219 protein-coding genes, 6 tRNA genes, 2 other RNA genes and 4 pseudogenes (2 of these 231 only partly in view) are annotated in these 224,852 nt (G+C 64.4%); 124 read left to right on the forward strand and 107 right to left on the reverse strand.

All coding sequences use genetic code 11. The features are described from left to right. Positions 1–13, forward strand: partial view of an alpha/beta hydrolase gene (locus SBA_RS10950; RefSeq protein WP_261934443.1) — the 3' portion only. The gene continues 899 nt to the left of window position 1, outside the view; 13 of the gene's 912 nt are visible here — the last part of the coding sequence; the start codon falls outside the window, past its left edge; its stop codon occupies positions 11–13. 36 nt (positions 14–49) lie between these two features. Here the strand turns inward: SBA_RS10950 and SBA_RS10955 are convergent, their stop codons facing one another. The 3 genes from SBA_RS10955 to SBA_RS10965 all read right to left on the reverse strand — a co-directional run bounded on the left by SBA_RS10955 (position 50) and on the right by SBA_RS10965 (position 2,885). Beyond that, on the reverse strand, positions 50–763 hold the full coding sequence (locus SBA_RS10955; protein ID WP_261934444.1) for a TetR/AcrR family transcriptional regulator: 714 nt from the start codon (positions 761–763) through the stop codon (positions 50–52). Between the two features lie 137 nt (positions 764–900). Further along, positions 901–2,139: an MFS transporter gene (locus SBA_RS10960; RefSeq protein WP_261934445.1), complete on the reverse strand. Its 1,239-nt coding sequence runs from the start codon at positions 2,137–2,139 to the stop codon at positions 901–903. Further along, the gene (locus tag SBA_RS10965) at positions 2,136–2,885 is read right to left on the reverse strand and encodes a glucose 1-dehydrogenase (RefSeq protein ID WP_261934446.1); all 750 of its coding nucleotides are present in this window, start codon (positions 2,883–2,885) and stop codon (positions 2,136–2,138) included. Before SBA_RS10965 ends, SBA_RS10960 begins: the two co-directional genes overlap by 4 nt. Positions 2,886–3,060: 175 nt before the next feature. Between SBA_RS10965 and SBA_RS10970 the strand changes: the two genes are divergently transcribed. Continuing rightward, positions 3,061–4,293, forward strand: a complete 1,233-nt coding sequence (locus tag SBA_RS10970) for a cytochrome P450 (RefSeq protein ID WP_261934447.1) — start codon at positions 3,061–3,063, stop codon at positions 4,291–4,293. A 39-nt stretch (positions 4,294–4,332) separates the two neighbouring features. Then, a complete protein-coding gene (locus tag SBA_RS10975) occupies positions 4,333–5,139 on the forward strand; it encodes an enoyl-CoA hydratase/isomerase family protein (protein WP_261934448.1) in 807 nt (268 codons plus the stop codon). Positions 5,140–5,158: 19 nt separating this feature from the next. On the opposite strand, the gene SBA_RS10980 is transcribed toward SBA_RS10975, so the two are convergent. Next, on the reverse strand, positions 5,159–5,869 hold the full coding sequence (locus tag SBA_RS10980; RefSeq protein WP_224545939.1) for a TetR/AcrR family transcriptional regulator: 711 nt from the start codon (positions 5,867–5,869) through the stop codon (positions 5,159–5,161). A 403-nt stretch (positions 5,870–6,272) separates the two neighbouring features. On the opposite strand from SBA_RS10980, the gene SBA_RS10985 reads away from it, so the two are divergent. The 11 genes from SBA_RS10985 to SBA_RS11035 all read left to right on the forward strand — a co-directional run bounded on the left by SBA_RS10985 (position 6,273) and on the right by SBA_RS11035 (position 17,639). Further along, positions 6,273–6,650: a nuclear transport factor 2 family protein gene (locus SBA_RS10985; RefSeq protein ID WP_224545940.1), complete on the forward strand. Its 378-nt coding sequence runs from the start codon at positions 6,273–6,275 to the stop codon at positions 6,648–6,650. 45 nt (positions 6,651–6,695) lie between these two features. Then, entirely contained in the window at positions 6,696–7,784 is a 1,089-nt protein-coding gene (locus SBA_RS10990; protein WP_261934449.1) for an LLM class flavin-dependent oxidoreductase, read from the forward strand. Positions 7,785–7,787: 3 nt separating this feature from the next. After that, complete coding sequence (locus tag SBA_RS10995) at positions 7,788–8,534, forward strand: glucose 1-dehydrogenase (RefSeq protein WP_224545942.1); 747 nt, start codon at positions 7,788–7,790, stop codon at positions 8,532–8,534. 78 nt (positions 8,535–8,612) lie between these two features. Continuing rightward, complete coding sequence (locus SBA_RS11000; protein WP_261934450.1) at positions 8,613–11,117, forward strand: TonB-dependent receptor; 2,505 nt, start codon at positions 8,613–8,615, stop codon at positions 11,115–11,117. A 62-nt stretch (positions 11,118–11,179) separates the two neighbouring features. Further along, the gene (gene accB / locus SBA_RS11005; protein WP_261934451.1) at positions 11,180–11,665 is read left to right on the forward strand and encodes an acetyl-CoA carboxylase biotin carboxyl carrier protein; all 486 of its coding nucleotides are present in this window, start codon (positions 11,180–11,182) and stop codon (positions 11,663–11,665) included. Continuing rightward, a complete protein-coding gene (locus tag SBA_RS11010; protein ID WP_261934452.1) occupies positions 11,665–13,032 on the forward strand; it encodes an acetyl-CoA carboxylase biotin carboxylase subunit in 1,368 nt (455 codons plus the stop codon). The genes accB and SBA_RS11010 overlap by 1 nt, the downstream gene beginning before the upstream one ends. Continuing rightward, complete coding sequence (locus SBA_RS11015; protein WP_261934453.1) at positions 13,029–13,457, forward strand: biotin/lipoyl-containing protein; 429 nt, start codon at positions 13,029–13,031, stop codon at positions 13,455–13,457. Before SBA_RS11010 ends, SBA_RS11015 begins: the two co-directional genes overlap by 4 nt. Continuing rightward, positions 13,457–14,878 (forward strand): 3-hydroxyacyl-CoA dehydrogenase NAD-binding domain-containing protein, encoded by a 1,422-nt coding sequence (locus tag SBA_RS11020; RefSeq protein WP_261934454.1) that lies wholly within the window; start codon positions 13,457–13,459, stop codon positions 14,876–14,878. The genes SBA_RS11015 and SBA_RS11020 overlap by 1 nt, the downstream gene beginning before the upstream one ends. Further along, a complete protein-coding gene (locus tag SBA_RS11025; protein WP_261934455.1) occupies positions 14,875–15,657 on the forward strand; it encodes an enoyl-CoA hydratase-related protein in 783 nt (260 codons plus the stop codon). The genes SBA_RS11020 and SBA_RS11025 overlap by 4 nt, the downstream gene beginning before the upstream one ends. Then, the gene (bioB, locus tag SBA_RS11030) at positions 15,654–16,649 is read left to right on the forward strand and encodes a biotin synthase BioB (RefSeq protein ID WP_261934456.1); all 996 of its coding nucleotides are present in this window, start codon (positions 15,654–15,656) and stop codon (positions 16,647–16,649) included. The genes SBA_RS11025 and bioB overlap by 4 nt, the downstream gene beginning before the upstream one ends. 6 nt (positions 16,650–16,655) lie before the next feature. Further along, on the forward strand, positions 16,656–17,639 hold the full coding sequence (locus SBA_RS11035) for an NAD(P)H-dependent flavin oxidoreductase (RefSeq protein WP_261934457.1): 984 nt from the start codon (positions 16,656–16,658) through the stop codon (positions 17,637–17,639). A gap of 4 nt (positions 17,640–17,643) precedes the next feature. On the opposite strand, the gene SBA_RS11040 is transcribed toward SBA_RS11035, so the two are convergent. The 7 genes and pseudogenes from SBA_RS11040 to SBA_RS11075 all read right to left on the reverse strand — a co-directional run bounded on the left by SBA_RS11040 (position 17,644) and on the right by SBA_RS11075 (position 24,812). Beyond that, positions 17,644–18,621, reverse strand: a complete 978-nt coding sequence (locus SBA_RS11040; protein ID WP_261934458.1) for an NADPH:quinone oxidoreductase family protein — start codon at positions 18,619–18,621, stop codon at positions 17,644–17,646. Then, positions 18,618–19,966, reverse strand: a pseudogene (locus SBA_RS25290) (CaiB/BaiF CoA transferase family protein). The gene SBA_RS11040 and the pseudogene SBA_RS25290 overlap by 4 nt, the downstream one beginning before the upstream one ends. After that, the gene (locus SBA_RS11055) at positions 19,849–20,640 is read right to left on the reverse strand and encodes an enoyl-CoA hydratase/isomerase family protein (RefSeq protein ID WP_224545962.1); all 792 of its coding nucleotides are present in this window, start codon (positions 20,638–20,640) and stop codon (positions 19,849–19,851) included. Before SBA_RS11055 ends, SBA_RS25290 begins: the two are co-directional and overlap by 118 nt. Before the next feature lie 13 nt (positions 20,641–20,653). Beyond that, positions 20,654–21,304 carry a 3-oxoacid CoA-transferase subunit B gene (locus SBA_RS11060; protein WP_261934461.1) on the reverse strand — a complete coding sequence of 217 codons (651 nt, stop codon included), beginning with the start codon at positions 21,302–21,304 and terminating at the stop codon, positions 20,654–20,656. A gap of 14 nt (positions 21,305–21,318) precedes the next feature. Next, the gene (locus SBA_RS11065; RefSeq protein ID WP_224545966.1) at positions 21,319–22,005 is read right to left on the reverse strand and encodes a 3-oxoacid CoA-transferase subunit A; all 687 of its coding nucleotides are present in this window, start codon (positions 22,003–22,005) and stop codon (positions 21,319–21,321) included. 745 nt (positions 22,006–22,750) lie between these two features. Then, a complete protein-coding gene (locus SBA_RS11070; protein ID WP_261934462.1) occupies positions 22,751–24,169 on the reverse strand; it encodes a sensor histidine kinase in 1,419 nt (472 codons plus the stop codon). Further along, positions 24,159–24,812 (reverse strand): response regulator, encoded by a 654-nt coding sequence (locus tag SBA_RS11075; protein ID WP_224546272.1) that lies wholly within the window; start codon positions 24,810–24,812, stop codon positions 24,159–24,161. Before SBA_RS11075 ends, SBA_RS11070 begins: the two co-directional genes overlap by 11 nt. A gap of 109 nt (positions 24,813–24,921) precedes the next feature. On the opposite strand from SBA_RS11075, the gene SBA_RS11080 reads away from it, so the two are divergent. The 10 genes and pseudogenes from SBA_RS11080 to SBA_RS11125 all read left to right on the forward strand — a co-directional run bounded on the left by SBA_RS11080 (position 24,922) and on the right by SBA_RS11125 (position 35,547). Further along, a complete protein-coding gene (locus tag SBA_RS11080; protein WP_261934463.1) occupies positions 24,922–26,010 on the forward strand; it encodes an ABC transporter substrate-binding protein in 1,089 nt (362 codons plus the stop codon). After that, positions 26,007–27,500, forward strand: coding sequence for an OprO/OprP family phosphate-selective porin (locus tag SBA_RS11085; protein WP_261934464.1), 1,494 nt, complete (start codon positions 26,007–26,009; stop codon positions 27,498–27,500). The genes SBA_RS11080 and SBA_RS11085 overlap by 4 nt, the downstream gene beginning before the upstream one ends. Positions 27,501–27,534: 34 nt before the next feature. Next, positions 27,535–28,836, forward strand: a complete 1,302-nt coding sequence (locus SBA_RS11090) for a CitMHS family transporter (RefSeq protein WP_261934465.1) — start codon at positions 27,535–27,537, stop codon at positions 28,834–28,836. Between the two features lie 388 nt (positions 28,837–29,224). Continuing rightward, complete coding sequence (locus SBA_RS11095; RefSeq protein ID WP_261934466.1) at positions 29,225–29,884, forward strand: hydrolase; 660 nt, start codon at positions 29,225–29,227, stop codon at positions 29,882–29,884. A gap of 67 nt (positions 29,885–29,951) precedes the next feature. Continuing rightward, positions 29,952–30,791: an alpha/beta fold hydrolase gene (locus SBA_RS11100; protein WP_261934467.1), complete on the forward strand. Its 840-nt coding sequence runs from the start codon at positions 29,952–29,954 to the stop codon at positions 30,789–30,791. A 22-nt stretch (positions 30,792–30,813) separates the two neighbouring features. Beyond that, a pseudogene (locus tag SBA_RS11105) lies at positions 30,814–30,969 on the forward strand (DUF1427 family protein); the annotation flags it as partial. Between the two features lie 41 nt (positions 30,970–31,010). Beyond that, the gene (locus SBA_RS11110) at positions 31,011–32,936 is read left to right on the forward strand and encodes an amidohydrolase (protein WP_261934468.1); all 1,926 of its coding nucleotides are present in this window, start codon (positions 31,011–31,013) and stop codon (positions 32,934–32,936) included. A gap of 27 nt (positions 32,937–32,963) precedes the next feature. Then, entirely contained in the window at positions 32,964–33,386 is a 423-nt protein-coding gene (locus tag SBA_RS11115) for a DoxX family protein (protein WP_224545983.1), read from the forward strand. Positions 33,387–33,626: 240 nt separating this feature from the next. Beyond that, positions 33,627–34,745, forward strand: coding sequence for an alginate export family protein (locus tag SBA_RS11120; protein WP_390902329.1), 1,119 nt, complete (start codon positions 33,627–33,629; stop codon positions 34,743–34,745). Positions 34,746–34,845: 100 nt separating this feature from the next. Further along, the gene (locus SBA_RS11125) at positions 34,846–35,547 is read left to right on the forward strand and encodes a YoaK family protein (RefSeq protein WP_261934469.1); all 702 of its coding nucleotides are present in this window, start codon (positions 34,846–34,848) and stop codon (positions 35,545–35,547) included. A gap of 51 nt (positions 35,548–35,598) precedes the next feature. On the opposite strand, the gene SBA_RS11130 is transcribed toward SBA_RS11125, so the two are convergent. Further along, on the reverse strand, positions 35,599–36,528 hold the full coding sequence (locus tag SBA_RS11130; RefSeq protein WP_261934470.1) for a LysR family transcriptional regulator: 930 nt from the start codon (positions 36,526–36,528) through the stop codon (positions 35,599–35,601). Between the two features lie 145 nt (positions 36,529–36,673). Between SBA_RS11130 and yaaA the strand changes: the two genes are divergently transcribed. Both yaaA and SBA_RS11140 read left to right on the forward strand, forming a co-directional pair. Continuing rightward, positions 36,674–37,426 carry a peroxide stress protein YaaA gene (yaaA, locus tag SBA_RS11135; protein WP_224545991.1) on the forward strand — a complete coding sequence of 251 codons (753 nt, stop codon included), beginning with the start codon at positions 36,674–36,676 and terminating at the stop codon, positions 37,424–37,426. Beyond that, complete coding sequence (locus SBA_RS11140) at positions 37,423–38,133, forward strand: SDR family NAD(P)-dependent oxidoreductase (protein WP_261934471.1); 711 nt, start codon at positions 37,423–37,425, stop codon at positions 38,131–38,133. The genes yaaA and SBA_RS11140 overlap by 4 nt, the downstream gene beginning before the upstream one ends. A gap of 78 nt (positions 38,134–38,211) precedes the next feature. On the opposite strand, the gene SBA_RS11145 is transcribed toward SBA_RS11140, so the two are convergent. From SBA_RS11145 to SBA_RS11165, 5 genes are read right to left on the reverse strand one after another with little or no spacing between them, the layout of a single operon-like run. Next, entirely contained in the window at positions 38,212–39,210 is a 999-nt protein-coding gene (locus tag SBA_RS11145; RefSeq protein ID WP_261934472.1) for an NAD(P)H-dependent flavin oxidoreductase, read from the reverse strand. After that, entirely contained in the window at positions 39,210–40,370 is a 1,161-nt protein-coding gene (locus SBA_RS11150) for an acetyl-CoA C-acetyltransferase (RefSeq protein ID WP_261934473.1), read from the reverse strand. The genes SBA_RS11145 and SBA_RS11150 overlap by 1 nt, the downstream gene beginning before the upstream one ends. Position 40,371: 1 nt before the next feature. Next, positions 40,372–41,163: an enoyl-CoA hydratase/isomerase family protein gene (locus SBA_RS11155; RefSeq protein ID WP_261934474.1), complete on the reverse strand. Its 792-nt coding sequence runs from the start codon at positions 41,161–41,163 to the stop codon at positions 40,372–40,374. Continuing rightward, positions 41,160–42,227 carry a phosphotransferase gene (locus SBA_RS11160; protein WP_224546001.1) on the reverse strand — a complete coding sequence of 356 codons (1,068 nt, stop codon included), beginning with the start codon at positions 42,225–42,227 and terminating at the stop codon, positions 41,160–41,162. The genes SBA_RS11155 and SBA_RS11160 overlap by 4 nt, the downstream gene beginning before the upstream one ends. Further along, a complete protein-coding gene (locus tag SBA_RS11165) occupies positions 42,224–43,414 on the reverse strand; it encodes an acyl-CoA dehydrogenase family protein (RefSeq protein WP_261934475.1) in 1,191 nt (396 codons plus the stop codon). Before SBA_RS11165 ends, SBA_RS11160 begins: the two co-directional genes overlap by 4 nt. A gap of 213 nt (positions 43,415–43,627) precedes the next feature. Here SBA_RS11165 and SBA_RS11170 point away from each other — a divergent pair, with 213 nt between their 5' ends. After that, positions 43,628–44,248 (forward strand): TetR/AcrR family transcriptional regulator, encoded by a 621-nt coding sequence (locus SBA_RS11170; RefSeq protein WP_261934476.1) that lies wholly within the window; start codon positions 43,628–43,630, stop codon positions 44,246–44,248. Between the two features lie 39 nt (positions 44,249–44,287). Here the strand turns inward: SBA_RS11170 and SBA_RS11175 are convergent, their stop codons facing one another. After that, positions 44,288–45,640, reverse strand: coding sequence for an FAD/NAD(P)-binding protein (locus tag SBA_RS11175; protein ID WP_261934477.1), 1,353 nt, complete (start codon positions 45,638–45,640; stop codon positions 44,288–44,290). A 98-nt stretch (positions 45,641–45,738) separates the two neighbouring features. Here SBA_RS11175 and SBA_RS11180 point away from each other — a divergent pair, with 98 nt between their 5' ends. The 4 genes from SBA_RS11180 to SBA_RS11195 are packed head-to-tail and all read left to right on the forward strand — an operon-like array spanning position 45,739 to position 48,997. Continuing rightward, positions 45,739–45,876 carry a hypothetical protein gene (locus SBA_RS11180; RefSeq protein WP_261934478.1) on the forward strand — a complete coding sequence of 46 codons (138 nt, stop codon included), beginning with the start codon at positions 45,739–45,741 and terminating at the stop codon, positions 45,874–45,876. A gap of 1 nt (position 45,877) precedes the next feature. Next, complete coding sequence (locus tag SBA_RS11185; RefSeq protein WP_261934479.1) at positions 45,878–46,855, forward strand: ABC transporter substrate-binding protein; 978 nt, start codon at positions 45,878–45,880, stop codon at positions 46,853–46,855. A 5-nt stretch (positions 46,856–46,860) separates the two neighbouring features. Continuing rightward, positions 46,861–48,048: an acyl-CoA dehydrogenase family protein gene (locus SBA_RS11190; protein ID WP_261934480.1), complete on the forward strand. Its 1,188-nt coding sequence runs from the start codon at positions 46,861–46,863 to the stop codon at positions 48,046–48,048. A gap of 1 nt (position 48,049) precedes the next feature. Further along, positions 48,050–48,997 (forward strand): NAD(P)-dependent oxidoreductase, encoded by a 948-nt coding sequence (locus tag SBA_RS11195; protein WP_261934481.1) that lies wholly within the window; start codon positions 48,050–48,052, stop codon positions 48,995–48,997. A 22-nt stretch (positions 48,998–49,019) separates the two neighbouring features. Here the strand turns inward: SBA_RS11195 and SBA_RS11200 are convergent, their stop codons facing one another. After that, positions 49,020–49,856 carry a LysR substrate-binding domain-containing protein gene (locus SBA_RS11200; protein ID WP_261934482.1) on the reverse strand — a complete coding sequence of 279 codons (837 nt, stop codon included), beginning with the start codon at positions 49,854–49,856 and terminating at the stop codon, positions 49,020–49,022. 289 nt (positions 49,857–50,145) lie between these two features. Here SBA_RS11200 and SBA_RS11205 point away from each other — a divergent pair, with 289 nt between their 5' ends. The 11 genes from SBA_RS11205 (at position 50,146) to SBA_RS11255 (ending at position 62,357) form a co-directional block, all read left to right on the forward strand. Then, positions 50,146–50,979 (forward strand): ABC transporter permease, encoded by an 834-nt coding sequence (locus SBA_RS11205; protein ID WP_224546014.1) that lies wholly within the window; start codon positions 50,146–50,148, stop codon positions 50,977–50,979. A gap of 2 nt (positions 50,980–50,981) precedes the next feature. After that, positions 50,982–51,764 (forward strand): ABC transporter ATP-binding protein, encoded by a 783-nt coding sequence (locus tag SBA_RS11210; protein ID WP_224546015.1) that lies wholly within the window; start codon positions 50,982–50,984, stop codon positions 51,762–51,764. Continuing rightward, positions 51,761–52,387, forward strand: coding sequence for a cysteine dioxygenase family protein (locus SBA_RS11215; protein ID WP_261934483.1), 627 nt, complete (start codon positions 51,761–51,763; stop codon positions 52,385–52,387). The genes SBA_RS11210 and SBA_RS11215 overlap by 4 nt, the downstream gene beginning before the upstream one ends. Then, a complete protein-coding gene (locus SBA_RS11220; protein ID WP_261934484.1) occupies positions 52,384–53,646 on the forward strand; it encodes a rhodanese-like domain-containing protein in 1,263 nt (420 codons plus the stop codon). Before SBA_RS11215 ends, SBA_RS11220 begins: the two co-directional genes overlap by 4 nt. Positions 53,647–53,663: 17 nt before the next feature. Continuing rightward, entirely contained in the window at positions 53,664–54,752 is a 1,089-nt protein-coding gene (locus SBA_RS11225; protein WP_261934485.1) for an LLM class flavin-dependent oxidoreductase, read from the forward strand. Positions 54,753–54,755: 3 nt separating this feature from the next. Next, entirely contained in the window at positions 54,756–55,715 is a 960-nt protein-coding gene (locus SBA_RS11230) for an aliphatic sulfonate ABC transporter substrate-binding protein (RefSeq protein ID WP_261934486.1), read from the forward strand. A 127-nt stretch (positions 55,716–55,842) separates the two neighbouring features. Continuing rightward, a complete protein-coding gene (locus tag SBA_RS11235) occupies positions 55,843–58,419 on the forward strand; it encodes a TonB-dependent receptor plug domain-containing protein (RefSeq protein ID WP_261934487.1) in 2,577 nt (858 codons plus the stop codon). After that, on the forward strand, positions 58,394–59,326 hold the full coding sequence (locus tag SBA_RS11240; protein WP_261934488.1) for an ABC transporter substrate-binding protein: 933 nt from the start codon (positions 58,394–58,396) through the stop codon (positions 59,324–59,326). The genes SBA_RS11235 and SBA_RS11240 overlap by 26 nt, the downstream gene beginning before the upstream one ends. Positions 59,327–59,441: 115 nt before the next feature. Beyond that, entirely contained in the window at positions 59,442–60,233 is a 792-nt protein-coding gene (locus tag SBA_RS11245; RefSeq protein ID WP_261934489.1) for a class II aldolase/adducin family protein, read from the forward strand. Between the two features lie 16 nt (positions 60,234–60,249). Further along, the gene (locus tag SBA_RS11250; protein WP_261934490.1) at positions 60,250–61,599 is read left to right on the forward strand and encodes an LLM class flavin-dependent oxidoreductase; all 1,350 of its coding nucleotides are present in this window, start codon (positions 60,250–60,252) and stop codon (positions 61,597–61,599) included. 92 nt (positions 61,600–61,691) lie between these two features. Then, positions 61,692–62,357 carry a peroxiredoxin-like family protein gene (locus SBA_RS11255; RefSeq protein ID WP_224546274.1) on the forward strand — a complete coding sequence of 222 codons (666 nt, stop codon included), beginning with the start codon at positions 61,692–61,694 and terminating at the stop codon, positions 62,355–62,357. Between the two features lie 11 nt (positions 62,358–62,368). On the opposite strand, the gene SBA_RS11260 is transcribed toward SBA_RS11255, so the two are convergent. Further along, positions 62,369–62,608 carry a hypothetical protein gene (locus SBA_RS11260; RefSeq protein ID WP_261934491.1) on the reverse strand — a complete coding sequence of 80 codons (240 nt, stop codon included), beginning with the start codon at positions 62,606–62,608 and terminating at the stop codon, positions 62,369–62,371. 81 nt (positions 62,609–62,689) lie between these two features. Here SBA_RS11260 and SBA_RS11265 point away from each other — a divergent pair, with 81 nt between their 5' ends. From SBA_RS11265 to SBA_RS11275, 3 genes are read left to right on the forward strand one after another with little or no spacing between them, the layout of a single operon-like run. After that, complete coding sequence (locus SBA_RS11265) at positions 62,690–63,424, forward strand: ImuA family protein (protein WP_261934492.1); 735 nt, start codon at positions 62,690–62,692, stop codon at positions 63,422–63,424. Continuing rightward, positions 63,396–64,865 carry a Y-family DNA polymerase gene (locus tag SBA_RS11270; RefSeq protein ID WP_261934493.1) on the forward strand — a complete coding sequence of 490 codons (1,470 nt, stop codon included), beginning with the start codon at positions 63,396–63,398 and terminating at the stop codon, positions 64,863–64,865. The genes SBA_RS11265 and SBA_RS11270 overlap by 29 nt, the downstream gene beginning before the upstream one ends. Further along, positions 64,862–68,044, forward strand: coding sequence for an error-prone DNA polymerase (locus tag SBA_RS11275; RefSeq protein WP_261934494.1), 3,183 nt, complete (start codon positions 64,862–64,864; stop codon positions 68,042–68,044). Before SBA_RS11270 ends, SBA_RS11275 begins: the two co-directional genes overlap by 4 nt. A gap of 32 nt (positions 68,045–68,076) precedes the next feature. On the opposite strand, the gene SBA_RS11280 is transcribed toward SBA_RS11275, so the two are convergent. Next, positions 68,077–68,748 carry a spermidine synthase gene (locus SBA_RS11280; RefSeq protein ID WP_261934495.1) on the reverse strand — a complete coding sequence of 224 codons (672 nt, stop codon included), beginning with the start codon at positions 68,746–68,748 and terminating at the stop codon, positions 68,077–68,079. A 147-nt stretch (positions 68,749–68,895) separates the two neighbouring features. On the opposite strand from SBA_RS11280, the gene SBA_RS11285 reads away from it, so the two are divergent. Beyond that, entirely contained in the window at positions 68,896–69,345 is a 450-nt protein-coding gene (locus tag SBA_RS11285; RefSeq protein WP_224546038.1) for a hypothetical protein, read from the forward strand. A gap of 42 nt (positions 69,346–69,387) precedes the next feature. Here SBA_RS11285 and SBA_RS11290 read toward each other — a convergent pair whose 3' ends face one another. From SBA_RS11290 to SBA_RS11335, 10 genes are all read right to left on the reverse strand, one after another. After that, a complete protein-coding gene (locus SBA_RS11290) occupies positions 69,388–71,193 on the reverse strand; it encodes a carboxypeptidase regulatory-like domain-containing protein (protein WP_261934496.1) in 1,806 nt (601 codons plus the stop codon). Then, entirely contained in the window at positions 71,190–73,298 is a 2,109-nt protein-coding gene (locus SBA_RS11295; RefSeq protein ID WP_261934497.1) for a DUF4175 family protein, read from the reverse strand. The genes SBA_RS11290 and SBA_RS11295 overlap by 4 nt, the downstream gene beginning before the upstream one ends. Then, positions 73,295–74,440, reverse strand: a complete 1,146-nt coding sequence (locus SBA_RS11300; protein ID WP_261934498.1) for a BatA domain-containing protein — start codon at positions 74,438–74,440, stop codon at positions 73,295–73,297. Before SBA_RS11300 ends, SBA_RS11295 begins: the two co-directional genes overlap by 4 nt. Further along, a complete protein-coding gene (locus tag SBA_RS11305) occupies positions 74,437–75,330 on the reverse strand; it encodes a DUF58 domain-containing protein (RefSeq protein ID WP_261934499.1) in 894 nt (297 codons plus the stop codon). Before SBA_RS11305 ends, SBA_RS11300 begins: the two co-directional genes overlap by 4 nt. 13 nt (positions 75,331–75,343) lie before the next feature. Then, entirely contained in the window at positions 75,344–76,333 is a 990-nt protein-coding gene (locus SBA_RS11310; RefSeq protein ID WP_261934500.1) for an AAA family ATPase, read from the reverse strand. Between the two features lie 46 nt (positions 76,334–76,379). Further along, positions 76,380–77,087, reverse strand: coding sequence for a DUF4159 domain-containing protein (locus SBA_RS11315; protein WP_261934501.1), 708 nt, complete (start codon positions 77,085–77,087; stop codon positions 76,380–76,382). Between the two features lie 16 nt (positions 77,088–77,103). Continuing rightward, complete coding sequence (locus SBA_RS11320; protein WP_261934502.1) at positions 77,104–78,441, reverse strand: TldD/PmbA family protein; 1,338 nt, start codon at positions 78,439–78,441, stop codon at positions 77,104–77,106. Between the two features lie 20 nt (positions 78,442–78,461). Continuing rightward, on the reverse strand, positions 78,462–80,096 hold the full coding sequence (locus SBA_RS11325) for a TldD/PmbA family protein (RefSeq protein WP_224546047.1): 1,635 nt from the start codon (positions 80,094–80,096) through the stop codon (positions 78,462–78,464). 273 nt (positions 80,097–80,369) lie between these two features. Then, positions 80,370–80,446: transfer RNA gene (locus tag SBA_RS11330), tRNA-Pro, on the reverse strand. A 105-nt stretch (positions 80,447–80,551) separates the two neighbouring features. Further along, the gene (locus tag SBA_RS11335) at positions 80,552–80,845 is read right to left on the reverse strand and encodes a JAB domain-containing protein (protein WP_224546048.1); all 294 of its coding nucleotides are present in this window, start codon (positions 80,843–80,845) and stop codon (positions 80,552–80,554) included. Positions 80,846–80,995: 150 nt separating this feature from the next. On the opposite strand from SBA_RS11335, the gene thyA reads away from it, so the two are divergent. From thyA to SBA_RS11355, 4 genes are all read left to right on the forward strand, one after another. Next, positions 80,996–81,934, forward strand: coding sequence for a thymidylate synthase (thyA, locus tag SBA_RS11340; RefSeq protein WP_261936719.1), 939 nt, complete (start codon positions 80,996–80,998; stop codon positions 81,932–81,934). A gap of 119 nt (positions 81,935–82,053) precedes the next feature. Beyond that, a complete protein-coding gene (locus tag SBA_RS11345; protein ID WP_224546049.1) occupies positions 82,054–83,349 on the forward strand; it encodes a 3-methyl-2-oxobutanoate dehydrogenase (2-methylpropanoyl-transferring) subunit alpha in 1,296 nt (431 codons plus the stop codon). Between the two features lie 38 nt (positions 83,350–83,387). Further along, complete coding sequence (locus tag SBA_RS11350) at positions 83,388–84,392, forward strand: alpha-ketoacid dehydrogenase subunit beta (protein WP_261936720.1); 1,005 nt, start codon at positions 83,388–83,390, stop codon at positions 84,390–84,392. Between the two features lie 5 nt (positions 84,393–84,397). Next, positions 84,398–85,720 carry a dihydrolipoamide acetyltransferase family protein gene (locus SBA_RS11355; RefSeq protein WP_261934503.1) on the forward strand — a complete coding sequence of 441 codons (1,323 nt, stop codon included), beginning with the start codon at positions 84,398–84,400 and terminating at the stop codon, positions 85,718–85,720. 41 nt (positions 85,721–85,761) lie between these two features. Here SBA_RS11355 and SBA_RS11360 read toward each other — a convergent pair whose 3' ends face one another. Further along, the gene (locus tag SBA_RS11360) at positions 85,762–86,217 is read right to left on the reverse strand and encodes a hypothetical protein (RefSeq protein WP_390902448.1); all 456 of its coding nucleotides are present in this window, start codon (positions 86,215–86,217) and stop codon (positions 85,762–85,764) included. A 198-nt stretch (positions 86,218–86,415) separates the two neighbouring features. On the opposite strand from SBA_RS11360, the gene SBA_RS11365 reads away from it, so the two are divergent. The 4 genes from SBA_RS11365 (at position 86,416) to SBA_RS11380 (ending at position 88,006) form a co-directional block, all read left to right on the forward strand. Beyond that, a complete protein-coding gene (locus tag SBA_RS11365; RefSeq protein WP_224546053.1) occupies positions 86,416–87,570 on the forward strand; it encodes an AI-2E family transporter in 1,155 nt (384 codons plus the stop codon). 42 nt (positions 87,571–87,612) lie between these two features. Continuing rightward, positions 87,613–87,689 (forward strand) — tRNA-Asp (locus tag SBA_RS11370). 82 nt (positions 87,690–87,771) lie between these two features. Beyond that, a tRNA-Asp gene (locus tag SBA_RS11375) sits at positions 87,772–87,848 on the forward strand. 81 nt (positions 87,849–87,929) lie between these two features. Next, positions 87,930–88,006: transfer RNA gene (locus SBA_RS11380), tRNA-Asp, on the forward strand. Between the two features lie 82 nt (positions 88,007–88,088). Here SBA_RS11380 and aqpZ read toward each other — a convergent pair. The 6 genes from aqpZ to SBA_RS11405 all read right to left on the reverse strand — a co-directional run bounded on the left by aqpZ (position 88,089) and on the right by SBA_RS11405 (position 90,633). Further along, positions 88,089–88,820 carry an aquaporin Z gene (aqpZ, locus tag SBA_RS11385; RefSeq protein WP_261934504.1) on the reverse strand — a complete coding sequence of 244 codons (732 nt, stop codon included), beginning with the start codon at positions 88,818–88,820 and terminating at the stop codon, positions 88,089–88,091. Positions 88,821–89,080: 260 nt separating this feature from the next. Continuing rightward, on the reverse strand, positions 89,081–89,323 hold the full coding sequence (locus tag SBA_RS11390; RefSeq protein ID WP_224546057.1) for a DUF2842 domain-containing protein: 243 nt from the start codon (positions 89,321–89,323) through the stop codon (positions 89,081–89,083). Then, positions 89,320–89,907: a 5-formyltetrahydrofolate cyclo-ligase gene (locus SBA_RS11395; protein WP_261934505.1), complete on the reverse strand. Its 588-nt coding sequence runs from the start codon at positions 89,905–89,907 to the stop codon at positions 89,320–89,322. Before SBA_RS11395 ends, SBA_RS11390 begins: the two co-directional genes overlap by 4 nt. A gap of 35 nt (positions 89,908–89,942) precedes the next feature. Beyond that, positions 89,943–90,099: non-coding RNA, 6S RNA (gene ssrS / locus SBA_RS25380), on the reverse strand. A gap of 11 nt (positions 90,100–90,110) precedes the next feature. After that, positions 90,111–90,446 (reverse strand): cell division protein ZapA, encoded by a 336-nt coding sequence (locus SBA_RS11400; RefSeq protein WP_261934506.1) that lies wholly within the window; start codon positions 90,444–90,446, stop codon positions 90,111–90,113. Next, positions 90,439–90,633, reverse strand: a complete 195-nt coding sequence (locus SBA_RS11405; protein ID WP_224546062.1) for a hypothetical protein — start codon at positions 90,631–90,633, stop codon at positions 90,439–90,441. Before SBA_RS11405 ends, SBA_RS11400 begins: the two co-directional genes overlap by 8 nt. A gap of 193 nt (positions 90,634–90,826) precedes the next feature. Between SBA_RS11405 and tkt the strand changes: the two genes are divergently transcribed. The 3 genes from tkt to SBA_RS11420 all read left to right on the forward strand — a co-directional run bounded on the left by tkt (position 90,827) and on the right by SBA_RS11420 (position 95,191). Next, positions 90,827–92,788, forward strand: coding sequence for a transketolase (tkt, locus tag SBA_RS11410; RefSeq protein ID WP_261934507.1), 1,962 nt, complete (start codon positions 90,827–90,829; stop codon positions 92,786–92,788). Positions 92,789–92,831: 43 nt separating this feature from the next. Continuing rightward, positions 92,832–93,842, forward strand: a complete 1,011-nt coding sequence (gene gap, locus SBA_RS11415; protein WP_261934508.1) for a type I glyceraldehyde-3-phosphate dehydrogenase — start codon at positions 92,832–92,834, stop codon at positions 93,840–93,842. Positions 93,843–93,988: 146 nt separating this feature from the next. Continuing rightward, on the forward strand, positions 93,989–95,191 hold the full coding sequence (locus SBA_RS11420; RefSeq protein WP_261934509.1) for a phosphoglycerate kinase: 1,203 nt from the start codon (positions 93,989–93,991) through the stop codon (positions 95,189–95,191). A 20-nt stretch (positions 95,192–95,211) separates the two neighbouring features. On the opposite strand, the gene SBA_RS11425 is transcribed toward SBA_RS11420, so the two are convergent. Then, positions 95,212–96,411 carry an MFS transporter gene (locus tag SBA_RS11425; RefSeq protein WP_261934510.1) on the reverse strand — a complete coding sequence of 400 codons (1,200 nt, stop codon included), beginning with the start codon at positions 96,409–96,411 and terminating at the stop codon, positions 95,212–95,214. 262 nt (positions 96,412–96,673) lie between these two features. On the opposite strand from SBA_RS11425, the gene SBA_RS11430 reads away from it, so the two are divergent. The 27 genes from SBA_RS11430 to aac(6') all read left to right on the forward strand — a co-directional run bounded on the left by SBA_RS11430 (position 96,674) and on the right by aac(6') (position 121,100). Beyond that, the gene (locus tag SBA_RS11430) at positions 96,674–97,579 is read left to right on the forward strand and encodes a fructose bisphosphate aldolase (RefSeq protein ID WP_261936721.1); all 906 of its coding nucleotides are present in this window, start codon (positions 96,674–96,676) and stop codon (positions 97,577–97,579) included. 210 nt (positions 97,580–97,789) lie between these two features. After that, positions 97,790–98,497: a thiamine phosphate synthase gene (thiE, locus tag SBA_RS11435; protein WP_261934511.1), complete on the forward strand. Its 708-nt coding sequence runs from the start codon at positions 97,790–97,792 to the stop codon at positions 98,495–98,497. A 211-nt stretch (positions 98,498–98,708) separates the two neighbouring features. Further along, on the forward strand, positions 98,709–99,806 hold the full coding sequence (locus SBA_RS11440) for a L,D-transpeptidase family protein (RefSeq protein WP_261934512.1): 1,098 nt from the start codon (positions 98,709–98,711) through the stop codon (positions 99,804–99,806). Next, positions 99,803–100,378 (forward strand): M23 family metallopeptidase, encoded by a 576-nt coding sequence (locus SBA_RS11445; protein WP_261934513.1) that lies wholly within the window; start codon positions 99,803–99,805, stop codon positions 100,376–100,378. Before SBA_RS11440 ends, SBA_RS11445 begins: the two co-directional genes overlap by 4 nt. A gap of 245 nt (positions 100,379–100,623) precedes the next feature. Continuing rightward, positions 100,624–101,190, forward strand: coding sequence for an elongation factor P (gene efp / locus SBA_RS11450; protein WP_261934514.1), 567 nt, complete (start codon positions 100,624–100,626; stop codon positions 101,188–101,190). Between the two features lie 35 nt (positions 101,191–101,225). After that, positions 101,226–101,576 (forward strand): hypothetical protein, encoded by a 351-nt coding sequence (locus SBA_RS11455; protein ID WP_261934515.1) that lies wholly within the window; start codon positions 101,226–101,228, stop codon positions 101,574–101,576. Between the two features lie 39 nt (positions 101,577–101,615). Then, complete coding sequence (locus tag SBA_RS11460; protein WP_224546073.1) at positions 101,616–102,431, forward strand: inositol monophosphatase family protein; 816 nt, start codon at positions 101,616–101,618, stop codon at positions 102,429–102,431. Between the two features lie 129 nt (positions 102,432–102,560). Then, positions 102,561–102,935, forward strand: a complete 375-nt coding sequence (locus SBA_RS11465; protein ID WP_088184016.1) for an NADH-quinone oxidoreductase subunit A — start codon at positions 102,561–102,563, stop codon at positions 102,933–102,935. Then, positions 102,926–103,480 (forward strand): NuoB/complex I 20 kDa subunit family protein, encoded by a 555-nt coding sequence (locus tag SBA_RS11470; protein ID WP_261934516.1) that lies wholly within the window; start codon positions 102,926–102,928, stop codon positions 103,478–103,480. Before SBA_RS11465 ends, SBA_RS11470 begins: the two co-directional genes overlap by 10 nt. A gap of 1 nt (position 103,481) precedes the next feature. Continuing rightward, positions 103,482–104,276 (forward strand): NADH-quinone oxidoreductase subunit C, encoded by a 795-nt coding sequence (locus SBA_RS11475; RefSeq protein ID WP_224546076.1) that lies wholly within the window; start codon positions 103,482–103,484, stop codon positions 104,274–104,276. After that, the gene (locus SBA_RS11480; RefSeq protein ID WP_261934517.1) at positions 104,276–105,511 is read left to right on the forward strand and encodes an NADH-quinone oxidoreductase subunit D; all 1,236 of its coding nucleotides are present in this window, start codon (positions 104,276–104,278) and stop codon (positions 105,509–105,511) included. Before SBA_RS11475 ends, SBA_RS11480 begins: the two co-directional genes overlap by 1 nt. Then, positions 105,511–106,179: a complex I 24 kDa subunit family protein gene (locus SBA_RS11485; RefSeq protein ID WP_261934518.1), complete on the forward strand. Its 669-nt coding sequence runs from the start codon at positions 105,511–105,513 to the stop codon at positions 106,177–106,179. Before SBA_RS11480 ends, SBA_RS11485 begins: the two co-directional genes overlap by 1 nt. Beyond that, the gene (locus SBA_RS11490) at positions 106,176–106,325 is read left to right on the forward strand and encodes a hypothetical protein (RefSeq protein WP_224546083.1); all 150 of its coding nucleotides are present in this window, start codon (positions 106,176–106,178) and stop codon (positions 106,323–106,325) included. The genes SBA_RS11485 and SBA_RS11490 overlap by 4 nt, the downstream gene beginning before the upstream one ends. Continuing rightward, positions 106,325–107,668 carry an NADH-quinone oxidoreductase subunit NuoF gene (gene nuoF, locus SBA_RS11495; RefSeq protein ID WP_261934519.1) on the forward strand — a complete coding sequence of 448 codons (1,344 nt, stop codon included), beginning with the start codon at positions 106,325–106,327 and terminating at the stop codon, positions 107,666–107,668. Before SBA_RS11490 ends, nuoF begins: the two co-directional genes overlap by 1 nt. Before the next feature lie 2 nt (positions 107,669–107,670). Next, the gene (nuoG, locus tag SBA_RS11500) at positions 107,671–109,677 is read left to right on the forward strand and encodes an NADH-quinone oxidoreductase subunit NuoG (RefSeq protein WP_261934520.1); all 2,007 of its coding nucleotides are present in this window, start codon (positions 107,671–107,673) and stop codon (positions 109,675–109,677) included. Further along, positions 109,674–110,723 carry an NADH-quinone oxidoreductase subunit NuoH gene (nuoH, locus tag SBA_RS11505; protein WP_261934521.1) on the forward strand — a complete coding sequence of 350 codons (1,050 nt, stop codon included), beginning with the start codon at positions 109,674–109,676 and terminating at the stop codon, positions 110,721–110,723. The genes nuoG and nuoH overlap by 4 nt, the downstream gene beginning before the upstream one ends. Continuing rightward, the gene (gene nuoI, locus SBA_RS11510; protein ID WP_261934522.1) at positions 110,720–111,205 is read left to right on the forward strand and encodes an NADH-quinone oxidoreductase subunit NuoI; all 486 of its coding nucleotides are present in this window, start codon (positions 110,720–110,722) and stop codon (positions 111,203–111,205) included. Before nuoH ends, nuoI begins: the two co-directional genes overlap by 4 nt. Before the next feature lie 29 nt (positions 111,206–111,234). Beyond that, complete coding sequence (locus SBA_RS11515; protein ID WP_224546094.1) at positions 111,235–111,846, forward strand: NADH-quinone oxidoreductase subunit J; 612 nt, start codon at positions 111,235–111,237, stop codon at positions 111,844–111,846. A gap of 17 nt (positions 111,847–111,863) precedes the next feature. Next, a complete protein-coding gene (nuoK, locus tag SBA_RS11520) occupies positions 111,864–112,148 on the forward strand; it encodes an NADH-quinone oxidoreductase subunit NuoK (RefSeq protein WP_019053664.1) in 285 nt (94 codons plus the stop codon). 10 nt (positions 112,149–112,158) lie between these two features. Beyond that, positions 112,159–114,249: an NADH-quinone oxidoreductase subunit L gene (nuoL, locus tag SBA_RS11525; RefSeq protein WP_261934523.1), complete on the forward strand. Its 2,091-nt coding sequence runs from the start codon at positions 112,159–112,161 to the stop codon at positions 114,247–114,249. Beyond that, complete coding sequence (locus SBA_RS11530) at positions 114,249–115,796, forward strand: NADH-quinone oxidoreductase subunit M (protein ID WP_261934524.1); 1,548 nt, start codon at positions 114,249–114,251, stop codon at positions 115,794–115,796. The genes nuoL and SBA_RS11530 overlap by 1 nt, the downstream gene beginning before the upstream one ends. Continuing rightward, positions 115,796–117,232, forward strand: coding sequence for an NADH-quinone oxidoreductase subunit NuoN (gene nuoN / locus SBA_RS11535; protein WP_261934525.1), 1,437 nt, complete (start codon positions 115,796–115,798; stop codon positions 117,230–117,232). Before SBA_RS11530 ends, nuoN begins: the two co-directional genes overlap by 1 nt. A 44-nt stretch (positions 117,233–117,276) precedes the next feature. After that, positions 117,277–117,936, forward strand: coding sequence for a biotin--[acetyl-CoA-carboxylase] ligase (locus SBA_RS11540; RefSeq protein ID WP_390902331.1), 660 nt, complete (start codon positions 117,277–117,279; stop codon positions 117,934–117,936). A gap of 10 nt (positions 117,937–117,946) precedes the next feature. Further along, entirely contained in the window at positions 117,947–118,726 is a 780-nt protein-coding gene (locus SBA_RS11545; protein WP_224546103.1) for a type III pantothenate kinase, read from the forward strand. Further along, entirely contained in the window at positions 118,726–120,363 is a 1,638-nt protein-coding gene (locus SBA_RS11550; protein WP_261934526.1) for a ribonuclease J, read from the forward strand. Before SBA_RS11545 ends, SBA_RS11550 begins: the two co-directional genes overlap by 1 nt. A gap of 9 nt (positions 120,364–120,372) precedes the next feature. Further along, positions 120,373–120,642, forward strand: a complete 270-nt coding sequence (locus SBA_RS11555; protein ID WP_261934527.1) for a DUF1467 family protein — start codon at positions 120,373–120,375, stop codon at positions 120,640–120,642. Continuing rightward, a complete protein-coding gene (gene aac(6') / locus SBA_RS11560; protein WP_261934528.1) occupies positions 120,639–121,100 on the forward strand; it encodes an aminoglycoside 6'-N-acetyltransferase in 462 nt (153 codons plus the stop codon). The genes SBA_RS11555 and aac(6') overlap by 4 nt, the downstream gene beginning before the upstream one ends. 10 nt (positions 121,101–121,110) lie before the next feature. On the opposite strand, the gene SBA_RS11565 is transcribed toward aac(6'), so the two are convergent. Then, positions 121,111–123,783: a coiled-coil domain-containing protein gene (locus SBA_RS11565; RefSeq protein ID WP_261934529.1), complete on the reverse strand. Its 2,673-nt coding sequence runs from the start codon at positions 123,781–123,783 to the stop codon at positions 121,111–121,113. 80 nt (positions 123,784–123,863) lie between these two features. On the opposite strand from SBA_RS11565, the gene SBA_RS11570 reads away from it, so the two are divergent. From SBA_RS11570 to SBA_RS11585, 4 genes are all read left to right on the forward strand, one after another. Further along, positions 123,864–124,166 (forward strand): Hpt domain-containing protein, encoded by a 303-nt coding sequence (locus SBA_RS11570; protein ID WP_224546109.1) that lies wholly within the window; start codon positions 123,864–123,866, stop codon positions 124,164–124,166. Positions 124,167–124,255: 89 nt separating this feature from the next. Further along, the gene (locus SBA_RS11575) at positions 124,256–125,422 is read left to right on the forward strand and encodes a hypothetical protein (protein WP_261934530.1); all 1,167 of its coding nucleotides are present in this window, start codon (positions 124,256–124,258) and stop codon (positions 125,420–125,422) included. 46 nt (positions 125,423–125,468) lie between these two features. Then, on the forward strand, positions 125,469–126,569 hold the full coding sequence (locus tag SBA_RS11580) for a DUF2336 domain-containing protein (protein WP_224546111.1): 1,101 nt from the start codon (positions 125,469–125,471) through the stop codon (positions 126,567–126,569). After that, positions 126,566–127,948 (forward strand): sensor histidine kinase, encoded by a 1,383-nt coding sequence (locus SBA_RS11585; RefSeq protein WP_224546112.1) that lies wholly within the window; start codon positions 126,566–126,568, stop codon positions 127,946–127,948. Before SBA_RS11580 ends, SBA_RS11585 begins: the two co-directional genes overlap by 4 nt. A 93-nt stretch (positions 127,949–128,041) precedes the next feature. Here the strand turns inward: SBA_RS11585 and gltA are convergent, their stop codons facing one another. Beyond that, complete coding sequence (gene gltA / locus SBA_RS11590) at positions 128,042–129,328, reverse strand: citrate synthase (protein ID WP_261934531.1); 1,287 nt, start codon at positions 129,326–129,328, stop codon at positions 128,042–128,044. Between the two features lie 20 nt (positions 129,329–129,348). Continuing rightward, a complete protein-coding gene (gene gltX / locus SBA_RS11595; RefSeq protein WP_261936723.1) occupies positions 129,349–130,770 on the reverse strand; it encodes a glutamate--tRNA ligase in 1,422 nt (473 codons plus the stop codon). Between the two features lie 69 nt (positions 130,771–130,839). Here gltX and SBA_RS11600 point away from each other — a divergent pair. Then, positions 130,840–131,817: pseudogene (locus SBA_RS11600) on the forward strand (ComEC/Rec2 family competence protein); the annotation flags it as partial. Between the two features lie 60 nt (positions 131,818–131,877). On the opposite strand, the gene SBA_RS11605 reads toward SBA_RS11600, so the two are convergent. Beyond that, positions 131,878–132,216, reverse strand: a complete 339-nt coding sequence (locus tag SBA_RS11605) for a hypothetical protein (RefSeq protein ID WP_261934532.1) — start codon at positions 132,214–132,216, stop codon at positions 131,878–131,880. Between the two features lie 120 nt (positions 132,217–132,336). Here SBA_RS11605 and SBA_RS11610 point away from each other — a divergent pair, with 120 nt between their 5' ends. The 4 genes from SBA_RS11610 to SBA_RS11625 all read left to right on the forward strand — a co-directional run bounded on the left by SBA_RS11610 (position 132,337) and on the right by SBA_RS11625 (position 135,038). Continuing rightward, the gene (locus tag SBA_RS11610) at positions 132,337–132,699 is read left to right on the forward strand and encodes a hypothetical protein (protein ID WP_261934533.1); all 363 of its coding nucleotides are present in this window, start codon (positions 132,337–132,339) and stop codon (positions 132,697–132,699) included. 112 nt (positions 132,700–132,811) lie between these two features. Next, positions 132,812–133,300, forward strand: coding sequence for an SOS response-associated peptidase family protein (locus SBA_RS11615; protein ID WP_390902332.1), 489 nt, complete (start codon positions 132,812–132,814; stop codon positions 133,298–133,300). Positions 133,301–133,356: 56 nt separating this feature from the next. Further along, positions 133,357–133,770 (forward strand): LexA family protein, encoded by a 414-nt coding sequence (locus SBA_RS11620; protein ID WP_261934535.1) that lies wholly within the window; start codon positions 133,357–133,359, stop codon positions 133,768–133,770. Next, positions 133,767–135,038: a Y-family DNA polymerase gene (locus tag SBA_RS11625; RefSeq protein WP_261934536.1), complete on the forward strand. Its 1,272-nt coding sequence runs from the start codon at positions 133,767–133,769 to the stop codon at positions 135,036–135,038. Before SBA_RS11620 ends, SBA_RS11625 begins: the two co-directional genes overlap by 4 nt. On the opposite strand, the gene SBA_RS11630 is transcribed toward SBA_RS11625, so the two are convergent. The 4 genes from SBA_RS11630 to SBA_RS11645 form a co-directional block, all read right to left on the reverse strand. Then, positions 135,025–135,666 carry a hypothetical protein gene (locus SBA_RS11630; RefSeq protein ID WP_261934537.1) on the reverse strand — a complete coding sequence of 214 codons (642 nt, stop codon included), beginning with the start codon at positions 135,664–135,666 and terminating at the stop codon, positions 135,025–135,027. The genes SBA_RS11625 and SBA_RS11630 overlap by 14 nt on opposite strands. Positions 135,667–135,903: 237 nt before the next feature. Then, complete coding sequence (istB, locus tag SBA_RS11635; protein ID WP_261934260.1) at positions 135,904–136,632, reverse strand: IS21-like element helper ATPase IstB; 729 nt, start codon at positions 136,630–136,632, stop codon at positions 135,904–135,906. Beyond that, complete coding sequence (gene istA, locus SBA_RS11640; RefSeq protein ID WP_261934293.1) at positions 136,619–138,133, reverse strand: IS21 family transposase; 1,515 nt, start codon at positions 138,131–138,133, stop codon at positions 136,619–136,621. The genes istB and istA overlap by 14 nt, the downstream gene beginning before the upstream one ends. A 72-nt stretch (positions 138,134–138,205) precedes the next feature. Beyond that, positions 138,206–139,549: a recombinase family protein gene (locus SBA_RS11645; RefSeq protein WP_261934538.1), complete on the reverse strand. Its 1,344-nt coding sequence runs from the start codon at positions 139,547–139,549 to the stop codon at positions 138,206–138,208. Between the two features lie 43 nt (positions 139,550–139,592). Here SBA_RS11645 and SBA_RS11650 point away from each other — a divergent pair. Beyond that, positions 139,593–140,777, forward strand: a pseudogene (locus SBA_RS11650) (ComEC/Rec2 family competence protein); the annotation flags it as partial. On the opposite strand, the gene lexA reads toward SBA_RS11650, so the two are convergent. From lexA to SBA_RS11685, 7 genes are all read right to left on the reverse strand, one after another. Then, positions 140,768–141,445, reverse strand: coding sequence for a transcriptional repressor LexA (gene lexA, locus SBA_RS11655; RefSeq protein ID WP_261934539.1), 678 nt, complete (start codon positions 141,443–141,445; stop codon positions 140,768–140,770). The pseudogene SBA_RS11650 and the gene lexA overlap by 10 nt on opposite strands. A gap of 69 nt (positions 141,446–141,514) precedes the next feature. Continuing rightward, entirely contained in the window at positions 141,515–142,696 is a 1,182-nt protein-coding gene (locus SBA_RS11660; RefSeq protein WP_261934540.1) for a molybdopterin molybdotransferase MoeA, read from the reverse strand. Beyond that, positions 142,693–143,166, reverse strand: coding sequence for a cyclic pyranopterin monophosphate synthase MoaC (gene moaC, locus SBA_RS11665; protein WP_261934541.1), 474 nt, complete (start codon positions 143,164–143,166; stop codon positions 142,693–142,695). The genes SBA_RS11660 and moaC overlap by 4 nt, the downstream gene beginning before the upstream one ends. Then, positions 143,163–143,954 (reverse strand): indole-3-glycerol phosphate synthase TrpC, encoded by a 792-nt coding sequence (trpC, locus tag SBA_RS11670; RefSeq protein ID WP_261934542.1) that lies wholly within the window; start codon positions 143,952–143,954, stop codon positions 143,163–143,165. Before trpC ends, moaC begins: the two co-directional genes overlap by 4 nt. After that, the gene (gene trpD / locus SBA_RS11675) at positions 143,951–144,943 is read right to left on the reverse strand and encodes an anthranilate phosphoribosyltransferase (RefSeq protein WP_261934543.1); all 993 of its coding nucleotides are present in this window, start codon (positions 144,941–144,943) and stop codon (positions 143,951–143,953) included. Before trpD ends, trpC begins: the two co-directional genes overlap by 4 nt. A gap of 157 nt (positions 144,944–145,100) precedes the next feature. Next, positions 145,101–145,691 (reverse strand): anthranilate synthase component II, encoded by a 591-nt coding sequence (locus tag SBA_RS11680; protein ID WP_224546120.1) that lies wholly within the window; start codon positions 145,689–145,691, stop codon positions 145,101–145,103. A gap of 57 nt (positions 145,692–145,748) precedes the next feature. Further along, the gene (locus SBA_RS11685) at positions 145,749–146,504 is read right to left on the reverse strand and encodes an NRDE family protein (protein WP_261934544.1); all 756 of its coding nucleotides are present in this window, start codon (positions 146,502–146,504) and stop codon (positions 145,749–145,751) included. A 39-nt stretch (positions 146,505–146,543) separates the two neighbouring features. On the opposite strand from SBA_RS11685, the gene ssrA reads away from it, so the two are divergent. After that, positions 146,544–146,896, forward strand: a transfer-messenger RNA (tmRNA) gene (gene ssrA / locus SBA_RS11690). A gap of 354 nt (positions 146,897–147,250) precedes the next feature. Then, complete coding sequence (locus tag SBA_RS11695; RefSeq protein WP_224546122.1) at positions 147,251–147,640, forward strand: tetratricopeptide repeat protein; 390 nt, start codon at positions 147,251–147,253, stop codon at positions 147,638–147,640. A 126-nt stretch (positions 147,641–147,766) separates the two neighbouring features. Here the strand turns inward: SBA_RS11695 and SBA_RS11700 are convergent, their stop codons facing one another. Together SBA_RS11700 and SBA_RS11705 are read right to left on the reverse strand one after the other, a co-directional pair. Beyond that, the gene (locus tag SBA_RS11700) at positions 147,767–150,466 is read right to left on the reverse strand and encodes a TonB-dependent receptor domain-containing protein (protein ID WP_261934545.1); all 2,700 of its coding nucleotides are present in this window, start codon (positions 150,464–150,466) and stop codon (positions 147,767–147,769) included. A gap of 91 nt (positions 150,467–150,557) precedes the next feature. Beyond that, entirely contained in the window at positions 150,558–152,156 is a 1,599-nt protein-coding gene (locus tag SBA_RS11705; RefSeq protein WP_261934546.1) for a hypothetical protein, read from the reverse strand. A 239-nt stretch (positions 152,157–152,395) separates the two neighbouring features. On the opposite strand from SBA_RS11705, the gene SBA_RS11710 reads away from it, so the two are divergent. Next, positions 152,396–153,835 carry a CYTH and CHAD domain-containing protein gene (locus SBA_RS11710; protein WP_390902333.1) on the forward strand — a complete coding sequence of 480 codons (1,440 nt, stop codon included), beginning with the start codon at positions 152,396–152,398 and terminating at the stop codon, positions 153,833–153,835. A gap of 6 nt (positions 153,836–153,841) precedes the next feature. Here the strand turns inward: SBA_RS11710 and SBA_RS11715 are convergent, their stop codons facing one another. Further along, entirely contained in the window at positions 153,842–154,501 is a 660-nt protein-coding gene (locus tag SBA_RS11715) for a prolyl hydroxylase family protein (RefSeq protein WP_261934548.1), read from the reverse strand. A gap of 171 nt (positions 154,502–154,672) precedes the next feature. On the opposite strand from SBA_RS11715, the gene SBA_RS11720 reads away from it, so the two are divergent. From SBA_RS11720 to SBA_RS11780, 13 genes are read left to right on the forward strand one after another with little or no spacing between them, the layout of a single operon-like run. Continuing rightward, entirely contained in the window at positions 154,673–155,542 is an 870-nt protein-coding gene (locus SBA_RS11720; protein ID WP_261934549.1) for a type II secretion system protein N, read from the forward strand. Then, positions 155,539–157,746 (forward strand): type II secretion system secretin GspD, encoded by a 2,208-nt coding sequence (gene gspD / locus SBA_RS11725; protein WP_261934550.1) that lies wholly within the window; start codon positions 155,539–155,541, stop codon positions 157,744–157,746. Before SBA_RS11720 ends, gspD begins: the two co-directional genes overlap by 4 nt. Beyond that, a complete protein-coding gene (gspE, locus tag SBA_RS11730) occupies positions 157,743–159,284 on the forward strand; it encodes a type II secretion system ATPase GspE (RefSeq protein WP_261934551.1) in 1,542 nt (513 codons plus the stop codon). Before gspD ends, gspE begins: the two co-directional genes overlap by 4 nt. Further along, complete coding sequence (gene gspF / locus SBA_RS11735) at positions 159,277–160,494, forward strand: type II secretion system inner membrane protein GspF (RefSeq protein ID WP_261934552.1); 1,218 nt, start codon at positions 159,277–159,279, stop codon at positions 160,492–160,494. The genes gspE and gspF overlap by 8 nt, the downstream gene beginning before the upstream one ends. An 11-nt stretch (positions 160,495–160,505) precedes the next feature. After that, positions 160,506–161,030 (forward strand): type II secretion system major pseudopilin GspG, encoded by a 525-nt coding sequence (gspG, locus tag SBA_RS11740; protein ID WP_261934553.1) that lies wholly within the window; start codon positions 160,506–160,508, stop codon positions 161,028–161,030. A 28-nt stretch (positions 161,031–161,058) separates the two neighbouring features. Then, complete coding sequence (locus tag SBA_RS11745; RefSeq protein WP_390902449.1) at positions 161,059–161,466, forward strand: GspH/FimT family pseudopilin; 408 nt, start codon at positions 161,059–161,061, stop codon at positions 161,464–161,466. A 37-nt stretch (positions 161,467–161,503) separates the two neighbouring features. Further along, positions 161,504–161,830, forward strand: a complete 327-nt coding sequence (gene gspI, locus SBA_RS11750; RefSeq protein WP_390902450.1) for a type II secretion system minor pseudopilin GspI — start codon at positions 161,504–161,506, stop codon at positions 161,828–161,830. Next, a complete protein-coding gene (gspJ, locus tag SBA_RS11755; protein WP_261934555.1) occupies positions 161,830–162,507 on the forward strand; it encodes a type II secretion system minor pseudopilin GspJ in 678 nt (225 codons plus the stop codon). The genes gspI and gspJ overlap by 1 nt, the downstream gene beginning before the upstream one ends. Further along, a complete protein-coding gene (gene gspK, locus SBA_RS11760; protein WP_261934556.1) occupies positions 162,500–163,522 on the forward strand; it encodes a type II secretion system minor pseudopilin GspK in 1,023 nt (340 codons plus the stop codon). Before gspJ ends, gspK begins: the two co-directional genes overlap by 8 nt. Further along, positions 163,519–164,643, forward strand: coding sequence for a type II secretion system protein GspL (gene gspL, locus SBA_RS11765; protein ID WP_261934557.1), 1,125 nt, complete (start codon positions 163,519–163,521; stop codon positions 164,641–164,643). Before gspK ends, gspL begins: the two co-directional genes overlap by 4 nt. After that, a complete protein-coding gene (locus SBA_RS11770) occupies positions 164,640–165,128 on the forward strand; it encodes a type II secretion system protein M (RefSeq protein ID WP_261934558.1) in 489 nt (162 codons plus the stop codon). Before gspL ends, SBA_RS11770 begins: the two co-directional genes overlap by 4 nt. Continuing rightward, on the forward strand, positions 165,125–165,847 hold the full coding sequence (gene gspN / locus SBA_RS11775) for a type II secretion system protein N (protein WP_261934559.1): 723 nt from the start codon (positions 165,125–165,127) through the stop codon (positions 165,845–165,847). Before SBA_RS11770 ends, gspN begins: the two co-directional genes overlap by 4 nt. After that, a complete protein-coding gene (locus SBA_RS11780; RefSeq protein WP_261934560.1) occupies positions 165,844–166,584 on the forward strand; it encodes a prepilin peptidase in 741 nt (246 codons plus the stop codon). The genes gspN and SBA_RS11780 overlap by 4 nt, the downstream gene beginning before the upstream one ends. Positions 166,585–166,589: 5 nt before the next feature. On the opposite strand, the gene SBA_RS11785 is transcribed toward SBA_RS11780, so the two are convergent. From SBA_RS11785 to SBA_RS11795, 3 genes are all read right to left on the reverse strand, one after another. Further along, positions 166,590–166,666 (reverse strand) — tRNA-Pro (locus SBA_RS11785). A gap of 274 nt (positions 166,667–166,940) precedes the next feature. Continuing rightward, positions 166,941–167,144, reverse strand: coding sequence for a hypothetical protein (locus tag SBA_RS11790; RefSeq protein ID WP_224546154.1), 204 nt, complete (start codon positions 167,142–167,144; stop codon positions 166,941–166,943). A 157-nt stretch (positions 167,145–167,301) separates the two neighbouring features. Continuing rightward, positions 167,302–168,675, reverse strand: a complete 1,374-nt coding sequence (locus tag SBA_RS11795) for a M20/M25/M40 family metallo-hydrolase (RefSeq protein ID WP_261934561.1) — start codon at positions 168,673–168,675, stop codon at positions 167,302–167,304. Between the two features lie 99 nt (positions 168,676–168,774). Here SBA_RS11795 and ettA point away from each other — a divergent pair, with 99 nt between their 5' ends. Next, on the forward strand, positions 168,775–170,460 hold the full coding sequence (ettA, locus tag SBA_RS11800; RefSeq protein ID WP_224546158.1) for an energy-dependent translational throttle protein EttA: 1,686 nt from the start codon (positions 168,775–168,777) through the stop codon (positions 170,458–170,460). Between the two features lie 192 nt (positions 170,461–170,652). Here the strand turns inward: ettA and SBA_RS11805 are convergent, their stop codons facing one another. The 4 genes from SBA_RS11805 to SBA_RS11820 form a co-directional block, all read right to left on the reverse strand. Then, positions 170,653–171,654 carry a cytochrome-c peroxidase gene (locus SBA_RS11805; protein WP_261934562.1) on the reverse strand — a complete coding sequence of 334 codons (1,002 nt, stop codon included), beginning with the start codon at positions 171,652–171,654 and terminating at the stop codon, positions 170,653–170,655. 369 nt (positions 171,655–172,023) lie between these two features. Continuing rightward, positions 172,024–172,305, reverse strand: a complete 282-nt coding sequence (locus SBA_RS11810) for an acylphosphatase (protein WP_261936724.1) — start codon at positions 172,303–172,305, stop codon at positions 172,024–172,026. After that, entirely contained in the window at positions 172,305–173,135 is an 831-nt protein-coding gene (locus SBA_RS11815; protein WP_261934563.1) for an NYN domain-containing protein, read from the reverse strand. Before SBA_RS11815 ends, SBA_RS11810 begins: the two co-directional genes overlap by 1 nt. Positions 173,136–173,149: 14 nt before the next feature. Further along, positions 173,150–173,788: a carbonic anhydrase gene (locus SBA_RS11820; RefSeq protein WP_261934564.1), complete on the reverse strand. Its 639-nt coding sequence runs from the start codon at positions 173,786–173,788 to the stop codon at positions 173,150–173,152. Between the two features lie 8 nt (positions 173,789–173,796). Here SBA_RS11820 and lipA point away from each other — a divergent pair, with 8 nt between their 5' ends. Beyond that, positions 173,797–174,804: a lipoyl synthase gene (gene lipA / locus SBA_RS11825; protein WP_261934565.1), complete on the forward strand. Its 1,008-nt coding sequence runs from the start codon at positions 173,797–173,799 to the stop codon at positions 174,802–174,804. Between the two features lie 7 nt (positions 174,805–174,811). Next, positions 174,812–175,285 carry a type II toxin-antitoxin system RatA family toxin gene (locus SBA_RS11830; RefSeq protein WP_261934566.1) on the forward strand — a complete coding sequence of 158 codons (474 nt, stop codon included), beginning with the start codon at positions 174,812–174,814 and terminating at the stop codon, positions 175,283–175,285. On the opposite strand, the gene SBA_RS11835 is transcribed toward SBA_RS11830, so the two are convergent. Together SBA_RS11835 and SBA_RS11840 are read right to left on the reverse strand one after the other, a co-directional pair. Then, positions 175,234–175,749, reverse strand: coding sequence for a CinA family protein (locus SBA_RS11835; protein WP_224546163.1), 516 nt, complete (start codon positions 175,747–175,749; stop codon positions 175,234–175,236). The genes SBA_RS11830 and SBA_RS11835 overlap by 52 nt on opposite strands. Positions 175,750–175,753: 4 nt before the next feature. After that, positions 175,754–176,935 (reverse strand): bifunctional 2-C-methyl-D-erythritol 4-phosphate cytidylyltransferase/2-C-methyl-D-erythritol 2,4-cyclodiphosphate synthase, encoded by a 1,182-nt coding sequence (locus SBA_RS11840; RefSeq protein WP_261934567.1) that lies wholly within the window; start codon positions 176,933–176,935, stop codon positions 175,754–175,756. Positions 176,936–177,050: 115 nt separating this feature from the next. Between SBA_RS11840 and dusB the strand changes: the two genes are divergently transcribed. The 7 genes from dusB to hflX all read left to right on the forward strand — a co-directional run bounded on the left by dusB (position 177,051) and on the right by hflX (position 186,407). Then, positions 177,051–178,073, forward strand: coding sequence for a tRNA dihydrouridine synthase DusB (gene dusB, locus SBA_RS11845; protein ID WP_261934568.1), 1,023 nt, complete (start codon positions 177,051–177,053; stop codon positions 178,071–178,073). Beyond that, positions 178,070–179,179, forward strand: coding sequence for a two-component system sensor histidine kinase NtrB (locus SBA_RS11850; RefSeq protein WP_261934569.1), 1,110 nt, complete (start codon positions 178,070–178,072; stop codon positions 179,177–179,179). The genes dusB and SBA_RS11850 overlap by 4 nt, the downstream gene beginning before the upstream one ends. Further along, entirely contained in the window at positions 179,179–180,624 is a 1,446-nt protein-coding gene (gene ntrC / locus SBA_RS11855; protein WP_261936725.1) for a nitrogen regulation protein NR(I), read from the forward strand. The genes SBA_RS11850 and ntrC overlap by 1 nt, the downstream gene beginning before the upstream one ends. 111 nt (positions 180,625–180,735) lie before the next feature. Next, positions 180,736–182,988 (forward strand): sensor histidine kinase, encoded by a 2,253-nt coding sequence (locus SBA_RS11860; RefSeq protein WP_261934570.1) that lies wholly within the window; start codon positions 180,736–180,738, stop codon positions 182,986–182,988. Continuing rightward, entirely contained in the window at positions 182,978–184,348 is a 1,371-nt protein-coding gene (gene ntrX / locus SBA_RS11865) for a nitrogen assimilation response regulator NtrX (protein WP_224546168.1), read from the forward strand. Before SBA_RS11860 ends, ntrX begins: the two co-directional genes overlap by 11 nt. Before the next feature lie 176 nt (positions 184,349–184,524). Beyond that, the gene (gene hfq / locus SBA_RS11870) at positions 184,525–185,007 is read left to right on the forward strand and encodes an RNA chaperone Hfq (RefSeq protein WP_066602107.1); all 483 of its coding nucleotides are present in this window, start codon (positions 184,525–184,527) and stop codon (positions 185,005–185,007) included. Positions 185,008–185,072: 65 nt separating this feature from the next. Then, positions 185,073–186,407 carry a GTPase HflX gene (gene hflX, locus SBA_RS11875; RefSeq protein WP_224546170.1) on the forward strand — a complete coding sequence of 445 codons (1,335 nt, stop codon included), beginning with the start codon at positions 185,073–185,075 and terminating at the stop codon, positions 186,405–186,407. Between the two features lie 27 nt (positions 186,408–186,434). On the opposite strand, the gene SBA_RS11880 is transcribed toward hflX, so the two are convergent. The 12 genes from SBA_RS11880 to SBA_RS11935 all read right to left on the reverse strand — a co-directional run bounded on the left by SBA_RS11880 (position 186,435) and on the right by SBA_RS11935 (position 197,937). Beyond that, complete coding sequence (locus SBA_RS11880) at positions 186,435–186,965, reverse strand: tetratricopeptide repeat protein (protein ID WP_224546172.1); 531 nt, start codon at positions 186,963–186,965, stop codon at positions 186,435–186,437. A 118-nt stretch (positions 186,966–187,083) separates the two neighbouring features. Continuing rightward, positions 187,084–187,863, reverse strand: coding sequence for a nucleoside triphosphate pyrophosphohydrolase (mazG, locus tag SBA_RS11885; RefSeq protein ID WP_261934571.1), 780 nt, complete (start codon positions 187,861–187,863; stop codon positions 187,084–187,086). A gap of 151 nt (positions 187,864–188,014) precedes the next feature. Beyond that, positions 188,015–189,325: an MFS transporter gene (locus SBA_RS11890; protein ID WP_261934572.1), complete on the reverse strand. Its 1,311-nt coding sequence runs from the start codon at positions 189,323–189,325 to the stop codon at positions 188,015–188,017. After that, complete coding sequence (locus tag SBA_RS11895) at positions 189,322–189,951, reverse strand: retropepsin-like aspartic protease family protein (RefSeq protein WP_261934573.1); 630 nt, start codon at positions 189,949–189,951, stop codon at positions 189,322–189,324. The genes SBA_RS11890 and SBA_RS11895 overlap by 4 nt, the downstream gene beginning before the upstream one ends. Beyond that, positions 189,952–190,743: an MBL fold metallo-hydrolase gene (locus SBA_RS11900; protein ID WP_261934574.1), complete on the reverse strand. Its 792-nt coding sequence runs from the start codon at positions 190,741–190,743 to the stop codon at positions 189,952–189,954. It abuts the gene before it with no gap. Further along, the gene (locus SBA_RS11905; RefSeq protein WP_261934575.1) at positions 190,740–191,513 is read right to left on the reverse strand and encodes a TatD family hydrolase; all 774 of its coding nucleotides are present in this window, start codon (positions 191,511–191,513) and stop codon (positions 190,740–190,742) included. The genes SBA_RS11900 and SBA_RS11905 overlap by 4 nt, the downstream gene beginning before the upstream one ends. Before the next feature lie 4 nt (positions 191,514–191,517). Beyond that, the gene (metG, locus tag SBA_RS11910; RefSeq protein WP_261934576.1) at positions 191,518–193,080 is read right to left on the reverse strand and encodes a methionine--tRNA ligase; all 1,563 of its coding nucleotides are present in this window, start codon (positions 193,078–193,080) and stop codon (positions 191,518–191,520) included. Between the two features lie 43 nt (positions 193,081–193,123). After that, positions 193,124–194,092, reverse strand: coding sequence for an AAA family ATPase (locus SBA_RS11915; protein WP_261934577.1), 969 nt, complete (start codon positions 194,090–194,092; stop codon positions 193,124–193,126). Then, a complete protein-coding gene (gene tmk, locus SBA_RS11920; protein ID WP_261934578.1) occupies positions 194,089–194,715 on the reverse strand; it encodes a dTMP kinase in 627 nt (208 codons plus the stop codon). The genes SBA_RS11915 and tmk overlap by 4 nt, the downstream gene beginning before the upstream one ends. Beyond that, entirely contained in the window at positions 194,712–195,875 is a 1,164-nt protein-coding gene (locus SBA_RS11925; RefSeq protein WP_261934579.1) for a D-alanyl-D-alanine carboxypeptidase family protein, read from the reverse strand. The genes tmk and SBA_RS11925 overlap by 4 nt, the downstream gene beginning before the upstream one ends. A gap of 48 nt (positions 195,876–195,923) precedes the next feature. Continuing rightward, positions 195,924–196,904 (reverse strand): RlpA-like double-psi beta-barrel domain-containing protein, encoded by a 981-nt coding sequence (locus SBA_RS11930; RefSeq protein ID WP_261934580.1) that lies wholly within the window; start codon positions 196,902–196,904, stop codon positions 195,924–195,926. Beyond that, the gene (locus SBA_RS11935; RefSeq protein ID WP_261934581.1) at positions 196,888–197,937 is read right to left on the reverse strand and encodes a lytic murein transglycosylase; all 1,050 of its coding nucleotides are present in this window, start codon (positions 197,935–197,937) and stop codon (positions 196,888–196,890) included. Before SBA_RS11935 ends, SBA_RS11930 begins: the two co-directional genes overlap by 17 nt. A 133-nt stretch (positions 197,938–198,070) precedes the next feature. Here SBA_RS11935 and SBA_RS11940 point away from each other — a divergent pair. The 3 genes from SBA_RS11940 (at position 198,071) to SBA_RS11950 (ending at position 200,317) form a co-directional block, all read left to right on the forward strand. After that, positions 198,071–198,160: transfer RNA gene (locus tag SBA_RS11940), tRNA-Ser, on the forward strand. A 158-nt stretch (positions 198,161–198,318) separates the two neighbouring features. Further along, positions 198,319–199,572 carry a tyrosine-type recombinase/integrase gene (locus SBA_RS11945; protein WP_261934582.1) on the forward strand — a complete coding sequence of 418 codons (1,254 nt, stop codon included), beginning with the start codon at positions 198,319–198,321 and terminating at the stop codon, positions 199,570–199,572. A 19-nt stretch (positions 199,573–199,591) separates the two neighbouring features. After that, positions 199,592–200,317, forward strand: a complete 726-nt coding sequence (locus SBA_RS11950; protein ID WP_261934583.1) for a hypothetical protein — start codon at positions 199,592–199,594, stop codon at positions 200,315–200,317. 177 nt (positions 200,318–200,494) lie between these two features. Here the strand turns inward: SBA_RS11950 and SBA_RS11955 are convergent, their stop codons facing one another. From SBA_RS11955 to SBA_RS12025, 15 genes are all read right to left on the reverse strand, one after another. Next, positions 200,495–201,346 carry a DNA adenine methylase gene (locus tag SBA_RS11955; protein ID WP_261934584.1) on the reverse strand — a complete coding sequence of 284 codons (852 nt, stop codon included), beginning with the start codon at positions 201,344–201,346 and terminating at the stop codon, positions 200,495–200,497. A 71-nt stretch (positions 201,347–201,417) separates the two neighbouring features. Next, positions 201,418–202,341 carry a DNA cytosine methyltransferase gene (locus SBA_RS11960; RefSeq protein ID WP_261934585.1) on the reverse strand — a complete coding sequence of 308 codons (924 nt, stop codon included), beginning with the start codon at positions 202,339–202,341 and terminating at the stop codon, positions 201,418–201,420. Between the two features lie 354 nt (positions 202,342–202,695). Next, positions 202,696–204,000, reverse strand: coding sequence for a tyrosine-type recombinase/integrase (locus SBA_RS11965; protein WP_315975770.1), 1,305 nt, complete (start codon positions 203,998–204,000; stop codon positions 202,696–202,698). 85 nt (positions 204,001–204,085) lie between these two features. Continuing rightward, positions 204,086–204,223 carry a hypothetical protein gene (locus SBA_RS11970; protein ID WP_261934586.1) on the reverse strand — a complete coding sequence of 46 codons (138 nt, stop codon included), beginning with the start codon at positions 204,221–204,223 and terminating at the stop codon, positions 204,086–204,088. Between the two features lie 147 nt (positions 204,224–204,370). Further along, positions 204,371–204,538, reverse strand: coding sequence for a hypothetical protein (locus SBA_RS11975; protein WP_261934587.1), 168 nt, complete (start codon positions 204,536–204,538; stop codon positions 204,371–204,373). After that, on the reverse strand, positions 204,535–205,134 hold the full coding sequence (locus tag SBA_RS11980; RefSeq protein WP_261934588.1) for a glycoside hydrolase family 108 protein: 600 nt from the start codon (positions 205,132–205,134) through the stop codon (positions 204,535–204,537). The genes SBA_RS11975 and SBA_RS11980 overlap by 4 nt, the downstream gene beginning before the upstream one ends. A gap of 7 nt (positions 205,135–205,141) precedes the next feature. Continuing rightward, the gene (locus SBA_RS11985; RefSeq protein WP_261934589.1) at positions 205,142–205,321 is read right to left on the reverse strand and encodes a hypothetical protein; all 180 of its coding nucleotides are present in this window, start codon (positions 205,319–205,321) and stop codon (positions 205,142–205,144) included. Beyond that, the gene (locus SBA_RS11990) at positions 205,321–206,076 is read right to left on the reverse strand and encodes a hypothetical protein (RefSeq protein WP_261934590.1); all 756 of its coding nucleotides are present in this window, start codon (positions 206,074–206,076) and stop codon (positions 205,321–205,323) included. Before SBA_RS11990 ends, SBA_RS11985 begins: the two co-directional genes overlap by 1 nt. A 13-nt stretch (positions 206,077–206,089) precedes the next feature. Beyond that, entirely contained in the window at positions 206,090–208,582 is a 2,493-nt protein-coding gene (locus tag SBA_RS11995; RefSeq protein ID WP_261934591.1) for an SGNH/GDSL hydrolase family protein, read from the reverse strand. 110 nt (positions 208,583–208,692) lie between these two features. Then, positions 208,693–209,580: a hypothetical protein gene (locus SBA_RS12000; RefSeq protein WP_261934592.1), complete on the reverse strand. Its 888-nt coding sequence runs from the start codon at positions 209,578–209,580 to the stop codon at positions 208,693–208,695. A 3-nt stretch (positions 209,581–209,583) separates the two neighbouring features. After that, positions 209,584–211,167 carry a phage tail protein gene (locus tag SBA_RS12005; protein ID WP_261934593.1) on the reverse strand — a complete coding sequence of 528 codons (1,584 nt, stop codon included), beginning with the start codon at positions 211,165–211,167 and terminating at the stop codon, positions 209,584–209,586. Beyond that, positions 211,167–211,565 carry a DUF6950 family protein gene (locus SBA_RS12010; protein WP_261934594.1) on the reverse strand — a complete coding sequence of 133 codons (399 nt, stop codon included), beginning with the start codon at positions 211,563–211,565 and terminating at the stop codon, positions 211,167–211,169. Before SBA_RS12010 ends, SBA_RS12005 begins: the two co-directional genes overlap by 1 nt. A 10-nt stretch (positions 211,566–211,575) precedes the next feature. Continuing rightward, on the reverse strand, positions 211,576–212,124 hold the full coding sequence (locus SBA_RS12015) for a hypothetical protein (protein WP_261934595.1): 549 nt from the start codon (positions 212,122–212,124) through the stop codon (positions 211,576–211,578). Between the two features lie 5 nt (positions 212,125–212,129). Next, positions 212,130–212,720, reverse strand: coding sequence for a hypothetical protein (locus SBA_RS12020; RefSeq protein ID WP_261934596.1), 591 nt, complete (start codon positions 212,718–212,720; stop codon positions 212,130–212,132). Next, positions 212,717–215,146 (reverse strand): hypothetical protein, encoded by a 2,430-nt coding sequence (locus SBA_RS12025; RefSeq protein ID WP_261934597.1) that lies wholly within the window; start codon positions 215,144–215,146, stop codon positions 212,717–212,719. The genes SBA_RS12020 and SBA_RS12025 overlap by 4 nt, the downstream gene beginning before the upstream one ends. Positions 215,147–215,181: 35 nt before the next feature. Here SBA_RS12025 and SBA_RS12030 point away from each other — a divergent pair, with 35 nt between their 5' ends. Then, positions 215,182–215,445, forward strand: a complete 264-nt coding sequence (locus tag SBA_RS12030; RefSeq protein ID WP_261934598.1) for a hypothetical protein — start codon at positions 215,182–215,184, stop codon at positions 215,443–215,445. Positions 215,446–215,737: 292 nt separating this feature from the next. Here SBA_RS12030 and SBA_RS12035 read toward each other — a convergent pair whose 3' ends face one another. The 14 genes from SBA_RS12035 to SBA_RS12100 all read right to left on the reverse strand — a co-directional run. Then, entirely contained in the window at positions 215,738–216,121 is a 384-nt protein-coding gene (locus SBA_RS12035) for a hypothetical protein (RefSeq protein WP_261934599.1), read from the reverse strand. Further along, a complete protein-coding gene (locus tag SBA_RS12040; protein ID WP_261934600.1) occupies positions 216,121–216,546 on the reverse strand; it encodes a phage tail protein in 426 nt (141 codons plus the stop codon). The genes SBA_RS12035 and SBA_RS12040 overlap by 1 nt, the downstream gene beginning before the upstream one ends. Before the next feature lie 6 nt (positions 216,547–216,552). Then, positions 216,553–216,963: a hypothetical protein gene (locus SBA_RS12045; protein ID WP_261934601.1), complete on the reverse strand. Its 411-nt coding sequence runs from the start codon at positions 216,961–216,963 to the stop codon at positions 216,553–216,555. Then, entirely contained in the window at positions 216,960–217,442 is a 483-nt protein-coding gene (locus tag SBA_RS12050; protein ID WP_261934602.1) for a hypothetical protein, read from the reverse strand. The genes SBA_RS12045 and SBA_RS12050 overlap by 4 nt, the downstream gene beginning before the upstream one ends. Then, entirely contained in the window at positions 217,439–217,813 is a 375-nt protein-coding gene (locus tag SBA_RS12055) for a head-tail adaptor protein (protein WP_261934603.1), read from the reverse strand. The genes SBA_RS12050 and SBA_RS12055 overlap by 4 nt, the downstream gene beginning before the upstream one ends. Then, a complete protein-coding gene (locus SBA_RS12060; protein ID WP_261934604.1) occupies positions 217,810–218,337 on the reverse strand; it encodes a head-tail connector protein in 528 nt (175 codons plus the stop codon). Before SBA_RS12060 ends, SBA_RS12055 begins: the two co-directional genes overlap by 4 nt. 3 nt (positions 218,338–218,340) lie before the next feature. Further along, complete coding sequence (locus SBA_RS12065; RefSeq protein WP_261934605.1) at positions 218,341–218,670, reverse strand: hypothetical protein; 330 nt, start codon at positions 218,668–218,670, stop codon at positions 218,341–218,343. A 71-nt stretch (positions 218,671–218,741) separates the two neighbouring features. Continuing rightward, complete coding sequence (locus SBA_RS12070; RefSeq protein WP_261934606.1) at positions 218,742–220,013, reverse strand: phage major capsid protein; 1,272 nt, start codon at positions 220,011–220,013, stop codon at positions 218,742–218,744. 83 nt (positions 220,014–220,096) lie between these two features. After that, positions 220,097–220,717 (reverse strand): HK97 family phage prohead protease, encoded by a 621-nt coding sequence (locus SBA_RS12075; protein ID WP_261934607.1) that lies wholly within the window; start codon positions 220,715–220,717, stop codon positions 220,097–220,099. Continuing rightward, positions 220,692–221,972 carry a phage portal protein gene (locus SBA_RS12080; protein WP_261934608.1) on the reverse strand — a complete coding sequence of 427 codons (1,281 nt, stop codon included), beginning with the start codon at positions 221,970–221,972 and terminating at the stop codon, positions 220,692–220,694. Before SBA_RS12080 ends, SBA_RS12075 begins: the two co-directional genes overlap by 26 nt. After that, on the reverse strand, positions 221,972–223,741 hold the full coding sequence (locus SBA_RS12085; protein WP_261934609.1) for a terminase large subunit: 1,770 nt from the start codon (positions 223,739–223,741) through the stop codon (positions 221,972–221,974). Before SBA_RS12085 ends, SBA_RS12080 begins: the two co-directional genes overlap by 1 nt. A gap of 14 nt (positions 223,742–223,755) precedes the next feature. Next, positions 223,756–223,962: a hypothetical protein gene (locus SBA_RS12090; RefSeq protein ID WP_261934610.1), complete on the reverse strand. Its 207-nt coding sequence runs from the start codon at positions 223,960–223,962 to the stop codon at positions 223,756–223,758. Between the two features lie 12 nt (positions 223,963–223,974). Further along, complete coding sequence (locus SBA_RS12095) at positions 223,975–224,421, reverse strand: P27 family phage terminase small subunit (RefSeq protein ID WP_261934611.1); 447 nt, start codon at positions 224,419–224,421, stop codon at positions 223,975–223,977. A 279-nt stretch (positions 224,422–224,700) separates the two neighbouring features. Beyond that, on the reverse strand, positions 224,701–224,852 hold the 3' portion of the coding sequence (locus tag SBA_RS12100; protein WP_261934612.1) for a hypothetical protein. The gene runs 73 nt beyond the window's last position; only the last 152 of its 225 coding nucleotides appear in the window; the start codon falls outside the window, past its right edge; the stop codon is at positions 224,701–224,703.

A 224,852-nucleotide genomic window follows, 5' to 3' on the forward strand; every position in this document is an offset into this window, starting at 1 on the left:
CGCTACGGATTGACGCCGGTCCGCCAAATGTCCCTGTCGTCGAGCCGCTTCATTGCGTCGTGCGCGCCTCTATCTCCAGCAGGGCGATCAGCCGTTCGGCCATTTCGGTGCCGGCCTTGGTCAGGTTCCTGGGCTTGCGATAGAGGAGCCAGGTGATGATGATCTGGTTGATGCCGCCGGTCAGCAGCGCGACGGTTTCATAAGGGTTGCGATCGCGCGCGATCCACCCTTCCGCAATCGCGTCATTGACCAGGAACAGCAGGACGCGCGTGAAATCGTTGATGCTGTGGTGCAGGTCGGTGTCCGTCACGAATACGCTGGGCCAGATTTCCAGATAGAAGAGGCGTGCCCATTCGGCATGTTCGCGTGCGTAATCGGCGGACATGACGAGGTAGAGAAGCAACCGTTCGCGGGTCGTCTTGGACGCGGCCGCCCCATGATAGCTTTCGAAAAATTCGGCGAGGTGAGACAATGGCAGGTCATAGGCCAAATCCTCCTTGCTCTTATAATATTCATAGAGAGTGGAGGCGGAAATGCCGGCTTCCGCCGCGATGTCGGCGATGCGGGATCGCGAGATGCCGTCGCGCGCGAAGACGCGCAACGCGCCGGTCAATATCTGTTGTTCCGTCCGCTTGCTGCGGTCCTGCTTGCGCTCGGTGGCGCGTTTGGGCCGATGGGATATTTCCCGCAGCAGCCTGTCCCAGCCCTTGTCGGATTCCGGCGCCATCGACGGCTGGGCCGTAATCACGTCTTTTGCTGGCACTATGATCTCCATTATGTTGCCGTGCAGGGCAGGGAAGCAGAATAGGCCGCTGCCCTCTCAAGTTCCATGCAGCATATTGGCGCCCATGGGAATATTGGCGAAGAAATTTCGGTTTGAGGGGCTCGGCGACGCTGCGATCAGACCGCCTTGAAGTCGGTGGGATCGACCGGGTAGCGGCCGAGCGCAAGCAGCCCCGCCGCGCCGCCCGCCAGCAGAAGCGCGGACAGGATGAAGGCGATGTCGTAGTTGTGAAGATGGTCGTACAGCGCGCCATAGGCCCATGGCGCCGTGCCTGCCGCCGCGGCGACGAACATATAGAGCCTGCCGTAGATGCGTGCGAAATCGGCGAGGCCGAAATAGCGCGCCACCAGAAAACCCAGCATGTCGAATTCCATGCCCGTCGCCGCGCCCAGCAGCGCGGCCGCGACCGCATAGGCGATGAAGCCCGCATGGCTGATCAACAGCAGGCAGGCGCCCGCTGCGGGCAGCAGGATGATGGTGGCGATCAGCGGCGCCCAGACATGGTCGATCATCAGGCCGACGAGGATTCGGCCCGCGATGATCGCGCCGCCCAATATGCCCATGATCGTCACCGCCTGCGCAAGCGGCAGCCCCCGGTCGCCAAGCGCGGGGACGAGATTGGGAATGATGCCGCCGACCGCCAGATAGATGGCGGCCGTGCTCGCTCCTATCAGCCAAAAGCGGCGGTCGCGCAGCACGGCAGCGAGCGGCAGGCCGGACCGGCCCGAGGACGAGGTGGCGGTTTCGTCCGCCGCATATTTGCCCGTTCGTGGCAACATCAAGGCACAGAGCGGCAGGATGACCAGCAGCGCGAAGCCCGCCAGCAACAGATAGGCGGTCCGCCATCCGCCCCATGCCATGCCCAGCATCACCAGGCGTGGCATCAACACCGCCGACAGGCCGCTGCCTGACAGCGCGATGCCGAGCGCCAGTCCACGGCTCGCCGAGAAGCGCTCCGCGATCAGGCAACTCCATGTCACCGCGCTGGTCCCGGCGCCGATCAGCGCGATCAGCGCATAGGCGAGGTAGAGCTGCCAGAGCGAGCCGTGGATCGCCGCCGCCAATGCAAGCGCGCACCCCATGCCGATGAGGCCGGACAGGATGGCTCGCTTGAGGCCGATCCGTCGCACCAGCCAGCCCGCAAACGGTCCACCGGCCAGCCCCAGGCCGGTGCTGCACAATATCGCGCCCTGGATCGCGCCCCGGCTCCAGCCGAAATCGGCCTGCAGCGGCGCGACGAACAGGCCGATCGTATAGACCGGCAGCGTCGTCGGCACGCAGGTGATGCCGATGACGGTCAGCAGCACCAGATGCCAGTTGCGCCGCCATTCGGCCAGGGACGCGCGGCCCGTCAAAGGGCGGTCAGCCCGCCATCGATGATATATTCGGTGCCGGTGATGAAGCCGGCTTCGTCGGACGCGAGGAAGACGACCAGGTTCGACACGTCCTCTACTTCGCCCACACGCCGGATCGGCACCGATCCGCTGGCGATCCTGATCTGATCGTCGTCCAGCGCCTGCGTCATCATCGGCGTGCGGATATAGCCGGGGTGGACGGAGTTCACGCGGATCGCATGTTCGCCATATTCGATCGCTGCCTGTTTGGTGATGCCGCGGACCGCGAATTTACTGGCGGCGTAGGCGACGTTGGGCGTGCCGTAGATGGCGACGATGCCGGAAATGGACGAGATATTGACGATGGCGCCGCCGCCGGCGCGTATCATCGACGGGACGGCATGTTTGATGCCCAAGAAGACGGACGTCTGGTTGATCGCGCATACCTTCAGGAAATCGGCTTCGGACAGGTCGGCCGCCTTGGCCACGGGCCCGATGATGCCGGCATTGTTGACGAGAGCGCTGACCGGGCCGAAATGTCGCTCGGCCGTTTCGATGACCATCCGCCAGTCCGTTTCGTTCGTCACATCCTGCTTCACGAAAAGGGCATTGTCGCCCAACTCTTCGGACAGCGCAGCGCCGGCGGCTTCGTTGATGTCGGTGAACAATGTTTTGGCGCCTTCGGCCACGAAGCGGCGGGCATGTGCAGCGCCCATGCCCTGTGCCGCGCCGGTGATGATCGCCACCTTGCCCTTCAATCGCATCATTGCTCTCCAAATAACCGACTATTTATCGTAAAATTATGCTGATATTTCGATGATGCCGGATTTTTTGGAAAAATTACAGATAAAAACCGACGAAAAATCTTTTATATGCCGGGCGTGGCGGATAAGGTGCCGAGCAATGCAGGGCGCCACAGCGCCCGCCCATGGGGAGAGTGATATGGCTTCGGACATGACCGCGCCGGCGACGATGCTGGCGCAACAGCCCGACAATGTACCCGACGACCGCGTCTTTGACTTCGACATATATCGCGATGTTCCGGAAGGCAGCGATTTTCACGCCAGTTGGCATGAATTGATGGCGCAAGTCCCCCATCCGCTGATGTGGACCCCGCATAATGGGGGGCATTGGGTCGCGTTGCGGGCGGATATTTCTGATGTCGTGATGTCGGATTCAGAGCGTTTCTCCAACCGGACGGTGCTGGTGCCCAAGGATACGGCGGGGGAGGCCTATCGCCTCATCCCGCTGTCGCTCGATCCGCCCGAACATCGGCCCTTTCGCAACCTGCTCAACGAAAATCTGGGGCCAAAGCCGCTCAAGCCGATCGAGGACAGCATCGTCGACCTGACGGTCAGTCTGATCGAGGGCTTCCGGGCGAAGGGGCAATGCCATTTCGTGGAGGAATTTGCCGAGCAACTGCCCGTCCGTATCTTCATGCAGATCGTGGACCTGCCGGTGGATGACCTGCCCAAGCTCAAGCATCTGGCCGACCAGTTCACCCGGCCTGACGGGTCGCTGACCTATCCGGAAGTCTCCCAACTTTTCCGCGACTATCTGACCCCGGTCATTGCGGCGCGGCGTGGCGCGGACGGACAGGACATGATCAGCCGCATGGTGAACGGCCAGGTCGGCGGCCGGCCGCTGACGGATCTGGAGGCGCAGAATATCTGTATCCAGGTGCTGGTGGGCGGCCTCGATACCGTCGTCAACATGCTCGGCTTCACCTTCTCCTATCTCGCCCGCGACCATGACCTGCGCCGGGCGATCGCCGCCGATCCGTCGCGGATAGACGATGCGCTGCTCGAATTCTTCCGCCGCTTCCCCGTCGTGTCTTCCTCGCGTGAAGTGAAACAGGACGGGACGTTCGAAGGCGTGGAGCTGAGGGCCGGCGAGATGGTGATGGCGCCGACCGTCGTCGTCGCGCTGGACGATGCGATGAACGACGATCCGCTCGCATTCCGCCTCGGCCGCACGGCGCGCAAACATTCCACCTTCGGCAAGGGATCGCACACCTGTCCCGGTGCACATCTGGCGCGGATCGAGATGAAGACGGTGTTGCGCGAATGGTTCGCCCGCATTCCCGAATTTCGACTGGCGAAGGACGAGCTGCTGCGATTTTCCAACGGCATCGTGGGCAGTGTGAAGCCGTTCACCCTGGAGTGGGATGTCTGATCCTGCCTACCGGCCCTTGGCTACAGGAAATCCGCTACGATGACAGCATCTGTCCTGCGCCGGGAGACGTTCGGCGCCTTCACCCTAGACGTCATGGACGATGGCGTCGCGCTCATCCTGTTCGATCGACCGCCCGTCAATGCCGTGTCGATCGACGTCTATGAAGCCATCGGCGCCTTCACGGATCATGTCGCGGCAAGCGAAGATATCAGGGCGATCGTGCTGGCGGCGCCGCCGGGTGCGCGCGCCTGGTGCGGCGGCGCGGACCTGCATGATTTCGATGGAATCGACGTCGCGGGGCGCAAGGCGCGCTACGACTTCATCAACGCCCAACTGCCGCGCTTCTATCGGCTCGACCGGCCGGTGATCGCCGCCATATCGGGCGCGGCGATCGGCATCGGCATGATCCTGGCGGCGCTGTGCGACATGCGTATCGCCGCCGAGGATGCCGCCTTCGCCTGCCCGGAGATCGATTATGGACTGGTCGCGGGCGGGGCGGGGCTGTTCGCCCATGTGAATATGCCCGAAGCCAAGATCCGCGAGATGCTCTTCAGCGGCGCGCGCTTCACCGCGCGCGAACTCGAACCGACGGGCTTTTTCAACTATGTCCTGCCCGCCGCCGAAGTTCTGCCCCGCGCCATGGCGCTCGCGCGCGCCATTGCGGGGAAAAGCCTGCCTGCGATCCGCGCGCGCAAGGTCGCGTCCGCCCGGCTGGAGGGTATGAGCTGGACAGAAGCTTATCTGGACGCGCAAAGCTTCACTGCGCAACTGACGGCAGGCAGCGACGGGGCGGAGGGCGTGCGCGCCTTTCTGGACCATCGCGCGCCGCGCTATGAGGATCGCTAAATCATCGGTTCGCGCCGCCTTACCGGCGGACTTCATTCTCCAGCATCGCGATCAGCCGTTCGGCCATCTCGCTGCCCGCCCGTGTCAGATTCTTGGGCTTGCGATAGAGCAGCCAGGTGATGATGAGCTGGTTGACGCCGCCGATCAGCAGCGCGACCGTTTCATAGGGATTGCGGTCCGGCGCAACCCAGCCTTCGGCGACGCCCTCCTTCACCAGGAACAGGATGACGCGGGTGAAGTCGTCGATGCTGTGGCGCAGTTCGGTGTCGCTGACGAAGACGCTAGGCCAGATTTCCAGATAGAGCAGCCGTGCCCATTCGGCATGTTCGCGCGCATAATCCGCCGACATCACCAGATAGAGCAGCAGCCTTTCGCGCGCCGAAGTGCGGCTGGCCGCGTTCGCATGATAGCTTTCGAAAAATTCGGCGAGGTGGGACAATGGCACGTCATAAGCCAGATCCTCCTTGCTCTTATAATATTCATAGAGGGTGGAGGTGGAAATGCCGGCCTCCGCAGCGATGTCTGCAATCCGCGAGCGGGAAATGCCATCGCGCGCGAACACCCGCAGCGCCGCGTTCAATATCTGCTGCTCGGTGCGCTTGGCGCGGTCCTGCTTGCGCTCCGTCGCCCGTTTTGGGCGGTGAGCGATTTCCTCCAGCAGGCTGTCCCACGCGCTCGCGGTGTTCGATGCGATCTGCTCCGACTCTCCCACGACCTCTTTTGTCGCCACGAAGGCCTCCAAATCCATGCGGCGCCCGGACTGCGGACGCCGCCCATTACACGCTTCTGTCGCACTCTACTGCCTTGGCTTGGCATCCTCTGCAACCCCAAAGCCTGACAGGTGCGGGAAAATAAGCACGAAGAATAACGGCGTCGTGCGGCAGAAATGGCGGAAAGCGGTCGCTTGGGAACGTATGCCTCTCCGGCGGCTCAAAATTTCCGATAAAACGTCGATTTTATAATTGACCTTATGCGGGTCGAGATGTAGCTAGATCGGCATAAGAGAACAGATTGCTGGGCCGGACGGCGCAGAATGAAGGAGAGGAAGATGGGACGTTATCCCACTATTTCCCTATGCCTTTCCAGAATTACAGGCCGGTTGCCACATGTTTCCATGTGCCGGGAGAATGGAAATGGTTGACGTAGCCGCCGCGGCGGAAGCTTTGATCCGGGCCTATAATGCCAAGGATTTCGATGCGATGGAGCGCATGATCGCGCCAGACCTCGATTTCGCGCATTTCAATCGTGCCTTCGTGATGACCAGTCGCGATGCGCTGCTGGGGGTGCTGCGCGACTTTGCCGGTAGTTATGTGCCGGATCGCCATTTCGAGGCGCCCGAACGGGTGACGGTCGCGGGAGACATCGTCGTGCGCGAGGCCTGGTATGTCGGAACGGCGAGGGTGGACCTGCCGGGCTTCGGTGCGGCGGGGGAGGCGTTCCGTCTGAAATTTTGCAGCGTGATGCGATTTGATCCGGCCGGCATATTGGTCGAATGGAAGGACCATGGATGAGGTTCTGCCCCAGCCATGGAAAAATATTCGTAGAAGAGGTGAGTGATGCAGGTTGGGATGTTCCAGACGCCGTTCGTGCGCCCAGAGCGTACGCCGCGGCAGGTGTTCGAATGGGCGCTGCGTCAGGCGGTGCACGCGGACAAGATCGGCTTCAGCGAATATTGGGTCGGTGAGCATGGCACGCTCAATTGGGAAGGCATTCCCAGCCCCGAACTGGTGATCGCGGCCGCTGCATTGCAGACCAGCCAGATCAAGTTCGGGCCGCTGGCCCATCTTCTGCCCTATCATCATCCGGCCACGCTCGCGATCCAGACCGCCTGGCTCAGTCAGATATTGGAAGGGCGTTATATGCTGGGCGTCGCTACCGGCGCCTACCCGACCGATGCCGCCGTGCGCGGGATCAAGGACATGTCGGGCAATCACGCCATGATGCTCGAAGCGATCGATATCATGGAGCGGGTCTGGAAGGGCGAGCCTTTCGAGTTTGAGGGGCAGTTCTGGAACGCGGGTTTCCCGCAAGCCAATCCCAACAAGCCCCTGCGCGACGTGCGCCCATGGGGCGGGACGATGCAGATGGCGATGACGGGCCTCAGTGCGCCGTCGCCTTCGATCGGCTTTGCCGGCACGCATGGCTTCCTGCCTGCGTCGGTCTATGCCGGCAATCCATTCCTGCGCAGCCATTTCGAAACCTACCGCGACACGATGACGGCAGCCGGGCGCGAGTCCGACCGGTCGGCCCACCGCGTCGTGCGCGACGTGATCGTCGCCGACACTGACGAGGAAGCGCGCAAGCTCGCTACCGAGGGCGGCATAGGCCTTGCCTGGAAGGAATATATCAAGCCGACCTATGAGCGCTTCGGCGTTCTCAAGGGCCTGCTCCATGACCCGTCGGTCGATCCTGCGGACGTGGATGCGGACTATCTGGCCGAACATGTCTGGATCGTCGGATCGGTCGAGACCGTGCGACAGAAGATGGAGGCCTGGTTCGGCGAACTGGGCGGGCCGTTCGGCACGCTGCTGGTCTACAGCCACGACTATATCGACAATCCCGAACCCTGGGAACGGTCGATGGAACTGCTCGTCAAGGAGGTCGCGCCGAAACTGTCGGACGCCAAGCAGACGGTAGCGGCCTGAACCATGGGCAGGCTCGCCGGCAAGGTCGCCATCATCACGGGCGCGGCGCAGGGCATGGGCGAAGCCCATGCGCGGCTGTTCGTGCGGGAGGGCGCCAAGGTCGTCCTGACCGACGTGAATGAGGCGGGCGGCAAGGCGCTGGCGACCGAGCTGGGCGATGCGGCGCTTTTTCTGCGCCACGACGTCGCCAAGGCGCAGGACTGGACCGACGTCGTCGCCGCGGCGGAAAGTCGCTTCGGTCCGGTAACGGTCCTCGTCAACAATGCGGGCGTGATCGGCCCGGTGAAGGGCCTGCTGGATTTCGAGGAGGCCGAGTTTCTGCAGGTCTGCGCGATCAACCAGCTGGGCGTGTTCCTGGGCATGAAGGCGGTCGTTCCCGGCATGATCGGGGCAGGCGGCGGATCGATCGTCAACATCTCCTCGATTGCCGGGATGCTGGGCACGAAAGAATCCTCCAACGCCGCCTACTGCGCCAGCAAATTTGCCGTGCGCGGCATGAGCAAGCTGATCGCGACACAATTCGGCCATGCCGGCATCCGGGTCAATTCGGTGCATCCCGGTTACATATTGACGCCCATGATGATCGCCGCGACCGACGAGCAGGGCGGCGGCGCGGCGGCGGCCATCCCTCTGGGCCGCCTTGCCCAGCCTTCGGAAGTATCCAATGTCGTCCTCTTCCTGGCGTCGGACGAAGCCAGTTTCGTGTCGGGGGCCGAACATGTGGTCGACGGCGCAATGATCGCCGGCTGACGGCGCAACAAGCAGAAGGCCCGGCAAGCGGCCTGAACAACGAATCTCGCACAAGCGTAGACGGGAGGTGAGGATATCATGAACAGGACGATATTTGCGACGCGGGTTTCCGTGTTGGCACTAATGGCGAGCGCCGCTCCGGCTTTGGCCCAGACGGCACCGGCCGCACCCCAGACACCGGCCCCGGCCGCCAACAGCGCCGACATCATCGTCACCGCCAACAAGCGCGAGCAGTCGGTGAACAGCGTTGGCCTCACCATCACCGCCGCGTCGTCGGAGGAACTGTCCAATCGCGGTATTTCCGGGCCGGCCGACCTGGCGAAGCTCGTGCCGGGCTTCACATTTACCCAGTCGATCTACTCGACGCCGGTCTTCACCCTGCGCGGCATCGGCCTTTACGACGCGACCTTCGGCGCGGCGCCTTCGGTGTCGGTCTATACCGACCAGATTCCGCGCAACGTGCCGGTGATGTCGGATGGCCTCGACCTCGATATCGAGCGGGTCGAAGTGCTCAAGGGGCCGCAGGGTACGCTGTTCGGGCAAAGCTCCACGGGCGGCGCCATCAACTATATCGTCGGCAAGCCAACCGCCGATTTCGCGGCGGGTTTCGACGCATCCTATGAGCGTTTCAACCGCGCGGAACTGTCCGGCTTCGTCAGCGGTCCGCTGGCCGACGGTATCCGCGCCCGTCTGGCGGTGAAGGACGTATCGGGCGGTGCCTGGCAGCGCAGCCTGTCGCGGCCGAACGACGAAAATGGCGACCAGCGCAAGTTCATGGGGCGCTTCACCCTGGACATCCAGCCGACCGAGAGGCTGAAGATCGAGCTGATGGCGACCGGCTCGCGTGACCGGTCCGACCCACTGGCCCCGCAATATGCCGGCACCACGCTCAATCTTTACCCGGACCAGGCCGCCGCCGCCGCATCGGGCAATCCCTATGCGCAGGTCGATGCCCAGCGCTATGCGGACCTGACCACGCCGACGTCGGCCGGCTATGACGCATCCTTTCTGGGACGCCAGTCCGTGGTCGTCGGTCGTCTCAGCAGCGCCAACCCCGCCACGGCAGCCGGTGCGAACGCCCTTCTGGGCACGCCGGTCAGCAGCCGGGCGCGAGACGCCGAATGGACGCAAGGCTTTCTGGGACGGTCGCACAACAGCTATTATCAGCTTGCGGGTCGCGCCGATCTCGACCTGAGCGACACGCTCAAGCTGACCTACATCGCCGCGCTGGCGAAGCAAAAGCTCGACTATAATCAGGACCTCGACGGCACGGCCGCCCAGGTCGTCGATGTCCCGCTGTTCGGCGACGTGCGATCGTTCAACCAGGAACTCCGCCTTTCGCTCGATACCGACAGCTTCAACGGCATCGTTGGCGCGAGCTACGACAATCTCCGGACATCCCAGAACAATTTCTTCTATCTGGGAGACTATTCCGCGAACGCAGACCTGATCTCGGTCACGCTCAACGAATTCGACTCCCGGATGCGCAGCTACGGCCTGTTCGCGAATGGCGAGTATAAGGTCACCCCGCAACTGACCGTGCAGGGCGGCATCCGCTACACGAAGAACAAGCAGGAGGCGAGCTACTGCTACAGCGATCCGACGGGCGCCGGCGCGGCCGTCCTGTTCGGCGCGGCTCTCAACAGCGTGCCGATCACCATCGCGGCGGGGCAGTGCTTCCCCACGACGGGCGACCTTCTGCTCGGCACCGCGAAATCGACATTGACCCCGGTCAACCAGTCGCTCACCGAGGACAATATTTCCTTCCGTGTAGGCGCGAATTATAAGTTCGACGGTGGCGCACTGATCTATGCGACCGTCAGCCAGGGCTATAAAGCGGGCATCTTCTCGGCGATCGGTGCCTCGCGTGCGAACCAGTATAGTCCGGCGACGCAGGAAAAGGTGATTGCCTATGAAGGCGGCTTCAAGGCGCCGTTCGCCAATGGCGCGCTGCAATTCAACGGTGCCGCCTTCTATTATGACTATTCCAACAAGCAGGTACGCGGCCGCGTTCAGGACACCATTTTCGGCCTGCTGGAGAAGATGCTGAACGTACCCAAATCCTATGTGTTCGGGCTTGAAGGCGAACTGGTCGCACGTCCGGCTCAGGGCCTGCGCCTCAGCGCCGGTGCCACCTACCTCAAGAGCAAGGTCAAGTCTGACTATTCGGCGACGGCCGACGGCTTCGCCGTCTATAATGCGGCGGGCTATACCGGCAATTTCAAGGGATCGGAGCTACCCTACACGCCCAAGTTCAGTGCCAATGTCGACGCGCAATATAGCGTGCCGGTGTCGGACAGTCTGGAGGCTTTCCTGGGCGGTGGACTCACTTACCAAAGCAAGCAGAATACGACCTTCCACAATGCCGGGCTGCCTGCCGACGATTTCACGATCAAAGGCTATGCCCTGCTCGACGTGCGGGCAGGGGTGAGCAGCAGCGATGGCAGGTGGCGCGCCAGCCTCTATGGTCGCAACATCACGAACAAATCCTATGTGACCGCCGTGTCGACCTATCTCGACACGCTCATCCGCTATCGGGGCAAGCCGACCGTCTATGGTCTTTCGCTCTCCTACAAATATTGAACTCTCCCGCTGGGCGCGGCGGCCGATCCGGCCGCTGCGCTCTTCTTTCCCGGAAGGTGCCGATGACCGGACATGATTTTCCTGATGCGCTGAAGCAGTTGCTCGACGAGTTTTCACGGTCGGGAATAAGAGAATTGCATATCCGCAAGCCGGATTTCGAACTCTATCTGTCGACCGACGCTTCGGCTGCGCGTCCGCAGGCGGCGACGCCCGTCGCTGCGCCGGCATCTGTGCCGGTCGCCCAGCCCGCCGCGCCTTCCAGACCGATCGCAGCGCCTCCTGCGCTCATATCCTCCCTGCCGGACGACGCCATCATCATCAAGGCGCCGAACCTGGGCACCTTCTATCGCGCGCCCAAGCCCGGCGCCGCCAATTATGTCGAGGTGGGATCGAAAGTGCAGGCCGGCGACGAACTGTGCCTGATCGAGGTGATGAAGCTCTTCACCGCCGTGCGCGCCGGCTCGTCGGGCACGGTTCAAGCCGTTCTGGTCGAGGACGGCGCCATGGTCGAAGGCGGCCAACCCCTGTTTGCGCTGGTGAGGGACTGATGCCGATCAAACGACTTTTCGTGGCGAACCGGGGCGAGATCGCACTGCGCATCGTCCGCGCCGCGCAGGCGCTCAATATCGAAACGGTGGTGGCCGTGTCGGATGCCGACCGCGACAGCGCGGCCGCGCGGCTGGCCGATCGGTCGATCGTTCTGGGGCCGGCAGCGGCGGCCAAATCCTATCTCGACCCCCGCCTGATCGTCCATGCGGCCAAGGAAAGCGGCTGCGACGGCCTGCATCCGGGCTATGGTTTCCTGTCGGAACGCGCGATCCTGCCGCGCCTGTGCGCGCAGCATGGCATCGCCTTCGTGGGGCCGGAGCCCGACGTCATCGACGCGCTGGGCGACAAGCTGCGCGCGCGGGCGATGGCGGGCGCGGCCGGCGTACCGCTGGTGCCGGGCAGCGAGTGCGTCGCCTCGGCGGCCGACGCGCGGCGGGAAGGGGACCGGATCGGCTATCCCGTGTTGCTGAAGGCCTCGGCCGGCGGCGGTGGACGCGGCATGGTGATCGCCAATAATGGCGACGAGGCGGAGGCCGGCTTCCACAAGGCCAGCGCCGAAGCGGTCGCCGCCTTTGGTGATGGCACCTTGTTCATGGAGCGCTTCGTGCCGGAAGCGCGCCATGTCGAGGTGCAGTTGATGGGTGACGGCAAGGGACAGGTGCTGCATTTTGGCGAGCGCGACTGTTCGGTACAGCGCCGCTACCAGAAGCTGATCGAGGAGGCGCCGTGCGCCGCCATGCCCGATCATCTGCGCCGGCAATTGCATGAATCCGCCGTCGCGCTTGCGGCGAGCGTCAACTATCGCAATGCCGGAACCGCCGAATTCCTGTTCGACGTCCAGCGGCAGGAATTCTACTTCATTGAGGTCAACGCCCGCATCCAGGTGGAGCATCCGGTGTCCGAAGCGATCACCGGATTCGATCTGGTCCAGGAACAGATCCGCATCGCCGGCGGCGCCGGCCTGTCCGTCAGCCAGCAGGACGTCAAGATCAGCGGTCACGCCATCGAATGTCGCATCAATGCGGAGGATGCTGCGCGCGACTTTCTGCCCAGCCCAGGCCGAATCACCCGCTGGGAACCGCCGCAGGGACCGGGCATAAGGCTGGACAGTCATATGTCGGCCGGCGCCATGATCCCGCCCTTCTACGACAGCATGGTGGGCAAGCTGATCGTCCATGGCAGCGACCGGGCGGACGCGATCGCCCGGCTGGGCGACGCGATCGATCACTTCGTGGTGGAAGGCGTACCGACGACCTTGCCGCTGCACCGCGCGATCATCGCGCACCCCGATTTCATCGAGAACCGCATCCACACCCGCTGGCTCGAACAGGTTCTCCTCCCCGACTATGGAAAGAAGGCGGCATGACGGCCGAAAAGAAAGACCCGGTGATCGCCGCGGTCGATGATGCCCGCGCGCTGCTCGACACGCTGCTGACGAGCGGCTGGCAGCAATTGCATGTCGCGTCCGGTGACACGGAGATTTTCCTGGCGCGCGATGGTGGAGCCGCCAATCCGATGCGGGCGGCTGCGCCGGCACCCATCGTTGCGACTCCCGCGATTCAGGTCGGCCCCGAAACCATCGTGCCGGTCCCCTACGTCGCCACGCTGGAACGGGCGCTGGCGGTCGGCACCCAGGTGACGGCCGGCCAAGCCGTCGCGACCGTGCGCGTACTGGACGAGCAGGAGGATATCGCTGCACCGATTTCCGGCACCATCGTCCGCGTGGACGCACAGCCGGGTTCGCTGCTGGAATATGGCGCGACCCTGCTATCGATCGCGGCGGCGGCGTGATGAATGCCGCCATCGGAAAAGTCGCGGTCTGCGGCGCGGGCGCCATGGGATCGGGCATCGCCCAGGTTGCGGCGCAGGCGGGGGCTTCCGTCCTCATCTTCGACGTCAATGCGCAGGCACTGGACGCGAGCCGGGCGCGGACACTGGCGGACCTCGACAAGCTGGCCGCACGCGGCAAGCTGTCGGCGGACGAAGTGCGGGCGATCGGCGAACGGATGCAATGGGTGTCGACGCTCGATGCCCTGGCCGACCGCGATCTGGTGATCGAGGCGATCATCGAGGATGCGGGCATTAAGGGCCAGTTGTTCGAACAGGTCGAGGCGATCCTGTCGCCGGAAGCGATCATCGCGACCAACACCTCGTCCCTGCCGATCTCGCGTCTCGCGCGGGGCTTGAAGCGGCCTGAGCGGTTCATCGGCATGCATTTCTTCAATCCGGCGACAGTGATGAAACTGGTCGAGGTGATTTCCGGCGCGGCGACCGACCCGGCGGTCGCAGAGCGGATCAGGGCGACCGCGCAAAGCTGGGGCAAGGTCGCGATCCCCGTCGCAGACGTGCCGGGCTTCATCGTCAACCGCGTCGCGCGTCCCTTCTATGGGGAGGCCTTCGCCGCGCTGAACGAAGATGCGGCGGATGCGCCGGCCATCGACGCCCTGTTTCGCGCGGCGGGCTTCCGCATGGGGCCGCTGGAACTGACCGACCTGATCGGACAGGACGTCAACTTCGCCGTCGCCCGCTCAGTGTTCGATTCCTATTTCGGCCGCACTCGCTTCGTGCCGCAATTGCGGCAGGCGGCGTTGGTCGATGCCGGTTGGCTCGGACGCAAGACGGGCAGGGGGGTCTATGATTATCGCGACGGTGCGCCCAGGGCCGCCGATCCGCAGGTGCCGGACGCAAGCGTGAGCGATACGCATCGACAGGCGATAGCGGCGCTCAAGGAGGCCGTGCCCGGCACCTTCCTGCGCTGCGGCGCGCTTTTTGTGGGCACAACCCAAGGGCGGACTGCGCGGCAGGAAAGCGACAGCTTGGGCGCGCCGGTCATCCTGTTCGACTGGTCCCCCGCCGATGCCGCCGGACCGATCGGTTTCACCCTGTCCGACGAGCGCGTTCGGCCCGACGTGTTCGGCTTGCTCGCCGCGCAATCGCGCGCTGGCGTGGAAATCGCCGACCGGCCGGGCATGATCGTCGCTCGGACGCTGGCGCAACTCGCCAACGCCGCCGCCGACGCCGTGCTGGAACAGGTAGCGGACGAACAGGGCATCGACGCGGCGCTGCGCTATGGCGCGAACTATCCCTATGGTCCCTTCGCCTGGGCCGACCGCTACGGCCGCGGGGCGCTCGTTCGCCTGCTCGACGGCATCGCGGATGGCACCGGCGAGGCGCTATACCGGCCATCCCATTATCTGAGGAACCGCGCATGAGCGAAACGCAGGATATCTTGCTAGTCGAGCCGATGGGCGCCCACGGGTTGCTGCTGCGGCTGAACCGCCCCGAAAAACGCAATGCGCTGGCCACCGACCTGCTCGTCCGGGTCGCCGATGCGCTGGACGCCGCCGCGGCCGATCCCGCCATCCGCGCGGTCGTCATTACTGGCGCGGACCGTTTCTTCGCTGCAGGGGCGGATATCAGGGAACTGGCGTCGCGTGATACCAGCGGCGCACTGGGCGACCCGCGGCCAGCGATCTGGACACGCATCCGCGGCTTTTCCAAACCACTGATCGCAGCGGTCGAGGGATGGTCGCTGGGCGCGGGGAACGAACTGGTCATGTGCTGCGACCTCGTTGTGGCCGGCGAGAGCGCGAAATTCGGCCAGCCCGAAACCAATCTGGGCATCGTTCCCGGCGCGGGCGGCACTGCTATCCTGCCACGGCTGGTCGGACGCAGCCGGGCGATGCGAATGGTGTTGCTGGGCGATCCTCTGTCCGCCGTCGAAGCATTGCAGGCGGGCCTTGTCGCGCAAGTGGTCGACGATGGGCAGGCGCTCGCGGTTGCGACCGACCTTGCCATGCGCATCGCCGCCCGCGCGCCGTTGGCGATGCAGCAGGGCAAGGCGATGGTCCGCGCGACCTTCGAAACGCATCAGTCCGCGCATTTGCTGCTCGAGCGACAGGCCTTTTCCGCGCTGTTCGGCACTGCCGACAAGCGCGAGGGCACCACCGCTTTCTTCGAGAAGCGCGACCCGCAATGGAGCGGCGCATGAACGACCTGTCCCCGATGGGCGCGACCTGCGCGGCGCCGCTGCCCGAAGTTTCACGCGAAGCGATCGCCGCGCTGTTCGAACTGCCCTTCCTGGATCTGGTGGCGCAGGCCCATGCCGTGCATATCCGACATCATCCGCGCAACGCCGTGCAACTGTCTACCTTGTTGTCCATCAAGACCGGCGGCTGCGCGGAGGATTGCGGCTATTGCAGTCAGTCCGCCTTTGCCAAGAGCGGCGTAAAGGCGGAAAAGCTGATCGACGCCGACACAGTTGTCGCCGCCGCGCGAGAGGCGAAGGCGGGCGGTTCCAGCCGCTTCTGCATGGGCGCGGCGTGGCGCGAACCCAAGGTGCGCGACATGCCCGCGCTGCTCGACATGGTGCGGCGGGTGAAGGCGCTGGGCCTGGAAACCTGCATGACGCTGGGCATGTTGAGCGGCGATCAGGCCGACGCGCTGGCGGAAGCGGGACTTGATTATTACAACCACAATATCGACACCAGCCCGGACTATTATGACCGGGTCATCACTACCCGGAGTTTCCAGGACCGGCTCGACACGCTGGACCATGTTCGCCGGGCAGGCATGGCGGTGTGCTGTGGCGGCATCCTGGGGATGGGCGAGACGCGCGAAGACCGCATTGCTTTTCTCCACGCGCTTGCCGCCTTGCCCGAACCGCCCGACAGCGTCCCGCTGAACGCGCTGGTGCCGATCCCCGGCACCGTGCTGGGCGACATGTTGGCCGACACGCCGCTGGCCCGGATCGATGAGATCGAATTCGTGCGCACCGTCGCTGCGGCGCGGATCACCATGCCCCACAGCGTCGTGCGCCTGTCGGCCGGTCGCGAGAGCATGAGCGAAGCAGGGCAGGCGCTCTGCTTCATGGCCGGAGCCAATTCGATCTTCACCGGCGACCGTCTGCTGACCACGAGCAACAAGGGCGGCGATGCCGATGCCGCGTTGTTCGCGAAGCTCGGGCTGGCGCCGTCCAGTTGAGGTAAGATGATTTTGCGCACCCGCGTTACCGATCTTCTGGGCATCCGCTACCCCATCGTGCAGGGCGGGATGCAGAATGTGGGCTATGCGCCACTGGCGGCGGCGGTTTCCAGCGCCGGCGGCCTGGGCATGATAACCGCTCTGACCTTTGCCGATCCGGGCGCGCTGGCGCAGGAGATTGCGCGGTGTCGGGCGCTGACAACGGCACCCTTCGGCGTCAACATCTCCGTCTTCCCGACCATGCGGCCACCCGACTATGGCGCCATAGTGGACGCGATCGCCGATGGCGGCGTGGAAGTCGTCGAAACCGCGGGCACGCCGGCCGTGCGTGCGGTGTGGGATATGCTCTTCGCGCGCGGTATCCGCGTCATCCATAAATGCACCTCTGTCCGCCACGCCCTGTCGTCGGAGCGCTATGGCGTCCATGCCGTGTCGATCGATGGCTTCGAATGTGCGGGACATCCGGGTGAGGACGACGTGCCGGGCCTGGTGCTGATTCCCGCCGCGGCCGATCGCCTGTCCGTGCCGGTACTGGCGAGCGGCGGCATCGCTGACGGCCGCGGGCTGGCGGCGGCGCTGGCGCTGGGCGCCGACGGAGTGACGATGGGCACGCGTTTTTGCGCGACGCGCGAAGCACCGATCCACGACAATGTGAAGCAAGCCTATGTCGACAAGGACGAACGGGAAACCGACATTCTCTTCCGCCCTTTCCGCAATTCCGCCCGCGTCGGCCGCAATGCGATCTCGACCGAAGTGTTGCGTCGCACGGCAGCGCCCGATGCGGTCTTCGCCGATGTGGCGGAACTGGTCAGCGGACTGCGCGGTAAGGCGCTGCTGCAATCGGGCGATATCGATAGCGGTATCTATTGGGCCAGCATGGCGCAGGGGCTGATCCACGACATACCCAGTTGCGCCGACCTGATCGAGCGCATGATAGCCGATGCGCGCGCGGTCATCACGGATCGGCTGGCGGGTATGATCTGCGGCTGACGGCTCAGTCGATCAGCACGACGCATTTGCCCAGATGCCTGCGCGCCAGAATCTCCTCATAACCCCGCCGGGCATCGGCAAAGGCGAAACATGTCCCGGCCTGTGGCTTTAGCCGGCCGTCCGCAGCCCAAGCCAGCATCTCGCGAAAGTCGTTCCATCCCTGCTCGCCCATGCGTTCCAGGGCGAGCCGCCCCTCGACCCCGATGACCGATATCATCTTCACCAGCAGCACGTTGGTCCGGGCCACAGCCGCACGGCCGGAGGTGAAGCCGATCACAACTATGCGGCCGCCGGTCGCGATGGCGCGCATCGACTGGTCGAACAGGTCGCCGCCGACGGGATCGAAGACCATGTCCGCACCCCGGCCGCCGGTAACCTCCAATATACGCTCGCGCAGCGGCGTGGCGACATGGTTGATCCGATGGTCGGCGGCGACCTGCACCAGCTTCGCATCGTCACTGCCGGTGGCGATCACTGTCGCGCCGATCGCGCGGCCGACGTCCAGCGCCGCCGACCCGGTCCCGCCCGTGGCGCCATGGACGACCAGCACTTCCCCGGCCTGCAGATTACCCCGACGGACCAGTGCATTGAAAGCGGTCCAGTGGTTCATGAGGAAGCCGGCGGCATCGGCGAACGCCAGATCGTCGGCGATGCCATGCACAAAGGCTTCGGGCAGGACGCAATATTCGGCGAGGCCGCCGCCGTCGAGCGAGACGGAGAAAGCGGCGACCCGCTGGCCGGGAGCCACCCGTGCGACGCCGGGGCCGCAGGCATCGACGACCCCCGCCATCTCGCTCGACGGGATATAGGGCAGGGGCGGCGTCTTCTGATAGCGGCCTTCCAGCACCATCGTTTCGCCGAAGGACAAGCCGGCGGCGTGGACGCGGATGCGCACTTCGCCCGGACCGGGCTCGGGGACCGGCACATCCGCTATCGCGATTTGGAAAGGCGCGGCGAAACGGTGGCAGACCCAGGCCTTCATGCGTCGCTTGCCAGCCGGATGCCGAACTCCGCCAATATTTCGTCATGATCGGCGTCCAGCATCGGCGCGTGGCGGTGCAGGTGCGCGGGCGTATCGGAAAAGCGGATGGGGTGGACGGGTTGGCGATAGCGGCCCGCTGCGGGATGGTCATGCTCCATCAGCGCGCCGATCGCCATGATTTGCGGGTCTGCGGCCAAGTCGTCCGGCCGATTGATGGGGGCGTAGACGGCGTCCACCGCCCGCAGGCGGGGTAGCCAATAGGCGGTGGGCCGACGCAACAGGCAGGCCCCGACGATCGCGTTCAACTCCGACGCATTGGCAAAGCGCTTGCTCAACACGTCAAAGCGCGGATCGCCCGGCAGGTCGGGACGGCCCAGTACCTGGCAGACGCCGGCAAATTCGTCGTCGGTCACGAACCCGACCAATATATGGCCGTCCGCGGTCGCAAAGCAGTAGCGCACGCCGGCCATCGATCCGCCGACAACGACATCGTCGCCGATCAGCGTGCTGCTGCTGCTCATCACCTCCGGCCAGATGAACGATAGGGCGACGTTCAACATGCTGACGCGGATATGCTGGCCCTGTCCCGTTCGCGCGCCAGCAGCGCGGCGGTGACGGCCTGCCAGACCACCAGTGCGGTGGCCTTGTCCACGATCGCGCTGCGGATCGTGGTCGGCGCGCCCGTCACATTGTCGGCCTGAACGGCGGCGATGCCGGCAATTCCCTGGACGACAATGTCGTAAACGCGGCGGTTCGCCTCCGGGCCGCTGTCGCCCAGGCCGTCGATCGAGACATAGATGATATCGGGACGTAGGCGCGCGGCGGCTTCATAGCCGATGCCGATGCGATCGGCGACGCCCGGCCGGAAGTTCTGTACCACGACGTCGCACTGTCCGGCAATGCGCAGCGCGGCATCGAGATGATCGGCGCGTTTGAGGTCGAGCGCGATCGAGCGCTTGTTGCGATTGGCGTTCAGGAACATCGCGCCCATATTGGGCACGCCGCTGCGCTGGTCGCCGCTGCTGCGCAATTGATCGCCCCTGATCGGCTCCACCTTGATGACGTCAGCGCCCTGGTCGCCCATCAGCATCGTCGCCATGGGTGCGGTCAGATTGGTGCCGAATTCCAGGATGCGATAGCCGGCCAGCGGGCCGAGGCGATGCGGCCCGGGCCGTCCTTCGGCAAGATCGTCCAGGCCCGACATGTGCGCTCCATCTCTTTGGCCCGTTACGGGCGTGACTGCTTCTTCTGCCGTTCCAGCGCTGCCAAGACGCCTGCCTCGCTTTCTGGATGTTCCACCAGTGCGGAGGACGCCTCCTGCGCCTCCAGATAGGCGTCCATCCATTCGGACCCTTCCCAGGTCAGCGACGCCAGCTTGCGGGCGCGCAGCGTCGGCATGCTCTTGCGCGCCATCTGGTTGGCCAGGTCGAGCGCGATGGGCAGCACCGCCGGGGAGGGGACGACATAGTTGAAGAAGCCGGTTGATTCGAGTTCCCGCGCCGTGAAGGTGCGGCCAGTGTAGATCATCTCGCGCACCTTGGCCTCGGGCATGCGCAAGCTTGCGAACAGGCCCGCGCTGCCGCCGACCAGCCCATAATCCACCTCCGGGCAAGCGAAGCGCGCATCTTCGGCGGCGACGCGCAGGTCGCACATACCTGCCAGCATCACGCCCACGCCTACCGTCGCGCCGCGGATCGCGGCGATCATCGGCCGGTCGATATGGTGGAAGCGTGGCAGTTGGGCATTGATGAACTGATAGCGTTCCTTGCGCTTTTCCGCTGTCATGCCCTTGAACTCATGCAAATCCGCACCGCCGCACCAGGCGCGCGCGTCGTCCGGCGCGGTGATGACGATGACGCGGACCGTCTGGTCCGCCGCGACATGGTCGGCGAAGCGGCCGATCTCCTCATAGACGGACAGGGACACCGCGTTGACCGGCGGGCGCGAGAAAGTGAGCAGTCCCACGCCATTGTCGCGCACATCGAGGGTGAAGGCGCCGAAGCTGTGCCTGACGGTCATATGGTTTTCCCTCTTACGCGATTTCCAGCGCCAGTTGCAGCTCCACGCCGGTCATGTCGCGCAGCTGGTCGATGGTCAGTCCCGGCACCATTTCGATGACATGGGCGCCCGCCGGACCCACGTCGAAGATGGCGACGTCGCTATAGACACGCGACACGCAGGACAGGCCGGTCAGCGGATAGCTGCATTGGGCGACGAGCTTGCTCTCGCCGCCCTTGGTCAGCAGATCCATCATTACGAACACCTGCTTGGCGCCGACGGCCAGATCCATCGCTCCGCCCACGGCCGGAATCGCGTCCGGCGCGCCGGTATGCCAGTTTGCGAGATCGCCCTTCACCGACACCTGAAAGGCGCCCAGCACGCAAATGTCGATATGCCCGCCACGCATCATCGAGAATGAATCGCCGTGGTGGAAGAAGGAGCCACCTGCCAGCAGCGTGACCGGCTGCTTGCCGGCATTGATCAGTTCCCAGTCGGTATCCTCTTCGGCCGGCGCCGGCCCCATGCCAAGCAGACCGTTTTCGCTTTGGAGGAAGATGTCGCGTTCCTGCGGCAGAAAATTCGCCACTCTGGTCGGCAGGCCGATGCCCAGATTGACGTAGGCGCCCTCCGGAATGTCGCGCGCGACCCGCGCGGCCATGTCTTCACGGTTCATCCGCTGCATGATGCTTGTCTCCTTCAGGCCGCAGCCGCGACGGATAGCGGTGCGACCTGCACCACTCGATTGACGAAGATGCCCGGCGTCACGACAATTTCGGGATCGAGCGCACCCAGTTCCACGATCTCTGTCACCTGCGCGATGGTGGTCTTGGCCGCCATCGCCATGATCGGGCCGAAATTGCGCGCCACCTTGCGATAGACGAGATTGCCCCAGCGATCGCCCGCGCGCGCCTTGATCAACGCGAAATCGGCATGGATGGGATATTCCAGCACATAGTTGCGCCCATCGATCTCGCGAGTTTCCTTGCCCTCGGCCAGCAGCGTCCCGTATCCGGTTGGCGTAAAGACGGCCCCCAGACCCGATCCCGCCGCCTGGATGCGTGCGGCCAGATTGCCCTGCGGCACCAGTTCCAGTTCGATCTCTCCGGCACGATAGCGCGCATCGAAATGATGCGAGGTCGCCTGGCGTGGGAAGGAACAAATGACCTTGCGCACCCGGTTGGCCTTGATGAGCGCGGCGATGCCCGTCTCGCCCGCGCCCGCATTATTGCTGATGATCGTCAGGTCGGTGGCGCCATGTGCGATCACCGCCTCCATCAATTCATGGGGTGCGCCCGCATCACCGAAGCCGCTGATCATGATGGATGCGCCATCATGGAGATCGGCGACCGCCTGTCCCAGCGACGGACTGATCTTGTCTATCATGCAAACCTCTCGCTCTCGTCTCATATCCGCTATATCCGATGATATTTCGAATATTGCAGAAATTAGGCATATATAGTCATGACGACATTGGTCGCGCTGCGCCATGCCGCCTGCCTGCACCAGTCATCCACTCCGCAGGACGGCGCCCATGCTATCAAGAGGCTTTTTATGCCTCGACCATGCTCCGCTTCCAGCGCGTATTCGAACGCCGCGGCGATTTTGGGCCGCTTTTGCCTCAGTGTGCCTGTCATGGATAAATTGGTCCTTACCGGACACGTCGCGTCGAGCGGAAAAGGTGACGTCTGCCGTGGGCAGGACAGCAATTGCGGTGGGGCCGTTCCGGTCATTCCCCGGCGCGCAAGCAATGATGCCTACAGCGTCGGGCATATGGCGCTTAGTCCCGGTGCAGTGGATGCGATGGCTGGAAGGTTGCATGTGGCAATAATCCGATTAAACGTCGGATATTAATAGAGGTGATAAGCGACGGAGGCAAGCGTCATTTCGCTGGGCTATATGGGCATGGTACGGTGAAATCGGCATGATCCCACAAGGGCGCGGCGATAATGTGGTTTAGGAGCCGGGATATGTGTCCACCCTCGATTCCGATATCCGTCGAATTTTGCCGAGCAGATGGCCATTTTGGGCATCGCTGCTGACGATCGCGATGGGCCAGGGGCAGTGCGTTCCGCACGAACTGAAGCGAGAAGTGCTCGGCCGCGCGGTCAAGGCCCCTGACGGGCCGTTGCTATGTGACAGGTAATGTCGACCGGCGATCGACAAATCGAAACCGTATGAGAATGACCGTTCCGGCCGCGCTATCGCCGATTTCGACCTGGGCGCCCATCCGCTGCGCGGCCGACCGGACGATGGCGAGGCCAAGGCCCGTACCGTCAGGCCCCTGCGCGCCGCCCAGTCGGACGAATCGCTCGAATATGGCCTCCCGCTTGTCCGGCGGAATGCCAGGGCCATCGTCGCTGACCGTCACCAGGGTTTCGGTCGGTCGCCTTAGCAAGGCGACGGATACGGTGCCGCCGGGCTGGTTGTAGCGGATGCCATTGTCGATGAGATTCGCGATGATCTCGAAGGCCAGGGTGCGGTGGCCGGAAATGACATAATCTTCCCCGTCATCCGCATCCAGGTTCAGCTCGACCCCGGCGGCGATGGCCGGATTGATCAGGCGGCCGATTACGGCTGCGCAGACTTCCTTGAGATCGACCGCCTCCAATGGGGCGGACACGCCGGCCTCCTCGGCACGGGCAAGCGCCAGCAACTGGGTCACCAGCCGTTCGAGCCGTGTCACGGCGTCACCGATCTCGTCGAGCGCTTCGCTCGATCCGCGCCGGGCCAGCGCAACCTGGACCTTGAGCACCGACAATGGCGTGCGCATCTGGTGCGAGGCGTCGGCGGTGAAACGCCGCACGCCGCCGGTCGCATTGTCGAGTTGCGCCAGCAACTGGTTGAATGCGCGCGCCAGCGGCTGCAACTCGCTGGGCAGCGGCCCGTTATCGAGCGGCGAAAAATCCGGTCGGCTGCTCAGTTCGCGGGATTCGACCGCGTCGCGCAGCCGGGCGAGCGGCCGCAGGCTCCACCCCAATGCCGGGCGCAGCAGCAGGGCCGCCACTCCCACCAGCGCCAATTCCGCGAGTAGCAGTGCGCCCAGCAGCCGGTTGGTGAGCGCCTTGCGGTTGTCGAGCGTCTCGGCGATCTGCACGATCACCGGCTTGTCTATGCGGGGCAGCATCCGCTTCACCTCGCCAATGCGGATGTCCTGGTCGCGATAACGGGCAAAACGGAAGCGGGGCTGATCGATCACCAATTGTGCGGGATCGGGCGCGGGCAGGTCGGCATAGCCGGTGAGCAATTCGCTGCCTACGGCGATGCGGTAATAGACATTGTCGCGTTCGCCATTCTCCAGCATTCCGAAAGCGGCGGGCGGCAGGTCCAGGGTCACTTCACTGCGCTCGACCTGTACCGTCTCGGCAATGGCGCCCAGCGCGCCGGCCAATACCCGGTCGTTGGTGCGGCGCACGACATCGGCGATCAGGGTCGCGCCACCGATGCCGATGATCGCCGCCACTGCCAGCAGCGGCCCCAGCACCGCCGCCAGCAGTCGGGTGCGCAGCGCGATGGCCCCGCCCGATGCGCTCCGCGGTTCAGCCGGCATCGAGCATATAGCCTACGCCCCGCACAGTACGGATGCCGGGGCCGTCGGGCGCCAGCTTGCCGCGCAGACGGGTGACATGCACCTCGATCGCGTTGCCGCCCACAGGCTCGTCGAACCCGAACACTTCGCCGATCAGCAATTCGCGCGGCACGACCTGGCCCGCGCGCGTTGCCAGCGCATCGAGCACCGCCAGTTCGCGGCGGCGCAGGTCCAGCGGACGCCCGGCAATGTCCGCCATGCCGGTGGAGCGGTTGATGGTCAGAGCGCCGACCGTGATCTGTGGCGTCGGATCGCCGCCGCGCCTTCGCCCCAGCGCCCGCACGCGCGCTTCCAGTTCCTCCGGCTCGAACGGCTTTCGCAGATAATCGTCCGCACCCAGGTCCAGCCCCCGGACCCGGTCGTCCAGCGCGTCGCGCGCGGTCAGCATCAATATGGGCGTTCGCGCCCCGCGTCGGCGCAGTTCCGCCAGGACGGTAAACCCGTCGATATCGGGCAGTCCGACGTCGAGGATCACCAGCGCATAGGGTTCGCTGCCGACGACGGACAGCGCATCCTCGCCGGTCGCGACATGATCGACGGCATGGCCGCCCGCGCGGAGCAAGGCCGAAATGCTGCGCGCCAGGGCCGCGTCGTCCTCGATGATCAAAATGCGGATAGGGCACCGTATGCTGAAAGGTTGATGACAGGTTCGCTTTCTATCCCACCCTTGCATCTTATCCGAACAGAGAGACGGAAAGCGAGGAGATGGGTCGATGCGACGGGTTATTCTGAAGATAGCGATGCTGGCAAGCCTGTCCATGCAAGCGGTCCCGGCAAGCGCGCAGCAGCGGCCGACCGGCTATCCGCGCTCCTACGACCAGTTGATCGCCGACGCCCGCGTCGAGCAGCAGGTCAGCATCTACGCCAATGCCGACCGGGCCGAAATGGCCCCGCTCATCCTCGCTTTCCAGCGCCGCTATCCCGGCGTCACCGTGCGTTATGCCGACCTGGGTTCGACCGAGATTGCGCGCCGCTTCGTCGCGGAAACGCGGGGGCGCAAGCCGTCGGCCGATCTTGTCTGGTCGTCCGCGATGGACCTGCAGGGCAAGCTCATCAACGACGGCTTCGCGCAGGCCTATGCCAGCCCCGAAAAGCCCGCTTTGCCGGCGTCGGCCGTGTGGAAGAATATGGGCTTTGGCGTGACCGCCGAGCCGATCGGCTATGTCTATAACAAAAAGGCGATCCCCGATGCGCGGGCGCCGCACACCCATGCCGCGCTCGAAGCGCTGCTTCGCCGCGACCGCCGCGCCCTGACCGGCAAGGTCACCACTTTCGATCCGGCGCGCTCCAATGTCGGCTATCTCTATCTGGCCGAGGATTTCGCGATCACGCGCGACACCCGATCGCTGGTAGAAGCGATGGCCGCGACCCGTCTGGTGCTGGCCACCACGACGGAGCCGATGCTGCGCGCGGTGGCCGAAGGGCGGCAGGCGATCGCCTATAACGTGATCGGCTCCTATGCGTTGGAGCGGGCGCGGCGCGATCCGCGGATCGGCGTAGTCTTCCCGCAGGACTATACGATCGTCACGTCGCGCATCGCCTTTATCGCGCGTGAGGCGCGACATCCCGCCGCGGCGAAGCTGTTCCTCGATTTCCTGCTGTCGCGCCAGGGGCAGTCGCTGCTCGCCCAGCACAGCCTGTGGCCGGTGCGGACCGACATCCGCGCCCGCCGCCTCCCCGCCGCGCAGGTCCGGCCGATCCGTGTCGGTCCCCAGCTTCTCGTCAATCTCGACCGCCTCAAGCGCCAGCGCTTCCTGCGCGATTGGAACGCGATCCTCACTTCCGGAGCCCAGAGCCAATGACGTCTTCCTTCCTGCGCGACGGTTGTGCCGCGCTGGCGCTGATCGCCGCCACCCCTGCGCTGGCCCAGGCGCCCAGCAATGCCGATCTGGCCGATCTGGTGCGCGCGCAGGCCGCGGAGATCGCCGCGTTGAAAGCCCGGCTCGACAAGCTGGAAGGGCAGAATGCCGCCATGGCCGCGGCCCAATCCGCACCAACGCCGGCTTCCGCGCCGCAAATGGCTCAACAGCAGGCCGCGTCGCCGCCCTTGACGGTCAGCCCCTTCGCGCCGCAGATCGTGCCGCCCGGCCCTGCCGACATCGACGTGGCGCAGGCGCGCGCCATCGCGGCGAACGAGGTTGGACTCAAGACCGAATGGGGCGCGGGCCTGCCGGTGTTCCGTTCGGCCGACGGTGTGTTCACTTACAAGCCGCGCGGCCGGATTCTGGTGGACGTCAGCTCGACCATGGGATCGAAATATAGCGGTCGTAACACCACCACCACCGGTATGCGCGCGCTGCGCCTGGGGCTGGAGGGCGGGGTCGGACCGCATTTCTTCTATCAGTTCGAAACCGACTTTTCCGAAAATGAGGTCGATATCGTCACCGCCTTCATGGGCTGGCGCAACAAAATCGGCAGCAAGGTCGATTACGACGTGCGCGTCGGCCATCTGTTCAACGACCGCGCGTTCGAGGGCAGCACCGGCTCCGACTCCACGCCCTTCCTGGAGCGGGGCACGGTGTCGACCGCGATCATCCCGCAGCGCGGCTTTTACGGCATCGGTATCATGGGGCGGATGTTCGGGCCGAACTGGCACGCGTCGGTCGCGGTCACCGGTGATCGCGTCGATGGGCAGCAGGCGACCAACGACAGCCGCACCGTATCGGCGCGCGCGCATTGGAACCCGATCAAGACCGACACGTCGCTGCTGCATGTCGGCGCATGGGGCTTCGACGAAGCCCTGTCTTCGGCCGCGACGACATTGACGCGCAGCACCGTGATCGGCGGGCGCTTCAACGGCGCGGTGCGCGTGAGCACAGGCGAACTGCTCGGCGGCCGGTCCACCACCGGCTATGGCGTCGAACTGGGCGGCTATACCGGCGGCCTGTGGGTGATGGGCGAGGCGGGCCAGCGGATCGCGCGGCTCGACGCGGGGCGGCCCGATTTCAAGAGCAAGGCGTGGAGCCTGTCGACCGGCCTGTTCCTCACCGGCGAACTGCCGCCCTACAACCCGCGCCTCGGCAGCTTCGGCCAGCCCAATGTGCTCGACCCCGTGCTAGACGGCGGAACGGGAGCGATCGAACTGACGGCGCGCTACGAAAATCTCGACTATACCGATCTCGTCCTGGGCGGGGAGGGCTGGGCCGCGACGGTCGGGGTCAACTGGTATCTCAACAGCTTCACCCGCTTCCAGCTCAACGGCATCCAGTGGCACAGCGACAATCGCGCCGGCGCCTATACCGGCAGCGACGATGGCCAGACCATCTCCGCCCGTGTCGGCGTGACCTTCTGATCCCCATTTCTTTAGTTCTTTCAAGGACGCAGCGATGAACCTCGCCCTGCTCGGCTTCCTGATGGTCGCCACATTCATGACGCTGATCATGACCAAGAAGATGACGCCGCTGGTCGCGCTCATCGTCATCCCGTCCGTCTTCGGCGTGATCGCCGGGCAGTCGGCGGGATTGGGCGACATGATGATCGAGGGGATCAAGAATCTGGCGCCGACCGGCGTCATGCTGCTGTTCGCCATCCTCTTCTTTTCGACCATGACCGATACGGGCCTGTTCGATCCGCTGGTCGGGCGGTTGATCCGGATCGTGCATGGCGATCCGCTGCTGATCCTGATCGGCAGCGTCGTGCTGTGCGCGCTCGTCAGCCTGGATGGCGATGGCTCCACCACCTACATCATCACCATCGCCGCGCTGCTGCCGCTCTACAAAAGATTCGGCATGAACCGGCTCTATCTGTGCTGCCTGCTGATGGTGACCAGCGGCGTGATGAACCTGACGCCCTGGGGCGGACCGACGGCGCGGGCCGCCAGCGCGCTCAAGCTGGACCCGGCGACGCTCTTCCTGCCGCTGATCCCCGGCATGATCGCGGGCCTCGCCTTCCTGATCGGACTGGCCGTCTGGTTCGGCCGCAAGGAACGCAGCCGCCTGGGCCATGTCAGCGTCCTGGAGACGACCGAAGCCGCCCATATGGCGGTGTCCCAATATCCCGAAGCGCGCCGCCCGCACTTGATCTGGTTCAACGGCGCGCTGGTCGTGGCGCTGCTCACGCTGCTGGTGTGGGGGCTGTTGCCGCTGTCGGTGCTGATGATGATCGCCTTCGCCATCGCCATGATCGTCAACTATCCCGGCGTCGCGCAACAGAAGGAGCGGATCGCCGCCCATGCCGGCAATGTCCTGTCCGTCGTCTCGTTGATCTTCGCCGCCGGCATCTTCACCGGCATTTTGGGTGGCACCGGCATGGTGGAGGCGATGAGCAAGGAAGTCGTCGGCGTCATCCCGCCGGCGCTCGGCCCCTATATGGCCCCGATCACCGCGCTGCTCAGCCTGCCCTTCACCTTCTTCATCTCCAACGATGCCTTTTACTTCGGCATGTTGCCGATCCTGGCCGAAGCCGGCGCCCATTATGGCGTGGAGCCGATGGCCATCGCGCGCGCGTCGCTGATGGGCCAGCCGGTCCACCTGCTCAGCCCGCTGGTGCCGTCCACCTATCTTCTCGTCAGCCTGGCGGGCATCGACCTGGCCGATCATCAGCGCTTTACCCTGCTGCCCGCGGTGGCGGTGTGCGTGGTCATGACGCTGGTGGGCATGATCGCGCTGGCCTTCCCCTTCATCGCCTGATTCCTGGCAGGCGCGCGCTATTCTGGCGGTTGTGCGCGCCTGTGCGCCGGGAAGGGCACGGACGCCACAAGTGGGCTAACAGCGCGCTATGACATGCGGGGGCAGGGCGTGGGGCGCTGCAAATGTTCCATAACCAGCGAAGCGCGCCCATTAACGCAGCAAATCCCCTCGGCATCAGCGCGTCGATCCGCTTTTATTCAGCATCATCCCCACGTCCGACCTTTGGCGAGATATCGCGCAGAAGGCGAGGGGATATCGGTAATTCATTCTATAAATTCGAACAGTGAAGATAAATTAATCCGACTGTTTCGGATGACATCCCTCGCATAAACCTCCTCTCAGCCCGAACGTAACGGGCGCCATGAGTTTTAAACAGGAGGTTTCCACCATGTCGATCACCGCCACGCCGACCCCCGCCAAGGCTCTTCTGAGCCCCACCAACCACGCGCTCGTCCTGATCGACTTTCAATCGCAGATGGCCTTCGCCACCAAGTCGATCGCGGCCGAGTTGCTGCGCAACAACGCCGCACTGATTTCGAACGCCGCCGCCGGCTTCGGCGTCCCCACCATCCTGACCACGGTGGCAGAAGAGAGCTTCTCCGGCCCGATGTTCGGCGAGATCACCGACGCCTTTGCCGGCCAGGCGCTGCTGGATCGCACCTCGATGAACAGCTGGGAAGACGCCGCCGTCATCGACGAAGTCAATCGCATCGCCAAGGACCGCGTCGTGTTCGCGGGCCTGTGGACCAGCGTCTGCATCGTCGGCCCCGTCCTCTCCGCTATCGAACAGGGGTTCGAAACCTATGTCATCACCGACGCCAGCGGCGATATTTCCGAAGAAGCACATGAGCGCGCCGTCGAACGCATGATCGCAGCCGGCGCCAAGCCGATCACTTCGCTCCAATATCTGCTCGAACTGCAGCGCGACTGGGCCCGCACCGAAACCTACGACATGACAACCGGCATCGCCCGCAAATGGGGCGGCGCCTATGGCCTGGGCATCACCTATGCCAAGACCATGTTCGGCGCGTCCGAAGGCAGCCATTGATCTGCCCTGGCCGGGCGCGCCCTTTTCGCTCGGCCACCATTTTTCTCCTGCGTGAAGGATTTTACCCATGAGCAATTTCGTCACCACCGCCGACGGCGTCGACATCTTCTACAAGGACTGGGGCAGCAAGGACGCTCAGCCGATCATGTTCCACCATGGCTGGCCACTGTCGTCGGACGACTGGGACGCGCAGATGCTGTTCTTCCTGTCCAAGGGCTATCGTGTCGTCGCCCATGATCGCCGCGGCCATGGCCGCTCCGCCCAGGTCGATGTCGGCCATGACATGGCCCATTATGCCGCCGACGCCGCTGCGGTCGTCGCCCATCTCGACTTGAACAACGCCATCCATATCGGTCATTCGACCGGCGGGGGCGAGGTCGCTGCCTATGTCGCGCGCCACGGCCTGACGCAGGGCCGTGTCGCCAAGGCCGTGCTGGTCAGCGCCGTGCCGCCGATCATGCTGAAGACCGATCGCTATCCCGGCGGCCTGCCCATGGACGTGTTCGACGGTCTGCGCGCGGGCCTCGCCGCCAACCGCGCCCAATTCTTCCGCGATGTCGCCGCCGGTCCCTTCTATGGCTTCAACCGCGAAGGCGCGGATGTGAAGCCGGCCGTCATCGACAACTGGTGGCGCCAGGGGATGATGGGCAGCGCGCTCGCCCATCATGCCGGGATCAAGGCCTTTTCCGAAACCGATCAGACCGATGACCTCAAGGCCATCGCCGTGCCGACGCTGGTGCTGCATGGCGACGACGACCAGGTCGTGCCGTATAAAAATGCGGGTGTGTTACAGGCCGAAATCCTGCCGAATGCCACGCTCAAAATCTACGAAGGCTATTCGCACGGCATGCTGACGGTGAATGCCGACATACTGAACGCCGACATCCTCGCCTTCATCCAGGCCTGATCGCGCAACAGGGAGAACGGACATGAAAGCCTATATCGTCTCGCTGGGCGCAGGCCTGATCGTCGGCATCGTCTACAGCCTGCTGGGCGTCCGTTCTCCCGCCCCGCCCGTCATCGCCCTGATCGGGCTGGCAGGGATATTGCTGGGCGAGGCGGTGATCCCCGCTGCCCGGCATTATCTCGCCCCTTCGACCCATAGCCGCCCATCGGAGCCGCACGCATGATGACCCGTCGCCAGGCCCTGGCCAGTGCCGCCACTACCGCTCTTCTCACCGCCACGGAAAGTTTCGCCATGACCCAGAAGGACATCATCCTCATCAACGCGAAGGTCACGACCCTGGACCGCGAACATCCGGTCGCTGAAGCGGTCGCCATCCGCAGCGGCAAGTTCCTGGCGGTCGGCGGCGAGCAGGAGGTGCGTGCCGCTGCGGCCCCGGACGCCACGGTAATCGATGCGCAGGGCCGCCGCCTGATCCCCGGCCTGATCGACAGCCACATCCACGTCATCCGGGGCGGCCTCAATTACAATATGGAACTGCGCTGGGAAGGCGTGCCCAGCTTGTCCGAAGCGATGGCGATGCTCAAGCGCCAGGCCGACAACACCCCGCCGCCCCAGTGGGTGCGCGTCGTCGGTGGCTTCACCGAACATCAGTTCGCCGAAAAGCGCCTGCCCACCATCGCGGAGATCAACGCGGCAGCCCCCGACACGCCGGTTTTCATCCTCCACCTCTACGACCGCGCGATCCTAAACGCCGCCGCGCTGCGCGCCGTGGGTTATACCAAGGATACGCCCAACCCGCCGGGCGGCGAGATCGTCCGCGATGCGCAGGGCAATCCGACCGGGCTGCTGCTGGCCCAGCCCAACGCGACGATCCTTTATGCGACGCTGGCCAAGGGGCCGAAGCTGCCGCCCGAATATCAGCTCAACAGCACGAAACATTTCATGCGCGAGCTGAATTCGCTGGGCGTCACCAGTGTCATCGACGCGGGCGGCGGTTCCCAAAATTATCCCGACGATTATGAGATCGTGGAGAAGCTGCACCGGGACGGCGAACTGAGCCTGCGCATCGCCTATAATCTCTTCACCCAGAAGCCCAGGGAAGAGCTGAAGGACTTCGCGAACTGGTCGACCCAGATAAAGCCGGGCGATGGCGATGACAGCTATCGCCACAATGGTGCAGGCGAGATGCTGGTCTATTCCGCCGCCGATTTCGAGGATTTTCGCGTGGCCCGGCCCGACATGGCGCCGGAGATGGAAGGCGATCTGGAACCCGTCATCCGCCTCCTCGCCGAACGCCGCTGGCCCTGGCGCCTGCACGCAACCTACGACCAGACGATCGGCCGCGCTCTCGACGTGTTCGAGAAGGTGAACAAGGATATCCCGCTTGAAGGGCTCAACTGGTTCTTCGACCATGCCGAAACGATCAGCGATCGCAATATAGACCGGATCGCGGCCCTGGGCGGCGGCATCGCCGTGCAGCACCGCATGGCGTTTCAGGGCGAATATTTCGTCGAGCGCTATGGCGCCAAGGCGGCCGAGGCGACCCCGCCGATCAAGAAGATGATGGCGGCGGGTATCCCCGTGGGCGCCGGCACCGACGCCACCCGCGTCGCCAGCTATAATCCCTGGGTGTCGCTCTCCTGGCTGGTCACGTCGAAGACGGTCGGCGGCCTCGCCCTCTATCCCGTCCGCAACCGGCTCGACCGCGAGACTGCGCTGCGCCTCTGGACCGAACGCAACACATGGTTCTCGAACGAGGTCGGCAAGAAGGGACAGATCAAGGCCGGACAACTCGCTGATCTTGCTTTGCTGTCGGACGATTATTTCAGCGTACCGGAAGACGAGATCGCCTTGCTCCGATCCGTCCTCACCGTGCTGGGCGGCAGGATCGTCTATGGCGAGGGCGATTTCGGCCCGCTGGCCCCGGTCGCACCCAAGGCGATGCCAGACTGGTCGCCGGTCGCAACCTTCGGCGGCCATTATCGCAAGGACGAGACGGCCCGGAAGCTGGCGTCGGCCTGCGGCTGCGCTTCCTCCTGCGGCGTCCATGGTCATGACCATGCTGCCGCGCTGGGCGCCTCCGTCCCTGCCGCCGACGTCCAGAGCTTCTGGGGTTCGCTCGGCTGCGGCTGCTGGGCGGTCTGATCCGCTTCATCCAACAGGATATATCTCATGTCTTTCACACCACGGCCCATCGCTGCCATCCTCGACGCGCGCGCAACCTGGTTCCTCGCCCGCCTGGCGCTGACCGGTCCTTATATCCTCGGCGGCCTGGTCAAGCTCAGTGACTGGCAGGGCGCCATTGCCGAACAGGCGCATTTCGGCCTCCAGCCCGCCGCCCTGTTCGCTGCGCTCACCATTGCGGTCGAACTGGTCGGACCGGCGCTGATCCTGATGGACGCGATGGCCTGGCTGGGCGCGGGGATGCTGGGCGCCTTCACCCTGCTGGCCGCCATCGTCGCCAATGGTTTCTGGACGATGGAGGGGCCAGCGCGCTTCATGGCGACCAACGCCTTCTTCGAACATCTGGGCCTGGTCGGCGGATTCGCCCTGATCGCCATCGTCTCGCGCCAGCGCGTGACGGTCCGTGCGTAGTCCGGCGCTGCTGGCTGCGCTGGTCGTCGCCGCGCCCGCCAGCGCCCAAACGGGCGAACCCTGGCAGCCGCCGACCCTCACCAATACGCGTTATCAGGAGGATTGGAGCCGGCTTGCCGATCCCGCCAACCATGACGGCCGCTGGACAGAACCGTTAAAATATGTGCCGCTGGGGTCCGACGCCTGGGTTTCGACCGGCATCGAATTGCGTGCACGCGTCGAGAGCTTCGATGACAATCTGTGGGGCGGAGCCGATGCGCCCGACGACGCCTATCTCTGGCTGCGCGCGCTGCCCTATGCAGCGCGCTGCCCTATGCCGACCTGCATATCGGCAATGTGCGGGCTTTCATCCAGCCGGTCGTCGCCTATGCGGTCGGCGTCGCGCCCGCCGCCGGTCCGGTCGACCGGACCGGCGTGGATATCCTGCAGGGCTTTGCGGAGGTCGATCTGGGCGCCGTCACCCTGCGCGCCGGTCGGCAGATGCTCTCGCTGGGAACCGAGCGGCTGGTCGGCACCCGTTATGGTCCCAATGTGCCGCTCGCCTTTGACGGCGTTCGCGCCGACATGACGCTTGGCAAGGCGCAACTCAGCCTGCTGGCGGTGCGGCCGGTACAGCCAGGCCCGGGCAGTTTCGACGACGCTACCTCGGACAGGAAGGCGCTCTGGGGCGCCTATGTCGCACTGCCGGAACTCGACCTCTATTATCTGGGCTATCGCAACCGCGCCGCCCGCTTCGGCGAGCTGGAAGGGCGCGAGGTCCGGCACAGTGTCGGCGTGCGGTCATATGGCACACGGGGCGCTTGGCGCTGGAATGTCGAAGGCGTCGCCCAGTTCGGCCATTATGCCGGGCAGCGCATCGCCGCCTGGACGATCGGCACCGAAATCGGCCGTCGCCTGCCCGCGCTGCCGCTGACGCCACAGATCATCATGCGCGCCAATGTCGTCAGCGGCGATCGCAAGGCGAATGGGACGCTTGGCACGTTCAACGCGCTTTTCCCCAAGGGCAAATATTTCGGCGAGCTCTCACCCATCGGCCCGACCAACATCATCAACCTGCATCCCGGCGTCGCCTTGACCCTGCGCGACGACCTGTCGCTGTCGATCGCGGGCATGGCCTATTGGCGCTATACCAAGGGCGACGGCATCTACGACATTCCAGGCAACCTGATCCGCGGGCCGGGCAACGCGACATCGCGATTTATCGGCACGCAGGTCGAAGCGGCGCTGAGCTGGCAGGCAACGCCCGAATGGGAATTGTCCACTTCGCTGTCGGCCTTTTCGCCGGGCGCCTTCCTTCGCCAAACCGGCCCGGCCGAGACGATCAAAATGTTTGGGCTGGAGAGCAATTTCCGCTTCTGATCCTTATTCCATTATTTCGAACAAAGCGGTCCATTTTATTCGGATGCCTCTGGCCGGGCCTGTCCCTTAAACCAGAGGCCTATCCACAGGGAGACCATCCATGACCGCCGCCAAAACCACCCCGTCACCGTTGCCATGGCTGCTTCTGTTGTTGTCCGTCACCACCGGTTTGGTCGATGCCATCAGCGTGCTGGGGCTGGGCAAGGTCTTCACCGCAAATATGACCGGCAATATCGTCTTCCTGGGCTTTGCCGCCGCCGGCACGCCCGGCTTTCGCGTCGCGCCCTATCTGGCCGCCATCGCTGCCTTCATGATCGGCGCGCTGGCTGCGGGACGGGTGGGCAAGGGCCATGCCGGACTGCCGCTGCGCCGATGGCTGCTCGTCGCCGCGCTGGTGGAAGCCGTGCTTCTCTGGATCGCCGCCGGCGTTGCGGTCGGCTTTGACTTCGCGATTCAGTCGCCGGATTATAAGATCTTCGCGATCATCGCGCTCACCGGCGTCGCCATGGGCTTTCGCAACGCGACGATCCGCCAACTGAAGGTGCCCGACCTCACCACTACCGTCCTGACCCTGACAGTGACCGGACTGGCCGCCGATTCCAGCCTGGCGGGCGGCAGCAACCCCAATTGGGGGCGACGCATCGGCAGTGTCGCCGCCATCTTCCTGGGCGCGGCGATCGGCGCGTTCCTCGTCACCCATGGCGGGCTGGTCGCACCGCTGCTTCTGGCCGGTATGCTGGTATTGGCCGGGACGCTGGCCTGCATGTTGCACCCCGCAGCCGGCGATATGGTGGCGGGCTGATCCTGCGGTGCCCGCTCGATCCGTCGATCGGGCGCGAACCCGTCACGCTGCTCAGACATCGCCCATCCCGTGCAGTTCCAGATCGTCCTTTCCGAGCGCCACGAACTGGTCGAGCAGCCAGGACGCGGCCGGGCCCGGCGGCGTGTCGCGTCGCCATACGCCGGCAAAGCGGTAGGTGCCGCCCAAATGATCGGGCATGGCGAGTCGCACCAGCGTCCCCGCGACCAGATCCGGCTCGATCATCGGCAGCGGCATATTGCCCCAGCCGATCCCTTCGCGCAGCAGCGCGTGCTTGGCGCCTAGGTCGGCGAGCCGCCAGGTCTTGGGGCTCATCACCGAATAATCCTGTCCCTCGGTGAAGCGCGAGCGGTCGGTCAGCACCAACTGGGTATAGTCCCGGCCCGCACCCGGCGGGATGCGTTCCATGCGGCCGAGCGGATGATCGGGCGCGGCGACCGGCACCATCGGCACGGACCCCGCCGCGATGCATTCGACCCCCTCGACCCCCGCAGCGAGCGGCCCGGAAATGCCGACCACCGCCGCGCGATCCAGCACCATCGCCGTGATCGCGCCCAGCGCCTCGACATGCAGGCGCAACTGTACCGTCGGAAATTCCGCGGCGAAGGCGCGCAATACCCGACCCAGCCGTTCGGATGGCACCATGACGTCGACCGCCAGGTCGACCTCTGCTTCCAGTCCGTCCAGCAGGCCCTTCACCTTGGCGCGCAGTCCGTCAATGCCGTGCGATATGCTGCGCGCTTCGGCCAGCAACGCACGGCCCGCCACGGTCAGTTGCGGCTTGCGCGTCCCCTCCCGCTCAAACAGCATCAGGCCCAATTGCGCCTCCAGATTGGCGACACCATAGCTGATGACCGAAACCGCCCGGTTGAGACTGCGCCCGGCGGCCGCGAAACTGCCCGTATCGACGATGGTCAGGAAGATGCGCAACTGGTCGAAGGTCGGTGTACCGGGCGTATGCACTATTCCATTTCCTCGAACGTTCAGCGAGTTTTTATTCCTGCAATCGGGACGACCGGCAAGCTTTAAAACTATCGCGAGCGATATCGGCCGATGTCCTTCTACAGGCGGTTTGACGCCCGCGTCGGACCGTTCTACCCGCGCAGCCATGATTGCGCTCCTGTCCCCCGCCAAGACGCTCGATTTCGAGCGCACGCTACCGCCGCTTGAGGCATCGACCCCGCATTTCGCGCAGGAGGCGCGCAGTCTCGCCAAATCGGCGGCGAACCTGACGCAGAAACGACTGTCGGAGTTGATGCATATTTCTCCGCGCCTCGCCAAGCTCAATGCCGACCGGTTTCGCGACTTTGCGGACCTGCCCGAACGGCCGGCGCTGTTCGCCTTTGCCGGCGACGTCTATACCGGCTTCGAGGTGGATACGCTGGATGCGGCCGGCGTCGCTTTCGCGCAGGACCATGTTCGCATGTTGTCGGGCCTCTACGGCCTGTTGCGGCCGCTCGACGCCATCCGGCCCTATCGGCTCGAAATGGGCACGCGCTGGGCGCCGCGCCGCAAAAGCCTGACCGACTGGTGGGATGACCGGATCGCGCAGTTCCTGCTGGCCCAGCTTGCCGAGGAAGGATCGGGCGTCTTACTCAACCTTGCCAGCCAGGAATATTTCGCGGCGGTCAAGGGCAGGCTGGGCAAGGTCCGGGTGATCGAGGTCGAATTTCGCGAACCCGGTCCGAACGGTCCGCGCTTCATAAGCTTCAATGCCAAGCGGGCGCGGGGCATGATGGCGCGCTGGTTGTGCGAGCATCATATCACGGACGTGGATGCGATGCGCGGGTTCGACAGCGACGGCTATCGCTTCGACGCTGAAGAGAGCGACGCGGATCGCTGGCGTTTCAGCCGGACATGACCCCAGGCAGCAAGGCGTCCGCCGTCATCATCGGCGCATCCGGCGGTATTGGCGGGGCATTGGAAGCGACGCTGATGGAGGAAGGCGCGTTTGCCGTCGTCCACGGTTTCGCGCGCTCCCGAAGCGACGCGCAGCATATCGATCTGCGGGATCAGTCCAGCATCGCCAAGGCCGCCGCGCATGTGGCCAGCGGCCCCGCGCCGACCCTGGTCATCGTCGCGACAGGTTTGCTGCATGAAGGCGACAGAGGCCCGGAAAAGGCGCTGCGGGATCTCGATCCGGACTGGCTCGCGCAAATCTATGCGATCAACGCGATCGGTCCCGCGCTGGTGGCGAAGCATTTCCTGCCGATCATGCCCAAAGCAGGCCGCACGGTGTTCGCGGCGCTGTCGGCGCGGGTGGGATCGATTAGCGACAATCGCCTGGGCGGGTGGCACGGCTATCGCGCGGCCAAGGCCGCGCTCAATATGCTGGTCCGCACCCTGGCGATCGAGGAACGCCGCCGCAACGATCGGGCGATCGTCGTGTCGTTGCATCCCGGCACGGTCGATACGCAATTGTCGCGCCCGTTCCAGGCCAATGTCCCGGCGGGGCGCCTGTTCGATGCGGAACGCGCGGCGTTGCAACTGCTGGACGTGATCGAGGGCTTGAAGGCGCCCGACAGTGGCAAGCTGTTCGATTTTCAGGGCGAGGAAATCGCGTTCTGACGGGCGCGCGCGGATGATGTCACCCCGTTCTGAATAGGCCCAAGCTGAGGCTTCAAAGCGGCCGAACAGGCTGCCGCCTCAGCCTCCTTCGACCAGAGCGGGCTGGAGGAAAGAGGCGAGGCGGCCGCTGATGATTGTTTCCGCCTCATCGACGATGCGCGCCAGCAGATCGGCGCAGGTGGGAATGTCGTGGATCAGCCCCTGAATTTGCCCAGCCCAGATCAGACCAGCCTCCAGATTTCCGGTTTCAAGCGCGTCGCGTCCCTTGGCGCCGGACACGAGCGCACGGATATCCTCGAAAACGGCATCGGCTTGCGCGCTGATCTCCACTACCTGGTCCGACACGCCGTTCCTGGCGACGCGGCCGGTATTGTGGAATTTGCGGAAGATCAGGTTGGTGTCGCGCTCGTCATTGTCGATGATGAACTGTTTTACGCGCTCATGGATAGGCGCCTCGACCGTGGCGCAGAAGCGGGTGCCCATGTTGATGCCCTCTGCCCCCAGCGCCAGCGCCGCCGCAAGGCCGCGCCCGTCGCCGATCCCGCCGCTCGCCAGCATCGGGATTGTCACCTTGTCGGCCGCAGCCGGGATCAGGATCAGGCCCGGTATATCGTCTTCGCCCGGATGGCCCGCACATTCGAAGCCGTCGATGGAAATGATGTCCACGCCCATGCGCTCCGCGGACAGGGCATGCCGGACGGCGGTGCATTTGTGCAGGACGGTGATGCCGTGCCCCTTGAAATCGTCGACATGCGCCTGCGGCTTGTGGCCCGCCGTCTCGACGATCGTGACGCCGCTGTCGATGATCGCCCTGCGATACTCGGCATAGGGCGGCGGCGTCACCGACGGCAATATGGTGAGGTTCACGCCGAACGGCCTGTCGGTCATCGCGCGGCAACGATCGATTTCCCGCCGCAGGTCGTCGGGCGTAGGCTGAGTCAGAGCGGTGAGGATGCCAAGACCACCGGCATTGGACACGGCCGCCGCCAGTTCGGCGCGGCCGACCCACATCATGCCGCCCTGGACGATCGGATGTTCGATGCCGAGCAGTTGCGTGATGCGCGTCTTCAACGCCATTACAGCGCCTCCACGATCGTCACATTGGCGATGCCGCCGCCTTCGCACACTGTCTGAAGCCCATAGCGCTTCCCGCGCGCGCGCAGCTCGTGGATCAAAGTCGCCATCAGCTTCGTGCCGGTCGCGCCCAGCGGATGGCCAAGCGCGATCGCGCCGCCATTGACGTTGAGCCTGGCCGGGTCGGCGTCTAGCGCCTGGAGCCAGGCAAGCGGCACCGGCGCAAAGGCTTCGTTCACTTCATACAGATCGATGTCGTCGATCGTCATGCCCGCCCGTTCCAGCGCCTTGCGCGTGGCGAATACCGGCTCTTCCAGCATGATGACCGGGTCACCGGCTGTTACCGTCATGTTCACGATCCGCGCCAGTGGCGTCAGATTATGCGCCTTGAGCGCCCGTTCGTTGACGACCAGCACGGCCGATGCGCCGTCGCAAATCTGGCTGGCATTGGCAGCCGACACCACGCCGCCTTCCTTGAGCAGCTTGACTGATCCGATGCCTTCCAGCGTCGCGTCGGCACGAACGCCCTCATCCTTCACATGGACGCCGCCCTCGACCGCCAGCGGCACGATCTGTCCGACGAAGCGATCGGCCTCGGTGGCGGCTGCGGCGCGCTGGTGGCTTTGCAGTGCATAGCGGTCCAGCGTCTCGCGATCGAAGCCATATTTGGCTGCGATCATTTCGGCGCCTTCGAACTGGCTGAAGCTCTCCACGCCAAAGCGCTGCTTGACGCGGTCGCTGAACGGGCCGACGCCCACGCCTTCGCGCTGATGATAGGCGGTGTTGGAGAACATCGGTACGCGCGTCATGCTTTCCGCGCCGGCCGCGATGACGACATCCTGTGTGCCGGACATGACTGCCTGCGCCGCGAATTGCAGCGCCTGCTGCGATGATCCGCACTGGCGATCGATGGTGACGGCGGGTACGCTCTGGGGCAGGCGGGACGCGAGCACGGCATTGCGGGCAAAGGCGAAGGCTTGCTCGCCCGCCTGCGTCACGCAACCCAGGATGACGTCCTCTATCGCGGCGGGATCGATGCCGCTGCGGTCGACCAGCGCGTTCAGCACCTCGCCGCCCATGTCGGCCGGATGCCAGCCGGCGAGCGCACCATTGCGGCGTCCACCCGCGGTTCGTACGGCGTCAACGATGAAAGCTTCGGTCATGTCATGCGTCTCCTGAGAAATCGGGTTTGCGCCGGCCAAGGAATGCCGCGACCCCTTCGCGACATTCGGCGCTGCCACCGGCTGCCGCGATGCTGCGCGTCTCGCGCTCCAACTGGCCTTCGAGCGGGCTGTGCGAGCTTTCCAGCAACAGCGCCCGCGCGCCGGCTATGGCGCCGGTCGGCCCATCGGCCAGCATCCGCGCCGTCTTCGCCATCTCCGGCGCCAGTTGGTCATCCGGTACGGTGCGCGTCACCAGGCCGATCGCGGCGGCTTCTTCGGCGCTGACCTTGCGATTGGTCAGGATGATTTCCTGCGCGCGGCGCAGTCCGACATGGCGCGGGAGCAGCCAGGACATGCCGCCATCGGGGGTCAGGCCGACGCTGCCATAGGCCGCGATGAAATGGGCCGAATGCGCCGCGATCACGACATCGCCCGATATGGCGAGGCTGAGGCCCGCGCCTGCTGCCGGGCCGTTCACCGCTACCAACAATGGCTTGTCCATTCGCAGCAACCGCGTCACCGCCATGTGCAGCGTGCCTGCCAGCCGGCCGAGAAAGGCCGGCACCTGATCGCCCGCCGCATCGAAGGCGGATATATCGCCGCCGCCGCAGAACAGCTTGCCATGGCCGGTGAGTACGACACAGCGGATAGCCGGATCATTATCGCAGCGGATAGCGGCGTCCAGCAGCGCATCGGCCAGCGGTTGATTAACGGTATTGCCGGCCGCCGGGCGGTTGAGTGTCAGCGTGGCGACGGCGCCATCCACGCTGACCAGAACGGGAAGCGCGCTCATCGGCATGTCTCCATCGACCGGCGCGCCAGGGCGGACAGGCGGGGCAGGGCCTTCGCGCGCTCGCGCGCATGGGCGGACGCCGCCGTGCCGCGGATCACGCGGCCCCTGATGCCGTGGAAGATCGCCGCCAGCCGGAAATAGTTGAAGGCGATGTAGAAATCCCAGTTGGGAATGCCGCTCCGGCCCGTTCGCGCGCAATAGGCCGCGACATAGTCCGCCTCGTCCGGAATATTCAGCGCGCCGATATCCACGCCGCCCAGTCCCGCCACGATATCGGGCGGCATCTGGTACATCATAGCATGATAGGCGAAGTCGGCCAGCGGATGGCCCAGCGTCGACAATTCCCAGTCCAGCACCGCCAGCACGCGTGGCTCGGTCGGATGGAAGATCATGTTGTCGCAACGGAAATCGCCATGGACGATGCTGCTTTCCTCGCCGGCCGGAATATTCTCTGGCAGCCAGGCGATCAGCGCATCCATGTCCGCGTCGCGCCCGGCATCCGCATCCTCCAGATATTGCCTGGTCCAGCGACCGATCTGCCGCGCGAAATAATTGCCCGGCTTGCCATAATCGGCCAGCCCGATCGCGGCATAATCGACCCCATGCAATTGCGCGATCGTCGCATTCATGGCGTCGAAATAGGCCGGTCGCTCCGCGTTGGAGACGGTCGGGAAGGTCGCGTCCCAGAAGATCCGGCCCTCGACCATGTCCATGATATAGAACCAGCTGCCGATGACGCTCTCGTCGGTGCAGAGGCCCAAGACATGCGCCACCGGGAAGCCGACGCCGCCCAAAGCGGTCAATATCCGCGCCTCGCGATCGACGGCGTGGGCGCCTCTCAGCGTATCGCCCGGTGGCTTGCGACGCAGCACATAGAAGCGGCCAGGCGTCACCAACTTATAGGTCGGGTTGGACTGCCCGCCCTTGAACTGTTCGACGCGCAGCGGCCCGGCATAGCCCTCGACATGCGCGGCCATCCAGCATGCGAGCGCATCCTCGTCGAACCGATAGGTGTCGCGCACGGCCGTCGTGCCGGCATTGGCGTCCTCTCCGACGCCGCTCATGGCTTGCCCTTTTCCGACTGGGCCGCTTTCCAGTCCCGCCTGATCTTTTTGGCCAGGCTCCATTTGTGGACTTCTGTCGGGCCGTCATAGATGCGGAAGGCGCGAATCTCGCGATAGACCTGTTCGACGATGGTGTCGCTGGTCACGCCGGAACCGCCCATTACCTGCACGCAGCGATCGGCTACGCGCATCAGGGCCTCGGACACCGCGACCTTGGTCATGGAGCTTTCCGCCGTGCCCAGCGATCCGCCATCCAGCACCTCCGCACACCAGTCGATCATCAACTCGCACTGCTTCAGGTCGATCATATTGTCCGCCAGCATGAAGCCGACGCCCTCATGGTCGATCAGCGTCTTGCCGAAGGCCATGCGCCGATTGGCGTAATCGGTTGCGATTTCGTGCGCGCGGATGCACGCGCCCAGCCAGCGCATACAATGCGACAGCCGCGCCGGGCTCAGGCGCACCTGCGCATATTGGAACCCCTCGCCCGGATTGCCCAGCATCTGGTCGGCCGGCACGCGCAGATTGTCGATGGTCAGGACGGCATGGCCACCCGGCATCGAACTGTCGATCGTATTGGGGACATGGTCGATGCGGATCGCCGGGTCGGGCAGGTCGACCAGGAACATGCACGCACCGTCTTGCGACTTGGCCATGACGATGCCGATCCCCGCGCCGTCGGCCCCGGTGATGAACGCCTTGCGCCCGTTGACGACCCAGTGATTGCCATCCTGATGGCAGGTCGTCTGCATCATCGACGGGTCCGATCCCGCCCCACCATCGGCCGCAGGTTCGGTCATGAAGAAGGCCGATCGGGTGCGGCCCTCGATCAACGGCTTGAGAAACCGTTCCTTGATCTCCGCACTGCCGACCTTGCCGAGCAGATAGATATTGCCTTCATCGGGCGCGGCTGTGTTGCACGCCAGCGGTCCCAGCGGCGACAACCCCGTCTTCGCCAGCACGATGGCGGTTTCCTGCTGGCTGAGATGGCTGCCATCCTCCAGGATATGCGGAGTCAGTACGCCCGCTGCCCGCGCCTTGTCCTTCAGTTCGATGACCAGTTCCTCGGTGGGGCAGTCATGATGGTCCCGACGCGGATCATGCTCATAGGGAACGACGACATCGCGGACAAAGGCTTCGACCTTTGCTGCGATCGCGGCGGTGCGCTGGGGACCGACGCCGCTCATGCCGATGCCGCGGCCTTCGCTCGCGCCGTTACGATCGCCGCCAAACCGCTGATATCCATGCGCAATCCTCTTCGCTGTTTGTCGATAACCGCGCCGCAGCCGGACAATAGGCCGGGGGGGCAGGCGCCATCATTCGAATCAAGAAACCCGTTAGACCAATATGCACTCATGAGTGTATTGTGCTTTGGCAGGTTTCCTGTCAAGCATCGGGGCATGCAGGACGTTTCACCTTTCAGGAATGCGGCGCAGCGCGAGACGGACAGGGCGGCCAAGCGGGACGCGGTGTTGCGCGCCGCCGTCCGGATGTTCAACGAACGCGGATTTTTCGCGACGTCGCTCGATGACGTCGCGGCCAGTCTCGGCATCTCCAAGCGCACCATCTATCATTATCTGGCGAACAAGGATCAGGTGCTGCTGGAATGCGTGACCATCGGATTGCAACAATTGCTGCAGGCGGCGGAAGAGGCGCGTGCCGAATCGGGCAATGGCCGTGATCGCCTCATGAAGTTCCTGCGCCGTTATGCCGAAATCAACATGGACGATTTCGGCCGGTGCGTCATCCGCACGGGCGAAGAAGCCTTGTCGCGCGAGAGCCTGCCGCGCTACCGCGCGCTCAAGAAGGAAATCGACGTCGCGCTGCGCCAGATGCTGCGCGAAGCGATAGACGATGGCTCGATCGCGCCGATTGACGTGAAAATCGCCGCTTTTACGCTGGCTGGCGCCTTGAACTGGCCGGCGCGCTGGCATGAACCAGACGGCGCATTGTCGACCTCGCAGATCGCCGATGCTATGGTGGATATTCTCATGGCCGGGCTGGATTCACGCAGCGCCTGAGCGGAAACATGGATGGCGATCGACCGCTTATCCTCCCTGCTACAGCCCTTCGGCCTCGACCCAATGGGCGCTGGTGACCTGACGGGCGAGCGCCCAGACCTGTCTCCGGATGTCCGGTACGGCGACGATTTCCCAATGCGCGCCGCGGGTCATCGGCCCTACGACATGCAGGCGCGGCTGCGCGCGGCCGTCGGCGGCGATGGCATGGCATTGGCGATCGACGTCGATGCCGATCGCCAGCGGATCGGGCCGGATGTCGCCCCGGTCGAACAGGTTGCGCAGCAGCGGATCGGTCACGCGCCGCAGGTCGCCAAGCGGTCCCGTGCAGTTGATCACCCGCGTCACTGTCAGCGTCTCGTTTTGCTCGCCTCCGCGCGGACGCAGTTCCACGATCAGGCCGTCGCCATCGGGCGTCGCCGTCTCCACCTTCGCCGCCCGGACCGCCAGCCGTCCTCGCGCGCGCAGTCCGTCCAGCCGTTCGGCGACTTGCGGCGCGACCCGGTGGCGATGGACATCCCAATAGGGGCGCAGGTGACGCAGGAAGCGGCTGCGTTCGGCTGCGCTGGCGGCGCGCCACATGTCGGCGCTGAAGGGCCGCAATTCGTCCACCGCATTGCGCCATCCGATCTCCGCCGCCCGTTTCCGTACCCCACCTAGCAGCAGCGAAACCGGCCCTGCCGGTCGTTCTACCCGGACGGCACAGGGCGGGGCGGGCGCATGGGCGTGCGGAGTCAGGCCACGGCGCGACAGGGCGACGATCTTGCCCCGAAACCCCGCACTGTCCAGGCTCAATGCGCAATCGATGGCGGTCAGTCCGCTGCCCAGCAATACAACCGCGTCGTCGCTACCCAGGCCTGTGGCGATGTTCGCCGCCCAGGGATCATCGATATAGGCGGGGCGATCAAGGCCGACAAAGGCGGGCAGGTCGTGCGGGGGCAGGTTGCCCGGCGCGATCACGGCGATATCCGTTGTCAGGGTGGCGCCCGATCGTAGCCTCATGCATGCGCGGTCATCCGCAACGATCAGGTCTGTAGCCTCGTCGCTGACGATGCTGATCCGGTCGCCAGCGGTTGCACGCGCCTCATCCAGCAGTGCGCATAAATAGGCGCCATAATCGCGTCGGGTGGCGAAGCTGCCCTCCTGGCCCAATCCTTGCGCCGTCAGCCAGTTCGCGAAATGGCCGGGCTGATCGGGAAGCGCGCTCATATTGGCGGCGCGGACGTTGAGGATATGGCCGGCCTGCGCCGCGCCATAGGCCAGGCCGCGTCCCAGCCGGTCGGGACGTCGCTCCACCAGCGTCACCCGGACATTGCCGTGCCGCAACAGGTTGATCGCCAGCAGTACGCCGCTGAAGCCTCCGCCGACGATGGCGACATGATCGACCTTCAGCATGGATCAAGCATTTCTAATGGTTCGCCCAACATTGCTTGTGGGACATATCTCTACTGTTGAAATAGATAAAGTCTCAATTATCGAATGGAAGGACGATCATGCGCCTGTTACGTTCCCTTGGCCAACGCTGGACGCGGCTACGGATAGCCGCGCGGCGCGAGTTTCTGCGCGATCCCGATGTGGTCCTGTTCGACCGTCGACCTGATCCGGCGCGCGAAGCGGCGCAGGGGCGCTGACATGCTCTCGCGGCGCGCGTTCCTGGGGGCTGGGGCGTCAACCTGCCTCATCCTCTCTGGGTGCAGCGCGGCCAAGAGTGGTCGGCCGAAACTGCGTGTCTCCGTCACCGGAAAGGGGGAGGGCGACACCCGTCTGCTGTTCAAGGCAGCCGGGATCGCCCCCGAAGGCTTCGATCTGGCCTATAGCGAGTTCCAGTCCGGCCATCTGGTCGTGGAAGCCCTGAATGGCGGCTCGCTCGATTATGGCGGCATGAGCGAAATCCCGCCGATCTTCGCGGCGGCCTCCACCATCCAGAGCTTCCGCCAGATCGCGGTCGCCCATGGCGACGTCAACAACCAGGTCGTGCTGGTGCCCAAAGGTTCGAAGGCGAAGACGATCGCCGATCTCAAGGGAAGGCGCGTGGGCTATGTCCGCGCCACTACCTCGCAATATTTCCTGATCCGCATGTTGGAAGAGGTCGGCCTGAGCTGGGACGACATCACCCCGGTGGCGATGGGCGTGTCCGATGGCGCTGCAGCTTTCTCGCAAGGCGCTCTCGACGGCTGGGCGATCTATGGTTTCCCAATCCAGCGCGCCATCGCGACGGAGGGCGCGCGCATACTCAAGACCGCCAACGGCATATTGTCGGGCAACTATCTGGTGTCGGCGCATGTCGATGCGCTGGCCGATCTCGATAAAGCCAGGCTGATCGGCGACTATCTGGCGCTGGTACAGAAAGCCTATGGCTGGGCAGCGACCCATCAGGATGAATGGGCGACGATTATCGCCCAGGATATCGGTGTGCCCCGTGACTATGTGGTCGACCAGTTCAGGCGCAAGAGCACCACATACGAACTGCGTCCGGTCACAGACGCGGCGATCGCGTCCCAGCAACAGGTCGCGGACCTTTTCTACCGGCAAAAGCTGTTGCCCAGGGCGGTCGATGTGCGTCCGCTCTGGGATAGGCGCTTCAACGCCATCCTTCCCAACAGAGGCTGAACATCATGGCCACCCATGCAATGCAACAGGACGGTGCCCGGCCCGCTTCGGCCGGGCCGATCAGCGTGGATCAACTCGATCGGTTGACCCGGCGACTGGCCGAAACCGCTGAACATTATGACCGTAGCGGCGAATTTCCCCGCGCCAATTTCGATCTGCTGGCAGCCGAAGGGTTGATCGGCCTGACCGTGCCGCGCGCACTGGGCGGTCGCGGCGCAGGGCTGGGCGAGGCGATCCGCGTGCTCGCCGCCGTGGCGAAGGGTGAGCCGTCGACCGCGCTCATCCTGTTCATGACCTATCATCATCATGCCACGCCCGCGCGTGCGCGCAATTGGCCGCAGGCGATCTACGAGCGATTGGCGCGCGATGCGGTGGCGGGGCGGGGGCTGATCGGCGGCCTGCGGGTCGAGCCTGAACTGGGGACGCCGGTGCGCGGCGGCCTCCCTGCGACGATCGCCCGCCGCACCGCCGATGGCTGGGCGATCAGCGGCACGAAAATCTATTCGACCGGATCGACCGGACTTGACTGGTTTTCGGTCTGGGCGAAGACGGACGAGGACGTACCGCGCGTCGGCAATTTCCTGGTTCGCGCCGATAGTGCCGGCATCGATATCGAGCCGGTGTGGGACCATCTGGGGATGCGCGCCACCGTCAGCCATGCCGTGCATTTCGCCGACACGCCGACGCCGTTCGATCATGCCGTCGACATCCGCCGTCCCGAACAATGGGCCGCCGGCGCAGGTGATCCCAGCCTCGCCATCTGGAACGCGCTCGCTATCTCGACCATCTATGACGGCGTCGCGCGGGCGGCGCGGGACTGGCTGCGCGCCTATCTCAACGACCGGGTGCCGACCAATCTGGGCGCTTCGCTAGCTACCCTGCCGCGCGTTCAGGAAAAATTTGGCGAAATCGAGACGTTGCTGCAGGTCAACCGCACGCTGATCCGCGATGCCGCCGCCCGTTATGATGCCGGCGATCCGCCCAGTGCAGTGGAGGTGAACAACATCAAATATCTAACGACCGCCAACGCCATCCGCGCGGTGGAGATCGGCCTCGAACTCACCGGCAATCCGGGCATCAGCCGGAAAAACCCGCTCGAACGTCATTATCGCGATGTGCTGTGCAGTCGCATCCATTCGCCGCAAACCGACACCATATTGATTGCCGCTGGCCGGGCGGCCCTTGGGAACTGACATGTCACTAATCATCGCAAGCCAACTCGACGCCGAATTCAACCGCGGCCTCGGCCAGCATCCGATCGCGCCCATTCTGATCGACGTCGCCGACGAAGCACCCTGGAGCGCCGCGGCCGAGGCCGACATACTGCTGGTGCGCCCATCGCCTGCCTGGCGCCGGCCCACGGCGCTGCGCCCGCCCGCCTGGCCGGGGCGGCTGAAATGGGTCTATAGCGCATCGGCGGGCATCGATTTCTATCCGCCATGGCTGCTCGATGCCCCGCTCGTCACCTGCGGCCGCGGCGTCGCGTCGGACGAGATCGCCGATTATGTCATTGCCGCCATCTATGCCCATGCCAAGAATCTGGAGGCGATCACCGCGCGGTCGCGCGCGCAATGGATCAATGTGCCGCTTGGCCGGGTATCGGGCACCACGATCGGCATCGTCGGCCTGGGCGCGATCGGCCAGGCGGTGGCGCGACGCGGCCTCGCACTGGGCGCGCAGGTCGTCGGCCTGCGTCGCACCGGCGCCCAGTCGGGCGTCAGCGGCGTGGAGCATGTCGGCGACATTGAAACCCTCGTCGCCCGCGCCGACCATATCATCGTCGCCGTGCCAGCCACCCGGCAAACCTATCATCTGTTCAACGCAGCGCTGCTCGCCAAGGTGAAGCCCGGCGCGCATATCATCAATGTCGCGCGCGGATCGGTGATCGATCAGGACGCCTTGATCGACGCCTTGGACGGCGAGGGCGGCCCCGGCTTTGCGACGCTGGACGTCACGGATCCCGAGCCCTTGCCCGACGGTCATGCGCTCTACACCCATCCGGGCGTGCGACTGACCCCGCATGTCTCCAGCAACCATATGCTGGTGCGCCATCGGCTGCTGGAAAAGGTCCGCAATGACATCTCTCGCTTCGCGAGCGGCGAAGCGCCCAGCGACATTGTCGATCCGGTGCGTGGCTATTGACGTGACCGGCGCGGGAATCCGGTCATAGCGCCGCGACCGTCTCCCGCGCCAGTTCCGCCAGCCGCTGGGCCGCCTTGTCCAGCTTGTCGCCCGACCGCAGGATTGCCGCCACGCGCGGTAACGACGGCAGCCGCTCATGCTCCAGCGCCGCGCTGTCCTCCAGGAACAAATGGGTGCGGCAGGTGATGCCCAGGCCCGCGCCCACGGCCGCCTTCAGCGTTGCGAGGTTTGGCGTTTCCACCGTGATCCGCCATTGCAGCCCGGCATCCTCCAGCGCCCGGATCGCCGCCTCGCGGAAGCGGCAAGGCTCTTCCAGCACCGCCAGCGGAATGACCTCGCGGTCGACCAGCGCCGTTTCGCCATACCAGCTCATCGGCGCCACCGTCACCGCATGGGCGTCATTGGGCGCGGCAAAGCCCAGCAAGATGTCCAGTTCCCGCCGTTCCAGCAGCGCCTGCAATTCTGCCGTACCCGCCACGCGCGCATAGATTTGCGCATCGGGGTGCAATTCGGAAAAGCGCGACAACAGGCCCGTCAGCAGGGTGTCGGCGAAATCCTGCACCATCCCGATCCGCGCCGGCCCGGCAAAGCGCCCGGCGCTGACCGCAGCGACCGCTTCGTCATGCAGCAGCAGCACGCGACGGGCATAGTCGAGCAGCACCGTGCCCGCGGAGGTCAGGTTCAGCCGCCGCCCTTCGCGCAGGAACAGCGTCTGCTGCACCAGTTCCTCCAGCCGCTTGATCTGAAGGCTGAGTGCGGATTGCGTCACGAACACCTGTTCCGACGCGTTCAGCATCGACCCGGTGTCGACGATGGCAACGAAACTGCGCAGCAAGTTGGTCGGCAGATTGACCGGCACGATAAACCTCTTTGGCTGAAGGGGAGAAGCCGATCCGAAGCCGGAAACGGAAAATCATTTATCGCTGATGCTTATATATCAATCAAAATAGTAGAGATTTATCCGACGAAGAAAAAACTACGTCCCACCGATTGTTGCGCGCGAAACCGCCAATACCGGCGCTCATCCGCCCCGCAACGGCGGCGAAATGCGACCTATGACGAACGCTGATAGGTCTGCCTGGCAAAACTTAATTGAATAAGTAGACAATTCATGTTGGGCTTGTCCGCAGTTCATAAAAGGGCCGGACATGGCGGTTTTGACGATCAATGATACATCGAGGGCAGGGCGGAGCCGACCGGCTTCCACACCTCGCCCCTTCTCTCTTTCGCGTTTCGGCGGGCGCTGGCTGTCGCCGGTCCTGTTGCTGCTTCTGTGGGAAGCGGGATCGCGCCTCGGCCTGATCCCCGAACGCACGCTGGCCGCGCCCTCCGCCGTTCTGGGCACCTTGCTGGAGATGGTGATGTCCGGCGAACTGCCCTCCAACCTGCTGGTTTCCTTTGCCCGCGTCGCGGTCGGCCTGCTGATCGGCGTTGGCCTGGGACTGGGCCTAGGCCTCGTCGCCGGCCTGTCCCGGTCGGGCGAGCTGGCGGTCGATCCGCTCATGCAGATCAAGCGCACTATTCCTGCGCTTGCGCTGACCCCGCTCTTCATCGTCTGGTTCGGCATCGGCGAAACCCCCAAGGTCGCGCTCATCGCCTTCGGCACCATCTTCCCGGTCTATCTCAACCTCTACAGCGGCATCCGCAGCGTCGATCTGCGCCTGCTCGATGCGGCCAAGAGCTTCGGCCTCAGCCGCTGGGAGCAGATCTGGCACGTCATCCTGCCGTCGGCCTTGCCCTCGCTGCTGGTCGGGCTGCGCTACGCCCTGTCGGTGTCGATCCTGGTGCTGGTGGTCGCCGAACAGATCAACGCCTCGGCCGGCCTCGGCTACCTCATCAACAACGCTCGCGATTTCATGCGGACCGACATCATTGTCGTCTGCCTGATGGTCTACGCCATCCTCGGCCTCGGCGCCGACTGGCTGGTCCGCACGATCGAAGCCCGCGCCCTTATCTGGCGCCCCAGCATAGTGGAGCAATAAGCATGGACGCTCGCCTCGGCTTTTCCACCGTGGACACCATTGTCCACCATCCTCATCCCGAACCCGTCGTTCGCCTGCGCGGTTTTACCCGGCGCTTCGGCACGAACACCATCATCGACAGGCTTGACCTCGACATCGCACCCGGCGAGTTCATCGCTCTGCTGGGCCGGTCGGGTTCGGGCAAGACCACCTTGCTGCGCACGCTCGCCGGTCTGGACGAGGCTCGCGGCCAGGACGTGGAAGTCCCCGATTCCCGCGCCGTCGTGTTCCAGGACGCTCGCCTGCTGCCGTGGAAGCCGGTCTGGAAGAATGTGTCGCTGGGCCTGAAGGGCGACAATGGCCGTGGCCGCGCCGAAGCCGCGCTCAAGGAAGTGGGCCTTGGCCATCGCCTCGACGCCTGGCCGCTGACGCTGTCGGGCGGCGAGGCGCAGCGTGTGGCGCTGGCTCGCGCACTGGTGCGCGAGCCGCAACTGCTGCTGCTGGACGAACCCTTCGCCGCGCTCGATGCGCTGACCCGCTATCGGATGCACGATTTGGTCCTCTCGCTCTGGCGCAAGCATAGGCCCGCCGTCCTGATCGTGACCCATGACGTGGAGGAGGCGATCGCGCTCGCCGACCGCGTGCTGGTGCTGGACCAGGGCCGCATCGTCGCCGAAGAACGCATCACCGCGCCGCGCGGCGAGCGAACCAGTTTTGCTGCGCGCCTGCGTGAAAAACTGCTTTCTCACCTGGGGGGCGACGATCATGCCGAGGGCGTGGTGCCTTTCCCGGTCGCCGCCGAATGAGCGCACTCGCCGCCATCGAGCGTCCGGTCGATACCGCGGCCGACACCAGCCGCCTGCGCGGCTTCGTGACGGCCTTTGCCGACCTGCTGGCCGCGACCCGCGACGAGCAGGCGATATTGGACAGCGGCCGCGCGCTGCTCAGCCGCCTGATCGCCACCGACGACTGGTTGCCCGAAGCCTTCGCCCGGCCCCATCCCGATCGCTACCAGCAATATCTGCTCCATTGCGACAGTCGGGAGCGGTTCAGCGTCGTCAGCTTCGTCTGGGGTCCGGGCCAGTTCACGCCCATCCACGACCATAGCGTCTGGGGTCTGGTCGGGGTGCTGCGCGGCGTCGAGAAGGTCGAGCGCTTCCGCCGCCTGCCAAGCGGCGTCTTGGTCGATCAGGGCGAGGAACTGCTGCACGAAGGCGAGGTGGACGCCGTCTCGCCGCGCATCGGGGACATTCACCGCGTCACCAATGGCCTCCCTGACCGACCGTCCGTCAGCATCCATGTCTATGGCGCCAATATCGGCGCGGTCGAGCGCGCGACCTACGCCCTCGACGGCACGCCGAAGACCTTCATTTCGGGTTACGCCAACGGCGTGATCCCCAACCTCTGGGACAGATCGAAAAACCTATGAGCACCGATATCCTCGACCGTATCCAGACCGCCACGCCTCTGGACATCCGGCGCGCGCTGCTGACCGGCAGCGAAATCGCGATCATCGACGTGCGCGAAGAACATGAATTCGCGCAGGGCCACCCGCTCTTCGCCGCGCAGATACCGCTGCGCCGGATCGATGATGAAGCCCGCTGGCGCATCCCGCGTCTCGCGACCCCGATCATCGTCTACGATAATGGCGAAGGCCTGGCGCGCAAGGCGGCCGTCCGTCTCGAAGCGCTGGGCTATAGCGATGTGCGCGAACTGGACGGCGGCCTCTCCGCCTGGGCCGCGGCGGGCTATGAACTGTTCGAGGACGTCAACAGCTACTCCAAGGCGTTCGGAGAACTGGTCGAACATCGCCGCCACACGCCCTCACTGGCCGCCGAAGACGTACAGGCGCTGATCGATGAAAAGGCCGACATCAAGATCCTCGATGCCCGCCGCTACGAAGAATATAATACGATGAGCATCCCTACCGGGACCAGCGTGCCGGGCGCGGAACTGGCGTTGCGGGCGCGCACCATCGCGCCCGATCCCGACACCACGATCATCGTCAATTGCGCCGGCCGCACCCGGTCGATCATCGGCGCGCAGTCGCTGGTCAATGCCGGCGTCCCCAACAAGGTGTTTGCGTTGCGTAACGGCACGATCGGCTGGACGCTGGCGGGCCAGTCACTGGATACCGGCCAGACCCGCGTCGCACCTGAAGTCGATGACGTTTCGATCGCGGAAGCACGCGCCCATGCCCGCGACGTCGCCTATCGCGCCGGCGTGAAGCGTATCGGCTGGGACGAACTGGCCGCGTTTCAGGCCGACACGGCCCGCACCCTCTATCGCTATGACGTGCGCCAGCCGCGCGAATATGAAAGCGGTCATCTGCCCGGCTTCCGCAATGCGCAGGGCGGCCAACTGGTCCAGGAAACCGACCATAATGCTCCGGTGCGCGGTGCGCGGATCGTCGTGACCGACAATGTCGGCCCGCGCGCCGACATGACCGCCTCCTGGCTCGCCCAGCTTGGTTGGGACGTTGCCATCCTCGATGTCGACTGGTCGGCCGTTGCGCTGGAAACAGGTCCGGATGGTGCGCCAACCCCGCGCGGGCCGGAGGGCCGCTACAAGCGTCCCTATGAAGGCACGGACAACAAGGCCGCCGCGATGCAGGCCTATCTCGACTGGGAATATGGCCTCGTCGCCCAATTGGAGCGCGACGGCACCCACGGCTTCTTCGTCATCTAAACATCGGGAGACTATGCATGAGCGTCAAGTTCATCGGCTATATCGGTTTCAATAACGGCTCCGAAACGCAGGCGGCGGTGCGCAGCCGCGTCCTCGACACCGACTATGTCAACGCAGCGGCGAGGGCGCAGGAAGAGGGCGGGTTCGACCGCGTCCTCATCCCCTTCGGCTCCAACAGCCCGGAAAGCCAGATCGTCGCGGCCCATGCCGCCGCAATCACGACCCGGCTCGGCTTCCTCGTCGCGCATCGTCCCGGCTTCACCCAGCCTACGGTCGCCGCGCGCCAGCTTGCGACGCTTGACCAGCTTTCGGGCGGCCGCGTCGCGGTCCACATCATCACCGGCGGCGCGGACGAGGAAATGGCCCGCGACGGCGACACCAAAACGGTGAAGGCCGAACGCTACAGCCGGACCGACGAATATCTGACCATCCTGCGGCAGGAATGGACCGAGGCGAAGCCCTTCGACCATCGGGGCAAGTTCTACGACATCCGTCAGGCGTTCAGCGCGATCAAACCCGACAATCTGCCGGTCTTCTTCGGCGGATCGTCGGCGGAAGCGATCGACGTCGCGGGTCGCCATGCCGATGTCTATGCGCTGTGGGGCGAAACGCTCGAAGCGGTGCAGGACACGGTGCGGGCCGTGCGCAAGTCGGCGGCGCGTTATGGCCGCAATCCGGGTTTCTCGCTGTCGCTGCGCCCGGTCATCGCCGATACCGAGGAAGCGGCATGGAAACGGGCGCGCGAGATCGAGGAAAAGGTGCGCGAAAACCGCGTCGCCGCCGGCTTGCCGCTCACCGGACATCGACCGCCCAATGCCGGTTCGCTCCGCCTGCTCGATACCGCCAGCAGCAACCGCCAGGACAAGCGTTTGTGGACCGGCGTTGCGGCATTGACCGGCGCGGCGGGCAACAGCACCGGCTTGGTCGGCACGCCCGAACAGGTGGCTGACGCCATGCTCGATTATTACGACATCGGCATCGACCATTTCCTGATCCGCGGTTTCGATCCGTTGGGGGATTCCATCCTTTATGGTCGCGAATTGCTGCCGGTCGTGCGCCGTAAGGTCGCCGAACGCGAAGCATCCGACCTTGCACTGGCGGGCTGATCCATGGCCAGGAAAAACGTCGTCATCCTGTCGGCGTCCCTTATCGCGGTGGCGGGCATCGGGCTCGCCGCCGCGACCTTTAAGCGGAGCGATGACAAGATTTTGCGCGTCGCCAACCAGAAAGGGCAGGTCCGGTCGATGATGATCGCATCGGGCGTGCTGAACGGCGCGCCCTATACGGTCGAATGGTCGGAATTTCCCGCCGCCCAGCCATTGCTGGAGGCGGTCGGCGGCGGCGCGGCGGATCTGGGCCTGGCCGCCGATGCGCCCTTCATCTTCGCCTATCAGAGCGGCAGTCCGGTCAAGGCCATCGCCGTGCAGGCGCCAGCCAATCAGGCGAGCGACGCGCTCGCCATATTGGTCAAGGCCGGCTCGCCATTGAAAATCGCGCAGGATATTGTGGGCAAGTCGGTGGCGACGACGCGCGGGTCGATCGGCCATCATCTGCTACTGCAGGCGCTGGAACGCGCCCATATCCCGGCCGACAAGGTGCGCGTCACCTTCCTGCCACCGGGCGACGCGAAAGCGGCGTTCGACAGCGGCGCGATCGACGCCTGGGCGACCTGGACGCCTTACACCAATGTCGCGATCAAGGAAGGCGCGCGCGCTGTGGTCGATGCGAAGGACTATGGCCTGCCGCTCTATATCGACGTCGCCAACGCCGATTCCATCGATCCCAAGCGCGCGATGCTGGCCGACTTCCTCCAGCGGGAAGCCAAAGCGGTCGCCTGGGCGCGGGCGCATCCCGATCAGTTTGCACAGGTGCTGGCGAAAGAGACAGGCCTTCCGCTCGACATTGCCCGCGCCAGCTTCGACCGCAACAACCGGATCGCACAGCCGATCGACGCGAAAATCATCGCGCACGAACAGGCGATCACGGCCCGCTTCCAAAAGGCCGGGCTCACCGAGGGCAAGCGTGAAGTCGCGGGCGCTTTCGATTCAAGCTTTGGTCAAGTAAACTAAACAATAAGTTTATAGGAGCAAAGATGATCTAAATTTCAGATTTTCTCATCAATCTATTCTCAAAATCATTTCTCAACTAAATAAATAGAAAATAGGCAGGCCCCAAGTCTGTTTTGGGGGAATATCCATGAAGAACACCGCTTACTATCTCGCATCCTCGGCGCTCACGGTTGTCGCACTCGCCGTCTCACCGGCATCGGCGCAGGCTGTTGGCATTCCTGACGATGCAGCGGCCGACGCCGGCACCATCATCGTCACCGGCGTCCGCGGCGCGCCCCGGACCGTGGCCGAAAGCCCGGCACCGATCGACGTGGTCAGCGCCGACAAGCTGCAGGCGACCGGCTCGGCCGAATTTGGCGAGGCGCTGTCCAAGCTGCTGCCGTCGCTCAATTTCGGTTCGACCCATGCCGGCGTCTTCTCGATCGGCCGCCCCGTGACGAACCGCGGTCTGGCGCCGGCCTACACGCTGGTGCTGGTCAATGGAAAGCGTCGCCACAACGGGGCCTTCCTCAGCAATTCGACCGCCGACACGTCCGGTGCGAACCCGGTCGATATCGACCTGATCCCGACCAGCGGCATTGACCGGATCGAAGTCCTCAAGGACAGCGCCGCCGCCCAATATGGCACCGACGCGATCGCCGGCGTCATCAATATCCAACTGGCGCAAAAGGAAGGGCTGAGCGGCGACTTCACCTATGGCACGCTCTATTCGGCCAATGGCAAGCCGGATAGCTGGAAGGGCACGATCCGCTACGGCACGAAGATCGGCGACGATGGGGGCTTCCTGACCGTCAGCGGCGACATCCGCAAGCGCGGCGGCGCCTGGTGGAACCTGGCTGCGACTGACACCAATCTCTACGGCCTGCCCGCCGGCCGCACCATCGATCAGGTGGTGGCCAGCAGCGGCCTGACCCGCGAACAGGTCGAGGCGAACATCGCCGACGCCAATGCGCGCAACGCCGCCTGGAACCGCGACGGCGCCCATAATGGCGACCCGCAGATCAAGGCGTTCAACCTCAGCTACAATGCCGAACTGCCGGTCACGGACAATGCCACCCTCTACAGTTTCGGCACCTATGGCGAGCGCGACGCGCAGATCGGCAATAATTTCCGTCGCCCCAACAGCACCGCCAATTTCACCGCGCTCTTCCCGGACGGCTATTATCCGCTCAACAATATCGATGAGACGGACTTCCAGTTCGTCGGCGGCCTGCGTGGTACGCTGGCGGGCTGGGATTATGATCTCTCCTCCTCCTTCGGCCGCAACGCCAGCCGCCAGTTTTCGAAGCTCTCCATCCGTCCGTCGCTCGGCCCGGACAGCCCGACCACCTGGCCCAATCTCGCCAATTTCGAATTTCGCCAATGGACCCATAATGTCGATCTGCATCGCGAGTTCGACATCGGTTTCGCCAAGCCGCTGCAAGTCTCGATCGGCGGCGAATATCGTCTCGACCGCTTCCGCACCTTCGCCGGCGATCCGCTCGCCTATGAACCGGCAACCTACACGTTCCAACCCGGTGACCAGCAATATGACTGGAATGTCGGCCGCGTTGCGTCGCCAGTGGTGCAGGGCGCGATCGTCCTTTCTCCCGATGATGAGGCCGACATCAGCCGCAAAGTCTATGCCGGCTATGTCGACCTCGGCATCTATCCGATCGACGCCTGGTATATCGGCGCAGCCGTCCGCGCCGAACATTATAGCGACGGGTCGGGCAGCCCGATCGGCCTGAAACTCAACAGCCGCTACGAATTCAGCCCCGCGCTCGCCATTCGCGGTACGGTGGGTACAGGGTTCCGCGCGCCATCGCTGACCCAGATCGGCTATGCCCAGACGGACGGCCGTACGTCGTCCTTCTTCAATGCGGAGACGGGCCAGACCGAATTGCGCCCGACCGTCGCCAAGCTGGTGACGGCGGACAGCAATGTCGGCAAGCTGCTGGGCGCCAAGCCGCTCAAGGCCGAAAAGACCTGGAATGCGGGCCTCGGCATCGTCTTCACGCCATTGCCGGCGCTATCGATCACGCTCGATGGCTATTATATCAAGATCAAGGACCGGATCGAGCGTACTGGCCGCCTGTTCGGCACCGGCATCTCCGCCATCCTGGCTGCCAATGGCCTGTCGGACATTGAGCAGGCCGAATATTTCATCAACGCCGCCGATACCGAAACCAAGGGCTTCGATCTTGTCGCCGACTATTCGACCGGCCTTGGCGATTTCGGCAAGCTGGGCGTCACCTTCGCCTTCAACTATAGCAGGACCAAGGTCACCGACGTCGTCGCCACCCCGTCGCAACTGTTCGGCGCCAATGGCGCGTCGCTGCTCGGCGCCGGCTCCGTCTTTTTCGGCGGCGACAAGATCGGCGAACTGGAAGTGCTCCAGCCGCACAGCAAGCTGGTCAGCACGCTGAACTGGAGCAAGGGCATTTTCGGCCTGAGCATCACCAACACCCGCTACGGCAAATATACGCAGCGCACGGCGGCGGGCGACGATCGCTATTTCGGCGCGAAGATCATCACCGACTTGAGCGTCAGCGCGAAGGTGACGGACTTCGCTACCCTGTCGGTCGGCGCCACGAACCTGTTCGACGTCCGCCCCGAAAAGAACGGGCCGGGCAATCCCCAGACCGGGCAGGGCTATTATGGCCCTTCGCCCTTCAACCCCGCAGGCGGTTATTATTATGGGCGCATCGCTCTTGCTTTCTGATCGCCGGACCTTTCTCGCCGGTGCCGCCGCGCTCGGCCTCGCCGCCTGCGGTGGGGCCGGCAAGGGCGGCCGCACGAAACTGGTCCTGGGCGATCAGGTCCATCTGCTCCAGTCCAAGGCGGAAGCCGCCGGCGCGCTCAAGGGGCTGGCCTATGACATAGAATGGGCCAATTTCGTCGGCGCGGCGCCGTTGCTGGAAGCGCTCAACGCCGGGGCGGTCGATACTGCGCCGGCGGGCGACCTGCCAGTCGTGCTGGCGGTCGCGGCCGGCGTCCCGCTCAAGGTGATCGCCGGCTCCATCTCCTCCACGCGCGACATCGGCATCGTCGTGCCGCCCGGCTCGCCGATCCGCGACGTGGCCGGCCTTCCCGGCCACCGCGTGATCGTGTCGAGCGCGCGGGGCAGCATCTCCCATTATCTGCTGCTCGAAGCGCTCAAGGAGGCGAAGGTCGATCGCAAGAGCGTCGATATCGGTTTCATGCTGCCCAACGACGCCGCGGCCGCCTTCGCCGCCGGGCGGATCGACGCCTGGGCGACCTTCGGTACATACCAGATAGCGGCGGAAGCGCGCGGTGCGCGGGTGCTGCGCGACGGGCAGGGGATCAATACCGGCCTCAGCCTGATCGCCGCCTCGCAGGCGGCGCTGGACGACCCGGCCAAGCGCGCGGCGCTCAAGGACGTACTCGCCCGCTTCCGCACCGCCAGCCAATGGGCGCAGGCGCATCCCGACACCTATGCCGTGCTGTTCGCCAAGGCGACCGGCGTCGATCCCAAGCTGGCGAAGTTGATCGTCGATCGGCAGAATCCCGTTCTCGTCGCGCCCGACGCAGCGGTCATCACGCCGCTCCAGCGCGTGGTCGATCGCTTCCATGCCGATGGCGAATTACCTGTCCATGTCGATGTCTGACGCATCGTCGATCCGGGCATCTTCCCCGCATGAGCAGCGCGCATCGATCCTTCAGACATTCTCATTGGGCGGCCCCCGGTCGCCGCCCTACATCTGCCCGCAAAGGAGCATCCCCATGGCTACAGTCCTGAAAGACGATCGTTTCCGTGCATCCGGTATCAGCGAAGCAGAATGGAAGGTCCGCGTCGACCTCGCCGCCTTCTATCGCCTGTCGGCCCTCTATGGCTGGGACGATTTTCTCTACACCCATATCTCCGCCCGCGTGCCGGGGCCGGATCATCATTTCCTCATCAACCCCTTCGGCCTGATGTTCGATGAAATCGCCGCGTCCAGCCTGGTCAAGGTCGACCTCGACGGTAATGTCATCGGGGACAGCGACTATGGCATCAACTATGCCGGCTATGTGATCCATTCGGCGATCCACGGCGCGCGCGACGACGCCCATTTCATCGCCCATTTCCACAGCGCCGACGGCGTGGCCGTCTCCGCCCATGCCGAGGGATTGCTGCCGCTCAACCAGCGCGCGCTCGCCTTGATCCCGCGCCTTTCCTATCATGACTATGAAGGCGTAGCGCTCAATCTGGACGAGCGCGAACGTCTGGTCGCGGACCTTGGCGATACGAAGGTCATGCTGCTGCGCAATCACGGCACGCTGGCGCTCGGCGCGTCGCCGGGCGAGGCGTTCAGCGGCATCTATCATCTGGAGGAGGCCTGCAAGGCGCAGGTCCGCACCCTGTCCATCGGTCGCGACCGCGTGCTGATCGCACCGGAAGAGGCGCAGCAGGAAGTGCGCCGCCAGATCAGCCGGGATCGTCAGCCCGCGGAAGGCGCCAAATCCCATCATGATCTCGTCTGGGAAGCGGCCCTGCGCAAGGCCGAGCGCCAGTCGCCCGGTTTCGACGCCTGACGCAAGAGGATAAGACATGACCAAGCGCCAATTGAAACTGGGCCTCGTCCCCACCGGCGTCGGCGGCCCCGGCGACAGCAATCGCTGGCTCGATACCGACATTCCGCTCGACGCCAGCGTCAATATCGACTGGTATATCGATGTCGTGCGACAGGCGGAGGCGGCGAAGTTCGACCTCGTCTTCATCGTCGACAGCCAGTTCATCACCGCCAACTCGCCGCCCCATTATCTCAACCGGCTGGAGCCGCTTACCCTCCTGTCGGCGCTGGCGGTGGCGACGAAGCATATCGGCCTCGTCGGCACGCTCACCACCTCCTATAACGATCCCTTCAACCTGGCCCGCCGCTTCGCCTCGCTCGACCTCATCAGCAAGGGACGCGCCGGCTGGAATGTCGTCACCAGCGGCGACGCCGGCACAGCGGGCAATTTCAGCCAGCCAGACCATTTCGACTATGACACCCGCTATCGCCGCGCCGTCGAATTTCTCGACGTGGCGCGCGGCCTCTGGTCGAGCTGGGAGGAGGGGGCCTTGGTCCGCGATCGGGCGACCGGGCAGTTCCTCGATGCCGACAAGCTGCATCGCCTCGACCATGACGGCGAATTTTTCCAGGTCGTCGGCCCGCTCAACCTCCAGCGCTCGCCGCAGGGCGAACCGGTGATCTTCCAGGCCGGCGACAGCGATCAGGGCCGTGATCTGGGCGCGACCATCGCCGACGCCATCTTCACCCATGCCGCGACGATCGAGCAGGGCCAGGCCTTTTATGCCGATCTGAAAGGCCGCGCGGCGCGGCAGGGGCGCAACCCGGATGAGATCGTCATCCTGCCGGGCTTCTCCGTCACTGTCGGCGATAGCGATGCGCATGCGAAGGATATCGAGCGTCACTATCGCCAACTGGACCAGAGTTTCGATCAGGCGCTCGCGGAGTTCGGCCGTCCCTTCGGCTGGCATGATTTCCGCCAATATGATCCCGACGCGTTCTTCCCGGTAGGGGCGCTTGAACATGCGAAGAACAGCTTCTACACGCAGGCGAAGAAGGTCACCGATCTTGCCGTCCAACAGGGGCTGACCCTGCGCCAGGCAGTGGAAAAGGCGCGCGCGGGTCGTGGCAGTCCCTTCGTCGGATCGGCCGAAACCGTGGCGAACGAAATCCAGCGCTGGTTTGAAGGGCGCGCGCTTGACGGGCTCAACGTCCATCTTGGCCATCCCTCACAGTTCAAGCGCTTCGTCGAGGAGGTCGTGCCAATCCTGCAAGCCCGCGGCCTGTTCCGCACCGATTATGAGGCGGACACGTTGCGCGGCAATCTCGGCCTGTCCATCCCGGCAAGCCGTCACCAACAAGCACCCGCCCGGCGGGATGCCGCCTGAAACTATGACGATTCTTCGTCGCTGGACCGGCAACTCTCATTAGCGAGGACCGCCAGCTATCGCCATCATGATCCCGACCCAAGGAGATCATGATGGCGACACTTCTCACCGAAACGCTCAAGGACCGTTTTACCGCCTTGCAGGCGGAGCGCGAGCGGAGCTGGCACCCGGCCCAACTGGCGGCCAATGCGGGCCAGCGTAGGCAACTGGTCGAACGCTTCGACCCGGCGGCGATCGCCCAGCCGGGAGATATCCTGCCACCTTTGTCCTTCGCCGAAGTGGGTGGCGACACGCTCGATCTGGACAGGCTGACTGCCAATGGCCCGGCTTTGTTCATCTTCTTCCGCTTCGCCGGTTGTCCGGCCTGCAACATCGCCTTGCCCTATTATGCGGACACGCTGCATCCCGCGCTGCAAGACCGCCAGATTCCGCTGGTGGCGCTCAGCCCGCAGCAACCCGATCGCCTGCGTGATATCAAGACGCGCCATGGCCTGCCCTTTGCCGTGGCCTCCGACAGGGACAATGGCCTGGCGCGCCTGCTGGGCATCAGCTTCCAGCCCGACAATCGCCCATCGCCGCCGCCTGCCGGCTGGATCGGTGAAGTGACCGGCACCAACAGTTGGGAATTGCCGCAGCCCGCCGCGTTGCTGGTGGGGCCGGGGCGTACTCTCCATTGGCTCCATGTCAGCCCCGACTGGCTGGAGCGGCCCGAGGCGGCGGAGATATTGGACTGGATCGACGGCAGCTTCCCTTCCTGATCAAGAATGGGTCAGGGATGGGCGCATTGCCGCCTGCCTGTCTGATCAGAAATTCGTCCATGACTGACGAAGAAGGCCGATTCATAGGCGTCGAAGGTCGATGGATGGATAATCGACGCTTGCACGCCAAATTGCGTGTCGCCGCCGCTACAGCCTCGGATCTGCGCGCGGGCGGGAAGCCCGCTGCCGTGCAACTGGATATGAGGTTGCTGTAGTCGGAATTGCAGCATTTTTGCAGGGATCGTTCGCACTTCCCCTCTCTTGTACGATTTCCATGCTGGACGAATAGGCGCATTGGGAACATAAAGAGAACATAGGGAGCGATTCGAGATATGGCAGGCAATGGTCCCATCAGCGGCGCGCGTCCGGCAGCGCCAGAAGCGCAAGCACCCTGTCCGGCGCTTGAGCAGGGACATCTGCATGAAATTCACAGCCAGACCGAGGATCGGGCGGCCGCCTTGGCCTTTGCCCTGACGCATGGTCCGCTTGCCGGATCGGGCGCGATCTTTGCCCTGCGCACGCCGCGTCGACAACGCCTGCCGACACTGTTTTCTGGCGACGGGCTGGCGCTACTGGGCATCCAGCCCGGCCGCCTGACGATCGTGGAGACGCGGACCGAGGTCGACATGCTGCGCGCCGGGCTGGAGGCGGCGCGCTGTCCGGGCGTGGCGGCGGTGCTGATGGAAAGCGAAGGACGCTTTGCCGACTATGATCTGACCGCCAGCCGCCGCCTGGTGCTGGCGGCGGAAGCCTCGGGCACCTGCATAATATTGCTGCGAGGCGATGCCGAACCGCGATCGAGCGGCGCGCAAACCCGCTGGACGATCAGGAGCGCACCCTCCGTCGCGCTGGAGGCGGACGCGCCCGGCTGGCCGGCGATCGAGGCCGAATTGCTCCGCTGCCGGGGCGGGCCTGCGGGCGGCCGCTGGCGACTGACATGGGATAGTGAAGGTGGATGTTTCAGGGACGCAGACGGACAAGCGCCTCTGCCTGGCGCTGTGGTTCCCTTTTCTCGCCTGCGAACGGATGCGGGCGACGATGGGGCCGAGCAGCGGCAGGTCGCCTGACGATGGCGCTGCCGAACCGCTAGCCCTGGTGGCGCGGGTCGGCAATGCGCTGCGGCTGGCGACGGTGGATGCTCTGGCCGTTGGGCAAGGGCTGGTCGCGGGCATGACGCTGGCCGATGCCCGGGCGCGCTGTCCTACGCTTGTCACGCGCCCGGCCGATCCCGTCGCCGATGCGCTGGCGCTTGATCGGGTGCTGGAGGCGATGCGCCGCTTCACCCCGATGGTCGCGCTCGATGCGCCGGACGGGGTCATTCTCGACATTATGGGCTGCGCGCATCTGTTTGGCGGCGCGCAGGCGCTGGCGCAGCAGGCCCGCGCGCTGGCCGGGTACAGCAGCCGCCATGGCTTTGGTCCCAATGCTATGGCGGCCCGCGCCCTGGCCCGCCATGGCGAACGGGGTAACGATGTCGCGGCGCTGCCGGTCGCGGCGCTCGAACTGGACGATGGCGCGCTGGCCGCGCTGCGCCGGGCTGGCCTGCGCACCATCGGCGATCTGGCCCGGCGGCCCATGGGCATGATCGCCGCCCGCTTCGGCGAACAGGCGGTCACCCGGTTGCGCCAGATATTGGGCGAAGCGCCCAGTCCGATCGCGCCGCGCCGTCCTTCCGCCCCGATCCGGGCCGAGGCGCGCTTTCCCGAACCGATCGCCCGGACCGAGGACGTGATGGACGTGATCGAGGATCTGCTGGATCAGGCCGCGCGGCAGATGGAGGCGCGTAAGCTGGGCGGTCGCCGTTTCGTCATCCGTTTGCTGCGGAGCGACGGCGCGCGTCAGGGTCTGGCGATCGAAACCGGACAGCCGGTGCGCGATTCCGCCGCCGTGCTGCGCCTGCTGCGCGAGCGGATCGACACGATGGCCGATCCGCTCGACCCCGGTTTCGGCTTCGACGCCGTTCTGCTGGCGGTGCCGCGCGTGGAGCCGCTGGTCGAACGGCAGCAGGCGATGGAGGGAGAGGCGGCCAGGGCAGGCGAGGCGAATATCGTCGCCCTGATCGACCGGCTCGGCATTCGCCTTGGCCCGGACAATGTCCGTCGCCTGCAACCCTGTGACCGGCATATCCCCGAGGGCGCACAGACTTTCGTGCCAGCGACGCAGGCTCAGCCTCAATCTTGGCCCGCCGCGCCGGATCGTGCGCCCCGGCCGCTGCTGCTGTTCAATCCGCCCCAGCCTGTTGCCGTGATCGCTGGCGTGCCCGATGGCCCGCCCCAGCGTTTCCGCTGGCGCGACCGGCTGCATGAGGTGCGGCTGGCCGAAGGGCCGGAACGGATCGCGGCGGAATGGTGGCGCAGGCGGGACGGGCATCAACCGGGCGGGGCAGGGCGCACCCGCGACTATTACCGGATCGAGGATGGCGACGGGCGCCGCTACTGGATGTTCCGCCATGGCCTGTTCGGCGAAGAAACGGAGATATGCTGGTATCTCCACGGCCTGTTCGCATGAGCGACTTTGCAGAGGTCGTGGCCGCCAGCAATTTCAGTTTCCTGCGCGGGGCATCCCATCCCCAGAAGATGGTGCAGCAGGCCGCGCATCTGGGCATGACCGGCATCGGCATTGCCGATCGCAATACGGTGGCGGGCGTAGTGCGCGCGCATCAGGCGCTCAAGGATCTAAAGCCGCTGGGCGTCACCATGCGCCTGATCGTCGGTGCGCGGCTGGTCTTTGCCGACGGCACGCCCGACATCATCGCCTATCCGCGCACGCGCTTCGGCTGGGGTCGGCTGACCCGGCTGCTGACCGAGGGGAATCGCCGCACGATCAAGGGCGCGTGCGAACTCAAACTGGCGGACCTGATCGACCATGGGCAGGACATGGCTTTGATGGCAATGGATGGCGACGCCACCCTGCTGTCGCAGTTGCGCGGGCTGACGCCGTATCTCTGGCTCGCCGCGACGATGGGGCGATCGGGGCGCGACGCGCGGATGCTGGCGCGACGGCGGGCGCTGGCGGCCCAGTGCGATGTGCCGCTGATCGCCACCAACGATGTCCTCTATGCGGAAGCGAACGACCGGCCGATGCAGGATATCCTCACCTGCATCCGGGAAGGATTGACGATCCAGACGGCGGGCCGCCGCCTTGCCCCCAATGCCGAGCGGCACCTGAAAGACCCGGCCGAAATGGCGCGCCTGTTCGCTGCCTGCCCGGAGGCGATCGCCGCGACGCAGGATTTGCTGGGCTGCATCGACTTCACGCTGGATCAGTTGGTCTATGAATATCCGCACGAACCGGTGCCGGCGGGCTGGGCGCCGCAGGCTTGGCTGGAGCATCTGGTGGGGGAGAAAGCGAAGGCGCGCTTTCCCGACGGATTGCCGCCCCGATATCAGGAGACGTTGGACGAGGAATTCACGCTGATCCGCAAACGCAATTACGCCTATTATTTCCTGACCGTCCACGACATCGTCGCTTACGCCCGCAGCCTCGACCCGCCGATCCTGTGCCAGGGACGCGGGTCGGCGGCCAATTCGCTGGTCTGCTACCTGCTGGGCGTCACGCCGATCGATCCGGTCGAACAAAAGCTGCTCTTCTCCCGTTTCCTGTCAGAAAACCGGCATGAGCCACCCGATATCGACGTCGATTTCGAACATGAGCGGCGCGAGGAGGTGATGCAATATGTCTACCGCCGCTATGGGCGCGAACGGGCGGGCATCGCCGCGACGGTCATCCGCTATCGCCAGCGCAGCGCCCTGCGCGAAGTCGGCAAGGCGTTGGGCCTGACCGAGGATGTGACGGCGCGCCTGTCCGGCACCGTCTGGGGGAGTTGGAGCGGGGATCAGCAAGTGCCCGAAGCGCGGGTGACCCAGGCGGGTTTCGATCCCGCCAATCCCGAACTCGCCCGGTTGCGCGACATGGCGAGCCAGCTGCTCGAATATCCCCGTCATTTGTCGCAGCATGTCGGCGGTTTCGTGCTGAGCCAGGGGCGGCTCGACGAACTGGTGCCGATCCACAATGCCGCCATGCCCGATCGCACCTTCATCGAATGGGACAAGGATGATCTCGATACATTGCAACTGATGAAGGTCGATGTGCTGGCGCTCGGCATGTTGACCGCCATCCGCAAGAGCTTCGACCTGATGCGGCTGCATGGCCTGCCCGATCTGACGCTGGACCGGGTGCCGGTGGAGGATGAGGCGACCTACACCATGCTGCAAAAGGGCGACAGTATCGGCACCTTCCAGGTCGAAAGCCGCGCGCAAATCTCGATGCTGCCCCGCATGAAGCCCAAGGAGCTATACGACCTCGTCATCCAGGTCGCGATCGTGCGGCCCGGCCCGATCCAGGGCGGCATGGTCCATCCCTATCTGCGGCGGCGTAATGGAGAGGAGAAGCCGGAACTGCCCGGCCCGCCGGGCAATCCCGACGAGTTGAAAGAAGTGCTGGGCAAGACGATGGGTGTCCCCCTTTTTCAAGAACAGGCGATGAAGCTAGCGATCGTCGCGGGCGGATTTTCACCGGCCCAAGCGGATGGATTGCGTCGGGCGATGGCGACATTTCGTCGCACCGGAGAAGTCAGTAAATATCAGACTGATTTGATCGAAGGCATGGTGAAACGCGGCTATGAACGCGATTTTGCCGAACGCTGCTTCAAGCAAATCGAGGGCTTCGGCGAATATGGCTTTCCCGAAAGCCATGCTCAGGCGTTCGGCTGGCTCGCCTATGTCTCCTCGTGGCTGAAATGCCATTATCCGGCCGTATTCACCTGCGCCTTGCTCAATAGCCAGCCGATGGGCTTCTACGCGCCCGCGCAACTGGTCCGCGACGCGCAGCAACATGGCGTGGAGGTGCGGCCGATCGATGTGCAGGCGAGCGACTGGTATAGCAGCCTGGAAGGGGAGCGCATCCTGCGCCTTGGCCTCAACCGCATCGACGGGTTTCGTGAGGAATGGGCCAGGGCGCTGATCGCGGCGCGGGCGGAGGCGCCGATCCGCGACATGGAGGATATCGCCCGACGCGCCGGGATGCCCGCGCGCGCGCTTCACTTGCTGGCGGACGCCGACGCGCTGCGCTCGATCGGTCGCACCCGGCGCGAGGCGGGGTGGGACGCGCGCCGCGTGCCGCCGGCCCAGCTACCGCTCTTCGCTGCGCAGGATCTGCCCGAACTCGGCCGCGAAGCCGATCCGATGCTGCCGGCCATGGCCTTGTCCGAAGAAGTCGCGATCGATTACCACACCCACCGCCTGTCGCTGAAAGGCCATCCGATGCAGTTTCTGCGCGACCATTTCGCCCGGCGCGGCGTCATCGACTGCGCATCGGTCAATAGCGCGAAGGACGGCGCGAAGGTGAAGGTGGCGGGCGTGGTCCTGATCCGCCAGCGGCCGGGCAAGGGCAATGCGGTCTTCATCACGATCGAGGATGAAAGCGGCATCGTCAACGCGCTGCTGTGGGCGCGCGACATGGAAAAGCAGCGGCGCGCGGTGATGGCGTCGCGGCTGATGCTGATCCACGGCGAAGTCCAGCGCAGCAAGGAAAATGTCGTCCACCTGATGGTCGATCGCGTCACCGACGCCAGCCGGGCGCTGGACTGGCTGAGCGAGGGGCATGAGAGCGGAAAAGCCGCGAGGCCATTCCCGCATCGCCATCCCCGTGACGTGCGCATATTGCCCAGGTCACGCGATTTCCATTGAATGCCTGCGCAGGAACATAACAGCCCAAACAATCAGCGTTTCCGCGCGAACCAGATCACATGACGCGGCCCCTTGCCATTGTCGCGCGCCTTGACCGCGACCTCATCCACCTCGAACCCTGCATTGCGCAGGCGGCGGGTGAACGGGTCGTCCGATCCCGCCGACCATATCGCCAATATCCCGCCGGGCTTCAGCGCTGCCTTGGCTACTGCCAGTCCGCCAGCCGAATAGAGCCGGTCGTTGGCCGCCGCGGTCAAGCCGTCAGGCCCATTGTCGACATCCAGCAGGATCGCGTCATAGGCCGCCTGGCCCGCCGCGATTACCGGCACGACATCCTCGATCCGCAAGTCGACGCGCGGATCGTCAAGACACCCTGCCATCAATTCCGCCATCGGCCCGCGCGCCCATTCGATGATCTTGGGGACCAGTTCGGCCACGGTCACACGCGCCGATCCATCCAGCACGCCCAGCGCCGCGCGCAGGGTGAAACCCATGCCATAGCCGCCGACCAGCAGATGCGGCGCCTTACGCCCCTGCAACCGTTCGATCGTCATCAGCGCCAGTTGCTTTTCCGACCCGCTCATCCGGCTGCTCATCAGTTCGTTGCGGTCGAGCACGATCATGTGATCGGCGCCGCGCCGGTAGAGTTTCAGTTCCTGCCCGCCCGGCACCTGCGCCGAATCCAGATATTCCCGCGGGATCATGATCGCTTTCCTTCTCTCTTGCGGGCAGCCATTCGTCCCATGGCGGCCACGCGCGATGCGCATGGCAGCTTGGCATCCGTCACGCAAATGCTACAGGCACCGCGCAGGCATGCTTCATCCTATCCCCGGCAGGCAGTTTCTCTTTTCATGCGTTATTTTCTCGACACCGAATTCAACGGCTTTGGCGGTACGCTGATCAGCGTCGCGCTGGTTCCCGAACATGGCGACCAGGAATTTTACGTGACACTGCCGCTGCCCGAAGAGATCGAGCCATGGGTGGAAAAGCATGTCATCCCCTATCTGCGCCACGTCCCGCCGGGCATCGACCTGGAGTTGAACCGGGTCGAGGCGGCCGATCATGTCGCCGCTTATCTGGAAGGAGACAGCGATCCGGTCATCATCGCCGACTGGCCAGAGGATCTGTCGCATTTCTGCGCGCTGCTGGTGACCGGGCCGGGCAAGATGGCGGGCGTGGATTTCGGGCTGCGGCTCGAACTCATCAATGCCGCCGGCTTCAGCGCCGCCGCCAACAGCCGCGTGCCGCACAACGCCCTGCACGATGCGCGGGCGCTGCGCGACTTCTACATGGCCGACTGACGCGCCCAAAGCCGATAGCCACGCGCCCTTGCTATGGCGCAGCTACTGCCGCACGGGATGAAGGGCGGCGTGACGACCAATGCGCGACCGCTCCAGCCACCAGAGCAGCGCGCTCGCCGCCAGCCATCCCACCCAGAAGGGCCAGGCCGATCCGGAACTGCCGGTCGCGATCGCCATGGTCGGCGCGTCGCGAGAGGTGGCGGACAGCATGGCCATCGCCTGCCGGTCGCGCGCGGCGCGCATGGCCGGCAATGCATCGCGCGCCTGAACGTGGAAGGGGCGAATGTCCTCCTTGACGCGCAGCCTGTGCCAGCCGGCCTTTGCGGGCCAGAAGCCGCCGCATCCCGCCACCGGCACCAGCTTGGTCCATACGCCATCGGCCGTTTCGACCACCGCATCGCTGCCAATATCGCACAGCGCCATCCGTTCGTCCGCCCAAGCAATGCCGGGGACGATCTGGCTGGACGGCGCAGGCCGCGCGACCGCCGTCAGCAGCGCCTGCCACCAGTCGCCATAGAGATCGCGCCGCCCGGTCAGGGTCAGGGCATAGCTATCGATTCCGGTGAACAGGGCGACACGCCCCAATCCGATCGCCCGCCAGGCCCCCAGCGTCGCGCCGCCCGCATCCTCCAGCAAGGGCACGGCCCCATCGTCGCCAGGCGTCAGGCCCAGGCGACTGACATCGGGCGCGATGTCTTCAGGCAAGGCCATGTCCACCGGCGCATCGTCGCTGCCGATGCCATGGCGGGTGCGGGCAACGGCTTCTTCGGCCGCTTTGGGCAAGGCCAGCGGCATAAGGCCGCCCGGACCACTCAGACCAAAGCCCAGCGCCTGCCATTGCGACCGCGTCGCGCCGTCGATTGCGCCGCCCGCGCGCAGAACCAGCCCCAATCCGCCGCGCACCGCCGCAATCAACGGGCCACGCATCCCCGCCCAGGCGCGATCGTCCACGATCGCTACGTCGAACCGGCGCAGCCCTGCCGCATCCAGCGCCACCGGCGCGTCGCCCAGGGCGATCCCGCCGCCCGCGCTCATCTGCGTCGTCACGTCGAAGCCGGCATCGCTTGCCCAGCGGCGCAGATATTTGACCTCCGGCCCCGGCGCACCCGCCAGGATCAGCAGCTTGGGACGGGCGCTTTCCGTCACCCAGACCGGCACGTCCGCCTGTTCGATCAGGCGCTTGTCCTTGCGCACGCGCAGCGTGAAGCTGACCGCGCCCGCCGCCCGCGCCGTGCCGGCGAGCCGGAAATGCCCGTCCCGGTCGGCCGCACCGCTGTCGGTCAGGCGCCCCGCCGGGTCGATCAACTCGATCGTTGCGTTGTCCAGCCCGGCCAGCGTTCCGCCCACCATGAAGCGACCGCCGGCCGCCACCCCCGGCGGTGGCGCCAGATCGACGATGCCGGCCCGCAGCGGTGGCGGGTCGAACCGCACCGACACCTGCCGCGCGGCGTCCACGTCTCGCGGGCCAAGTCCGTCGCCCAGCACATGGATGGCCGTGACGCCGGGATGACGCCGCAACGCCGTGGCCAGATCGGGCGCCGCTTCGCCGCCGCCGATCGCGGGCGCTTCCGGCAGCAGGATCAGCGGTGCGCCATCGGCCGCAACGGCAAGGCGCGATGTGCCGGCTGTCGCAATCCGCAGGCTGGTCGCGCCGCCATTCATCATCGGCGGGAAGAGGGCGCAGTAGAGCAGAACCGACACCACCGGCTGGAGCAGCATCAGCAATGCCAGCCGGACGGACGCAGCCTGGCCCGTCGCCGCCGCACGGCTATGCCATAGGCACAGTCGCACCCAGGCGAGGAGCGTGGCAAGCCCCAGGATCAGCGCAACCGCCCACTCAACCGTCATGGCGCCGCTCCGATCGCGCCCAGATAGCGTGCACCGGCCGCATCGACCGGACGACGCCGGGCCGGACGCGCCAGCGGCCGCTCCATCGCCGTCCAGAGCTGCGCGCGCAAACGGGCGCGGCAGGCCGTGCAGGCGGGATCGCTGCGCACCGCGTCGATCGCCCCCGTCAGCGCCAGCGCATCGGGCAGTCGCCCGGCATTGGTGCGCGTCCACGCCTCCAAGGCGCCCAGCGCGATCGGCCCGCGGATCGCATCCGGCCCGTCGCCCAGCGCTCGCCATGCGGCAGCGGCGGGGCCGTCGCGTCCTTCTACAGGGGCGATGCCCAATGTGCGGTTCGCCAGCCCCTCGCGCTTGCCGGTCATGCGTCGGGTCGCGTCGATCGGCGGCAATTCCGGGCCGACCCGCGACAGGAAGATGCGGGTCGCCTGCTGCACCTCCTTGATGAAACGCAGCGCCTTATAGGCGAAGGGCAGGGCCAGGTCTGGCCGCCCCTGCTTCAACTCCCGTTCGGATTGCCACATTTCGTTGACGGCCTGTTTCAGGATCGCGCGGGTTTCGGGATCGAGACTGGAGGCGGGGCTATCCTCATGGGGATGGCCGAAATCGCCCAGCACATCCTCCGGCGCGCCGAAGCCGGCACTGGGCTGTTTCGGCGGTCCGCCATGGTCGTGGCCGTCGCCTTCGCTATGTCCGTCCGCGGTCGGCGATTCCGGCTCGCCTTCCTCCTCGCCACCCAGAAACTGGCTGTAGCGGCCACGCAATATCTGCTGGTCGCCGCCGATCGACGCCGATCGCGTCACAAAACGGTCGGACGCCAGCGCGCGCTTCTGTTTGATGAGCGCTTCTGCATCGATGATGATCTGCCGCTGGCTGCGGAAATAAGCGGGCAGGGTGGTGTTCACCATCCCCTCCATCCCGCTGCTTTCGGGCTGTTTTGCCGATGGCCAGCGCAGGATCAGGCTGGGACCGCGCATCTCCTGCGGAGCGGGGGAGCGATTGTCGCGCACGATCAACTGCACGACCATGTCGCCGCCAGCGACGAAACCGAAGCTGGCAAAGTCGAGCCGCGGCGCAAAGCGTCGGTCGCGGGCCGGGCCGCTCCCCGCTACGGCGATTTCCCGTTCGCTGAAGGTCACATTCTCGCCCTCGCCGATGGCCAGCGTCACGCGTAGCCGGGCGGTCGCGGCGACGCCATAATCGTCGGTCGCGGCAAAGATTGGGGTCCAACTGCGCTGGCCCGGCGTGATCATGGACAGGCTGGCGGTCGGCGACAGCGCCTTCACCTGCGGCGGCGAGTCGGCGATGGCGTCGATCCGGTGCAGCGGCGGGGGCGGGCCGCGCGCGTCGGCGGGATCGATGCGATAGAGAAAGGACGCATCGAGCGTCCGGCTGGCGATCCATGTCTCGCCGTCGCGGCGCAGGCCCGGCGGTTGGCCTGCAAGCATCGCCAGACGGGGGGCGCTCGCCTGCGGATCGAACCGCAGCGTCCATTCCAGCCGCGCGCCCTGCGGCGCGCGCGCATCGAGCGAGGCGGAATCGCGCACCGGCATGCCGGTATAAGCGGGCGGGATGATGCGCAGATTTTGCGCGATCAGGCGCGGGATGCCGGGCCGGGCGGGCAGGCCTTCCAGCGCGGGTGCCAGGGTCGGCGGCCCTTCGCCGGGACGCGGCCACAGCAGGGCGACGACGACCACCGCTACGGCCACAAGACTGAACGCCAGCAGCGACCGGCGCGACCAGTCGGGCCTCAGATCCTTTGGCGTGCCATGATCGATCCGCGCCGCGATGCGATCGCGCTGAAGCACCTGCAACGGCGCAAGCGGGGCATGTTGGGCGAACAGCAGCGCGCTGCTGTCCTCCAGTTCCGGGCGATTATTGTCGAGGCTGCGGACCAGCCAGGCGCGATCGAAGCGAGCGGCGCGCCGACGCGCGATGAAAAATGCAATGGCGCTGCCGATCGCGACCAGCAACAGGGCGAAGGCCGGTCCCCCCAAGCGCCAGCCGACGGTGCCGGCAGCGACCAGTAACGGCAACGCCAACGCCCACGTATCGGTCAATGCCCGCCAGCGTGCGGGCGCGATCCAGCGCGCGAGCAGCGCCGTCATGGCGCGACGCCCCTGCTGCGGCGCGTCGCCATCCAGCGCTCGACCAGCAGCCCCAGCGCGATCAGCAGGGCCAACCAGGGCCGCAAGGATTGCGGCGGCTGGTCATAGCTGCGCCCGCCCGTCAACGGTGCATAATCGGCGGCGGCGACGCGCGCAGGTGGCGTCAAGGGGGCTAACAGCGCGCGCAATTGAACGGGGAAATCCGCGCCCGCCAATATGGGCATCTGCGCCGGCGTCAGCGCGCGCGTGAAATGCAGCAGGCGTCCCTTGCCGATCGGCAGCGCCTCCGCCATCGGGACGCCCAGTTCGTCGCGCCAGACCGGCAGGGCAGGGCGGCCGCCCGGCAAGCGTGCATCGCTCGCCGCCAGCACCGTGCCGCCATCCTCCACCCGGCGCAGGACGCCGTCCGGCAAGGTGCCGCCTGCCAGCCAGACCAATATCCGTCGCCGGTCGGGCAGCGGGGCATCGATCGACGCCGTGTCGATATCCGCCTCACGTCCCGCCGGTTGCCATGCCAGCGCGGCGGCGCGGATGTAGCGCAGCGCGCCGCGATGATCGGCATCGACGCGAACGGACAGGCCCGGCGGCGGTGCCAGCTTGACGTCGGCATCCGCCATGTTCCCACTCGTGATCCGCCATGTCACCTTGCGCGAAAGGCGCAGCCGATCGGCGTCCGCGCCGTCGATGATTGAGGGCGTGACGATAGTCAGTGGCGTTCCGGCCGGCAATTCCGCGTCGATCTGCCGGATCAGGCTGGCGATCGGCAGCGGCCCGGCCGGCCGGGGCGCGTCGATCTCCGGGAAGCCCGGCGCGATCCAGCGGAGGCGGCTATCCCCGAACGCCGCGGCGTCAAATTGCGCGCCCGGCACCACGGCGACATAGGGGCTGCGATCGGCCGCGCCGAACAGGATCGGCTGCGCCAGCCACAATGCCGCCAGCGCCAGCAACGCCATCCTTGCCAGCAACAAGGGCCATTCGTCGAAGCGCAGCCGGGAGCGCGGCTTCGGCTTCTGCCGCAGCCAGCGCAACGCGGCGAAATCGGTCGGCCGTTGCTCGCTCTTGCGCGCGATATGGATGACCAGCGGCACGACCAGCGCCAAAAGTGCAGCCAGCGCCGCCGGGAAGAGCAGTCCCATGCTCATGCATAGTCCGCCGCGCCATGGGCGGAAAAGAGGCGGCGCAGCGGCAGGTCGATCGGTTCGTCCAGCACATGCGCGACATGGCGGATGCCCGCACCGTCCAGCCGGGCGTGCAGCGCGGCGCGGGCTTCCCCGAAGCGGGCGATGAATCCGGCCCGCAATGCCGCGCCGTCCCCCAGATATTCCTCGCCCGTTTCGGGATCGCGAAAGCGATAGCCGCCGTCGAAGGGGAAATCCCGTTCGGCGACGGTCAGCATCTCGATCACCAGCGTTTCGCGCCCGGCCGCCGCCAGTTTCTCCGCCAGCGCCACCGCGCCGTCATCGAAACAGTCGCTCAGCAGGATGACCAGGTCATGCGCGCCGATCCGCTCCCACACCGGCCCCAGTTGCGCCTCCGCCGCAAAGCCGCGCGCGGGATGGACGGTCAGCAGGTCGAGCAGCAGCCGGTCGCGCTGGCGCGCGCCGGTCGCGGGCGGCAGCAATGCCAGCCCCTCGTCACCCAGCGCCATGAAGCCGAAGCGGTCGCCCTGTGCCATCGCCAGTTCGGCGATGGCGGCGGTGATGCTTTTGGCCGCGTCGAGACGGCAATAGTCAGGACGCACGGCGTCGGCCTGCCCCATGGAGGCGCTGGCGTCGATCATTATCCACACCGCGACCGGGCTTACGCGCTCGGCTTCGCGCACGAAGAATTTGTCCGACCGGGCGTAGAGTTTCCAGTCGATCTGTCGCAGTTCGTCGCCCGGTTCATAGGCGCGATATTGGGCGAACTCCAGCCCCGCGCCCCGGCTATGGCTCCGGTGCTGGCCCAGCCCATGCGATCCCACCGCCCGACGCGTGACGAGCCGCAGGCCGCGAAGGCGGCTGCGCACGTCAGGGGGGATCAGGTCGACCATCGCCGGGCCGGGTTCAGGCGAGCGGCACGGCGCGGATCAGGGCGGCGACCACGTCGTCGGCGCTGTGCCCCTCCGCTTCGGCGGCGAAGGACAGCAGCAGGCGATGGCGCATCACCGGCGCGGCGAGCGCGGCGATATCCTCGCGCGTTGCGGCCAGACGACCATGCAGCAGCGCGCGCGCCTTGGCGCACAGGATCAGCGACTGGCCGGCGCGCGGCCCTGCGCCCCATTTCACATATTTGCGGATATCTTCCGGTGCGCCGTCGCCGGGGCGGCTCGCCCGTACGATCCGCGTCACCCAATGGAGCAACTCGTCGCTGAAATGCACGTCGCGCACCAGCCGCTGGAGCGCCAGCACATCCTCGCCCTCCATGACCATGGGGACCATGCCAGCCGTCGCCCCGGTGGTCTGGGCCAGGATCGCGCGTTCTTCCTCTTCGGTCGGATAATCGACGCGGACATGGAGGAGGAAGCGGTCGAGTTGCGCTTCGGGCAGGGGGTAGGTGCCGGCCTGCTCCAGCGGGTTCTGCGTCGCCAGCACGAAGAAAGGCTTGGGAAGTTGATGCGTCACGCCGCCATAGCTGACTGTCTTTTCCTGCATCGCCTCCAGCAGCGCCGCCTGCGTCTTGGGCGGGGTCCGGTTGAGTTCGTCGGCCAGCAGCAGGTTGGTGAAGACCGGCCCTTGTTGAAAGCGGAAGCTGCGATGGCCGGTGCCATGATCCTCCTCCAGCAATTCGGTGCCCAATATGTCGCTGGGCATCAGGTCGGGGGTGAACTGGACGCGGCGGAAATCTAGCTTCAACGCCTCGCCCAGCGACCGGACGAGCAGCGTCTTGCCCAGCCCCGGTACGCCTTCCAGCAGGCAATGGCCGCCCGCCAGCAGGCCGATCAGCAATTGCTCCACCACATCGGCCTGACCGACGATCGCCTGCCCGATCGCCGCGCGCAATTGGGTCAATCGCGCAAGACGGGCCTGGATTTCGGCTTCGGTAATTTCGGTCATGTCATGTCCCTTGATGGACGAATGGCGGGAACGGGGAAGGGGGCTGTCACACCGACAGCGCATACATCACGATATTGACCGCGAACTTCGTATTGTCCTCGGCCAGGAAGCGCTTGTTGCGCCAGTCATAATCCCATTCGCAGCCATAATCCTTGTTGCTGTACAGAACGCCCAGCCGGCCGTTCACCTCTATCCCTTTCAGATAGTTGTGGACCAGATCGTCGCCCCAGCCATTGAGTTCCAGCCCGGTATTGGGCGGCCCATCATCGAATTTGAAGAAGCTGCGGTAGAGGCCATGGCTCTTGGGCAGCGTCTTCAACGCCTTCGGCCCGAAAATCTTTGCCATCTGCGCCTCGAACGAGCGGGCGAACAGGCCGTCTATGTCATGGTTGCAATCGTCCACCATCACGAAGCCGCCATTGCGGACATAGCGTTCGAAATTGCGGCGTTCGGCCGCCGAAAATTCGACCAGCTTGTGCCCCGCTATGTAGCAGAAGGGCGCGGTCAGCATCTTGGGGTCCGATAGCGCGACCACATGCTCCTTGGGGTCCACCCGCAACGTCGTATAGTCGATCAGGGACGTGATCATGTTCGACGGCATGCGCTGGTCGACGTCCCAGTCGCCCGAATCGTATCGCAACCGCGTGAACCAGAAATCATACCCCCCGGCTGCCGCGGCGGCGGCGAACGGCCGGGCCAGCAACCCGCTGGCCAGACCGCCCGCCATCAACCGGAGAAAGTCGCTGCGCGTCATGCCTTGGGCGTCGACCTCACACCGCGTCCGACAGCGAGGTGAAGGTGAAGTCGCGCAGCTTCATCGGCGGGATCACCATGACCATGTCCGATTCGTCGCTCTTCACCCGCACCGGCTTGCCGAACTCCTCGACATTGTTGAGCATGATGACGGGGCTTTCGTTGAAGCGGAAATTCTTCACCGGATATTTGATCTGGCCATTTTCGATATAGAAGGTGCCGTCGCGGGTCAGGCCGGTCAGCAGCACCGTCTGCGGATCGACCATGCGGATATACCAGGTGCGCGACACCAATATGCCGCGTTCGGTGGTGCGGATCAGGTCGGCGGTCGACTTGGTGCCGCCTTCCATGATGACGTTGCCGAACTGCGCCTGTTCCGGCTTGCCCTGCTTTTGCGACCAGAAACGGCTGTAATTCATGTTCACCAGCTTGCCGTTCTGAATGATCGGCAGCTTCTTGCGCGGCAGGTTGTCGCCATCGTCCCAGGGCAGCACCGCCGCGCCGGGATAGGCGGGGTCGGTGAACATCGTGACCTGCGGGCCATAGACCTGCTCGCCCAGCTTGTTGCCGCCGCCCTTTTTCGACAGGAAGCTGCGGCCTTCATCGGCCGATCGTGCGTCGAAGAAGAACATCATGAAGGCGACCAGCCCGGCCGCCGCCGCCGGTTCCAGGATCACGGTATATTTGCCCGGTTCCAATGCCTTGGCCTCGGCCGACGCGCTCGCCTTGCGCATGGCGACGCGAATATCCTCGCCCGCGTTGAAGGTCGCGACGTCCTGCACATTATGCCCGACCCAGCCGGACCCGCGCCCATCCTCGGTGCGGACGGTGCAGGTATAGTCGGAACTGGTCGACGTCTGGTAACCGTAATTGCCCTTGCTGTTCAGGAAGGCGACGAAGCCCGCCTGATCCTCCAGATAGCCTGCCGCGATCAGCTTCTCGGCGCGGCAGGGGCCGATCGAATCGGTCGCTACCTTGGCGCGATAGGCCGCGTCGATACCCGCCGTCGATGCGCTGAACGTATCGGTCTTCATATAGGTCTGCTTGGGCAGCGCCGGCATGAATTCCGGATTTTCCGGGGCCAGCTTGGCCAGCTCCTCGGCGCGGCGCACCACGCGCTCCAGCGCGGCGTCGTCGAACTGGTTGATCGTCGCGGTGCCGACGCGCTTGCCGAACGCGACCTGCACGGACAGTTCGATATTGTCGGTGATGCCCGCGGTGGACACGTCATTGCGCGCGAAGCGAACATTGCCGCGGATCGCGCCGATCAGTTGGGCGGTGCATTCGTCCGCCTTGGAAAAGCCCACGACCTTGGTCAGGATCGTCTTGGCCTGTGCTTCGGAAAGGATGCTCATATCTTTGTCTCCCTAACCGATCAGCCGAGCGAACGGGCGGTGTTGATGACGTTGATGCCGTTGAAGCGCGCGGTCGACGATCCGTGCGACACGGCCGAAACCTGTGCCGGCTGCCCCTTGCCGTCGAAGAAGGAGCCGCCCAGGCGATAATCGCTGGCGTCGCATACCCCGGCGCACCCGTTCCAGAATTCGGGCGTGCGGATCTGGTAGGCGACATCCTCGATCTGCTGGGTGATCTTGCCCTGCTTGATCTCGTAGAAGAGCTGCCCGCCGAACTGGGCGTTATAGCGCTGCTGGTCGATCGAAAAGCTGCCGTCGCCGATGATGTAGATACCATCCTCGACATTGGAAATCATGTCGGCGACGCTCATCTTGGCCTTGCCCGGCTCCAGGCTGACATTGGCCATGCGCTGGAACTGCACGTTGGACCAGCTATCGGCATAGGCGCAGCCGTCCGACGCGGCCTTGCCCTCGATATGGGCCTGGTCGCGGATCGCCTGATAGCCGACCAGCTTGCCGTCGCGGATCAGATCCCACTTCTTGGTCTTCACGCCTTCGTCGTCATAGGACACGGCGCCCAGGCTGCCCGGCTGGGTCTTGTCGGCGACGATGTTCACCTTGTCGCTGCCATATTGGAAATGGCTTTGCAGCTTGTCCATCGTGGCGAAGCTGGTGCCGGCATAATTGGCTTCGTAACCCAGCACGCGGTCGAGTTCGAGCGGATGGCCGACCGACTCGTGGATCGTCAGCCAGGTATGCGACGGGTCGAGCACCAGATCATATTTGCCGGGCTTGACCGAAGGCGCCTTGATCTTTGCCATCGCCTGCTTGGCGGCGGCGACGGCGTCTTCCTTCATATCATAGGACTGGCCATAGACGGTGACGCCATTGGGCAGCACGGTCTTGCCGCTGGCCGCCCCGTCCAGATATTCATAGCCCAGCCCCATCGGCGCCGACAGGCCTTCGCGCACGCGGAACTTGCCGCTCGCCTTGTCGACCGCGGTGACTTCCATCGGCGCCCAGATGCGATGCACGTCCTGGTCGATATAGCTGCCGTCGGTGCTGGCGAAATATTTCTGCTCGTTCACCAGGAACAGGATGGAACGGATGAAGCTGGCTCCGGCGTCCAGCGCCGCGGCATTCACGCCCATCAGCAGGTCGACCTTGTCCTTGATCGGCACGGTCATGCTGTTCTTGACGATCGGCGTGCGCCAGCTGACCTCGCCCACGCCCGTCACCGGGGCGAGCTGGACCGGCGCGCTCTGGCCCGGCGCATTGGCCTTGGCGATGGCGACGGCTTGGCCCGCGGCCTTGGCGACGGCTTCCTTGGTCATCTCGTTGGTGGCGGCAAAGCCCCAGGCGCCATTGGCGATCACGCGGATTCCCACGCCGGTCGATTCGGTGTTCACCACATTTTCGACGTTGCGTTCGCGGGTGATGACGAACTGGCGCAGATAGCGACCGACCCGCACGTCGCAATAGGATGCGCCCGCGCTCTTGGCCGCGTTCATCGCGGCGTCGGCCAGTGCCTTCTTCACCGCCACGTCGATGGCGCTGTTCAGTTCCTCGGCGGCAATCACCTTGCCGAACATGGATGGGAGAAGGAGTCCTCCTGCGCCCGCGGCGCCAAAGGCCAGAAAATCGCGTCTGTGCAAGGCTTGTCTCCCGCCTGACTATGCCCGCAGGACGCGGGTCGGATTATATGTGGATCACGGTTTGCGGCCGTATCGGCTTGATAAGGTGGATCATCGCCGTCTGGGTCGGCGGGGTCAAACATCTTTTACGGATGCACAAGAAGGCTGACTATGCTTTCGACAGATGACATCTGTCGAAAAATACTCGCCGCCAAAAGCCGCACAGGCACGACAAATCGGCGGAGAAGGCTATGCCATCCCGCTGATATATCGTCATATCTGACTATGAAAATGTGGTCGGGGAAAGAGGATTCGAACCTCCGGCCCCTGCCTCCCGAAGACAGTGCTCTACCAGGCTGAGCTATTCCCCGACCGATGCCGAAGCCGCTTTGTGGGCGGCCCCGTAAGGCAGGAGTGGGCCTATAGAGGGGGCTTTCCAGACTGGCAAGCGGGCAATGACGCTTTTTTTGCAGTGGTTAGAGAAGCCCCGCCGCGCGGAAGCTGAAGCGGCTTTCGCCCGCATGGATCAAGTGATCGGCCAGCCGGATCTCCAGCGGCCGCAAACGACGCGCAATGGTTCGCGTCAGGGCGACATCGCGCCAGCAGGGCAGGTGTGACGCATGACCGCCGCGTCGCTGGATCAGGGCGACCCAGCTGCCTTCGTCTCTCAGCAGGTGGTGCAGCACGCCATGCCAATCCTGGCGCAGCGTCAGCAGGCGTTGCGGTCGCCAGGCGCCATCCAGAATCGCGATCGCCAGTTCGTCCTCCATGCGTGCAGGATGCCGCGATCGCCATCCGGCGGGCAGTGGAACAAGAACCCTTTCGGACGGTGATTGCATATCCCGGTCCGATTGGCGCGGCCGCCGTCATGGGCTAAAGCATCGGGCTATATCCATTCGCAGGAACCCGCCTTGACCGACATGCCTTCCTCGTCCGTGCCCCATTATGAGCAGCAATATCTGGACCTGATGCGGCATATCTGGCGGCATGGCGACGAACGGGTCGATCGCACCGGGGTCGGCACCCGCTCGATCCTGGGTGCGACGATGCGATTCTCGCTGGCCAATGATGCGGTGCCGCTGCTGACCACCAAGCGGGTCTATTGGAAGGTCGCGGCGCGCGAGATGCTGTGGTTTCTGACCGGCGACACCAATATCCGCGAACTGGTGCGGCAGGGCGTGCATATCTGGACCGACTGGCCGCTCGACGCCTATCGCAAGGCGACCGGCGAGGATATAGACCGCGACACGTTCGAAATGCGGATCGTCGGCGACGATGATTTCGCCCGGCAATGGGGCGATCTGGGTCCGGTCTATGGCGCGCAATGGGTGAACTGGCCGCGCTATGAGGCGGTCGGCGACGGACTCTATCGAAAGGCGGATCAGGGCCATAACCAGATCGCCGATCTGGTGCAGGCGATTCGCGTCGCTCCCGGCTCGCGCCGCCTGCTGTTCACCGGCTGGAACGTGGCGGAAGTGGCGCAGATGGCGTTGCCGCCCTGCCATATGACCTATCAGTTCCAGGTGTCGGACGGCAAGCTCAACGGCTTGTTGTTCCAGCGTAGCTGCGACCTTGGCCTGGGCTTCGCCTTCAATATTTTCGGCCTCTCGATGATCACCCGGATGCTGGCGCAGCAGTGCGATCTGGAACCGGGCGAGGTGGTCTGGCAGGGCGGCGACGTCCATCTCTATCTGAACCATGCCGCGCTGGTGGAAGAGCAGATGGATCGAATCCCATCCGGCACACCCAAATTGCGGATCAATCGGCGGCCTTCGAGTATTTTCGATTATCGGATCGAGGATTTCGATGTCCTTGATTATGCGCCACAGGCCCATATTTCCGCGCCGGTGGCTGTCTGACGAGACAGCGAGCCGGACAGTAGTAAAAGGAAAATGGGTAAGGAAGGCTTGCCTTTTGTGGCGTTGTAATTTAATAATTGCGTCAAGCAAGATTATTGCAATGCATCATAGGAGGCAGGATGAGCGATCCGACCGGATCAGGCGGTATTGAGGGGCAGCCAGGGCGTAATCTGCCGCCGCTGCGCCTGCACGTGCCCGAGCCGCCCGCGCGGCCCGGCGAAAGCGCCGACTTCACCCATTTCGACATTCCCGCCGCCGATGCGGCGCCCCGCCCGGACGAGGCGGCGCAGCCCGACGCCATGCGCGACATGGCCTATGGGCTGATTCGCGTGCTGGATGAGGATGGCGCGGCGGTGGGCGCCTGGAACCCCAAGCTCCCGCCCGAAACGCTGTTGCGGATGCTCCGCACCATGGCGCTGACCCGCGCCTTCGACGCACGCATGTTCCGCGCCCAGCGCCAGGGCAAGACCAGCTTCTACATGAAATCGACGGGTGAAGAGGCGGTGTCGATCGGCGCGGCGCTGGCCCTGTCGCGCGACGATATGTGCTTTCCCAGCTATCGCCAGCAGGGGATTTTGCTCGCGCGCGACTGGCCGCTGGTCGACATGATGAACCAGATTTATTCCAACAAGGGCGACCGGCTGAAGGGGCGCCAATTGCCGATTATGTATTCGGCGCGGGACGCGGGCTTCTTCTCCATCTCCGGCAACCTTACCACCCAATATCCGCAGGCGGTGGGCTGGGCGATGGCCAGCGCCGCGCGCGGCGACACGCGCATCGCCGCGACCTGGTGCGGCGAAGGATCGACGGCGGAAGGGGATTTTCACTCGGCCTGTACCTTCGCCAGCGTTTATCGCGCACCCGTCATCATGAATGTCGTGAATAACCAATGGGCTATCAGTAGCTTTTCAGGTTTTGCCGGAGCCGAGTCGACCACCTTCGCCGCACGCGCCGTGGGCTATGGCATCGCCGGCCTGCGGGTCGATGGCAACGACATCCTCGCCGTCTATGCCGCGACGCGCTGGGCCGCCGATCGGGCGCGGTCCAATGCCGGGCCGACCCTTATCGAGCATTTCACCTATCGCGTCGAAGGGCATAGCACATCGGACGATCCGACCGCCTATCGCTCTGCCGAGGAAAGCAGCCTCTGGCCGCTGGGCGATCCGATCGCGCGGCTCAAAGCCCATTGCATCGGCTTGGGCATCTGGGACGAGGATCGTCACGCCGCGATGGACAAGGAATTGGCCGAACTGGTCCGCGACGCTGCGCGCGAGGCGGAGAAGAACGGCATATTGGGCCACGGCCTCCACCATCCGATGGAGAGCATGTTCGAGGATGTGTTCGAAGAGATGCCCCGGCACCTCAAGGAACAGCAGCAGCAGATGCTGGACGAATGGAAGGCGGCAGGACTGTGAGCGAAGTCATGACACAGGAAACTGCCGACACCATCCACATGAACATGATCCAGGCGATCAACAGCGCCATGGACGTGATGATGGAGCGTGACCCGACCGTGGTCGTGATGGGCGAGGATGTCGGCTTTTTCGGCGGCGTTTTCCGCGCCACCGCGGGCCTTCAGGCGAAATATGGCAAGAACCGCGTGTTCGATACGCCGATTACCGAATGCGGGATCATCGGCGTGGCCGTGGGCATGGGCGCCTATGGCCTGCGCCCGGTGCCGGAAATCCAGTTCGCCGACTATATTTATCCGGCGCTCGACCAGCTCGTGTCCGAAGCCGCGCGGCTGCGTTACCGCTCGGCGGGCGAGTTCATCGCCCCGATGACGGTCCGGTCGCCCTTCGGCGGCGGCATTTTCGGTGGCCAGACCCACAGCCAGTCGCCCGAAGGCATCTTCACCCATTGTTCGGGGATCAAGACGGTGATCCCGTCCACGCCCTATGATGCCAAGGGACTGCTGATCGCCGCGATCGAGGATAATGACCCGACCCTATTCTTCGAGCCCAAGCGCATCTATAACGGCCCGTTCGACGGCCATTATGATACGCCGGCGACCAGTTGGGCCGGTCATGCCGATGCGCAGGTGCCGACCGGCTATTACCGCATCCCGTTGGGCAAGGCGCGGATCGCGCGGGCAGGCGACGCGCTGACCGTCCTCTGCTACGGCACGATGGTCCATGTCGTCGAGAATGTGGTCGCGACGCTGGGCATCGACGCGGAGATCGTCGACCTGCGCAGTCTGGTTCCGCTGGACATCGACACGATCGAGGCGTCGGTGAAGAAGACCGGCCGCTGCCTGATCGTGCATGAGGCGACGCGAACCAGCGGTTTCGGCGCGGAATTGCTCGCCCAGGTGCAGGAGCGCTGCTTCTACCATCTCGAAGCGCCGATCGAGCGCGTCACCGGCTTTGACACGCCCTATCCGCACAGCCTGGAATGGGCCTATTTCCCCGGGCCGGTGCGTATCCGCGAAGCCATCAACAAGATCATGAAGGACTAAGGGTCATGGCGCTGTTCACGTTCAAGCTGCCGGACATCGGCGAAGGCATCGCACAGGCGGAGGTCGTCGGCTGGCACGTCAAGGTCGGCGATCGGGTCGAGGAAGACCAGCCGATCGCCGACATGATGACCGACAAGGCGACGGTCGAGATGGAAAGCCCGGTTGCGGGCACCGTGGTGCGTCTGGCCGGCGAGCCGGGCGACCAGATCTCTATCGGCGCCATGCTGGTCGAGATCGAGGTGGAAGACGAAGCCGCCGCCGCGCCGCCGCCATCGGTGGAGACGATCGAGGCGGAAACGCCGGGCGAGGCGGTGATCGAGGCAACAGAAACTGCCCTTCCTGGAAGTTCAAACGAGCCACGTGCCTCGTTTGAAGGGCCGGGGGTGGATAGCGAGCATCGCCAGCCTTCCGCCGTCGAAACGCCGGAGCCGCCTGCGGCGGCACCCACCCCCAACCGGAGGGTAGAAGAACCTGTCCTCGCGTCGCCCGCCGTCCGCGCGCGCGCCAGGGAATTGGGCGTCGATCTCGCCCAGGTGAAGCCGTCCGGCGACCATGTCCGCCATTCTGACCTCGACGCCTATCTGCTCTATGGCCAGGGGCAGGGCTATCGCCCCGCGGGACGATCGGCGAAACGCGCCGACCAGCAGGTCAAGGTCATCGGCATGCGCCGCCGCATCGCGGAGAATATGGCCGCGTCCAAGCGCGCCATTCCCCACTTCACCTATGTCGAGGAAATTGACGTCACTGCGCTGGAGGATCTGCGCGAGCAGCTCAATGCGAACCGCGGAGACCGGCCCAAGCTGACCATGTTGCCGCTGCTGATCGTGGCGCTGTGCAAGGCGCTGCCCGACTTCCCGATGCTCAACGCCCGCTATGATGACGAAGCGGGCGTGGTCACGCGCCATGGGTCGGTGCATCTGGGTATGGCGACGCAGACCGATTCGGGGCTGATGGTGCCGGTGATCCGCGACGCGCAGGACCGCAATGTCTGGCAACTGGCGAGCGAAATCCGCCGACTGGCCGACGCCGCGCGCAGCGGCAAGGCGAAGTCGGAGGAACTGTCCGGCTCCACCCTGACGCTCACTTCCCTGGGTCCGCTTGGGGGGATCGCCACCACGCCGGTCATCAACCGGCCCGAAGTCGCGATCATCGGCCCCAACCGCGTGATCGAACGTCCTGTATTCAAGGGCAAGGAGATCGTTGCGGCGAAGCTGATGAACCTGTCGATCAGCTGCGATCACCGCGTGGTCGATGGCTGGGATGCGGCGAGCTTCGTCCAGGCGGTGCGCAAGCTGCTGGAGGCGCCGGCCTTCCTGTTCGTGGACTGATCGGCATGACGGACCGGGCGGCGTCGGCGTCGCCCGGTTTCCTACCGCATGACCGCGCGATAGCTTAATCGTCCGGCCCGGCCTGGCGGCACGGCTTCGGGCAGTTGCCAGCGTATATGGGTGACATCCTCCGCCACCGCCCGACGCACGCCGCCCAGCGGGGTCGGCAGCCAGAGCTGGTCCAGCCGGCCCCAATGGCCGCCACCATCGACCGACACCTGCATATGGGGATCGCTGATGTCCGGGCGGGTGCCGTGCGGCACCGCGCGGGTGACGGCATAGTCGCGCACGGGCTGGGCGCCATCATTGCGCCAATGGACGATCACGATCAGCGTGTCGCCGGGGCCGACCCGGTCGGCGCTCTCCAATGTCCGGCGCGGGCGGCCGTTGATGTCGGTCGATACGCGCTCCACGAACATTTGCGTGCCCAGCCGGATCGCCGGCTGCGCGGTGGCAGGATGCGCGGCCATCAGGCCCGTCGCCACAGCCAGCGCCATAGGAACCGGAGCCCAAAGCATCCGCGTCATTCTCTTCCCCGTTCTTGCGTCCCCTGCGGCCGTGATTAGCGACGGCGCGCAAATATTTGGTTAAGCCCGCCTTTTCCGCTCATGTTGGGGCGATGACGCCCTTTGTAAATTGACGCTGCACCGCGGGCGGCGCACATCGGACGGGAACGAAAAGGGAATCGACCGCGCGTGACCATGAATGAGCAGCAAGAGGTCAACCGGCGTCGCGACCGGCTGCTCGCGTCGATCGCGCTGACATCGGGCATCGGCCTGATCCTGGCGCTGCCCTTCGCCCTGCGCGCGGGGGCGGAATTTTTCCTGCCGCTGACCGCCGCACTGGTCATCGCCATCGCGTTGGTGCCTTTGCTGGAATGGATGGAGCGGCGCGGGTTACCGTCGGGGCTGGCGGCGCTGATCGCGATGATCGGCTTTCTCGTCGTCGCCAACACCGCGCTGGTGCTGATCGTGGTGCCGGCGACCGACTGGTTCCGCATCCTGCCCCAGCGCCTGCCGCAGATTCAGGCGAACCTCGCCCCGCTGATCGACTTCTACGCCAATCTTCAGCGCTTCGTCGACGAAACGGTGCGGATGGTGGCCAACGGGCCGGTTGCGGCGGCGCAGACGGCCGCGGTCGATGCACCGCGGTCGCTGTTGCAATTCGCAGCCACCTCCGCTCCCTCGGCGATCATCCAGATGGTGTTCGCGCTGCTCATCATCTATTTCTTCCTGGCGGGCTGGACCCGGTTGCGACGCCGCACGATCAACAGCCGTGGCAGCTTCGACGGCGCCATGGCGGTGGCCCGGGTGATCCAGAATATGGTCGATGCGACGTCGGCCTATGTCATCACCATCGCCACCATCAACCTGTGCCTGGGCCTGGCCATCGCCTTCGCGCTGTGGCTGATCGGCATGCCGTCTCCGCTGATGTGGGGCGGCATCGTCGCGCTGCTGAACTTCATTCCCTATTTCGGGCCGATGCTGGCGGCGATGCTGCTGGGACTGGGCGGCCTGATGGTGTTCGACGACGTCTATGTCGCGCTGCTGCCGGCGGCATTGCAGGTCGGTTTTCACCTGGTGGAGGCCAATGTCGTTACGCCGATGCTGCTGGGCCGGCGGCTGACGATGAACCCGCTGCTGATTCTCGTCTCGCTGGCCTTCTGGGGCTGGGTATGGGGTACGCCCGGCGCGTTGCTCGGCGTGCCCCTGCTCATCATCATCCAGACCGTGGTGTCGGCGGCGGGAACCCCCGATATTGCCGGTTTCCTGTTCGAGCAGGGGACGCTGACCGTGGCCCCGCGCAAAGAAAATGACGAGAAAGAGGAAAGTCCCGTTGCGGACGGTTGACAGCATCGGCGGACGCTCATAGACGGCGCTTCCACACCAAACGCGGGTGTAGCTCAGTTGGTTAGAGTGCCGGCCTGTCACGCCGGAGGTCGCGGGTTCGAGCCCCGTCACTCGCGCCACTTTCCCTGACAGGAAGGTGGAAATGGTGTTCCAGGCCGTATCGTCTGGTGGCTGCAAGGTCACGAAAAGATGCCACCCTGCGCGGGTGTAGCTCAGTTGGTTAGAGTGCCGGCCTGTCACGCCGGAGGTCGCGGGTTCGAGCCCCGTCACTCGCGCCACTCTCCCTGACGGGAGGGTGATTTCTCCCAGATTTGCATCATCTGGCGGCTTTCGGGCCGGAAAACATGCAAGCGCCTTACGCGGGTGTAGCTCAGTTGGTTAGAGTGCCGGCCTGTCACGCCGGAGGTCGCGGGTTCGAGCCCCGTCACTCGCGCCATTCCCCGTTCCGACCGGGAGTGGCGCTATCGCGTAACATGATCGGGCCGACGCCATCGGCCCCGGCCCGACCCAGACAATTTTTACAGATTCTCGCCCACGATAGCTGGTGCGAGCGGCTCTTCCGCCAGCCAGCGATAGGCGCCGCCGGCGACCAGCGCGCCGATCATCGGGGCCAGCCAGAACAGCCATAGTTGTTGCAGCGCCATGCCACCGACCAGAAGGGCCGGGCCGGTGCTGCGCGCCGGATTGACCGATGTGTTGGTGACCGGGATGCTGATAAGGTGGATGAGAGTCAGCGCCAGCCCGATCGCGATCGGCGCGAATCCGGCGGGCGCGCGGCTGTCGGTCGATCCTAGGATGATGATGAGGAAGCCGAAGGTCAGCACCGCTTCGATCGCCAGCCCTGATCCCAGCGCATAGCCGCCGGGCGACAGCGGCCCGAAGCCGTTCACCCCCAGGCCATTGCCGGCCAGCGCATAGCCCGGCTGGCCGCTGGCGATGTACAGCAGCAGCGCCGCCGCGATGACCGCACCCACCAGCTGGGCGACGACATAGGGAGCGATGTCGCGCACGGGGAAGCGGCCCCCGGCCCACAGGCCCACGGTCACCGCGGGATTGAGATGGCAGCCGGAAATATGACCTATCGAATAGGCCATGGTCAGGACGGTGAGGCCGAAAGCCAGGCTGACGCCCAGCAGGCCTATGCCGACATCCGGGAAGCCCGCCGCCAGCACCGCGCTGCCGCAACCACCGAAGACCAGCCAGAATGTGCCGAATGCTTCGGCGAAAAGTCTCTTGCCCAACGGAACCATAGCATCCTCCTGTGAAGGGATATTCCCGCCACCGGCATGGTCTGGGTCCGGTGCGGGGTGGCGCCGCCCGGGGATTTCAGGAAAATATCGACATGAAGGATGGTCGCCCCGGCTGGAGCGCCACGCAAAGCTGGCCGACGCATGGACATGCCTTCGTCCCCCAATTCGGAAGCGCCGAAACCTGTCCCGGAACAGCGGGATTACCCGTTACGGCCCCTCAACGATATCGGGATATCGTGAAATGCAGGGCCTGTCACTGCCTATCCGCGGCGCCAGCGCCCGGTTTCCATCCAGGCAAGCAACCGCCTGAGCGGCAGCACCCAGATCCACACGATCCCCAGCACGACATAGATGGGCGCCTGCGCCCACATCGGCAGCGCGCCGATCAGGCCCGACAGGCTGCCCACCAGCACCGCCCACAGCGCGATCAGCCCCACGATCGCGAACATCCCTACGGGCTTGCGCCAGCTCGGCTGGTGGTAATGGCGCGGGTCGATGCTCACAGTTCCGGTCCTTCGATCAGTTCGACTTCGGTCATGATGATGTCCAGCGGCAGATCCCACGGGTCGGCGGGCAGGGTGTCGATCTCCTGCGCGGACCAGGCGATACCGACCCGCAGCGCATCGCGGAAACGGGCGAAGGCGCGGTCATAATAGCCGCCGCCCTGGCCCAGCCGGTTCATCGCCCGGTCGAACCCGACCAGCGGCGCGACGATGACGTCGGGCGTCACCGGCCCGTCGCCCGGTTCGGGGTGGCTGGTGCGGAACGGACCGGGCACCAGTTGATCTTCGGGCTGCCAGACCAGGAAATCCATGCTGCCCAGCCGGTCGAGCACCCGCGGCAGCGCCACGGTCTTGCCCTGCGCCTGCAACTGCGCCGCCATGCGCTGGGCCGGGGCTTCGTCATCGACCGCCATATAGAGCGCCACGACCTGCGCATCGGCGATCCGGCGCGCCAATGGCGACGGGATCGCCTTGAACGCCAGCCGATGCGCGAGCGGGTCGAGCGTGGCGACGAAATTGGTTCGGCGCTGCCGTGCGATCGCGCGCAATGCCGTCTTGTCGGCGGCGGGGGTGTCGTCGCTCATCATGGCCTTCTGGAAGAAGCGGGGCGGGGGAGGGTGACGGGACCGCCTTGGCCGTGTGCTGGAATATCCTCTGACGCCTCAACGTCAGGTGGGGACCATGTAGATCGGGCCGGAGCCCGCCCAGGGACAGCCCCCTTGGATGTGATTATCGCCTCAGGGATGTTCGCTAAAGCTCGTACCAGGCAGAACCCGTCTCCACCAATCTAGGCGTTCGCGGTTCGGGCGGCAAGCCGGTCGCGCAGCTTTTCTATCCGCCCGGCCAGCGCTTCGATCGCGCGGGCGCTCGGTTCGTCGTCGCCATCCAGCGGCAGGCGGGTCTGCCGTCCCGCCACTTCGCGTTTCAGGTCGTTCAACTCGTCGGCCAGGAACAGCGCGGCAAACAGCAGGGTGCGCACCTCGGTCAGGCCGGGCGTGTTTTGCTGCGCCACCCGCGCCTTGTCCTCGATCAGCGTGGCGAGATGGCCCAGATGCGCCTCTTCCCCGTCGCGGCAGCGGATCGGATAATGCCGTCCGGCGATCACCAGCGTCGTTTCAGCCATGGGCATGCCCTTTCAGCGTGTCGATCAGATCGTCCAGGGATCGCAGCGCGGCGCGCGCGGCGCCCTGGTCCAAAGCGGGGAGGGGGTTGGCCGGGGCGGTATCCACCAGACCCGCCACATCCTGTTCAAGCCGGCTTACAGCACGCTCCAGCGTGCCGATCGCCTGCATCATGCGGTCGCTTGCCATCGTCCATCCATAGCGAAAGTCGGGGCCATGCAAAAGCAGTCTTTCTGGCCGATTACAGCGCACTTCTCACGCTTCGTGCCGCCGCTGCGGTTGACGCATGGGGCTTGACGCGACAAAGGGGGCGCGATCTCGACTCGCCTGCATACGCGCGGGCGCGGTCTTTTGCATGTTTCAGGAAAGACGCCCGCCCGCCATGACCGTTTCCGAAAAGTCGCTCGCCAACGCCATCCGGGCGCTGTCCATGGATGCCGTGCAGGCCGCCAACAGCGGTCATCCGGGGATGCCGATGGGCATGGCCGATGTGGCGACCGTGCTGTTCGGCGATTATCTGAAATTCGATCCGACCCAGCCCAAATGGGCCGATCGCGACCGCTTCGTGCTGTCGGCGGGCCATGGCTCGATGCTGATCTACTCGCTGCTGCACCTGACCGGCTACGCCCGCCCCACGATCGAAGACATCGCCAATTTCCGTCAATTGCACAGCCCCTGCGCCGGTCACCCGGAGAATTTCGAGCTGGCGGGCGTGGAAGCGACCACCGGCCCGCTGGGGTCGGGCCTTGCCACCGCCGTCGGCATGGCGATCGCCGAGCGTCACCTGAACGCGCAGTTCGGCGACGATCTGGTCGATCACCGCACCTGGGTGATCGCCGGCGACGGTTGCCTGATGGAAGGCATCAACCATGAAGCCATCGGTCTGGCCGGTCACCTGAACCTCGGCCGCCTGATCGTGCTGTGGGACGACAACAAGATCACCATCGACGGCGCCGTCGACCTGTCGAGCAGCGAAGACGTCCTCGCCCGCTACGCCGCCACCGGCTGGCATGTCGTGTCGTGCGATGGCCATGACGTCGCCGACGTGCGCCGTGCGCTGGCCGAAGCCGTCGCCGACGGCCGCCCCTCGATCGTCGCCTGCGCCACCAAGATCGGCTATGGCGCGCCGAACAAGGCTGGCACATCGGGCGTTCACGGCTCGGCGCTCGGCACCGACGAAGTTGCCGCCGCCCGCGAGTTTCTCGGCTGGACCGCCGAACCCTTCGTCATCCCGGCCGACATTGCCGACGCCTGGAAGGCGATCGGCGCCAAGGGCCGAGATGTTCGCGCTGCGTGGGAAGGCCGCCTTGCAAGTGACGAGAAGGCTGGGGAATTCACCCGCCGCATGGCTGGCGACCTGCCCGCCGACTTCTCGCTCGACGCCTATATCGACACGCTGATCGCCAATCCGCAGAAGGTCGCGACCCGCAAGGCGAGCGAACTGGCGCTGGGCGCGATCAACGATCTGCTGCCCGAAACGCTGGGCGGATCGGCCGACCTTACCGGCTCCAACAACACCAAGACCAAGTCGACCGGTCCGCTGACGAAGGACGATTATTCGGGCCGTTACGTCTATTACGGCATCCGCGAATTCGGCATGGCCTGCGCGATGAACGGCATGGCGCTGCATGGCGGCGTGATCCCTTATGGCGGCACCTTCCTCGTCTTTTCCGACTATATGCGCGGCGGCATCCGTCTCGCCGCGCTCCAGCAGCAGCGCGTCATCCATGTCCTGACCCATGACTCGATCGGTCTGGGCGAAGACGGTCCGACCCACCAGCCGATCGAACATGTCATGTCGATGCGCATGATCCCGAACCTCGACGTCTATCGCCCGGCCGACATCGTCGAGACGGCGGAATGCTGGGAACTGGCGCTCAAGGATGCGACCGGCCCGTCGGTGCTGGCGCTGACCCGCCAGAACCTGCCGCAGTTGCGCACGGAAAAGAGCGAAAATCTGTCGGCGAAGGGCGCCTATCGCCTCGTCGCCGCCACCGCCGCGCGCAAGGCGGTGATCATCGCCACCGGTTCGGAAGTCGAAATCGCCGTCGCCACCGCCAAGGCGCTGGAAGAGCAGGGCATCGGCGTCGATGTCGTCTCCATGCCCAGCTTTGCCCATTTCGATGCGCAGGATGCCGCCTACAAGGCCGATATCCTGCCCGCCAATGTGCTGCGCGTCTCGATCGAGGCCGGCACGACCTTCGGCTGGGAACGCTATACCGGCCTCGACGGCCTGCGCTTTGGCATCGACGGCTTCGGCGCATCGGCCCCGGCCGAAGACCTCTACGATCATTTCGGCCTGACCGCCGCCAAGATCGCGCCGCAGATCGCGGCTGCGCTCTAAATTCATAACCAACCGAACAACAACACCTCAGGAGGCTAGTGCAGTGGCAACGAAGGTAGCAATTAACGGTTTCGGACGTATCGGCCGCCTGGTGGCGCGCGCCATTCTCTCGCGCACCGACCATGACCTCGAACTGGTCAGCATCAACGATCTGGGCGACGTCAAGTCCAACGCCCTGCTGTTCAAGCGCGACTCCGTCCATGGCAATTGGGCCGGCGACGTCAGCGTGGACGGCGATTTCCTCGTTGTCGATGGCAAGAAGATCAAGGTGACGGCCGAGCGCGATCCCGCCAACCTGCCGCATGCCGACCTGGGCGTCGAAATCGCGCTGGAATGCACCGGCATCTTCACCACAAAGGACAAGGCCAGTGCGCATCTGACCGCTGGCGCCAAGCGCGTGATCATTTCCGCGCCCGGCACCAATGTCGATCGCACCGTCGTGTTCGGCGTCAACCATGACGCGCTGACAGCCGACGACATCGTCATTTCGAACGCGAGCTGCACCACCAACTGCCTGGCGCCGCTCGCCAAGGTGCTGAACGACGCGATCGGCATCGAAAGCGGCTTCATGACGACGATCCACAGCTACACCAACGACCAGAATACGCTGGACCAGCTGCACAGCGACATGCGCCGCGCCCGCGCCGCCGCCCTGTCGCAGATCCCGACCTCCACAGGCGCCGCCCGCGCGGTGGGTGAAGTCCTGCCCGAATTGAAGGGCAAGCTGGACGGATCGTCGATCCGCGTGCCGACCCCGAACGTCTCGGTCGTGGACCTGAAGTTCATTCCCAAGCGTCCGACCACGAAAGACGAGGTCAACAGCCTGCTCAAGGCCGCGTCGGAATCCGGCCCGCTCAAGGGCGTGCTGGGCTATTCGGACGAACCTTTGGTCTCGATCGACTATAATGGCGATCCGCGCAGCTCGACCGTCGACAGCCTGGAAACCGCCGTGGTCGATGGCAAGCTGGTCCGCGTGCTGAGCTGGTACGACAATGAATGGGGCTTCTCGAACCGCATGATCGACACCACCGGCGTCGTGGCGAAGTTTCTGTAAGATCAAGGTTGAAGGGCAGGCGAAAGTCTGCCCTTTTCGTCATCCCAGCGAAAGCTGGAATCTCGCTTTCTTCCTCACCATGGGAAAGGGAGAGAGATCCCAGCCTTCGCTGGGATGACGTCTGTTTAGGCTCAGGAGAGATAAAGATGACCAAGCCGTTCAAGACGCTCGACGATATGGGCGACATCACCGGCAAGGTGGTGCTGGTGCGCGAAGATCTGAACGTGCCCATGCAGGACGGTTCGGTCAGCGACGACACCCGTCTGCGCGCGGCGATGCCGACCGTGCTGGAACTGGCCGATCGCGGCGCGAAGGTGCTGATCCTTGCGCATTTCGGTCGCCCCAAGGGCCAGAAGAACCCTGAATTTTCCCTGTCGAAGATCACCCGTCCCCTGACGCAGGTACTGGGCCGCGAGGTGCAGTTCATCCCGGACTGTCAGGGTGAAGCCGCTATGGACGGCATCGCGGTCATGCGCCCCGGCGACATCGCCATCCTCGAAAACACCCGCTTCCACGCAGGCGAGGAAAAGAACGATCCCGCGCTGGTGGACGCCATGGCGGCGATCGGCGACCTGTACGTCAACGACGCCTTCTCCGCCGCGCACCGCGCCCACGCCTCGACCGAAGGGCTGGCCCGCAAGCTGCCCGCTTTCGCCGGTCGCTCGATGGAAAAGGAACTGGACGCGCTCCAGGCCGCGCTCGGCGAACCGGTCAAGCCGGTCGCGGCCGTCGTCGGCGGCGCCAAGGTGTCGACGAAGCTCGACGTGCTCAACAATCTCGTGAAGCAGGTCGACCATCTCATCATCGGCGGCGGCATGGCCAACACCTTCCTTTATGCCCGCGGCGTCGATGTCGGCAAGTCGCTGTGCGAAAAGGATCTGAGCGATACTGCCGAGGCGATCTTCGAAGCCGCCGAAACCGCCGGCTGCATCATCCACCTCCCCTATGACGTGGTTGTGGCGAAGGAATTTGCCGCCAACCCGCCCTCGCTGCGCACCTGCAACGTCCATGAAGTCGCGGAAGACGAGATGATCCTGGACGTCGGCCCCGCCGCCGTCGAGGCATTGGGCGATGCGCTCAAGAACTGCCGCACGCTGGTCTGGAACGGCCCGCTCGGTGCCTTCGAGATCGCGCCGTTCGACGCCGCGACCGTGGCGTTGGCCCGCACCGCAGCAGCTTTGACCAAGGAAGGCCAGTTGACGTCGGTTGCCGGCGGCGGCGACACCGTGGCGGCGCTCAACCATGCGGGCGTGGCCGCCGACTTCACCTTCGTCTCGACCGCTGGCGGCGCCTTCCTCGAATGGATGGAAGGCAAGGAACTGCCGGGCGTCAAGGCGCTGACGGCCTGACCCGATAGCGACATGGGGCGTCAGCGCGCGATGCTGGCGCCCCGGTCGAACAGCAGGAAGGCCAGGGTGGCGACGCCGCCGATGGCCGCGCCCGCCAGGGCGCTGGCGGTCCAGCCGCCCGCTTCATAGCTGATCGATCCGATCACCGACCCCAGCGCGCCCACCAGGAACATCACGGTCACATAGGCCGCATTGATCCGCCCGCGCGCATGGGGATCGAGCGAGAAGATCAGCTTCTGCCCAGTAATCTGGCTCATCTGCACCGCGCCGTCGATCAGCACCGCCATGATGGTGAAGCCGATCAGGCTACCCGCCGCCACCGTCCAGTCGGCCAGCAGGAAGCCGGCCGTCAGTCCGACCATGCCGATCAGCGAGGCGGGCCGGGTCAGGCGACGGTCGGCCATCCATCCTGCCACCGGCGCCACCAGCGCGCCACCCGCCCCGGCCAGCGCAAAGGCGCCGATCCCGGCATGGCCCAGGTGAAATTCATGGATCAGCGCCAGCGGCGCGGCGGTCCAGAACAGGTTGAACGCCGCGAACATCGCCGCCTGGTAAAAAGCCCGCATCCGCACGACGCGATGCTTGACCAGTTGCGCGAAGGTCGATGCCAGCACCGCCCCATAATGCATGCCGCCCTTGGGCGTGCGCCGCGGGCAGGCGGCGAGCAGCGCAACGCCCACCATGGCCATCACGACGGCCGAAACGATGAAGGTGGCCCGCCAGCCAACCGACCCCGCCAGAAAGTTGGCGATCGGCCGCGACAGCATGATGCCGAACAGCAGCCCGCTCATCACCGTGCCGACCACGCGGCCCTGCTTCTCCGGCGCGGCGAGGTGCGAGGCGAGCGGCACCAGCACCTGAGCGCCGGTCGCGCCGACGCCGGTCAGGATGGACGCCACCAGAAAGCTGCTCGGTCCGTCGGACAGCGCGATGGCGATGCAGCCCATGATGGTCGCCGCGATCGACGTCAGCACGATCCGCCGGTTTTCGAACAGGTCCGCCAGCGGCACGATCAGGAACAGGCCTGCGCCATAGCCAAGCTGGGTCAGCGTGGTAATCAGTCCCGCGATACTGGCGGACATGCCGATCTGCGGTCCGATCACATCGATCAGCGTCTGGGCATAGTAGAGATTGGCTACCATCACGCCGCACGCCACCGCCATCAGGAGGATCATGGCGGGGGAGAGGTCGGCGGGTCTGTCGGCGGGGATGCTGGTCATGCCTGCCCTATGGGTCGCAAGCCGCAACCTTTCAAGCCGCCGCCGCCTGATTCATTGTGCGGCGCAACGCGGCTGGCGGGAATAGGGCTTTCCCTCCTGCTGCGGCATCAGCAGGCCCCTTGCGGTGCGGCATGGGACTGGCTACCAGCCCGAAGACCGGCGACAATAATGGAAAGTCGCGCCCGGCCGGCAGATGATGGAGCGTCTGCCGATAGTCTATTTCGTGCCGCCAGGGGCGGCGCCCAAGGGAAGGTATGTGCAGATGCTGGATCAGGATATGAAGCAGAAGATCGCTACGGGTGAGGGCTTTATCGCCGCGCTCGACCAGAGCGGCGGATCGACGCCCAAGGCGCTCAAGGGCTATGGCGTGGAGGAAGACGCCTGGTCCAGCGAAGAGGAAATGTTCGGCCTGATCCACGCCATGCGCAGCCGCGTCATCACCTCGCCCGCCTTCACCGGCGACAAGGTGCTGGGCGCGATCCTGTTCGAGCGCACCATGGACGGCACCGTCGACGGCAAGCCGACCCCGCAGGCGCTGCTGGAGCGCGGCGTGGTCCCCTTCATCAAGATCGACAAGGGTCTGGAGGATGAGGCGAACGGCGTGCAGTTGATGAAGCCCAATCCTGATCTGGACATCCTGCTGCACCGGTCGAAGGCGCTGGGCGTGTTCGGCACCAAGGAACGCTCGGTCGTGAACCTCGCCAACCGCGAAGGTATCGCCGCCGTGGTCGCGCAGCAGTTCGAAGTCGGCCAACAGGTTCTCGCCGCCGGTCTGATGCCGATCATCGAGCCGGAAGTGAACATCAAGTCGCCCGAACGCGCGGAAGCCGACCAGATTTTGCTGGAAGAAATCCTCAAGAATCTCGATGCCTTGCCCGAAGGCGTTCAAGTGATGTTGAAGCTGTCGTTGCCGACCAAGCCCGGCCTGTTCGATCCGCTGGTCGATCATCCCGCCGTGCTGCGCGTCGTCGCCCTGTCGGGTGGGTTCGCCCGTCCCGAAGCCTGCGTCGAACTGGCCAAGAATCGCGGCATCATCGCCAGCTTCAGCCGCGCGCTGCTCAACGATCTGCGTCACCAGATGACTGATGACGAGTTCAACGCGTCGCTGGGCGAAGCGATCGACGAAATCCACGGCGCCTCGACCGCGAAGCAGCCGGTCGCGGCCTGATTGGGAAAGGCCGGGCGGCGCATGTCCGCCCGGCCATTTCATTGATAACACTCCGTTCGCCCGGAGCTTGTCGAGCTCTGTCGTGAGCGCCTTCCCTTGCAGACAGTCGAAGGGGGCTTCGGCAGGCTCAGCCCGAACGGATGAGAGGCTGGACATTGCATTCCGGCATAGCGCCCTTGGCCTCGCCTCCTGAATGGCTATAAAGCGCCCATGACCGATTTCACCGATGAAGAGCTGGCGCTCGATCCGCATTTCGCCGACCAGTTCGAACCGGGCTTCCGCCCCGCCTGCCAGCTTTACCTGATCTCCCCGCCGGCCATCGACGACGGCTTCCTCGATCAACTCGCCGCCGCGTTCGACGGCGGCAGCGTCGCGGCGTTTCAATTGCGGCTCAAGGGGATCGACGATCACGCCATCGCCGCGCTCGCCCCGCCGATCCAGGCGCTCTGCGCGGAGCGGGATGTCGCCTTCATCGTCAATGACAGCATCGGCCTCGCCAAGCGCCTCGGCGCAGACGGCGTCCATTTGGGGCAGGAGGATGGCGACCCGCGCGACGCACGCGAACAATTGGGGCCGAAGGTGCAGATCGGCGTGACCTGCCATGACAGCCGCCATCTGGCGATGGAAGCGGGCGAGGCTGGGGCCGACTATGTCGCGTTCGGCGCCTTCTATCCGACGACCACGAAAGAGACGCTCCACCGCGCGGAACCCTCGATCCTGGGCTGGTGGACGACGCTGTTCGAACTGCCCTGCGTCGCGATCGGCGGCGTGACCGCGGAGAATGCCGCACCTTTGGTCGCCGCGGGCGCGGACTTCCTGGCGGTCAGCAGCGCGGTCTGGAACCACCCCGACGGTGCGAAGGCGGGTGTCGCCGCCTTTGCCGAAGTTCTGGCTAGCAAGCCGCCGCCGCCACGCTGAGCCGGTCGGGCACGGTACGGATAAGAGCGATATCAAAATTCTCCCCCGATCTTGCTTGGGAAGGGGGACGATCCGCAGGATGGTGGAGGGGAAGGGCGCACCGGTGCGTCTATCCCTCTACCACCGCCTAATCCGCCACATCACGCCTTGCGTCCTCGCACCCTTCCGCCCCGTCGCGCGTTCTCTCCTCATCTGAACGGAGAGGATCACCTTGAAAAACCATCTGTTGCTCGTCGCCCTGCTGTGCAGCGCCTGCAATGTCAGCGTCACGGATGCCAATAGCAGCGCGCCTGCGGACAATGCGGCCCAACCCGCCAACAACAGCGCCGTCGCTGCGTCCGCGGCAAAGAACGACGCCTATGCGTTCGAAGTCGTGACGGAGCAGAAACCCCAGCAGCCCAACCGCTTCCTCATGGCCCAGGTCGCGCTCGACCGCTGGGGTTTTTCCCCCGGCGTCCTCGACGGCAAGGACGGCATGAGCTTCAAGGCGGCGCTGCGCGGTTTCCAGGAAGCGCATGACCTGCCCATCACCGGCAGTTTCGATCAGAAGACCAGCGCCGCCCTGCTGGAAGGGGAGCCGCGGCCGACCACCTATCTGGTGAATATCCCCGACGATTTCGCCCGTGGTCCGTTCTTCGATCTGCCGCGCGGCGACCTCAATGAGCAGGCGAAGCTACCCGCACTCACCTATCGCAACCTGCTGGAAAAGGTCGCCGAACGCTTCCACACCACGCCCGAAGCCCTGATCGCGCTCAATCCGCCCAATACGAAGGTCGGCGCCGGCACGACCATCCGCGTGCCTGCGATCGACAACCAGCCGGTTGCCGTGATCGAGGGGGACGAACGCGGCTGGGGCGAAACGCTCGCCAGCCTGGGCGTGGCCAGGGACCAGCCGCAGGCCGACCATCTGGTGGTCGACAAATCCGAAGGGCTGCTCAAGGTCTATAACGCGGAAAACCGCCTGATCGCGCAATTTCCGGTGACGACGGGATCGCAGCATGACCCGCTGCCGCTGGGCGAATGGACGATCAAGGGGGTGAGCCGCAATCCCGATTTCCACTATAATCCCAAACTTTTCTGGGACGCCTCTTCAAAGGATGAGAAGGCGGTGCTGAAACCCGGTCCCAACGGCCCGGTCGGCGTGGTGTGGATCGACCTGTCGAAGGATCATTATGGCATCCACGGCACGCCCGAACCGCAGACGATCGGGCGTACCGAAAGCCATGGCTGCATCCGCCTGACCAACTGGGACGCGGCGCGTCTGGCCCAGATGGTCAAGAGCGGGATCAAGGCCAAGTTCCAGGCATGAGGCGGCCGCGACTGTGGGGCAGTATCGCTGTGGCGCTGCTGTTCTGCGTTGCTTTCGCGCATTTCTGCGTTCGGATCGTGCCGGCGGACGGGCCGTCCGTGATCGCGCCTGTGCCCCGCGCAGCCAGGTCTGCGGACGCTGGCCCGTTGCTGATTCCCGTCGAGGGCGTGCCGGCGTCGGCCCTGGCCGACACCTTCACCCAGGCCCGCGCGAATGACGCGCGTCCGCATGATGCGATCGACATCATGGCGGCGCGGGGCAGGGCGGTGCTGGCCGCCGCCAACGGCCGCATCGACAAGATTTTCTGGAGCGAAGATGGCGGCCGCACCCTCTATCAACGTTCGCCGGACGGACGGCTGCTCTATTATTACGCGCATCTCGACGGCTATGCGCCGGGCCTGCACGAAGGCCAGATGCTGCGTCGCGGCCAGCGGATCGCCACGGTCGGCAGCACCGGCAATGCCGACCCGTCCGCCCCGCACCTCCATTTCGCGGTTCATGCTATGCAGCCCGGCGAAGCCTGGTATGGCGGGCGCGCGATCAACCCCTATCCATTGCTGGCGCGCCGCTGATCTGTCCTACAAAGGTCGTTTCTGTTATAGCGCCGCATGTTCCCGCCTGCGCGGCACAGCTTGCGCCATAATTGACAGGAAATGTCCGACATAGGAAATTTTCTGACAAAACCGGCGGGAAAAGTGCGAAGTTAAGGGCTGGGACGCCACCCCCTTGCCCTTGACGCCATCCCGCTGTAAAGGCGCGCCCAGCCTCCAAGAGGCCGGCTCTTTTCCACCTTCAGACATATAGGCAGGCTCTTCCCATGGCGAAGATCAGCGGCGTGGACATTCGTCCCGGCAACAATATCGAATATGAGGGCGGCCTGTGGCGCGCCGTCAAGATACAGCACACCCAGCCCGGCAAAGGCGGCGCCTATATGCAGGTCGAACTCAAGAACCTGATCGACGGCCGCAAGAACAATGTCCGTTTCCGCTCCGCCGAAAGCGTCGAGCGCATCCGCCTCGACACCAAGGATTTCCAGTATCTCTATGCCGAAGGCGACATGCTTGTCTTCATGGACAATGAGAATTACGAGCAGATCAACCTGCCCGCCGAACTGCTGGGCGATGCCGCCGACTTTCTCCAGGACGGCATGGAAGTGACGCTGGAAATGTACGAAGAGCGTCCGATCAGCGTCCAGTTGCCCGACACGATCGAGGCGACGGTGGTCGAAGCCGACGCCGTGGTGAAGGGCCAGACCGCTTCGGCCAGCTACAAGCCCGCGATCCTCGACAATGGCGTGCGCGTCATGGTCCCGCCGCACATCGTCAGCGGCACCCGCATCGTCGTGGACGTCTATGCCCGCGAATATGTGAAGCGCGCCGACTGATGCCTATGGACCGCAGCACGGCATGGGCCGCTCGGTTGGCGCTTGGCCTCGCGATCGCCGTCATGCCGGCCGCGGTCCCCACCCAGGCTATGGCGCAGGCGCAAGCCGCGCCGACCAAGGCGCAACTCGACAGTGCGGCCTATGTGCTGCGCATCGTCACAAGCGCGCTCCAGTCGAACGAGGTCGAAGCGCCGGTCAAGAGTGCGCTGTTCGACTGCCTCTATTCCAATGCGGTCTCCAAGGTCAGCGAGGCGACGGACAAGGTCATCGCCGCCAATGCCGGCAAGGTCGACCGGAAAGACCCGTCGCAGATGCTGGCCGTAATCGCCGGCGTATGCGGCTATCGCCCCGCCGCCCCGGCCGCCAGGCCCGCCCCGAAGAAATAATCCAGCAGGCCGTCCCACCGGGGGCGGCGGAGACATAATATGGTATCGCACTCCGGTCTTCTCACCGTCATGGAACGCGCCGCGCGCAAGGCCGGCTCGAAGCTGCGCCGCGATTTCGGCGAAGTCGAGCATCTTCAGGTGTCCCGCAAGGGGCCGGCCGACTTCGTGTCCAAGGCCGATCAGCAGGCGGAAAAAACGCTGGTCGAAGAATTGCAGAAGGCCCGCCCCGACTGGGGCTTCCTGCTGGAAGAAGGCGGCGTGATCGAGGGCGATCCGACCAAGCCGCGCTGGATCATCGATCCGTTGGACGGCACCACCAACTTCCTGCACGGCATCCCGCATTTCGCCATCTCGATCGCGGTCGAAGAACCGCAATATGGCAGCGGCAAGCGCGAGATCACGACTGGCCTCATCTACCAGCCGGTCACTGACGAGAGCTATTGGGCGGAAAAGAGCCGCGGCGCCTGGCGCCACGACCAGCGCCTGCGAGTCTCGGCCCGCCGCGACCTGGCCGACTGCGTCATTGCCACCGGCATTCCTTTCATGGGCCATGGCGACATGGCGCAATGGACCCGCATCTACGGTGCGGTCGCGCCTTCGGTTGCGGGCATTCGCCGCTTCGGTGCGGCCTCGCTCGATCTCGCCCATGTCGCATCGGGCCGCTATGACGGCTATTGGGAAAGCGGCCTGCAGCCCTGGGATGTCGCCGCCGGCCTGCTGCTGGTGCGCGAAGCGGGCGGTTTCGCGAGCGATTTCCGCGGCGGCGACCAGGCGATCGAGCGCAAGGAAGTGATCGCGGGCAATGATGCGATCCATAGCAAATTGCACAAGCTGGTGGCGGGCGCGCTGCGCTAAAGCCCCATCCGGCCAAGCGCTTCAAGCGCTTGGCCTTTTTGCGATTCATTCTCACCGCCTTGGCCCCTTGCTTCGCATATGCAGCAGGCCTAAAGCGCCCCCAACAACCTTTTCGCCCAGGGGAATCCGTTGGTCGATCTTGCCCAATATCTGCCGATCCTGATCTTTCTCGGGGTCGCACTGCTGCTCTCCGGCACCTTCGTCTTCCTGCCGATGCTGGTGGGTCGGCTGACCGGCGCGCACAAGCCCGAACCGGCCAAGCTCAGCGAGTATGAATGCGGCTTCCCCGCGTTCGAAGAGCCGCGCAGCCAGTTCGACGTGCGCTTCTATCTGGTCGCCATCCTCTTCATCATCTTCGATCTTGAAGCGGCGTTCCTGTTTCCCTGGGCGGTAAGCCTCGACCAGATCGGCTGGGCCGGCTGGGCGACGATGATGATCTTCATAGCGGAGCTGGTGCTTGGCCTCGTCTATGCGTGGAAGAAGGGAGCACTCGATTGGGAGTAGAACTCTATAACCCTGCGCCCGGCACCTTGCCCCCGCAGGGCACGCAGCCCGATCAGGACTTTTTCAACGCGCTGAACGGCGAAGTGAATGACAAGGGTTTCCTGGTCACCTCGACCGAAGACCTGTTCACCTGGGCGCGTACCGGTTCGCTCTGGTGGATGACCTTTGGCCTGGCCTGCTGCGCGGTCGAGATGATCCACGTCAACATGCCGCGTTACGACATGGAGCGCTTCGGCGCCGCGCCGCGCGCGTCCCCGCGCCAGTCGGACGTGATGATCGTCGCAGGCACGCTCTGCAACAAGATGGCCCCGGCGTTGCGCAAGGTTTACGACCAGATGTCCAACCCGAAATATGTGATTTCGATGGGCAGCTGCGCCAATGGCGGCGGCTATTATCATTATAGCTATTCGGTCGTGCGTGGCTGCGACCGCATCGTGCCGGTCGACATCTATGTGCCGGGTTGCCCGCCGACCGCCGAAGCCCTGCTATATGGCGTGATGCAGTTGCAGCGGAAAATCCGCCGTATCGGGACGATCGAGCGCTAATATGGGACATTCCGCACCCAAGATCGCGACCATCGACGGGATCGCCGAGGAAATCGCCGCCCTGCTGGGAGCGATGCTGATCGACACCGTCGATCATGCCGACGAACTGACCTTTATCGTCGTGCGCGACGATCTGGTGAACGCCATGGTCGCACTGCGCGACATGGCGCACTATCAGCAGCTAATGGAAATCGCCGGCGTCGATTATCCCGATCGCCCGGAGCGGTTCGAGGTCGCCTATCATCTGCTCAGCGTCACGCGGAATCACCGTATTCGTGTGAAGGTATCGACCGATGAAGATACGCCGGTCCCCACCGTCACGCATCTCTGGCCGGTCGCCGGCTGGCTGGAGCGCGAAGTGTTCGACATGTACGGCGTCGTCTTCGACGGCAATACCGACCTGCGCCGCATCCTGACCGACTATGGCTTCAAGGGGCATCCGCAGCGCAAGGACTTCCCGCTGACCGGCTATGTCGAGCTGCGCTATTCCGAAGAGGATAAGCGCGTCGTCTATGAGCCGGTGAAGCTGGCCCAGGATTTCCGCAGCTTCGACTTCATGAGCCCGTGGGAAGGCGCGCAATATGTGCTGCCCGGCGACGAAAAGGCCGCTGCGCCTGTTGCTCCGGCTGCAACCGCCGCTGCTCCGACGCCCAAGGTGACGGAGAAGAAGGGCGAGAGCGGGGCGGGTGAGCCGACCGATAGCAAGGCGAAGGAAAAGTCGGCGGATGCGCCGGCCAAGCCCGCTGCGGCCACCGATGAAGGCAAAGGTGCAGCCAAGCCGGAGGACAAGGCATAATGTCCGATTATCTGGAAAAGCTGGATCATCAGATCAACGCGGACGATCCGTCCTACGGCGATACCGAAATCCAGAATTACACGATCAACTTCGGTCCGCAGCATCCTGCAGCCCACGGTGTGCTGCGTCTGGTCATGGAACTGGACGGTGAAATCGTCGAGCGCTGCGACCCGCATGTCGGCCTGCTGCATCGCGGCACCGAAAAGCTGATCGAATATAAGACCTATATGCAGGCGCTGCCCTATTTCGACCGGCTGGACTATTGTTCGCCGCTCGGCATGGAGCATAGCTATGTTCTGGCGGTCGAAAAGCTGCTGAACCTGGAAGTGCCGCTGCGTGCGCAATATCTGCGTGTGTTTTTCGCGGAACTGACCCGCATCTGCAATCACATGCTGAACCTCGGATCGCATGTGATGGACGTCGGTGCGATGACGCCGAACCTGTGGCTGTTCGAAATCCGCGAGGATTGCCTCAACTTCTTCGAACGCGCGTCGGGCGCCCGTATGCATTCGGCCTATTTCCGGCCAGGCGGCGTGCACCAGGACGTGCCGCTCAAGCTGCTGACCGATATCGCCGACTGGCTCGACGGTCGCTTGCCACGCCTGTTCGAGGATGCGATCAGCCTGGTGGCCGACAACCGCATCTTCAAGCAGCGCAATGTCGACATCGCGATCGTGTCGAAGGAAGACGCGCTGAAATGGGGCTTTTCCGGTCCCATGATCCGCGGGTCGGGCATCCCTTGGGATATCCGCAAGTCGCAGCCTTATGACGTGTATGATCGGATGGAATTCGACGTGCCTGTTGGCACAGCCTTCGACTGCTACGACCGGTTCATGGTCCGCGTCGAGGAAGTCCGCCAGTCCGCCCGCATCATGAAGCAGTGCCTGAACGAAATGCCCGAAGGCCCGATCGCCAGCTTCGACCGCAAGGTGTCGCCGCCCAAGCGCGGCGAGATGAAGCGCTCGATGGAAGCGCTGATCCATCATTTCAAGCTCTATACCGAGGGCTTCCATGTGCCCGCAGGCGAAGTCTATGTGGCGACCGAAAGCCCCAAGGGCGAATTCGGCGTCTATCTGGTCAGCGACGGCAGCAACAAGCCCTATCGCTGCAAGATACGCCCGACCGCCTTCAGCCACCTGCAGGCGATGGATTTCATGATGAAGGGCCACATGCTGGCCGACACCACCGCTGTCCTCGGCGCCATGGACATCGTGTTTGGAGAGTGTGACCGCTAATGGCTGACGCAGTGCATATCCCGGACGAGGCCGAAACCCGTGCGCGCTGGGGCGCGTTCGAGTGGACCGCTGAAAATGCCGAACAGGCCAAAAAGGTCATTGCGCGCTACCCCGCCGGGCGCCAGCAGTCGGCGGTGATGCCGCTACTCGACCTGGCCCAGCGTCAGGTTGGTGCGGAAACGCAGACCAACGGCTGGCTGCCCGTGCCGGTGATGGAGTATATCGGGCGTCAGCTCGATATGCCCTATATGCGCGTCTATGAGGTCGCGACCTTCTACACCATGTATAATCTGGCCCCGGTCGGCCGCTATCATGTGCAGGTGTGCGGTACGACGCCGTGCATGTTGCGTGGATCTGACGACGTGTTTTCGGCGTGCAAGAACAAGGGTCTGGTCAAGGGCGGCACGACCCCCGACGGCCTGTTCACTCTTAATGAAGTCGAATGCCTGGGCGCTTGCGCCAACGCGCCGATGGTCCAGATCAATGACGATAACTACGAAGATCTGACCTATGACAGCATGAGCGCGATCCTGGAGACGCTGGCCTCTGGCGGCCAGCCCAAGATCGGTCCGCAGATCGACCGGCAGACCAGCGCGCCCGAAGGCGGCCCGACGACCCTCAAAGAGATGGTCACCGAAAATCACGATTATCGGGGTGAATGGGCATGAGCGCGCTGATCGCCATCATCCTGGGCATCATCGTGTTCGTGATCGCGCTCAAGATCATCGGCGCGGTGCTGGGCCTGGTCATAGGGCTGGCGCTGGCTGTCTTTGCCTATTTCGTGGCTGAAAAACTGATCGGAAAGGGCCGGTAATGGCCGACGACACCGCACCTCCCGCGCCGCCTCCCTTCGTGGGGCCGCTGTCCGACAAGGACCGCATCTTCACCAATGTCCATGGCTTCCAGGATTGGGGCATCGACGCGGCGATGAAGCGCGGCGATTGGGACGATACCAAGAAGCTGATGGAAATCGGCCAGGACGCGATCATCGACATCGTCAAGGCGTCGAACCTGCGCGGCCGTGGCGGCGCTGGCTTCCCGACCGGCATGAAGTGGAGCTTCATGCCCAAGGAAAGCAAGGATGGCCGTCCGAGTTTCCTGGTCATCAACGCCGACGAATCCGAGCCGGGGTCTTGCAAGGACCGTGAGATCATCCGCCACGATCCGCACAAGCTGATCGAAGGCGCGCTGATCGCCGGTTTTGCGATGCGGGCGCGCGCCGCTTATATCTACATCCGTGGCGAGTTCATCTACGAAGCGAAGGTGCTCTTCGCCGCGGTCGAGCAGGCCTATGAAAAGGGCTTCATCGGTAAGAATGCCTGCGGGTCTGGCTATGATTTCGACGTCTTCGTCCATCGTGGCGCTGGCGCTTACATCTGCGGCGAAGAAACCGCGCAGATCGAAAGCCTGGAAGGCAAGAAGGGCCAGCCCCGTCTGAAACCGCCTTTCCCGGCGGGCGCGGGCCTCTATGGCTGCCCGACCACGGTGAACAACGTCGAGAGCATCGCGGTCAGCCCGACGATCCTGCGGCGCGGCGCGGCTTGGTTCAACGGCTTTGGCCGCGAGAATAATCGCGGCACCAAGCTGTTCCAGATCAGCGGCCATGTGAACAAGCCCTGCGTCGTCGAGGAATCGATGTCGATCCCGTTCCGCGAATTGATCGATCGCCATTGCGGCGGTATCCGGGGCGGCTGGGACAATCTGCTCGCGGTCATTCCCGGTGGATCGTCGGTGCCGCTGGTCCCCGCCAGGGAAATCATGGACGCGCCGATGGACTTTGACGGGCTGCGTGCGCTCGGCTCGGGCCTTGGCACCGCCGCCGTCATCGTCATGGACAAGTCGACCGACATCGTCCGCGCGATTTCGCGTCTTTCCTACTTCTACAAGCATGAGAGCTGCGGCCAGTGCACGCCCTGCCGCGAAGGCACCGGTTGGATGTGGCGCGTGATGGAACGGTTGCGCACCGGCGACGCCGACCAGAGCGAAATCGATATGCTGTATCAGGTGACCAAGCAGGTCGAAGGCCACACCATCTGCGCGCTCGGCGACGCGGCGGCGTGGCCGATCCAGGGGCTCATCAAGCATTTCCGCCCGGAAATCGAGCGCCGCATCAATGAAAACAAGGGTAGCGCCCCCGTCATGGAGGCAGCGGAGTAACCATGCCGAAGGTCAAAGTTGACGGCGTAGAACTCGAAGTTCCGGCGGGCGCCACAGTCCTCCAGGCTTGCGAGATGGCGGGGAAGGAAATTCCGCGCTTCTGCTATCATGAGCGGCTGTCCATCGCGGGCAATTGCCGCATGTGCCTGGTCGAAGTGAAGCCCGGACCGCCCAAGCCGCAGGCGTCCTGTGCGCTCCCCGCGGCCGAAGGTCAGGACATCCGCACCGACAGCGAAATGGTCAAGAAGGCCCGCGAAGGTGTGATGGAGTTTCTGCTCATCAACCACCCGCTCGATTGCCCGATCTGCGATCAGGGCGGCGAGTGCGACCTTCAGGACCAGTCGGTGGCCTATGGTCGTGGCGCGTCGCGCTATGACGAAAATAAGCGCGCGGTGACCGAGAAGAATATGGGGCCGATCGTCAAGACGGTCATGACCCGCTGCATCCAGTGCACCCGCTGCGTGCGCTTCGCCGAAGAAGTCGCGGGCGTGCCGGAAATCGGCGCCATCTATCGCGGCGAAAATATGCAGATCACCACCTATCTCGAACATGCCGCCAAGAGCGAGCTGTCGGGCAATGTGGTCGACCTGTGCCCGGTCGGCGCGCTGACCGCCAAGCCCTACGCCTTTGAAGCGCGTCCGTGGGAACTCAAGAAGACCCATGCCATCGACGTGATGGACGCGCTCGGCACCAACATCCGCCTCGACAGCCGTGGTCGTCAGGTGCTGCGCGCCGTGCCGCGTATCAATGACGACGTGAACGAGGAGTGGGCGTCCGACAAGACCCGGCACAATGTCGACGGTCTGGTCCGCAAGCGCCTCGACAAGCCCTATGTCCGCAAGGACGGCAAGCTGGTTCCGGCGACTTGGGCGGAGGCCTTCGCGGCCGTCGCTGCGATCCAGCATGGCGGCAGCGTCGCGGCGATCGCCGGCGACCTGCTCGATTGCGAAACCATGTTCGCTGGCAAGGCGCTGGTCGAAAAGCTGGGCGGCACGATGCTGGAAGGTCGCCAGACCGGCCTGTCCTACGATGTGTCGAGCCTGTCGTCGGTCGTGTTCAACACGCCGCTGGCAGACCTTGAAACCGCGGACGTCATCTTGCTGGTCGGCACCAATCTGCGCTGGGAAGCGCCGCTGGTGAACACGCGCATCCGCAAGGCGATCAAGAAGGGCGCGAAGGTCTTCGTTGTGGGGCCGGAGTTCGATCTGACCTACAAGGTCGAATGGCTGGGCAATGATGCCTCGCTACTGGCGAATCTCCCCGAAGCCTTACTGGAAGCGTTCAAGGGCGCGGCCCGTCCGGCGATGATCGTTGGTGGCGGCGTGCTGGCCAAGGACGGTGCGCATGGCGACACGCTGGCGCTGGTCGAGACGCTGGGCCTCGTGAAGGATGGCTGGAACGGTTACAATGTCCTGCACTTCGCGGCGGCCCGCATGGGCGGCCTGATGCTGGGCTATGCGACCAAGGGCGGCATCAAGGCTGTGGCGCAGGCCGCACCCAAGCTGCTCTTCTCGCTGGGGGCCGATGAAGTCGACTATTCGGCCTTCGGCAGCAGCTTCAAAGTCTATGTCGGCCACCATGGCGACAAGGGCGCACATGCGGCGGATGTGATCCTGCCGGGCGCAAGCTATGCCGAAAAGGCCGGCACCTACGTCAATCTGGAAGGCCGCGTGCAGTTCGGTGAGAAGGCCGTGTTCGCGCCGGGCGACGCCCGCGAGGACTGGTCGATCCTGCGTGCGCTGTCCGAAGCGCTGGGCGCGAAGCTGTCGTTCGACAGCTTTGGGGAGCTCCGCGCCGAGATGGCGAAGGCGGTTCCGGCGCTGGGCGTCGAAGGTCTGGCCGACTATGGCTGGTCCTTGCCGTCGTTGCCCACCGGCGCGACCGGTGAATTCGCTTCGCCGATCGAGGATTTCTACCTGACCAACGCCATCTGCCGCGCCAGCCCGACGATGCAGCAATGTTCGTCCGAGCTGATCCACGGTGTGACCTTCGCGGAGGCCGCAGAGTGACCGCTTTTTTCCAAAATCTGGGCGTGCCGTTCGAAGGCGCCTGGTTCCTGTCGACCATCATCGGCATCCTGCTGATCGCATTGCCGGTCATGCTGGCGGTTGCGATGATCATCTATGCCGACCGCAAGATCTGGGCGGCGATGGCGCTGCGCCGTGGTCCCAACGTCGTCGGTCCCTTCGGCCTGCTCCAGTCCTTCGCGGACGGCCTCAAGGTCTTCCTGCAGGAAACCATCGTCCCGTCGGCATCGAACAAGGCGCTGTTCCTGATCGCGCCGATCATCACCTTCACCGTGGCGCTGATGGCCTGGGCCGTGGTCCCGTTCCAGCTTGGCGTGGTGCTGGCCGACGTCAATGTGGGCTTGCTCTACATTCTCGCGATTTCGTCGCTCGGTGTCTACGGCATCGTGCTGGCAGGCTGGGCATCCAACTCCAAATATCCCTTCTACTCCGCGATCCGCGCCAGTGCGCAGATGATCTCCTATGAAGTCTCGATCGGTTTCATCATCATCACCGTGGTGCTATGGGCGGGCAGCTTCAACCTGACCGCGATCGTGGAGAGCCAGAAGGGCTATTATGGCTTCCTGAACGGCAACGGCTTCAACCCACTGCTCTTCCCGATGGCGATCATGTTCCTGATCTCGGCCCTGGCCGAAACGGCGCGCGCGCCCTTCGATCTGACCGAAGCGGAAAGCGAACTGGTCGCGGGTTACCAGACCGAATATTCGTCCATGGCCTTCGCGCTCTACTGGCTGGGCGAATATGCCAACGTGATCCTGATGTGCGCGCTCAACGCGATCCTGTTCTGGGGCGGTTACCTGCCGCCGTTGGATTGGGCGCCGCTCTATTATGTGCCGGGCATCCTCTGGCTGTTCGCCAAGATCCTGTTCTTCTTCTTCGTCTTCTCCTGGGTGAAGGCGACGGTGCCCCGCTACCGCTACGACCAGTTGATGCGACTGGGCTGGAAGATTTTCCTGCCGACCTCGCTCTTCTTCGTCTTTCTGGTATCGGGCTTCCTCATGCTGACGCGCTATGGAGGCGCACAATGAGCCTCGGTTACTACGTCAAGAGCTTCACCCTCTGGGAGTTCGTGAAGGCGCACTGGCTGACCTTGAAATATTTTTTCAAAGCCAAGGCGACGATCAACTACCCTTACGAGAAGAACCCAATTTCGCCGCGATTCCGGGGTGAACATGCGCTGCGCCGCTATCCCAATGGGGAAGAGCGCTGCATCGCGTGCAAGCTGTGCGAGGCCATCTGTCCGGCGCAGGCGATCACCATCGAGGCGCAGCCGCGCGCCGATGGTTCGCGCCGCACCACGCGCTATGACATCGACATGACCAAGTGCATCTATTGCGGTTTTTGTCAGGAAGCCTGCCCGGTGGATGCGATCGTGGAAGGGCCGAACTTCGAGTTCGCGACCGAAACCCGCGAGGAGTTGATCTACGACAAGGCCAAGCTCCTGGAAAACGGTGACAAGTGGGAACGCGCGATCGCCGCGAACCTTGCCGCCGATGCCCCCTATCGTTAAGCCGCGCGCGTCAAAGGGAATATGAACCTGTGATCCACGTCCTCGCCTTCTACCTGTTCGCCATTTTGGTGGTGAGCAGCGGCGCGCTCACGATATTGTCGCGCAACCCGGTCCATTCGGTCCTCTGGCTGATCCTGGCTTTCTTTAACGCCGCCGGCTTGATGATTCTCGTCGGCGCCGAATTCATCGCGATGCTTCTCGTCATTGTCTATGTCGGCGCGGTCGCGGTGCTGTTCCTGTTCGTCGTCATGATGCTCGACATCGACTTCGCTGAGCTGCGCGCCGGTTTCGTCGATTATCTGCCCTTCGGGCTGCTGATCGCATTGGTGCTGCTGGCTGAAATCGTGCTCGGCATCGGCCTGTGGAGCGCTGGTCCCATCGAACTGGCACAGCGCGCCGCGCCGGTGAACCCGGAACTCAGCAACATCCAGGCGATCGGCGGGCTGCTTTACACCCGCTATATCTTCCTGTTCGAGGCGGCGGGCATCGTCCTGCTGGTCGCGATGATCGGCGCGATCGTCCTGACCCATCGCGCACGCGGCGGCGTGAAGGGCCAGAATATCGCCAAGCAGAACCGCCGCCGTCCGCAGGATGCGGTCCGCAATATCAATCAGCCCGTGGGGCAGGGGGTGGAGCTGTGATCGGCCTTCAACATTATATGGTAGTCAGCGCCATCCTCTTCGTGATGGGGGTGCTGGGCATCTTCATCAACCGCAAGAATGTCATCATCATCCTGATGGCGATCGAGCTGATCCTTTTGAGCGTGAACATCAACCTCGTCGCTTTCAGCGCCTTCCTGGGCGATCTGGTGGGCCAGGTCTTCAGCATGTTCGTGCTGACCGTCGCAGCGGGTGAGGCGGCCATCGGCCTCGCCATCCTCGTCATTTACTTCCGTGGTCGCGGCACCATCGCCGTCGACGATGTCAACCGGATGAAGGGCTGAGCCTCCTGACATGATCCAGCTTATCGTCCTTCTTCCGCTCCTCGCTGCAGCGATTGCCGGCCTTGGCAACAAGGCGCTGGGCAAGCTGCCGGCGAAGATCGTCACGACCGGCGCGCTCTTTGCCTCCTGCGCAATGAGCTGGCCGATCTTCATCAGCTTCCTGACCGGCAGCGCCGAAGCGCATGTCACGCCGCTCTTTACCTGGATCGAAAGCGGCAGCTTCGACGCCCAGTGGGCGCTGCGGGTCGACGCGATGACCGCGGTCATGCTGGTGGTCATCACCAGCGTATCGAGCTTGGTCCACCTCTATAGCTGGGGCTATATGGATGAGGAGCCGGATCAGCCGCGCTTCTTCGCCTATCTCTCGCTCTTCACATTCGCGATGCTGATGCTCGTGACCGCGAACAATCTGCTCCAGATGTTCTTCGGCTGGGAAGGCGTGGGTCTGGCTTCGTACCTGCTCATCGGCTTCTGGTTCCGCAAGCCCAGCGCCAATGCGGCTGCGATCAAGGCGTTCGTCGTCAACCGCGTCGGCGACCTTGGCTTCATGATGGGCATTTTCGGCACCTATCTGGTGTTCAATACCATTTCGATCCCAGAAATTCTGGAAATGGCCCCGTCGATGGCCGGGTCGACCATTGGCTTCCTCGGCCATCGCTTCGACACCATGACGGTCCTCTGCCTGCTGCTGTTCGTCGGCGCGATGGGCAAATCGGCGCAGTTGGGCCTGCACACCTGGTTGCCGGACGCGATGGAAGGCCCGACACCCGTGTCGGCGCTGATCCACGCGGCGACCATGGTCACCGCGGGCGTCTTCATGGTGTGCCGCCTGTCGCCGATGTTCGAAACCTCGGCCACGGCGCTGACGGTGGTCACCTATGTGGGGGCCGCGACCTGCCTGTTCGCCGCGACCGTCGGCACGGTGCAGACCGACATCAAGCGCGTCATCGCCTATTCGACCTGCTCGCAGCTTGGCTATATGTTCTTCGCGGCGGGCGTCGGCGCTTATGGCGCGGCGATGTTCCATCTGTTCACCCACGCCTTCTTCAAGGCGCTGCTGTTCCTGGGTGCCGGTTCGGTCATCCATGCGATGCACCATGAGCAGGACATGCGCTATTATGGCGGCCTGCGGAAAAGCATCCCGATCACCTTCTGGACGATGACGCTGGGCACGCTCGCCATCACCGGCGTCGGCCTGCCGCTCGTCGGCGTGGGTTTTGCCGGCTTCTATTCGAAGGACGGCATCCTGGAAGCGGCCTATGCCGCGGGTGGAGCGGGGACCGGCGCGTTCCTGGTCGGCGTGTTCGCCGCGCTGCTCACCAGTTTCTATAGCTGGCGCCTGGTCTTCCTGACCTTCTTCGGCAAGCCGCGCTGGACCCCGTCCGAGCATATCCAGCATGCGCTGCATGATGCCCACGGGCATGACGATCATGCCGCCCATGCGCATGACGATCATGCCGCCCATGCGCATGACGATCACACCCATGCGGTGGACGGTCATGACGATCATCACGCTCATGATGCTGTCGACGGTACGGGTGGCTATCACCCGCACGAAAGTCCGCTGGTGATGCTGGTCCCGTTGATCGTGCTGAGCCTGGGCGCGGTGTTCGCCGGCTTCCTGTTCCACGACCAGTTCATCGGCCCCGAAGGCGGCATCGCATTCTGGAAGGGCGCGCTCGCGTTCGACAGCCATTTGATGCACGCGGCGCATGAAGTGCCGACCTGGGTCAAGTTCGCCCCGTTCACGGTGATGCTGACCGGTCTGTTCGTCGCCTGGTTGAGCTATATCAAGAACACCGACTGGCCGCAGCGTTTCGTCGCGACCTTCACCGGACTGTACACCTTCCTGCTCAACAAATGGTATTTCGACGAGCTGTATCACTTCCTGTTCGTCAAGCCTGCCTTTGCCATCGGCCGCTTCTTCTGGAAGTTCGGTGACGTCGGCTTCATCGACCGCTTCGGGCCGAATGGCCTTGCCGCGCTGGTCGTGCAGGGCAACAAGATCACCCGTCGGCTTCAGTCCGGCTACCTCTACACCTACGCGCTGGTGATGCTCATCGGGCTTGCCGCGGCCGCAACCTGGGCGATGACACGATAATGGACGGCTTCCCCATCCTTTCCCTGATGATGGCAGTGCCGATGGCCGGGGCCATCGCCTGCCTGTTCGCGGGCGCGAATAATGCGCGCTGGATCGCGTTGATCGCGACGCTGGTCGATTTCGTCCTGGGCATCGTCCTGTGGATGAATTTCGACCAGGGCGGGCTGCAATGGCAGTTCCAGGAATATGCGCCGATCTTCGGTCGCTTCGCCTGGGCGCTGGGTATCGACGGGATCGCGCTGATGCTGATCGCGTTGACCGTATTCCTGATGCCGATCTGCATCGGCGCTAGCTGGAACGCGATCAACAAGCGCGTCGGCGAATATATGGCGGCCTTCCTGTTCATGGAGGTGCTGATGATCGGCGTCTTCACGGCGCAGGATCTCTACCTCTTCTACATCATGTTCGAAGCCGGCCTGATCCCGATGTATCTCATCATCGGCATCTGGGGTGGCGCGGACCGCATCTACGCTTCGTATAAATTCTTCCTCTACACGCTGCTCGGCTCGGTTTTGATGCTGATCGCGATGATGTGGATGGTGCATGAAGCGGGCACGACCGAAATTCCGGCGCTGATGGCCTATAATTTCGACCCGCATGTCCAGACCTGGCTGTTCCTCGCCTTCTTCGCCAGCTTTGCGGTGAAGATGCCGATGTGGCCGGTCCATACCTGGCTGCCCGACGCGCACGTGCAGGCGCCGACCGCCGGTTCGGTCATTCTGGCTGGCGTGCTGCTGAAGATGGGTGGTTACGGCTTCATCCGCTTCTCGCTGCCGATGTTCCCCGAAGCCTCGGCGCAGCTTGCGCCGCTGGTCTGGGGCCTGTCGATGGTCGCGGTGGTCTACACCTCGCTGGTCGCGCTGGTGCAGTCGGATATGAAGAAGCTGATCGCCTATTCGTCGGTCGCGCATATGGCGATCGTCACGATCGGTCTGTTCGCCTTCAATCAGGCGGGTATCGAGGGCGCGATGATGGTCATGCTGGGCCATGGCCTGGTCGCAGGCGCGCTGTTCCTGTGCGTCGGGGTGGTCTACGACCGCCTGCATACCCGTGAGATCAATCGCTATGGCGGCTTGAGCATCAACATGCCGCGCTATGCCGTGCTGTTCCTGTTCTTCACCATGGCGTCGGTCGGCCTGCCCGGCACGTCCAACTTCGTCGGTGAATTCCTGTCCTTGATGGGCGTGTATCAGGCGTCGAGCTGGGTGGCGCTGGTCTGCACGACGGGCATCATCCTGGGCGCAGCCTATATGCTCTACCTCTATCGCCGCATCTGCTACGGCGATCAGGTCAATGCCGATGCCGCCGCCATGCCCGATCTGTCGATCCGGGAGTTCTGGTTGATGGCGCCGATCGCGGCCGTTGTGCTGTGGATGGGCGTCTATCCCGAAAGCTTCCTGGCGCCCATGCGGTCCGACATCCGCGCGCTCGAGGCGCGTCTCGCCCCTGCGGCTCCCGCAGGAGATTCCAAGATCAAGATGGGTGCGCCCAAGCCAGCAAGCGAGGGCCATCATGAAGAAGCACCGGCGCACGGGGAGGCGCACTAATGGTTGACTCCGCTTCCCTTCTGGCGGTCCTGCCGGAACTCATTCTGACGGCGGGCGGCCTTGTGCTGATGCTGGTCGCGGCCTTTGGCGGCGATGGCTCGGCCCGTGTCGTCAACTGGCTGTCGGTGATCACCCTGGCGATCGCGGGCCTGGCTTTGTCCTGTTCGCTCGCCCATGGTCCGGACGCCTTTGACGGCCTGTACCGCGCCGACGCCTTCTCCGTCTTCGCCAAGGCGCTGATCTATGGCGCTGCCGCTGCGGCCATCCTGCTCGCCCCGCGCTTCTTCTCGGTCGATGGTGCGCCGCGTCCCGAATATCCGGTTCTGATCCTGTTCGCCGCTATCGGCATGGGCATGATGGTGTCGGCGGGCGACATGTTGACGCTCTATGTCGGCCTGGAGATGAACAGCCTGGCCTCCTATGTGCTGGCCAGCTTCATGCGGCAGGATGAACGCTCTTCGGAGGCGGGCCTCAAATATTTCGTGCTGGGTTCGCTTGCCAGTGGCATCCTGCTCTACGGCATCTCGCTGCTCTATGGCTTCACCGGCAGCACCGGGTTCGACGGCATCGCCGTGGCGCTCGGTGATGGCGTGTCGAAGGGCGAGTTGTTCGGCCTGGTGTTCGTGCTGGCAGGCCTCGCCTTCAAGATCAGCGCCGTGCCGTTCCATATGTGGACGCCCGACGTCTATGAAGGTGCGCCGACCCCGGTCACGACCTTCTTCGCCAGTGCGCCCAAGGTCGCCGCGATGGGTCTGACCGTTCGCGTCGCGATCGAGGCATTGGGACCGGCTGGCCTCGACTGGCAGCAGATCGTGATCTTTGTCGCCCTCGCCTCGATCCTCTTCGGCGCTGTCGCGGCGATCGGCCAGACCAACATCAAGCGTCTGATGGCCTATTCGTCGATCAACAATGTCGGCTTCGCGCTGATTGGCCTGGCTGCGGGCACGCCTGCCGGTGTCGCCGGCACGATGAGCTATATGGCCATTTACGTGCTGATGACGATCGGTGCTTTCGCCTGCATCCTGCAAATGCGCGATGCCGACGGCAAGCCGATCGAAACCATCGCCAGCCTTGCGGGCCTGTCGCAGTCGCGCAAGGGTCTGGCCGCCGCGCTCGCCATCTTCATGTTCTCGATGGCTGGCATCCCGCCGCTCTTCGGCTTCTGGGCGAAGTTCCTGGTCTTCGACGCCGCGGTCGCCGCGGGCCTGACCGCACTGGCCGCCTTCGGCATCGCCGCCTCGGTGATCGGCGCCTTCTATTATCTCAAGATCATCAAAACGATGTATTTCGACGAACCGACCGTCGCCTATGAGGCCAAGGGCGGCCCGGTCGAGAATATCGTCTTGACGGCCTGCGCCGTGGTGATCGTGCTGGGCTATCTGCTCAACCCCGTACTGGATCAGGCGAGCGCTGCCGCGGCAGCGTCGCTCTTCTGACGCTGCTGCGCTTCGTCGAGGAAACCGGCTCCACCAACGCCGACATGCTGGCGTTGGCGGGGCAGGGGGCGGCTGACGGCATGTGGCTGCGTGCGGGTCGCCAGACCGGGGGCAGGGGCCGCATGGGACGTGCCTGGGAAAGCCCGGACGGCAATCTCTATTGCTCCACGCTGGTCCGGTTGCAGTCGAACGATCCGTTGCCCCATACGCTGGCGCTGGTCGCCGCCAATGCAGTGCACGCGCTGGTTGCGCCACTCTGCCATGGGCAGGCGCGGATCAAATGGCCCAACGACATATTGGTCGACGGCGCCAAGATCGCCGGCATCCTGCTGGAGCGTGCAGGGGACGCGATCGTGGTGGGCATCGGCATCAACGTCACCGACCATCCCGAAGGACTGGATCGCCCCGTTACCAGCCTGACAGCACAAGGCGCGGCGAATGTGCAGGCACACGCGCTTCTCGATCGACTGGCGCAGCTATTCAGCCATTGGCTCTCCATCTGGCGCGCGCAGGGCATTGATCCGATCCGCACCCACTGGCTGCTCAACGCTCACCCGACCGGCACGGCGATGCGCGTCGTGCAACCCGATGGCGGGGCGATCGAAGGTACGTTCGACACGCTCGACCGCCACGGCATGTTGATCCTGCGCTTGGCGAATGGGCAGAGCCATGCCATTCACGCGGGCGACATCATTCTCAACTGAAGGACGAGCCATGCTTCTCGCGATCGACGCGGGTAACACCAATGTCGTTTTCGCGCTGCTCGACGGGCGCGAAATCCGGGCACGCTGGCGGATCGCCACCGATCCGCGGCGCACCGCCGATGAATATGCCGTCTGGTTGAACCAGTTGCTGCAACTGGAAGGCTATGCCATCGCCGATGTCGATGCCGTCATCATCGCCACGGTGGTGCCGCGCGCGCTGCATAATCTGCAAGTGCTGGCCGATAAATATTTCAAGACGCCGGCGCTGATTGCGGGTCAAGGCTCCGTCGAATGGGGCATCGAACTGGACGTTGCCGAGCCGGCGTCGGTGGGCGCCGACCGGGTTGTAAACGCGATCGCCGCGCACCATCTTTACGCAGGCGACCTGATCGTCATCGATTTCGGTACGGCGACGACCTTCGACGTGGTGGATTATCGTGGCGCGTATAAGGGCGGCATCATCGCGCCGGGGATCAACCTTTCGCTCGATGCGCTGGTAGCGGCCGCGGCGAAGCTGCCAAAGATCGCGATTACCGCGCCTGAAGATCGATCGGTTATCGGCCGAACGACCGAAGCGCAGATGCATATCGGCGTCTTCTGGGGCTATGTGGCGATGATGGAGGGGCTGGTCGCCCGCATGAGGGCCGAGATCGGCCGACCGACCAGAGTGATTTCGACGGGGGGGCTGGCGGTCCTCTTCAATGACAATAGCGATATTTTCGATGCGATCGCGCCGGACCTGACGGTTCAGGGCCTCGCGCTGATGCACGAACGGAGTTTGAAAACATAATGACACCCAAGGATGAACTGATCTTCCTGGCCCTCGGCGGGTCGGGCGAGATCGGCATGAATGTCAATCTCTACGGTTGCCAGGGCAAATGGGTCATGGTCGACCTCGGCATGACCTTCGGTGACCCTAGCTATCCCGGCATCGAACTGGTGCTGCCGGATTTGAGCTTCATCGAGGAGCGCCGCGACGACCTGCTCGGCATCGTCCTGACGCACGGGCATGAGGATCATATCGGTGCGATTCCCTATCTCGCCGCCGATCTCGGCGTTCCGCTCTATGCCACGCCGTTCACGGCGGGCCTCATTCGCCTTAAGCTGGAAGAAGAAGGCCTCTCGAAGGAGGTCAAGCTGCATGTCATCCCGAATGAAGGCAGCTTCAATCTCGGCCCGTTCGGCTTCCGCTACGTGCCGCTCGCTCATTCGATTCCCGAAGGCAATGCCGTGCTGATCGATACGCCCTATGGTCGTATCTTTCACACCGGCGACTGGAAGCTGGACGAACAGCCCCTGCTGGGCCAGCCCTCCACCCCGGCCGAACTGACCGCCATCGGCGACGAAGGCGTGCTGGCGCTGGTGTGCGACAGCACCAACGTCTTCAATGACAAGGCCAGCGGCTCCGAAGGCGATGTGCGCGAAGGGTTGATGAAGACCGTGGCGGACGCCAAGGGGCGCGTGCTGGTCACGACCTTCGCTTCCAACGCGGCGCGCGTGCAGACGCTGGGCGAGGTTGCCGCGGCGACCGGGCGCAAAGTGTGCGTGGCGGGCCGTTCGCTCGATCGCATCATCAGCACCGCCAAGGCGGCGGGCTATCTCAAGGATTTTCCGCCGACCGTCGACTGGGACGATGTGATGCATCTGCCGCGCAGCGAGGTGATGATTATCGCCACCGGCGGCCAGGGCGAAGTGCGGGCGGCGCTCGCCCGCATCGCGTTCGACAGCCATCCGATCAAGCTGGCGGAAGGCGACACGGTCGTCTTCTCCTCCAAGCAGATACCCGGCAACGAGATCGCCATCGGCCGCATCCAGAATGCGCTGGCGCAGAAGAATATCCTGATGGTCACCGACCGCCAGGCCGAAGTGCATGTGTCCGGCCATCCCGGCCGCCCCGAGCTCGAAGCCATGTATCGCTGGATACGCCCGGAAATCCTGCTGCCGGTCCATGGCGAGCGTCGCCATATGGCGGAACAGGCCCGGCTCGGCATCACCAGCGGCATCCGCCATGCGGTGGTTCAGTCGAACGGCGATGTGCTGCGCCTGGCGCCCGGTGCGCCGACGATCATCGGCCATCAGGATACCGGCCGCCTGGTGTTGGACGGCGACGTCATCCTGCCCGCCGACGGCGCGACGATCAATGAAAGACGCAAGCTGGGTCTCCATGGGCAGATCAGCGTCGCGGTAGCGATCGACCGCAAAGGCAAGCTGATCGGCCAGCCCGCATTGCGCACGCAAGGCGTACCCGTGGAGGAGGACAAGGCGGCATTCCTGGCCGAAGCGGCCGATGAAGCCGCCGCCGCCGTGCCCAAGGGATCGCTGGAGGAAGAGGCGTTGCGCGAACGCGTGCGTCTGGCCGTACGTCGCACCGCAACCCGCTGGACCGGCAAGAAGCCGATAGTGGACGTGCTGCTGGTTCGGGCCTAGTTACGTTCCATGAACCTATACGCCATCTTCGCTATCTATTTCCTGATGTGGGTGATCAGCGCCTTCATCATGCTCCCCTTCGGCATTCGCACGCCCGATGAAACCGGCGAAGTGCTGCTGAAGGGGCAGGCGGACAGCGCGCCCAGCAACTTCCGGCCCGGTCTGGTCATGCTGCGCGCGACCATATTGGCGACGATTCTGTTCGGTCTCTATTACGCCAACTATGTGCAGGGTTGGGTGACGCTGGACATGCTGCCAGGTTACCGCAGCGCCCGATGAGCGGGCAGGCGGCGCAGATTATACGCGCTGCTGCCGGTCACGCACCGTTCTGGGCGCGGATGCGCGCCGCGCTCTGGCCGGATGCGTCCGTCGCCGATCATCATGACGACATTGCCGATATGATGGCGAACGGAGGCGATCTTGTTGCCTTCGTCGCTCTTGATGATCGGGGTGACGCGATCGCCTTTGTCGAGGCATCGCTGCGCCGCGATTATGTAAACGGTTGCGACACCAGTCCGGTCGTTTTTGTCGAAGGTCTTTATGTGACGCCTGCGGTGCGGCACGAAGGCATAGCGAAAGCCCTGATCGATGCCGTCGCGATCTGGGGACAGGCCATGGGCTGCACGGAAATGGCGTCGGACGCGGACATTGGCAATCTGGCCAGCCACGCCTTTCATCGGGCCGCCTGCTTCGTCGAAACAGAGCGGGTCGTCTACTTCCGCAAAGCGCTCGATTAAACGGCAGAAGTTACTGCCGCAGTCGTTCGATCGCCTGTGCGAGAGCGACATAGAGCTTGCCCATGTCGGACGAAAGCACCGCAACGCCCAGTGCATTGCCGTCGCGCGCCGACAGGATGATCCGCAACATCGCCTCGAAATCATGGATATAGCGATTCACATGATCGCGAAACTCGGCGTCATTGTCATAATGGAGCGCGATTTCCCGCGATTCGCCCGCATCCAGCAACTTCACCGCGCGGCGGGTAAAGACACCGCGATCGCCCTTCAAATAAGCCGACCAGGCCGAGTCGGTGACATCGTTGGACAGGATCTTGGCGACGTCGATCGCCGTGCTATTGAGCGATTCGATCAGCAAGGCGGATCGCCGGGCGAAATGATCGCGATCGCGGCTTTCCGATGCGCGTTCTGCTTCCCCAATCCGCTGTTCGACGCTGGCACTGGTATCGGCGATCGTCAGCAACTGGCGGGTGAGGCGTTCGGATGCCTGATGCGCTGCCTTGACCGCTTCTTCCGCGACCCGCGCAACCTGTTCGATCTGCGCCGTCACCTTTTCGCCGATCACGGCCTGTAGAGCTTCGTCGCTGGCCTGCGCCAATTGCTGCGCGGCATCGGGGATGGCGCGGCCCAGCGCCTGACGCGCGCGTTCCGCCGCCTGATCGGCCGTATCCTTGACCCGCAGCAGCGCTGTCACCAGCAATGGCCCGGCGCCTTCGGTAATGCGTGTCGCGTCCTGATGCGCGGCGTCGAGCGTCGTGCGCAGGCGCTCCACCAGCCCGCGATTCGCTTCCAGTCCGCCTTGCGTACTCTCCAGCCACTCGGTCAGGCGGCTGCCCTGGCCACGCAACATTTCCTCGGCTTCCGCGGTGCGGCCCACCAGCGCTTCGGAAATCGCCTCCAGCCGCTCCATTTCGGGTGCGGTGCTGCCCAGCAGGGTTCTGCTCTGCTCCAGTCGGGCATCGAATCGTTCGAGCGCGGCGGGATAGGTTTCGTCCAGCTCCCGCACACTCGAATCGAGCGCGACCAGCAAGGTTTCGGCGCATCCGATCAGCTTTTCCGCGGTCATGCCGCCCGCCGACAGCGCCTTGTCGATTCGCAGCGTTTCTTCGGTCATGCGGACGAGCGCGCCGGTCAGGCGTTCACCGCGCGCCAGGGCGCTGTCCTCCAGTGCGGCGAAGCGGCCTTCGGTCGAAGCGATGGTGTCGTGCAGGCTGCTATGCAGGCTCGACATCAGGCTACGCTGGCCTTCGATCATGTCGTTGACCTGATGCAGGCGGCTTTCGACGTCGCCGATCGAATCGCTGAGGCCGGCGACGGTGTCGTCTCCAATCGCGGTCAGGCTTTCGCGCGAGCGGGCGATCAAGGCGTCGAGTGTCGCCGCCTGGCTGGTCAGGCCGCCGTCGGTGACAGCGAGCGTTTCCTGCGCCTGCTGCAACGCAACGTCGAGGCGACGACGCAGGTCCGTTTCCATCGACTCCATGTCGCGCTCGAATAGGGTAAGCGCCTCCTCGCTTGCCCCGCTGATGCCGGTCCGGGCCGCAGCCACCAGCGCTTCCAACGCTTCGGTACGACGGGACAAGGCCTCGTCGGTGGACGCCATGGCGTCCTTCATTCTACTCAGTGCGCTGTCCGTGCGTTCGCGCAGATCATGTTCGGTGCTATCGAGATCATGGGTCAGCGTCTGGCGGACCTGCGCGCTGGTTTCGGCCATGCCGGTCTGCGCTGCTTCGACCAGCGTGTTCAGAGCCGTGGCATGGGCTTCCAGATCCTGGCGACTGCGATCCATCGCCTGTCGCGCGCTCTGGGCGGTAGCGTCGATCCGGCCTGCGGCGATCTCGGCCATGCCAGTGACCTCCTCGGTCGCTGTTCGGGTCGTTTCCTGCAATTGCGTCAACTGGCTGGACAGGCTCTTGGTAGCGGAAAGTGTCCGCGCGCGCGCGTCATCGGACAGTTCGGCAAGGGCGTGGAGGCGGGCCTCCAGCGTGTCGATCCGTTCGGCCAGCGCATGGCCATTGTCCATCATCTGCGCCGTCATGCGGCCGGTGCGGTCCTCCAGTTCGGGGATCGATCCGATCAGCATGTCCATCCGCGCCACCAGCGCCATCGCGGCGCGCTCGGCCGTTTCCGCCCGCTCGGCCGTGGTGTGGGCGCGCGCGGCGATCAGTTCGGCGGATGCTTCCATATTGCTGCTGGCGGCCGCGCCATAGCTGTCGAGCAATTCCGCCTGGTCCTGCATCGCCTGCCGCGCGGTCTCCAACTGACTGCTGATACGGCCCAGGCGCAGTTCCAGCAGGTCGGCCTCGGTACGTAGCGCACGCGCGGTGTCGAGATAGCGACGCGATTCGGCGCGGCTGTTGCGGACCAGCAGCATATAGCCCACGCCCAGGAGGATCAGGGGAATGGCGAGCGTGACGATGGCGTTGGCCCAGGCGAACGGACCTGCGGCCAGATCGCCGGAGGTTGCGATCGCCCAGCCAGCAAAGCCGATCCAGCCGACCGCCAGAACCAGCAGACCCCAGCGAATGCGCTTTATCGTGCCGTCGCCGGCATCTTCCGCCGCATCATTCTCGTCAATATCGAGAACGGCTTGTTTCAAAAGCAAAATGTCGTCCGTCTGCGACTCGTTGCCGGTCGCGGTTTGTTCGTCTCGCCAGAACTCGACGATGGTGCTGCCCCCTGTCATGTCATCATCCTAGCATCTTTTCCGCCGACGCAAATGCCCTGTTACCAAAACTTAACGCAAGCCCGATAGCGTCTGTCGCCATGTCCTATGATCCTGGCGCCCTTCATGCCGCATTGGCCGCCGCCGTCGGCGAAGACAGCGCGCTGATCGCAGACCTGCGGGTCGCTTTCCTGGAAAGTGCTGCGCGACAGCTCGACCTGCTGGGCCGGGCACGCTGCGACGCCAATTGGGAGCTCGCCGCCTGGCGGCTCAAGGGATTAGCGGCCAGCTTCGGCCTCACCGCATTGATGGCGCTGGCCGACGAGGCGGCCGCCGCTGCGCCTGGCGATCCGCGCGTGCTTCGTCGTCTCCAAGCGGCGCTGGCGGGGCTCGATCAAACTTGATCGGCCGCCGCTGAAAGCCTTGCTTGCGCGAAGCGCTCCGCCTTGCGAAAAGGTCGCCGCACAACAATCGGGTCCACAAGCGTAACGACATGAGTTTCGCCGCTATTCTGAGCGCCAGTCGCGCATCGGGCGATTCGCCCGCGGGTTTGCGCGCGAGCCTGTATTTTGCCGGTCAGACGCTGGTCGAGTATCAGGCGCGGCAGGCGGCCCATGCAGGCGCCGATCGAATCATGATCCTGGTGAGTGTCATCACCCCGGCCCTGTCGCAGGCCGTTGACCGTCTGAGCGCCGACGGCATCGCCGTGGCGCTGGTGCGGGATATGGTGTCGATGGTACGAGATGCGCCACGCGATAGCGACGTGCTGCTGGTGGCGGATGGTGCAATAGTATCACAGTCGCATTTCGACGGCATCGGTGCGGCCCAGGGCAACGCCATGCTGGTGACGGACGACAGCCGCGCCAGTGCGCCGTTCGAACGGATCGACGCGGGGCAACGCTGGGCGGGCCTGGCGCGGATCAGTCCGGACTTGCTTTTCGGCACGCTCGACATGATCGGGGACTGGGATCTGGCGCTGACTTTGGTGCGCACGGCGGTGCAAAAGGGCGCCAGACGGATCACCGTGCCGCAGGACGATCTGCTGGAAGGGCGGGTCGCCCTGGTCGAGAGCCAGGCGCAGGCCGACCTGGTCGCGCAGGCTGTGACCGCAGCCGGATCATCGCGCGCTCATTCGCGTGGTGGCATCGAACATTATCTGCTGGCGCCGTTGGCCCGAATCGTCAGCCCGACGCTGATGCGGATGCAGGTCCCGGCGCTGCAGGTGCGGATCGCTGCCATCGCGCTGGGCGCCGTGGCGCTGGTGCCGATCGAACTGGGCTGGGCGCTGACTGGATTCTGCCTGTTGATGGGTGCTTTGCTACTGTCGGAAATCAGCGACCGGCTGGGCGATCTGGCGCTGCGGACGCCGCTCATGGGATGGTTCGCCTTCTGCGCGCCGGCGACCGTGCTGGCAGGGATGGTCTTTGCCGGTGGCACGACCTTGGCCGCCGATCTGGCGCTGCTGCTCGGCATCCTGATGGTGGCCGATCGCTGGGGGCGAACCGCGGCGGCGCGGTCGTGGATGATCTTCACGCCCGGTACGGCGCTGCTGTTGCTGATCCTGACGGGCTTTGTCGGCCTGATGGCGGAAGGCTTCCGTGTCGCCATTTTGCTAGCGATCGCGTCGGTCGGCGCCATTCTGCTGCGCAAGAGCGACTGAGCAATTTTCCCCGGCACGGTTTAGTGCATTTTAAGGACGTGCGATTATGCTGACCGGCATGAACGCCTATTCGTCCCTTACCGGTACGGCCATGGCGGGCAGCTGGCCAATGGCGCGGGTCATGGCCGGCTTGTCCGCCGTGCCGGTCGGCCATGCCATCGATCTGGCGATTTTCTTTCCCGAAGAAGGACACACGCGCCACGACGCCCTGATCGCCGAGACGCGTCGCCATGTCGGCGGATGCATCACCGCGATCGAGATGGCCCTGCGCCTGTCGCTGGCACATGCGCCCGATGTCGCCGCGGCGCTGGACCGGTGGCCGGCTCCGGTAGCCTGGTCGATGGTGCGTGCGCATCCCAGCCTGCTCGGGCCCGGACTGCTGGCGCATATGCAGATGCGCGCTGGCGTCACGATGATGCTTCGCCAGTTTGGACAGGCCGATGTCGAACAACTGGAAGAAATCGATGGGGCCTCGGCGCTTTCGATCGACGATCCTTTGCTGGGCGACGCCTTGTCGGGGCTGACGCTGGCCGAGGCACGGTGGGTTGCCGCCGGCGGGGAAGACGCGCCGATGAAGCCCGACCTTCCCGCCGAACATTTCGCCGAACTGATGTGGATGGTCGCTGCGTGCCTGACCGTCGTGGCGCAGCGGACCATGGTCGATGGCGACGATCGGCTGCTGGCGGCCTTCGACCGGTCCGGCTGGGCATTGATGGCCGATCATGACGAGGCAGCATGTCCGATCGTTCAGGCGGATCGATTAGTGCGTCGCATGGGGGAAGAGGCCGACGCGCCCGACCTGTTGGGCCATTTGCTGGAACGACGACGGTTCCTGCTGTTTGCTGCGGTCATCGCGCGGCAGCTCCGGCTGGAGAGCGTCCAGGTGGTCGAAATGCTGGTGATGGGATCACTGTCGCAGGTCGCTATCTTGTGCCGGGCGCTGGGCGGGTCGGGTGCCGATTATCGGCATTTGCTGCTGGCGTTGCGCCCGGTGCGTCCGTCGCTGTCCGATGTGGCGATCGTGACCGAGGCGGATCGCTATCACGCGTTGAGTCAGGAACAGGCCGACAATGTGGTCGCCGCCCTGCGGACATCGGCCGCCTTGCGTGCGAAACTGGACCATCTGCGCGCAGTGGCCCCCCTATGAACATGCCGTCCCGTCCCGGCATTCTTCGCGCGGCCCTGTCGGCCGACGGCCGTTTGCTGAGCGCAGACGCGCCGCTGCTGGCGCTGCAAAGAGAGGCCGGCGCGGATCTTGGTGCGCCGTTCGCGGTGCCGCAATTGATGGCGATCGCCAGACTGGCGGCGCGGCTGGGCGTTCTGGTGTCGCGGCCGGTCGTGGCGGCGGCGCAGCGCGGCGACATCGATATGTGGGTGCGGGCCAAGCCGGAAAGCGACAAGGGCGTCAGTCTGTCGGTCGTGGACTGGCGTGAACGGCCAGCCGCGCCGCTACCACCCGACGATGGCCGACGCGAAGCCGATATGGCGGCGTTGGCCGATGGCTGGACCTGGCAGATCGACACCCAATTGCGGTTCCAGATGGTGTTGGCGGGGAATGGCGACAGCGGTGCGCTGCCGACCAACCCGCCCGTGCCGGGAGCGCGCTTTTCCAGCTACTTCCAGCTGGAAGCGGATAGCGACGGCGACATGGCCATGCTTCGCGGCTTTGCCCAGCGATGCGCGTTTCGCGATCAGCGGGCGGTGATGGCGAGCGATATGGCGCGCCGTTTTCGACTGTCGGCTTTTCCGATGTTCGATCATGGCGGACAATTGACCGGCTATCGTGGCACCGCCTTCCCACTGGAAAGAGCGGTGGTCGCGCCCGTGGCGGAAGATGCGCCGCTGACCTTGTATCCTGTCGAGTTCGGGCGACGGCTCGATCGCTCGCTGCGACAGCCTCTGGGCCGCATCATCGCAAACGCCGATACGATCAGCGCGCAACTCGAAGGGCCGCTCCGCCCTGATTATGCCGGCTATGCCAACGACATTGCGGCCGCGGGCCGGCATCTTATGGCGCTGGTCGACGATCTGGCTGATTTGCAGGCAATCGATCGCCCGGATTTCAGCGTCGTCGCCGAAGAAGTCGACCTGGCCGATCTGGGGCGCCGGGCCGCGGGCTTGCTGGCGGTCAAGGCGCTGGATCGACGGATCACCATCGTCGCGCCAGCCCCTGATGCGAGCTTGCTGGCGATGGGGGAATTTCGCCGGATACTCCAGATATTGGTCAATCTGATCGGCAATGCCGTGCGCTATTCGCCGGAAGGAACGCAGGTGCGCATCGCGACCGAATGGGAAAGCGGTCAGGCGCGCATCGCTGTGATCGACCAGGGCGCGGGCGTCGCACCGGCCGATCGCGAGCGCATTTTCGAGAAATTCGAGCGGCTGGGGCGCGACGATGCCGGGGGCAGCGGGCTTGGCCTCTATATCTCCCGCCGCCTCGCCCGGGCGATGAATGGCGACATTCGCATTGGCGGAGCGCCGGGTGAGGGCGCGCGCTTCATCCTGTCGCTGCCGGTCGGGGGCTGATCTGGCGGCCGCACGGTTTCAAGGCGGGGCATCGCCATAAAAAACGGCGCCCAATGAGCGCCGTTCTTCATAACAATATTGGTCCGCTGGCGATCAGCGCTTGTCGACCGCGACATAGTCGCGCTGCGTCGGGCCGGTATAGAGCTGACGCGGACGACCGATCTTCTGCGCCGGGTCGGAAATCATTTCGTTCCACTGCGCGACCCAGCCGACGGTACGGGCGAGCGCGAAGAGCACGGTGAACATTTCGGTCGGGAAGCCGATTGCCGACAGGATCACGCCCGAATAGAAATCGACATTCGGGTAGAGCTTCTTTTCGACGAAATAGGGATCGTTGAGCGCGATCTGCTCCAGTTCCTTGGCGACGTCGAAAACGGGGTCGTTGACGCCCAGCTTCTCCAGCACGTCCTTCGCGGTCTTCTGCATCACGGTCGCGCGGGGATCGTAATTTTTGTAGACGCGGTGGCCAAAGCCCATCAGGCGGAACGGATCGTCCTTGTTCTTGGCGCGGGCGATATATTCGGGGATGCGATCGACAGTGCCGATTTCGCGCAGCATGTTGAGCGCGGCTTCGTTGGCGCCGCCATGCGCCGGGCCCCAGAGGCAGGCTATGCCGGCCGCGATGCAGGCGAACGGGTTGGCGCCCGACGAACCGGCAAGACGCACGGTCGAGGTCGATGCATTCTGCTCATGATCGGCGTGCAGGATGAAGATCTTGTCCATCGCGTCCACGATCACCGGATCGGGGATATAATCCTCCGCCGGGACCGAGAAGGTCATGCGCAGGAAATTGGCGGTGTAGCTCAGGTCGTTACGCGGATAGACGAAAGGCTGACCGACCGAATATTTATACGCCATGGCGGCGATCGTCGGCATCTTGGCGATCAGGCGGTGGCTCGCGATGCGGCGCTGTTCCGGATCGTTGATGTCGGTCGAGTCATGATAGAAGGCCGACAGGGCGCCGACCACGCCGACCATGATCGCCATCGGGTGCGCATCGCGACGGAAGCCGCGGAAAAATGCCGACAACTGTTCATGCACCATGGTGTGGCGCGTAATCGTGGTGGTGAAGTCTTCCAGCTCCTTCTGCGACGGCAGTTCGCCGTTCAGCAGCAGGTAGCAGACTTCCATGAAGCTGGATTCTTCGGCCAGTTGGCCGATCGGATAGCCGCGATGGAGCAAAATACCTGCGTCACCGTCGATATAGGTCAGGCCGGATTCGCAGCTTGCGGTAGAAGTGAAGCCCGGATCATAGGTGAACATGCCGGTGTTGGCATAGAGCTTGCGAACGTCGATGACCTGGGGGCCGACCGTGCCGTCCATGACGGCATAGTCCTTGCTGTCTCCCCCAACGGTCAAATTGGCTGTGTTATCCGACATGTTTTTCTCCTTGTACGTCATCAACCGGCTGCTGCGTGCCCTGCGTCAGCCAATCGTTCCAAGCTCCCCTCTTTCCCCAGCAGGAAGAGGACATCAAAAATGCCCGGCGAGGTCGTGCGACCGGTGAGTGCCGCACGAAGCGGTTGCGCCACCTTGCCCAGTCCCAGGTCGGCATCCTCTGCCACGCGGCGTATCACGTCTTCGATCGCTTCAACCGTCCAGGACTGGACGGACTGGAGAGCGTCGGCTGTCTTGTCGAGCAGCGCGCGCGCGGAGTCGTCTAGCAGAGCGGTAGCCTTCTCGTCAAAATCGAGCGGGCAACTTTTGAACAGAAATTCTGCTCCCTCCGCAATTTCATTAAGGTTCTTCGCCCGCGGCTTCAGCGAAGCCATAGCTTCCGTCAGCAGTGACAGATTGGTATCCGATATAGCGATTTCAAGCCGCTTTTCGATCCGTGGAGCCACCAGCGCGGCGAGGCGCGCGTCGTCGGCTTCGCGGATATAATGGCCGTTGAGATTTTCCAGCTTCTTGATATCGAAGCGCGACGGCGAGCGGCCGACGCCGCCGATATCGAACAGGTCGATGGCGCGGGCGATCGGGATGATCTCCTCGTCACCATGGCCCCAACCCAGCCGCAGAAGATAGTTGAGCACCGCTTCGGGCAGCATGCCCATTTCGTCGCGATAGGCGTCCACACCCAGCGCGCCGTGACGCTTCGACAGCTTCGCGCCATCCGATCCGTGGATCAGCGGGATATGGGCGTAGATCGGCTCTTCCCAACCCATCGCCTTGATGATGCTGAGCTGGCGGAAGGCGTTGTTGAGATGATCGTCGCCGCGGATGACGTGGGTGACGCCCATGTCATGATCGTCGACGACGACGGCCAGCATATAGGTAGGCGTACCGTCGGAGCGAAGCAGGATCATGTCGTCCAGCTCGGCATTCTGCACGACCACGCGCCCCTGCACCGCGTCCTCGATCACGGTCTCGCCTTGGCGCGGCGCCTTGATGCGGATCACGAAGGGCGCACCTTCCGGCGCATCTTCGGGCGCGCGGTCGCGCCAGCGGCCGTCATAGCGCATGGGTTGCTTGGCGGCGCGCTGCTGTTCGCGCAGTTCGGCCAGTTCCTCGGGCGTCGCATAGCAGCGATAGGCGTGGCCAGCTTCCAGAAGCTGGTTGGCGACTTCTGCATGGCGCGGCGTGCGTTCGAACTGGAAGACAGCGGGTTCGTCGCCGCTCACGCCCAGCCATTCCAGACCGTCGAAAATCGCGGCCACGGCTTCTTCTGTAGAGCGGGCGCGATCGGTATCCTCGATCCGCAGCAGGAACTTGCCGCCATGGTGGCGCGCGAACAGCCAGTTGAACAGCGCGGTGCGCGCGCCGCCGATATGCAGGAACCCGGTTGGGGACGGGGCGAAACGGGTCACCACCGGCTTGTTCATTCCCGTTGCACTTGCCGTCATATTCCCTGACATTCGCCTAGCTGACCCATGGATGCTGCGCCCCCTAGCATGGCTTTTGAGCCACGACAAACCTCCCTTGGTGGGAGGCTGGCGGCGTTGGCGCGTGTGCGGCTGGACCGGCTCGAACGCTGGCTGGAACGCGAGCGCGAACAGATCGGATTATGGGTGCCGATCGCGCTGGGTGGCGGGATCGCCGCCTGGTTCATCCTGCCCCATGCCATGGCCTGGCTCGCCTTTTGCTGCGGCACGCTGGCGATGGCCTGTATCGGGGCGATGTTGCCGGTGGGCGGGCGGTTGCGGCGGATGATGGTCGGGGGTGCAATCCTGGCTTGCATGGGGTGCCTGCTGGTCTGGGGGAAGGCGATGCTGTGGGGCCAGCCGCCGCTTGTCCGGGCGACCTTCGTGCAACTGACGGGCGATGTTGCCGCGATCCGCCCCGTTCCGGCGCAGGCGATGGTGCGCGTCATGCTGCGCCCGGTCGACGCGCCCGATCTGCCGGCCGTCATACGGGTGAATATCGCCGACGCGGATGTGCCGGCGGGGCTGGGTGAGGGCGCGCGGCTACGCTTTCGCGTGCGCTTGATGCCGCCCGCGCCGCCGAGCGTTCCGGGCGGCTATGATTTTGCGGCGCGCGCCTATTTCCAGGGGATCGGCGCGACGGGCAAGGCGCTGAAGCCGGTCGAGATAGTGATCCCATCCACTGCCTCGCCGCCGCTGCGGGCGCAGTTGTTCGGCCATATTTTGGAGCAAGTGGACGGTCCCGCCGAAGGGATCGCCGCCGCTCTTGCGACCGGGGACCAGGGCGCGATTCCCGAAGCCGATGCGGAGGCGATGCGGCGCAGCGGACTGGCGCATCTTCTGTCGATCAGCGGATTGCATGTGACGGCGCTGATCGGCGCGGTCATCTTCCTGCTGATGCGGGTGATGGCCCTGAGCCAGTGGGCGGCGCTGGGTTGGCCACTCATGTTGATCGCGGCGGCTGGCGGGGCGCTGGCCGGGATCGGCTATACGCTGCTGACCCGTGCGTTATAGGAGTCAAACCCTGAATTGACCCCGGCCCGGCGCGCCCTGCCGGGGTAGCGTGGATCAAGCAGCCTTGGGGATCGGCTCTTTGTTGGCCAGCTTGCCGTCTTTGAAATGCCAGACCTTCGCGTGGCTCCGAGCGCCGCGACCGGACAGTTCCAGCCAGTAGTTTTCATCAAGCGGCTCATCCTCGTCCACGGGAACGAGCAGGTAGATGAGGGTCAGTTTACCCTCGCCATGGCCCATCGAAAGAACCTGATGAATGTCGCTGCCGTCAGAGAGGTCTTCCATTTCCATGCCAAGGTCTTTGGCCACTTCCACGAACCCATTGAACGGGCCTTTCGGAGCATGAAGGTCGATGTGCGCGGCGAGCGCGGTGAAGGCTTCTTCCAGCTTGTCCATGACCTGAATCCTTTTCGAGTCGTCCTGATCGGCAATGAGAACAAAGAAGGAACAAATAGGCAAGGGGCTTGCGACAGAATGCTGGTGCGATAGGCTCACATCAGAACAGGGAGATCGGTGATGCCAGCATTTTTCATTCCGTCGGTTGATCCTGACGATCTGGAAGCGGAATACGCTCGGCTGGCGCAGAAAGTGGACTCTGCGCCGCAGGCACATGACAAACGCATCTATTCGATTTCGTGGAAGCGCGAAGGTGCGGAATGGACTGCCACAGTCGGTGAACAACTTACGAGCCACGAATATGTGACAGTAGGAAAAGGCATCAACGCCTCACTGCGCGACAAGAGGGGAGGCACGAATGATACCGTGACGGCCATCTTTCCGGGCCCAACGTTCCTTGTCACACACGATGGCAAGAGCAAAGTGTGGAACTGGCCGATCCTGACAGGAGAGCCAACCCGCGTGGTCTATTTCGATGTGTAATCACTATCGGAATAATCCCGACCTAATCCCGACATGGCGCGAATATGCGGGTTATGACCTTCGCCAGCCCAATCAGGAGTTCGCATCGGACGTTTACCCGAAGCGGGCAGGTATGATCGTCCGCAAGGATGACGGGGTGGTGAAGTCCGACGTTATGGCCTGGGGCGTTCCAACCATGGTCAAAGGCGCAACCAAGATGCTGGAGAAGCGCGTCACGAACGTCAGGAACCTCAGCAGTAACTTCTGGAAGTCCATGCTGTCGAAGCCAGAGCAGCGATGCCTTGTGCCGTTCTCGACATTCGCAGAGCCGAAAGCAGGGCAGGGCCGCGAAGAGTGGTGGTTCACGATCAAGGATCAGCCCTTAGCGGCGTTCGCGGGCATCTGGCGGCAAAGCGAACATGGAGCGGTCTATGCCTTCCTGACCTGCGAACCGAATGAACTGGTCGCGCCACTCCACCCGAAAGCCATGCCGGTGATCCTCGATCCGTCGCAATATGAGGAATGGCTATCGACCGATTATGCGGGCGCTTGCGCGATGGCGCAGCCGTTTCCCACTGATCGGATGGCCGTCGAATTGAAAGAACATAAAAAGAACAAATGACCGATGGGGTCGGTTAGGGCTATGCTGGGTCGGGTATCTGATTCGTGGCTTAACCGATGTTTGAACCCATACCTATTTGCCTATCCATGCCCGATTTGCCGTTGCTGCTGGTCAGCACTCCGGCTGGCTTTCCGTCGCCCGCTCAGGACGACATGGAAGAACCCATCAATCTGGCCGATTGGCTCGTTGAGCATCCGGCCGCCAGTTACATCATGCGGGTCGATGGTTATTCCATGACCGGCGCTGGCATCACTGATGGTGATCTCATCATCGTGAGCCGGGCCAAGAAGCCGGTTGCTGGTCATATCGTTGTCGCACTTGTCCATGGTGATCGGACGTTGAAGCGCCTGCGACGGCGCGAGGGCCGTCATTGGCTGGTGCCGGAAGCGGAGGGCTTTCCAGAAACGATAGTGGACGAGCATGTCGAGATATGGGGCGTGGTCGTCGGGCTGGCCCGCAAATACGTATGAGCGCCCCGGTCGCTCTGATCGACTGTAACAATTACTATGTGTCCTGCGAGCGAGCGTTCGACGCAAGCCTGTGCGGTGTGCCGGTCATTGTCCTGTCCAATAACGATGGCTGCGCGATTGCCCGGTCAGCAGAGGCCAAGGCTCTCGGCATCCGCATGGGTGAGCCGGTCCACCTGATCCGTGATAAAATCCAGAAGCACGGCATCCGGGTCATGTCTTCCAACTATGCGCTCTATGGGGACATTCAGCGCCGGGTGGTGGCGGCAATCGAACCCTTTGCCCGTGATTTCGAGATATACTCGATTGACGAAACGTTCGTGGACTTCGCAGGGTTTGAGCATCTGGATTTGGTGGCTCATTCCCGTGCGATGCGCGAACAGGTCAAGCAATGGACGACGATCCCGACATGCGTAGGCATCGCGCCGACGAAGACGCTGGCCAAGCTGGCCAATGCTGCCGCGAAGAAGAACCCGATCTTTGATGGCGTGGCCGATCTTCGCAGCGAAGAGATTCGCCGCTGGGTCTTGGACCAGTTTGAGGTCGGGGACGTGTGGGGGATCGGCAGAGCGACGACAGAGAAGCTGGCCGCGCTCGAAATCAAGACGGCTGGCCAGCTTCGCGATATGGCATTGAAGCATTCACGCGGCGTCGGTGGTGTTGTGCTGGAAAGAGTTGTCGCTGAACTGCGCGGCGTTCCGTCCAGCGTGATCGAAACGATAGAGCCGCAACGGAAGGGCATGGCTGTCACCTGGTCATTCGGCTCCCCGATCACCGACATAGACATGCTGATGGGGGCTGTGACGCAATATGCGATGAGGGCAGGGGAGAAGCTGCGCCAGCATGGCCTAGTGGCCGGTCGGCTGACGGTCTTCTTTCACACAAATCGACACAAGCAGGACCGGCCGCAATATAGCGCCACGCGGACGCTCAGCCTTCAACCGATGACCAATGATGGCCTGACCTTGCTGGCCTACGCCAGACGTGGGATCGAAAGCGCATGGCGCGAGGGGTATGGCATCACGAAAGCCGGTGTGATGCTGGAGGATTTGATGGAAGCTGACCGGCGACCGCGCACGCTGTTTGAAGAGGACAACGAGCGGCGCAGTCGGCTGATGGTGGCCATGGATGAGGTCAACGGTCGGTTCGGCAAATTCGCGATTGTCCCGGCCAGCCAAGGCTTCAAGCGCCAATGGAAGGCCCGGTCAGACGCAAAGTCGCCGAACTACACGACCCGGATTGCTGAGGTGCCAGCGGTTAAAGCGCGATAGGGTCTTTCGGCAGGCTCACGCCGATGGATGCCAGAACGGCGTCTGCCGTCATCTGGGCCTTTTCGACGCCGGAGGGTGCCCATTCGAACATTCCGTCATGGCTCGTCACTACTGGTGGTGCGATATGGACGGCAGCAGCAGGTCCACCAGCGCAGAAGTAGTTGGGGTCCATGTTCTGGTAGAGGCGTTCGGTTTCCTTGATTTTGGCGCGAGGAACGATCACCGCGCCATCAACCACAGCCTGCTGGCATGTCTCATCGACATGGATCAGATGCGTCATCGCGCAGTTGCCATCAGCAGCATGGAAAACGTTCAACTCGGACATCAGCACTTTTGCCAGTCGGGCATACTGCTCTTTGTTCACGCGCTCGGTCAGCGGAAAAACGATGGTCGCCGTCCTCTCACCTTTGCGGCTCAGGCTGTCCATTAGGATATGCGCGTAGCCCAAGGCCGATGCCTTTTCGTGGAGCGTTTCGCCGATTTGGGCTAGATCCTTGCTGCGGTATTCCAGCACGATCGCGGTTGCGGCCAGCCAGTATTCTGAGGTGTTGTTCGTCGCCTTGAGGTTCTTCCATTCGCTGAACGACCATGCGGCTGGCTCATTCGTGAAATTGGCCATCTGCTTCATCAGGCCATCCATGTAACCCTGAATGCCGGGGCAGTTCTCTTCGCCAGTGATTTTCCAACATGTCAATCGGCGTGCAAACGGGACCCCCTATCGGCGCGCAAAAGGGACCCCATTTCAAGATGGCGCAAGGTTGATCTGACGCGCTCTCCTGCGCTGCGCGCGGCGTAGGGAGGGCGTAGCCCGACCGAAGGCGCGCGCAGCGCAAAGCATCTTTTAATTGAGGGCCGATGGGGAGGATCAGCTCCGGTTTTTGAAGCGCCAGCTGTCATTGCCGGTCTCGACTATGTCGCAATGATGGGTGACGCGATCCAGGAGCGCGGTGGTCATCTTGGGATCACCGAACACGGTGGGCCACTCCCCGAAGGCGAGGTTGGTGGTGATGATGACACTGGTTTGCTCGTAGAGCTTGCTGATCAGATGGAACAGCAACTGGCCGCCCGATCGGGCGAACGGCAGATACCCCAGTTCATCGAGCACGATGAGATCGAGGCGGGATAGCTGGGCGGCGAGTGTGCCGCTTTTGCCGATCCTGGCCTCCTCTTCGAGACGGGTCACAAGATCAACGGTGTTGAAGTAGCGGCCCCGCGCACCCGAGCGCACGACATTAGCGGTGATGGCGATGGCCAGATGGGTCTTTCCGGTGCCTGTACCGCCGACCAGGACGATATTGCGCCGCGCGGGCAGGAACGCGCCGCTGTGCAATGAACGCACCAGTCCTTCGTTGATCGGGGTGCCCTCGAACCGGAAGGCGTCGATGTCCTTCACGATCGGCAGCCTCGCGGCCGCCATCCGGTATCGGATCGACGCGGCGTGGCGATGCGTCGCTTCCGCCCTCAGAAGATCGGTCAATATCTCCATCGTGGTGCGCTGGCGCTGAAGGCCGGTGGTGACCGCATCGTCGAACGCGCCTGCCATGCCTTTGAGCCCGAGCCCGCGCATGGCCTCGATCATGTCATGCCGCTGCATCGAAGGTCCTCAGCTGGTCGTAACGGGCACAGTCGGCGATCGGAGGATGGCGCAGCGCGCTGTCCTCGGAGGTGATGATCGTGAGTGGACGCGGCGGTTCCCGGCGTCGCGCCAGGATGTTCAGGATCAGGTCGTCGCTTGCCGTGCCCGTCGCCAGTGCCTCGCGCACCGCCGCTTCGACAGGCTCCAGGCCATCGGTCAACACAGCCGACAGCACACGGACGAACCGGCGATCAGCATCGTCGCCATTACCCAGCTTGCGGCGCAGGCGGGCAAGCGCCGGTGGCAGATCCCAGCCCTGGAAGGGGGCGCCGTTCCGCAGCGCGCCGGGCTTGCGGGCCAGCACCGGCAGATAATGCCAGGGATCATAGATCGTGCGGTTGCGCCCGAAGTAGCGAGGATGTTCGGCGACAACCTCCTCGCCGCAGCGAACGACGATACGATCGGCATAGGCGCGGACCTGCACAGTGCGCCGTGCCACCGTCGAGAGCACCGAGTAACGGTTGCGGTCGAAGCTGATCAGGCAGGTGCCCGTCACGGCATGCTCGCTCTCATTGAAGCCGTCGAACGGCCCCAGCATCGGCTGCAGCGCGGATCGTTCGATCTCCAGCACCTGCGCCACGGTCAGCTCTCCCTGTTCGGGATGGGCCTGCCGTTCCGCCCAGCGCCGACACTCGGCCTCCAGCCAGCCATTAAGCTCTTCGAGGCTGGCGAACCGCAGCCGGGGCTGGAAGAAGCGGCCACGGATCGTCTGCACCTGGTTCTCGACCTGGCCCTTCTCCCATCCCGCCGCAGGCGAGCAGGCCGTGGGCTCGACCATATAATGGTCGGTCATGATCAGGAACCGCCGGTTGAAGACTCGTTCCTTGCCGGTGAACACGCTCGTCACCGCCGTCTTCATATTATCGTAGATGCCGCGCTCCGGCACGCCGCCAAAGAAGGCAAAGCCGCGCGCATGCGCGTCGAACAGCATCTCCTGGCTCTCGCGAGGATAGGCTCGGACATAGACCCCGCGTGACGCGCACAGTCGCATATGCGCGACCTTCACCCGCATCGGCTTGCCGGCGATCTCGACATCCTCATGGCTCCAGTCGAACTGGTAGGCCTCGCCTGGCCTGAACATCAACGGGATAAAGGCGGTGACGCCATCGCCGGCATCCTTGCGCCGTTCGATCTTCCATCGCGCCGCGTAGCGCCGCACGGCATCGTAGGAACCCTCAAAGCCTTCGCGCACCAGCAGGTCATGGATCCGCGTCATCCGCAGCCGTTCACGCCTGCCGCGCACCTCGTTCTCTTCCAGCAGCGTGTTCAGACGATCCTGAAACGGACCGATCCTGGGCAGTGGCTGAATCTTGCGCTGATAGTCGAATGCGCCCTCCGGCGCTCGGATCGCCTTACGGATGACCTTCCGCGACACATGCAGATCCCGCGCGATCGCCTTGATCGCCTTGCCCCCGGCATACTCGCGCCGGATCCGAACAACTGTCTCCAAAACCAACATCCCGATCTCGCCGCCTGAAAATCCAGGCAGCTGTTTAAACCATCGAAATGAGGGGTCCCTTTTAGACGCCGATCACCCCGCTAACGGGGTCCTTTTTGCACGCCGATCCACATCCTCGATGAACCGTTGGCGGTCGGCAATGTCGATCCGAAGCGCCTCATTGCGGCTATCGGCAGCAACGTCCTTGCGGATCACAACGAACTTCAAAGCGACATTCAACAGCGCCTTTTCCAGCGTCTCGTATCTGACCCAGCTTCGGTTTGAGCAGCGAGGCACCTGTCGATCTTCATCCCATACCTTGTTCAAGGCATTGTGGCATTTGAGGTAGCTGAAAGTCTGGCCTGCTGGATAGCGGCCGCTTTTATGGTTCCTCATCTGCCCTTTGCGAACAGTCACTTCCTGCTTCATCCGACCACCGCAATGGGCGCATTTCGCGATGCCGCTCAAAACATTGTTGTGGGTTATCTGCCAAGCGCCGCTGGCTCCCTTACGGGATTGTCGTGCAGCATGGGCCTTCGCGAACATCACAGGGTCTATGGCTTGGGGAAAGTGGTTGAGAACCGCTATGCCCTTGCTGGTTTCCTTTCCGCTGCGAGGGCGGTTCATCGGGTGATATTCACCCATAACCGCACGGTTCAGGACCAGCTTAGTGAGATAGCCGACTGTCCAGCCATTGTTGCTTTGCCGATCTAAGTGGTTCCAGACTGGTTCCCCGCGACCATTGAGCATCTTCGCTATCGCTGGTGTTCCGTAGCCGTCGATTGTCCACTGGAAAATCTCTCTTAGGACTTCGACGCGTTGATCGTTCAAGGTCATCTGATAGCGGGGTCGGTCGCTCGGCTTGCTAACACGCTCAACGTCGATCCATCCTGGCACTGTCCTAGTGTGGCTGACGTGCTGGCCAACTGCGGCACTCTCCTGAGCGGCCTTGATCCGATCATTCTGAGCAGCTTTCAGGCGCTTGCTTTTGTTCTCGCTTTCCTGACGCGCAAGCTCTGCTGCGACGACCGCCTCGATGACGGCACCGAGTTCGACACGTTCATATGCTTTGTAGATGCGGCGTGTGGCAGCAACAGCGACAGTAACACCGGCTTGGGTCATCTTTTTGACCCAAGGCAGCACCTCGTCATGCCCTTGCCGACTAATGCGGTCGATATGCTCGACTACGAGGACATGGCCGTTTCGATATTGGCCAGCTTCGACCTCTTGCTCAAACTGGTGGAGCAAACCACCGGCAGCGCGATTCGCCCCACTAAATGCGGAAAGCCCCTGATCTATGAGAACCCTGTCTTCGGTGAGCTGCCATTTCTCATCGGCAATCATGTCGCGACAGAGTTTTAACTGACGGGCTTTACTGCTTCCGCGTGCCTGCTCCTGATTTGAAAAGCGGGCGTAAATTGTAGCTGGTAACGTCATCTTCCCCCTGTGCCCCGGCCGGGCCTAAAAAGTTCCTAACTCCTATAACAGTATGACCGGGGCGGAGGTGCCGACGGTGCGGTCCTGCGTCGCCGCCCTGCTGGTGCTGGGCGGGCTGGCCATGGGGCGGGACGCGGTGACCTTGCGTCTGGTGGCGACCGGCGCGCTGGTGGTGTTATTTCTGTGGCCCGAAGCACTGGTCGGGCCGAGCTTTCAGATGAGCTTCGCAGCTGTGACGGCGCTGGTGGCGCTGGCCGAGCATCCCCGTTTCCGAACCTTTGCCGCCGCGCGAGACGAGGGTGCGTTTCGTCGGATTGCACGCGGCCTGGCGGTTACGCTGGCGACTGGCATCGCTGTCGAACTGGTGCTGATGCCGATCGCGCTGTTCCATTTTCACAAGGCGGGGCTGCTCGGCGCCTTCGCCAATCTGATCGCGATTCCGCTCACCACCTTCGTCGTCATGCCGCTGGAGGCGCTGGCGCTCGTGCTGGATGTCGCGGGCTTGGGCGCGCCTTTCTGGTGGTTGACGCAGCAGGCGCTGAACCTGTTGCTGTTACTGGCCCATGGCGTGGCGGCCAGTCCGATGGCGACATTGCTGGCGCCGACGATGGGCATGGGGCTATTCGGTATCACGGTCGTCGGGCTGCTCTGGTGCCTGTTGTGGCGGACGGGGTGGCGATGGCTGGGACTTGCGCCGGTGCTGATCGGCGTGGCGGTCACCTTTACCGCCGCGCCGCCCGATATCCTGATTACCGGCGACGGGCGGCATGTCGCCGTGCGGACGGGAAAGGGCATGGCGATATTGCGCGATCGGGCGGGGGATTATGTGCGGGACGTGCTGTCGGAAAGTGCAGGTTATGACGGCGAACTGGCGGCGATCGCGGATTTGCCGGACGCACGCTGTTCGCGCGATCTGTGCGCTGTCGGCGTGAAGGACGGCAATGGCCGTAGCTGGCGGCTGCTCTTCACCCGCAGCACAGTGCTGATCGAACGGTCCGACTTCGCCCGCGATTGCGCCGCGGCGGACATCGTCGTCAGCGATCGGGGGCTACCGCGCTGGTGCCATCCGCGCTGGATGAAGATCGACCGCCGGTTGCTGGCACGGACCGGCGGCCTGTCCATCACCCTGGCGAAGGGCGAAGTTCACACCGTCCATCGAGTCGGCGACGCACATCCCTGGATCGTTCGCCCACCCCGTGGATCAGGACGACCCAAATCTCAATTATAGCGGCGCAGCAGCCCTGCCAGCTTGCCCTGGATGCGGACCTGCCGCGGGTCGTAAATCTGCGGTTCATAAGCGGAATTGGCCGGATCGAGCCGGACGCGGCTGCCTTCGCGGCGGAAATATTTGAGCGTGGCTTCCGCTTCGTCGATCAACGCCACGACGATCTGGCCTTCGCGCGCGACGTCGGTGCGCTGGATCAGGGCGAAGTCACCGTCGAGAATGCCCGCCTCCATCATCGAATCGCCCGACACTTCCAGCGCATAATGGTCGCCCGCACCCAACAGCGCGGCCGGCACGGAGAGCATGGTCTGCCCCTCCATCGCCTCGATCGGCACGCCGGCCGCGATCCGGCCGTGCATCGGGATTTCGATCACGTCATTGGCGGCGATCGGAACAGGCGCCGCGACCTTGGGTTTGAGCGCAACGACTGGCGCGGGCACCGGCGCACGATGCATCGCGTCGGGCAGCTTCAGCACTTCCAGCGCACGGGCGCGATTGGGCAGGCGGCGGATGAACCCGCGCTCCTCCAGGGCATTGATAAGCCGGTGGATGCCGGACTTGGACCGCAGGTCCAGCGCGTCCTTCATTTCCTCGAACGAGGGCGAAACGCCGCCTTCGTCCAATCGGGTCTGAATGAAGCTCAGCAATTCCTGCTGCTTGGGCGTCAACATCGCGGTCCTCCGTGGAACGTATGAGGAACGCATAGGAAACAGATGAAGGTTAGTCAAGCACCGAACATGTCAGGGCAGCGGCAGGATCACCACCCGATCGCCCGGTGCGGCCGGTGGCGATCCGGCCGGGCGCAGGATCAGGCAGTCGGCTTTCGCCATGGCGGCGGTGGCGGCGCTGTCCTGCGACGTCACCGACACGATGCCGTCCTGCCCGCGCCATGCGCGGAGATAATCGTCGCGATCGCCGGTGGCCGGGAGAGGAGAGGCGAGTGGCGCGTCGCTCATGGGCGGAAACGGATCGCGCGCGCCGCCCAGATGCCGGACCAGCGGGAGCAGGAACAGCGTCGCCGTGACGAAAGCCGAAACGGGATTGCCCGGAAGGCCCAGGAACAGCGTATCGCCGATGCGACCGGCCATCAGCGGTTTGCCCGGCCGCATTTTGATCTTCCAGAAATCGAGCGCACCGCCCGCCTTGATGAAGGCGGGCCGCACCAGATCATGGTCGCCGACGGAGGCGCCCCCGGTCGAGACAATGATGTCCGCCGTCCGCGCCCGATCGAGCGCGGACGCCATGGCGTCGAGATCGTCCGGTACGATGCCGAGGTCGATGACGTCGCAGGGCAGGGCGGCGAGCAGGGCGGCAAGCATCGGCGCGTTGGAGGAAGGCAGGAAACCCGGCGGCGTCGGGGCGCCGGGCGGCACCAGTTCATTGCCGGTGGAGAGCAAAGCGACCGTCGGCCGCTCACCCACCGGCACGGCGCCATGACCGCCCAGCACCGCCAGCGCGATCTGCGCCGGACCGAGGCGGCTGCCTGCCTCCAGCAACAGGGCGTCCTGCGCGAAGTCGGAGGCGGCGCTACGGACATGGCGGCCGGCGGGCAGCGGATCGGCGCTGGCGGTCAGCCGATCGCCGTCGCGGGCCGCATTTTCCTGGATCAATATGGCGTCGGCACCGGGCGGCAGCGGTGCGCCGGTGAAGATGCGGCTGGCCTCGCCGGGCGGCAAGAGCGGAAGGTTAGCCGTTCCGGCTGCGCTTTCGCCGGTGACGCGCCAGGGACCGGGCGCCTCCGCCGCGCGCACGGCATAGCCGTCCATCGCCGAAAGGTCGGTCCAGGGCTGGTTGCGCAGCGCCGCCAGATCCTGCGCCAGCCAGCGGCCGACGGCGGCGGTTATCGGCACGGTTTCGGTCGCCAGTCGCGGGGCGAGCGCGAACAGGCGCGCCTGCGCTTGGGCCACCGGCAGCAGACTCATGGCGTGCGCCGCCAGTCGCCGGATTTGCCGCCGGTCTTGGCGATCAGGCAGACGCCGCCGATTATCATGGACTTATCCAGCGCCTTGGCCATGTCGTAGACGGTAAGCAGCGCGACGGAGGCCGCGGTCAGCGCCTCCATCTCCACGCCGGTTTGGCCGGCTGTGCGGGCGGTGGCGGTCACGGTGACGCCGCTGTCGTCAAGGGAGAAATCGACTGTCACGGCGCTCAGCGCGATCGGGTGGCAGAGCGGGATAAGGTCGGCGGTGCGCTTGGCGGCCATGATGCCCGCCACGCGCGCCACGGCGAGCACGTCGCCCTTTTTCACCAGGCCGTCGGCGATGGCTCTGGCTGCCGTCACGCTCATGTCGATCCGGCCGGAGGCTATGGCCTCGCGTGCCGTGACCGCCTTGGCCCCGACATCGACCATCCGGGCCGCGCCGTCGTCGTCCAGATGGGTGAGTCCGGTCATGCGCCCGTCAGCAGATTGTGCGTCGCCGCCTCGACATCGGCCTGGCGCATCAGCGTTTCACCGACCAGGAAGCAGCGCACGCCATGATCGGCCATGGCGACGAGATCGGCATGGCCGGTCAGGCCGCTTTCTGCGACAAAGGTGCAGCCTTCGGGCGCCTTGCCCACCAGTTCATAGGTGCGAGCGAAATCGACGCTGAAATCGCGCAGGTCGCGATTGTTCACGCCGATCAGGCGCGAGCGGAGCTTCAGTGCGCGTTCCAGTTCGGCTTCGTCATGCACCTCGATCAGGGCGTCCATGCCGAGGCCCAGGGCGGCGTCTTCTATTTCCTGCATCTGGCCATCGTCCAGCGCGGCGACGATGATGAGGATCGCGTCGGCGCCGAGCGACCGGCTTTCCAGCACCTGCCAGGGATCGACCAGGAAATCCTTGCGCAACACCGGCACCGCGCAGGCCGATCGGGCGGCCATCAGATAATCGTCATGACCCTGAAAATAGGGTTCGTCGGTCAGGACGGAGAGGCAGGCGGCGCCACCGGCCGCATAGGCCCGCGCATGGGCGGGCGGATCGAAATCGGCGCGGATCAGCCCTTTGGAGGGACTGGCCTTCTTCACTTCCGCGATCAGGCCGAAACCCGTGCGGGCGGCATTGTCCAGCGCCTGGCGGAAGCCGCGCGGGGGCGTCTGCTCGCTGGCGCGGGCGTGGAGCGCCGACACGCTGGTCGCGGCCCGGCGGCGGGCGACGTCTTCACGTTTGAAATCGCAGATTTCGATCAGCTTGTTGGTCATGTATAGGCAATCCAGCAATTGAGGAGCGCGTTGGCAAGGCCGCGGTCGATGGTTTCGGCGGCCTCCTCCACGCCTTCGCGCAGATCGGGGACGGCGTCGGCGACGACAAGCGCCGCGGCCGCGTTGAGCAGCACGGCGTCGCGATAGGCGCCCGGTTCGCCTTGCAGCAGGGCACGGAGCGCAGCGGCGTTATGGGCGGCATCGCCGCCACGGATCGCCTCGACCGGCTGGGTGGAAAGGCCCAGTTCGGCGGCGGTCAGGCGGTGCATGGCGACGAGGTCATGGCCCTTCACTTCCGCCATGTCGTTGCCGCTGGCGAGCGAGAGTTCATCCAGTCCTTCGTCGCCGGAGATGATCATGGCATGATCGACGCCCAGGTCGGCAAGCGCCTGCGCATAGATGGGGACATAGGCCGGCCGAGCGATGCCGATGAGCTGGCGTCGAACCCTGGCCGGATTGGCGAGCGGCCCCATCAGGTTGAAGATGGTGCGTTCGCCGATCGCCTTGCGGATCGGGCCGAGCCGCTTGAGCGCGGGATGATAATTCTGGGCGAAGAGGAAGCAGATGCCGAGATCGGCCAGCGTCGCTTCGGCGGTGGCGGCGGCCCGATCGAGGTCGAGGCCCAGCGCCTCCAGCGTATCGGCCGCGCCAGCCTTGGAAGAGGCGGCGCGGTTGCCATGTTTGGCGACGGGCACGCCCGCCGCCGCGACAACGAGCGAGACGGCTGTGGAGACGTTCAGCGTATGATGGCCGTCGCCGCCGGTGCCGCAGACGTCGATCGCGCCGTCGGGCGCGCCGACCGTTATCATGCGCGCCCGCATGGCGCGGGCGGCGGCGGCGATCTCCACCGCGCTTTCGCCCCGGCGCGCCATGGTGACGAGGAAGGCGGCAATGTCCGCTTCGGGAAGGTCGGCGTCGAACAGCAGGTCGAAGGCCTGGGCTGCGGCGTCGGGTGCGAGCGGTAGGGAAGGATCGGGCAGGCGTGTCATCGCCCCTGCCTTAGTCGGCGGGAGGGCGCGGAGTCGAGAGGGCGTGCGTGCCTAGCTTCGCACTTTTCCCGCAGATTTTGAAATTGCGTTTCCTATTATGGCAACATTCGAAAAGCGATCCGCCTATGATAAACCGATCGCCGCCGATAGGAAGGGGTCAGGCCGCTTCGCGCTGACGCACAGGGATGCCTGCAATCTCCATGAAATTGGCCAGCATGTCATGGCCATGTTCGGTGGCGATGCTTTCGGGATGGAACTGCACCGAATGGATCGGCAGGGTCGCGTGGCGGAAGCCCATGACCGATCCGTCTTCGCTGGTCGCGTTCACCACCAGGCTGTCGGGAATATCCTCCACGATCAGCGAGTGATAGCGGGTCGCGGTGAAGGGCGAGGGCAGACCTGCGAACAGGCCGGTGCCGTCATGGGTGACGGGCGAGGTCTTGCCGTGCATCAGCCCGCCGCGCACCACCTTGCCGCCGAAATGCTGGCCGATCGACTGGTGACCCAGGCACACGCCCAGCAGCGGCGCGCCCGCGTCGGCGCAGGCCGCGACGAGGTCCAGGCTGACGCCTGCTTCATTGGGGGTGCAGGGACCGGGCGAAAGCAGGAATGCCTTTGCGCCGCTGGACAGGGCCTGGCCCGCCGAAATGGCGTCGTTGCGGACGACCTCCACCTGCGCGCCCAGTTCCATCAGATAATGGACCAGGTTCCAGGTGAAGCTGTCATAATTGTCGATGACGAGGATCATGGGCAGAACCTTAGCGCGGGATGAGGGCGGGGGGAAGTGGGGAGGGACGGTTAGCCATCACCAGCGGAAGCCGAGCCGGGTTTCGCCCGTATCGCCGCCGTCGCGGTCGAAGCGGCGTTCCACGATCTGGCCCCGACCGTCGCGATCGACGGCGATGACGGTGCTGCAGCGCGTGCCATAGAGCGGGTTGCGGATGAAGATGGGGGAGGCGGCGGCTTCGTCGGGAGCGTCTGAGGGCGTGGCGGGGGCGATGCCGGCGTCGGGCAGGTTTTTCCGGCGCAGTGCCTCGAACAGGGCGGCCGGGTCATCGGCATCTTCGGTCAGCCAACCGAGCAGGGCGGTTTTGAGCGCCAGCGTCTTGGGCCATGGCGCGTCGAGCGCGCCGTTGGACAGGCCGTACAGGCCCGGCGTCAGCCGCGTGCGCAGCGGTTGCGGACGATTGGTGAGAAAATCGGCGCGATCGGCTTCGACCAGAATCAGGTTGAACGGGTTGAAATCCTCCAGCCGCGCCTGTGCGACATCGACATAGGCGCCGTCGCCCGCCAGCAGGTCCGTCACGAGCGCGCCGCGGGAGGCGCGGTCCGGCTGCGGGCCGCCATAGCCGCGCAAATTGGTGACGATCGCGGTCCGGCCCGCTTCCGATACGCCAAGCCATGTGCCGCCCGATTGCAGGTCGCGCCCGGCGATCAGGCCCTTGCGGTCGCCCCAGCGGGCGAGCGGGGCGGCGGGGCGCGCATGATATTCATCGCGATTGCCGATCAGGATGAGGCGCCAGCGCGGATGCGCCGCCCAGGCCATGGCCATGATGCACATGGGGCCGATGTATCGTCCCGGCCGCATCCCGCAAGTCCATGACTTGAAAAACCCGTCGCGTGGGGCCATATGGGTCGCGCCGGGTTCGCCCGGCTATGGTGATAAATTGTGTCGTATAATAGATGCAGCGGACCCGGGGGCAGTACCCGGCGGTTCCACCAGAAGGCCCGATGGCTTAACGCTTTGGGGTTTCCTGACGGGGCCGAACTAGGATCGACGTGTGTTCAAAGGCGATATTTTTACCCGGCCCGTGTAAGCCGTTAAACTGTGCAAAACTCACAAGTGCCAACGATAACGAAGCACTCGCCATTGCAGCGTAACTGAGGGCCTCACGGCCTGACGTTACTCTAAAATAGCGCGGTTGAACCCACCGGGCAACAGAAGGGAATTCAGCGGCCCCCGGAGGCGCCGGGCAACAGAAGCCTCCGGACCTTTCCACGATCGTCATGGCATATGCGATGCGCATTCCGCATCGTCCGACAGGAGTCGCTGTGGCGGATGCCCGCGATGATGGGCAAGCGGCGTCCGCCGCGTGCGAGCGATTGTATGATGTCGATGATTCGAATCATCTTCAATCTGCGACGATTTTCGATTACGCTTTTATGACAGTCTTGCGTAAAATTCATAAATTATTGATATTAAAGCAAAGAAAATAGTTTTTGCTGGTTCGATGCGCCCTTGTCCTGATGTCATCTAAATGAAATACTTCTGGCTATAGTAAGAGGTTTTTTCTGGAGGCATGAGAGATGAAGAAGGTCGCTGTAATCATGGGTCTGGCGCTGGCGGCGATGACGCCGAACATGGCCCAGGCGGCGGCCGAAGGGCAGGACGTCGTGGTCGTGGGTGGTCCCGAAGGCAGCCTGGCCGCCAAGGCGCTGGCCAGCGGCCGCTTCGATGCGGCGCTGCGCAAGCTGCAGCCTATGCAGGTCTATGGCGAGAATGACCCGGCCCGCCTCATCAATCTTGGCAACGCCTATGCGGGCGTCGGCCGCATGGCCCAGGCGCGTGAAGCCTATCGTTCCGCTCGCTTCGCGCCGGAAACGACGCTCGTGCTGGCCAATGGCACGGAAGAATCCTCGCGCTCGGTCGCGCTGCGGGCGCTCAGCCGTCTCAATCCCAGCTACGCGATGCGTTGATCGCACGGCATAAGCCGTAGGGAGCGGAGGCGCCGTCCTCGCGCACGGCGCCGCCTCGCATATTGCCCATGAAAAAGGCCGACCGGGTTGCCCCGGCCGGCCTTTTTCATGCGGTCGATCGTCGGATCAGAAGGCCACGGTGAGCGAGGCCGCGATCGTGGTGCCGATCTTGTAGCGGTTATAATAGACCTTGTTGCCGTCCTGCTCCTGGAACTCCTGGAACTTGCGGCCCAAAATGTTGCGCGCTTCGAACTTGACTTCGCTGTTGATGCCGCCGGGCAGCTTCACACCCTGCCGCGCGACGAAGTCGAGCTGAACGCCCGGCTTTTCCTTGATGTCGGGCTGCAGATTGGGACCGCGGCTGGTGACGCGCGGGCTGGCATAGGTCAGCAACAGCGTCTGCTGCGACAGTTTTTCGGTGTCTTCCAGGCCCAGTTGCAGGTTGACCAGATGGTCCGACTGGCCCGTCAGCGGCGCGCCGTCGACGAAATAGTCCGACGCAGCAGGCAGGTCGCCGGTGGTGTAGGTATAGGGGATGGTGGTGTCCCCGTCGCTCACCTTCAGCTTGGACTGGGTGTAGGTATAGTTGGCGATCAGCGCGACCCGGCGGCTCTGGAAGAAGGCCGAATCCATCCCGTCGAGCGGGATATATTTCTGCGCTTCGAACTCGGCGCCGTAGAGCGTGGCTTCCGGCGCGTTGGCGAAGCTGGTCGTCACCGCATAGGTGTCGCTGATGGTGGTGTAGGTTTCGATCGGATTCTTGATCTTCTTGTAGAAGGCCGATGCGGTGAGGCGTTCCTCGCGACCCATATACCATTCGGCGCGGATGTCCGCATTCCACAGCTCGCTGTCCTGCAGGAACGGATTGCCGCGGTAGAAGCGGTTGGAGTCGGTGTCGATGAACGGCTGGGCGATCAGTTCGCGGAACTGCGGGCGGGCGAGCGTCTTGGAACCCGATGCGCGGAATTGCAGGCCGCCACCCGCGTCGAAGGTCAGTGTGACCGCGGGCAACCAATAGTCGTTCTTGATCTGGTTGAAGGGCGTCACGCCGGTCGCATAGACGTCCACGCCCGTCACCGACTGGCGGCCGCTTTCGTAGCGGACACCCGCGTCGATGCTGAAGCCGGGGAAGAGTTCGGCCTTCACCTGACCATAGCCGGCATGGACGCGCATGGCGGCGTCATAGACCGGATAGTTGCCGGAGAAGTCGAGCAGACCCAGATCATAGAGCTGGATCGTCGCGTCCGACAGCAGATAGTCGGGACGAAGTTGCTGCACCGGGATCGGCAGGTTGACTGCGTCGAAATGCAGTTCGTAGCGCGACGAGGTCCGCTTCGTATCGGTATAGGCGTAGCCGCCCGTCACGACGAATTTGGGTGCGATCTTGAAGCTCAGGTCCGCGCCGCCCGACCAGAGATCTTCGTTCAGATCGCTGAAGGTGACCGAAGCGTCGCCGCGCTGGCGGTTGAGCGCGTTGACGAAGCGATCGCCGACCGGATCGGTCGCCAGATCGCGATTGGTGCGGACATAGACGAATTCCCGCTCATAGGGCGCTTCGCGTTGCGAATTGGCATAGCCGCCGCGCAGGTCGAGGCTGATCATGTCGTTGAACTTGAATTCGCCGGTGAACTGGGTGTCGATCAGCTGCCGCTCATACCAGGCGGTCTGTTGCGTGAGATAATCGGCGCCCTGGATCTGGCCGTCATTCTGGCCGACCGCGAGCGACGCGCGCTTCAACGTGTCGCGAATATAGAGGTTGGTCCAGCGAACCTTCTGGTCGCCCCATTCCAGGCCGAAGCCCAGCAGGCCGTTGACCGTCACCTGATTGTCGGTGACGACCTGATGGGCGCTCTTGCCCGCGCCTTCCGACACGGTCAGCGACGCCTGCTGCAGGTTGTCGCGGGTGCGCCACTTGTTGCTGTAGCCCGCCGTGGCGATGACGCCCAGGCGCGCATCGCCGATATCGAACGCGGTGCCGGCATTCAGCGTGCCGGAGAAGTTGAAGGGCAGGCTGTTCGTCCGTTGCACGACCGAGGTCTTGCTGTTGAGGAACTGCATCGCGATCGCCTGCTGGTCGGCGCGTTCGATATTCGCGAAGGGCACGCCGGCGCCGAAGGCCTGCTTGAGCAGCGGCGGCACGTCGCGCGAGCTGTCGTCGAAGCCGGTCCAGTCGGACTTGGCGCCATAATAGGTGTAGCCGAGCTGGCCCGAGGTTTCGGTGTTGGCCGAGCTGCCGACGCCGAATTCCAGATAGGATTCGGTCGGGATCGCCTTGGTCGTCAGGTTGATGACGCCACCGCCGAATTCACCGGGGAAGTTGGCCGAAAAGCTCTTCTGCACCAGGGTCGATGCGATCACGCTGGTGGGGAAGAGGTCGAGCGGCACCACGCGCTTGAGCGGTTCGGGGCTGGGCAGCGGCGAACCGTTCAGCAGGGCGAGCGAATAGCGATCGCCCAGGCCGCGGACATAGACATAGCCGCCCGATACGACCGACAGGCCGGTGACGCGCTGCAACGAACCGGCGATGTCGCCTTCGCCCGTACGCTTGATGTCGGCGGCGGACAGGACGTTGACCACCTGCGGCGCGGACTGCGAGATGTTGCTGTTGCGACGGCCGGTGACGATGATGTCGGAGCCGGGGATCGACACGTCGACATTGCCCGACTGCGCATCGGCTTCGTCGGCGGCGCTGGGCGTGCTCGACATGCCGGCATCGCCGGTGGTCGCCCCGCCAGCTTGGCTGGCATCGGTCTGCGCCATCGCCATGGGAGCGACCAGCGCGGTGGAAATCAGGAGCAGGCGCGCCAGACTGAGCGGCTTCGACATGCTATATATCCCCCTTGGGAAAATTTAGTGCAAAGAAGGCGGGGAAGCGCGGTTGCACGCTCCCCCGCCCCTGTTGAGGTCGTGGGTCCGATCAGGTCGTCGGAATGGCGGTGCAGTTGCCGCTGGTGCTGCCGAAGCTGGCGGTCACCGAGTTGCAGGTCCAGCCGGCATACCAGGTGTCGCTGCTGTCCTTGACCGCACCGATATAGTTGGTGGTGGTGAAGGCGGCGTCTATCGTCTTGGGGTCGATCGCGGTGCGGGCCGTCTCGGTCGCGCCGTTGATGAACAGGTTGGTCAGCGACGGGGTGTAGCTGATCGTGCTGTTCGCACCGGCTTCGAAGATCGACTGGACCAGGGCGGCGTCAACGCCGGTGCCGGTGCCCTTATAGGGCGTGCTGTTGCACTGCATCACCACCGACAGGTAGCGCGGCTTGCCCGCATCCTGCAGCGTGGTGTCGGCGTCACGGACCGCAGCGGCGCCGTTGATGCGCAGGCAGCTCTGGTTGGGGCTGACGATGATGCCGTTGACCAGGGCCAGGTCGGCACCGCCGCGCAGCAGCATTGCCGCGCCGTCGTCACCGGTGTTCGAACGCTGGATATGCGTGAAGTTGGCGACCTTCAGATACTGGCGGGGCAGGGCGTCCTCGCTGGCGTTGCTGTTGGTGGCCGAACCGTTCGAGTCGGTTTCGAGGAAGGTGTCACCGACATTATTGCCCTCGCGCTGGGCGGCGATGACGAACTGGGCGGTGCCGCGGAAGCCGACGTCGGTGTCGAGATTGTCGTCTTCGTTGCCGGTCAGCACCAGATATTTCATGTTGAAGCTGCCGCCGAACGCTTCGATGCCGTCGTCAGAGCTGTTGTGGACCTGGATATGGTCGATCACGGTGCCGCTGCCGACGCCCGACGGGGTCAGGCCCTGCAGTTCCTTGCCGTCGGCGAGGACGAAGCCCGAATAGCGGATCTGGACATAGCTGAGGCGACCCGAATTGTCGGTGTCGGTCGCGCCGCCGTACAGGGCGTTGCTGGTGCCTTCGGTGTCGCGTTCGCAGGCGGTGGTGCCCGGTGCGGCGGCCGGTGCCTGGCAATCGGTGATCTTCGCACGGCCGAGCAGCACGATGCCGCCCCACTGGCCCGACGACTGGTCGGTCGCAGCGCCGGTGACGTTTTCACGGCTGGTGAAGATGATCGGCGCGGTGGCGCTGCCGACGGCGCTGATCTTGTTGCCGCGGTTGACCGCCAGATAGGCGTTGCCGGTGCTGGCGAACACGATCACGCCCGGATCGATGCTGAGCGTCACGTCGGTATTGGTGCTGGCGGCGCCCTGGTCGGTGCCGACATCGACGCGGCCGGGCAGCGAGTAGATCACGCCGGTGGTCTTGGCGATCGCCGTGGTCGCGGTGAAGCGCGCCGGGAAGGCGCAGTTGCGCCAGGTGTTGGTGCCGTCCGTGATGGTGCCAAGATCGCTCAGCTGGTTCGGGCCGGCGATGGTCGGGCAGTTGGCCGCTGGCGTCACCGCAGTCGGCGTGGGGGTCGGCGTGGGCGTGGGGGTCGGCGTGGGGGTCGGCGTCGGCGTCGGGATGACGATGGTGCCTTCGCCCGGCGAAGCGATGTCGTCGGCGCCGCAGGCGCTCAGGCCCACGCAGGCGCAGCTCGCCATCAGGATCGTTTGGATACGGTTAATCTTGGCCATGTCGTCTCCGCTCCGGCCTGTTGCCGGGATTGTTGAAGTGCGGAGCGCAGGGGAATTTCGACTCGGACAACGCCCCCTGTCGCCCTCAGAACGGGCAGTTAGGCGCGGCACATGACAGGCTGATGCTGCTTCTATGACAATAACGCGTCTTTAAAATGACAGTTTGGAGACGGTGGCGACGTTTCCATGGTTAAGGCCGTTCATGCTAAGGCGCGAGGCGGGCGGGACGCTGGCAGGAGATGGGCTTGCAACCGGAAATCGAACTGAAGCTGGACCTGGCGCCGGAAGCGGCGGACATGTTCGCGCAATGGCCGTCGCTGCCGGCCGATAGTCAGACGGCTGCGTTGCACGCCACCTATTTCGACACGCCCGATCATCAGCTCGGCAAACGGGGCATGAGCCTGCGCATCCGGCGGTCGGGCCGGCGGCGCGTCCAGACGGTGAAGGCCGATGGCCGCGATGGCGCGGGCCTGTTCGCGCGCGACGAATGGGAGATGCCGGTGCGCGGCGCCAAGCCGGTGCTGGACGCGCGCACGCCGGTCGTTGCGCTGCTGGGGGAAGCGGTGGCGGAAGTGGATAAGCTCTTTACCGTCGATGTGCAGCGCCGGACCTGGGCGGTGACGCAGGACAATGCGACGATCGAGCTGGTGCTGGATCGCGGGGCCATAATGGTGGCCGGGCGGGAACAGGCGATCTGCGAGATCGAGCTGGAACTGAAGGCGGGCGAACCGGCGGCGCTGTTCGCGCTGGCGCGGCGGATCGATGCAGACATCGCCGTGCGACCCGGCGTCCTGAGCAAGGCGGAGCGCGGCTATCGACTGACCGAGGCGCTGCCAGCCGCGATCAAGGCGGAGCCGGTGGCGCTCGATCCTTCCATGACGATTCGCCAGGTCTTCCTGCGGATCGGTGCGGCCTGCCTGCGTCATTATCGGCTGAACGAAGCGCTGCTGCTGGACCATTATACGCCCGGAGCGCTGCATCAGGCGCGAGTCGCGATCCGACGGCTGCGATCCGCGCTGAAATTGTTCGCGCCGCTGTTGCCGACGGCGGATCTTGCCCGCTTTCAGGGCGAATTGCGCTGGCTGGCCGCTGTGCTGGGCGAGGCGCGCGACCTGGACGTGCTGATGCCGCGGATCGCCGACGGCGCGATGCGCGTGCCGCTGGAAGAGGCGCAGGCGGCGGCGCACGATCATGTCCTGCAATGGCTGGCGTCTGCGCGGGTGCGGATGCTGCTGCTCGATCTTGTCGAATGGCTGGCGCTGGGCGCGGGCATGGGCGCGAAAGCCAGTCGGTCGGCCGCCCCTTTCGCCGCGACGCGCCTGCGCAGGCTGCGCAAGCGTATCGCCAAGGAGGGCAAGTCTATGGTGCGGCTGAGCGACGGAGCGCGTCATGAGGTGCGCAAGGATGCCAAGAAGCTGCGCTATGGCGCTGAATTCTTTGCCGGACTGTTCGATGAAAAAAAGAAGCATCGCAGCCGGCAAAAGGCATTTCTGGGCAAGCTGGAAGCCATGCAGGACGTGCTGGGTGCGCTCAACGATCTGGTCGCCACGCCCGCGATCCTGGCCCGCCATGGACTGCCGGGCGATATCGGAGCGGGCGGGGCGGAGAAGGCGGACCTGCTCGCCGCAGCGGCGCGCGCGCATGGCGAACTTGTCGATGCGCGCCGTTTCTGGACCTGAGCCGCGTCAGCCCCAGGGGCGCTCGCGATACCATTTGGTGATGACATGCTTCACCCCAGACCGCACCTTCATGCCGTGATGGAGGCTGGCGGGGTTCGGCTCGCCCGATGCGTTGCGGTTGTTCCAGGCGAGTAATTTGCCGGTTTCCGGCTGGACGGTCTTGCCGATCTTGGTGAAGCGGGTCGCGCCGCCGGCCATGGGTTCGTTCAGATAGACCATCAACGTCCAGGTGCGATTGCCCGCCACCGAACAATATTTCGCATAGTCCGACCCCTTCGGATCGAAATAGTCGGTATGCGCCTTGAATTCCTGGCCCACGTCGTAGCGCTGGCCCTGGATCGGTTCGCCATAGGGCGCGGCTATCCCCGCGAAAGCGTCCAGCCGCGCATTGATCGCGGCGACGAAAGGATCGGCATGATCGAGGTCGCAGGTCTCGCTGGTGCGAAAATAGCCGTCGCCATTGGCGTCCGCAATGGTGGACGGCCGCCGTTTGGCATCGATTCGCGCGATCAGCCCGGCGCATTCTTCCGCGTCCAGGAAATGGCGCTGGATGAAGAGCGTCAGTTCACGGTTGGGCACCCGCTGGATGCGCGGATGGGCGGCGATCCAGGCCGGGTCGGCATCGGTTGCCGTTGGGGCGGGGGGCGGGGCGGTCAGGTCCGGCATGGAAAATCCCGAAAGAAGCAAAGATGCGGTAAGACGACGCCACAGCTATATTCCGGCCCCTAAAATGCAAGGCGCCAGCGCTATGTCATATTACCGCAATATAACTGTCATGCAGCAGTAAGATCATCTGCCTAGCAGGCTCCCGAATGATTGGGGGCTTGGGGCAGCATCATGCGAGTGCCATTTAGCGACAGGATGCGCGGCTTCGGACGCGGGAAGACGGCGGCCATTCCCACGATCGACTGGCTTGGGCTGCTCGAACGGGTGTTGCTCGTCCTGCTGGCTTTGCAACTGGTACGGCTGATCTGGGCGGTCGTGGCGCCGGTCGGCAGCTTCGGACCGTGGGAAGGGCGTCAGGCGCAGATATTGTCGCCCAGCGCGCGGCAGGCGCTGTTCGCCAGCTTCGATCCCTTTTTCCGCACGGGCGCGCCGCAACAGGCGGGTAGTGGCGTCGTCACTTCGCTGGCGCTGACGCTGTATGGCGTGCGGCTGAACGAAGGGTCGGGGCTTGGATCGGCCATCATCGCCGCGCCCGACGGGGTGCAGAACAGCTTCGCCGTCGGCGATGAGATCCTGCCGGGCGTGGCGCTGAAGGCCGTGGCGTTCGATCATGTGACGATCGACCGGGGCGGCGCGGAAGAACAGATTTTCATCGACCAGTCGACCCCGGCCCCCGAAGCCGAACCCGCCGCTGCGGTCGCCTCGGTTCAGGGCGCTGGCTGGCAGAGCGCCGCCCCACCGCCACCCGCCGCACCCGGCGCCGGTCCGACCGTGGACAGCCTGAAGCGCGACATCGGTTTTGCCCCGCGGTTGCAGAACGGCCGTGTCACCGGCCTTGCGGTCATGGCTAAGGGGCCGACCTTCGCGGGCGCGGGCTTCCGGCCCGGCGACATCATCAGCCAGATCAATGGCCAGCCGATCGGATCGGCCGGCGACCTCCAGTCTCTCCAGAACCAGATCGCGCCCGGCGCGCGCCTTTCCCTCACCGTCGAGCGCGGCGCCGCCGTGGCATCGGTCAACATCATAGTGCAAGGCCAATGACCCGCAAATTCCTCCTTACCGCCGCCACCGCGCTCGCGCTCGCCACGCCCATCGCCGCGCCGCTCCTGGCGCAGCAGACGCTCAATGTGCGCGACGCCGATATCCGCGCCTTCATCCAGGATGCTGCGCGGGTCACCGGCCGGACCTTCATCATCGACAACAAGGTGCAGGGGAAGGTTTCGGTCGTGACCGACCGGCCGCTGTCGCGATCCGAATATTTCGAGATCGTGCTGTCCACGCTGCGCGCCAACGGCCTGGTGGCGGTCCCGGCGCCCGGCGGGGCCTATCGCATCCAGCCGGCCGATGGCGCTGCGGGCCAGCCGAGTAGCGTCGGACGCGCCGCCAATCGCAACAGCTTCGTGACGGAGGTGTTTCGCCTGCGCTCCATCGACGCGGCGAGCGCGCTGGAAACGCTGCGCCCGCTGGTCAGCAAGGAAGGCTCCGTCACCGCCAACCGCGCGGGCAACAGCGTGGTCGTGGCCGACTATGCCGACAATATCGCCCGCATCCGGCAGGTGATCGCCCGTATCGACCGCGATACGTCGTCGACGCAGATGGTGATGCTGAAAAATGCCGGCGCGCGCGAAATCGCGACCTCGCTCCAGGCGCTGGTGGCGAGCGGGGGGGGCGGGGAGAACGCCGCGCCGTCGGCCGCGACCGTGGTGCCGATCGACAGCAGCAACGCCGTCGCGATCCGCGGCGACGCCAATACTGTTGCGCGACTCGCCGCCATGGCGCGCCAGCTCGACCAGCAGGCGGCGAGCGGCACCGAAATCCGCGTCTACTGGCTGGAACATGCCGACGCCGAAAAGCTGCTGCCGGTATTGCAGCAGCTTGTGGGCCAATCGACCAGCCAACCGGTGACGGCTTCCACCCCGGCCGCCGGCGGGCAGGGCGGTGCGCCCGCAGCGCAGGCGGCTGCGCCGGTCGCGGCGGCATCCTCGTCCGCATCGAGCGGCGGCGGCATTTCCACCCGCGGCCCGGCGATCGTCACCCGTTACGAAGGCGCCAATGCGATCATCGTCGCGGCGAACAGCGACGTGCAGCGGATGCTGGGCGAAACCATCCGCCAGGTCGACACCCGGCGCGAACAGGTGCTGGTGGAGGCGATCATCGTCGAGATCAGCGACGCGGCCGCCAAGAAGCTGGGCGTGCAGTTCCTGCTCGGCAGCACATCGACCGGCTTCGCCGCGAGCAACTATTCCAACGCCTCGCCCAATCTGCTGACATTGGCGGGGGCCTATGGCGCGACGCAGCTCGGTACGACGACGACGACCGTGGTGGCGCCGGACGGTACTAAAACGACGACCGAGGTCCAGAATAGCGGCGACCTCGCGAGCAGCTTGCAGGAAGCGGCGATCAGCAGCCTGACCAGCGCAACCGGCGCGATTGCGGGGCTGGGCGGCAGCATCGGCAAGAACGGCATTTTCGGTGCGATCATCAATGCGGTCAAATCCGACACCGAAAGCAACCTGCTTTCCACGCCGTCCGTGATGACGCTGGACAATCAGAAGGCGTCGATCCTGGTCGGGCAGCAGGTGCCCGTTACCACCGGCGAGGCGCTGAGCCAGAATTTCGACAATCAGTTCCGTACCGTCCAGCGTCAGGATGTCGGCATCAAGCTGGAAGTGAAGCCGCAGATCAACACCGGCGGCGCGATCAAGCTGTTCCTGAAGCAGGAAGTGTCGAGCGTGGCCGGGCCGGTCAGCAACTCCAGCAGCGACCTCATCATCAACAAGCGCGAAATCGAGACGACCGTGACCGTCGATGACGGCGAGATACTGGCGCTGGGCGGCCTGCTGGACGATAATGAGCGCAAGACGATCGAACGCATCCCGCTGCTGTCTGATATTCCGGGGTTGGGCGAATTGTTCAAATCGCGCAGCAAGAGCCGGACCAAGACCAATTTGATGGTCTTCATCCGGCCGACCATTCTGCGGTCGAAGGAGGATGCGCAGCGGCTGACGCAGCAGCGCTACGGCTATGTCCGGGGTATGCAATTGCAGCGCAATCCCGATGTCGAACCGACGATAGACGAACTGGTGCGCGACTATATGGGCGCGACCCCGCCGGTCGCGGCGCAGCCGGGCGATGCGGTGGTGCAGCCCGATGCGGCGCCCGCGCAGGTCATCGAACCCACCGTCCGCCAGTCGAGCGGCGTGGTGCGGCCGGTCGAAATACCGGCAAGCGGAGGGCGCAAGTGAGCGAACAGGCGCACACCGATATCAGCCCGCCCGCGCAGCCGCCGCGGGCGATCGACATACCTTATGTCTTCGCGCGCAGGCATGGCGTGGTCATGCTGCCGGTCGAGGGCGAGCGGCTGACCATAGCGGTGCGCGCGGGGAGCGATCCGCGCGTGCTGCTAGAGGTGCGGCGGCATCTGGCCCGCAGCTTCGACGTCATTTTCGTTGAACCGGCAGAGTTCGACCGGCACTTGTCGAACCATTATGCGATGGAGGGCAGCGCGGCGGCCATGGCCGGATCGCTGGAGGTCGGCGCGGACGAACTGGACATTTTGGCCGCCGACATTCCGACCGCCGACGACCTGCTCGACAGCGCCGACGATGCGCCCGCGATCCGGCTGATCAACGGCATCATCGCCGAAGCGGCGCGACAGGGCGTGTCGGACATCCATATCGAACCCTATGAAACCGGCCTGATCGTGCGGATGCGCGTGGACGGCGTGCTGCGCGAGACGCTGCGGATGCCGCCGCATGTCGCGCCGGTCGTCGTCAGCCGCATCAAGGTGATGGCGCGGCTCGACATCGCCGAACGGCGCGTGCCGCAGGACGGGCGCATCGGCCTGACGCTGGGCGGCAAGCTGCTCGATGTGCGCGTCTCCACCCTGCCCAGTCGGGCGGGCGAGCGGGTCGTGCTGCGTATCCTGGACAAGGAAAATGCCGGGATCACGCTCGACCTGCTGGGCATGAACGGGGTGCCTGACCGCATCTTCCGCGAAGGATTGAGCGAACCCAACGGCATCATTCTGGTCACCGGGCCGACCGGGTCGGGCAAGACGACGACGCTCTATGCCGGCCTGCGCCAGCTCAACGACGGATCGCGCAATATTCTGACCGTCGAAGACCCGGTCGAATATGCGATGGAGGGCGTGGGCCAGACCCAGGTGAATGCCAAGGTCGGCCTGACCTTCGCGGCGGGCCTGCGCGCGATCCTGCGGCAAGATCCCGACGTCGTCATGGTCGGCGAAATCCGCGACCGGGAAACGGCGGAAATCGCCGTGCAGGCGTCGCTGACGGGGCATCTCGTCCTGTCCACCGTCCACACCAATGATGCGGTCGGCGCGATAACCCGGATGCGCGATATGCGGGTAGAACCCTTTCTGCTCGCCTCTACGCTGCGCGCGGTCATCGCCCAGCGGCTGGTTCGGCGGTTGTGCCAGAATTGCCGTGAACCGGTGCAGGCCGACAAATCGGCCAGCGCATTGCTGGGCTTCGACCCCGGTACGATCATCTATCGGGCGAAGGGCTGCGACGAATGCGGCGGCAGCGGCTATAAGGGCCGCATCGGCGTGTTCGAGGCGATCCGTGTGGACGACACTATCCGTCGCCTGATCAACGACGGCGGCGACGAATCGCTGATCGCGCGCCATGCCTTCCTGAATGCCCCCAATCTGGGATCGGCGGCGCGGGCGCTGGTGCGCGACGGCCAGACCACGGCGGAGGAAGCCATACGCGTGTCGCGCCGCGACGCGATCGAGGCGGAAACCATAGTCGATGGCTGATTTCGACTATAGCGCGATCGACCCGGCGGGCCGGGAGCGCAGCGGCAGCATCAAGGCCGGGACGATCGAGGATGCGCGCGCCAAGCTGGATGCGCGCAAGATGTTCATCGTGCGGATCGAACCCGGCGCGGTGGAGACGGCGCGCAAGCGGGCGAGCCTGTCTCTGCGCACGCCGCGCCTCAGCCCCAAGGAACTGACGCTCTTCACGCGCCAATTAGCGACGCTGACCCAGGTCAGCCCGCTGGAGGAATCGCTGCGCACCATCGGCCGCCAGAGCGAGCAGGACCATGTCCGCGCGATCGTGGGGAAGGTCCATGGCGGGGTGATGGAAGGGCGGCGGCTGGCCGATGCGCTGGGCGCGGAGCCGAAAAGCTTCCCGCCGCTCTATCGCGCGATGATCTCGGCCGGTGAAAGCTCCGGCAGCCTGCCCACCATCATGGAGCGCCTGTCCGACCTGATGGAACGGCAGGCGGTGATGCGCTCGAAGGTGCTGACAGCCATCGCCTATCCGTCGGTGCTGGCAACTTTTGCCGTGTTCGTGGTCGCCGCGCTGATGATCTTCGTCGTGCCCAAGGTGGTGGAGCAGTTCGACACGGTCGGACAGGAATTGCCGCTGCTGACCCGGATCGTCATGGCGATATCGGCTTTTCTGGCCGCCTATTGGTGGCTGCTGCTGATCGCGATGCTGCTGGCCGGCTTCGGTTTCTGGCGCGCGTTGAAGAATGACGGCTTTCGCTATCGCTTTGACGCGATGCTGCTGGGGCTGCCCGTGCTGGGCAGGTTGATCCGTGACCTGCATGCCGCACGGATGGCGCGCACCCTGTCCACCATGGTCGCCAGCCGGCTGCCGCTGATGGAGGGGCTGACGCTCACCGCCAACACGGTCCATAATCGCGTGCTGCGCAAGGCGTCGGACGAGATCGTCGAGGCGATCCGGGGCGGCGGCAGCCTGTCCGCGGCGCTGCGCCGGGCGGGCGTGTTTCCCCCGCTGCTGGTCTATCTGGCGGCGACCGGCGAGAGCGCCGGGCGGCTCGACACCATGCTGGAACGGGCTGCCGATTATCTGGAACGCGAATTCGACGCCTTCACCTCGACCGCGCTTGCCATGCTGGAGCCGATCATCATCATACTGATGGGGGGCATCGTCGCCGTCATCATCCTGTCCATCCTGCTGCCGATCCTGCAGCTGCAAAGCCTCACCGGGGCTTGAAGGAGTTGAATATGTTCAATCTAAAATCCGTTCGGGCTGAGCTTGTCGAAGCCCTCTCTGGCTTCAAAACAAAAGAAAAGCCCTTCGACAAGCTCAGCGCGAACGGAGACGAGACGTCAGGTGAAGCCGGCTTCACGCTGGTCGAACTGATGGTCGTCATCGTCATCATCGGCTTGCTGGCGACGATCGTGGCGATCAACGTCATTCCGGCGACCGATACGGCTCGCGTCGAAAAGGCGAAGGCGGACATCGCCACCATCGAACAGGCGCTGGAGCAGTATCGGCTCGATAACCTGACCTATCCGGCGGGATCGGACGGGTTGCAGGCCTTGCTCAACCCGCCCGCCTCGCTGGCGCAGCCGCAGCGCTATCGCCGCGGCGGCTATATCAAGAAGCTGCCCGACGATCCGTGGGGCCGCGCCTATGTCTACACCGTGCCGGGCCGCAAGGGCGCGTTCGACATCAGTTCGCTGGGCGCGGACGGCCAGCCGGGCGGCGAGAGTGAAAATGCGGATATTTATTCCAGCGAACTCTGAAGAGAGCGGTTTCACCCTGCTGGAGCTGATGGTCGTGCTGACGATCATCGGCTTCATTTCGGCTGCCGTCGTGCTCGCCATCCCCGATCCGCGCGGACGCGTGATCGAGGATGCCGACCGCTTCGCCGCGCGCGTTGCCGCCGCGCGCGACGAAGCGGTCGTGACCGCGCGCCCGATGGGCCTGTGGGTGTCGGCATCCGGCTATGGCTTCCAGCGTCGCGAGGGAGGGCAATGGACGCCGCTGGAGGACAAGCCCTTCGTTACCGCCAATTGGAAGAGCGGCACCCGCGCTCTGGTGGGCAAGGATGGCCGCCAGCAGATCGCCTTCGACGGCACCGGCCTGCCCACCGATCCGCTGACCGTCACCCTGGCGGGCGAAGGCGAACGGGTGTCGGTGACCGTCGACATGGCGGGGAAGGTCATCGTCGGTGGGTAATGGAAGGCACAATGACGAGGGCTTTACGCTCCTCGAAATGCTGGTCGCGCTGGCGGTGTTCAGCCTCGCTGCGCTGGCACTGGTGCGGTTGCAGGGCGTAACGCTGCGCACCGCCGCCGATCTCGACAGCAAGGCGCTGGGCCAGATCGTCGCGCGCAACCTGATGGTCGACGTGCAGACCGATCCGCTCCCACCATCGGTGGGCGAGGAGGCTGGCGATGTCGACAATGGCGGGCGGCGCTGGCACTGGAGCCGGACCGTCAAGCCGACCGACGACCGGCGGCTGTTGCAGGTCGACCTGACCGTCGATGGGCAGCCGGGTGCATCGCCGGTGGTGCTCAGCTTCGTGCGGACGGTCGAGTGATGGCGCGCTTCCAACCTCCGTTCGAGCGTGAGGACGGCTTCACGCTTTCCTGGCGTTCCGCCGAACACGGCTTCACGCTGATCGAGCTGCTCGTCGCCCTGATGATTTTTGCCCTGCTGGCGGGGGCGGGTGTGCTGCTGTTGGGCAACAGCGTTTCGGCGCAGGCGCAAATCAAGGCGCGGCTGGACGATATGGCGGCGGTGCAGCGCGCGGGCGGGGCGCTGGCCGGCGACCTGGGGCAGGCGGTGCCGCGTATCACGCGGACCGAGGCCGGCACCCTGGCGCCCGCCTTCTGGGCCCATCAGGACGGCGAGAGCCAGCCGGTGATGCAGTTCGTGCGCGGTGGATGGGACAATCTGGGCGAGTTGCCCCGGCCATCCTTGCAGAAGGTCGAATATTGGGTGCGGCAGGGGCGGCTGGAACGACGCACTTACGCCCAGCTCGACGGCGCGGCGGGCGACGATCCGGCTGCGCTGCTGGAGAATGTCGAGGCGGTCGTGCTGCGCTTTCGGGACGCGCAGGGCAAATGGCGGGAGGATTGGACCCCGACCCAGCCCGACCTGTTGCCCCGTGCGGTCGAAATGACGGTGACGCGCACCGGCGAACCGCGGGTCATGCTGCGCTTTATGGTCGCGCCCGGCCCGGTGGAAAAGCTGGAGGTCGCGGCCGGTGCCTGATCCTCTTTCGAGCGTTCCGCCGTACACGGCTTCACGGGGCACCAAAAACGAACGGGGTGCCGCGTTGCTGACCGTGCTGCTGCTGGTAGCGGTCATGGCCGTGGTCGCCGCGACCGCGCTGGAGCGGGTCGCACTGGCGACGCGGATGACCGGCAATGGCGGCGCCGTGGACCAGGGCCGCGCCTATGCCGATGCCGCGACGGAAATGGCCCGGCTGCGCATCGCCGACCTGACCGAATCGAACCCGGCCAGGATCACGCTGGCGGGCGGATGGATGGGCACGCCGCAGAGCCTGCCGGTGCCGGGGGGTATCGCGACCGCGCGGGTGACGGACGCGGGCAATTGCTTCAACCTCAACAGCGTCGTCAGCGGCGAGAGCGAAACAAGCCTGAAGGTGCGGCCGATCGGCGTCGGCCAGTTTCAGGGTTTGTTGCAGGCGCTGGGCGTGGATGCGCGACAGGCGCAGGCCGCGGCGGCGAGCCTGGCCGACTGGATCGACACCGACAGTGCGCCCCAACCCGGCGGGGCCGAGGATGAGACCTATGCGCGGATGGAGCGGCCCTATCGCGCTGCCAACCGCATGATGGTGGATGCCAGCGAATTGCGCGCAGTCAGCGGGATCAGCCCCGCCATCTACGCGCTGGCGCGGCCATGGATTTGCGCCCTGCCGGTCACGACGCTGTCGCCGATCAATATCAATACGCTGTTGCCCGATCAGGCGCCGTTGTTCGCGATGCTGATGCCAGGACAATTGAGCGTCGGCCAGGCACGGCAACTGCTGGCGCAGCGGCCAGCGGACGGCTACGGCAGCACGGTGCAATTCTGGGCCTTGCCTTCGCTTGCCGGGCTTTCGCCGATGACCGAGGTGCAGGAACAGGTGAAATTGACGACGGGATTTTTCGGAGTGGACGTGTCGGTGGATGTCGGGGGAACGCAGGTGGTGGAGCGGGCACTGATCGATGCGCGGCAAAGCCCGGCGACGCTGGTGCGTCGCAGCTGGGGAGCGGGGGCATGAGCAGTCGCGACGCCCTGATCGTCATCCTGCCCGAAGCGGCGGGCGCGGAACCCCATTGGATGCGGGTGGTGGACGGCGCGCTGATCCAGTCGGGCATGGGCGCCAACTGGCTGGCGGCTTGCGGCATCGCCGCGCTGCCCGATCAGGCGCGGGTCATGCTGGTGCCGCCGGCGGCGCTGGTGACGTTGTATTGGACGGACTATCCCGACCTGCCGGTGCGGCAGGGGCGCGCGGCGGCACGGCTGGCGGCACTCGCCGGTGGGCTTGTCCCGTCCGACCAGTTGTTCGCCGCAACCGATGCCAATGAAGACCCCGCCCGCCCGCATATCGTCGCGGTTGCGAGCCGCGCCGACATGCAGCACTGGCTGCTTTGGGCGCAGCATCACGGGCTGGACCCCGACATCATCGTGCCGGCGCCGCTGCTGTTGCCGGAGCCGGAACCGGAGTGCGGCTTTACCCGCGGCCTGATAGCCGGCGACATGGTGTTGCGCGGCGTTGACATGGCGCTCACCGGCGATATGGCGTTGCCGGCACTGATCGCCAACGCGCCGATCATCGAGGTGTCGCCGGGGTTGATCGAAGGGCGGGCGATCGCCGCGCTGGACGCGCCGCCGCTTGATCTGCGGCAGGGTGATTTCGCCAAGCGCGTCCGCCGCGCGCTGGACCGTCGCATGATCGGCCGCATCGCGCTGTGGAGCGGGCTGATCCTGTTCGTGAGCCTCGCCATCGCCCTGATCGGCATCGCCAAGCAGCATATGGAAGCGAGCCGACTGGACCGCGAAAGCCTGGCGCTGGCGCAGCAGGTGACGCCCGGCGCCACCGACGCGGTGCAGGCACTGACGGAAATGGAGGGCAAGCTGGCTGCGCGGGGCGCGGGCGGGCGCGCTTTCACCGCGCCGGTGGCCGGATTGCTGGCGGCGATGCAGGATGCGCCGGGCGTCGCGCTGACCAGCCTATCGCGCGATCCCGACGGCATGGTCCGGGCCACCCTGGCCGCGGCCAAGGCGGACGACATCAACATCGTGCTGCTGGCGTTGCAGGCGGCCGGTTTCACGATCACAGCGACCCCGTCCCAGGAACCGGGCGGACGAACGCTGGCAGATATCACGGTGCGGTCATGATGGAACGGTTGGGCACATATTGGGCGGAACGCTCGACCCGCGAGCAATGGATGCTGGGCGTCATGTTCGCGCTGCTGGCGGTCGTGATCCTGTGGTTTGGCGTCGCCATGCCGCTCGACCGGGCGCAGCGCAGCGCGCGCGATACGCTCAATGAGGCGACTGACCGCAATGCGGCGGTGCGCGTCGCGGTGAAGCAGCTCAAGGCTTTGCCGCGCAACGCCGTCGTCACAGGACCGGTCGCGCCGGTCGACCAGTTCGTCAGCCAGAGCGCGGGCGAGGCCGGGCTGACGCTGGAACGGGCGCAGGCACAGGGCGGCGACCGGATCGACATCGCTATCGCTTCGGTGCGGCCGGTCGCGCTCTTTTCCTGGCTCGCCGCGCTGGAGGCGCAGGGCATCCGGGTGGACACGATGAGCGCGCGGCCATCGCCCACGGCGGGCAGCGTCTCGGTACAGGCGGTGTTGGTGCGGGGAGAGGGACAATGATGGGCCTGTCCCTGTCACGCCGGATGCGGATCATCCTGGTCGTAACGCTGGCGCTGGGACTGCTGCTGTTCCTGCCGATGCGAGTCGCGCTGGGCCTGGCCGGGCTGGAGCGGCTGGGCATTGCGGCGCGGGAAGTGCGCGGAACGGTGTGGAGCGGGCGGATCGACCAGCTCATGCTCGGCAATATGCCGCTTGGCAGCGTGCGGGCCGGGTTGTCGCCCGTCGCCCTGCTCGTGGGGCATGCGCGATTCGATATCGCGCGGACCAAGGGGCTGGCGGATGACGTTCAGGGCGCCTTGACGGTCGGTTTCGGCCGCATCGGTGTGGACGACGTCACCGGCGCGGTGCCGCTTGGTCGCACCTTCGCGCCGCTGCCGGTCGGCAGCCTGATGCTGGAGGATGTCAGCGCTTATTATACGGGCGATCGCTGCGGCCATGCCGAAGGCCGGGTGCGGGCGCGGATGGCGGGGCAATTTCCCGGCCTGAACCTGACGCAAGGCCTGTCGGGCGTCGTCAGTTGCGACGGCGACGCGCTGCTGCTGCCGCTGGTCAGCCAGTCGGGCTTGGAGAAGATCACTCTGCGTATCTGGCGATCAGGGCGCTATGCGGCCGAAATGCGCGTCGAAACCGCTGATCCGACGCTGGCGGCGACTTTGGGCCAGGCCGGTTTCGCCGGTGTCGGCAACGCCCAGTTGCTGAAGGTCGAAGGGACGTTGTGATCCAGCCGATCGCGGCGCTGGCCGGCGCGCTGGTCGGCGCAATCCTGGGCAGCTTTCTCGCCACGCTGATCCTGCGCTGGCCGCAGGGGCGGGGCGTGGTCGGCGGCCGATCGGCCTGCGACGGCTGCGGCCGGACCCTGGCGGTGCGCGACCTGATTCCGTTGTTGAGTGCGCTGGTCCAGCGAGGGCGTTGTCGTACTTGCGGCGCACATATCGACCCGCTGCATGGGCGGGTGGAGGCGGGATGCGCGATCATCGGCGCACTGGCGACCGGCGGGATGCCGGATTTGGGGGGCGTAGGCTGGGCGCTGCTCGGCTGGACGCTGCTGACGCTGGCGATCCTGGATTGGCGGCATTTCTGGCTGCCAGATGCGCTAACCCTGACACTGGCCTTTCTGGGCCTTACCATCGGCATGTGGGCGACTGACGTCATCCTGATGGATCGCGTCATCGGCGCGGCGATCGGCTATGGTATATTGCTGGCCATATCGCTGGGCTATCGGGCGCTGCGCGGGCGCGATGGCCTGGGCCTGGGCGATGCCAAGCTGCTCGGTGCGCTTGGCGCATGGTTTGGCTGGCAGGCGCTGCCTTTCATCCTGCTGATCGCATCGATGCTGGGGCTGGTGGTGATGCTCGTCAGCGGACGGGTGAAGAGCCGGACCGCGCAAGCGCCGCTCGGCACCTTTCTGGCGCTGGCTGCCTTGCCGGCGTGGATCATCGTCCTGCGACTATTTTAAAGCGGTGGTCGGGGAGACAGGATTCGAACCTGCGACATCCTGCTCCCAAAGCAGGCGCGCTACCAGACTGCGCTACTCCCCGACGAGCGGCGGCCTTAGCGGGGAAGCGCGCGTCCCGTCAATCGCCGATCGCGCGGATCAGTGAAAGAACAGCCACAATAGCAAAATGATGGGGATAGGCACGCCCAGCAGCCACAATAATATGCCCTTGCCCATGTCGATTTCTCCTTTGTCGTCGGGGATAAAACCGGTGGAGAGCCGCGGATGTTCCGTTGGGCAATTATGCAAAATGTCGGCGCAAACAAAAAGGGCGGGCCGTTAAGGCCCGCCCTTCGAGAATCTCGCAAATGCGAAGATTACATCGCGTTCGCGGCGTTGTTCGCAACGTTCGCGGCGTTGTCAGCAGCGTTGGCAGCATTTTCAGCAGCGTTGGCGGCGTTCTCGACAACGTTCTCGACGACGGCGTTCGAAGCGTTCGCGGTCTCGTTGGCCGGCTTCTCACCGCAAGCGGCGAGGGCCATCAGGCTGGCCGAAGCGAAAACAGCAGCGATCTTCTTCATTGTGTACGGCTCCCATAGCATTATGCCGCGTCTGGCACGTTACAAATGTGACCCTACGCGAGCGACCCGCATTAACGTGTGCGATGCACAAATCAATGCTTTTCTGCGCCGGTGAAACGATGGAATCACGCGACAGGGCGTTGTCTACTATAAAAGTTCAGTTAACGCCCATGGATTCTGATGCATTGGCCACCGCATCGAGCGTCACCGTCCAGGCCGCGACATTCTGCCGCAACTGGTCCGGATCGACCTTGTCCAGCGTATCGTCGGGCGTGTGGTGCAGGTCGAAATAGCGCGTGCCGTCCTGCTGAAGATCGATCACCGGCACCCCGGCCTTCACCAGCGGCGCGATATCGGCGCCGCCGCCCGCTTCTTGGGTGCTGGCGCCCACGCCAAGCGGCGCGAGCGCAGTGGCAATGCGCTTCGCCAGCGCCTCATGTCCCTGCGGCAGTTTGAAATCAACGCGCCAGATGCGGTCGGCCCCAAAATCCGATTCGATCGCGAGCGCATGTTTTTGCTCTCCATGAGCCTTATAATAAGCGCGGGCGCCGTCGCCGCCGACTTCCTCCGCGCCGGCCATCAGCACGCGGATGGTGCGGCGGGGCTGGCCTGCCTTGGCGACTTGCAATGCCGAGGCCGCTGCGATGCCGCAGCCGGTCGCGTCATCGATCGCGCCCGTGCCCTGGTCCCAGCTATCGAGATGACAGGCGGCCACGACCACGCCCGCCGCCGGATCGCTGCCGGGAATTTCGGCGATGACGTTGCCGGACGGCTGATCCTTCAGCATCTTCGACGTCAGCGTCAGATGCACCGTCACCGGCTGGCCGCGCTTGATCACGCGGGCGAGCTGTTCGGCATCCGGCACGCTCAGCGCTGCCGCCGGGATCGGCGTGACGCCGTCCGCCCACATCTGCACGCCGGTATGCGGCACGCGATGATGATCGGTGCCGATCGAGCGAATGAGGATCGCGATTGCGCCCTTTTTCGACGCGATGCTCGGTCCCTGCCGCCGCGCCGCACCGAAATAACCATAGGAAGAGCCGTCCTGCGTCGCCTTCATGCCATGATCGACAAAGGCGATCTTGCCCTTCAGCATGGCGGCAGGCGCGGCGTCCAGATCGGCGATGCTAGGGAAATAGACGATTTCGCCCTCTATCCCCTTGTCGCTGGTCGACCCGCTGTTGCCGAGCGCCGCCAACACCAGATTTTGCGGGAAGGGCGAGAGGATGCGCGCCTCTTCATGTCCGCGCACCCACACCGGCATAGTATAAAGTTCCGCGCGGACATTGGAAAAGCCGAGCGCCTTGAGCTTCGCTACCGCCCATTCGCGCGCACGGGCCTCCTGTGGCGTCCCGGCCGGGCGCGGGCCGACCTCGGTCGTCAACCCTTCGGTAAAGTCGAAGGCGACATCGTCCTTCAGCGCCGCTTCGCGAATCGCGGCGCTGTCGGTGGGTGCGGCCAGGGCGAGGGGCGGGGTGAAAATGCTGCCAAGGAGAAGGGCGGCCAGCGTGCCCGATCGGATTTTCTGCATGGGTGGGAGCGTAGCGAGCCATCACCCATTTGCCAATGCGTCCCGCCTCCGCTAACTCCGCGCCAAATCCTCTTATCCTACCGTTGGAGCTGCCCGAACATGTCCGCCTCCTCGCAATATGCCTATGTCATGAAGAGCATGACGAAGACCTTCCCCGGCGCGGCCAAGCCGGTGCTGAGCAACATCAACCTGCAATTCTACCGCGGCTCGAAGATCGGCATCGTCGGTCCCAACGGCGCGGGCAAATCCACTCTCATCAAGATCATGGCGGGGATCGACACCGATTTTTCCGGTGAAGCCTGGCCGGGCGAGAATATCACGGTCGGCTACCTGCCGCAGGAGCCGCAACTCGATCCCAACAAGACCGTGCTGGAAAACGTCAAGGACGGCGCGCGCGAAACCGCGGACAAGCTGGACCGCTTCAACGAGATCAGCGCCATCATGGGCGACCCGCCGGAAGACGTCGATTTCGACGCGCTGATGGAGGAAATGGGCACGCTCCAGGAGCAGATCGACGCCGTCGATGGCTGGTCGCTCGACAGCCAGCTGGAACTGGCGATGGAGGCGTTGCGCTGCCCGCCCTCGGACTGGTCGGTGGAAAGCCTGTCGGGCGGTGAAAAGCGCCGCATCGCGCTAACTCGCCTGCTGATCCAGAAGCCGGATATTCTGCTGCTCGACGAACCGACCAACCATCTCGACGCCGAAAGCGTCACCTGGCTGGAAAATCATCTCAAGGAATATGCCGGGTCGGTGCTGATGATCACCCATGACCGCTATTTCCTCGACAATGTCGTGGGCTGGATTCTGGAACTCGATCGCGGAAAATATTTCCCTTACGAAGGCAACTACTCCACCTATCTGGAGAAGAAGTCCAAGCGACTGGAGCAGGAAGACCGCGAGGCGACCGGCCGCCAGAAGGCGATCAACGACGAACTGGAATGGATCAGGCAGGGCACCAAGGGCCGCCAGACCAAGTCCAAGGCGCGTATCAAGAAATTCGAGGAACTGGTCGCGGGCCAGAATAACCGCTCGCCCGGCAAGGCGCAGATCGTCATCCAGGTGCCCGAGCGTCTGGGCGGCAAGGTGATCGAGTTCAAGGGCATCACCAAGGCATTCGGCGACAAGCTGCTGTTCGAGGATCTGTCCTTCCTGCTGCCGCCGGGCGGCATCGTCGGCGTGATCGGCCCGAACGGCGCGGGCAAGTCCACCCTGTTCAAGCTCATCACCGGCCAGGAAACCCCGGACGCAGGCGAGATCGACATCGGCACGACCGTCCGCCTGGGCTTTGTCGACCAGAGCCGCGATCATCTCGACGGGTCGAAGAACGTCTGGGAGGAAGTGTCCGATGGTCTCGACTATGTGAAGGTCAATGGCCACGACATGTCGACGCGCGCCTATGTCGGCGCCTTCAACTTCAAGGGGCAGGACCAGCAGAAGAATGTCGGCAAGCTGTCGGGCGGCGAACGCAACCGCGTCCACATCGCCAAGATGCTGAAGCGCGGCGGCAACGTGCTGCTGCTCGACGAACCGACCAACGATCTGGACGTCGAAACGCTGGGCGCGCTGGAAGAAGCGATCGAAAATTTCGCGGGCTGCGCCGTGGTCATCAGCCATGATCGCTTCTTCCTCGATCGCCTCGCCACCCACATCCTGGCGTTCGAAGGCAACAGCCATGTCGAATGGTTCGAGGGCAATTTCGAAGCCTATGAGGAAGACAAGCGCCGCCGCCTGGGCGACGCCGCCGATCGCCCGACCGCGCTGGCCTATAAGAAGCTGACGCGCTGAGTATAGGCCGTCACCCGGCGCGGCGGTCATGCGATTGCAATATTTGCAACCGGGATATGGCCGTTCGCACTTGCGATGGTGGCGCTAACATTTCATAGAGGGAGTGCCTTTCAGGCATCCTCTCCTAAAACTTTACGGGCTGGTCCTTTCATGGATCGGCCCTTTTTTTGTCTGTTGGCAGCGACAGATCGATCAGGTCGGTACAGGGCAGCCGACAGGCGGTGGCCCCAGCGCCGGATTCTTCAGGAAATCGCGATCGGTCAGCGCATCAAGGAACGCCAGCAGCGCGGGCATGTCGATGCCGGTCAGATGCGCGGCGGCATGGCGGCGAATCGCGCCGTCGATGCTGTCGGCCTTGCCATCGTGCAGCCATGGCCCGGTAACCGCGACATTGCGCAGCGATGGGGTGCGGAACTGTTCGGGCGGCGGCTCGAAACCTGGGGGCGGCGGTTTGCCGCCATAGGCCGGATCGTCCGATTCGCGGGGCGCTGCCGTGCCAACATAATGGACCTTGCCATCGGTCAGGTCCGGGCCGCTATGGCAGGAAGCGCAGCCCGACGCCTTGAACTGCGCCGCACCTTTGGCGGCCAGCGGGGGCAGGGCGCCGCGATCATAGGCGCTGCCGAACGAGATCATGGTACGCTGGAACGCGCCCAGCGCCGCCGTCACCCTGGCGAAATCCGCGGCCCCCTTTGCGCCGGGAAAGGCTTGCGCGAACATCCGGCGATAGCAGGGATCGGCGTCCAGCCGCGCGGCCAGGTCGCCATCGCGGCCGGCCATGCCCATTTCCACCGGCTTGGTCCCGGTCATCGGCACCATCGCCTGCGCCTCCAGCGTGGTGATCCCCGCATCGGTCCAGGTCAGGCCGCTGCGCCAGGCCACATTGGCCAGCCCTGGCACGTTGCGCACGCCCATGTCGCCGGTCACGCCGACATGGGTGGGCAGGCCATCGGTAAAGCCGCGCGCCTGTTGGTGGCAATCGGCGCAGGCCATGCTGCCGTCATGCGACAGCGCGCGATCGTAGAAGAGGCGGCGGCCCAGCGCGACCTTGGCCGCGCTCATGCCATTTTCGGCGGGCAGGGCGGGGGCGCTTACTCCTGCCGGAAAGCTGGGCCAGCGCCAGTCCGCCCGCGCGCCCATCGCGCCGGACGCCAGCACGACCGCGCCGATGATCCCTGCTATGCCAACCCGCATGACCATTCCCCCTGTGCCGCGCACGACGAGCGAACGCTGGCTTATCCGCAGGGCGAGGGCAAGGGTGGGGGATAGGGGTGGATGGCGGGGGCGCCATTTCCGCGACCCGAAGGGCGGCTGTCGGTCAACGCGGAGATCCATCTCCCGCCTTTCCAGCTTGTTGCGAGCGTGCGAGATGGGTTGCCGCCTTCGCTGGAAGGACGAATTGGGTGGAAAGCTGAAGTTTCAGATATCGTCATGCTGAACTTGTTTCAGCATCCATGGTGCCACATGGACCGTTGCTCTATCTGAAGAAATGGATCCTGAAACAAGTTCAGGGTGACGATGCTTAATAGGTCCGCCCTTGGTCGTTAGTAGACGCCCGCAGCCTCAAAGCGTCCCCCGCTTCTCGAACCCGCTCAGCCCCTCGCCCCCCACCTCGACGACATCAATCCGCGCCACCTTAGCCGCTGGTGGCCCATCGTGCGCCAGCACAATAAACCGCGCCACCACCGCCGCCTCGCCCTCCACCAGCGCCTCAACGCAGCCGTCTGCGCGGTTACGGACCCAGCCGGCCAATCCCAGCCCGCGCGCCGTTTCGACCGTCCAGGCGCGATACCACACGCCCTGGACCCGACCATGGATCATCAGGTGCCGCGCCACCTGGGACATCACTTGACCCGCTTGATCCAGGTCTGTCCGCCTTCGCGGACTTCGGTGATGAAATTGGGGATGGCGGCGACCAGGTCGGACAGGCGCTTATAGCCATAATTGCGCACGTCGAAACTGGAACGGTTACCGACCCGCTGACCGACCGGCCCCAGCGCCACGAAGCCGCGCTCGTCGCGCTTCGCCTCGTCATAGGCGTCGATCAGCAGGCGCACGACTTCGGCGTCCACCGTCTTGCTGGGGGGCGGCGTGGCGGGTGCGGGCGCGGCGGGCGCAGCAACCGCCTTGGCGGGGGGCGTCTGCTGCGGCGTGGTCGCCTTGGCCTGCGCGGCTTTGGCCGGGGCTGCCGCCTTGGCCGGGGCCTTGGCCAGCACGGGCACTTCTGCGGGTTTCAGCGCCGCGACATTCAGAAAGCGCGTGCAGGCGCGGCGGAAGCCTTCGGGCGTGTTCGCCGATCCAAAGCCATAGACCGGAATGCCCTGCTGCCGGATGCGGGTCGCCAGCGGGGTAAAGTCGCTATCGCTGGACATCAGGCCGAACCCGTCGACCCGGCCCGACGCCATCAGGTCCATGGCGTCGATCGTCATCTTCATGTCGGTGGCGTTCTTGCCCTTGGTCAGGTCGAACTGCTGCTGCGGTTCGATCGCGTGCGCGACCGACAGCGCCGCCCACGTCTTGAGTGTCGCCTTGCTCCAATTGCCATAGGCGCGGCGGATATTGACCGTGCCCAGTTCCGCCAGCACGGTCATGACCGAATCGAAATGGGCCGCCGACGCATTGTCCGCATCGATCAGCAGGGCGATATTGCCCCGGCCTTCCTGTAAAAAAGCCATGCCGCCTGCTCCCTTCATGCGGGCGAGAAGGCGCCGCTATCCTCATCCAAAATGTTCAGCACGCCGTCGGCGATGGCGAAGAAACTGCCGACCAGCTTCAATTCGCCCTTGCGCTCCTTGGACCGGACGCAGGGGAAAGTGCGCAGGTTGGCGAGGCTGACCTTCACCGCTTCCTGCTCCATCGCCCGTTCGACGGCGCGGTCGCGCTGATCGCCATATTGGCCGATCACGATGTCGCGCGCATCGTCCAGCAATTCGATCCAGTTATGGATGAAGCCGCCTTCGCCCGGCGGCGCATTCTTCAGATCCTGACTGAGTGCCGCCTTGCAACCCCCACATTTGCCATGGCCCATGACGACGATCTCGCCGACCTTGAGCACCTGCACCGCAAATTCCAGCGCCGCCGATACGCCATGATGACCCGGATTGGTTTCGAACGGCGGCACCAGCGCGGCGACGTTGCGCACGACGAAGATTTCGCCGGGGCTGGTGTCGAAAATCTGCGCAGGATCGACCCGGCTGTCGGAACAGGCGATCACCATCACCCTGGGGCTCTGCCCCTCGTTGAGTTCGTCCCATCGCGCCCGCTGCTGGTTCCAGCCGGTGTCGCGGAAACGGCGATAGCCCTGAAGCATGTCGGAAAAGTCTGTCATGGCGAGCGATGTGCCGCACAAATAGGGGGCTGGCAAGAGCGAGCCTGCGTCGCTATCTGGGGCGCATGAACGACATCAGCCCGATCCCCGTGCCCGGTCAGCCCGCCAGTCCGGAACGCGCCCGCAAGCCCGACTGGATTCGCGTGAAGGCGCCGACCAGCCCCGCCTATCATGAAACGCGCAAGCTGATGCGCGACAAGGGGCTGAATACGGTCTGCGAGGAAGCGGCCTGCCCGAATATCGGGGAATGCTGGACCAAGAAGCACGCCACGGTGATGATCCTGGGCGACGTCTGCACCCGCGCCTGCGCCTTTTGCAACGTCAAGACCGGGATGCCGCGGAAGGTCGATGTCAACGAACCGCAGAATCTGGCCGATGCCTGCGCCGAAATGGGGCTGGAACATATCGTCATCACCTCGGTCGACCGCGACGACCTGCCCGACGGCGGCGCATCGCAGTTCGTCAAGGTGATCGAGGCGCTGCGCCGCACGACTCCGAACACGACGATCGAAATCCTGACCCCAGACTTCCGCAACAAGCATGAGCGCGCCGTCGAGATGATCGTCGCCGCGCGGCCGGACGTCTATAACCATAATCTGGAGACGGTCCCGCGCCTGTACCCGACCATCCGCCCCGGCGCGCGCTATTATGCGTCGCTGCGCCTGCTCGAGTCGGTCAAGAAGCTCGATCCGTCCATCTTCACCAAGTCGGGCATCATGCTGGGCCTGGGCGAGGAAAGGCTGGAGGTCCATCAGGTGATGGACGACATGCGGTCGGCCGACATCGATTTCCTGACCATGGGGCAATATCTGCAACCCACGCCCAAGCACGCCAAGGTGATCGACTTCGTCACCCCGGCGGCGTTCAACAGCTATGCCGGCATCGCGCGGGCCAAGGGCTTCCTGCAGGTCGCATCGTCGCCGCTGACACGGTCGAGCTATCATGCCGGCAAGGATTTCGCGGAAATGCGTGCTGCGCGGGCGGCCAAACTGGCCAAGGCGGCGGCGAAGGCCTGACGTCCAGATGCCCAAGCATGAAGAAACGCGGCAGCTTCCCTATACGCCGACGCAGATGTTCGACCTCGTGTCCGACGTCGCCGCCTATCCGCAATTCCTGCCCTGGATCAGCGCTATCCGCGTCCGGTCCGACAGCGATACGGAAATGGTCGCCGACATGATCGTCGGCTTCAAGGGCGTGAAGGAAAGCTTCACCTCGCGCGTCCATAAACATCGGCCCGACCATGTCCGTGTCGACTATCTCGATGGGCCGCTCAAGCATCTCCACAATGAGTGGCGCTTCCGCGACGACGGGCAGGGGGGCGTGCTGGTCGATTTCGAGGTCGAGTTCGAATTCAAGAACCGGCTGTTCGAAATGCTGGCCGGCCAGTTTTTCGACAAGGCGCTGCGCAAGATGATCGGCGCGTTCGAAACCCGTGCCGCGCTACTCTATGGGGCCGAGTCGGGCAACAGCAGTTCCAGCGCGCACAGCGCCGCCTGAAGCCGCACGCCGCCACGGCCATCATTGTCGAAATGGCGCATGTCGGCGACGACCTTGTCGGCCGCGGCGCCGCGTTCGGCGCGGGCGAAGACGACGGTGCCGACCGGCTTCTGCTCGCTGCCGCCGCCCGGCCCTGCGATGCCGGTGATGGCGACCGCCACATGCGCGTGGCTTTTCTTGAGCGCGCCCTGCGCCATCGCCCAGGCAGTGGCGATCGACACCGCGCCGAACGTATCCAGCACATCATGCGAAACTTTCAGAAGTTCCGCTTTCATGTCGTTGGAATAGGTAATGAAACCGGCTTCGAAGACTTCGGAGGAGCCTACGATTTCGGTCAGCGCCGCCGACACCAGTCCGCCGGTGCAGCTTTCCGCCACCGCGATGGTGCGGCCGGCGCGGCGATTGGCGATGATGACCTTTTCGGCGAGTTCGACCAACTGGGCCGGCAGGATCGTATCTGGCATGGGCTCAGGATAGCGCGGGGAGGGACAGGGTGGCAACCGCTTGTGCGGCGATGCCTTCGCGCCGGCCGGCAAAGCCTAGCCGCTCGGTGGTGGTCGCCTTCACGCTGATCCGGTCGACCGGCACCGCCAGTATCTCTGCGATGCGCGTGCGCATGGCGTCGCGATGCGGGCCGATCTTGGGCGCTTCGCAGATGATGGTCAGGTCGATATGCTCGATCCGGCCGTCCCGCGCCGCCACCCGGTCGCGCGCATAGGCCAGGAAGCGGTCCGAGGATGCGCCGCGCCATTGCGGGTCGGACGGGGGGAAATGGCTGCCGATATCGCCTTCCGCCAGCGCGCCCAGCACGGCGTCGACGATCGCGTGGAGCGCCACATCGGCATCGCTATGCCCGGCCAGCCCGCGATCGTGCGGGACCAGCAGGCCAGCCAGCCAAAGCTCTTCGTCAGGGGCCAGACGATGGACGTCATAGCCCATGCCGACCCGCGTCGAACGTGGCGTCGCCAGTTGGGCTTCGGCGCGGGCGAAGTCCTGCGGATAGGTCAATTTCTCAAGCCTTTCATGGCCTTGGACCAATATGACGTCATGGCCCCAGCCTTTGAGAATCTGCGCATCGTCGGTCGCCTCGCGGACTCCGCTCCACGCCCGGTGCGCCGCCACGATGGCATCGAAGCGGAAGGCCTGCGGTGTCTGCACCCGATGCAGCCCGTCCCTGCCCACGCCATCGCCCATGATGCTGCCGGCTTCGCGTATCAGTGTATCGGCGACGGGCAGGGTGGGAATGGCCCCCGTTCCGCTTTCCAGCGCTGCCAGCAGTCGATCGACCACCGCGCCGGGCAGGAAGGGGCGGGCGGCGTCATGGATCAGCACGATATCCGCGCCACCCTGCGCCGTGATCGCCTCCAGTCCCGCGCGCACCGATCCGCGCCGGCTGTCCGCGCCGGTCACGAAGGATGCCGCCCGTTCGCCCAGCGCCGTGCGCGCCGTCGCCTCCTGCCCGTCGCCCAGCACGATATGGATCGCGTCGATCCCGCCATGTGCGGCCAGCGCATCATAGGCATGGGCCAGCACGGCCTTGCCCGCGACGCTTCGGAACTGTTTGGGGATGTCGCCGCCCGCGCGGCTGCCCTGGCCCGCGGCGACGATCAGCGCGACGATCTTGCTGTTTGATGTCATGGAGCGGCGCATAGCGGGTCGCGGGGCGGATCGAAAGGGGCGGTGGACCGAAAGGGGCGCGCCTTGCCGCCCGCTCCAATTTCCGCTAAGGGCTGCCTGTTTTTTAGGCAGTATCAAAAGTTAGACCATGCGCAGGCTTTCCCCCATCTCCATCGGCCCGATCACCATCGACATGCCGGTCGTCCTCGCCCCGATGACGGGCGTCACCGACATGCCGTTCCGCACGCTGGTGCGCCGCTACGGGTGCGGCCTCAACGTGACGGAGATGATCGCGTCGGCGGCGATGATCCGCGAGACCCGCCAGTCGCTGCAAAAGGCTGCCTGGCATCCGCTGGAAGAGCCGGTGTCAATGCAACTTGCCGGCTGCTCGCCCAAGGAAATGGCGGATGCGGCCAAGCTCAACGCCGATCGCGGCGCCGCGATCATCGACATCAATATGGGCTGTCCGGTGAAGAAGGTCGTCAATGGCGACGCGGGCAGCGCCCTGATGCGCGACCTGCCGCTCGCCGCCTCGCTCATCAAGGCGACGGTGGAGGCGGTCGACGTGCCGGTGACGGTCAAGATGCGTATGGGCTGGGACCATGCCAGCCTCAACGCGCCGGAACTCGCCCATATCGCCGAGGATCTGGGCGCGCAGCTCATCACCGTCCACGGCCGTACCCGCTGCCAGATGTACAAGGGGTCGGCCGACTGGGCGTTCGTCCGCTCGGTCAAGGAGGCGGTGAAGCTGCCGGTGATCGTCAATGGCGACATCTGTTCGGTCGAGGATGCCGACATGGCGCTGGAACAGAGCGGCGCCGATGGCGTGATGATCGGGCGCGGCGCCTATGGCCGGCCCTGGCTCATCAGCCAGGTCATGGCGTGGTTGACCGACGGCACACGCCTTCCAGACCCGTCACTGGCCGAGCAATATCAAGCGATCATAGGGCATTATCATGCCATGCTCGAACATTATGACACCTATACCGGCGTCAATATGGCACGCAAGCATATCGGCTGGTACACCAAGGGACTGACCGGATCGGCCGAGTTCCGCAATGCCGTGAACCAGCAGCCGGACGCCGCGGTGGTGCTCGACATGCTGGCCCGCTTCTACGAACCGCTGATCGCCAGCGGGCTGGACCCTGCGGACCTGCGCAAGGCCGCATGACCGTGACATTGTCGTCCGTCCCGCCGCTTCGGATGCTGCAGGACGGGCCTTCGCTGGGCGAACAGATGACGGCGCTGCCCGTGGCGACGCTGGTGGTGAAGCCGGACAACAGCATCGCCGAAGCCAATGTCCGCGCTGAAACCTTGCTCAACATGGCGCGATCGGCCATCGTCGGCAGCGATGTCGCGCGCACCATCCGCATCGCGGAGGCGGGCGCGCGGTTCGACATCTGGCACAGCAACAAGCCGATCGCCGCCTATGACATCAAGGTCCATGCCGGCCGCACCGCCGAAATGGAGGTCGACCTGATGATCGCGCCGATCGTCGATCATGACGGCTGGCGCGTGGTGTCGCTCCATGCCCAGAGCCAGGCGCGCAAGATCGGCCATCGCGGATCGTCGGGCGGCGCCCGTTCCGCCATGGGCGCGGCCGCGATCCTGGCGCATGAGATCAAGAACCCGCTGTCGGGCATCCGTGGCGCGGCGCAACTTCTGGAATCCAGCCAGGGCGGCCGCGACGCGGCGCTGACCCAGTTGATCTGCAACGAGGTGGACCGGATCGCCGCGCTGATCGATCGAATGCAGGATTTTACCACCGATCGGACGCTCGAATGCCATCCCGGCAACATCTATCCGCTGATCGACCGCGCGGCCGGGATCGCGGCGGCGGGATTTGCAAAACATATAAAGATCATAAAGCATTATGATCCGTCCTTGCCATTCGCTAACATCAATGACGACGCGCTGGTGCAGGTGATGATCAACCTGCTGAAAAATGCGGCCGAAGCGCTGGAGCATGTCGCCAAGCCGCGTATCCGGGTGGAAACAGCATTCCGCCATGGCGTGTCGGTGGTGGTCGGCGATGGCAAGGGCAGCGCGGTGCTGCCGATCGAAATCCTCGTCATCGACAATGGCCCCGGCGTGCCCGAACATATTCTCGACCATCTCTTCAACCCCTTCATCACCGGCAAGCGCGACGGGCAGGGGCTGGGCCTGGCGCTGGTGGACAAGCTGGTGCGCGATATGAGCGGCTTCGTCCAATATAGCCGCGACGTGGAGGCCGGCGAATCCACCTTCCGCATCCTTCTGCCGATGGGGATGGCGTGATGGGCGTGACCGGCACGATCCTGGTGGTCGATGACGATCCCGCCATCTGCGTGGTGGTCGGCGAAGCGCTGCGGCGGCAGGGGCATAGGGTGAAGACGGCCGCCTCGATCCGCGAGCGGAGCGCGCTGATGGAAAGCTTCGCGCCCGACGTGCTGATCACCGACGTCATGCTGCCGGATGGTGACGGGCTGGACGGTGTGGCCGACATTTTGGCGACCAAGCCCGACCTCAACGTCATCATCCTGTCGGCGCAGAACACGCTCAACACCGCGATCCGCGCCACGGAAAAGGGCGCGTTCGAATATCTGCCAAAGCCTTTCGACCTCAACGAACTGACGCGCGCGGTCGCGGATGCGCTCGGCACCCGGCAGAGCGCGGACGAGCCGGGCGGCGACGTCGGCCTGCCGCATGACGGCCTCCCGCTGGTTGGCCGGTCGCCGGCGATGCAGGAAGTGTACCGCACCATCGCCCGCGTCCTGTCCAACGACCTGTCGATTCTGGTGCTGGGCGAATCGGGCACCGGCAAGGAGCTGGTGGCCGAAGCGATCCACAGCCTGGGTCAGCGCCGCACCAAGCCCTTCGTCGCGATCAACATGGCGGCCATCCCGCGCGAGCTGATCGAGGCGGAGCTGTTCGGCTATGAAAAGGGCGCCTTCACCGGCGCCCATGCCCGCACCGCCGGGAAATTCGAGCAGGCGCAGGGCGGGACGCTGTTCCTGGACGAGATCGGCGACATGCCGATGGAGGCGCAGACCCGGCTGCTGCGGGTGCTCCAGTCGGGCGAAGTCACGACAGTCGGCGGGTCGAAGCCGGTGCGGGTCAATGTCCGCATCATCGCCGCGACCAACAAGGATCTGTCGCTGCTGATCGAGGATGGGCGCTTCCGCCAGGACCTCTACTACCGGCTCAACGTCGTGCCGATCGCGTTGCCGGCGTTGCGCGAACGGCGCGAGGACGTGATCCTGCTCGCACGCCATTTCCTGGAGCGGGCGGCGCAGGAGGGCCTGCCGCGCAAGGCGCTGGCGGACGATGCGGCGCAACTGCTGATGACCTATCACTGGCCGGGCAATGTGCGCGAGCTGCAGAATCTGATGCAGCGCCTGTCCGTCCTGAGCCGTGAAAATGTCATCACCGGCGACATATTGCGCCACATGCTGCCGATGGACGCGGTGCCGGCCGACTATGCCGCGCCCACCGACCAGCTGGCCCATGCGGTCCGCGACTGGGCCAAGCGGCAGTTGGGCGTGGGCCTTGGCCAGCCCAACCGCGCCTTGCATGACGATCTGCTGGCGGTGGTGGAGCCGATCCTGTTGCAGGAGGTGCTGGCCAGTGTCGATGGCAACCAGATTCGTGCGGCCGGATTGCTGGGCATCAATCGCAACACGCTGCGCAAGAAGCTGACCGATTACGGCCTGGACCCCATGCAGCTCCGGCTCAACGATTGATCCGAATGCGGCGCTGGTCGGGACGAACCGACGGTCTGGATCGACCAGCGACAGCGATTTGCCCAAATACTGTGTTTGAACGGGCACGGGGGTTGTTGTAACAATGCCACTATGAACGGCGCGACCACACTCCCCCGGCGGGCATCGGCATGGCGGAGGCATCTGCCGCTATTCCTCCGCAACGGGCGACTGGCCGCGCTGGTGGAGGGGGTGACTCTTGCCCTCTTCCTGGGGATGGCGGGGCTGACCTACTATCTTCTGTCAGGCGGCGGTCAATCCTACGCCCTGCTTACGCCACCGATCGTCGCCCTGCTGCTGGTTGCGAATCTGGTGCCGGCGATCGCCTTGCTGGTGCTGCTGGGGCGACGCGTGGCGAAACGGCGCGCGGCGCAATCGGCGATCGGCAGCGATGGCCAGTTGCACGTGCGGCTGGTCGCGATCTTCTCCATCGTCGCCAGCGTACCGATGCTGCTGGTGGTGATCTTCGCATCGCTGCTGTTCCAATATGGCGTGCAATTCTGGTTTTCCGACAGCGCGCGCGGGATGCTGCAAAATGCGGGCGACCTGGCGCGCGGCTATTATCAGGCCAATTTGCGAGAGGTCGGTGACGAAACCGTGACGATGGCCGGCGACCTGCGCGATTATTTGAACCAGTCGAAGGTCAACAGCCCGCGCTTTGCCGAAGGCTTTATCTATCAGGTCGTCACGCGCAAGCTCAACCGGTCGGCCATCATAGAGGTCGGGAAAGACGGCATCGCCCGCACCGCCGCGACGGTGGACCCGGAAAACCGGCCGGCTGGGGCCATGTTGACGCCGGAGGTCATCAGGCGCCTGGCATCGGGTGAAAATGTCGTGGTGCAGGCAAGCCCGAACCAGATCGAAGCGGTGACGCTGCTCTACCCCGAGTCGAAAATCTATCTGTTCGCGACCCGTAATGCGGAAAGCTGGTCCTTCAGCAACGTCGCGCGCGCGCAGAAGGTGATTGCCGACTATGACCAGTTCGCCACCCAGTCCCGCGCGCTGCAACTGCGCTTTAACATTGCGCTGTTCGTGGGGTCGCTGCTGCTGGTCGGCATCGCCGTCTACATCGCGCTGGCCGTCGCCGACTGGATGGTCCGGCCGGTGAACCAATTGGTGACCGCGGCGCGCAGGATCACCGCCGGCGATCTGTCCGCGCGCGTGACCGGGCCGATGGCGCGCGACGAGATCGGCACGCTGGCCGCTGCCTTCAACCGTATGACCCAACGGCTGGAGGCGCAGACGGGCGCGCTGGTTGCGGCGAACAGCCAACTCGACGAACGGCGCGCCTTTATCGAGGCGATCCTGTCGGGCGTCAGCGCGGGCGTGCTGTCGGTGGATTTCCATGGCGTGGTGCAGTTGCTCAACAGTTCGGCCGCGGCGATTCTGGTGGACGAAGGCGACGATCTGGTCGGCCGCACCCTGGCCGAAGTGTCGCCGGAGCTGGTCGAGTTCATCGCCTCCGACGAGAGCGCGGGTATCGTCCAGGTGCGTGCGCATGGCGACCTGCGCACCCTGGCGGTCAAGCGGTCGCAGGACGCATCGCGCCATATCCTGACGTTCGACGATATCACCCAGCAGCTGTCCGACCAGCGCCGCGCGGCCTGGTCCGACGTGGCGCGACGCATCGCGCATGAGATCAAGAATCCGCTGACCCCGATCCAGCTCGCCGCCGAACGGCTGCAACGCCGCTATGCCGACGAGATCACCAGCGACAAGCCGACCTTCACCCGCCTGACCGGCACGATCGTCCGGCAGGTGGGCGACCTGCGCCGGATCGTCGACGAATTTTCCTCCTTCGCGCGGATGCCCAAGCCGGTGTTCCGGCGCGAGGCGGTGGGCGATATCGCCCGCCATGCCCTGTTTCTGCACGAAGTGGCGCATCCCGATATTCGCTTCGAATATGCCGGGGCCGACGATCTGGAGATGGTGTGCGACCGGCGTCAGTTGGGGCAGGCGCTGACGAACATCGTGAAGAATGCGGTTGAAGCTATTGAACCCAAAGCAGTTTCGGATGAGGGTGGCCCGCGTGGCCATGTCCGTATGACATTGGTGCGGGAGGGGGACGATATTCTCATCACCGTGCGCGACGACGGTATCGGCCTGCCGCCCGAACGCGAGCGGATATTGGAACCTTATATGACGACGCGGACCAAGGGGACGGGTCTGGGCCTGGCCATCGTCAAGAAGATTGTCGAGGAGCATTTGGGGGAGATCCGCTTCGACGATGCACAAGGGGGCGGGGCGTGCGTAACGCTGCGCTTCGCCGCGGGGGCGCTGGAAAAACTGGAAGAAGGGCAGGTTATCGCCCTGCCAAAAGGAAAAGTGACGGCCAATGGCGCTTGATATTCTGATAGTCGACGATGAAGAGGATATTCGCGATCTGGTCGCGGGTGTGCTGGAAGATGAAGGTTTCACCACCCGTACCGCCGCCAATAGCGACAGCGCCATCGATGCGCTCGATGCCCGTCGTCCCTCGCTCGTCCTGCTCGACGTCTGGTTGCAGGGATCGCGCATGGACGGGCTGGAATTGCTCGAGGAGATCAAGCGCCGGGATCCCACCGTGCCGGTGCTGATGATTTCGGGCCATGGCAATATCGACACGGCCGTCGCGGCGATCCGCAAGGGCGCGGCCGACTTTATCGAAAAGCCCTTCGAGGCCGACCGGCTGCTGCACCTGGTGTCGCGCGCGACAGAGACGGAGCGTCTGCGCCGGGAGAATCAGGTTCTGCGCGCCCGGTTCGGTCAGGATGATGAACTGACCGGTACCTCGGCGTCGATCAACGGCGTGCGGGCCACCATCAAGAAGGTCGCCGGCACTGGCAGTCGCGTCCTCATTTCCGGCCCTGCCGGCGTCGGCAAGGAAGTCGCTGCGCGGATGCTGCATAGCTGGAGCGGCCGCGCCGATTCGCCCTTCATCATCGTTGCTGCGGCCCGGATGGACCCCGACCGTGTCGAGGAGGAACTGTTCGGCGTCGAAGATGCTAGCGGCCTCGTCCGTCCCGGCTTCCTGGAACAGTCGCATGGCGGCACGCTCTATCTGGACGAGATCGCCGACATGCCGATCACGACGCAGGGCAAGATATTGCGCGTCCTGACAGACCAGAGCTTCACCCGCGTCGGCGGACAGCGCAATGTCAAGGTGGACGTCCGCGTTATCTCCTCCACCGCGCTGGATCTGGCGGGCGAGATCGAGGAGCGGCGCTTCCGCGAGGATCTCTTCTATCGCCTCAATGTCGTGCCGCTGGCGATCCCGCCCCTGTCCGAACGGCGCGACGACATCCCGCCGCTGGTCGAACATTATCTGGCCCGTTTCGCCGCCGAACGCCGCGTGCCGCCGCCGGAAATAGCCAGCGACGCCATGGCCGCGCTGCAGGCCAATGAATGGCCGGGCAATGTCCGGCAGTTGCGCAACGTCATCGAACGCACGATGATCCTGGCACCGGGCGACCGGATCGGACGAATCGAACTCGACATGCTGCCGCCCGAACTGACCAGCGGCGGCGGCGGGGAGGGGATGGGCCAGTCCGCCATCATGGGCGCCCCGCTGCGCGAAGCGCGCGAGAGCTTTGAACGGGAATATCTGCGCATCCAGATTCGGCGTTTCTCCGGCAACATCTCCCGCACCGCGACCTTCATCGGCATGGAGCGGTCCGCGCTGCACCGCAAACTCAAGCTGCTGGGCATCACTGAAGGCAAGGACTAGACCATGTTTGGCCAATCGGTTGCCGAACTTTGGCCAAAGCGCATCTGCGCCATGGACGCTCCTTCGCAATTGCGATAGGATTGCACCGCTCCCGACAAGCGGGGGCGGGCAAGACACCCTGCTTAGGGTGCGAGAGCGGGCAACGTCCCGCCAAGAATAAAGGACTGGCGACGACCATGGCCGACAAAGTGAACAACCTTCAGGATATTTTCCTCAACAGCCTGCGCAAGACCAAGACCCCGGTGACCATGTTCCTGGTCAAGGGCGTCAAGTTGCAAGGCATCATCACCTGGTTCGACAATTTCTCCGTGCTGCTGCGCCGCGACGGCCAGTCGCAACTGGTCTACAAACATGCGATATCGACCGTCATGCCGGCCCAGTCGATGGACCTGACCGATCTGCGCAAGGCCAGCGATGGCAACGGCAAGGGCAAGCTGCTGCAGGAAATCTTCCTGTCGGCGGTCCGCAAGTCGGGCAGCCCGGTGACGATGTTCCTGGTCAACGGCGTCATGCTCCAGGGTGAGATCGCGGCCTTCGACCTCTTTTGCATGCTGCTCGAACGCGACGGCATGGTGCAGCTCGTCTACAAACACGCCATCTCGACCGTCCAGCCGCTTCATGCGCTCGACCTGAGCGGCGAAAACGAACAGGACGATTGATCGTCCCAGCAGCGTCCGGTCCGCGCTCAGGTGGACCGGGCCGCTGCAAGATGCTCTAAACATCCATGGCCATATTCAATCGCGACTCCGATGACGAAGTGGCGCGCGGCGCGCGCGCCGTCGTCGTTCATGCCGAAACCCACAATGGAGACCGCCGCGACAGCGACGCCCGGCTGGAGGAAGCGCGTGGCCTTGCGCTGGCGATCGGTATCGACGTGCGCGCCGCCCAGGCGTTCCGGGTGCGCGACCGCAAGCCCGCGACCCTGTTCGGCAGCGGGCAGGTGGACCAGATCGCCACGCTGGCGCGGCAGGAAGAGGCTGAACTCATCATCGTCGACAACAGCCTGTCGCCGGTGCAGCAGAGCAATCTGGAAAAATCCTGCGAGGCCAAGGTCATCGACCGCACGGGCCTGATCCTCGAAATCTTCGGCGAGCGGGCCGCCACCAATGAAGGGCGGCTACAGGTCGAACTCGCCCATCTCGACTATCAGGCGGGCCGTCTCGTCCGCAGCTGGACCCATCTTGAACGACAGCGCGGCGGTTTCGGCTTTCTGGGCGGTCCGGGCGAGACCCAGATCGAGGCGGACCGGCGCATGATCCGCGATCGCATGGCCAAGATCCGCAAGGAACTGGACCAGGTCACCCGCACCCGCGGCCTGCACCGCGCACGGCGCCAGCGTGCGCCCTGGCCGGTGATCGCGCTGGTCGGCTATACAAATGCCGGAAAGTCCACGCTTTTCAACCGGATGACCGGGGCTGACGTCATGGCGGAAGACCTGTTGTTCGCCACACTGGACCCGACCATGCGCCAGATTGCGTTGCCGGGCCTGGACAAGGCGATCCTGTCCGACACGGTTGGCTTCGTCTCCGATCTGCCGACGCAATTGATCGCCGCCTTCCGCGCGACGCTGGAGGAAGTGCTGTCGGCCGATCTCATCGTCCATGTGCGCGACATCGCCCATCCCGACAGCGACGCGCAGCGCGACGACGTGCTGGACGTGCTGGGCGAACTGGGCGTCGCCGGCGAAGCGGCGCTCGATCGTAGGGAAGGGGAGGCCGACGCGCCCCCGATCCTGGAAGCCTGGAACAAGCTCGACCTGTTGAGCGAAGACGACGCAGCCCTCGCGCGCGAGACGGCGTCCCGGCGCGACGATGTCGTCATCCTCTCGGCCCTGACCGGGGAGGGGGTGGACATGCTTCAGCGGACCATCAGCGACCGCATGACCCGCGGTGCGAAAGTTTACGGCCTGCGCATCCCGATATCGGACGGCGCCACGGTCGCCTGGCTCCACGAACATGGCGAAGTGCTTTCGACCCTGGTCGAAGGTGAGGAAAGCCGCATCGACGTCCGCCTCTCGGACGCCGCCTTCGCCCGCTATTCCAAGCGGAGCGAAGGCTAACCGAGCGGCTTCCTGGGTCAGGTCACTTCAGGTCAACGCCTTTTCGACCACGGCAATGGCCTGATCCAGCGGCTTGGCGCGATCACAATCGCTCCGGCATTTTTCCTGCTGGTAGCGCAGCTTCTGCAATATATCCTCGGCCGCATCCCTGTTGCCCAAGCGGATTTCCGCCAGCGCCAGTCCCGACATCGCGCCGGGATAGCCACTCCGGTTACTATAAAGGCTCTTTTCGAAATAGCGGCGCGCCGCGACGGCATCGCCCATGCCCAGCTTGGCGACTCCCTTGAGGAAGCGGACCTGCCTGTTGCTGGTCTGGCCGATCAGCCTGGCCAGCAGCGCGTCAGCTTCTGCATAATCGCCGTCTGCGATCAGCTTCTGCGCGCGGCCCACATCCGGGCTGCGCGATATAGAGGCGAAGCTGGCCGCGTTATAGCCGTTCACCGGCGCGGCCATGGGCGCGCCTTGGTTGAAATGGATACCCGACACGCCGGCCACATGCTGGGCATGGGCCGGCACCGCAAGCACGCAGCAAAGGGGGAGAAGGACAGTCAGGCGCATCGCATATTCCTCCGTCGTGAGAGGCAAAAAGCTATGGCGATCGCGCACTCTTGTCAAATATCAGTTGCAGTTACGAACCTTGTCTGTTGGATGTCTGCTTCGTGACAACATATGCTGGTTATGCCGATTTTTCCTGTTGCTTTGCTCGTTGCCAAAGCGCTTCCTTTGCGTCGAGCGTCAGTCCGGCAAAGGTCTCGCCGGCCATATCCTCCATTGATCGGAACCGGCGATCGAATTTCCCATTCGCCTTGCGCAGAGCGGTTTCGGGATCGACCTTCAGATGTCGTGCGAGATTGACCACGGCGAATAGGAGGTCGCCGACTTCCTCTTCACGCTCCTCCTGCGTGGCCGCTTCGCGCACTTCATCCAGTTCCTCGACGATCTTGTCGATCACGTCGACCGTATCAGGCCAATCGAACCCGGTGCGGGCGGCGCGCTTCTGCAATTTTCCGGCGCGGAGCAGTGCGGGCAGGGCGCTCGCCACGCCAGCCAGCGCGCTGGGGTCGGGATCTTTTTCTGCGCGTTCGGCCGCCTTGATCGTCTCCCACTGGGCGTGGCCATCCTCCCGGCGGGCGCCGTCGCCGAAGACATGCGGATGCCGGCGGATCATCTTCTGCGTAATGGCGTCGATCACATCCTGCATCGCAAAATGGCCGGCCTGTTCCGCCATGCGGCTGTGGAAGGCGACCTGGAGCAGCAGATCGCCCAGTTCGTCGCGCAGCGCATCCATGTCCGCACGTTCGATCGCATCAGCCACTTCATAGGCTTCCTCGATCGTATAGGGCGCGATCGACGCGAAATCCTGCTCGATGTCCCAGGGGCAACCCGTATCGGGATCGCGCAACCGCGCCATGACTTCGGCGAGCGGCATGATGTCGGCGGGGCTGGCTTTGTTCATATAGGACCTGATCGCTATGGAATGCTGATCGTGCGATAGGGCGCACCCACGCCGCTGACCAGCATCAAAATAAGTTCGATAATATATCTTATGTTAAATTTGTCCTATGTCGCGGTCGCGTACAACTGTCCAGCTCGCTGTCGCAGCGCCTTCAATCCTCGCGAATCTGGCTGTGTTTGGCCGTGTCCCGCATCTTCACATATACGCTCAGCGATATGGCGATCATCACCGTGACATAGATGTAGAAAGCCTGCTCCATGCCGGCCTGCTTGAACCATAAGGCGACGAATTCCGCCGTCCCGCCGAACAAGGTATTGGCCAGCGCATAAGGCAGCGCCACGCCCAGCGCGCGGATGTGCGCCGGAAACAGCTCCGCCTTCACCACCGCATTGATCGACGTATAGCCGGTCACGATGACCAGGCCCGCCATCACCAGCAGCCCGGCGACAAGCGGGTCTTTCGTCACCGCCAGCGTCGCGAAGATCGGATAGGTGCACAGCATGCCCATGACGCCGAAGCCGATCATCAGCGGCTTGCGGCCGATCCGGTCGGACAAGGCGCCCGCAACAGGCTGCAACAGCATGAACGCGAACAGCGTCGCCGCGTTGATCTGCGACGCGACTTGACGGCTGAGGCCGCTGGTGTTGACCAGGAATTTCTGCATGTAGATACTGTAGGCGTAGAAAGCGATCGTTCCGCCCGCCGTCAGCAGCATCACCGTCAGCGTCTCGCGCGGATGGTTGGTGATGAGTTCGACGAAGCCCGATCTGGGGGCGCCCGCCGCCTTGGCCACGGCAAAGCTCTGCGTCTCGGCCAGCCCGCGCCGCAGCCAGAACACGATGACCGCCAGCAGCCCGCCGATGAAGAAGGGTATGCGCCATCCCCAGGCGTCGAGTTGCGCTTCGGTCAGCGTCGCCTGCAGCAGCAACAGCACGCAGATCGCGACCAACTGCCCCGCGATCAGCGTCACATATTGGAAGCTGGAAAAGAAGCCGCGCCGGTTCTTCCCTGCCATTTCCGACAGATAGGTCGCGCTCGCGCCATATTCGCCGCCGATCGACAATCCCTGCATCAGCCGCGCCAGCACCAGCATCAGCGGCGCGGCGACTCCGATCGTTTCATAACCCGGCGTCACCGCGATCAGCAGCGATCCCGCGCACATCAACGCCACCGACAGGGTCAGGCCGCTCTTGCGCCCATGACGATCGGCATAGACGCCCATCAGCCAGGCGCCGATCGGCCGCATCAGGAAGCCGACCGCAAAGATGCCCGCCGCGCTCAGCAATTGCGCGGTGCGATCCTCGCTGGGGAAGAAATGCGGCGCGAAATAGAGAGTGAAGGCGGCATAGGCATACCAGTCATACCATTCCACCAGATTGCCGGTAGATCCGCCGATGATGGCCTTGAGCCGCTGCCCCTGCGTGGGCGCGCTCGTCTCGATCGAAGCGGTCTCTGCGCTCATGGCGTCAGAACCATGGCGCCGTCCTGCACGCCCCAGCTTTTCAGGCGTGACAGCATGTTCATGCCGATGACATTGACCTCCCCGAAGGCGGGCGACACGACTACGGGCAGGTCGCTCGCCGAAATGGGACCGATGGCGAGGGTAGCGATGCTCGACCGCTTCGCCGTCACCTTGCCATTGGCGGTGGTCATGATGACGCCCGGTTCGCCGACATCATAGTTGAGGCCGGCGGCGCGGGCCGTATTTTCGGACAGGGCGGTGACGGTCGCGCCGCTGTCGATCAGAAAACGCGCGGACGTGCCGTTGATCGTGGCCTCGACCCAATAATGACCGTCCGGCGCGACCGGGATGCGCAGCGCCTGTCCCTCGGTCCGGGCCTTGGGCAGTGCAGCCGGCGCTTCGTCGGGGGCGGCCATATCCCCTTCCTCCGCCCAACGCCCGGTCAGATAGCCTTGCGTCTGGGCGAATTTGAACAGGCCCAGCAGGCCAGCGAAGATCGCGACCCACAGCAACGCCATGCGCAGCAGGCTCCCCCAGGCCATCTGCCGCCCGACCAGCGCGGACCCGACCAGCACGAGCGCCAGCACATACCAGATGGTCGAGGCCGCCTGATCCGTGCTGTCCATTCAGGCCCCCTGCTCTTTCGCGTCCAGCGCCACCACCATGCCGTCATAGCCCGGCTCCACGCCCTGGGGTAGCGTGCCGATCAATGTCGCATAATCCATGCTCTGGTCCATATGGGTCAGGATCGCCAGACTCGGCCGGGTGGCGCTGATACCGTCCAGCGCCAGCGCCAGATGCGGATGAGTCGGGTGCGGCTTGGCCCGCAGCGCATCGACCACCCAGACGTCGAGGCCGTCATAGAGCGCCAGCATGTCCGGCGTCAGCGCATGGAAATCCGTGGCATAGCCGACCGACCGGCCGCCATGGCTGAAACGGAAGCCGGTGGAATAGATGTCGCCATGGGGCTGGTCGACACAGGCGATGTCGATGTCGCCGATCCGCAGCCCGTCGGGCAGGACGTGCGGCTCTATGGTCGGGTGATAGCCGTTGCGCCCTTCGAACGCATAGGCGAACCGCTCCGACAGCAGCTTGAGCGTCTGCGGGCGCGCATAGCCCGGAACGGGCGTGCGGCGATGGTGGAAAAGCTGGCGCACGTCGTCGATACCATGGCTGTGATCGGCATGGTCGTGCGTCCACAGGATCGCATCGATCCGGATCACGTCGGCCGCCAGCAACTGAGCGCGCATATCGGGCGAGGTATCGACCAGGATGCGCGTTGTCGGGCTTTCCACCAGGATGGACACCCGCGTCCGCCGGTTTTTCGGTTCCGCGGGGTCGCAGTCGCCCCAGTCATTGCCGATCCGTGGCACGCCGGAGGATGTGCCGCTGCCCAGGATTGTGAGCTTCAGGCTCATGCGACCTTGCTGAACAAGGTGCGGAAATTGGCCGACGTCGCCGCCGCTAGTTCTTCCACGCTTTCGCCGCGTAGATCCGCCAAGAATCTGGCGGTGTCGGCGACATAGGCCGGCTCGCACGGGCGGCCGCGATGCGGCACCGGCGCCAGAAAGGGCGAGTCCGTTTCCACCAGCAGCCGGTCGATCGGCAGCCGCGCCGCCGTCTCCTGCAAATCCTTCGCGCTCTTGAACGTCACGATGCCCGAAATGCTGATATAGAAGCCCAATTCCATCGCCGCATCGGCAAAGGCGCCGCTGGCGGTGAAGCAATGGATGACACCGCTATAGGCCCCCTTCCCCATCTCCTCGCGCATGATGGCAAGGGTATCGTCCTCCGCGTCGCGGGTATGGACGATCAGAGGCAGGCCGGTGTCGCGCGCCGCGACGATGTGGGATCGAAAGCTCTTCTGCTGCCGCGCCCGATCGCTATGGTCGTAATAATAATCCAGCCCGGTTTCGCCGATGCCGACCACGCGCGGATGCGCCGCGCGTTCGACCAGCTTGGCGGTATCGATATGGGGATGCTCGTCCGCCTCATGCGGGTGAATGCCGACCGTTGCCCACACGTCCGGCTCTCGGATCGCCGTGCCCAACACATCGTCCCACTCGCTTTCGCGCGTCGCGATATTGAGCATGAGGTCGACGCCAGCGGCCCGCGATCGTTCCAGCACATTGGCCTGATCCTCGATCAAACCCTTGTAATTCAGGTGGCAATGGCTGTCGATCAGCATGGGTTCAGGCATCCTCTACCGGCAGTTCCAGGCGGGGGAACAGCGGTTTGGGCGGGCTGAGCGTGAAACCGGCGCTCCGCAGCCCGGCGTAGAAATCTCCACCGATGACGTCATAGCCGCGTCCGTTGCCGTCCAGCCCCATCTGGTCGAGCAAGGCGGCGGTGCTGGCCGGGATGACCGGCTGGATCATGATGGCCAGACTGGCGATCGCCTCGTAAAGTGTGGCGAGCACCGCCTCCATCCGCGCCGGATCGGTCTTGCGCAGCGCCCAGGGCGCCTGCGCGTCAATATAGGCGTTACAGGCGAACACGGCGCGCATCCACGCCTCGATCGCGACCGAAGGGGCCAGATCGACCATGGCGGTCTGGAAGGTCGCGGCGGCATCGGCCACCATCTTAAGCAGGTCGCTGTCGACATCCTGTGGCGCCGGCTCGGGCAGACGGCCCTCCAGATTCTTGGCGATGAAGCTCAAGGTCCGCTGCGCCAGGTTGCCGAAGCTGTTGGCCAGATCGCTGTTCGAACGCGCGACGATCGCCTCCGCGCTATAGCTGCCATCATTGCCGAAGGTGACTTCGGACAGCAGGAAATAGCGCAACTGATCCACGCCGAAGCGGTCGGCCAGTTCCATCGGATCGGCGACGTTGCCGACGGACTTCGACATCTTCTCGCCGCGGTTGAGCAGGAAGCCATGGCCAAAGACATGGCGGGGCAAAGGCAGCTTCGCGCTCATCAGGAAGGCTGGCCAGTAAACGGTATGAAAACGCACGATATCCTTGCCGATGATGTGCGTGATATCGCCGCCCTCGGCCCAGTAACGCGCCATCCGCTCAGCATCGTCGGGATAGCCGCAGCCGGTCAGATAATTGGTGAGCGCATCGACCCACACATACATGACATGACCGTCCGATCCGGGCACCTTGACGCCCCAGTCGAAGCTGGTGCGCGACACGCTGAGGTCGGACAGGCCGCCTTCGACGAAGCGCAGGATTTCGTTGCGGCGGCTATCGGGCTGGATGAAGTCGGGCTGGCTTTCATAGAGCGCCAGCAGCCGGTCCTGATAGGCCGACAGGCGGAAGAACCAGCTTTCCTCGACCGTCCATTCGACCGGCGTACCTTGCGGGGACAGCTTGACGCCCCCCTCCCCGTCGGTGATTTCCTTCTCGTCGTAAAAGGCTTCGTCGCGGACCGAATACCAGCCTTCATATCGGCCGAGATACAGGTCGCCATTGGCCTCCATCGCCTGCCAGATCGCCTGGCTGGCGCTGTGATGATCCGGCTCGCTGGTGCGGATGAAACGATCATGACTGATATTCAGTCTCTCATTCATCACCTTGAAATAGCCTGCCATTTCATCGGCCAGTTCGCGCGGCTCGATACCGCGGCCCCGCGCCGTCTGGGCCATTTTCAGCCCATGTTCGTCGGTGCCGGTCTGGAAGAAGACGTCGCGGCCCATCATCCGCTGGAACCGGGCGACCGCGTCGGTGGCGATCACTTCATAGGCATGGCCGATATGCGGACGGCCATTGGGATAGGAAATGGCGGTGGTGATGGTGAAGGGCTTGGACATGGCGCTTCCCTAGAGCGATTTCGGGTCGCCGCAAAGCCGCTTTTCAGCCCGGATGTGCGAGCGCCGCGACGTGGCCGGCAAGCTCGAACACGACGCCTGCCGGATCGAGCGACAGGATCACCGCGCCGCCCGCCAGATGCCGGGCCTTTTCCCAATGGTCCAGCGCCGTGCCCAACGCCTGCCCCTGCCGGGTCCGCGCCGCCTGGGCGATGAAGGCCGGCGCCCGTTCCAAAAAGGCTTCGTAGCGCGGCTTGGCCGATTTTAGCGCCAGCGCCTTGGCCAGCGCCAGCCGCTGGCGGTTGCCCGGATCGCCCTGCGTCGCCAGCGCGCTAAGCGCCTGCTCGATCTCCGATAGATTGAGGCCCGCATAGCGCAGCGCCTGCCCCGGCGATCCCTCGCCCGCGCGCACCAGCGCGTCCATTTCCTGGGGCGACAGCGTCTCGTCCGTCGCCTTCAGCACAGACCGCATCGCCGCCGCATCCAGCGGATCGAAGCGCAACGTCCGGCAGCGCGAGCGGATCGTCGGCAGCAAGCGTCCCGGCGCATGGCTGACCAACAGGAAGATCATGTCCGCCGGCGGCTCTTCCAGCGTCTTGAGCAGCGCATTGGCCGCGCCGCGTTCCAGATCGTCGGCGCTGTCGACCACCACCACGCGGCGCGGCGACAGCGACGGGGCCGACTGGGTCAGGCGTTGCAGTCCACGCACCTGATCGACGCTGATGTTGCGCGCGGTAACGCCATCCTTTTCCAGCGGCGCCAGTTCGGCATAATCGGGATGGGCCGACGCCTCGATCAGGCGACGGGTCTGGTGGTTTTCCGGCACGGACAACCCTTCGCCACCGATCGGCGGCCCGGCGGCGTCGGCCAGCAGTCGCATCGCCAGCGCGCGGGCGAAACTGCCCTTGCCGATGCCCCTGGGACCGGCAAGTATCCAGCCATGGTGCATGCGTCCGCTCTGCGCGGCGGCCATCAGCGTGCGGGCCTGTGCGTCATGGCCCAGAAGGATCGTCATGGCAGCAAGTCTTCGATCGCGTCGAGCAGTCGTACCGTCACGACCTCGGCCGGGCCGGACGCATCGATCGCACGGACGCGTTCGCCCTCATCGCGCGCGAAGCGGCTGAAGGCGTCGGCCACGGCGCGATGAAAGTCGCTCGCCCGCCCGCCGATCCGGTCTTCGGCATCGCCGTCACGCGCCTTGGCCCGCCCGGTCGCTTCCTCTTCGGCCAGCGTCAGCAGCAGGGTGCGGTCGGGCAGAAAGCCGTCGCTGCCGATCCGGTGCAGCGTCAATATGTCGGCGTCGGACAAAGCACCCTGCCCTTGATAGGCCCGGCTCGAATCGAGGAACCGGTCGGATAGCACCCACGCGCCCCGCACCAGCGCCGGACGGATCGTCTTTTCGATATGGTCCGCCCGCGCCGCCGCGAACAGCAGAGCTTCGGCGCGCGGGCTCCAGCGGTCGGCCCCGCCGGTCAGCAGCAGGGCGCGGATCGCCTCCGCTCCGTCGCTGCCGCCCGGCTCGCGCGTCTCGACCACCTCCACCCCGCGTGCGCGCAAAGCGGCGGCCAGCGCGCGCAACTGGGTCGATTTGCCCGCGCCCTCGCCGCCTTCCAGGCTAATGAACTTGCCTTGACTCAAGCGAAGAGCGACTTCATGCCATTCCACAACCGACCGAAAAAGCCCGCTTCGGCGACATCTTCACCCGCCACCAGCGGCATGATCTGCGGCGGCGTGTCCGGCGTCTGGACGATCAACTGGGCGATCTGCTGCCCCTTGGCGATCGGCGCCTTGATCGGGCCGGTATAGACCACCTTCACCTGCACGTTGGCCGACGCCGTACGCGGCAGGGTAACGGCCAGATTCTGCGGCGCGACCAGCGCCACGCTCGTGGCGCTGCCCAGTTGCACGGCCGCCGTTTCGACCGTCTGCCCCTTCTTGAACAAAGGCTGCGCTTTCCACGCCTTGAAGCCCCAGTCCATGAAGCGGACGGCTTCGGTGGCGCGGCCGTTGAAGCTGGTGGAACCTGCGGTGACGATGATCAGGCGACGACCATCCTGTTCGGCAGAACCCGTGAAACCATATCCGGCCTCCTCGGTATGCCCGGTTTTCAGTCCGTCGGCGCCGGGAATCTTGCCCAGGATCGGGTTGCGATTGGCCTGCGCGATATCCGACCCGCCCATGGTCTTGCCCCAGGTGAAGGCGCGGGTGGCATAGAAACGCTTGTAGAGGTCGGGCGTCTCGACGATCGTCGCCTCGGCCAGCTTGGCGAGGTCTTCGGCGGTGACATAGGTCACGCCTTCGTCCGGCCAGCCATTGCTGGTGCCGAAATGGCTGTTCTTCAGGCCAAGCCGCTTGGCTTCCTCGTTCATCGCCGCGACGAAGGCCTGCTCCGTCCCGGAAATGCCCTCCGCCAGCACGACGCAGGCGTCATTGCCCGACAGAGTAACGATACCATGCAGCAGATTTTCGACCGACACCTGTTCGCCGGCGGACAGGAACATGGTCGAACCCGCCTGCGGCCCATGCCATTGCTTCCAGGTTTCCGGGCGCACGGTGAATTTGGTGTCGAGTTTCAGTTCGCCCTTCTGAATCAGGCGAAAGGCGACATGCGCGGTCATCATCTTGGCCAGCGACGCCGGGGGCATGCGGGTCTCGCCCCCCTTGTCGTACAGCACCGCGCCCGACGACAGATCCTTCATATAGGCGATCGGCGCTTCGCTGGTATAGGGCGGCGCAGCCGCGATCAGTGGCTGGGCCAGCAGCCCGACGGCGAGGAGGACTGCAACGGATTTCTTCATCGGGGCACTGCCTTTGACTGGAATGGAATCGCTTGTCGCGCGCGATCTCTATCGCGCGTCATTAGCCATGATGCGGGCATTCTCAAAGCCCTTGGCTGCCGCCGTCCGTACGCCGGCCTGCGCGGCCTGCTGGGTGGCGTAAGGCCCAAGCCTTACGCGCCATATGCCGCCGCTGGCTTCGACGCGCGCACCCAGCTTCTGCGCGAGGGCGTTGGCGCGGGTCTGGGAGGAAAATGCGCCGACCTGCACGACATAGCCGCTGGTCTTCGGCGGAGCGGGCACGGGCGTGGGCGCTGGCGGCGTCTTGGCCGGCTGCGCGACGGGTTTGGGCGCAGGCATATCGAAATCCGCGCCCGGCCGGCTGGCGCCGACAGACTTGGCCTGCGCGATCACCGGCTTAGGCTTGGCCGCGACCGGCGTGCGGGTCGGCGGAGTCGCCGCGATCCGCAAGGGACCGAGCTTGCCGCGCAACACCTTGAGCAAGGCCGCCGGCGTTTCCAGCCGATCGGCCGCCTGGCCATGGCTGCGCAGCACCGCGCGTTCCTGATCGGGCGGATTGACCCGCCGCACCCGCACCGGTGCCATTCCGGTCACGCCCAGTTGCGCCGCAGCGCCCGGCGACAGTGCGATCAACTGGTCGCTCCGCATCGGTCCCCGGTCATTGACCCGGACCAGGATCGTCCGGCCGCTGTCCAGCGCCGTCACTTCGACATAGCTGGGCAAGGGCAAGGTCTTGTGCGCGGCGGTGATGGCGGTGGGCACGAAGGCTTCGCCCGTCGCGGTCGCGCCCCCCTGGCTGCCATCCTCGACAGTGCCGGCATAGCCGACCTCGTCATAGGAAACCGGATCGGCCGGTATATAGGTTACACCACCCACCATATAGGGCGGCCCCAACGGGACCAGCGTATCGCCGACCATCGGCCCCGATCCGATCGTACCGGCCCTTTGCGGCTGCGCGGCACCTGCCCCGCCACCGGCCAGCGCCAGCATCATGGCTGTGACGAACAGCCCCTTATTGTTTGACAGCATCCGCCAGCAATCCCACCGACAAGGCATAGAAATTGGAACAATTATAATCCAGGATCGCCCGATAATTGCTGGTCAGCAAATAGGCGGTCTTGCCCGGCCCATCGGGTTCCAGCAGCGTCGCCAGCATATTGTCCGCGGGCCAGACGCCGCTGGCCGGGAACAGCCCCAGCTTGCGCCATTCCGCCATGGTCAGCCAGCGGCTGTGCCGATTGAACACCCGCGGGCAACGCGCCGGCTCGGTCTTGGCGACCACGGCGGCGCGGTTGAAACTCGCCGGCACCGTGATCGCGATGCCCCAGGGCTGCCCCTTGCGCCATCCCGACTGGACGAAATAATTGGCGATGGAAGCCAGCGCATCGGCCTCGCTCGTCCAGATGTCAGCCTTCCCGTCGCCATCGCCATCCTTGGCGATGCGCAGATAGACGGACGGCAGGAATTGCGGATAGCCCGTCGCCCCCGCCCAACTGCCGACCAGCCGGCTGCGCGGCACGCCATTGTCCAGCATCTTGAGCGTGGCGAGCAGTTCCGGCTCGAACAAGGCCCGCCGCCGCCCTTCATGCGCCAGCGTCGCGAGCGACCGGATCAGGTCGAAATCGCCGGTATAGGAGCCATAATTGGTCTCATGGCCGTAGATGGCGACCATGATCTCCTCCGGCACACCCGTCTCCGCCTCGATCCGGGCGAGCCGCGACCGGTTGGCCTGATAGGCGGTTCGGCCCCGGCTGATCCGCGCGGCGTCGACATGCTGGCGGCGATAGGGCTCGAAATTGGGAATAGGGGAATAGGCGCCCCCGCCCGGTTGGCTCTGGTCGAGCTGCACGACGCGCGGATTGGGCGTCAGCGTCGGAAATACGCTGTCCAGCGTGGCGTCGCGAATGCCCATGGCCCGCGCTTTGGGCCGCAGGCTTTCCAGATAGGCGCGGAAATCCGCACCATCCTGCGCCTGCGCTGGCCCCACGGCGATGCTGCCAGCAACGACGGTGGCAAGGCCCAGCAACAAGGACAGGACGGATGAACGCAAAGAATCCCTCATGTTCCCGTTGTTGCACAGGCGGGGCGCGAGGTGAATCCCCTTAATGCCCGGTCGGGTCGCTTAAGACGACGAACGGAGAGGGCGACGATTTTTGCTTGGCATCGCCGCCCGGCGCGCTAGGAAGCGACCCAACGGAAGTGTGGCCGAGTGGTTTAAGGCAGCGGTCTTGAAAACCGCCGTGGGTGTAAGCTCACCGTGGGTTCGAATCCCACCGCTTCCGCCAAGGGCTTGTCGCATACCGATGCAACGGGGCGCGAAATCTTCTGAATGGCGCGGAAAACCGCGATTTAGGAGTCGCAAACTGTCGCAGCCGGTGGCATGGAAGCGCAGTCTTGGCGGGTGCACCGTTGGGGCAACAGCTTCTGATTTTGGGGTCACCGGTTGCTTACCGAAACTGCGTGCAAAAAGGCGACGGTCACCGGCGAGTCATATCGCCTGACGGACAGCCTTGGACTGTTCCTGCATGTGACGCCCGCCGGGCACAAGTCTTGGCGCATGGGATATTGGTTCGCCAAGGTGAAAAAGCGGCTCGTATTGGGCAGCTATCCGGCGATGACGCTCGCTCAAGCGAGGGAAGCCAGGGACGAGGCGCGCAAATTGGTAGCGGCCGGCACGGATCCAGCAGTGGCGAAGAAGCAGCGCGATGCGGCCCGACTGATCAACGCCCGGGCTACGTTCAAAATTGTCGCCGAAAACTGGCTGGCAGAACAGCGGCCGCGCTGGAATGGGAAGCACGCAAAGAACGTTCAGGAGGCGCTTCAGCGCGATATCTACCCGGCGATTGGATCGCTCCCGATTGCCGAGGTGACCAAGCCCATCGTCGTCCAGCTGCTAAAGAAGATCGAGGCGCGCGGCGCTATCGAGACCGCGAAGCGTCAACGTCAGCGGATCGAGGAAATCTTCGCTCACGCCGACGCGCTGGGTTACGAGGTCAAGAATCCTGCCGATGTGCGGAAGGCGCTCAGGCCTCTGACGCGCGGGCGATGGCCGGCGCTGACGGATTTGGCCGACTTACGTCAGATGCTGTTGGCAGTCGAAAATGTCCCGTCGCACCCTGTGACCAAGCTGGCTTCGCGTTTCATCGCGTTGACGGCCGTGCGGCCCGGCGTGGCGCAGACTGTGACCTGGGCGGAATTGCCAGACGACAACGCGGCGGAACCGATCTGGATCATCCCGGCCGAGAGGATGAAACTGTCCAAGGAGCGCAAGGAACAGGACGTCTACGACCATCATGTTCCCCTGGCGCGTCAGGCAATGGAGGTGTTGCAGACCCTGCGCGTTTTGACCGGGCACAGCACCTTCGCGTTCCCCAGCTCACTGACCATGCGGCGGCCGATCAGCGATTCGACCGTGTCGAAATTATATCGGGAAGCAGGCTACCAGGGGCGCCATGTGCCGCACGGTTGGCGGTCGAGCTTTTCGACTATCATGAACGAGTTGGCCAATGCGGCGGAGCGCCCCGGCGATCGCGTGGTGGTGGACTTAATGCTGGCCCATCAGCAACGAGGCGTCGAACCGATTTACAATCGCGCCATGTATATGCCGCGACGAAGGGAAATCGCGCAGTTGTGGGCCGACATGCTGCTGGACGGCCTGCCCACCCCGTCCACCTTGCTGACTTTACCCAGGCGCTGACGCGCCGGGCGGCGCTCGCATGAGTGCGGGCGCCGAAGCCCGCGCGATCGCGCGCGAAACACGCAAACTGCTCCGTGATGCCGGCGGCAAACTTGGCAACAGGAAGCGCGGGCACGATCCCGTCCACCGCTATAGCTATGACGTCGATAGCCGGCAGGCAGACGTGTTCCGTCCGGTGGCCGACGGGACGGTCGCCGGGGGCCTCGCCTGGGCGGACGACTATATCCGCCTGGCCAAGGAATATGACATCATCCACAAGAAGAAGGGCGAGCGCAGCCCGCTGATGGCGAATGGCATTCGCGTGCTGGAGGCGTTGCTGCGCCAGTTCCTGGACTTCAAGACCGGACAACTGGATCCGGCGCTCACCTCCCTCATGAAAGTGACGGCGCTGTCGAAGAATGCTGTGGTCGATGCCCTGCACCGGCTGAAGGAGCATGGCTTCCTGGACTGGGTCCGGCGGAGCGAGAAGACGACAAAGGTCGGAGAGGCCGGTCCCCAGCGGCAGCAGGCGACCAACGCCTATCATTTCGATATCGGCCGTCTCGGCAAAGCGCTGGGCGATGCCGGCAAGGCCGTCCGATCACGCTTCCTCAACCTCCGTGAGGCACGCCGTCGCCGAATGGCGCAAACTCTCACCGCCCCCTCCCCCTCCCTTCTGGCAGCCTCGGAGCCGCCTAAATCGGCCGATCCAACCATGGAGGCGATCCTCCAACGGATCGCGGCCGGCATAGAGGCGCGAGTTTAGAAATGGTGATGTTCACCCTCACAGGGATTTAAGAGGATAAGGTCAGCCTTCGGCTGGCGTTTATTGAGGCTCATCCACGCACCCTTATGTACTCGACAACATCCTCGGCGCAGTGGCGCGCCGCAGGGGGCGGGGAGGCTTTGGCCTCCCCGCTTGGCTCCCCAGGGGGCCAAGAGGTTAGGATGGCGTTTCGGCGCCCGTGGTGGCGCCAGGGGAACCGTCCAGGGGGAAGTTCGCGATGAGCAGTTCGCCTGCCTTCTTCCCGTTGCCGGTAGCGCCCGTCGCGATGCTGTACGTCACATCGACAGCCTGCATATGGAACCGCGAAAATACGGCCCGCGCGCCGGGTGTGTCGTTGATCGAGAGAAGAAACTTGCCGCGGATCTCCAGCAGCTGCTCGGCCAGGCGCTCGAAGTCCGCCCGCTCGAACACGCCGGCACCGTAATCGCTCTCGCAATTCCAGTAGGGCGGATCGAGATAGAACAGCATGCCCGGCCGATCGTAGCGGCGAATGAAATCGCCATAGGCCAGGCGCTCGATGACAACCGGCTGAAGCCGGTCGCGGATCGCCTTCAGGGTCGCGCGCAGTCGCGCGAGATTGAAGCGGGCCGACGACGACGTCGAAATGCCGAAATTTCGGCCGATGATCTTGCCGCCAAACGCCAGGCGCTGAAGATAGAGGAAGCGCGCGGCGCGTTCGATATCGGTGAGGCCGGCCGGATCGATCGCCCGCAGTCGATCGAACTCCTCCCGGCTCGCCGGCAGCCACTCCATTTCGTCGACGAAGGCCTGATAATGCCGGCGCACCACTCGGAACAATGTGGTTACGTCGCCGGAAATATCATTGATGGCTTCGAACCGCGGCCGCGCCGATCGGCGAAAGAAGATCCCGCCCATGCCGACGAATGGCTCGGCATAGCCGTCATGGTCGACGGACTGAATGATGGCGCACACGCGCCGCGCGAGATTGCGCTTGCCGCCGAGGTAGCCGGCGGCAGGAGAAACAGATTTAACATTGGTGAGAGACAATACAGGTGCCTTGATCGGCCGCTCGCTGGCGGTCGCAGTTCGGGCTCAAAGGCCTCATCGAAAATCACGGTTTAGGTTGCGGCCGCCGATTGCCGGTGAGCAGTCGAGAGAGTTTTCCACGCGATAGCTGCAGCCAGGCTGCATACCCCGTTGCCGGCCGCGCGGGATCGCTCCACCCGATCGGCCACCCCATCATCTGATCGGAGAAGCGCGGGTTGGAGACCAGGTCGCCCATGAAGGATCCTGTCCCACTCTTGAAACTCACCCGGACCGGGAGGGAATATCCGGTCGATCGGGCTTCCGGCTTCCACCCAATCGCTTTCATTACCAGAAACAAGGTGCTCCAGCTGCGCGCCGCCGTGCTGAGGCCGAACTGCCCCCCACTCCCCATCGAGCAGTCGAAAGGCCCGGTCATTTTCAGCTTTTGATCGGCAATCACCAGATCCGGGAAGTAACCGCCATCGCTGGCTGTCGGCGTGGGCCAGCAGGAAGACCCTGCGCCGGATATGGCTTGCGCCCGCTTCTCGCGCTGAAAACATGCCCGCCTTTGGTATGTAGCCCATTCCCCGAAGCTCTGCGGCGACGTCGGCAAGTCCCAGGCTGATATGCCCTTCGACATTTTCGCAGAACACCCACTCGGGTTCGACTTCGCTAATGATGCGGGCGACATCGGGCCACAGATGTCTGGGATCGTCGGTTCCTCGCCGTGCGCCGGCGAGGCTGAAGGGCTGGCATGGATAGCCGGCAATGATGATATGAACGCGGTTGCGCCATGGTCGGCCATCGAAGGATTTGAGATCGTCCCAAACAGGCGCAGGTGCCAGGGACGCGTCTTCCATCCTCGCCACGAGAGTGGCCGCTGCATGAGCTTCCCGCTCGACGAAAGCCACAGTGCGATATCCGGGCTCTGCGATATGCAGGCCAAGATCGAGGCCTGCATATCCTGCACAGAGAGAGATGCCGCGAAGGTTGTTAGATTGGGTATGTAGGTCCACAAGGTTCAGCTCCGGAAGGTTGCTCAGCGGGCAATCTCGGAGGGCTCAAAGGCCTGAAGCAGTTGAAAGCACCGCAGCGGCGGCACTTGATCTCGACGACGCCGGCGATCGCGCCTGGCTCGGACTTGAAGAGTAATGCGCGGCACGACGCGCATTTATTTGAAATACAGGCAGAATCATTTGACGAATGCATGGAAGTTCGCTCCAACACCCGCGCCCGTATGCGCGGGTGCGGGGCGGCCAGTCGGCCAGCTGTGTCGTGGCGAGGTGGTATCTCGTCGGTCTATTGGGTTGCAGCCCGATAGCCCCCGCTCCCGACGCTCGTCAGCGTTGGGACGAAGGAAGCACATTAATTTATGTGATCAGCATGGCACCCCACCGGGTCAGCAGGCTGCGGCGTTGCTCCAGCATCTGCGCGCGATTATAGGCTGCTTCGCTTTCGCTGGTCGTACCCTTCAGCGCATGTCCGAGGACCAGGTCGATCGCGGCGCGCTCTATCGGGAACCGCTCATTCATGATCGTGGAAAATGTCGCGCGCCAGCCGTGCGGCACATGGCGGCCGGCATAGCCCGTGCGCTTGTAGAGCGCGCCGATCGCGGCGGGATGTATGGGGAAGACCCGCGAAGAACGGGTATCATACCCGTTCTTGTCGATCGCCTTCAACACCGCCACGGCCTCCGGGCAAAGCGGCACGATATGATCATTGGCCGCATCCGCCTTGCGGGCCTTCTTCAACTTCATCCGCGCCGCCGGCACACGCCAGATCGGGGCGTCGCCGTACAGGTCTTCGAATTCGTCCCACTGTGCACCGACGAGCGCGCCCATGCGGACAGCGGTCAGCGCCAGGAAACGCGACGCCAGTCGAACAATTGGCGGGCCGCCGGCGCGATCGCACGCTACGATCAGCGCGCGGGCCTGGTCGATATCGACCATCGCCGGCTGGCGCCGCGCGATCGGCGCCGGGCGCAGCGCGCGCGCGACGAGTGCCGCAGGATCATGGTCGACCAGGCCCTCGGCGATCGCGAAGGAAAAGACGGCCGAGATCCTCTGACGGATCCGGCGCGCCGTTTCGATCGACCCACGGGCCTCTACGTCGCGCAGCACCTGCAGGATCGCCGGCGCGCTGATCGCGCCAATCGGCAGCGCGCCGATATCCGATAACACGTTGCTCTCCAGCGAACCGATCACGTCATCGGCATGGCGATCGGTCCAGCGCTCGCGATGCAGCGCATGCCATTGCCGCGCCACCGATTCGAACGTGCAAATTTGCACGGTGACTTTCTTGACTGATGGATCCATGCCCTGGACCAGCAAGCCGCGCGCCTCTTCCGCGCGATCGCGCGCATCAACCAGCTGCACGTCGGGCCACTGGCCCAAACTGAGAAGCTTTTCGCGACCGTCGATTCGATACCTCATGCGCCAGGCGCGCAGACCGGTGGGAGCGACGAAGAGAAAAAGCCCGCGTTCGTCGAACATCTTGTAGGCGCGCGGCTTCGGCCGCGCGGCTTTCACCGCAGCGTTGCTGAGCATGGAGACCCCGTTTAATTTTATGGACTTGATTTGAGGCCGCGAAATCCCGCAGAAGTGGGGCGTAACCCACGGCAGCGACGGGGTGGCGACAGGATGGATACGGCTTGCGAGGCCCTCGGTCTTGGTCACTATCGGGCGACCTCACCCACCCCACCTCCCAGCTTGGAGAGATGAACCGATGGCTAAGTTCGTTGTTTTACATTCGTCTGGCAGATCAGAGGTCGTGGTGAACGTGGAGCTCATCCGTATCATTGCGCCAGGCGGCCCAAACCGCACTGTCCTTACCTTCGATAACGAACACGCTATCGCTGTCGAAGGCGATATCGTCACAGTTTTGCAGACCATCAATCATCGTTGACGACCGACTGCTATCCTCTCTACCGCTAGGACGACGGACAACCCCTCCGTCGCGCATCTTCCGAATGCCGCAGAAATGCGCTACTTTCCGTCTATGCCCACGCCTGGAGATACCCCACGCGATACCCCTGCCCGACGCCTGCTATTCGCGATCGAGGCGACGGTGATCGGCATCCTCACGATCGCCGCCCTGGTCGCGCCGGTCGTCGGCTGGCTTCGATCGTGACAGCCGATCGGCCGCCTCGCTGACGATCGCCGACAGCAGGGCGCGGCCGATCCAGACCGCGATCTTTCCAACCGGGATCTTCACGCGCATTTCTCCAGCGGGACGTTGCCGATCCGGTGGTTCACCCAGCCGCGATAGAACACCTTCAGCTTCGCGTTGGCCCGGACCAGCCGGTCATATTCGGCCAGCTGCTTGGCATCCAGGCGCGGCAGCATCGCCTGGCACAACAGCGTGCGCTGGCAGCGGGCGAAGCCGGCGACCGACGCCGGCCCGACCTTGCCATCGACCTTCAGCTTCAGCGCCGGGCAGATCTCGTTCAACGATTGCTGGAAGAACCGCCCCGGTCGCGCCGGGCCCATGTTGACGGTGGTGTCGAACAGCTCCGTGGTGACCGCCGGGTCCAGGCTGATGAGCGGGACATAGCCCGGCTCCACCAGATAGGATTGATAATAGATGCTGACCGCTACGTCATGCGGCAGCGTCTTCATCGGCCCGGTGTAGCCATGCGCGACGGCGACCTTCTTCGTAATGCCCATGTTGGTTTCTCCGCCCGGGTCGAACGGATGGTTCACATGGCCGCCCTCCACGGCGACCGTCGGCTCGATGATCTGCAGTGCGGCAGGCGTGACGAGGCTCAGCGCTGCGGCCGCCGCTACGGCGAACATTTTCATCTTGCTCATGATGATGTCAGTCCTTTCGACCGGTCCAGCGTTTGAGCGTGTCGGTTTCCCAAATGCGGATGCTGGTCCAGATGATGGTCATGACCGCGGCGATCGATGGGAGAGCGTTGGCCAAGGTGCCGACCACGACGCCCAGGGAAAGACCGTCGATCACATATTTGACCGGCTCGTGATTGAACGCGTCCATCAGATCGCGATATCGACCGTAGAGGCGAGCAGCTTTGCCCAGGCATAGGCATCCAGACGCTCGCTCGAAGTCAGCAGCCTCGACCATGCCATAGCCAGCGCAACGTCGCCGGTGCCGCCGTACACGCTGGAATAGCCGCTGCCGATCAGGACGGCCTTGTTCGGGTTGGTGCGAACATAACCGTCATTGAGCGCACCGACGCCGATGCCGCCGCTGGTCATGTTTCGGATGGTAGGGCCGTCGTCATTTGTCGAAGTAAGGCCCGTCTTCGCGGCGGTGCCGATCAGGCAGGCAAAATCAGACGCCAGCACAGCGCCGCTCACGGTCGTGATCGTGCCCCCGCCATTGTTCGAATAGGCCGCCTGCATCCGGGGGCCGGTCACAGACCCCGACAGGAACGAAGTCGATGGCGATGCACCGTAATTGCCGCCAAAGATGAAACGGGTCGCCGGGGTGGCGTCCACCGTTCCGGTTTCGCGCGCCACGAAGAGGTAGGTGATATCTTCGCCGATATCGACAAAGGACGTTTCCAGATAATTGGCCGCCGAGTGCAGCGATACAAAGCCATCGCCATCGACTGGCGTGCCGATCTGGCGGGCGTTGGCCTTGCCCTTCGCCCAGTTGCGCAGGAAAGCCTCCGACCCCGCAACACCGGCATGGAGAAATTCCAGGCCCGTGTCCAACGTCCCGGGAAGGATCAGTTCGGCAGCAGCCGGGTTCCAGCTTAACTCGCCGGTGTTAAATTCTACGCCCATGATGATTTCTCCTTCAAGCGATGCAGGCGATGGCGCTGGCGAGGGCGAGAGCTTGCTGCTCGCGGGCGATGCCAAAGGGGTGGATGATGTCGCTGATTGTCGTGGTGCGCACGCCGGTTACAGGATCGGTGACGCCGGTGGCGGTCGCCCATCCGGCCTCCGCTGTTTGATGCGCCCAGGCCGAACACAGGTGGACATTGGTCTTCCCGGCGTCGCGGCGCGCTTTGACGATCGCCGTGACGGCGTTGATGATCGCCGCCCAGCTTCCCTGCCATGTCGCGTCGCCCGTCAGGTCCACAGGCATGGCCGACGCCCATGCGATGACCTTGGTGGCGGGCCATGCGCGCTCGATTTCGTCCAGCACATAGCCATAGCCCTGATTGACCTGCTCCAGCGCTTTCACCGCGCCCTGCTCGTTGCGGTCGTTCATGCCGAAATTGAGCGGGACGATGTCAGGGCGCACGAAACCGAACGGGGCGAAACGCTGCTCGAAGAAGCTCAGGTCAGCACGATATTGCTGGCCGCCAACGGTGACGATAGGCGTGGAGGCGGATGAACTGCCGATCGGGCAGAGATACGGGTTCCACTTGTTCTTTTCCGCCTTGGACAGCCCAAGATAGGTTTCCTCCTGCCCCACAGGGAGCGGACCATATGGGATGTCTCCATCCGTCATGTCATAGCCCAGCACGTCGCTGAACGCCCATCCCTCATGGGCTTCACCCAGCGGGCCTGCGACATTCTGCGCATCGGTGGAGGATGCAGAACCGTTGATCGTGCCGACAAAGATCACCGTGAAGCCCCAGGACTCCAGATAGGCCTTGATAAACTGCGCCATCTGGCGGTTCGTGATGCTGTCGCCCCACAGCATCAGGATCACGGTCATTGCGGCAGCGAGCGGCACCGTCTTGACCATTACGCTTAGCGCCTTGATCATTCGCGCCGTGCGGTTGCCCAAGGTGCGAACGGTCAATGTCGCCGTGCTGCCCATGCGCGACGGGTCCAGTTCGATCACATTATCAACCGAACTGCCGCAAAAGGATTTCGCCGGTGGACCGGCGCGACTGTCGATCGTGACACGCCCGAACCGGTCGTCCGATCGCGACATGCGGATATTCTCGACGTACAGCGGCAATGCGCGGTCGCTGGTCAGGAACAGTTCGGACCCGATCATGGGAAGCACGTCGATGACCGGCTCGGGCGGCGGGATCACGCCGCCATTATCGTCGCCGTCGCCGGACCTGAAACCGCTGGCATCGGCTACGAAATTGACTTGCCCCAGGCCATTGACGGATCGCACATAGGCATCGCTGATCTCGCGGACGACCATGCCGGGGAGCGATGTCCCGCTGCCGTTGCTGCCGATGATGAGATCGCCCAGATCATTGCGATAACTCATGCCGCCGCGCACATCGCCCGTCAGCTGACCACCGGGCAGGATAACCGCGCCGTCGTCATCGACGCCGAAGGGAGATTGACCCAATCGGTTCGTCCCGCGCAGAAACGGCCCGCTATCGGAAGGGCGTCCGAACTTGAAGCCCGGGAGGTCGAAGCCACCCTGGGAATAAAAATAGGCCCAGAACTGACCGAGCAGATTTTTCCACTGAACGGCTGCCTCATTCGGCATGGCGGGACCATCCGTTCGGCGAACCGTGTCCGCGACGAACAGGACCAGTTCAGCGCTTGGCGTGGTCTTGCCGGTCGGAACCGCGATGCCCGCCAGCTTCAGATATTCCTCTGCAACGCGCTGGTCGTCGCTGGATCGCACCCAAAAGGGGGCGCCCTCGTCCGTAACCGCCAGGCCCTCGCCCGTTGTGCTGTATAGCTTGCCGACTGTTTGTGCCGTGGTGGCCGCAATCTCGGCCCTGGCGGCGGCAAGGGCTGCGTCCCCTCGCAAGGCTTCCGTGTCGCCCTTCGCCGTCGCCGCGTCATTCGCGGATATGGCGGCGGATTCGGCATAGGGAGCAGCGCCCTCCGCGCCTTTCTCGCGCAGCCAGTTCCGCATCATCGCCGGGTCGGCCTGTTCGATCTCGCCAAGATCCTTTAGTCGCCGCTCGACGCCGAAGCCCGCTGCGCCGCGCTCGCTGACCGCCAGCGTGTCGATCTCGGAAACGATGTCCACCGTCGGCATGTCGACCACGACCGGCGCCGCGCCGCCGCCCGCCAACTCGGATGCTGGCTGTGCGTCGATCCGGCCCGTCCAGCGCAGCGAATTGCCGCCTGCCGTCTCAACGACGTCATAGGAGACCGAATAGGCGAGCCCGTCCTCATAGAGCAGGCTGCACTGGTCGGCCGTCAGCAGGAACAGCCAGGCAAGCCCGTCATCGGCGAGGATGCTCGCCACGGTCAGCCTTGGTTCCAGCATCGCCGATCGGCGGCAGGACAGCGTCGCGCTGCGGCCAGTCAGATCCTGCGGCTGCCCATCACGCTCGAGCAACACGACGCGGAGCACGCGCGGGTTGGCCGCCCAGATGGTCAGCGCAGGAGCTTGGCTCCTAAACATCGTCATGCCGTACCTCCCGACACAGGGAGTCTGTCGCCGACGCAAAGCTGCGCCGGCGGGCGAAGGCCCGCAGGGTTCATAAGATCAATCCTGTTGCGAGAGGTGACGGGTGGGCGTCAGGCGCCGGGGTAGATTATGCACCGGCGACGGGCGAGGCGGATTTCCTCGCCGGTGTTCGTCAGCTGCCCGGTTATGGTGATGGTCAAGTCGGCCGTAGTGTCGAAGCTGAATGTCTGCTCTGACCCTCCGGCACCGCTAATGCCGACGAAACTTGTGGCGTTTGCCACCTGTGAATTCGTCGCCCCGCGGTTTGCGATCGTGAAAATAAACTGGCCGGAAGCCGTCGTCGTCAGGGTAATCGCAAGCGCCTGCGTCCCGTTAATGCGAAGCCGCAGGGTTTTGGTGTTGACGCTGTTGGTATAACCCGCCAGCAGCATGAACTCAGCCGATCCGTTCGGCCCAAGGCTCCCCGCTGGAATCGTGAACGTCGCCAGCGTCGTTTCGGTGGTCGTGCCGGTGATGGCTGAATTGACGGCCGACTGGTGGACGACATAGCCGCACCCGAGCAAGGAGCGCAGGGCTGCAGCATCGGCCAGTGTCAGGAGCGCACGCCCCCATGTCGTGGTGGAAAGCGCCGCGATCGCTGTCAGGTCACTATCCAGCGGCTGCTTCCCGCCAAGAGCGGCCGCGATCGTCGTGGCATAATTTGGATCGTTGCCCAGCGCAGCGGCAAGCTCGCTGATCTCGTTCAACGTCGCCGGCGCGACGCCTGCCATATAGGCCGCGACATAGGCCGCCACCTGGCTGAGCAGCCAGGCCTTGTTGGTCGATCCGTCGAGGCCGAGCACCTTCTCGGTTCCAGCCAGCGCGCCGCCGGCGACGGCGCCGGACAGCGCCGCCGCGATCAGCGCATTGTTGGCATTGATCTTGTTGGCGCCGGCGCGCGGATTGTCGCCGGAACCATCGTTGGCGATGGTTCCGGTCCCAATGTCTTGAAGGATCATGGATCAGGTCTCGTCGAATGAGCCGACAGTGCTGTCGAACGTGAAGGCGGTGGTGGAATCGAACGTCACGCCATCCCAGGCGACGTCGTCGCCTTCACCCGGCGCAACCAGTGTCGGGGGCGGCGGCGCAGTGCCGGTCATCGCCAGTGCGACCGGATGCTTGGCGTTGGTTTCCGTTTCGAAGGTGACGGTCAGTCCTGTCCGGCCCGGATCCTTGTCGATCGCAGCGACGACGACCAGATGGTCGATGCCCAATTCAGGATCCTGCAGATGGTAGGCTTCGCCGAGTTTGAGCTCCCACAGACGGGGCTTCAGCGGGTAGGTCCAGCCCGTCAGTTCGCGGCGGTTGAACAGCTCATAATAGGTGATCTGTGCAGCCTGGTCCTTGTCGGTCACAAGCTCGCACGGATTTTCCTCTTCCTTCGGCTCCCCGTCGAGGGTGATATATTCCTCGATCGCAATCGCGTCCGACTGGACATATTCCCACTTGTTGGCCTCCGACCGATATTTCGGGACCATCGTGTTGATGCGGTCCTTCCAGGTCCGCATCGCCGGCGCCATCCGTTCGCCCTCGGCAAAGTCATCCGGCGTGATGGTGTCGAGCGCGACCTTGGGCGACTGGAAGCGGACGGACAGCAGGCCGCCGCTGATCACGGGGATCGCCGCGCCGGCCGCGCAAATGCGTTTCAAATTGTCCCACAGGCTGATGCCAGGCCCGTCATAGACGAAGCCGTTGACCTCCCACCCGTTGGCGTCGCAGACATTGGCGAAGGCGTTCCAGGCCGGCCAGTCGATGCTGTCCTGCGGGAAGCCGCACCCTGCCATCCGCATGGATGCATCACCGCCCACGGCATAACGGCCACGCGCATAGGTGATCGCATTCAGCGCGACATTGGGATCATATTCATAGGTGGCTTCATCGTCCCAGCGATGCGAGCCAGATCCGCCGGGATAGGTGCTGTCCTTCCGCCAGTCGTAAACCTTGGCCCATCGGCCCACCACGCCATGGACCGGGATGCCATTAGCCCAGCGCTTATTGTCGCGATCGAACCGGTAGCTGAAGAGACCGGCCGCATAATTGGACAGCTTATAGTCGCTGCCCCAGTCTGGGATCGATCCCCATGGACCGGCCAGTGCATCCGGTTCGGGACGCAGCCCAAGCTGGCGGTCGAGATAGAGCCAGCTGTTATAATATCCCTGTGCCGACGTTCCGGTGAAGTTGATGACATTGAAATCGAACAGCACCGCGTCGATCGCGAAAGCCGTGCTGACCGACCAGATGAAGACTTTCGACAGATACGGGTTGCGGGTCTTGCCGACCTTTCCGCCATAGCCAACGTCATGCAACTGGCTGCCCGCTGTAAAGCAACGACCCATGCCGTAAGGGACCGCCCCGTTGGCAGTGATCTGAACCTGATTGATCGACCCCTGAATCCCGGGCTTCTTCTGCAACAGCGATGCGCCGATCGACGCTGCGGCCGCGATCAGCGCGGCGACCGCCGCGATCGGCTGCCCGCCGGGAATGAAGGACGCGACGGTTGCAATGACGCCGGCAACCTGCCCGACCGTCCGCAGCACCTTGGCCATCAGGCCCTCCAGGCCGTCAGCGCGCTGGCGTTGACAGTCATGTTCACCGCCACGTCGCTATCCTGGTGCCATCCCATCACCTTGTAGCCGACGCTGATCACCGCGGCCTCCGCGTCATCGCCGGCGGCGACGGCGATATCGCCGGGCAACATCGAAGCCGGCGTGATGCGCGGTAGCAACGCGTCGAATATGGCGATCATGCCCCCCGCCTGCGCGAGCGCCCGTCGCGCGCCGATCAGTGATTGATACCGGGGCAAGGGCGGCGGCCTGTGACCCATTTGCAGCAGGTGGAACCGCACCATGCGAATGCAGTCGGCCGATCGATAGTCGAGCGGTCGCCCGCGATATTTCGCGATCGTCTTTTCCAGCGCGGCCTGTCGCCGTTCGAGATCGGTCATCCTGGCCGGCTCATTTCGGATTGTCCGCGCCCCAGGCGGTGGAGCGTGGCATGCCGGTCGCGTTCGCCATGCCCTTTTCCCCCGGGTAACATTGCTGATGAAACCGATTGTTCAGCGCATTGCCGCGCATGATCATGAAGAGGCGCTTGGCGGCGCTTTCGAATTCGACATCGACCTCGCGCGTGCCCTTGCCGACTTTTGGCGTGACGGTGTCGATCGACAGATCTGCCGTCAGTTCCGGCGTGCCGATGACATGGCCGGTGACCGGGTCATATTCGCCCAACCAGAAACGCATGCGGGCGCCCTGGAACGTCGGGTTTGAAAGTTCCGCCATCGCGGTCGGGCTGGGCGGTAGGAAAGTGACCTTGCCGCCGGGTGCATCGTCGCCGATCTTTTCCGAGAAGCTTTCGGCCGACTTGACCGTCCCGAATTGTGGATCGGCGCAATCGAACTTCTCGCCATTCCAGATAATGAAACCGCCGTCGCACAGACGCACTGTTCGTGCCGGCAGCGCGATCTCCATCAGCGCCACCGGGTAAATCACCCGACCTTGGAACACGGGTGCTATCTCGATTCGTGAATTGTGAAGGACAGGGCCGTGGAGCGATTGAGCGCCAGTTCCCAGCTGACCTGGTCGTCAACCACCCAACCTTCGACCACCGGTTGCGTGATCAGCAGCGCGGCGCCGTCGCTGGGCTGGGCGCGCATCATCTGCGAGAGCGGAATGATCGCGTTGCCACTACCATTCGCCGCGACGTCGGCCGCGATGAAGTCGAGATAATATTTGCCGCCGATGATGAGGTTGAAAGGCTGGCCTTCCTTGAACTGGTAGCCCGGCGCGCCGCCCTTTACAGTCAGCAATGTCCCAGCCTGGCCGTTGCCATCGACCACGAACGCCCCTGGCGTGCCAGGATTGAAATCCAGCAGTGGATATTCCATCCGCGCGCCGGCGGTCTGTCCCCGGATCAAACGATTTACCCAGACGCGCCCCTCGTCGGAATTGAGCGCAGGCATGTCGAACGTCACGCCATAGCGATTGCCCAATCGGTTCATCCGCTGGCTTTCGGCGCCTGACGATGGTTCCAGAATGCCGCCAAAATCGAGCACACGTGGAACCGCGCGCCGGGCGCCCGGCCAGGAAGGAAGGACGATCATGGGATAGCCCGTGATCGGGCGCGCGCCGAGGCGACTTGGGCGCTGGTCGATCCCTCTGCAGCCGCCCGCTGTGCCATTGGCGCGGCGACGCCCGCCGCCCGCTGATCGACGACCGCGTCGAAATAGGGCGACGGATGCACATATACCGCAGCGGCCATTCGCCCGGATGGATTGTCGTTGGCGATCGACAGCTTCTCGCCATAGCTGACGTTGGCGATCGGCAAGCCGTTGAGCGACAAGACGTTGCGGTCGATGCCACGTCGGCCGAGAATGGTCATGTCGCCGCCGCCTGCGAAATTGAACGCGGACAGGTTGCGGCTTTCGATGCCGGCGGCCTGGCCGTCCAGGAACGATTGCGACGATGCGCTGACGCCGCCCAGCGAATTGCCGCTCATTCCGAGGATGCTGCTTCCGAATTTCAATATGCTGCCAAGGAAACCGCCGCTTCCGCCCACGGCCTGCTGCACCTGAAACCGGATCAGGTCCGCGATCAGCTGGTTGAACAGTTGCCCGGCAAAACCCTTGAGTTTCAGCGTACGGGCCCCCGCTTCGCCCAAGCCATCGACCATGTTGCGGATCCCGTTTGCCGCGATATTCTCATACGCCTCGTTGATCTGCTCGGCCGTCTTGGGGATGCTGTCCATGTAGGACTCGATTGGCCCCATGGTGTCACGGTTGATGCGCAGCGTCTCGCCGGTGCGGATCTGGCCCAGCTGGTCGATCTTGGCCTGGGCCAGCTTCTTTTCGGCTTCTGTGCTGTCGTGCCGCGCCAGCACCTCCTCGGCCGACAGCCGCATGGACTTGAGCTCATTGTCGAGCATCGCCAGTTGGATTTCACGCCGCTCCTTCGCCGTCGTGGCGGTAGACGCGCGGATCTGCAGCATGTCCTTCTCGCGATCGAGGCCCTCCTGCGCAGCGCGCGTCGTCTCCTCGAGCAGCGCGTCATCCAGATCCCAATTGATCTTTTGCTTTTCCAAGTCAAAATTGCGCTCGCGCTGCAATTTAAGCTCTTGGGCCTGCTCGGCGGTCAGTTCGCCTTGTTTGACCCGGCTGTCTACTTCCTTGTCATATGCCTCTTTTGCGTTGATTAACCGCTCATCTTCAAACGCTGTGCGTTCGCGAATTTCAGTTTGTAAATCCCGTTCTAAGCTAAGCTGATCGTCATAGAGTCCAGCAAGCTCGTCCCGGTACCGTTGCGCCAGTTCTTCGGTCCGATCCTTCGGCCCCTTACGGGTGCGGCCTGGATTGGGTACTGGCAAAGCACCGTCTGGAACGACGGAGGTTGATGTACGGGGAGCGTTGGCCTGGGCGGTTGCCTGCTGCAGCAACATAGTCTGTCGGCGCACTTCTGCGGTTGCAGTTTCAAGGGTGCCACCCTCGATATTGCTACCGACATGTCGGATTTGGAACAGGCCACCTTCGCCCTTGGTCGATCGCAGGCGCGCCTGCATTTCGGCCTTGGCTTCTTGCAACGCCTTCATCCGGAACTTGAGGTCCATGTTGGCATCGGCATTGCCGCGGGCGAGATAGTCGCCGCCTATCGCACCGCCCACGCCGCCGGCGATGGCTCCGGGCACACCGAAGCGTGAGCCAACGGCGATTCCCGCCAATGCGGTCGAAATACGGGGATACTCTCCGACAAGTTCCAGCGCATTGCTGGTGAGCGTCGCAAGCGCGTTGGCCAAACCAAGGATTGAAGATGCATTGGAAGCTACCGCCGCCGCAAAGCGGGTATCGAGGGTCATCTTGATCTCGGCCAGGCGATCGTTCGCCTCCGACGCGCCATCGGCAAGGTCGTCCGACAGAACCAGCCCCAATTCGCGGGCTCGCTGACGCAGCAGTTCGATGCCCTTGCTGCCCTGCGCCAAAAGGCCATCGAGCTTCTGTCCCGCCTCACCGAACAGCTTCACCTCGAGGCGTGCGCGTGTCGCGGGATCTTTGATCTTGCTGAGCGCGTCCGCCAGCTTGGGCAACACTTCGCCGGCAGAGTAAATGCGTCCATTGGCGTCCTGCACCGATACGCCCAGATCGCGAAATAGCGTCGCCTGCTCCTTCGTTCCGGCCTTAGCTTCGCCGATCGTCTTGGTCAGCTTCTTAAGCGTGCCATCCATTTCCTGCTGGGTGAGGTCGGTTTGCGTCGCAACATAGCGATATTCTTGCAATTCCTTTCGAGCGACGCCTGCTTCGGTCGCTGCTGCCTTCAACGAACCCGCATAATCGAGTGCGCGTTTGGCAGCCTGCACCGCTTCCACACCGATGAAAGCGGTGGTCAGATCCCCGATCGCGCGACGCAAGCCGGATACCTCCGCCTTTATGGCGGTGGCATCGGTTTTTATTTTCTGCTTTGCGCGTTCAGAGCCATGTTCAAATTGCGAGGTGTCGAAGCCCAGCGTCACCCGAAGTGCGCCAATGATGTCCTTGCTCATTGCGCAGTCTCCAGCACTCTACTATGCCAGCCCTCATGAAGAAGGCGGCCGTCTCAGCATTTTATTTCGCAGGAATGTTGGCGATGATCGCCGGCACATATCTTGTCGTCGCTGGCCTCAGCATCGAGACTACGGTTTCCGGTGAAGGTGTCTACGACCGGGTTGCCAACCTGCAACTGATGCATATCCAGGAACTAAACGTGGATTTGGGCATCGGGCTGGTGATTGCCGCCGCGGTACTGCTTTCGACGGGAGCACTTATCAGCTTCCTGGCGCCCTCGCCTAACGCGGACGACTAAGCCCCCTCCTCTATCACTTGCCCATAAGCCGCAGCCCAAACCTTCATTTTGTGCCAGACTATATCGGGATCTTCTTTCGTCCCCTCGGCTTGACGTAAGACGTCGGCCAATGAGTCGAGCTTCTGGCTGAATGCAGACCAGCGCGCGTTATGCCATGCCATTTCTAGCTGCGTCAGCTGCTCGCGTTTGATCCTGTCCTGATGTCCGACCAGCGCAGATCGCACCAGGCGCGGCGTTTGGTCCCAATATTCATCAGGGTCAAAGCCGGCCTCGCACCAGCGCTGGTGGAGCTTCAGCCAGTCCCAGTCTTCTTCCTGGCCTTTGACTTCGGAGGGTTTGCGCCCTGCTTACCCTCCCCGGTGCCGAACGCGCTGGCCAGACTAGCGAGAATCGCATTGCTAAAGACAGCAGGCCCAAACTCCTCCATCAGCTCACCGATCTGGATGAGATGATAATCGGAGTGATGCTTTCGCAACCCCGCCCAGGTGAGGACGCGGATCGTATCGAGGGCGGGACCGTCCTGGTCATCCTCCATGTCGTCGAGAATGGCGCGCGACTTCTTGCCGAGCATGGGTTCCGCCACACAGAGGGCGTTGATCCCAAGCTTCAGGGTCAGCGTGATCGCCGCATCACCTTGCCCCAGGACCAGCGGCACTTCACCGCGCAACGGGTTCATCAGCTATTCGCCGCGTGGACGGCGGCGCCGCTTGCCTGGAAGGTCAGTGTGGCTTCCTGCTTGCCGGTGATCGGCATCGCACCGGGTGCATAGCCGGTCAGAATCGCGGTGCCGCTGATCTTGCGCTTGGTCGCGCCGGCATTGTGGACGGAACGATAGGGCTTCGGCGATTTGTAATTCAGCATCGCCAGCAGCTTCAGGTCGACGTCGGAGCCGGACAGATAGTTGATCTGCACCGTCAGCGTGCCGGGCTCCAGCAGCGCCTCGCCCTCATAGGTGTGGGCATCGACCGTCTTGTGGTGCGAATTCTGGTAGGTGGGGCGCGTCGGATTGCTGGGCGTCACCGACAGCACTTCGGGAATTTCGAACTCCGCGTCAACGATATCGGTGAACCAGAATTCCGCGCCGAAATTGCCATTCGACATGGGGCCTTACTCCTTGTGGTGGATGGAAAAGCGCTGGGTGCGCCCGTAAACCGATGGCGCGCCGCGCACCCCGACGACCGGGATGTCACGCTCGAACTCGATGAAACCATGGGTGAATGTGATGCCGGCGACGTCGCCTGCACTTTCGAGCAGCCGGCCGAGCCGGTCGGCGATCGCCTTGGCTGTGGCATAATCCTGCGCCAGGCTGTCCGCCTGGATCTGCGCGATGCGCAGCGGGTCGCGTCCGCCATGGGTGTAATCAACGCCAGGATCGATCATCGTGAAGACGATCGCCGGCAGTGGTGCGCCTTCCGGCCGATCGCCCCAATGGGCCGTGCGCGTGCCTTGCCAGTGGCCCAGCATCGCGCCGATCGGCGAGCCGACGACGCGCGCGAGCAAAGCCTCTTCGAAGCTCATGACCGGCGTACCGAGCGCGTGAGCGCGCCATCCAGTTCTTCAGCCAGCGCGATCGCACATTCGCCCAGGACATCGCCTGCCGTGACATTCCAGGCGACGGAGACATGCGGCTGCGGTGGCACCCAGCTAAGGCTGTCACCTCGGCGGTGGATGAAGCCGAACTCGAGCCAGGTGCCGACGGGGTCGTTGGTACCTGCATAGACCTCGGCGTAATTCTTCCCGGCCCTGCGTTTCAGCTTCGCCTGGCGTTCGTTGAGTTTCGTGCTGATGATGAAGCTGTCACGATAGGCGAACGCCGGGCGATCGGGCGATTCCGAGGGCTCGTCGGTAGGAGCAATATCCTTCACCACGACGAGGAACGGCTGCAATGCACGCTTTCCGGCGCGTTCCAGAGCGTTCTTTCCCATCTGTTCAGGCAAGGCGCCCAGCGTATCGAGCAAGGCATCGAGGCCCTGCATGTCATATTCGCCGCCGCTCACGCCGCCACCCGGATCGCCGTGAAGGCAAAGCCCTCGTTGAAGCCCAGCTCCGCCACCGCCTGGATTTCCCAGCATGGCCATTTACGCGGGTCGCGGTCGCTCAGCGGATAGCGAATGCGATCGCGAACGCTGGCGGCCGATGTCTTTTCGGAAGCCGCAACGTAGAAAGTTGCGGTCTGGCTGCCGCCCTGCTGCGCCGCCTCGCGCTGTTCGCCTCCGCTACCGAACACGATACCGGCCCAAGCGCGCGCGACTTCCCGCCAATCTTGATCGACGGTTTTATGGCCAAAGCCGTCGACGCCGGCACCGAGCTGCTCGATCAAGATCCGCTTGTTGCGCTTGCGCGCCTGAAGGACCGCGGGCCGGGTCACAGCCAGATCCTGTCGTTGATCGTCGCAGTGAACAGATCGACCGGCGACCCGTCGAACTGCTGACGGATTGCATCGAGCAGGGCGCGCTTCAAATGTGCCGGCAGGATGGGATATCCCACTACCAGGCGGATAGTGATGACCGCGGTGACGGAGCGAACAGCCGGCCACGTCGCGCCGGCGCGCAGACGGATGCCGCGGTCCAGGTGCGCGCCGAACAGTTCGAATATGGTTTCGTCGAGATCGAAGCTGTCGCCGTCCTGGTTCTGGTACCGGATGGAGGTGACCGACTGCACCGGCCCGATCGCCAGGTGAGCCAGATCCGAGAATCGATCGGCCAGGATATCCACCGTCTGCGGTGCCAGACGGGTGGATGTCATCCGTTCGATATCACTGATGGCGCTGGCGATATAGCCCTCGATCTCTGTATCGAGGCTGCCCTCTTCCAGCCTGAGATAGGCGCACGCCTCCGGCAGCGTCACCAACTTCGCCGTTGGCGCGATGATGACGGTAGGGGCGCTAAGCATGGATCAGGCCTCTGCCGGCGGATCGCAGTCGACGGCGAAACCGGCGTCGACCAGGCGCTGCGCCTCGGACGGACCGCCATCGGCCGCCGGTGTGTCGCTGAAAGGATGCTTTTGGCCAGGGCTCACGCTGAAGCGAGGGCCAGCTAAGCTGGTTTCCATCTTCAGCCAGCGCTTGGCGGGGATTTCGCTGATGATCGGCGCGGGTGGCGCTATCGCATCCGATCGCGCTGCCTCCTGTTGGTCGTTTGGCGTTACCGCGGCAACGGGCGACACAGCCGGTGGCGTCGGCGCGACAACAGGAAGGCGCTGAAACGCATTTGGCCTCTTAGCCATATAAGGAGTTCCTTATGTAGGAAAGCGGGGCGACGATGCGCCGCCCCGCCAATTCTATGCGCGCTGCGCGATCAGGCCTGAACCAGCGCCTTGATCGCCCCGGACTGGCCGATCTCGCCGTCCAGACGAATGAGCCCCGCAATGCCCAGGTCCGGCCAGAAGCGCTCGCGCACTACGCCGATCAGGGGTGCACCCACGCGACGGACGTAGTAACGGGAGAAGTCGCCGAAGACGGCCGAGCGGTTGCCGGTCGCGATCGCCGGCACGTCATCGTTGATGGAGAAGGGCTTGCCGAGCAGCGTGTCGGGTGCGCCGACACGGATGTCGCCCATCTGGAACAGGTAGTTCCCCTGCCCATCCTTCAGCTTGCGAATGGCCTGCAGCGTGCTGTCGGCGAACATCCAGCGGCACTTGGGCGAGCGGCGATAGGCCGCATTGACCGAATGCTGCAGGTCGATCAGTTCGTCAGCCGCGATCGCCGTCGCCGACGCAGCGGTTTTGCCGAGCCCGGCGGCCGGGACGATTCCCTGAGGCTGCGACGATCCGGTGCCAACGGTCAGCCAGGCATTGCCCTTGCGGCCCAAGCGCTCGCCCAACAGCGCGCCGAGCAGCGTCTCGATCGCGAAATAGCTGTCCTGGTTCAGCTCGAACGACCATTTGATCCATTCGGTGTCAGCGATATAGGCGTCCAGCGACTTCTGGCCAAAGGTCACATCTTCCGACCCGTCGTCGGTCAGCTGCGTGCCCTCGGTATGGGTGCCGGCGCTCTTCGCGGTGTCATCGACGGTCGGGATCTTGATCGGGTTGCCGCTGGTGGTGGACACGACGGTGCAGATGTCCTCGTCATACATCGGCCCCCAGTCTTTCATCGCCTTGTCGATGAAGCCGGCAAGTTCGGTCGGCACGGTATAGCCGCCGGCGGTGGTAGTGCCCGCCGTTTGCATCCGCTCCTCCTTGTCGATCTTGACCAGGCCGGATTTGAGAAGCGCGCGCTCTTCCTTGTCGAGTTCGCTCAGATCGCCGCCGGCAGCCAACATTTTGTGGAAGACGCCACGATATTCGAGAGCTTCGCCCTCGTCCTGTCCGCGTGCCTCGGTGTCCGGGCCGATGGGGCGCTTGCCCGCGCGCCGCTGTTCCGCGTCTTTTTCGATGCGGGACATGCGCTCTTCGCGGGCCAGATCCTTTTCGATCTGGTCATATTCCGTCATGATGGTGTCGTGACGCTGCTCGAGCTCGGCAGCGCGGGAATCATCGGTATTGCTGCCGATCTCATCGAGCGCGGCGCGGCCGTCGGCGACCAGCTTCTCGCGCTTCTCCTGAAGCGCCTTCAAACGTGCGGACATGAATGTCTCCTGGGCATGAAAAAGCCCGCGAGACGCGGGCGTTGAGGGCGGTCATCCGCCACCTCCGGCATTCGCCGGGTTGATCAGATGCGGCGCTCGGCGTGGGCCTGGCGCGCCTTGCGGGCGGCGATGCGGCTGCGCGCGCACACCTTGTTGTGTCCGCGTCGTTCATTCCGAATGGCATCGAGCGATCGGACGCCGACCTCGGTGTCATCATATGCCGGCATTGCGGTATAGGTGATTTCGTATAGCTCGGCTTCGATGATGGTCCGGCGAGGTGGTTCCACCGTATCGTCCCATTCCTGCCGTGTGGCGATGAAGCCGAACGACATGCCGGCAATATCGCCGCGATCGATCTGAATGGCCAGATCGCGGCCGTCAGTCGTATCGGGGAGCGGGTTTTCGAAGGCCAGTCCCTTGGCATCTTCACGCAGCACCAACGTCCCCGCACGCATGCGGCCCACGACGCGCCCGCTGTCATGGCTATGGATAGCAAGCACATCCCGCTCCTGCAGCGATTTGGTGAACGCCCCAGGCTTGATGGTCTCGACCCACATATCGTAGATCTTCGCCTCGCTGTTGAACAAGACGGCGTAGCCGCTCGCGGTGCGTTGGTCGCCACTGTCCTGCGCGGCCCGAAGCTCAAGGCCTTCGGTAAGCGCCCGCCTTTCGCGGCCGTCAGTCGTCGGCGCTTTTGCCGCCATCGGCAGGATCCTTTCCGTCATCATCAAGGGTGGGGCCACCATTGTGACCAATCTTGCTCGGCGCGGTGCCCAGCGGGACAGTTGCACCCTGAATATAGAGCTTGCCGCCATGGCCGCTGGGATCTGGCGGACGATCCTCCAGGGCCCGCGCCTCGTCTGGCATCAGCTGGCCGGTGTTGATCGCGCGGGCCAGACCCTCGATCCGGCTCTTGAAATCACCGCGCTGGAGCCCGTCGAGATTATGCTTCACCTTCAGACTGCGCCGGCGCTGGCCGAACAGCTTGAGATTGAGCTCGTCTTCGAAAGCCTTGGCCCATTGGCCTATCAGATGTTTTACCAGCTGCAGATCCTGCTGCTCGGTATTGGCGAAGGTGCCGCGGGATAAATCCTGCAGAAATACCGGGGGTAGACCCCATATCCGCGCGATCTCCTGGATCTGGAACAGTCGGGCCTCGGTCATCTGGCCCTTGTCCGGATCAATGCCGATCGCCTTGAGCGTATGGCCAGGAGGCATGCCGAAAAATGGCGTCCCGGCTTTCTTCGCCATCTCAATCGCGCGATTGATATCCGCCTGCGCACGTTTGAACGCGTCAGCTCCCTGCGGCAACGGCCCTTCCAGCGCCAGCGGCGGGACACCGCCGCCGGCGAAGAACGTGGCAGCGAAGTCGTTCATCGCAATGGCAAGCGCGATCGCTTTCCGGCCGAGATTGACCGGGCCATAGGCATCGATCTGGTTCACCTTCAACATGAAGGGTACGTCGATTATGTCCGTGGCAGGATATTCCCGCCCCTCAAAGCGATAGATCTTGCGGCCCCGAACGCGAGCAACCGTGGTCAACGACGGATCCATCGGCCAGATCGCGACCGGTTTGGTGCCGATCCGTTCAATCCAGCACGGACCGCGGCCGCCGGTGAATATCTGCTGCCACATGTAACGGCGCCATTCGAAGCTGCTCCATTCCGCATTGGGAGCCTCGTTGAGGAGCATGGCGAGATCTCCGTCTCGCTTCTCGGTGCCCGCATAAGTATGGAGCGGCAGCGCGGCCATGGTGCGCGACATGAAAGTCACCGCGCCAAGCACCGCCGGCACACACAGGGCGGCGTCGATCGTAACCGGCGGCAGATGGCCGCGCTGGTCGAGCAGACCAAAGAATGCGAAAATCTCTTCCGCCCCAGCGCTGAGCGGCACGGTCGGATTTTCCAATGCGTTGACCGACCGCTCTTCGCGACCAACCAACCTGGACCAGAAGCCCATCAGGCGTTGCTCATCGAATAGTTGGGATCATCCCAGGGAGAGGCAGGCACTTCTTCTTTCTCCTCGCCCATGTGGACACCGATTGTGCTCATCAGCGCGACCGGATTGTCGATCTTCAAATGCGCCTGCCCCTCGGGTTTGTTGGGGTAGACATTGTCTTTCTTGTCGGGCGTGCCGACCACGTTGGAGATCTCCCACTCCATCACCGGGTCGCCGCCATGGATGATCAGTCGGGCGCGCATCGCGGCATCCAGCTGCTTCATCGGTTCGCTGAAATTGAGAACGGTCGGTCGATATTCGATGACCGGCACGCCCTTCTTGGCCAGACGCGTCGATAGCTGCGTCGCCTGAAACGGATCGTAGGGCACGAATTCGACTTGGAAGAGATCCACAGCCTCCTCGATCGCGGCCTCGATCTCGTCATAATCGACGATGTTGCCGGTGGTGACGTCCAGCAAGTCCTGCGCGTCCCATCCCTGATAGGCCGGCACTTCCGCCACCGTGTCGCTGGGCAGGAAGTACCGGCCGATCCGGATATACGGATCGTCTTTCGTCGCCACCTCGCCGATCGGCAGGAACAGATATTCCAGTGCGGCGATGTCGACCTTCGACGCGAGATCCAGACCGAGGATGACGCGTCGGCCGCGCAGCCATTCCAGCGCCAGTGCGTCGCGAGGATTCGCCGGGATCTCCGGATCTTTGCATTTGCGCCAGGCTTCGACATCGAAATAGGCAGCTTTGGCCGAAACCCACAGGTTTAGGTGCTTCGTCTTGAAGACGCCGGCCTTGCGGGGGGTCGCGATCGCGTCGCGCTGACGGGCGCGGAGGAAGTCCATCGACACCGAGACATCGGCGTTGGGATTGGCCTTCCTGAGCGCAACCTCCGATTTCCAGTCGTCGCCCTCGTCGATCGAATATTCAACGAACAGAGTTTCGTCATCCAGCGGCGGCCCGCCGTTATGGCCGATGCCGGCGAGCTTCTTCCTCTCCTCCTGGATCAGCGCATAACAGGGGCCGGCAAGGTTATCGCCCGCGGTGGTGATGAGCAGCTGCAGCGGTTGATCGCGCGCGCCCATGCCGGTGACCATGGTGTCGACCTGGCCGTCGTCGGCATGCTCATGATATTCGTCATGGATCGAGCAGCTGGGCGACTGGCCGTCGCCCGGATCCCCGATGATGGTCTCGAACTTCGATCCGTCCTGGATCCGGCTGATCGCCTTGGCTGTGATCTCGATGCCGAAGCGGCGCTTCAGCGCCGGCGTCCGGTCGACCATCAGGCGGGCGGGTTTGAAAACCTCCCACGCCTGTTTCTCGTTGGTCGCTCCGGAATAGACCTCGGCGCCGAACTCATTGTCGGCGCAAAACATGTACAGGCCGATGCCGGCGGAGATCGCCGACTTGCCGTTTTTGCGCGGTACGACCAGGAACAGCCGGCGAAACCGGCGCAGGCCCTTCCGCGGCCCGGCTTTATGCAACCACCCAAAAGTGGTGCAGATGATCCAGATCTGCCACGGCTGCAGGACCAGCCGCTCTTTCGACCGCGCCCATTTGCCCTTGCTATGAGGCAGTTTCTCGATGAAGCGGCACGGCCTGGCCGCGGCGTCCTCATCGAAAACATAGGGAAACTTTGCCGCCCGCGAGCGGCTGAGCTTCAGTTCATCCAGGAACCGCCGGCACTGGAGCCGGATTTGAAGACCTGCCGGAACCTTGCCGCTGCAAACGTCGCTCGCATATTTGCGCGCGATCGCTGCATAATCCCGGCCTTCCACATCAACCTATGCCGTTAGCCGGCGTCGGACGGTGGCAGGGGCAACTCTACAAATTCGATGGTGCGCGACTGGCAGACATGCACAGTACGCTTGCTGTTCGGAGGAACGATCTCTTCCGTCACGCCATGATGCTTATGGGTTCCGCATTCGCTTTCGAAGTCGTCGCGCATGATGATCTTGGTCGGCCAGCTATGCGTTTCGAGCGTGATTGTCGTGGTCATGCCATCTTCTCCTCAGAAATCGTCGAAATCGCCGGCTTCCTGCTTATGGCCGCTGGCGATTTTCAAGGCGGCAGACGGATTGAGCATCAGATCCCCCAACAGCGATTGCGCATGACGTAACGCTGCGTCGAGCATGGCGACCGCGGGGTGCGCCCGCTTCATAATCTTAAGGGCCGATACCGAGCCGTCTTTCGTAGTAAGGACGCTCTGGGTGGTGAAGGTGCAGCCCTCCACCTCGATGACGGCCTGGTACATCGCGATCTGCTCGAGGCGTAGCGCGAGCAGGCCGACATGCTCCGCGTAATGCGGGCTCGATCGCTTCTGCTCCTCCAGGATGCCGGCGATCGTGGCGAAGTGTCCGCGCGCAATTTCGGAAAGATGCAGCGGCGCGATCATCGGACCGACTGGCACATCCTCGTTGACCTTCGCGTCCCGATCGTCCCGGTAGGTACCCTGCACGTCCTTTAGCGCCGGGTCTTTCCGTTTACGTCCAGCGCCCGACCGGGGTCCGCCTCTCGCCATCCCCGGCCCTCACTTTTTACCCTTTGAATTTGACCGCGTAAGAAAATGATCACAGGCGCGGTCCCAGGGGGGCGAGGGTCGAGGTTTTGACCCTCCCCCTCCCCTCAATCCGGCCCGTTTTGCATCCCGCGGCGTCCGATTTCGCTTGAAAAGCGGTCGAAATGCCTTGCCGATCAACACGATTCGCGGTCGCGACTTGCTCGCAATCGCGATGTGTCAGTCGGCGGACTGTCGGTTCCGCCAACGCGATCGCGCGGCCTCTTTCGCGGTCTTCGCCTTGCTGTGCCGATCGCACAGGCCCTGGTAGTTTTCGCGCTCGTTCGCGCCGCCTTCCGCACGGTTGCGGATGTGGTCGGCTATCGTCGTGC

The organism is Sphingomonas bisphenolicum (genome assembly GCF_024349785.1).
Taxonomy (GTDB): domain Bacteria; phylum Pseudomonadota; class Alphaproteobacteria; order Sphingomonadales; family Sphingomonadaceae; genus Sphingobium; species Sphingobium bisphenolicum.

Excerpts from the sequence above, each read along its gene's own strand:
- SBA_RS11995 (WP_261934591.1), bottom strand. The coding sequence starts at position 208,582 with ATGACGATGTTTAGGAGCCAAGCTCCTGCGCTGACCATCTGGGCGGCC.
- thyA (WP_261936719.1), top strand. The coding sequence starts at position 80,996 with ATGCCTTCCTCGTCCGTGCCCCATTATGAGCAGCAATATCTGGACCTG.
- SBA_RS11835 (WP_224546163.1), bottom strand. The coding sequence starts at position 175,749 with ATGCCAGATACGATCCTGCCGGCCCAGTTGGTCGAACTCGCCGAAAAG.
- SBA_RS11630 (WP_261934537.1), bottom strand. The coding sequence starts at position 135,666 with ATGAAGCAGATGGCCAATTTCACGAATGAGCCAGCCGCATGGTCGTTC.
- SBA_RS11265 (WP_261934492.1), top strand. The coding sequence starts at position 62,690 with ATGGCAGGCAATGGTCCCATCAGCGGCGCGCGTCCGGCAGCGCCAGAA.
- aqpZ (WP_261934504.1), bottom strand. The coding sequence starts at position 88,820 with ATGGTTCCGTTGGGCAAGAGACTTTTCGCCGAAGCATTCGGCACATTC.
- SBA_RS11605 (WP_261934532.1), bottom strand. The coding sequence starts at position 132,216 with ATGGACAAGCTGGAAGAAGCCTTCACCGCGCTCGCCGCGCACATCGAC.
- SBA_RS11100 (WP_261934467.1), top strand. The coding sequence starts at position 29,952 with ATGAGCAATTTCGTCACCACCGCCGACGGCGTCGACATCTTCTACAAG.
- SBA_RS11810 (WP_261936724.1), bottom strand. The coding sequence starts at position 172,305 with ATGTCCCAGGTGGCGCGGCACCTGATGATCCATGGTCGGGTCCAGGGC.
- SBA_RS11490 (WP_224546083.1), top strand. The coding sequence starts at position 106,176 with ATGAGCGCGCTGATCGCCATCATCCTGGGCATCATCGTGTTCGTGATC.
- gspD (WP_261934550.1), top strand. The coding sequence starts at position 155,539 with ATGACCCGCAAATTCCTCCTTACCGCCGCCACCGCGCTCGCGCTCGCC.
- gspL (WP_261934557.1), top strand. The coding sequence starts at position 163,519 with ATGAGCAGTCGCGACGCCCTGATCGTCATCCTGCCCGAAGCGGCGGGC.
- SBA_RS11000 (WP_261934450.1), top strand. The coding sequence starts at position 8,613 with ATGAACAGGACGATATTTGCGACGCGGGTTTCCGTGTTGGCACTAATG.
- SBA_RS11140 (WP_261934471.1), top strand. The coding sequence starts at position 37,423 with ATGACCCCAGGCAGCAAGGCGTCCGCCGTCATCATCGGCGCATCCGGC.
- gspF (WP_261934552.1), top strand. The coding sequence starts at position 159,277 with ATGGCTGATTTCGACTATAGCGCGATCGACCCGGCGGGCCGGGAGCGC.
- istA (WP_261934293.1), bottom strand. The coding sequence starts at position 138,133 with ATGTTGGTTTTGGAGACAGTTGTTCGGATCCGGCGCGAGTATGCCGGG.
- gspN (WP_261934559.1), top strand. The coding sequence starts at position 165,125 with ATGATGGGCCTGTCCCTGTCACGCCGGATGCGGATCATCCTGGTCGTA.
- SBA_RS11315 (WP_261934501.1), bottom strand. The coding sequence starts at position 77,087 with ATGACGCGCAGCGACTTTCTCCGGTTGATGGCGGGCGGTCTGGCCAGC.
- SBA_RS11715 (WP_261934548.1), bottom strand. The coding sequence starts at position 154,501 with ATGCCGGACCTGACCGCCCCGCCCCCCGCCCCAACGGCAACCGATGCC.
- SBA_RS11530 (WP_261934524.1), top strand. The coding sequence starts at position 114,249 with ATGGACGGCTTCCCCATCCTTTCCCTGATGATGGCAGTGCCGATGGCC.
- yaaA (WP_224545991.1), top strand. The coding sequence starts at position 36,674 with ATGATTGCGCTCCTGTCCCCCGCCAAGACGCTCGATTTCGAGCGCACG.
- lexA (WP_261934539.1), bottom strand. The coding sequence starts at position 141,445 with ATGTTGACGCCCAAGCAGCAGGAATTGCTGAGCTTCATTCAGACCCGA.
- SBA_RS11155 (WP_261934474.1), bottom strand. The coding sequence starts at position 41,163 with ATGAGCGCGCTTCCCGTTCTGGTCAGCGTGGATGGCGCCGTCGCCACG.
- SBA_RS11645 (WP_261934538.1), bottom strand. The coding sequence starts at position 139,549 with ATGACGTTACCAGCTACAATTTACGCCCGCTTTTCAAATCAGGAGCAG.
- SBA_RS11580 (WP_224546111.1), top strand. The coding sequence starts at position 125,469 with ATGCTGACCGGCATGAACGCCTATTCGTCCCTTACCGGTACGGCCATG.
- SBA_RS12025 (WP_261934597.1), bottom strand. The coding sequence starts at position 215,146 with ATGAGCAAGGACATCATTGGCGCACTTCGGGTGACGCTGGGCTTCGAC.
- SBA_RS11420 (WP_261934509.1), top strand. The coding sequence starts at position 93,989 with ATGACCAAGCCGTTCAAGACGCTCGACGATATGGGCGACATCACCGGC.
- SBA_RS11025 (WP_261934455.1), top strand. The coding sequence starts at position 14,875 with ATGAGCGAAACGCAGGATATCTTGCTAGTCGAGCCGATGGGCGCCCAC.
- gspI (WP_390902450.1), top strand. The coding sequence starts at position 161,504 with ATGCTGGTCGCGCTGGCGGTGTTCAGCCTCGCTGCGCTGGCACTGGTG.
- SBA_RS11970 (WP_261934586.1), bottom strand. The coding sequence starts at position 204,223 with ATGATTGATGGTCTGCAAAACTGTGACGATATCGCCTTCGACAGCGAT.
- SBA_RS11745 (WP_390902449.1), top strand. The coding sequence starts at position 161,059 with ATGGTCGTGCTGACGATCATCGGCTTCATTTCGGCTGCCGTCGTGCTC.
- SBA_RS11485 (WP_261934518.1), top strand. The coding sequence starts at position 105,511 with ATGGCTGACGCAGTGCATATCCCGGACGAGGCCGAAACCCGTGCGCGC.
- SBA_RS12070 (WP_261934606.1), bottom strand. The coding sequence starts at position 220,013 with ATGTCCGCACGTTTGAAGGCGCTTCAGGAGAAGCGCGAGAAGCTGGTC.
- SBA_RS11210 (WP_224546015.1), top strand. The coding sequence starts at position 50,982 with ATGGACGCTCGCCTCGGCTTTTCCACCGTGGACACCATTGTCCACCAT.
- SBA_RS11250 (WP_261934490.1), top strand. The coding sequence starts at position 60,250 with ATGACCAAGCGCCAATTGAAACTGGGCCTCGTCCCCACCGGCGTCGGC.
- hfq (WP_066602107.1), top strand. The coding sequence starts at position 184,525 with ATGGCCGACAAAGTGAACAACCTTCAGGATATTTTCCTCAACAGCCTG.
- SBA_RS11010 (WP_261934452.1), top strand. The coding sequence starts at position 11,665 with ATGCCGATCAAACGACTTTTCGTGGCGAACCGGGGCGAGATCGCACTG.
- SBA_RS11700 (WP_261934545.1), bottom strand. The coding sequence starts at position 150,466 with ATGTCGAAGCCGCTCAGTCTGGCGCGCCTGCTCCTGATTTCCACCGCG.
- SBA_RS11585 (WP_224546112.1), top strand. The coding sequence starts at position 126,566 with ATGAACATGCCGTCCCGTCCCGGCATTCTTCGCGCGGCCCTGTCGGCC.
- SBA_RS11830 (WP_261934566.1), top strand. The coding sequence starts at position 174,812 with ATGCCCAAGCATGAAGAAACGCGGCAGCTTCCCTATACGCCGACGCAG.
- SBA_RS11240 (WP_261934488.1), top strand. The coding sequence starts at position 58,394 with ATGGGCGCATCGCTCTTGCTTTCTGATCGCCGGACCTTTCTCGCCGGT.
- SBA_RS11355 (WP_261934503.1), top strand. The coding sequence starts at position 84,398 with ATGGCGCTGTTCACGTTCAAGCTGCCGGACATCGGCGAAGGCATCGCA.
- nuoN (WP_261934525.1), top strand. The coding sequence starts at position 115,796 with ATGGTTGACTCCGCTTCCCTTCTGGCGGTCCTGCCGGAACTCATTCTG.
- SBA_RS12060 (WP_261934604.1), bottom strand. The coding sequence starts at position 218,337 with ATGCTTAGCGCCCCTACCGTCATCATCGCGCCAACGGCGAAGTTGGTG.
- SBA_RS11820 (WP_261934564.1), bottom strand. The coding sequence starts at position 173,788 with ATGACAGACTTTTCCGACATGCTTCAGGGCTATCGCCGTTTCCGCGAC.
- SBA_RS11405 (WP_224546062.1), bottom strand. The coding sequence starts at position 90,633 with ATGGCAAGCGACCGCATGATGCAGGCGATCGGCACGCTGGAGCGTGCT.
- SBA_RS11230 (WP_261934486.1), top strand. The coding sequence starts at position 54,756 with ATGGCCAGGAAAAACGTCGTCATCCTGTCGGCGTCCCTTATCGCGGTG.
- SBA_RS11180 (WP_261934478.1), top strand. The coding sequence starts at position 45,739 with ATGCGCCTGTTACGTTCCCTTGGCCAACGCTGGACGCGGCTACGGATA.
- SBA_RS11235 (WP_261934487.1), top strand. The coding sequence starts at position 55,843 with ATGAAGAACACCGCTTACTATCTCGCATCCTCGGCGCTCACGGTTGTC.
- gltX (WP_261936723.1), bottom strand. The coding sequence starts at position 130,770 with ATGAACAAGCCGGTGGTGACCCGTTTCGCCCCGTCCCCAACCGGGTTC.
- gspG (WP_261934553.1), top strand. The coding sequence starts at position 160,506 with ATGTTCAATCTAAAATCCGTTCGGGCTGAGCTTGTCGAAGCCCTCTCT.
- SBA_RS11275 (WP_261934494.1), top strand. The coding sequence starts at position 64,862 with ATGAGCGACTTTGCAGAGGTCGTGGCCGCCAGCAATTTCAGTTTCCTG.
- gspJ (WP_261934555.1), top strand. The coding sequence starts at position 161,830 with ATGGCGCGCTTCCAACCTCCGTTCGAGCGTGAGGACGGCTTCACGCTT.
- SBA_RS11795 (WP_261934561.1), bottom strand. The coding sequence starts at position 168,675 with ATGCAGAAAATCCGATCGGGCACGCTGGCCGCCCTTCTCCTTGGCAGC.
- SBA_RS11255 (WP_224546274.1), top strand. The coding sequence starts at position 61,692 with ATGGCGACACTTCTCACCGAAACGCTCAAGGACCGTTTTACCGCCTTG.
- SBA_RS12090 (WP_261934610.1), bottom strand. The coding sequence starts at position 223,962 with ATGACCACGACAATCACGCTCGAAACGCATAGCTGGCCGACCAAGATC.
- SBA_RS11070 (WP_261934462.1), bottom strand. The coding sequence starts at position 24,169 with ATGCCGGCTGAACCGCGGAGCGCATCGGGCGGGGCCATCGCGCTGCGC.
- SBA_RS11935 (WP_261934581.1), bottom strand. The coding sequence starts at position 197,937 with ATGAGGGATTCTTTGCGTTCATCCGTCCTGTCCTTGTTGCTGGGCCTT.
- SBA_RS11850 (WP_261934569.1), top strand. The coding sequence starts at position 178,070 with ATGACCGTGACATTGTCGTCCGTCCCGCCGCTTCGGATGCTGCAGGAC.
- lipA (WP_261934565.1), top strand. The coding sequence starts at position 173,797 with ATGTGCCGCACAAATAGGGGGCTGGCAAGAGCGAGCCTGCGTCGCTAT.
- nuoK (WP_019053664.1), top strand. The coding sequence starts at position 111,864 with ATGGTAGTCAGCGCCATCCTCTTCGTGATGGGGGTGCTGGGCATCTTC.
- SBA_RS11625 (WP_261934536.1), top strand. The coding sequence starts at position 133,767 with ATGAGCGCCCCGGTCGCTCTGATCGACTGTAACAATTACTATGTGTCC.
- istB (WP_261934260.1), bottom strand. The coding sequence starts at position 136,632 with ATGCAGCGGCATGACATGATCGAGGCCATGCGCGGGCTCGGGCTCAAA.
- SBA_RS11185 (WP_261934479.1), top strand. The coding sequence starts at position 45,878 with ATGCTCTCGCGGCGCGCGTTCCTGGGGGCTGGGGCGTCAACCTGCCTC.
- SBA_RS12045 (WP_261934601.1), bottom strand. The coding sequence starts at position 216,963 with ATGAGCTTCGAAGAGGCTTTGCTCGCGCGCGTCGTCGGCTCGCCGATC.
- SBA_RS11620 (WP_261934535.1), top strand. The coding sequence starts at position 133,357 with ATGTTTGAACCCATACCTATTTGCCTATCCATGCCCGATTTGCCGTTG.
- SBA_RS11295 (WP_261934497.1), bottom strand. The coding sequence starts at position 73,298 with ATGACGGCGCTGCTCGCGCGCTGGATCGCGCCCGCACGCTGGCGGGCA.
- SBA_RS11425 (WP_261934510.1), bottom strand. The coding sequence starts at position 96,411 with ATGACCAGCATCCCCGCCGACAGACCCGCCGACCTCTCCCCCGCCATG.
- SBA_RS11215 (WP_261934483.1), top strand. The coding sequence starts at position 51,761 with ATGAGCGCACTCGCCGCCATCGAGCGTCCGGTCGATACCGCGGCCGAC.
- SBA_RS11615 (WP_390902332.1), top strand. The coding sequence starts at position 132,812 with ATGATCGTCCGCAAGGATGACGGGGTGGTGAAGTCCGACGTTATGGCC.
- SBA_RS11710 (WP_390902333.1), top strand. The coding sequence starts at position 152,396 with ATGGGCTTGCAACCGGAAATCGAACTGAAGCTGGACCTGGCGCCGGAA.
- SBA_RS11145 (WP_261934472.1), bottom strand. The coding sequence starts at position 39,210 with ATGGCGTTGAAGACGCGCATCACGCAACTGCTCGGCATCGAACATCCG.
- SBA_RS11085 (WP_261934464.1), top strand. The coding sequence starts at position 26,007 with ATGACGTCTTCCTTCCTGCGCGACGGTTGTGCCGCGCTGGCGCTGATC.
- SBA_RS11175 (WP_261934477.1), bottom strand. The coding sequence starts at position 45,640 with ATGCTGAAGGTCGATCATGTCGCCATCGTCGGCGGAGGCTTCAGCGGC.
- SBA_RS11335 (WP_224546048.1), bottom strand. The coding sequence starts at position 80,845 with ATGGAGGACGAACTGGCGATCGCGATTCTGGATGGCGCCTGGCGACCG.
- SBA_RS11575 (WP_261934530.1), top strand. The coding sequence starts at position 124,256 with ATGAGTTTCGCCGCTATTCTGAGCGCCAGTCGCGCATCGGGCGATTCG.
- SBA_RS12000 (WP_261934592.1), bottom strand. The coding sequence starts at position 209,580 with ATGATCCTTCAAGACATTGGGACCGGAACCATCGCCAACGATGGTTCC.
- SBA_RS11570 (WP_224546109.1), top strand. The coding sequence starts at position 123,864 with ATGTCCTATGATCCTGGCGCCCTTCATGCCGCATTGGCCGCCGCCGTC.
- dusB (WP_261934568.1), top strand. The coding sequence starts at position 177,051 with ATGCGCAGGCTTTCCCCCATCTCCATCGGCCCGATCACCATCGACATG.
- SBA_RS11115 (WP_224545983.1), top strand. The coding sequence starts at position 32,964 with ATGTCTTTCACACCACGGCCCATCGCTGCCATCCTCGACGCGCGCGCA.
- SBA_RS11540 (WP_390902331.1), top strand. The coding sequence starts at position 117,277 with ATGCTGGCGTTGGCGGGGCAGGGGGCGGCTGACGGCATGTGGCTGCGT.
- SBA_RS11400 (WP_261934506.1), bottom strand. The coding sequence starts at position 90,446 with ATGGCTGAAACGACGCTGGTGATCGCCGGACGGCATTATCCGATCCGC.
- SBA_RS12080 (WP_261934608.1), bottom strand. The coding sequence starts at position 221,972 with ATGGGCTTCTGGTCCAGGTTGGTTGGTCGCGAAGAGCGGTCGGTCAAC.
- SBA_RS11480 (WP_261934517.1), top strand. The coding sequence starts at position 104,276 with ATGTCCGATTATCTGGAAAAGCTGGATCATCAGATCAACGCGGACGAT.
- SBA_RS11065 (WP_224545966.1), bottom strand. The coding sequence starts at position 22,005 with ATGATAGACAAGATCAGTCCGTCGCTGGGACAGGCGGTCGCCGATCTC.
- SBA_RS11860 (WP_261934570.1), top strand. The coding sequence starts at position 180,736 with ATGAACGGCGCGACCACACTCCCCCGGCGGGCATCGGCATGGCGGAGG.
- SBA_RS11900 (WP_261934574.1), bottom strand. The coding sequence starts at position 190,743 with ATGAGCCTGAAGCTCACAATCCTGGGCAGCGGCACATCCTCCGGCGTG.
- accB (WP_261934451.1), top strand. The coding sequence starts at position 11,180 with ATGACCGGACATGATTTTCCTGATGCGCTGAAGCAGTTGCTCGACGAG.
- SBA_RS10970 (WP_261934447.1), top strand. The coding sequence starts at position 3,061 with ATGGCTTCGGACATGACCGCGCCGGCGACGATGCTGGCGCAACAGCCC.
- SBA_RS11350 (WP_261936720.1), top strand. The coding sequence starts at position 83,388 with ATGAACATGATCCAGGCGATCAACAGCGCCATGGACGTGATGATGGAG.
- SBA_RS11165 (WP_261934475.1), bottom strand. The coding sequence starts at position 43,414 with ATGAGCGGCGTCGGTCCCCAGCGCACCGCCGCGATCGCAGCAAAGGTC.
- SBA_RS11345 (WP_224546049.1), top strand. The coding sequence starts at position 82,054 with ATGAGCGATCCGACCGGATCAGGCGGTATTGAGGGGCAGCCAGGGCGT.
- ntrC (WP_261936725.1), top strand. The coding sequence starts at position 179,179 with ATGGGCGTGACCGGCACGATCCTGGTGGTCGATGACGATCCCGCCATC.
- moaC (WP_261934541.1), bottom strand. The coding sequence starts at position 143,166 with ATGACCGGACTCACCCATCTGGACGACGACGGCGCGGCCCGGATGGTC.
- SBA_RS11035 (WP_261934457.1), top strand. The coding sequence starts at position 16,656 with ATGATTTTGCGCACCCGCGTTACCGATCTTCTGGGCATCCGCTACCCC.
- SBA_RS11160 (WP_224546001.1), bottom strand. The coding sequence starts at position 42,227 with ATGAGCGGCGTCGGAGAGGACGCCAATGCCGGCACGACGGCCGTGCGC.
- SBA_RS11110 (WP_261934468.1), top strand. The coding sequence starts at position 31,011 with ATGATGACCCGTCGCCAGGCCCTGGCCAGTGCCGCCACTACCGCTCTT.
- SBA_RS11660 (WP_261934540.1), bottom strand. The coding sequence starts at position 142,696 with ATGAGTCTGCTGCCGGTGGCCCAAGCGCAGGCGCGCCTGTTCGCGCTC.
- SBA_RS11430 (WP_261936721.1), top strand. The coding sequence starts at position 96,674 with ATGCTGGATCAGGATATGAAGCAGAAGATCGCTACGGGTGAGGGCTTT.
- SBA_RS11950 (WP_261934583.1), top strand. The coding sequence starts at position 199,592 with ATGAGTGCGGGCGCCGAAGCCCGCGCGATCGCGCGCGAAACACGCAAA.
- SBA_RS10975 (WP_261934448.1), top strand. The coding sequence starts at position 4,333 with ATGACAGCATCTGTCCTGCGCCGGGAGACGTTCGGCGCCTTCACCCTA.
- thiE (WP_261934511.1), top strand. The coding sequence starts at position 97,790 with ATGACCGATTTCACCGATGAAGAGCTGGCGCTCGATCCGCATTTCGCC.
- SBA_RS11270 (WP_261934493.1), top strand. The coding sequence starts at position 63,396 with ATGGGGCCGAGCAGCGGCAGGTCGCCTGACGATGGCGCTGCCGAACCG.
- trpD (WP_261934543.1), bottom strand. The coding sequence starts at position 144,943 with ATGACACGCCTGCCCGATCCTTCCCTACCGCTCGCACCCGACGCCGCA.
- SBA_RS10995 (WP_224545942.1), top strand. The coding sequence starts at position 7,788 with ATGGGCAGGCTCGCCGGCAAGGTCGCCATCATCACGGGCGCGGCGCAG.
- SBA_RS11290 (WP_261934496.1), bottom strand. The coding sequence starts at position 71,193 with ATGACGGTTGAGTGGGCGGTTGCGCTGATCCTGGGGCTTGCCACGCTC.
- SBA_RS11890 (WP_261934572.1), bottom strand. The coding sequence starts at position 189,325 with ATGAGCGCAGAGACCGCTTCGATCGAGACGAGCGCGCCCACGCAGGGG.
- SBA_RS11360 (WP_390902448.1), bottom strand. The coding sequence starts at position 86,217 with ATGGCGCTGGCTGTGGCGACGGGCCTGATGGCCGCGCATCCTGCCACC.
- SBA_RS10965 (WP_261934446.1), bottom strand. The coding sequence starts at position 2,885 with ATGATGCGATTGAAGGGCAAGGTGGCGATCATCACCGGCGCGGCACAG.
- SBA_RS11020 (WP_261934454.1), top strand. The coding sequence starts at position 13,457 with ATGAATGCCGCCATCGGAAAAGTCGCGGTCTGCGGCGCGGGCGCCATG.
- SBA_RS11805 (WP_261934562.1), bottom strand. The coding sequence starts at position 171,654 with ATGCGGGTTGGCATAGCAGGGATCATCGGCGCGGTCGTGCTGGCGTCC.
- SBA_RS11320 (WP_261934502.1), bottom strand. The coding sequence starts at position 78,441 with ATGAGCATCCTTTCCGAAGCACAGGCCAAGACGATCCTGACCAAGGTC.
- SBA_RS11060 (WP_261934461.1), bottom strand. The coding sequence starts at position 21,304 with ATGCAGCGGATGAACCGTGAAGACATGGCCGCGCGGGTCGCGCGCGAC.
- SBA_RS11220 (WP_261934484.1), top strand. The coding sequence starts at position 52,384 with ATGAGCACCGATATCCTCGACCGTATCCAGACCGCCACGCCTCTGGAC.
- SBA_RS11285 (WP_224546038.1), top strand. The coding sequence starts at position 68,896 with ATGCGTTATTTTCTCGACACCGAATTCAACGGCTTTGGCGGTACGCTG.
- ettA (WP_224546158.1), top strand. The coding sequence starts at position 168,775 with ATGTCCGCCTCCTCGCAATATGCCTATGTCATGAAGAGCATGACGAAG.
- SBA_RS11695 (WP_224546122.1), top strand. The coding sequence starts at position 147,251 with ATGAAGAAGGTCGCTGTAATCATGGGTCTGGCGCTGGCGGCGATGACG.
- ntrX (WP_224546168.1), top strand. The coding sequence starts at position 182,978 with ATGGCGCTTGATATTCTGATAGTCGACGATGAAGAGGATATTCGCGAT.
- hflX (WP_224546170.1), top strand. The coding sequence starts at position 185,073 with ATGGCCATATTCAATCGCGACTCCGATGACGAAGTGGCGCGCGGCGCG.
- SBA_RS11460 (WP_224546073.1), top strand. The coding sequence starts at position 101,616 with ATGGTATCGCACTCCGGTCTTCTCACCGTCATGGAACGCGCCGCGCGC.
- SBA_RS11195 (WP_261934481.1), top strand. The coding sequence starts at position 48,050 with ATGTCACTAATCATCGCAAGCCAACTCGACGCCGAATTCAACCGCGGC.
- SBA_RS11685 (WP_261934544.1), bottom strand. The coding sequence starts at position 146,504 with ATGTGCATCATGGCCATGGCCTGGGCGGCGCATCCGCGCTGGCGCCTC.
- SBA_RS11790 (WP_224546154.1), bottom strand. The coding sequence starts at position 167,144 with ATGAAGAAGATCGCTGCTGTTTTCGCTTCGGCCAGCCTGATGGCCCTC.
- SBA_RS11555 (WP_261934527.1), top strand. The coding sequence starts at position 120,373 with ATGAACCTATACGCCATCTTCGCTATCTATTTCCTGATGTGGGTGATC.
- trpC (WP_261934542.1), bottom strand. The coding sequence starts at position 143,954 with ATGACCAACAAGCTGATCGAAATCTGCGATTTCAAACGTGAAGACGTC.
- SBA_RS11680 (WP_224546120.1), bottom strand. The coding sequence starts at position 145,691 with ATGATCCTCGTCATCGACAATTATGACAGCTTCACCTGGAACCTGGTC.
- SBA_RS11895 (WP_261934573.1), bottom strand. The coding sequence starts at position 189,951 with ATGGACAGCACGGATCAGGCGGCCTCGACCATCTGGTATGTGCTGGCG.
- SBA_RS12035 (WP_261934599.1), bottom strand. The coding sequence starts at position 216,121 with ATGAACCCGTTGCGCGGTGAAGTGCCGCTGGTCCTGGGGCAAGGTGAT.
- SBA_RS11305 (WP_261934499.1), bottom strand. The coding sequence starts at position 75,330 with ATGGTCGACCTGATCCCCCCTGACGTGCGCAGCCGCCTTCGCGGCCTG.
- SBA_RS11720 (WP_261934549.1), top strand. The coding sequence starts at position 154,673 with ATGCGAGTGCCATTTAGCGACAGGATGCGCGGCTTCGGACGCGGGAAG.
- SBA_RS12005 (WP_261934593.1), bottom strand. The coding sequence starts at position 211,167 with ATGGCCAAGGTGCTGCGGACGGTCGGGCAGGTTGCCGGCGTCATTGCA.
- SBA_RS12065 (WP_261934605.1), bottom strand. The coding sequence starts at position 218,670 with ATGGCTAAGAGGCCAAATGCGTTTCAGCGCCTTCCTGTTGTCGCGCCG.
- SBA_RS11395 (WP_261934505.1), bottom strand. The coding sequence starts at position 89,907 with ATGAGCGACGACACCCCCGCCGCCGACAAGACGGCATTGCGCGCGATC.
- efp (WP_261934514.1), top strand. The coding sequence starts at position 100,624 with ATGGCGAAGATCAGCGGCGTGGACATTCGTCCCGGCAACAATATCGAA.
- SBA_RS11915 (WP_261934577.1), bottom strand. The coding sequence starts at position 194,092 with ATGACGATCCTTCTGGGCCATGACGCACAGGCCCGCACGCTGATGGCC.
- SBA_RS11475 (WP_224546076.1), top strand. The coding sequence starts at position 103,482 with ATGGGACATTCCGCACCCAAGATCGCGACCATCGACGGGATCGCCGAG.
- SBA_RS11190 (WP_261934480.1), top strand. The coding sequence starts at position 46,861 with ATGGCCACCCATGCAATGCAACAGGACGGTGCCCGGCCCGCTTCGGCC.
- SBA_RS11170 (WP_261934476.1), top strand. The coding sequence starts at position 43,628 with ATGCAGGACGTTTCACCTTTCAGGAATGCGGCGCAGCGCGAGACGGAC.
- tkt (WP_261934507.1), top strand. The coding sequence starts at position 90,827 with ATGACCGTTTCCGAAAAGTCGCTCGCCAACGCCATCCGGGCGCTGTCC.
- gltA (WP_261934531.1), bottom strand. The coding sequence starts at position 129,328 with ATGTCGGATAACACAGCCAATTTGACCGTTGGGGGAGACAGCAAGGAC.
- SBA_RS11930 (WP_261934580.1), bottom strand. The coding sequence starts at position 196,904 with ATGCTGTCAAACAATAAGGGGCTGTTCGTCACAGCCATGATGCTGGCG.
- SBA_RS11095 (WP_261934466.1), top strand. The coding sequence starts at position 29,225 with ATGTCGATCACCGCCACGCCGACCCCCGCCAAGGCTCTTCTGAGCCCC.
- SBA_RS11925 (WP_261934579.1), bottom strand. The coding sequence starts at position 195,875 with ATGAAGAAATCCGTTGCAGTCCTCCTCGCCGTCGGGCTGCTGGCCCAG.
- SBA_RS10985 (WP_224545940.1), top strand. The coding sequence starts at position 6,273 with ATGGTTGACGTAGCCGCCGCGGCGGAAGCTTTGATCCGGGCCTATAAT.
- SBA_RS11980 (WP_261934588.1), bottom strand. The coding sequence starts at position 205,134 with ATGAGCAAGATGAAAATGTTCGCCGTAGCGGCGGCCGCAGCGCTGAGC.
- SBA_RS11840 (WP_261934567.1), bottom strand. The coding sequence starts at position 176,935 with ATGCGCCGCTCCATGACATCAAACAGCAAGATCGTCGCGCTGATCGTC.
- SBA_RS11125 (WP_261934469.1), top strand. The coding sequence starts at position 34,846 with ATGACCGCCGCCAAAACCACCCCGTCACCGTTGCCATGGCTGCTTCTG.
- SBA_RS11445 (WP_261934513.1), top strand. The coding sequence starts at position 99,803 with ATGAGGCGGCCGCGACTGTGGGGCAGTATCGCTGTGGCGCTGCTGTTC.
- SBA_RS11985 (WP_261934589.1), bottom strand. The coding sequence starts at position 205,321 with ATGGACGCGTTCAATCACGAGCCGGTCAAATATGTGATCGACGGTCTT.
- SBA_RS11565 (WP_261934529.1), bottom strand. The coding sequence starts at position 123,783 with ATGACAGGGGGCAGCACCATCGTCGAGTTCTGGCGAGACGAACAAACC.
- SBA_RS10990 (WP_261934449.1), top strand. The coding sequence starts at position 6,696 with ATGCAGGTTGGGATGTTCCAGACGCCGTTCGTGCGCCCAGAGCGTACG.
- SBA_RS11080 (WP_261934463.1), top strand. The coding sequence starts at position 24,922 with ATGCGACGGGTTATTCTGAAGATAGCGATGCTGGCAAGCCTGTCCATG.
- SBA_RS11205 (WP_224546014.1), top strand. The coding sequence starts at position 50,146 with ATGGCGGTTTTGACGATCAATGATACATCGAGGGCAGGGCGGAGCCGA.
- nuoL (WP_261934523.1), top strand. The coding sequence starts at position 112,159 with ATGATCCAGCTTATCGTCCTTCTTCCGCTCCTCGCTGCAGCGATTGCC.
- SBA_RS12020 (WP_261934596.1), bottom strand. The coding sequence starts at position 212,720 with ATGATCGTCCTTCCTTCCTGGCCGGGCGCCCGGCGCGCGGTTCCACGT.
- SBA_RS11545 (WP_224546103.1), top strand. The coding sequence starts at position 117,947 with ATGCTTCTCGCGATCGACGCGGGTAACACCAATGTCGTTTTCGCGCTG.
- SBA_RS11225 (WP_261934485.1), top strand. The coding sequence starts at position 53,664 with ATGAGCGTCAAGTTCATCGGCTATATCGGTTTCAATAACGGCTCCGAA.
- SBA_RS11990 (WP_261934590.1), bottom strand. The coding sequence starts at position 206,076 with ATGGGCGTAGAATTTAACACCGGCGAGTTAAGCTGGAACCCGGCTGCT.
- SBA_RS11705 (WP_261934546.1), bottom strand. The coding sequence starts at position 152,156 with ATGGCCAAGATTAACCGTATCCAAACGATCCTGATGGCGAGCTGCGCC.
- SBA_RS11610 (WP_261934533.1), top strand. The coding sequence starts at position 132,337 with ATGCCAGCATTTTTCATTCCGTCGGTTGATCCTGACGATCTGGAAGCG.
- SBA_RS11015 (WP_261934453.1), top strand. The coding sequence starts at position 13,029 with ATGACGGCCGAAAAGAAAGACCCGGTGATCGCCGCGGTCGATGATGCC.
- SBA_RS11040 (WP_261934458.1), bottom strand. The coding sequence starts at position 18,621 with ATGAAGGCCTGGGTCTGCCACCGTTTCGCCGCGCCTTTCCAAATCGCG.
- SBA_RS11300 (WP_261934498.1), bottom strand. The coding sequence starts at position 74,440 with ATGAGCATGGGACTGCTCTTCCCGGCGGCGCTGGCTGCACTTTTGGCG.
- SBA_RS11055 (WP_224545962.1), bottom strand. The coding sequence starts at position 20,640 with ATGACCGTCAGGCACAGCTTCGGCGCCTTCACCCTCGATGTGCGCGAC.
- nuoI (WP_261934522.1), top strand. The coding sequence starts at position 110,720 with ATGAGCCTCGGTTACTACGTCAAGAGCTTCACCCTCTGGGAGTTCGTG.
- nuoG (WP_261934520.1), top strand. The coding sequence starts at position 107,671 with ATGCCGAAGGTCAAAGTTGACGGCGTAGAACTCGAAGTTCCGGCGGGC.
- bioB (WP_261934456.1), top strand. The coding sequence starts at position 15,654 with ATGAACGACCTGTCCCCGATGGGCGCGACCTGCGCGGCGCCGCTGCCC.
- SBA_RS12075 (WP_261934607.1), bottom strand. The coding sequence starts at position 220,717 with ATGGCGGCAAAAGCGCCGACGACTGACGGCCGCGAAAGGCGGGCGCTT.
- metG (WP_261934576.1), bottom strand. The coding sequence starts at position 193,080 with ATGTCCAAGCCCTTCACCATCACCACCGCCATTTCCTATCCCAATGGC.
- SBA_RS11550 (WP_261934526.1), top strand. The coding sequence starts at position 118,726 with ATGACACCCAAGGATGAACTGATCTTCCTGGCCCTCGGCGGGTCGGGC.
- SBA_RS11090 (WP_261934465.1), top strand. The coding sequence starts at position 27,535 with ATGAACCTCGCCCTGCTCGGCTTCCTGATGGTCGCCACATTCATGACG.
- SBA_RS12030 (WP_261934598.1), top strand. The coding sequence starts at position 215,182 with ATGAAGAAGGCGGCCGTCTCAGCATTTTATTTCGCAGGAATGTTGGCG.
- SBA_RS11905 (WP_261934575.1), bottom strand. The coding sequence starts at position 191,513 with ATGCTGATCGACAGCCATTGCCACCTGAATTACAAGGGTTTGATCGAG.
- mazG (WP_261934571.1), bottom strand. The coding sequence starts at position 187,863 with ATGAACAAAGCCAGCCCCGCCGACATCATGCCGCTCGCCGAAGTCATG.
- SBA_RS11280 (WP_261934495.1), bottom strand. The coding sequence starts at position 68,748 with ATGATCCCGCGGGAATATCTGGATTCGGCGCAGGTGCCGGGCGGGCAG.
- SBA_RS11310 (WP_261934500.1), bottom strand. The coding sequence starts at position 76,333 with ATGACCGAAATTACCGAAGCCGAAATCCAGGCCCGTCTTGCGCGATTG.
- SBA_RS12040 (WP_261934600.1), bottom strand. The coding sequence starts at position 216,546 with ATGTCGAATGGCAATTTCGGCGCGGAATTCTGGTTCACCGATATCGTT.
- SBA_RS11150 (WP_261934473.1), bottom strand. The coding sequence starts at position 40,370 with ATGACCGAAGCTTTCATCGTTGACGCCGTACGAACCGCGGGTGGACGC.
- SBA_RS11815 (WP_261934563.1), bottom strand. The coding sequence starts at position 173,135 with ATGGCTTTTTTACAGGAAGGCCGGGGCAATATCGCCCTGCTGATCGAT.
- SBA_RS11245 (WP_261934489.1), top strand. The coding sequence starts at position 59,442 with ATGGCTACAGTCCTGAAAGACGATCGTTTCCGTGCATCCGGTATCAGC.
- nuoF (WP_261934519.1), top strand. The coding sequence starts at position 106,325 with ATGGCCGACGACACCGCACCTCCCGCGCCGCCTCCCTTCGTGGGGCCG.
- SBA_RS11770 (WP_261934558.1), top strand. The coding sequence starts at position 164,640 with ATGATGGAACGGTTGGGCACATATTGGGCGGAACGCTCGACCCGCGAG.
- SBA_RS12010 (WP_261934594.1), bottom strand. The coding sequence starts at position 211,565 with ATGACCGATCTCGAACGGCGACAGGCCGCGCTGGAAAAGACGATCGCG.
- SBA_RS11880 (WP_224546172.1), bottom strand. The coding sequence starts at position 186,965 with ATGCGCCTGACTGTCCTTCTCCCCCTTTGCTGCGTGCTTGCGGTGCCG.